Below are 230686 nucleotides of genomic sequence, written 5' to 3'. Positions count from 1 at the left end.
ATCCCTTTTTTAATGATTTATACTTCCTTTTTCTCAATACGTTTAAGCTGTTGCATCTTTAATAATCCACTGGGCAGCGCTTATTAAATCTGGAAAGACAGCATCTGCTAATGAATCTTGTTCTCCTAAGAAAACACCCTTTGTTCCTGCCCGTTTTCCTGCAATAATATCCGTATCTGTATCGCCTACCATATAGGATTTTGATAAATCAATGTTATATTTCTTTCCTAAATCCACAATTAATTTGCTATTGGGCTTTCGGCAGGCACAACCTGACTTAGGTTTGTGCGGACAATAAACGACTTCATGGATCGTTGCCCCTTTTTTCTTTAGCTCCTTCACCATATGTTCATGTATTTTCTGTAAGCCACTTTCCTTCATGAAGCCTAATCCAACCCCACCTTGATTTGTCACGACAAACACATAATCAAAATGCTTATTTAGCTTTCTGATTGCCTCAGGCACTTGCGGTAAAAAGTATAAATCCTTAGGCTTATTCACAAACTTCACACGTTTTGTTAGTACTTCATTGATAACACCATCACGATCTAAAAATACGGCTCTTTTCATTTACAACACACCTTCGATAAGCTGTTTTGTGCTTTAGTTTTCCCTAATTACACAAAAGCTAACAATGATGAAAAAAAACCTGATGCCTATCACATCAGGTTTTTGTATAAGAATTTATTCTGCTAAAGGTTCATGGTCTGTTGGCTTTGTTACTTCACTTATATCCACTACTTCTGGCTGTTTCATAACTTTCCCCAGTTTACGTAATACGAAATAAGCACAACCAAAATTACAGTATTCGTATAGATAATCTTGAAGCGTACTTATTTTTGTATCAAAAGTGGATTTTTGATTTTTGTCATCAAAAAAGCCCTTTAAACGTAACTGGTTATAGCCCCAATCACCTACAATATAATCGTATCTGGCTAAGATATCTGAGTATCTTTCATGAAAAACTTCCTCCTGAAAGGCCTCGCGATAATCCTCTATTAGTTCATATTCTAATCCTTCAACTATGATCAAAGTGACACCACCCTTTTCGTTCAGCCTTGACGTTTACACTTCCGCTTGTAATTGACGTTCTTTCGTTGCAGCATTTACTTGTTCGTCTGCATGATAACTACTACGTACAAGTGGGCCAGCCTCACAATGCTTAAAGCCTTTCTCCATGGCAATCTTACGCAGTTTACCAAATTCTATTGGTGAATAGTATTTTTTAACTGGTAAATGCTTTTTCGTTGGCTGTAAATATTGACCGATCGTCATAATATCAACATTATTTGCACGTAAATCGTCCATGACTTCTAAAATTTCTTCATGTGTCTCGCCTAATCCAATCATTAGTGATGATTTCGTTGGTATTTCAGGCTGCATCTCTTTAGCTAAACGCAGGAACTCTAAAGAGCGTTCGTATTTTGCACGAGCGCGCACTCTAGGTGTTAAACGGCGTACTGTTTCAATATTATGATTTAAAATGTCTGGTTTTGCATCCATTAACATTTGAAGGTTCTCCTTCATCCCACCTAAATCTGATGGCAATACCTCTACAGATGTAAAAGGACTTTTACGACGAATTGCACGTACTGTTTCTGCTAAAACTTGCGCTCCACCATCCTTTAAATCGTCACGTGCTACCATTGTAATAACAACGTGCTTTAAATTCATAATGGCTACTGAATCTGCAACGCGCTCTGGTTCTGCCAAATCTAGTTCATTTGGTAAACCTGTTTTCACTGCACAGAAACGACAAGCACGTGTACAAACGGAACCAAGAATCATCATGGTAGCAGTACGTCTCTCTCCCCAGCATTCATGGATGTTTGGACAACGAGCTTCTTCACATACTGTATGCAGATTTTTCTCACGCATCAGCTTTTTAAGCCCTTTATATTCATCATTCGTGTTTAGTTTTATTTTTAGCCAGTCTGGTTTTCTTACATGTTCTTCTTTACTTGTAGGTTTACAAGATGTCATACGAATATCGCCCCTATCAAAAATATACATTTTTTAATATTAACTATCTTCACTGTTGTCAATGTAACATATTAAAGGCACTCCAACAACTATCACAACAAACATTTCTATTTATAAGGGACAGGTATTTCTATGGACGGTTGGGGCGCGTCACTACTATTGGTATAAATGTTTGGAACTGGTCCCCTTGTTAGACCCATCGCTACAGGTATATCTTGCGCAACGGTAGAAGACTTACTAGCGAATGGAACAATAATCTGAACATTTACCTCTAAATGAATACCTACCTCCACATAAGCACTATTGATTCCAAATTCTTGAATAGAGGATGTCACATTACTATGAACATTCCCAATCACATGGAAGCGGATCGGGATCTTGGGCCCCAAATTTCCAAGCAAAGGAATATTGGCTGCTTGACCAAGCGGTACAAAAAAGACAATGCCATCACCATCTTGGATCCTGTTAATATCATATTCAACATTATCTAATTCAGGTAAATGGGATAGCTCTCCTTGTTCAGCTTGCTCCAAATACATTTTAACAAGCTCTAATGTCTCTGCTCGAACACGATTAATGATTTCTGTATTAAACTTAGTGGTCATCATTTCAGACGTACCTGGAGGAATATCTTCAATGATATCATTTACATCTAATACATTAGAGGTACGTGAATTAATGGCTTTACTCACAACATATGAGGCAATCTTCGTAGTTTGTACTTCTGCATATTGCAAATAGGTTGGCATGAGCCGTTCATTTAAATAATAAATAAATAATATAAGGCAAACAACCATACTAACAATTAAAATCGTTAATTTATTAAGACGCATTCCCCTTCTACCATATGAGCGTAATTTCATTCTTTTTCGAGGGAAAAACAAAAAAATCTCCTCCTGTTCCATAACGTATGAACAGGAGGAGTAATTTATTCTACTTTTGCGGGAACCACATAATCCGTCTCAACATTTTCAACTATTACCTCAGGATAATCCACTAAATTAATTTCATATGTAGCTGCAAGCAATTGATCTTGTTCTTCAAAAATACGAATCCATGGTAATGCCGCATCCAACGTGTTTTGTCTAGATACAATCCCACGGCGTCCATCTGATAATTTTAAAATAACACCATTTGGATAATGAACGACAGCTCTTTTTAAAGCTTTTACAATTCGAGCATCATAAAGAGTACCCGAGCCAGCTTCAACAATAGCTAGTCCTTGTGAAGGAAGCATCTTTTCCCGGTATACACGATTCGTCGTCACCGCATCAAAAACATCTGCAACGCCAATTATCTTGGCAAATGGATGAATTTCAAAGTCAACAAGTCCTCTTGGATAGCCACTTCCATCAATACGTTCATGGTGTTGGAAAGCACAGTGCGCCACAAGCAGAGAGATTGAATGTAAATTCCGCAATAAATCAAAACCGTAACGAGCATGCATCTTCATCATTTCAAACTCATCATTCGTTAAACGTCCTGGCTTTGTTAAAATATCTTTCGGTACCATTAGTTTACCGACATCGTGTAATAATGCACCGATCCCGATCAAACGTAAATCCTCAGCAGAGTAACCAAGTTCTTTGGCAATGGCAATAGAATACAATGTCACTTGAAAAGAGTGTTGATATAAATATTCATCAAATAAATAAGCATCTGTTAAAATGGTTAGAATTTCATTATTTCCAGTAACTGCAGAAAGTAATTCATCTACAATCGAAACAATTGTCTTTGATTGCTGATCTAATATATAAGAAGCATTTACTGGATTCAAACCATCAATGGATTGGAACGAATCCTTTATAGTTTTGATGACTTTATTTCGCATAGCAGGTGGAACGGTCTCTTCTACTTCTATACCCTCAGAAATCTCATCGTCAATATATAAATAATGTGTATTTAACTGTTGAAGTCTTTGAATAATACGGTCATTAATGACAACATCTTTCTTTAAAAGCGGATGACCTGCCTCATTCCAAATGGTTCTTCCTAATACCATTCCTTCTTTTAATACATCGATTGAAATTAATCGCATGACTTCTTCCCCATTCCATTCTTTAAACTCTCTCTATTGTTTAAAGAATCTTTGACCATAATCTATCATAATGTTTCGTAAAAATTCAGGTAAAATATATTGTTTTTTTGCATATTTAAAACTTGGATAAAAATAACCAAATGTAAACAGATCCAATGTGACCAGTTTATAAATGTGATTTTGATCGGCTAGCTTACCATTAATTAATAATTGTCGATTTTCATTCATGGAAAATCCATATGTCAATATTTTCCCAAAAATGACGCCTCTAAACCCTAATCCTTTTAGTTCGATATAGGGCCATTCTTCATTTTTGGATTGCATATAAATTTCTTTCATTTCAGCAACGGATAATTCAATTGTACATAAATTAATGGGATGTGGGAAAATTCGGTGCAAATCTAAGGCAGTCACTATTCCCTTAGGAAGACCATCTAAAAATATCCCTGCATTGAATAATGCACAGTCGGCACCACTTTTCTCCAAAATTGCATGTGCAAATAAATCAGATAGCTGTGAATAATGGAACCATTCCTTGTTGTAGGCTTTCTTTGTTGTAAAAACTGGAGTATCCAAAATTCTGTTACCCTCATCCTCCAAAAACTGCACCATGTTTTGTTCATTCTTAACAATTGGCAAATCCTTATTATGAATTAAAGTATCCTTTTTTTCAACAATTTTCCTCAATTTTTTATCATATTCTATGATAAGATGTCCAGTATATTGGCCAAACTTACCTCCACCTGTCAGTAAAACCCCATTAACCACTTTGCCCTCTGGTAGGACATGATGCGTATGAGAGCCGAATATAACATCAATTTCTGGACACTCGTCCGCTAAGAGCTCATCCTCTGTAATGCCTAAATGGGATAAGCATACAACAATGTCTACTTCTTCACGTAGTTGATGCGCTAAACGTAGCAATGTACTACAAGCGTCGTCCATATGCCAATTTAATTCTTCATAATATACTTCAAACATGGCCGTGGCTGCAATGACACCCAGCTTCGTACCCGTTGCTGTTGTTAATATTACATAGGGTTTCATCCATGCTGGCTTCTTCCCATGTGAGGCATATACATTTGCCACAACAACATCAAAATTAGCATTGTCATACAAGTGAAAGAGTTCTTCATGAGATAATGTAATGCCTTCATTGTTGCCGATTGTCACCACATCGTAACCTGCTTCATTGAGCAATCGCACATTGCCTTTCCCAACTGTTGCTTCTGTATAAATGTTGGAACGATCTAAATGATCTCCAACATCAAACAAATAGCTTGTTTCCCCGATATTCGCCAGATTATTTCTTTTCTCTTTCACATAGCTTTGCATTCGTGGCCAATACTTAAAATGACTATGCAAATCATTTGTGTGAAAAATATGGATTTTTTCAAGCATTAAAGCCACCTCACTTCAAATTAAGCTAATATGCCTTCTATAATAGATCGAATTCCTAATAATAATAGAATAATCCTTAAAGCTAGTACAAGTGTATCGGATTTAATCTTTTTATTTAACGCAGCACCTAGCTTTGCACCCAAGTAAGCACCTGGGATCACTGGGATTGTATAGAGCCAAGGGACATGTCCTAACGCAATATGGCTTGCGGAATTAACGATGGACGTTAAAAACACCATAAACATCGATGTTGCCACCGCGACATGTGGTGGGAATAAGAATAAAATAATCATTGCTGGCACAATCATGGAGCCGCCACCTATTCCAAATAACCCGGAAGCAAAGCCAATACCAAATGTTAATGTAATGGCAAACCAAATGGGATAGCCATATACATAGGTTTTTCCCTCAGAGTCAGTAAATTCTTGCTGCATACCATTTTTTACAAACCATTTTACAGGCTTCAGTTTGTCACGCACAAGCAAAATAATCGATAAAATAATAAGTAAAATACCAAAATATAAATTGAAGGATGGTAAATCTAACCCTTTATTGACCCATGCGCCAAGAATCGTTCCAGGGATACTTCCAATAAAGAATATAAAACCACTTTTATAATCCACCGTTTTCGATTTCATATAGCTTAGTGTGGAGGCAAGTCCCGTGAAAATCATCATCACAACTGATAAACCGACTACTTTTTGTGGTGTAATATCTGGGATCATTCCTAAATTTAAGCCGATGTATAATGTTGCTGGTACTAATACTACACCACCACCTAGCCCAACTAATGAGCCAATTAGACCAGCTAGCAATGCAATGATGACTAATAAAATAAACTCCATTATAGTTCCCCTTCAAACATGTTTAATTGTTTAGGTGCCAACCCGACATCGTTAATATTCAACATACCTTGTAGCTCCTTTGCGTTTTTCGCTGCATGATTACCTGAATTATTATTAAATAAAACGAAGAGTTCATTGACCTCTGTTTCAAGCTTTTTCATGCTATCCCCAAGCTGATGTAATTCTTCTTTATTATAATCATATAAGAAGCGAACTTTACGCCAATTTTCTGCATTTCCTGTGTTCCGCCATCCATGTATATTGCGACCATGGAGACGAATCAACGCTTTATTTGCAGTCACTACAGGATAGAAAGGAACAGATCCTACACCAGCCTGTGGTTCATCACAAATCGTATGGATAAATTGTTGTTCTCGTAAGAAATCTATCGTTTGCTTGACAACATTTTCCGCATACCATGTTTGATTTCGAAACTCAATCGCTACTTCAAAATCCTTTAACTGTTGTCGGATATACAATAAATATTGCACATTTTTTCCTTGGCAATCAAACCATGGTGGAAATTGTGCTAATACCATGGCTAGCTTTCCATAACGTTTAAATTCATTGGCACATTCAATAAATGCATTGAACATATCATTTTTGGATTCAAAGGGAATCTCTCCACGTAAATGCCCCGTCATGCCTTGGTAAGCTTTCACAACAAAACGGAAGTTTTCAGGTGTATCCTCACACCATTTGCGAACATGCTCTTTGGCTGGTACAGCATAAAAAGAAGTATCTACTTCAACCGTTAAAAAATGACCTGTGTAATCAAATAATTTATCCTTTGAAGTAGTCACTCCACTATAAAGTGAAGGGTGATCGCCCCAACCAGTTAATCCTACTACAATCATGTGACATCCTCCTCTATGTACATAATCATAGCACACAGTATGTCACTACAAATAAACATCATGTAAAAAATATACCTTCTTTTGTCTAAACTAATAGCAGATTGAGCATCTACTTAATTTTGCAAAAGAAAAAGCATGCGTCCATATTCCATTGAACTCATGCTACTTTAACAGGCTACATTTATTTCACAAGATTTTGCTGAATCGCCTCTAAAAACTTAATCCGGCTGTATGCAGGGCCGCCTTCCATTAATGGATCTAGTACATTAACAAATACTTGGTCATTTTTAAATGCAGTAATATTTTGGATGATTGGATTCTTTTTAAAGTCTTCTAAAGCATTCGGCGCGTCCGCATTTTCATCTGTTGAAAACTGCACAAATAAATAATCAGGATTCATATCTGCAAGTTGCTCAACAGAAATGGCCTCTTGAGATTTAGCTTTAGCAACTTCATCAGGTACTGCTAAACCAAGCTCTCCATAAAGAACTGCATTTAAAAATACTTCTTTTGGATAAACATACGCTTGTCCGCCACGAATACGAATAGCCGCCACTTTTTGATCTTGTAGTTTTTCAGTTAACGTGGATTTAGCAGCTTCAATATCAGCTTTATATGTAGATAATATCTTCTCAGCATCTGCTTGCTTACCAGTTAGTTCAGCTAGTAAATTCAAATTAGATTCCCAGTTCGTCGAAATATGTGAAACCAAAATTGTAGGTGCAATTTTCTCTAATTTACTTTGTACCTCTTCTGGGAACTTTGTGGACCCTAAAATGACATCTGGATTTAATTCTAATATTTTTTCAAAGTTTGGTTTAATCTTCTCGCCAATAGATTCTGCTTTGTCTGTTACAGAAGCATATAGCTCAGGGAACTTGCCACCAATAGCAATAGCTCCAACTGGGTGAACATCCAGCACAACCATATCCTCCATTGCTTCCATAGCTCCTGTTACAACAATTCTTTCCACTTTTTCTGGCACTTCATAGCTTTCACCAAGATATTCAATCGTTCTCGTGCCATTTTCATTTGTTGATTCTTCTTTTGTTTGTGTCACTTCTTCTTTTGGTGTACCAGTGGAAGATTCCTCTTCTAATGCCTTCTTCTCTCCACATGCGGCGAGAATGAGCGTAAATAATGCTATGAAACTAATAAATAAAAATTTCTTTTTCATTTACCGATTCTCCTTTGAATGATGATTGTTATGATGATTAACTATCTCATCTTGCTTATTGAAGTACTGCACATCTTCTAGATTTACCATCCCCCTTTTCAATTGATATTGATTCTCATTATCATTTTAGTATGTAATCTTAAATAAATCCAGTACTATTTCGATATATTATAATTATCCACTTTCTTTCACGACGTAAAAACACAAAAAACCCCTAGTCACAATTTAACTTTATCGTCTGTCTCTCGTTGGGACACACTCGATGGGACATAAGGTAAAATGCGATAAATACGAGCCCCTTTATTACCGTTTAATCTCATTCTTGGTACTTTTTCTATGATGCCTAATTTCTCTAACTTTTAACGCTACGATAAACTGTCTTTGTGCTGATCTCCAATGCTGCAGCAATAGTGGCAGCTTTCAAATGACAGGCTCCTGGATGTATCCAAAGGATGCGTTAGAAAAAATCATGATTACATTGGATGTAAAGAACTTAGGTGACTTACTGCAGCATATAGACAAGGACACAGATAACTAATATTGGTTGTCTGTTTTTTTATGTACTTTCACCAATAAATTCCCTAAAATGTAATTATGGAGGGAGGAATGTATAATGAAAAAATTACTATACATAGGGTCATTATCAGTATTATTACTTGCTGCATGCGGTGATGAAAACATTGCTACAATAACCCCAGACGAATTTAAAAAGTTGGAACAAGGTATGAGTTTAGATGAAGTAGAAGAAATAGTAGGTGGCAAATCAAAAAATCCAGAAGCAAAAGAAAATGAAGACTTACGATTGTTTTTAGACTATGACGGAGAAAATGGGATAGATAAAGAATCTTCCGTATCACTTGTTTTTAAAGATGGAAAATTAGAGACACTTATTGAAACTGGCTTATTAGAACCCAAAAAAGAATTAACTAAAGAAGAAAAAGAGAAAATTGATGAAAACATTGCCCAAATAATTAGTAAAGTTTCAACAGAAGAAGTCGAAAAAATCATTACTGATAAACTAGGAAAAAATAATAACTCGCAGAAAAAAGTAATAGAAAAAGTAGAAGCAACCGATAGTGGTTTAAATCTAACTTTAAATGCTTCGGATAATTTCACATTAGATATGATGAAACGTGGTATGTGGATGGATTCTATAAAAATTTTAGAACCACTTTCAAAAGTTGATAATATTAAACAAATAAATGTCGATTGGCAGCTACCTCTTATTGACAATTACGGTAAAGAGAAAGATTCCGCAGTAATGAAGTTTAGTATAGATAAAGCAACACTAGATAAAATAAATTGGGATAATTTTTTAACAGAAAGCTTCCCAGATGTAGTTACTAATTATAATGAACACCCAGCTTTAAATGAAAAATAGGTATAGGCCGCTCAACTGAGTGGCTTTTTTTTATATGTATTATTGGCAATATTTCTATAAAATAAGATTACAAATATCTGTAAGGGGTGCATGACATGGATACAATAGCAGAAACAATTAAATTCACTGGCTTTGGTAAGAAGAAAGCAATGGCTAAACAAATTCAAATGAAAATAATGGTAATATCATTTTTCAAAACTATCTTGGAAATTATTTAACACCTTCTACGGTTCGAGAAAGTATAGAGAAGTATTGTAAAAAAGCTGGTGTAGATTATAAAGGTACTCATTGTTTCAGACACACACATACAGTGTTGCTTTTAAAATCGGGGGGCTAGTATAAAATTTGTTTCTAACCGATTAGGGCATAAAACAATTAAAACAACTTCTGATACTTACTTAGATATTTCTGAGAAAATAGAAGAAGACGAACTAAAAAAGTTCGCCTCCTACACAAATGATAAAATCTGAATCGGCACGTTTTCGGCACGGCAGATTTTCATTGTTTTTCTAACGCCTCTAAAATCCTTATATATCAAGCATTTCAGGTGTATTACCCGATACTGCCTTCCATCTCGAATTTAATCAGACGGTTCATTTCTACTGCGTATTCCATTGGTAGTTCTTTTGTGAATGGCTCGATGAAGCCCATTACGATCATTTCTGTTGCTTCTTCTTCGGAAATTCCGCGAGACATTAAATAGAATAATTGTTCTTCAGATACTTTTGAAACTTTTGCTTCGTGCTCTAAAGATACATTATCATTAAAGATCTCGTTATAAGGAATTGTATCAGAAGTCGATTGATTATCCATAATCAGCGTATCACATTCGATGTTAGCACGTGCACCACTTGCTTTAGGACCGAAACGAACTTGTCCCATATACGTTACCTTACCACCTTGTTTAGCAATCGATTTAGAAACGATTGTTGAAGATGTGTTTGGTGCCATATGGATCATTTTAGCGCCAGCATGTTGGTGTTGTCCTTTACCTGCTAATGCAATCGATAATGTCATACCACGAGCACCTTCACCTTTTAGGATACATGCTGGGTATTTCATTGTTAATTTAGAACCGATGTTACCATCAATCCATTCCATTGTACCGTTTTCTTCTACAACTGTACGTTTCGTTACAAGATTGTAAACATTGTTCGCCCAGTTTTGAATTGTTGTATAACGGCAATATGCATCTTTACGAACAACAATTTCTACAACTGCTGAGTGTAAAGAGTTTGTTGTGTAAACAGGAGCTGTACAACCTTCAACATAGTGTACGTGAGCGCCTTCATCTACAATAATAAGTGTACGTTCGAATTGACCCATATTTTCTGAGTTAATACGGAAGTAAGCTTGTAACGGTGTTTCTACTTTAACACCTGGTGGCACATAAATAAACGATCCACCTGACCATACTGCTGAGTTTAAAGCAGCAAATTTATTGTCTGTGTAAGGAATCACTTTGCCCCAATATTGTTTGAAAATATCTTCGTTTTCACGTAGAGCAGAGTCAGTATCTTTGAACACAATACCAAGATCTTCAAGGTCTTTTTTCATGTTGTGATAAACTACCTCAGACTCATATTGTGCAGATACACCTGCAAGATATTTTTGTTCAGCTTCTGGGATACCTAATTTATCAAAAGTTGCTTTGATTTCATCAGGTACTTCATCCCATGATTTTTGAGTAGCTTCTGATGGTTTTACATAGTACGTAATTTCATCAAAATCTAAATCTCCAAGATCGCCACCCCATTGTGGCATCGGTTTTGTATAAAATGTTTCAAGAGCTTTTAAACGGTATTCTAGCATCCATTCTGGCTCTTGTTTCATATTTGAAATTTCACGGACGATTTCTTCAGTTAAACCGCGTTTTGAACGGAAAATTGATACGTCCTTGTCATGGAAACCGTATTTGTAATCGCCGATATCAGGCATTTTTTTAGCCATCGTTTCTCCTCCGTTCATTGAGATGTATTTTTCTAGGTAATCATCCCTTGCTTTGAGTGAAGCCATAGTAGCTTTCACTCAAGAACAAGGAAGTAAGATTTATTTCACACCTTTTTCCATTGCTTTCCAAGCCAATGTTGCACATTTAATTCGTGCTGGGAATTGTGAAACACCTTGCAGTGCCTCAACATCCTCAAGGTCATATTTATCACTGTACTCTTCACCCATCATCATTTTAGAAAAAATATCAGAAAGCTCAATAGCTTCTTCTACTTTCTTTCCTTTGATGAGCTGTGTCATCATTGATGCAGAGGACATAGAAATAGAACAGCCTTCACCATCAAATTTTGCATCCTCTACAACACCGTCTGTCACTTTCAATGTTAAGTGAATACGGTCGCCACAAGTCGGATTGTTCATATCGATCGTTACAGCATTCTCTTCTAAAGATCCTTTATTACGAGGATTCTTATAGTGATCCATAATGACTGAACGATATAGTTGATCTAAATTATTAAAAGACATCGCCAAAATACTCCTTCGCAGAACGTAACCCTGCAACTAAACGGTCAATATCCTCCTCTGTATTGTACAGATAGAAGCTTGCACGCGCTGTCGCTACTTGCTGAAGACATTTCATTAGTGGCTGTGCACAATGATGTCCTGCACGAACAGCAATACCGTTCATGTCAAGCACCGTTGCCACATCATGTGGATGTACATCATCTAGATTAAATGTTACTAATCCACAACGCTTCATAGGGTCACGTGGGCCGAAAATTTTCAAACCGTCAATTGTTTCAAGTTGATCCATTGCGTAGCCTGCAAGCTTATGCTCATGCTCTAGAATGTTATCTAACCCGATATCAGTTAAGAAATCTATAGCGGCTCCTAAACCTATTGCACCTGCAATAATAGGCGTTCCACCTTCAAATTTCCACGGTAATTCCTTCCACGTTGACTCATAAAGCCCAACAAAATCAATCATTTCGCCACCAAACTCAATTGGCTCCATCTTTTCAAGGTGTTCCTTTTTACCATATAGTACACCTATTCCAGTTGGTCCGCACATTTTATGCCCTGAGAAACCTAAGAAATCTACATCCAAATCTTGCACATCAATTTTCATATGTGGCGCAGCTTGTGCACCATCGGCTACCATGACAGCACCATTAGCATGTGCAATTTGAGCAATTTCTTTAATTGGATTTATTGTTCCAAGTACGTTTGATGCCATAGACACCGAAACAATTTTTGTTTTAGGTGTGACTGTCGCACGTACTTTCTCTAGGCTAAGAGTGCCGTCTGCTTCAAGCTCAATGTATTTTAAAGTTGCATTTTTTTCTTTGGCTAATTGTTGCCAAGGAATAATATTGGAATGATGCTCCATATGAGTAATGACAATTTCATCACCCTCGACAACATTTGCACGTCCATAACTTGTCGCAACTGTATTTAAAGCGGTTGTTGTACCACGCGTAAAAATAATTTCCTGTGTTGATTGTGCATTAATAAACTTACGAACCTTTTCACGAGCACCTTCATATTTATCTGTTGCACGGTTTCCTAGTGTATGCACCCCACGGTGAACATTGGAATTATCAAATTCATAATAAGCTTTAATGGCTTCAATCACTTGAACAGGCTTCTGAGACGTCGCTGCACTATCAAGATATACAAGTCTATGACCATTTACATCCTGATTTAAAATTGGGAAATAGCTTTTAATGTCTTTATTCATCATTAGCGAACTTTCCTTTCAATAACCTCCGTCAGTTGCTTTTGAACGCCTTCAATTGGTAATTGCGTAACAACTGGCGCAAGGAATCCATGGATAACAAGGCGCTCTGCTTCTGTTTTCGAGATACCACGGCTCATTAAATAGTAAAGCTGTAATGGATCTACTCGACCAACAGATGCTGCGTGTCCTGCTGTTACATCATCTTCGTCAATTAATAAAATTGGGTTTGCATCCCCACGAGCTTTTTCTGACAGCATTAATACACGTGATTCTTGTTGTGCATCTGCTTTTGTTGCACCATGCTCGATATAGCCAATACCATTAAAGATAGATTGAGCTGCATCTTTCATGACACCATGTTTTAAGATATGCCCGTTTGAGTTTTTACCCCAGTGACGAACCTCTGTAGTGAAGTTAAGTTTTTGTTCTCCACGACCAACAACTACTGTTTTTGTATCTGCATGAGAACCGTCACCAATTAGATGAGTAATATTTTCTGAGATTGTATCTGAGTCATTCATTAAACCAAGAGCCCAATCTACTTTTGCGTCACGTGCTAAACGTGCACGACGATTTACATAAGTCGTAAAGCCTTTTGCAAGGACATCTACTGCACCATATGTCACCTGTGCATTATCTTGAACAACGACTTCCGCAATAATATTTGCTTGCCCTTTTGCCTCTTCAACTGTTGAAACATAAGTTTCCACATATGTTACTGCTGAATTCGCTTCTGCTACTACTAAAACATGGTTATATAACGAAGCTTCCGCATTGTCATTAAGGAAAACAACTTGAAGTGGTTGCTCAATGATCACGTTTTTTGGTACGTATACAAACACTCCACCATTAACAAGTGCTGTATGAAGTGCTGTTAACTTATGCTCATCTACTTTAACAGCTTCTGTCATAAAGTATTTTTGTACAAGTTCGCCATGTTCACGAACTGCGGTGAAAATATCAGTAAAAATAACACCTTTATCAGCAAGTTCTTGTGATGCCTTAATATATGCTGGTGTATTATTACGTTGAATATATAGGTTTTCTTGTGCTTCAAGGTCAATTAAACCTTTTGCTTCTTCAGGTAGAGCATCCAATGAAGGGAATGCCTCACTATGAACTGCCAACGCCGGGAAGTTCATGAAATCCCATTTTGTAATATTCGTTCTATCTGGTTTTGGCAAATCTAAACCAGTTACTTTGTCTAGTGCTGCCGCGCGAAGTTCTGTAAACCAAGTAGGTTCACCATTTGCTTCTGAGAACGAGCGCACGTCCTGTACTGTTACAGGCAAGTTAAGTTCCACTGTCATGCTAGTTCGTCCTCCTTCTTATGCTTCTTGTTCTTCTGTTTCTTCTTCGATTCCTAATTCTTTTTTAATCCAGTCATAACCTTCTGCTTCTAAGCGTTGTGCAAGCTCTGCACCACCTGATTTCACAACACGTCCTTGCATCATTACGTGTACATGGTCTGGTGTAATGTAGTTAAGAAGACGTTGATAGTGTGTAATCATTAAGCAGCCAAAGCCTTCACCGCGCATTGCGTTGATTCCTTTAGATACTACTTTAAGAGCATCAATATCAAGACCAGAGTCAATTTCGTCTAAAATAGCGATCGTTGGTTTAATCATCATTAATTGAAGAATTTCATTACGTTTTTTCTCACCGCCAGAGAAACCTTCATTTAAATAACGTTGTGCCATATCTTCGTTCATTTCAAGGAATTCCATGTTTTTATCTAATTCGCGGATAAATTTCATTAATGAAATTTCATCGCCTTCTTCACGACGCGCGTTAATTGCTGAACGTAGGAAATCAGCATTTGTAACACCAGCAATTTCAGAAGGATATTGCATAGCTAGGAATAAACCAGCTTGAGCACGCTCGTCTACTTCCATCTCAAGTACATCTTCGCCATCAAGCTCAACAGTACCTGAAGTTACTTCATATTTTGGATGACCCATAATAGCAGAAGCTAGTGTTGATTTACCAGTTCCGTTTGGTCCCATAATTGCGTGAATTTCGTTTGTATTAATTGTAAGATTTACGCCTTTTAAAATCTCTTTTCCGTCGATAGCAACGTGAAGATCTTTAATAACTAAAGTTGACATGAAAATACCTCCATAGTGTTCAGTGAATGGGTCAACCATTCCTTAATTATCATCATTCTAATCTTAACTGAAAATCGTTCTCTATGCAAACCATTTCAATTACTTTCCCATTCCTTAAATAAAATCTTTAAAAATAAAGACTTTGTAAGCATTTTCAGATTATTACTACTTCACCTAAACAATGAGAATAGACTTTCTTCATTTTCAATAAAATATCCCTAATTGAGAATTGATTTCATCTAGCTACATAGTGAAAACCTCGAGAAAAGTGCTAATTGTAGCGGTTTTGTGACAAATTAGCATAAACAACATATCTATACTATAACCTATTTCATTAAGATGGAATCAATTTAAGTTCATATTGGAAGAAAGAAATTTTGCTATAAAAATTAATGGATTGTATCCTCAAAAAAGTAAATTTAGGTAAATGAAAAGACAGAAACGTAGATTGTATCCAACATTTCTGCCATTTCTCCATTAATTTAGATGATATGCCCATAAATATCCTTTTGATTCCAGTAAAAAAGCATCTGACTCTGAGGTAGAAGTGATAACAATTGCATCATTTGTCTTCAGCTCATAGCCCTCATTCACGCGTTCTATTTGAATAGGTAAACCTAGCTCTATAAAAAGCTGACGTAGACGGTAAATCGTATTATAAAGATTAGCTAACGCTTTTTTCTCATCTATATTAGGCCAAATATCATCTAAAATACGATACTTCGATACTACGATTCCTTCATGGACTAATAAATAATAAAATAGCTCCTCCATAACCTTTGTTCGCCATTTAATAGCTTTGTCATGTATCCTTGTTCCAACCTCACCTTTTAAACTAACTACCAACTTCGTAGTGTTTCGCTGTGTTTGACGCCCATAATATTTTGTAAGTCTTTCATTTACTTGTAGTACAATACTTGGTGTCATGGGCTTTAATACATAATCTAATGCTTGTACTCGAAAAGCATCAACAGCATATTTTGCATAGGCTGTTGAAAAAATAATAGGGACATCAATGCCTTCTTCTACTAAAATAGCCGCAAGCTCTAATCCATTCATCTTAGGCATTTCTATATCTAAAATTAGCGCATCATATTCACCCTTAATGGACAAAATTTGAGTTATTGCTTCTAAAGGTGATGTAAAGGTGGCAATAACTTGAAAAAGTCCCTCTTTTTCAAGTAATAGCTTGTGCAAATCTAAAATTGGCTGTTCATCCTCTACCATAATAATTTTCCACATGTTGAAGCTCCTTTAAAGGTTGTATAAATATCATTGTTGTACCTTCATCTTTTTTAGAAGTAATAGAAAGAGTAGCACTCGGCATTTCTTTTACTCGACGTAGAACATTAGTAAATCCGATGCCATTTGAAAATATATTTTCTCCATTGTTTAAAGCTTTTACCTGTTCCTCAGTCATACCAACGCCATCATCTCTCACTTGAATGCTAAGATTATTTTGCTGCCTTTTAATTTCAATAAAGACTGTCCCATTTCCATCCTTTTCAAAAATCCCATGACGAATTGCATTTTCGACTAAAGGCTGTATCAGTAAACTTGGAATTTCTATCTTGGCAGCATCTAATGTCTCTTCTACTGTCAAAATAACCGTTAACTTATCACCAAAGCGTGCTTGTTCAATCTCTACATAGGCACGTATAATTTCAAGCTCTTTCTCTAACGTTGCGCGTTGTCCATCCTTGCCTGATTCTAATATATAACGTAAATAGGTAGAAAGCATCGTTAATAAATGCCCTGCTCGCTCCCCGTCTGTATAACAAAACGAAATAATACTGCTGAGTGCATTGTATAAAAAATGAGGATTGATTTGTGCCTGTAGAAAAGCCATTTCATGCTGTATCGCTTTGCCCATAGCCTCTTTCGTTAATGCTATAGCCGATAAACGTGAAAGTAACATTTCTTTTGTAGCTGGCTTACGGATATAATCATTGGCCCCTGATTCCAGGATAAGTGAAATATTCGTTGGATATTCATTGGCTACTAACATAATAATCGGTAAATCTATATAGCTATAATACTGACGTATATATTTGGTTAGGGCAATGCCCCCCATTCCAGGCATCACTTCATCTATTAATAAAAAATCAGGTCTTTTTTGCTGAATAATGCTGAGTGCCTCCTCTGGACAATGCACTACCTCTATCGCATATTGGCCTTGTAGTAATGTTTGTAAAACCTCTGCATGAATGACATCATCCTCAACTATGAGTAATCTTGGCAAATTTTCATTGAACAGTGGCTGATCATTCGTAATGATAAACTTCTCATTGTCTTTTAGCACTTGCTCGTAGCCCCCAAATGGCAAGGTGATGATAAATCGAATGCCATTTTGTAATAAATCTTTCGAATATGTACCACCCATCTGCTCAATGATGGCTTTCCCTATCGACTGTCCTGTCTCATCTGCTGCTTTTTGCTGTATAGGCTCAGGGCCAGCTCCTTCTACCAAGAGCCTTACGTCTGCATCAAGATGTAAAACAGTTAGGATCACATCCCCATTCCCAGCGTGAGCAATAGCTGTTTCAAGTACCCTGTATAAGATTTGTCCTACACGCTGCTCATCAGCTTGAACTAATAATTTCGGATTCATGTGCTTGTATAAACGAATATGCGTTTTTTTTATTTTCTTTTCGTGCATAGTTAGAACATGCTGAATAATCATTTGTATATTAACAGGATGTACATCTATTTTGAAATCCTGAAATCTTATTCTAGTAAAATCTTTTAAGTCATTTACTAGATATAATAAGCGTTCTAATTGTTGTTCTAGTAGTTGTTGCTTATCCGTCATAGATTGATTTGATAAGGATTTTATTATATTTAATGCATGATAAAGAGGTTGTTCTAATTCATTTGTTGTCACTTCTAAAAAGGAATCCTTACCGATTGTCGCCTTTTCTAGACGTTGACTATATAATTCAGCGTCTCTTGTTCGATTAATTAGTCGCATTGCCAAATAAATATTCATACATACTACAAAGAATAGCAGACCAATACGATTAAAAACATTTCGTCCAGAGAAAAAAAGCTGATCAAAGGTTCCACTTATGCTAAAAATTAATAGAGATATAATTGTGGCACTTAATATTATCAGTTCATTTTTTGGAACATGAGCACTTTTCGTCATGATCAAATACAATAATCGTCCTATTATAAAAAATGCTAGGAAATTTATATAGGTAAAAAATATATATTGTAGCTCTGATAAGGATCTTGCTGGTAAAAGCAGTGTTCCAACACCATATAATAGTAGTGGTGACACAAATAATAAAGCTGTCCTACGCTTCATCATAGCTGTTACCGTATAGGCAAAGAACAGGAATAGCATCACTGCATTTATATATGTTATAAAATCTTGCAAACGAAAATAAAATTCAAATTCTATAGTAGGAAACTCTCTATAAAGAGTTCGTTCGCCTCTTGTACATACCAAAATTGCCAACGTAAAAAAATACATTGCACTATAAAAAAACGCTTTGTCTCTTATTCTTAATAAATACAAACTAAAATGAAAGATTGAAAATATTAATAACATGATAATCGTTGTTTTTTCTAAGTACACATCTTGAATGACATCTTTTGCTAGAGCATCCGCATCTCCAATATCTATAGGAAATATAATGCCATGCCTTGCATTATAAAAATCTGCAACTTGTATTGTTAGGGTCACCGAATCAGAAGAAGGTGAAAAATACACTTCATAAACAGGATTACTTGGTTCTGATGCTTCTCGAGCAGTAGCAAGTTTACCATAGGAGGCAGCGATCTCATTATTTATAAAAAGTCGATGAGATGACCAAATATTTCGTACCCGAATACCTATTTTTTTGAAATGAGGTGGTAGCTTAATTTTAAGTTGATAAGTACCATACTCTGCATCGGCCTGCCATGGTCCAGGAACCTTTTCAATGGGAGCATGATCAGGAAAATTAGCAGGTTCAAGAAATTTATTGCCTATAAAACGCCATTCTCCAGACAATGCTACAATCTCTTCCTCTTTTGTTATTTCCGATAAATCTAATTGACCATCCACTGCCTGTAACTTAGTATTGCTTGTATCTTGATCGTTAAAAATTAAATAAGTTAGCATCGTGATGGCTACTAAAATAAATAACCAACTTAAACTTTTTTTTATCATGAATCCCACCTCCTCCTCATCTTACAATAGCAAACTCTCAAATATCTAACAGCTTATAATTTTTATTTTGACATGAACAGTCATTTTTCATCTTAAATAATATATAATTAAGGTATAATCAATCTTATTTTTAGATTAATAGAGGTGAAATGTTAGTGGAGTTACGTCAATTACGCTATTTTGTAGAGGTTGCTGAACGTGAGCATATTTCAGAGGCAGCTGAGCATCTTCATGTAGCCCAATCTGCCATTAGTCGGCAAATCGCAAATCTTGAAGATGAGTTAGGCACCTCGTTATTTGAACGAGTGGGACGAAATGTCAAATTAACACCAATAGGGAAGACATTTCTTGAACATACCATTACGGCATTAAAGGCCATCGATTTTGCAGCAAAGCAAATAGAAGAATATCTTGATCCTGCAAAGGGCTCAATTAAAATCGGCTTTCCAACAAGTTTAGCTAGCTATGTTCTGCCAACCGTTATTTCTGCCTTTAAACGCGAATATCCTGATTTACAATTTCAACTACGTCAAGGGTCTTATCGATTTTTGATTGATGCAGTCAAAAATCGGGAGTTGAACCTCGCCTTTTTGGGACCCCTGCCCCCGAAGGACGAATCCATCCAATCAACCATTCTGTTTACTGAAAATATTGCTGCTCTTTTACCAGCCAATCATCCATTAGCTAAAAGAGAAAGCATACAGCTTGCAGAGTTGAGAAATGATCTATTTGTATTATTTCCAGATGGTTACATTTTGCATAAGGTAGCAATGGATGCTTGTCGAGCTGCAGGCTTTTTACCAAATGTCATTTCAGAGGGAGAAGATTTGGATGCACTAAAGGGCTTAGTCGCAGCTGGCATAGGTGTTAGTCTATTACCAGAGAGCTCTCTTTATGATTCAGCAGCTCGCTTTACCATTAAGGTCCCTATCGAATCTCCAACAATACCTAGAACAGTTGGTATTATTTCACCAGTTAATCGAGAAATCGCACCTTCAGAAGCTATATTTTTAGACTTTGTGAAAAACTTCTTTTCTCGTCTTTCTCAATTCCAATAAAAAATCGCCTTTTTGGCGATTTTTTTTGACTTCACATTATTTAGTTGAATGCTCACCAATCCATTGTAATGTTTTTGCGCCTAAGCCTCCTGCACGCCATAACACCACGTCATGATAGTTTCTCCTCTGTACATAGTTCACCCATTTTTCAAGCGTTACTTGATCAGCATACCAAACTTCATGGCTGATTCCGCTATCATCTATATACGTAAAATAAACCGCACCACTTGCCTTATCACGTCTCTTTTCTGCTTTCGTATCAGCTAATATTTGCTCAGCCTCCAGTTCCGTTAAAGCAAACGTTTTATCTTCTGCTACCCATTCAAAACCACCTGTAGCAAAGGCAATGGCTAAATCTTGATTTGACTTCTTGATTTTTTTCACTAAATCATTAAGAAAAGAAAAAGTGGCTTTTGCACCTGGTCCACTATGATAGCCATGAACATTATAGGCCATTACAGTATAGATAGGTCCATCAGGTAATTTCACATCAAATGGAAAGCTTGGCTCTAGGACGACATGTAATGTCTTATTCTTTTTGGAAAGCGCTTGGTACAGCTCTTTTAAAAAGAGGGTATATTTTTTTAGGTCTTCTTGTGCTACCTTTTCATAATCAATTTCAATCCCAGCCAATTGGTACTGTTCTACTACCTCTAAAATATTGCTGATATGCCTTTTTCTAGCAGCAGAATCATAGACCAGTCTGTGCAAAAGCTTACTATCCTTTTGAACTGATGGAGCGTTATCTGTAACATAATCATTAATAAGCGTTAGGATTACATGATGTGATTTAGTAAATTGCTGCTGTGTTTGTTGCAACATATCAATTGCATTTTCTGTTAAAAGCAATTCATCATTACTATTAAAATAAGCACCGAAAACCCTTATATCGTGTAGTCCTTTTTGAGAATTTTTCAAATCCTCCATAGCAAAATAATTTTGCCATTCAGGTAACCAGATAGACAAACGAAGCTTCTCTTTATTTTTTGCATCAATTTTTGCTACAGCTGATGGTTCTTTACTAGGACTACAAGCCGTAATAAATAGGAGCGCTATACAGATAAACAATACAAAATTCTTCACTTGAATTAAATTTCACCTCAGTTTAGAAGGTTTCAATAAAGAAATCCACTACATCGTTTATCATAGCTATAGTTTTTTTCTTTACCTTCTCAAAATTCGTATATTGGTTTGTATAAATGATTTGCTTTTTACTATCTGTAATCAAAATATCCTCTACGAATGTATCGTAAATATCATCTGCATACTGTTCATGTGAAGTATCCTTTTTACTGTATAACGCACCAAACCCAATCTGTGACCCTTGTAATGCTGGATTTATTTGAACGGTCTCGGATAATACATTATCTACATTTATTTCTATTTTATCCTGATTGACGTTAATGTGAAATACTCTTTTTTTCGCTAGGTTTCTTGGGTACTCTTTGTCGTCAATGCGAGAACCCTTTTGAGTATCACGATAGGTGTAAACGGTCGCTTTGTTAAATGCATATTCCTCTTCATTCCATTTTATTTTATTTAACTGAAAGCGCTCCTTCTCAACAATACCTGCCTCTGGTAATTTTTCACTTACTACAATCTCATTATCTACTAATGCAATTCGTAAATAGCTGTTTGTTTTTTCATCGTAATTGGTGTAGAAAGCTTGCTGACCTACAACATTTCCTTTAAAAGTAAAGTGTGCTTGAAAGCTTTCGGCTAAAGCATCCTTTAAGAGAATTCTGCCTTCACTAGATGGAGGAGAGGTTAAGGTAATTTCATTATTTTCAAATTCAGCTGCTCCATTTACCACATGCCAATTTTGTGCTATTTGAGGATCGCCTATCTTAAATTCAATGTTTTGTTTACTAGTTTGAAAAATTTTCATCATGACATGATTGGTTGACCAATACGGTGATACTTGTAAGCGATTTAAGTTATAAAGATCTGCCTCTCGATCATTATAGGCACTCCTCTCTAAATTAAAATGCAGGCGAAACTTGTCTTTAATTTCCTTGTCATTCATTTTTTGGACTAACAGGTCCATATTGTTATAAAGGGAATTAGCATGCATAATCGCATAAGCTTTTGGCACTTCGCCAAACTCTTGTTGATAAATATCCTCCATCAACGTGTAATCCTTCTTAATGCGTTCTTCCATCTCTTGTCGTGTTTCACTTGGAATCATATATGGATTCCGAATAAAGTCCATTAAATAATGGTTGTAGTATTCTATCGTTGTTTTATTAGGTACATCATTTTCATCGATAACACCAAGTGATTGTCCTTTATCGTTAAAAACATTAATATAGGTTAATCTATACCCATTAGATCCTAATTCCCAATATCCGCTTCTTTTCATCAACTTTAAATCTTTAGGCTTTAAGAATTTACTATCCCTCGTAGCCATTTTATTGGCATACGTAAACATTGTCGCCTTATAATTTAATTTTTCTATAATATTTTGAGCAAAAATACTAGAATCTGTGCGACCATCCTCAAATGATAAATACAATGCTTTTTTAGGCAATGGTTTGTCTTTTTTATAGAAATCTAATATATCCTTTTGTGTAATTGTTTGAAAACCTTGCTTTTTCAATAATGTTAATTGTTCTTCCAAATTCTTTTTTGATACATATTTAGGAGAATCATTTCTACTTACCCCGAAATAAGAAAGGGCTATAAACCCGTCTTTATTGTTTAATGGCACTGCTTCAGCAGTTCGCTTCTCTGTCAAAAATATAGCTTTTATTAATATCACAGCTAAGAAAAACACAATGATGAATTGTACGATCGAACGAATGATTTTCCAACGATTTTTTTTAGCTGGCTGAAGTTCTATGCTTTTTCCTTTCATTCCTTCTCACCCATTTTTCTTTTTTTAAATAACTGAAATAGGGATCTTCGTAATTTCTGTTTCTCCATTTTCTTTTCTTTCTCTAAAACGTCTTGAGGTGTTTCTCTTGTTCCCCATGTAGATTTCCAAAAAGTAACCCATGCTACTGGCATCTGCCAGAGCAAAATAAATTCATAGTATAGAACAAAGATAAAACCAAACCCCCACAGTGTGCTCTTTCTAAAGAATAAATGTGCCAAACTCATTAACATAGCCATTAATAGTAAGCCTAGTAGAAACGTTGTTGGAAAAATGCCATAGATCAATGGTACATAAATTAAGTTATATACAACAATAATCGGGGCAGCGATTGGCACAATTAAACCAATGATAAAGAAAAGAAACATAAAAGGTTCTTTTTTCCACATAAATAAAAATGCACGTAATGATTCTCGAAGCCAAGAACGTTTCCATCTCATTTGTTGTGATAAAAAAACTTTCGTATCAGAAGGAACAATCGTAGAACAAATTGCATTATCCTGATAGCCTGTTCGATGTGTTTTTAAGATATAATTGGTCATACTGCGGTCATCCCCAAATGTAGCTGGCTGACCAAGAAACTTTTGATTGAGCCAGGCTGTTTCATTTTTTAAAATAAGCTCTTTCCGATAGCAGGCTAATGGCCCCGATAAACAAGTAACCGTATCAAACCATGATTCAGCTGCTTTCATAATTCGAAAAGCTATATAATAACGGACTGCTTGTAATTTTGTAAGCGAGTTGGTAAATTTATTTTCAACCTCCGTTCGACCAGCCACACCGCCCATTTTAGGATCTTGGAAAGGCTGAACTAAATTGCGGATGGCATGTGGCTCTAAAAAACTATCTGAATCCACAAACACAACTAATTCATGTTTTGCTTGATGAACCCCTGCAACTAAGGCTTCACGTTTTCCTCCGTTCTGTGGGAGCTTAAAAAACTTTAAGCGATCATTCGTCCTAAAACGTTCACCCTCACCATGTATAAGGTTAATCATATCCTTTGCCTTTTCTTCTGTGCGATCTGTTGAACAATCATCAACAACGATTACTTCTAACTTATCCACTGGATAATACTGATTGATACAACTTGATACCGTGCGATGAATCCATTCCTCTTCGTTAAACACAGGGATAATAATGGATACACCTGGTTCAAACTTCGGATTAATTGGTACATTTTTATAGAGAATACCAAACATATATCTACTTAACAGAAACGTTGCGGCAATAATACTATAAAGATATAAAAATTTATTAAATCTGAAATAAATCAAACTTTCTGCTCTCATTAATATGACACAAAGGGACACAATCAAGAAAAACAAACTAGCTACAAAAATAGAAACGCCCCAACGGTTTTTTATCATATATTCATTTAATGGATGCAAAAATTCACAAGCAATGTAATAACGGATTTGTTCATCTACTTCTTTCGTAAAATAACGTACAACCCGAGCCTTTAACTTGACTTTGGACTCATAGCCCTCTGGCATTGCCCCTCCTGGTATTGTGAATCCCATTGTTAGTATTTCATCGATTAATAACTGTTGGGGCTGATGGGAGTAAACAAGGATACCCGTTACTGAAATATCCTCTGCATAATATTTATTTGAACTCACTGGACGTCTAGGTCTTTTAAGCTGAACTTCAAAATTTGTTTCATAGCGTAAACTCATTCGTTGGAGACGATAAACTTCGTTCACATCTGTAGGATCAATCTCCTCTTTCTGGTAGGATGCTCCACGTCGATCCACTAGGTTTCGTACATTTTCAGGATCGGGAATATTTGATAGAATTCGGCGGTCAGAGCGTGGTGTCGTTAAAATCTCTTTTTTCGTTGTCATCACTCATTCACATCCCTACTTATATCTTCCTCAATCCAAGTCGACATTTTACTAAAGCTATAGCCATCTTGTTGTAGTTTTTCAATAATTAGTGGTAATGCTTCTACTGTATTCGTTCCATCTAAAATATGCATGACAATGACTTTCCCTGGTGCAGCCCTTTCGATTACTCGTTCATAAATGTCCTGTGCTTTAAAATCTAAATTCCAATCAAAAGAAGCAATATCGTACATTGCAATGGTTTTTATCCCCGCAGCAGTAATAATTTTGGCTGTTCGCTCATCCATTATGCCTTGCGCTGGTCTGAAATATAAAAGCGGTGGCTCTTGTAAAGCATAGGTCAGCGCTCGATGAGCCTTCACTAAATCATCCTGCAATTCTTCAGGTGTCATTTTCGTAACATCTAAATGATAATAGGAGTGACTTGCTACCTCATGACCTTCCTCTACAATCATTTTTGCTAACTGTGGATTTTTCTCGACTCCACTACCAATTAAAAAAAATGTACTTTTGATATTATATTTTCGTAAAACGTCCAGTACTTCTTTTACGCGCTTTTCATGAGCCCAATCATCAAAAGTAATAGCTATTTCTTTTTTGGAGGTCTCTTTTCGATAATATATATTTGGCTTGGCATGCTCATAGTTTAAATTGGGGCTAACAGCGTCATACCCTTTTATTTCTTCTACAGACTTTGTTAAATATCGTTCGTCTAACACATCGCTTAACGTAGTAATCGTGTACTCACGTTCTTTAGCTAATTGCGCTAATAAGGGAATGGTATCAATAATGGCAGGATTAATGTATGTGTTGAGATGGATGATAGAGCCCCTATCAATATATTGGCTGATATAGTCAATCAGCTCTTGAGCACTTTGCATTTTTCTATCAAGTGGATTAATAGATAATCCAATAACAGCCTTCATATCTAGTGTGGCTGCTACTAAACGCATATTGTCGGTTACATCACCTGAGCGACTTCGCACATATTTCGGTGTATAGCCTAAATGCTCTTCAAAAATTTGATTAGTTAAAAAAATTTCTTCATACGTCTGGTCATAATCTAACGTCGCTACATTTGGAAACGTCAATGTACCGTTTTGTACCTCATGACCCCTCTTTAAGATATCCTTCACAAGCTCTGGCTCCTGAGCAACACGCATGCCCTCCAAGAAAAAAGTCGCTTTCATATTCGATTCATCTAATTTTCTTAGTAATTGCTCCATTGTTTCGTTATCTGCAAAGCCATTAAATGTTAAGGCAACTTTCGATACGACAATATTGGCATGACTAATTAAATCACTCATTGACCCATCAGATTTTTTGATTTTAATAGATGAATCAACAGGATGAATCGTTTCTTCGGTAGCGGAGTGACATCCCGTTAGAATCAATAAAATAAGCAGACTACAGATTTTAAGTAGTTTCATTTCCAATGAATTCCCCTTATAACTTGTGATAATTTTTATTTTCGAACGCAAAATTGGTATTACGTGTATCAAAAATTAAGGAAGCCTGTTGATCAATTAAAGAGTAATCAATATTTGCATGATTCGTTAAAATTAATACGGCATCTGCCTGTCGGATTATTTCTGCCGTTAATGGAACTGTGTTTAAAAGGGATTGTTGTACAGAGAATGTTTGAATAAACGGATCGATAATCTTTAGTTCACACTGACTATCTAATAGCTGTTGGATAACACGAAGTGCTGGAGATTCACGTGGATCATTTATATTAGGCTTATAGGTAACACCAATGACAACGATACTGGCCTTACATAGTTCTTTATTTAGTTTACGTAAGTAAATTTCTAATCTATTCACAACAAAGTTCGGCATTGATTCATTGACTTTATCTGCAGCCTCAATCAATGTTGCAGAGATGCCATGCTGTTGCCCAGCCCATAATAAATATTTAGGATCTACGGGGATACAATGTCCCCCAACTCCAGGTCCGGGTTTAAACGGCATAAAACCATATGGCTTTGTAGTAGCTGCTTGAATAACCTCCCAAACATCAATATCCATTTTATAACAAATTTGACTTAACTCATTGACAAGGGCAATATTGATTTGCCGAAATGTATTTTCCAGTAATTTCTCCATTTCAGCTACTCTCGGACTCGTCACAGTATATATAGTGGTATGAATGACTGTTTCATAAAAAACCTTTGATACTTCTAGACATGCTGCTGTTATACCCCCAACCACTTTCGGCGTATTCGAAACGGAAAACCTATTATTGCCTGGATCTATACGTTCTGGTGAATAAGCTAAAAACAAATCATGACCTATAACAAAACCATTTTTTTGAAAAATGGGCTGAACAATATCTTCTGTTGTCCCAGGGTAAGTTGTACTTTCAAGAATAACGAGTGCACCAGACTTAATATTTCTTCCAATGCTATACGTTGCCTCTTCTATAAATGAAATATTAGGCGTTCCATCTATTGTTGTAGGTGTTGGTACACAAATTACTACTACGTCAACATGCGAAAGTTTAGCAAAATCATTAGTGACTTCAAATTGTTTATTTTTAATGATTTGCCGTATATTTTCTTTAGATAAATCAGCTATATAACTATCACCTGCCTGTAACAGTCTGATTTTATCTTGATTTTTATCAAAACCTATAACACGAAAACCACTTTGCACAATCTCAACAGCAAATGGTAACCCCACATAACCAAGTCCAATAACCCCAATAGTCGCAGTTTTAGATTTAATTTTCTTTGATAGCACTGAGCTTAATGATTGCGTTTTTATTTTCATAAAAATTTACTCCTCTATCTAAACAATATTCAACTTCTAACAGATTTAACGTTAAAGAATTTAGCTTTAAACAAACTCCTTTCACTGCTAATTACCACTGCATGATTTTTCAGTGAAAAACGATTAATCAAAAACATTCAACAATTTGTTAACGTTTATATAGTACTAATTGAAACTAAACAATTTCTAAACATTTTGAAAAACGTTATAAAATACCTATTTTCATCAAATTTCGACAATAATAGTGCGATAAATCACATTATATTTATCAATAATTTCAAAACTTCTATTTTAGGCTAAATAATTTATAAATGCAAAAAATCCCTTAAGTATGACTAATACTTAAGGGATTTATAAAAAAGGTATGTGAGTTATATGACTCACATACCTTTCGAATATTATTTAACCGGTACTACTGCACCTTTCCACTCTTCTAAAATGAAGTCTTGGATTTCTTTAGATGTTAATACTTCTAATAATTTTTTAATTTCAGGTTTTGTTTCATCACCTGCACGTACAGCGATGATGTTAACATATGGAGATTCTTTATCTTCAAGAGAAATAGCATCTTCAATTGGGTTTAAACCGTTATCGATGGCAAAGTTAGAATTGATAAGTACTGCATCGCCTTCATCATTTTCGTACATTTGTACAAGCATCTCTGGTGCAGTATTTGCATCGAATTTAAAGTTTTTAGGATTTTCTTCAATATCCTTTAATTCTGCTGCTGTTTTATCAATGCCTTCTTTTAATTTGATTAAGCCTTTAGCCTCTAATAATGACAGCATACGACCATGGTCAGATACTGAGTTAGAAAGTAAGATTGTTGCGCCTTCAGGCAGGTCTTCTAACGTTTTATATTTTTTTGAGTAAATACCAATTGGTTCAATGTGAACGCCACCTGCATTGACGAAATCATAGCCATTGTCTTTAATTTGTAGCTCTAAATAAGGAATGTGCTGGAAATAGTTGGCATCAATATCTTTTGACTCTAAATTTTGGTTTGGTAGAACATAATCTGTATACGTTTCAATTTCAAGGTCTATGCCTTCTTTAGCTAAGATCGGTTTTGCTTTGTCTAAAATGACTGCGTGTGGTGTATTAGAAGCACCTACTTTTAATGTTATGTTTTCTTTGCTATCTGTTTGATCACCTGATGCTGATTTTTCATCTTCTTTTTTATCTGTACCGCAAGCTGCTAATGCTAGTACAAGTATTGATAAAAATAATCCTGCTAATAACTTTTTCATTTATGACACTCCCTTTTATTTGTTTAAAATATGTTAGCGGTAAGAACCGAAATAACCTCTTTTTCTTGCTAGCGTTTATCAATTTTCTCGGTAATTAAATCACCAATCCATTGAATAATAAATACGACTACTAAGATCAAAATAGTTGCCATTAATGTCACATCTTGGCGATTTCGCTGGAAGCCGTCTAAAAAAGCTAAGTTACCAAGACCCCCTGCACCAATAATTCCTGCCATCGCAGTATAACCTACAAGAGCAACAGCCGTTACAGTGATACCAGAAATCAAGGCTGGCAATGATTCAGGAACCAATACTTTCCAAATAATTGTAGAAGTTTTCGCCCCCATTGAACGAGCTGCTTCAATCACACCTTTATCAATTTCACGTAACGCAATTAATACCATACGAGCATAAAACGGTGCTGCACCGATAATTAATGCAGGTAACGCCGCATTAGCTCCTCGAATTGTACCTAGTAAAAACTTCGTAAATGGAATTAATAAAATAATTAATACGATAAATGGAATGGAACGGAAAATATTGACGAGTGATCCTGTTAAAAAGTTAACGATTTTATTTGCCCATAACTGATTGGGACTAGTTAAAAATAGAACAATACCAATGACTAACCCAAGAATAAATGTCACAACCGTTGATATAGCTGTCATGTATAATGTTTCATACGTAGCTTGCCACATATTTTCCCAGTCTACATTCGGAAAGAGATTAGTTAGCATTTTCAATCACCTCCGTCTGTACTTCCACTGTATTTAAATAACGAAGGGCTTCAGTGACGTTTGTCTGAGAGCCATCAATTTGCACAATCAATGTACCATATGCACCATTTTTTGTTTGCGAAATATTTCCGTGAACAATACTTACTTCTACATCAAATTGTTTCACAAGATGTGAGATGACAGGCTGTTCTGTTTTTTCACCAACAAAAATAAGTTTGACAAGTTGTCCAGTTGGATAGTTTGTTTTAATTTGTGCTACCGTATCTTGTGTTTCCTTAGTGTCTGTAATTTGAGATACAAACTTCTTAGTAATAGCTGCCTGTGGGGCTTGGAAGACTTGCAATACCTCACCACGTTCCACAATTTCGCCTGCCTCCATCACCGCTACACGATGACAAATTTTGCGAATGACATGCATTTCGTGGGTAATCAGGACGATTGTTAAGCCTAAGCGTTCATTTATATCTACGAGTAAATCAAGAATAGCATCCGTTGTTTCAGGATCGAGTGCGGAAGTCGCCTCATCACATAGTAAAACCTCTGGATTATTCGCTAATGCACGTGCAATTCCTACACGCTGCTTTTGTCCACCAGAAAGCTGGGATGGATAGGCCTTATCGCGCCCTTCTAAGCCTACAAGGGCAATCAATTCCTTCACACGTGCTTCACGTTGAGCCTTTGGGAAGCCTGCGATTTCTAAAGGGAATGCAATATTTTCGGCAACTGTTCTCGACCAAAGTAAATTGAAATGCTGGAAAATCATACTTACCTTTTGTCTAGCCGCTCTAAGCTTTTGCCCTTTTATCGATGAAAATTCTTGATTGTTCACCGTTACTGTTCCTGCTGTCGGTTTCTCTAAACCGTTTAATAAACGAATCATGGTACTTTTACCAGCACCACTATAGCCGATAATGCCAAAAATTTCACCTTTATTAATAGTAAGGTTGACGTCTTTGACTGCCGTTAATTCGCCATTTGCTGTTTTGTATTTCTTTGTAATATTTTGAAGCTGGATCATAGCGAATACTCCTTTTCTCATATAGAAAACCCCTTCACTCACAGACAAGTAGAAGGGGTCACGTATGATACGTTAAACCGTTCTCTCATCTTTCAAAGAAAAATCTTTGAGTGATTTGGCACCTTTTCACATTGTGATGGTTGCCGGGCTTCATAGGGCACTTCCCTCCGCCACTCTTCATAAGAGTTCGATATATTTAATGTTTTAGTAATATATTTGATACTTTACCACGCTAGTAAAGTTCAGTCAATTGATTTTTTTAACAATTCATATAAAAATGGTACGGATTGAAAGGCATAAATTTTTTCTGTCACTTTTCCGCCATCACTGATGAGTAGACAGGGAACACTTTCAATTTGATGCTCATAGGCAATGTGTTCCAAAAAGTTGATATTTGCTTTACCAATTTGTAGCTGTGGCAGTAATTGTTCAATAACGGACATCATTTTAGATGCCACTGCACATGTTCCACACATCGGAGTATATAAATAAAATGCAGTTTTCTCTCCCGACTGTTTAGCCGTTTCCCACTGCTCTGTTGACCATTCTTCCATTTACTCACGCAACCTTACAAAATATATTCATTATGGATTGAAAAATGTGCACGCAGTAAAATCATCGCTAGGACTTTTCTTGGTGTCGTTTCTACTTCCTTGTATGTTGGCATTGTGCGCAGATGCTCAGCTTCTGGATAATGTCTGTCCATTAATGCACGTAGCTTATCCCCAGAAGTATCTGCATCAAAAAAAGTAAATAGCTCACAGCCCTCATAGGGATCCAGTAGTTCTTCTAGTTGATGCACACCAATTGTACCATTCGTACATAGTATTGTAACATTCTCATTCAAAATAGGCTCAATTTGTAGCTTATCTGAACGCCCTTCTACTATCAAGCATTTTCCCTCGAACATTACGCCACCTCCATTTAGAGATCCCCACTTATAAGTCATTATATAACAAAAAACGCCGGTAGTTGCCGACGTTTTTCGATTATGGCTTGTCTTATTCAGCGATCATTTCTTCGTATTGCTCTGCTGTCATTAGTTTCTCAACTTCTGATGCATCAGCAGGCTCAACAACGATCATCCATGCTTTTTCATATGGTGATTCATTAACGAATTCTGGGCTATCTTCTAAATCTGCATTTACTTCCACTACAGTACCTGAGATTGGTGCATATAATTCAGAAACAGTTTTTACTGATTCTACGCTACCGAATGGATCATCTGTTTTGATTTCGTCGCCAACTTGTGGAAGCTCAACGAATACGATATCTCCTAATTCAGATTGTGCGAAGTGAGTAATACCAATACGTACTTTTCCATCTTCTACTTTTACCCATTCATGTTCTTCAGAGTATCGTAAGTCTTTAGGTGTGCTCATGCAAAAAACCCCTCCATAAATATGTAATATATTCACTTTCAGTGTGCCATACTTCTCCTCTAAATACAAGGTTTAATACGGTTATTTCCAAGCTTGCTCAAAATCTACTTCTTTAAAACCTAAAGTAACTTTTTTTCCATCTGTGACGATGGGACGTTTAATTAACATACCATCTGAAGCTAATAACTCAAGCTGCTCATCCTCCGTCATTTCGGCTAACTTGTCCTTTAAGCCAAGCTCACGATATTTCATACCTGAGGTATTAAAAAATTTCTTCAAAGGCTGTCCGCTAGCCTGCCAAATAGCTGTTAATTCTTCTTTAGTGGGAGGTTGCTCTGCGATATGTACCTCTTCATAGGAAACCTCATGCTCATTTAACCACTTCTGTGCCTTTTTACATGTTGTACATTTCGGATAATGGAAAAATTGAATCGTCATTACAATGCTCCTCTTCTGTCTTTTTCTGTAGTATACCATCATAGTTGTTTTCAATGGTGAACTTCACTCTTTTTTGTAAGTTTATCCACTAGTTTTGCATTTTTATCCGTCCTCTTACGATATTAGTCATTTTTCTTATATAAAAAAACCTAGCTATCTTTTGCAGATAGCTAGGTTAGGTGTGCGCTTTAAACAATATATTTTTCAGCATCAATTAATTTAACTGAAGCCTCACGCTTCTTCACAATTAGATTGTATGGATTATTACGCGTTAGCTTACGCAGTGCAGATAATGTCATACGGGCTGCATCGCCATCTGCTGAAGCAAGAATTGTGTCTTTTGCTTCCTTTTCGATTTCTGCGAATGCTTCCTGGCAGAAAATTTGTGTGTATAGCAATTTTTGATGTGCTTTTTCAACACCGTCACGAGCAATTGCCTTTTCTGTACGTAAGACAGCTGATTCCATTGCAAATAATTGGTTAGCTATATTCGCAATGTTTACCAATACTTCTTGCTCTTGATCAAGCTTTGCACCAAAGCGTTGGGCTGCTAAGCCTGCAGCTAAGACAGCAATTTTCTTGGCATTTTTCACTAAATATTTTTCTTGTGCTAACGGCTCTGTACCGATTTCCTCTGGCATTAGCATAAGCAGCTCTTGCTGTAAATTTTGAGCCACTTGTAATAATGGCAGCTCACCTTTTAGCGCCTTTTTCATAAATGTACCAGGTACAATCATGCGGTTAATTTCGTTTGTTCCTTCAAAAATTCGATTAATACGAGAATCACGGTAAATACGCTCTACCTCATACTCAGCCATAAAGCCATAACCGCCATGAAGTTGGACAGCTTCGTCAGCAATATAGTCTAATGTTTCTGAACCGAATACTTTGGCAATAGAACATTCAATCGCATATTCGGCGATCGCACCTGCAATTACTTTTCCTTGCTTTTGCTCTTCCAGGCTTAACTGGCTTAAGCGATCCTCAAATAGTCCAACAGTACGATAGTTTAATGATTCTGAAGCATACAATTGAGAAGCCATCGTTGATAATTTCTCTTTTGTCAGATTGAAATCAGAAAGCTTTGTTTTAAATTGCTGACGTTGGTTTGTATACTGAATAGCTAACTCCAATGCACGTTTCGATCCACCAATTGTGCCCACGCCTAGTTTATAACGACCAATGTTTAAAATATTGAACGCAATGATATGACCACGACCAATTTCGCCTAATAGATTTTCTACAGGTACTTCCGCATCTTCCAATACTAATGTACGAGTTGATGAAGATTTAATTCCCATTTTCTTCTCTTCTGGACCTACTGAAACACCATTGTAGGCACGTTCTACGATAAAGGCAGAGAATTTATCGCCATCAATTTTTGCATAAACAACAAATACATCTGCAAAGCCTGCATTCGTAATCCACTGTTTTTCACCATTTAAAATATAATGTGTGCCAGCTTCATTTAATTTTGCAGTCGTTTTTGCACCTAGAGCATCTGAACCTGAACCTGGCTCTGTTAATGCATAGGCAGCGATTAATTCACCCGAAGCAAGCTTAGGTAAATATTGTTTCTTTTGATCTTCATTACCGAATAGAACAATTGGTAATGACCCAATTCCAACATGAGCACCATGTGTGATAGAGAAACCACCTGCAACAGACATTTTTTCAGCGATTAAAGCGGAAGAAACTTTGTCTAATCCAAGCCCTTCGTATTCTTCAGGCACATCTGCTCCAAGTAAGCCTAATTCACCTGCACTTTTTAGGAGACGCACTGAATGCTCAAATTCATGGTGCTCTAAATTTTCCACTACTGGTAAAACTTCATTTGTAACGTATTCCTCTGTTGTTTTAGCAATCATTTTATGCTCGTCAGTGAAATCTTCCGGTGTAAATACACGATCTAATTCCACATCTTCAATAAGAAATCCGCCGCCTTTAATGAAATCAGTTGTTTTTTCAGTCATGATTAATTCCTCCCAATATATCTTTTTGTTAGTTGATTCCCCTAATGATCATGTATAGAAAAGCTTGACGTATACAATGTTCGGAGGCAACCGTAAACAGTACACCTCAAGCTGATCTAGCAAAAATTATAGAATTTCAAATACGCCAGCAGCACCCATGCCGCCACCAATACACATTGTCACTACGCCATATTTCTTCCCTTGACGCTTCAATTCATGAATTAGCTTTAATGTTAAAATAGCTCCCGTTGCTCCTAGTGGATGACCTAATGCAATTGCTCCACCATTGACATTGACTTTCTCTTGGTCGATGCCTAAATGACGTACCACCTGTAATGACTGTGAAGCAAACGCTTCATTGATTTCCCATAAATCAATATCTTCGATGGATAAACCTGCAATTTCCAACGCTTTTGGCACTGCCACGATAGGCCCGATACCCATTACTTCAGGAGGTACACCGCCAACTGCAAAGCCTAGGAATTTTGCCATTGGTGTCAGCCCTTGCTTGTCAGCTTCTTCACGATCCATTACTAGTACAGCTGCTGCACCATCAGAAGTTTGAGAGGCATTCCCCGCCGTGACACTGCCTTTTACGTGGAAAGCTGGACGCAATTTTGCTAAACCTTCAACTGAGGTACCTGGACGTACACCTTCATCCATACTAAATGTGAATTTTTTTACCTGTAGTTTATTGTTATCGTCTACGTAATGCTGCTCCACTTCGATTGGTACAATTTCATCATTGAATTTACCTTCTTTAATTGCCTTTTCAGCAAGCTCATGTGAGCGAACAGCAAAAGCATCTTGGTCTTCACGACTAACATTATATTGACGAGCTACTTCCTCAGCTGTATGCCCCATGCCCATATAATATTGTGGAGCCGTTTCTGCTAAAGTCGGATTTAAACGTGGTGTATTCCCTACCATCGGCACCATACTCATGGATTCTACACCACCAGCAAGAATAGCCTTTGAGTGTCCTAGCATAATTCGTTCTGCTGCATAGGCAATTGCCTGTAAACCCGATGAGCAAAATCTATTAATTGTCAGAGCAGGGGTTGTATCTGGTAATCCAGCAAGTGCCCCAATACTACGTGCTACATTCATTCCTTGCTCTGCTTCTGGCATAGCACAGCCTAAAATTAAATCATCAATTGGCCCTTCATAGCCTGCTCTTTTCAATGTTTCCTTGACTACAACAGCACCAAAATCATCTGGTCTTACTGTTGCTAAAGAACCTTTTTTTGCTTTTCCAATTGGAGTTCGTGCTCCTGCTACAATAACGGCTTCACGCATCGTATTAATCCCCCTTTGTTTCATGTGCAAGATCGATCTATTTCGTCAATTAGTTACGAAGTGGTTTACCTTTTAACAGCATGTGTTGCATTCTCTGCTGTGATAGCGGATCAGCAACAAGGCTAAGGAATGCCTCACGCTCTAAGTTCAATAAGTATTGCTCATCGACTAATGTGCCGTACGGAACCTTTCCACCTGCAATAACATAAGCTAATTTTTTAGCAATTTTTAAATCATGTTCGCTAATAAAGCCTGACTCAAACATCCCTTGCGCACCGATGAGTAATGTACCATAGCCTGATGCACCGACCACTGGCACTTTAGTTGGTACAGGTGGTTGATAGCCCGCTTCGTAAAGTGCTAATGCCGCCTGCTTCGCATCATACAATTGATGATCTGGATTAACTGAAATACCATCCGCAAAGTTTAGGAAATTATTTTCACGTGCTTCCTCACCAGATGTTGAAACCTTCGCCATCGCAATTGTTTCAAATACTTTATTAGCAATATGTTGATAGTCTACCTCTACGCCGTTTGGTAAGCCCTTGAGGAATTTTTGATAGAGCGCTTTATTTCCGCCACCACCTGGGATTAATCCAACCCCTACTTCCACTAAGCCCATATATGTTTCCATTGTTGCTTGAATATGTGCAGCTGGTAAGCAAACCTCTGCTCCCCCGCCTAATGTCATGGCAAACGGTGCTGCTACAACAGGCTTACGTGAATATTTAATTTTCTGCATAGCATCTTGGAATGCCTTAATGACGAAATCTAGCTCAAATATATTATCATCCTGTGCTTCTACTAAAATCATTCCTAGATTTGCTCCAACACAGAAGTTTTTCCCCTGATTACCGATGACTAAGCCCTTATAGTTAGCCTCTACTTCATCTACCGCAAAGTTAATCATTTGGATAATATCTAAGCCGATTGCATTGGATTGCGAATGGAACTCAAGCAATGCAATTCCATCCCCTAAATCTATTAAACTAGCACCTGTGTTTGATTTAATCACACCATGTTTTTTCTTATAACGTTTTAAATTAATCTCTTTTTCATTGACTGGCACTTTCACATATTGTGAACCATTATAGTAAGCTAAATCTCCGTCTAATTCTGTATAGAATGTCTCCACGCCATTTGCTAGCATCTCTTTGACAAATGCAGGTACCTCTCGGCCCTCAGCCTCCATTTTCGCCACAGAATCTTTTACGCCTATAGCATCCCAAATCTCAAATGGCCCTTGTTGCCAGCCGAACCCCCATTTCATTGCGTTATCAATGGCTACGATATCATCTGCAATCTCCCCATGTAGCTGTGCAGAATAAAGGAGCGTTGGTGCAAAAATCCCCCATAATAGCTCGCCTGTACGATCCTTTGCATAGGTTAACGCCTTCACTTTATTGGCCAATCCACGAGTTTGTTTTGCCATTTCAATAGAAGGTGTTTTTAATTTTTTGGCTGGACTATACGTTAAGGTTGCTGGATCAATCTCATGTATCTCTTTTCCTTGTTTTAAGAAGAAACCTTGACCCGATTTTGCACCTAACCAACCGTTCGTGACCATTTTTTGTAAAAATTCAGGTACTGCAAATACTTGCTGCTCCTCACCTGTTGTTTGATCGTAAACATTTTTCGCTACATGAATGAATGTATCTAAACCAACTACATCTAGCGTACGGAAAGTTGCAGACTTTGGACGGCCGATAAGCGGACCTGTTACAGAGTCTACCTCACCAACAGAGTAACCACCTTTTAACATTTCCTGTAAAGTGACAAGTAAACCATATGTTCCAATGCGGTTGGCAATAAAGTTTGGTGTATCTTTTGCAAGTACAACTCCTTTACCAAGCACATCTTCCCCAAACGTTTTCATGAAGCTAACTACTTCAGGTGCAGTTGTATTGGCAGGAATCACTTCTAATAATTTTAAATAGCGAGGTGGGTTGAAAAAGTGTGTGCCAAGAAAATGCTTTTGAAAATCATCTGAACGTCCCTCTGCCATCGCATTAATGCTAATACCAGATGTATTTGAACTAATGATTGTTCCTGGTGAACGAACCGCATCAATTTTTTCGTAAAGACTTTGTTTAATTGGTAAGTTTTCTACAACAACTTCAATAATCCAATCTACATCTTTTAGTTTCCCTAAATCATCCTCAAAGTTGCCAACTGATAGTAGTGATAAATTTTTCTTAGAAGTAAGTGGTGCTGGCTTTTGCTTTAATAACTTTTGCAAAGCTCCGTTTACAATACGATTTCTAACAGCTGGATGCTCTAAAGAAAGGCCCTTTGCTTCTTCCTCTTGCGTCAGTTCCTTTGGTGCAATATCCAATAGTAATGTTGGTATACCGATATTTGCTAAATGTGCTGCAATTCCAGAGCCCATCACCCCAGAACCTAGAACAGCTGCTTTTTTAATGTTGTAAGTCACAAGCAATTCCCCCTTATTCTCCCATTGAATGAATAGCCATTCATTTTTTGGCCAAAAAAATATCAAGTGTTCCTTAGTGAATTTTTTGTCCTTTTGTTGAATGAGATTCCCTCCACTCAACCAAGCACGACTAAGGTTTATCTTCGCTCCAAAATGACACTTCTCAATGAATGAAGATAAAACTACTTTTCTGTTTTTAGTGTAGATTATTTTGTCTAATTTAGCAATCTTTTTTCAAGAATTATTTTTGCAGTATACATCTTTTTTTGTTTTTAACGAGCTAAAAGAGGACAAGAAGTAGCGATTGAAACGGCCAAACAGAAAACTTTCAGATTGCGAGAAAAATGTGTAGAATGGAAAGCAAGGAGAGTGAATACTTAATGAAAACTATTACTACTGCAGAACAATTTAACGAATTAATCGCTGGCGACCAAAAAGTTTTAGTAAAATTTTATGCTGGCTGGTGCCCTGATTGCACACGAATGAATATGTTCATCGATCCAATCATTGAAGAGTACAACCAATATGACTGGTATGAGCTAAACCGTGACGAACTTCCAGAAATCGCTGATAAGTACGATGTTATGGGAATTCCAAGCCTATTGATTTTCCAAAATGGTGAAAAACTTGCACACTTACATAGTGCAAATGCAAAAACACCTCAGCAAGTAACAGAATTTTTATCTGCTCAACAATAATGGTGAAAGAGCTGCATTTCTTCTTGAAATGCAGCTCTTTTTGAAAGGAGTTTATTATGCGTCACCAATTGGCACTACGAGGGGCTTCACAATATGAGATTTCCATTGCACCAAGCTATCGCAATTCTGCCTGTGGACCTACTACCATTCATGTCATCTTAAATTTTTTAAATGAGTCAACTCCTTCCATTAATGAGCTATATAAACTGCTTGGTGGTACAAAAATAGGCTTATTCAAATGGAGACTGATACACCATCTTCGTCAACTGCTTCCAACGTGGGATATTCGAACTTGTTCATTAAAGGAAGCTCTACAGGAAATTGATGCAGGTCGACCAGTTGCTATGCGTTTTGATCGCTATTTTAGCCTTCAGTGGCGAGATAAAAAATCAACCTTTGCTTATCATTGGGTACCGCTTATTGGCTATGAGATAAAAAATGATAAGCTATGGCTAATATTCCATGATAATGGTGGTCCACATCGTGATAGCCAAATACGACAGGCTCTCTATAAAGACAACGAAAAGGTATTATCCTTCGTGAAAATGGTTCCTTACTAGAGCAAATATCGATTAACCTTCTATTTGCTTTCTATTCTTTTCCTTACAATAAAAAAAGCAGAGCATATGACTATACTCTGCGATGATTGATTAAATAAGCGAATACAAAGAACGGGCATGCTTGGCAATTAGCGTGTAGCCACGCTCTTCTATTGCTTTAAAAATATGTGGTTCGTAAGTTGGTAACACAAGGCTTGTAAAATCAGCGTCAATTGGTACATTGGTTTGAATCGTTGCAAGCTCATGTGATAGCTGCAACATATCTAAATTATCTTGAATTTTTGTTCTTTGACCTGGCTTCAATTCACCGAGAGATACCAGGATTTTGTCTATTGAGCCATATGTTTGAATAAGCGTTAATGCTTGTTTAGGACCAATCCCTTTCACACCTGGGTAGCCGTCACTTGAATCACCCATAAAGGCTTTCACCTGTGCAAACTGTGATGGTTCAATACAATATTCTTCTTTAAAGCGAGCGTGTGTATAAATATCATATTCTGTATAGCCCTTTTTCATAAACGCAATTTCTGTAGATGGTCTTAAAAGCTGAAGTAAATCCTTATCACCACTAATGACCGTAATCTCTGCCTCGTCCTGCCATTTCGTTATCATGGAGCCAATTAAATCATCTGCCTCCATGCCCTTCACGCCGAAATTTTGCCAGCCCATTTGCTGCGATAAATTTTTCGCCATATCAAATTGTGGTAGCATTTCCTCTGGAGGTGCTGGGCGATTCGCTTTATAGCCATCAAATAAATCATTGCGGAATGTGTGTGCGCCCATATCCCAGCAAACAGCCATATGTGTTGGCTTCATAATAGTTTGTGCTGTTAGAACATGTCGCACAAACCCTTGGGCTCCATTCGTTGGTGTTCCATCTGCCAAGCGAATAAAATGCCCCATAGCAGCCGAAGCGAAAAAAGAACGGAATAACAGAGCCATACCGTCGACAATCAATAATTTTGGTTTTGTTGTCATATATAATTTCCTCTCTATTACAATACAAAGTTTGTATTTATTTATTTATTGTTTTCTACTTAAACATTATAGCAAACTTTTAAAAATCAGCATTGTTAATACTCGGAAATACACTTGCTTTACAACATAACCTTTCCTTTTTTAGAGATACGATTACGATGATCTAGCTGAATGCCTGTTAACCATTGTAAAAATGCAGTTACACCGATTTTAACAGTTTCTGGACGTAGTATACCTTCTTTAGGATCAGCATAAACAAAATCAATATGACGAACACCCTCATTTTCGCCAATAAGCTTGAGGATATCAAATAACTCATAAGCCGTTAAACCACCAGGTGAGGCTGCAGGAACATCACAGGCAAATACAATATCAAGTGCATCTAAATCCACTGACACATAAATGCGATCTACTTCATACATAAGCTGACGCAGCATTTCACGTATTGTGAGTTGAATACCATCACGTCGCATTTGTTTTAACGTAATCATATGAATGCCTTGTTCTTTAGCATAATGAATCATTTCGGGTGAATTGAAAAAGCCATGCAAACCGACATTATAGACATGTCTCCCCTCCACAACCCCTGCTGCAATTAACTGATGAATTGGAGAATCTTGCGCTAAACCAATTTCCTCTTGGTTTCTTGCATCTAAATGCGTATCAATCTGAATGATGCCAATGCGATCTTGTGGAAAGGCATTTTTTATACCTTTTATGGAGTGTGCGGTAATAGTATGATCTCCCCCTATCAAACAAGTAAAACTTCTTTGAAAGGCTATACTTAAATTTTCCGCAGCAGCCTCGATGGCAGATTCCGAAAGCATTCTATCATTTTCTAGAATCGCGACATCCCCGATATCCACAACTGAAAGGGCACGTAAATTCACCTGCTCATCTAAATTATACGATTGAAACCCTGGCCAAGCCTTACGAAAGGCTGTTGGGTATTGCGCTTTTGATGACGCACCATTGGCATATGATAAAAGAGCGCCATATACGACAATATCCACCTCATTCGGATTCGGATTTGTTTGTTGCTTTATCCACTGATGCATAGCTGATCCATTTTCCTGCCTCCATTGGCATTCTGACTGTGTAAACATATTCATCTACCACCTTCTTCTCTTTTCCTTTCAAGTTCAATTGACCTAAATCAATTGGTGCTCCTCTGTAAATGTCCTAACATATTTTCTTTATAGTAATAGTACCATTCGTCCAATGATTTTCGTCAAAGTTTTTCTTTTTTTCTCTTTTATTGAAAATATTCTTTTGAGCAAATAAAAAAAGCAAACTTGAAATCAGTTTGCTCAGAAATTGCATGTTTCTTTTGTTAGGAGATTGTGGCTTTTCTCAACTTTTTGAGTGTTGTTCACCGACCTTGAGCGCTTTGACACTTTTAATGAGCGGGTACCACTCTTTTGTGATTCCTTTGAGACTCTTTATGAGTGGCTTTCTCTCTTGTGCGAGCACTGTCAATACTCTTCAGAGAGCGAACCTCTTTTTTACCAACTCTTCGTCCAGAAATCTCTCTTACTCAAGCAGAGAACTCTTCCATTTCGTCTACTTCTGCTGTTTCGAAAGGCTATCGCAAAGTTCCGCTACCTCATACATGGAATAGCTTTGAAAATTATATTGACTACGCAGTTCTTGATGATAACTTAATAGTTCTTCTAGCATCGCCAAATTCTTATCAATATGCTTGCCAAAATTATGAGGATGCCACCATAAATGATAAAAGGCTTGTGCCTGTGCAGCCTTGAGCATGCCTTCCTTTATTCGCTTTACTTTTAAATTTTCGAATATACGCAATGGACTACAGTATGGTCTTAAAAAAGCACTTGATCGAATATTAATCAGTTGCTCCTCTTGCATTTCTTCCAGGGTGGCTATATGATGACCAGTTATATTCCAATAGCTATCTAACCACTTCTTAGCACCTAAAAGTCTTCCCTTTTTCGTAAACGTTTGCGCGTCATATAGCATATGATTTTCAGTGCCTCTATAACAAACATACCCCGCTTCTAAACATGCTGTAAAATAGTCTTTGTTTACTTGATTACGAGGAAAGACAATGGATTTCATGGGCGCAGTATAACCGTCACTAATTGTTTTGGTTGCATGTAAATCTGCACAAAAGGCAGCTTCTGTTTGGCCCTTCTCCAAGCAATAAAAATGAGAAAAGGTATGACTTCCTATTTCCTGATGTGGTGTACGTTTAATTTCCTCTAGTAAGGATTTACCAAAATGCAGTAGATCTTCTTGTTCATTTTCGCCAACTTTTGCTAGCTGTGTATGTGCTGCAAAGCGCATATTTTCATATTTCACAGGGATACCTCGCAAATAATGAGCCATTTCTGCCTTTGATTCAGCAAACAATAATCCAACTGTAGCCCAAGTTGCATGGATGTCATATTGCTCAAATAACGCTAGTATCCTGGGCAAGGCTTTACGTACACCATATAGGTTTTTATTGTATTGGCCATAACGAAATACGTCATGGACACCCCAATTCAGCTCAAAATCTAATGAAATAACGAGACCCCCACCATTCATGTTGCTACTTCCTCCATTTTTGCACACCTAGTAGTAGTGCACGTATTTTTGATTGGATAATGTAGCCTGAGTAAACATGAACAACCTGGCCACCAAAGCTTAATTTAAAGGCTCGTACATTTCGATTGTCCGTTAATTCTCCCATATCATATAAGACAAAACCTTGCTCCTTTAGGTGTAGCAGATTATGCCAAATTAAAAACCGATTTGCATAACGGAAAGGACGTTTTAGTTGTGCAGGCAATGCCGTTCCATGACATGTTGCCTCGAAATAAGACATCGCTTTTTTCTCATGCACAATATCTAATCGATAACATAATGTCTGTCCACAAAAACTCTGGATCTCTGATAATAATAATGCACCCTGTTCATTGAGGAGCAGAATCGTTTCCATTTGCGACTTGCTGATTGCTTCAATTTTTTTTCTTTTGGCAAATTGATTGTAAAATTGCTGAAAGGCTTTCAAATTTTCTATGGATGGCTCTTTATACAAAATGACTTGATAGGATTCTTTTTGGGCACGTCGTAAGATTTTACGATTCCCTTCAGACAGTGCTAAATACAATGAAAGCTCATGCTCTTGCAAAGAAATGTGAATCGTTTCGCTTTTTACAAGCTTCCGACTTGGTACTAATGAATGCGTATAGCCTACAACTTTCATAGACTTTCGAAAATTGGCTGGCTTTTCTAGAAAATAAAAATGCTGCATTGCGATATTCCATCGCTTACTTTTAATGGACAGAATGTACATCGCCCCCACTCTCTGTATATTTTTCTACACGGTGTCGCTCAAAACGAGCAATTTTATAATGTTTCATTCGAGAAATAGGTTTATAGCCTAGCTGTACTAAGCGCTTGCGCTTGCGCCATTGCCAAAAACTTACCGTTATCCACAATGTTTGTGCTGGTTTTATTTTCCGTAAAAAAGCTGTAATAATATCGATTTGTTTGAAAACATCATAGGCTAAAAAATAGGTTTGTTTCGGTAAGGCTTCTACAATTTGCATTGAATCCACTCGCCAGTTTGTGGCATGTAATGCAAACGCCAGCTTATTCGTTTCCGCAAAGGAGTCTTTATAAATCGTATAGCCCTTATAAAGGAGGGCCATGACTTTTTCCTGATCAAGCTGCATCGCTTCCTGAATCGACATTTCTTCAAATAAGTTTCCGACAGGTTGCTGTGGTGATACGTCCTCTGATGGGGATAATTCATACAGCTCCACTTGTTTCAAACGAATAAATTTTTCTACGAATTGTTGTCCATATTCTAGCCAATCTTTTACCTTTCCATACTTTACTAAGTATCGTAAATGGCCCAGTGTGTTACGCTTCCAATCTACGACTCGTTGGTTCCCTTTCATAAATTCTTTGAGCCTTTGCTTTAACGATAAAAAACCTGCCAGTAGATTTGTACGTTTCGTACCGCTGCTAGCAAGCATCTGTCTGGTAAAATCAATGTCGGAGCGCCAGTCAAATTTATAAGACTCATAGCCTATGCTCAGATCATATAAGCGATAGTTAGCAGTAAACGTTCGCTGGATGGTTTCCTGAGTGACTATCCGACCAGCACCAAATAAATTAAAAGTTGGCTCATGCGCAAGAGCATATGTTACATAGCGGCCACGACAGCATAATCCATAGGTAAAAGCAATCCACTGGTTTTCAAAGACAAGTGCATCGACCTCTACCTGTAATGCCTCACCTTTAAGCATTGTTAAACGCTCAAAAAAATCTCTTTTCTTACCTTTTGTAAAGCCACTTGTATCTAGTTTTTTTGCCCATCGTCGATCAAATAACCGAAACATTTGCCAAAGCTCGTCCTGTGAAGGCTCACGTCGTTCTAAGGATCCTAAATTTCTTAGTTTTCGTTCTCGTCGATCAACGCCATGCATTTTTCGGCGTTGATTGAAATGGCGCTGAAAGTCAATTTCTGAAAAAGCAAGATAAGGTGTCACAACTCGGAACAGGCTTGTACGTAATTGTCTTTCTACAAAGTATTGCTCTAAGATTTTAGTAGACACTTTACTTTCTAATAACCCATGCAAGGAAAAAAGAATATGCCGATGCTTTTTTATTAGTTCATCAAATACAAAGGTTGTAACTTGCTGTAACCATTCCTTTTTAGCCACAACCCCTGTATAATTGGCGATGTTTTCTCCTGCAAAAGCATACACCCTTATCCCCCAACGAATAGACACTGTAAATGGAAAAAAGGCCCTAATTGTCCCCTCATGTTCTATGGCGTAAAGCTCTACACGCTCTTTCCGTCCTACAATTTGCCACCAATTATAAAACCACGCAAATTCTATAAATGGATTATCATTGTTCTCTTCTTCTAAAATGGCATCCCAAATTTCCTTGTACCACATAAGCTCATCATCAGTTCTAATGCGAATTAATTGCAATTTAATCCCCTTTCTTCACTAGTTCTGAAACAGCCTGTTGATAAACCATTAATGTTTTTTGATACATGGGGGTGAAGGTGAAGTACTGTAAATAACGCTGCTCACTTGCCGTCCCCATTTCCCCTCTTAAAGGAGCATCCATTAATAATTGATGCAGCCTCTTCTTCAATAATTCATTATTCTCTCGCTCCACTAAAAACCCATTGTCATGATCAATAATAAGCTCTTTCACACCACCTACATTTGTTGCAATAATAGGAAGTCCTACCCGCATCGCTTCAATAATCGAAATCGGCAAGCCTTCCCAATCTGATAACAGAACAAATAGGTGGCATTTCTCAAGATAAGAATGAACATCTAATTGATTACCTAAAAATGTTACACGATTTGATAAACCATTCTGTTCAACAAAATGTTCTATAGCTGGACGCAGAGAACCATCCCCAATCAATTGAAGATGCCAAGGGATATCTGTCAGTTCCGCTAAAGTCTTTAACAAGACATCTTGTCTTTTAGGCACTTCAAAACGAGCAACCATGACAATGACTGGCTGCTCCATGCATATCTTTTCAGTTGTCTCATTTCTCTCTATTAGGTCAATGCCGTTGTAAATAGTCAGCAATTTATGAGCAGGAGCGACCTTTTTCAGTAGTGCTAGTTCCCGATCATATTCAGACACCGTAATAATTTTTGTCGTAAATGGCTGAATGGATTTTTCCATCCGTTGATAGAATAGCTTTTTCTTGTAAGGAACACCTTCTGTAAAGCTCCAGCTATGTGCTGTAAAAATAGTTGGAATATTTAACAACCTACCAACTACGCGACCGATCACACCAGCCTTAGAGGAGTGGGTGGCTATAACGTCTGGTTGTAGATGTTTGAAAACGGCTCTTAATTGCCAAAATGCTTGAAAATCTTTCGCTAGATGGATATCCCGTTGAAGAGCAGATATACTAATAACTGGAATTTCATGTTCTTGTAAGTGCCACAGTGATGGTTGATAGGAGCCCGTCACTATTGTGACATCATGCCCATCCTGTTTTAAGTGGATAGCAAGTGCCTCCACATGTTTTTGTGCACCCCCAACATTATCCATTCTTGTAATAAGCTGAACGATCTTCAGTATGGCCACTCCTTATTTTTTAATAAGCACCTGTGCGTGCAACAACAACATAAATTGTCTTCAACAAAATTTCGACATCCAACCAAAAAGAATAATGATCAACGTATTCAATGTCATATGATATTTTTTGTCCATGTGAAATATTCGACCTACCATTAATTTGAGCGAGGCCTGTTAATCCTGGCTTTACCTCCAAACGCCGAGCCTGTAAGGAATTATATGCATTCGTGATCGTTGGTACTTCAGGACGTGGACCTACAATGCTCATATCACCTTTTAACACATTTAAAAGTTGTGGAATTTCATCAATACTGAGTTTTCGAAGAATAGCGCCCACTTTTGTGATGCGTGTATCTTGCTCTGTTTTAAAATAATAATCATCAGGGATTCCATCAGCACAGATAGTCGGCATATTGACTGGAACTGCCTGAATACACATTGTTCGTAGCTTCCAAATCACAAAGCGGTGATGATCGAGGCCAGTTCGGATTTGTTTAAAAAAAATGGGGCGACCTGTCGTTATGAGTAAAATGAGGAATATAGCTAGCATTAGAGGTATCGTTATAAAAAGCAAAAATAATGCCCCAATAATATCAAATATTCTTTTGCCGTACTGACTATAGAATGTGAGATTCTGAGCTGTCTGAACGTGCAATACATCATCCTTTGCATTTTTTTAGCACTTAACTCTATATATTCATTTTGAACATTTCTAGAACTCTTTTAGAAAAAGTGCTTATTTTATGAAAAAAAGAGTTATATCAGCGTTACTTGCTGAATAACTCTTGCTGTCTTATTATATGCTTGCTTCAAAAATTTGCACATCACATTCAATCACAACATTACCTTTTAATGCTTTACTGATCATACATGTTTGTTCTGCCTTGTGTGCTAAGCGTAGAAGTCTTTTTGCAAGATGTTCTGTTAGCTTTTGCACAATAATAGTCGGTTTATGCACAATTTTTTCATACGTAAAAATGCCATTTTCTACACTAACAAATCCGTGTGCCTGCATGGATAATTCCAGCACATCTATTTCTGACCTTTCGAATAAAGCAGCTAGTGTAATTAAATAACAGGTTGCAGCTGCCCCTAAAAGCATTTCATCTGGATTTGTACCAATGCCAGGTCCATTCATTTCCCGAGGAATAGAAATTTGTGTTTGCAAATTACTAGCTTGGATATTTCCTGTACCGTTTCTTCCTTCTGACCAAGTTAAGTCCATTATAAATTTATGCTGAACCATTCTAGATCCTCCTTTATTTGTGAAGCGAAGAAAAATGCCCGCTTACAAACGTAAGACGAGCATTCCTTTTATTCAACTGTTACTGTATTTTTTTCTGTCTCAATATGACGACCTTTCTTAGTCACGGTTTGGTACTCCGCAAGACGAGCCGTTGTACGCCAATAGTGATAGACAAGTCGATCAATCCACAGCAAAGTCTCCACATTCGATACGGCTGTCTCTAACTCTACCACATTTTCAACAGTATGCTCAAAATATGCGTTTCGTTTATCACGACGCACCGCAGCCATTTCAGAGGAAGTAACCTCAAGCAAGGTAGCAATCTCAGGTAGACGTTCATCCTCATCAATGATTAATAGTACTTTTTCCAATACCTCTAACCACTTTTGGGTTAATGTCTCCTGTAATTGAAAGGCATTTGGATGTTGCTCACGTATTGCCTTTGACAAACGATATAGGTGGTCTAAAGCATGTAAAAGGGCAATATGCTTATACCGTTCTTTTTGAGAGGAAGATTGGATAGCATCCATAAATAAACGTGTTTTTTCGATTGCTTCATCTATTTGAGCCAATCTACTGTCTGTTTCAGCTGTGCGTTTTTTTCCTTGAATAAGTGAAACGAGTACAGTCGTCATTTCCTTAGTAATATCTTGCAATGTATTAAAGGATACCTCTACAGCAACCCCAGGTAGTTTGGCAACACTACTATCTAAATTACGAGTTAAATAATTTCCTTTTTCAGGTATCATTTTTTCAATGGCCTTTGCAAAAGGACGAACAAATGGTACAAAGAGTATCGCGCCAATCACACTAAACAATGTATGGAAAACAGCAATGCCCAGTGTTTCATCAAAGCTACCATTGATGGATTTCGTGACGAACTCTGTAAGAGCAAACATAAATCTTGCACCGAATGTCACTAGTACAGCCGTGACTACATTGAACATGACATGTGTCACAGCTGTTCGTTTTGCAGCTGTTGATGCACCAATCGCAGCAAATAACGCTGTAGCTGTCGTCCCAATATTTTGACCAATGACTAAATAAGCAGCCTGTTCAAAATCAATGGCACCTGCATATAAAGCTGTTAAAGTGGCTGCTATTGCAGCACTAGAAGCCTGCATAATAACCGTCATGATAAGACCCAAAACAATTAAAATTAGTTTTCCACTAATAGAGTTGGCACTAAATGCATCGAATGGAATTTTATCTTGTACCGCAGCCATTCCTCCCTGAAGAACATCAATGCCTAAAAATAATAAGCCAAAACCAGTCACTAACCCCCCAATTGCTTTGTAATCACGCGGTGCGAGCAATTGAACAAATACACCAAGCGCAATAAAAGGCAAGGACATTGTCTGCATATTGATCTTAAAGCCGATTAATGAAATAATCCAACCAGTACTCGTACTCCCGATATTGGCGCCAATAATAACGCCAATCGATTGGACAAATGTGAGAAGTCCAGCACTGACAAAACCTATCGTAATCAAGGTCGTGGCCGTGGAGGATTGTACAAGCATTGTCATAAATGTACCAGATAATACCGAGCTAATGGTCCCACCTGTAAAACGATTGAGCCATTTTTTCAACGCATCTCCTGCCAATTCCTTTAAACCGTTTGTTAGCATCGTCATTCCAAGTAAGAATAACCCGATGCCCCCAAGCACATTGATCAACCTATCAACACTCCCTACTAAAATTGTATCTCTATTATGAAAGACTCCTTTTTAAAGGAGTTTTATTCCCCAAACATTCTTAATAGTACCATTATTAAATTTGAGAAAATAGGGATATTTCCCTGCATTGTACAAAATCAACCATTATTTTACGAAAAACAATATGATAATTTTTATGGTAGAATAGAATAAATAATTCTTTAGGAGATTTTCAAAATGATTTTAACAAAGCAAGAAGCAATACAGGCACTTAAAAAGAACAAATTCATCGGTTTTACTATTACAACTGGTAATATTATTATGAAAAAGATTAATAAAACCGAGTATAATATTTTTGTTTTCGAAGAAGGAAGAGAAAAACCATTACGCTATGTAGGCTCTATCATGAACGTGATGGCGACAATGAGCGATAAAGCTTCTAAGAAAGATTTTGTGATTGTTGAACAACTACCAGAAGGAAACAGTGCTAAAGAAACTCAATCTTCTGAACAGGAAGCAACGACAGAGGAAAAAGTAGCACCAAATGAAGAAAAGCCTTTAGTTGAAGGACAAGAAGAAAGTCGTGCGATTGCTGGCTATGAAGGCTTATATGAAATGACGACAAGTGGTCGAATTATTACAGTAAGAGAAAACCGCCCATTGGCTCGCTGTAATGATGAATATGGCTTCCATATTGCACGACTAACAAAGGACGGCAAAGCATCGAGCCATAATGTCTTTGAACTTTGGAAACAGACATTCCCAGAGCTGGAGCACACTCTTTTCAAAGGTGCCTTAAAAGCCAAGTATGGTACAGGCTGTAAGCTAATTGATAAACCTGGTATTCATTTTTAATGAAACACCCTCAGCAAAATATGCTGAGGGTGTTGTTATTTAGATATGGTATATTTTTTGCCACTTGAAAATCTTTATTATATTAATTTTAGCTACTTTATGGAAGCCTGCCTGTCTGAGCTTTCTTCGTCTGTATCTCTTATACCACGGGGCTATTGTACAGACTGCTCTCCCTTCCCGCTGCACATCTGCAACAATCTCCTCTAGTCGCAGGCTATCATATTCTTTTATAAACGACATATTGTCTGACAGCTCATAGGTATAGTTAACCGTTTCTTCCGTTACCGTTTTATCGTGTCGCTTATAGATGACATGAACGCTATCTGCAAAGAGTCGATAGCCCTTATAGAAATCTGTAACATTTGTCGCTCGATCCTTCATTGTCATGATGTCCTTCATTGATAATTCTTGAAATCTCACATTTCCGTTATTCTGTTGTTGCTCTGCAATATAAATGTCTAAAATATGAATGGCTAGCATTCGTTGGAACATTTTTGTAACCGCTCTTAGCCAATCGTTCATGCTTGCATGCTTCAGAAAATAACGTAGTTCTCCTAATCGGTCTCGCTTCAATTTTACTAGCTGATGATTATTCGTTAATAGCCCTTTTAGGCGATCACGTATGACCATCCATAATCGAATACTACGCTCTTTAACTCCTTTTGTACTCATCACAAATTTCCTAGTAAAATCAATATGTGTATACCATTCAAACTTATATGGCTCATAGCCACTTCCTAAGTCATAATAACGATAGCCAGCTTGATGTGCTTTTAGCATATTTTCTTTTTCAATGAGGCGTCCTGGACCAAATAGATTAAAATCTGGCTCATGGCCCATTGCCTGACAAAAATTGCGCTCTCTACAGCATAGGTCAATTGTAAAAGCAATCCACTGTCCTTCAAATTGTAAGCTATCGACTTCTACGCGAAGCTCCTTACTGTTGGTTTTAGCTAGCTGCTCATAAAATAGACGAGTTTGCTTTTCGGTAAAGCCACTTTTATCAATTTTCTTTTGCCATCTTCTCTTGAATAACGTAAACATGTCTTGTAGATGCTTGTGATTTACTTCCTGAAAGACGACATGACCAAGTGAATTTAATTTGTTTTCACGCCGTTTAAGGCTTTTGAATTTCTTGCGATGCCTCTTTAGAAATGTTTCCATAGGAATGGTTTGAAAATCAATATAAGATGTGACAGTTCGAAAAATCGAATGAGGCATCTGATATTCAATCGCATATTTTTCTAATTCTTGAGAGGTATTTTTACTTTCTAATAATCCATGTAACACGATTAAATAACGCTTATATTTTCGTGAAAACTCCTTCAAAAGAAACGTAATGGAAGGTTCTAACCACTCCTTGTCAGCGATCACTTCCATATAGGTCGCAAAACCTTGTCCTAAAAAGCTGAAATAATGGATTGTACCAAAACGTACAGAATGCACTAACGGAAAAAAGGCAACTGCTCTACCTTGATGTTCCACTATGTAAATCTTGACATTGTCATGAATCCCGAGCGTTGTCCACCAAGTTGAAATCCATTCGTACTCAATAAAAGGGTTATTATTATACTCTCTTTCCAGAATCTCTGACCAAGTGCTCCGATAGGGCTCTAACTCTTCGATAGTCGTGATGAGTTTATAAGCTAGCAATGAACTAAATCGCTCCTTTTCACATGATCATCGCCATACATTTAGTAGCCACTATATTCCTAGCAAGAAAGTATTAGAACATTACACCAACGTAAAAACCCCTCCTTATTAGAAAGGAAGGGCTTCGTTTCATTTACACGTTTACAAGTGATGCCTCATCTTTTGTCACTGCATTGGCCATATGTGCTGTCGCCACAAAGCTTAGTGTCATCCCAGGCCCAATGGTTGCGCCTGGGCCAGGATACGTTTCCCCCATGATAGATGCTGAACAATTGCCAGAAGCGTACAACCCTTCAATGGGTTCGCCATTCTCCTTTATTACACGAGCATATTTGTCCACTACGAGGCCACCTTTTGTGCCAATGTCTCCAGGATAAAGACGCAATGCATAGAATGGTGCTTTCTTAATTTCTGCTAAATTTGGGTTTGGTAGTGTCGGGTCCCCGTAGTAATTATCATAGGCACTATCTCCTCGATAAAAATCATCATCATGTCCGTTCCGCGCAAAGTCATTAAAACGATTCACCGTTGCTACTAGGCTCTCCGCTGGCACATCCATTTGTTTGGCAAGCTCTTCAATCGTATCCGCACTTTTTGCGACTCCATGCTCAAACCAACTTTTCGGGAATGCCTGCCCTGGGAACAATCCTGTAAAAATATAGCGACTTTTTGCTGAGGCATCAATTAATATCCAAGAAGGAACAGCCTGCTTTGTGACCTCTTGATGCTTATACATCGTATCCACGAATTCATGATATGGAGCTGCTTCATTGACAAAACGGTGCCCTGCACTATCCACTACAATCATATTGGGCACGCCACGATCTGCCACAAGGAAGAATGGATGTCCTTGTGGATCAATAACAGAAGGTGCTCCCCATACTTTGTCCATTAAATCCAACGTTGCACCAATTCTTACACTAGGTTCAAGGATGTCACCTGTTTGACCTTCTGGAGAAGAAGTCCATGCAGCATTCGTAGGACTTGGTAAATACTTTTCCCGAAGTGTCTGATTATGTGAGAAGCCACCTGATGACAGAACAACACCTCTCTTTGCCTCAATTTTAAGTTCTTGTCCATCTCGTTCCACAATAATTCCAATTACTCTTCCTTTGCCCATAATAAAATCTTTAAAGGCCGTAGATAGCCAAAGCTCACCATTTGCTTCTGCAAGGGAGAGGCGTAAACGTGCAATTAAAGCTTCTCCTAATGCTACTGGATCGCTCTTAGTCACCTTTGACTTGACTAAACGCGCCCCTAATTTCAGTGCAGTAGTTTTACCTTTTAGCGTCCGTGTAATCATATTCACTTTATGAAACTCGTAGCTATTCATCGTGAAGCCTTTTGTTGATAGAGTTCCACGACGCATAGAATTTGCTAAAGAGCCCATTTTTGTTAAATCGAAAATAAGTGGTTCAATGGAGCGTCCCTGTGACAAGCCACCTGGTTTTTCTGGATAATAATCCGAATAGCCTTTTGCATATTGGAAGCGCATATGCTTTGTTTTATTGTATAAAAAACGTAACATTTCAGGTCCTCTCGTAATATAAGCTTCCTTTAGCTCTTCTGGCACACGATCACCGATTGTTGAATCAAGATATTGGCGTGCAAGTTCATGTGTATCTGGGACACCTGCACCTTTAATGATATGATTATTAGGAATCCATAAGGCACCGCCTGAAATAGCAGATGCACCACCATAGCGATCTGTTTTTTCGATCACTAATGATTTCATTCCTTGTAACTTTGCTGTTAAACCTGCTGTCAATCCCGCTGCACCAGAGCCTACTACTACTACATCATAACTTGCATCCCATTTCATTCAACCATTCCTCCCTATATGAGCTAAATCGATGAATCAGTCCTTTCTATTAAAAAGTATAGAATTAAACCAATATTCAGTCAATTTAAACCATTCCCTATTTTTCCCCAAAAAAAGGCGCATACTTACTCTCCATTTAAGGTTTTAGAATCACCTTTATACAGTTATCTTCCCGTCCACAAAATATTTCATAGGCCTTATTTGCTTCTTCTAATGGCAATTGGTGTGCAATGATTTCTGTCGATTCCATTATTACAATCTCTACACGATACATTAAATGGCAAGATGGCACTGTCTCCCTTTTTCACTTTTGTCACAGCTACTCCTACCTATTACATAATCCTTATGTGGGGGAATATCCTTGGTAAATGTGCAAATCGGACTTACAAATAGCAGTAGAAGTAATTTTCACAATAATATCGTCCTTCTTTTTAATAGTTGGGGCCTCTATATCTTTAATTCCCTGATATGTTACAGCTTTCACGACAAAACTCCCTTTGCATGTATCATCACAAAAAGCATAGATTTTCGACTCTATTCTTTCCTTCGCTAACCTGCAGTATGCACATCTTTATCATTATCGTTTTTATGCAGGCAAATCAATGTCAAGCATATTCATTTCTACTTAGCATATAGTTTGATAAAGACATTAAGTTGATGATAGGGCGGAGGAATTTTACAGGTGAGTGCAATGATACTTGGCGGTTTTCTATTTTTCAGTGTGAGCATTGGGGGCGCGATTGCCTGGATTTTCTCTAAGCTATTTCAGCATACAACACAGGGATTATCATTATTGTGCGGAGGTTTTTTAGTAGGCCTGCTTGTGCTAGATATCATCCCCTCTTCCTTTCAAATCTATCAATCATTTGGGATTATATTAGGTATTTTTATTGGTTATTTTATCTTTCAACTACTAGATACCTTATTTCATGCTTCTCATACACAAAATCCCTCTGTCTCTCTATTAACACTAGCTATGATTATCCATACAATCCCTATTAGTCTCACTGTTGGAAATTTACTTGGAAATGCTGCATTAAGTATTTCTCTCACAGCCTCCATTATTCTTCACCATGTTCCAGAGGGATTTGCACTATCTACTGCGCTCATCTCTCAAGGGGAAAGGCTTTGGAGACTTTTCATTTATTTCTTTATCTTCTCCATTTTCTTTAGTATTTTCATCTGGTTTGGTCAGTATTGGGCTTTACCAGACAAAGTACAAGGGATCTTAATGGGCATTTCGATAGGATTGATTGCTACAGCTAGTATTTCTGAATTCATTTTGCATCAGCTACAGAAAGTCTCAATTAAAGCATTTTTTATGTATCTATTTCTAGGTTATTTCCTAAGCTATATGTTCCATATACTTGTTGAATAACAAAGGGATGTCTCCGCACAAGAGACATCCCTTTCCTTTTTTATTCTTCTTCACTAACTAGCATTAAAGTAAGCGTTAAAATTTTAGAAACCTCTGCCCGAGTAAGATTACCTTTTGGATTAAATTTACCATTCGTACCATTTAAAATACCTAGATGTTGCAATAGACCAATAGCCTCTACTGTTTCTTGACGCATTTGATTTTTATCTGTGAATGAATTGTTTTTGCTCACTTGCGCAACATCCACTTCCATACCTTCTAAATACCTAGCAGTAATATAGGCCATTTCCTCTCGTGTAACGGGCTTTTTTGGCTCAAATTTTTCACCATTGAAAATATCGATTAAGCCATACTCTTCAAGAATCGCTACTTCCTTAGCACCCCAGAAACCATTAAGATCAGTATAAGAAGCAGGGCCCTCATAATCTTCATTCACATTTAAGCCAGATGCACGGAAAATAATAGCCGCCAGTTCTCCACGCGTCACTTGTCCATTTGGATTAAACGTAGTAGCTGTTGTACCATTAATAATATCAGTTTGATATAGTAACTGAATATAGCTTTCAGCCCAATGACCAATAGCATCCTTGAAATATCCACCTGATTTTAACTCAATGTCGGCACGAGCAAATACCTGTACCATATCATTTAAATCTTCTGGACTAACTGCTTCCCATTTGCCAGCTGTATATACTTCACTCTTATAGCCATTACTAGTTTGTGTAATTTTTATTTGAATTGCCTGCCCAAATAACTTCTTCAGTTCTTCATAGTTTTCCTTAAACTCTTTTTCTCCCTCTGAATAGAGGTTTGTACCATCTTTGTACGATTGAAGAATCGCCTCTAATGAAATTTTTACTGTAATACTATTTTTTGTTGTAACAATCGACACTTCGTTATTTTCAAAGCCTATTTTAGATAACAAAAGCATTTTATAAATATCTTGATAGGGCATGGCTTGTAACTGATTAGTGGCTGCAACATTCTGCTTTGGATGAATTATATTTGCCACATTTACTACATCCTGTGCATACGCCTGTCCACCAAACCCTCCTGTAAAACATGCAATACTCAGTGCACCAGCTAACATTATTTTCTTCACTGTTTTTCCCCCTTCGATTCATAGATTCAGTGTACTAAAACAACAGTTTGTAAATCTATAAAAATGTGGGGATTATACAATAATTATATAAAAGTCCTATTATTAACACATTATAATTTTCCTATTTTACTTTTGAGTTTGAAACTAGTTTAACAGAAAGACAAATTACTTAATGCTATCTACAACAATTACATATGTAATTAGATATATCTCTCAAATGAGGGCAGCTTAAAGGCTGTTCTTTGTTATATTTCTTTAACAGCGGGTACATACTTGGAAAGAAACCTCTTTCAATATACTTTATATTTATATAATGTTAGAGGCTTTCATTTGATTTTTATTCAATGGTAGAAGTAGTATGGAATTGTAACGAAGGATTTTCTACATATCCACACTATTATATTAATGTAACAATTCCAAAGGAGGAATTTCGATGAATTATCAAAACATTACGGTTGCAGGTAGTGGTGTATTAGGAAGCCAAATTGCTTATCAATCTGCTTTCAAAGGTTTTAATGTAACAGTGTATGACATTAATGATGAGGCGTTAAAAAATGCACAGGATCGTATTACCAAATTAAAACCACTTTATCAACAAGATTTAAGTGCTACACAAGAAGAAGTGGATGCAGCCTATGCACGTCTTACATTTAATAGTGACTTGGCTCAAGCCGTTGCCAATGCTGATCTTGTTATAGAAGCAATCCCTGAAGTTGTGAGCATCAAAACAGAATTTTACACGAATCTTGGAAAAGTAGCACCAGCAAATACAATTTTTGCAACAAACTCGTCTACTTTACTACCAAGCCAATTTGCTGAAGCAACTGGCCGTCCAGAGAAGTTTTTAGCACTTCACTTCGCTAATACGATCTGGAAAAACAATACTGCAGAAATTATGAAACACCCAGGTACAGATATGAAAGTATTTGATGAAGTGATTGAATTTGCACGCGCCATCGGCATGGTACCACTACCATTGCATAAAGAGCAACCTGGCTATATTTTAAACTCATTACTAGTTCCGTTTTTAGATGCAGCTGAATCTTTACTTGTAAAAGAAGTGGCTGATCCAGAAACAATCGATAAAACATGGATGATTGGTACAGGCGCTCCACTTGGACCATTTGCTATTCTAGACATCGTTGGCATTAACACTGCTTATAACATTGTGGAAGCGAAAGCAAATGCCACTGGTGATGAAAACATGAAAAAATTAGCTAACCTCTTAAAAACAGAGTACATCGAAAAAGGTAAATTAGGTCGCGCAACAGGCGAGGGCTTCTACACATATCCAAACCCAAGCTTTGCAAAATCAGATTTCTTAAAGGGTTAATGATTAGAAAGAGCAATGGTCCTTCTTAAAAGGGCATTGCTCTTTTTTATTCATACAAAAAAATCCCAAAAATTAGGTGTGTTTTGAAATTCCTTCGTTGTCAGCTTTTCAATAATTTTCAATTTAATCTCCTGTTCTAAGTCTTCTCTATCCTGGTAACTTGTTTGGTGGAGACACTGCTTAATTTTTGGAGTGAAATTTTGGATAATTATTAGCATCTCCTCATTCATATTGTTCTGCATTTACTAAATCTCCTCCTTTCTAATAATATGATGAAGCTTCTTTAAAGCCTTTTGATGAACATTGGATATATTCTGTGATGTTGTTTGTAATGTTTCAGCGATTACTTTTATAGAATAGTCTTTGACATAAATCATTTCTAAAATTTGAAGTTGCTTGTCTGTTAATTTTTGCAAACCTTTAAAGAGCTGTTCATTTTCAATTTTTTCTAATAACCCTTCTTCTCCGCTCTCTTCTTCTCTTATACCGTCGTCCATTAGACCACTATCTGCGACTAATAAAAAGCGATTTTGCAATCTTCTCTTTTTTTTATCGAAATCCAGGCTAAAGAAATAAATTAAATTGCTGATATATTTTATTTTCTGTACCCTTTGATAATGAGCTTGAAATGTTTCATCAACCATTTTCAAATTATAATCATTGGGATATAAGATTGCATGTTGTACCAAATAAAGATTTTGTGCATCTGCCAAAAAACTTCTGATAATTGGATTTTTAACCTGTTCTCTATTTCTGTAAAAAAACTCTTCTATAATTTTGTACTCATTACACATTCGCATCACTCCTATATATTCGCCTTCTTGTTCATTAAAGTGAATATCATATATCTATTATAAACCAAAAACAGAACAAATGTTCTATATTTTATTCATTCATATTGATTTTATTAATCGTACGTTCACTTTTAAGAACTGTAAGCATCACAATAATGAGGGAGGAAGATGTTATGATACCAGTTGAAACTATACAAATGTGGGTTCACCTAATAGGTAATTCAGGTTTCCCTATTGCCATTACCATCTATCTCTTTATGCGTTTTGAGAAGAAAATAGAAAATTTGGAAGCGATCATCCTGAAGTTGTTAGATAAAAGGGAAAATTAATAAACCTATAAAAAAATTTACGACAGCATCCTTTTTAAAGGATGCTGCCGTGTGACTTAAAGATGCTTCTGCATACCATATATGTAAGAACAAATATGTAGATGGGGGGATTTTATGGATCTTCTGTTGACCACTTTTCTTAGGCTAGATATTCCGTATAATTACTTTCACGATTCATTCCCCATTATGCTTGAATACTTGGGGATTCTTGGATTTTGGCTCGCATCCACATTTTCGGTCATTATTATCATGCTAAGTATATGGTTTCTTATAAAGAAAGCAGGCATTGTTAGTGCTTTACTTATTCTTTTTATCACGGGGATTCTTTTATACCTTGCTTTCTTTTCATTGTTCCATTGCTACTCACCATAATAAATTGAAGCCTTTGAAGATGAATACTTCAAAGGCTTTTTAGCATTTTTAGAAATACAGCACCATATAATCCTCATCAAAATATTGCTGTCCTATTTTTAAGGCGTTTCGTTCTGTTCCAAAAACGTGAAAACCTAACGATGTGTATAATCCTTTTGCTGATTCATTGGAAGAAACAACTGTTAAATTAATTTGCTCGACGTCTACTATTGACTTTGCTTGATTGATGATCCCTACCATTAGTTGTTTTCCTATGCCCAATCCCCGCTTTTTTGAAGAAACATAAACGGCAAAAATACTCGCTTTATGCTTTAGCTTCATTTTATTTGCTTGCACCAATGTCGCCACACCGAGTAAATCCTCCTGGTCAAATGCCCCAAATGTAAATGTTCCCTGTCCTTCGAGCCTACTTGCAAACGACTCAAGTGACAAATCCTTTTCTTCCTCGAAGCTAGCGCCAAAAGCTTCTGGATTTGTTTGTAATCCCTCTAATCTTAAATCTCTATATACCTCAGCATCTGCAGCTGTTAATTGTCTAATTTCCATGCCTTTTCCTCCTATCATACTTTTCCTATTTATCGGCCATAACGATTGGCATTTGATGTACTTTTACAACAGTAATCCTTAAAATGGAAATAAAGGAGCTGAAAATCTATGGAATCTACTAGCATGGCAAAACATTTTCTTACGTTACAGGCACAACGACCACACTATCTACCAGCTATTCATTCACTTTCACAGGAAGAACTATGGCAAGTAACACGTGAGGGAAAATGGTCCATTGGTGAACATTTTTATCACCTTTATTTGATTCTCAAAATGCTCCACACAGCAACCAAATATTCTTTATTCCTCATGCCTATCGCTAAAAGGCGAAGAAACAAGCCATACTCTACTGAAATACATGATATTTATGAAGAATATCAATCCAAAAAAGGACAAGGAATGCGAGCACCAGGTATTTTAGTTCCACCTAAGAAAATACGCTTTGTATTAAACAGTTATGATATCGAGCAATTACTTATCAACGAGACACTTGCTTTGCAAAAGTTAGTACAAAATATAGACGAGGATGTTGCAGGGCATATTGTTTTTCCTGATCCCATTGCGCATTATCCTAATCTCATTCAAGCTATTCAGTTGCTGGCTATTCATGAGAGGCATCACTTTAATAGGATGGAAGGGCTTTTAGGAGGAAAGAATTTGAAAGGTACAATTAAAGAAATCACATAGAGCCAATTTGATTTTATGCCCATCAAAACTGGCTCCGGATTTTTCAGTATAGCAACTTTGTCATGGAAAAATTTCATTAGGAAACGCTACGAGCTTTTTGTTCTAGAATTACACTTAAAATTCCAAACAATAACAGTAATAAGACACCCATTAACGTAATATTTGACCATTGTAGCCTTGTATCGAATAGCTGAAAAAAGAAGGTGAATACAGGAATAAAGCACAATGACATCATGACTAAAAATACTTCACAATATTGAATACCCTTCTGTAATAAATACATTGGTATCAAAACACCGATGACGGTCATCAATAAAATCCAACCAATGTTTTCAAGCAAATAAGTAAACATGACATCATATGTAGCGATAAATGAAAGCAAAATGATACCATAAAATCTTTTTGATAATATCATCGAGCTTGTCCATCCTAATTGACTGAGTTGCTTAGAATAGACTGTACATAATACCGCACCAAGTCCACACAATATGCTCGCACCGACTCCTAAAATACTTGATTGGTCCCATGTTTGTATAGCCGATTTCCCTGTAAAAATAGCACTAATCAGTAATAAACTAGCTGCAAATATGCCAATTGCAATACCCCACTGTGCATGTATCACTCGTTTTTTCTGCTGTATTGCAAGTAGCAATGCAAACAAGGGGCCTAGTCCCATTTCAAGAGAGCTCACTATCGCTGGTTCAATATATTTTAATGCAAAGTAAAACCCCATAAAGGCTAATATGGAAGCACCGTTTAACTTCCATAATGATGAACGTGCCTCTTTCCAGCAGGGCTCTACCTTTTGCTTACTTGTGATTAATTGAAAGAAGACAGTCGTGAGAAAAAAACTAATACCGGTGAAAAGAAATGGATGCACGGCTTGTACACGGTTCGAGTAATACACTTGACTAATAGATGTTAAAATGGCTGACAATAGTAAACTTATTACCCCTATTGCATATAGATTACGTTTATTTTCAACTATAACTCCCATAGATTCCTCCTGATAGGATGTCTATTCATATTATTGATTTGCTAGAGTAAACTTCTTTACTAGTTTCTCCAAACTTTTCTCTACATGATGACAGTCGACGAAAAACACCCTCACTTCTGCACTTTGATCCCCTTCATTTGTGTTAAAATGTATTTCTTTCATTTGTTCAACTTCCGTATTCAATGGATAAAGGAGCCATATTTCTTTAGCGTGATATTTTTTAGCATAAGCATACATTTGATACATATCTGCCTGTGAAATGCCATAGTTATTGTGTGGCGTGTTACTTAGCATTTTCCACTTTGTATCTAAAATAATTTTACGAGCGTCATTAGTTAACACAATATCTGGTCGTAATGCAAATTTCCCTTGAAATAAATGATAGCCTTTATCCTGTAATTGTGCATGCCATGCTGAATCACTTAGTAGCTTTTTCAGATGAAAGCCAATATAAGACTCGAAAACTTTTTCCATTGGAAATAATAAGGCTTTAGCAAATGAATGTCCTGAAAAAGTTGTAAAGCTTTGATTATTTAAAAAAATTTTAGACCATTGCATAATCGTTTCATAATCTTTTGAGTTACGATCAATCTTTACCTGAGAAAAATCCTTACTGTAGTTTTTTGATTGCTCAATGAGTTCAAAGTGTATGAGTTGCTTACGAATTTCATTTATATTGTCATTGCTAGTAGATTGTTTTAACAAATAAAGCAATGTAGCCTTGATTAGCCGATTTTCTGCTCGATTTAATCCAAACTCATCATAGCGTGTATAGAAACGTTGTCGATGAATAAGGTTATATTTTAATTGCTGTGAGAATACCATTTTTCCTTTGTATACATTTAAGTTATCCTCCATCGCATAATAGGATGATTTAAGTCCTTTTTTAATCAATTTTTGTACTTCTTCAATGTACAATCGAATGAAAATTTCCAATAACGTCATCTGATCTGTACGAAGACTAGTCTCATTAAAGGTTTTGCTAGGAAATTCTTGTAGTGACTTAAGCATTTTCAAAAATGTTTTTTTAGGGTCAATGGCTGTTTTCCCATATATTTTTGGCAAAATTTGAATTTGTGTACCATTCTTTAATTGCACAATACCAACATAATTTTTTGCACGAATGACCTTTCCAACATGCCGCTTTGTGGAGACAGAGAAAAAATTGTATGCATCAACATCTTCCATTTCATTACAGTCCAAAATCATATTTTCAAGCTGCTCGAAAGAATCATTGTCTATGTATACATACTCATCTTTAAAAGCTTGATTGCATGTCAGAATATCGTATTCCTTCATTTCAATTAGCCTCTTCATTCTCGACCCTTCCATAGATCCATATATAGCTTGATGGTTCCTCGAATGCACTTGCTTGAAGATAGTATTTCGTTTCTGGGAGGTCTATATCAATGTCTCGACCAAATAATCCTTTTATACTTAATTTCTCATCCAAAATAAATCGATATTGCTGGGGTTTTAAATGATCTCCTAACACTAACTGAATCTTGCTATAATCTTCATAAAAATATTCTTGGAGAAGTGGAATAATCGCATTCTTAAAAATATTAGCTAGATTTTCTAATGAACTGTCTTCTTTTAAGCTCATAAAATAGCCATGGCCAATAGTATGTTCGCGATCATACAGTGCTTCAATACGAGCGTTCATGACTTCCATTAGATGTTGAATATGGATGTTCCCAACTTTTATATTAGCTACTGCATTCAAATTTGGCAGCATTTCAATAAAATCAAAGCGTCTCCTAAGTGCTGTATCCATCAGCGCAATCGAACGATCGGCTGTATTCATCGTTCCCAGCAAATAGACGTTTTGAGGGACACCAAAATCCTTTTTAGAATATGGAAGCTTCACATGCATTTCTTCTAGTGCTCCAATTCGTTTTGTCGGCTCAATTAATGTAATAAGTTCACCAAAAATCTTCGATATATTGCCTCGATTAATTTCATCGATAATAAAGACATAATTATTAGTGTTTTCTTCCACATCGATTTGATCATTTTGCGAGTATTTTAAAATTAAATTATTCACATCATTGATGGATAGTCGCCAAAGCTCATAAATGGTTTGCTGCACTAAGTTCGTTTTGCCATTTAGCTCATAAATATTTTCATAGATATCCGTGGCAATCCACTCTACTTCACGACTTCTTTTAAAATCTTCCTCTGCCTCTAACCATTCAGGCTCTCCTGTGATAATGCCAATTGCATCAATATGCTTTTGATCTCCTAAAGAAAAGACAATATCGCCTACACTCATTCCCTCATAGAAATAGTACAAGGTATCTGAAGGATATTCCCCATCCTCAATAAAATCAGTACCTTCCTCATCCCAGCCTATACGAATTTGATTGTCCTTAAAGCATTCTTCTTTCAGCCAATTCTTGCCACTGCCTCCTAAAGAAATCTTCCAAACTTTTTTATTTCCTTCCATCACCTGATCATGAGCAGTTAATTTTAATTGCTGCGCTTGCTCACAAAATTCTTTAAACACGCCTGATTCAATTTTATATTGAATGCTCTCTTCTGCTTCATCGTTTAAAACAGGCTTAATTCCCTCGATAAACTCTTCATATCCATATGATTGATGAAAAGTAACGAATCGAATCAGACCTTGCTTTTTATACGTAAGATAACGTTCAAAAACATCTTGATACGCTTCTGCGCAAATCGCCATAAATTCTTTATTCTCAATAATACTAACCGCGTAGTTCACCGTATTATAAGTTTTCCCTGTTCCTGGTGGACCGTACAGGATGGTATTGATATTGCATTGACTCATTTTTGGGGAATCCTCCTCTAAACTTCATATTTTTAGCAACCTTGATTGGCAAACTTATATTACTGAGGTGCCTTCTTTCAAGGAATTTATTCCCATCATAATACCATAAAATCATTCTAATTTTACTATTTTTTTATAATGTCACCCTATTTATCTAATAAAATCATCCTATATTATTTAATTTTCCTTCAACAAAAAAATCCGTAAAGGTCACTATGAATCTGACATTTACGAATTTTTTATCACAATTACTTATTATGGGCTTATTAACGTTTACAGCAGCATACGTAAAAACTTTTCAAAATGCACGCCTGCCTCACGGGGTACTTGCTCCTTCGAAGTAGCTTCGATCGCTGCAGCTAAAAATGTTTCTGCTAGTGTCATTGATTCCATTAAATCTTGTCCGCGCATCATGCCGCCCATCATGATGGATGCGAAGAGGTCGCCTGTGCCTGAATAGCTCTCACCATTATAGTTGCGGATACTATGAAAAGACCGCTCAGAATCGACAAACATATTCCCAACATAACGCTTGTCCGTATCACCTACTGGTGGATTCAAACCCGTAATAATGACGTTTGCTCCAGTTGCTTGCTGTAGCTGCTGACCTGCCTCTTTAAGGGCAAGAATATAATCTGTATCATTTTGATAGCTCAGTAGCCTTTCATAGGATAAACCTGTAAGCAAGCAACATTCCGTGACATTTGGCGTAATAATATCGGCATGCTTTACTAATGCTTTCATACGATCAAGCAATTCACCCGTAAACATTTTATAGACCTCACCATGATCGCCCATTACTGGATCGACAAGCAACGTTGTCTTATTTGAGTGAAACACATCTAAAAAGCGAAATATATTATCGATTTGCTCCTTACCTGTAACAAAGCCTGTATGAATTCCATCAAAGGTAGCTCCAAGCTTACTCCACTCCTCAATAAAAGAGTCCATCTTTGACGTTAAATCTTCACAATAAAAGCTTGAATATCCTGTTTGTGCCGTTAATATAGCTGTTGGTAGTGGGACTGCTTGCACACCCATCACAGAGAGTACAGGCATCGCAGCCGTCAATGAGCACTTACCAAAGGACGACATATCTTGAATTACAGCAACTTTTTTCATCATACATTCCACCTAACTGATCCTGCTTTTACTTTCCCCATCGTATCACAATTCGAAAGATGCGAAAATAACCTCAAACTGACCCTTAACTTTTTTATGAAATTGACACTTTTACAATAGTCAGTCCTTTGCTAAAGTAAAAATCATCAAAATATTCATCATAGTGAGGAAGAGACAAATGCAAAATATACAAAGGCCAACATCCTATACAAAATCACGCACAAAAACATTTGATTTAGTCATTACAGCCATTTTAGCAGCACTTGTTTTCGTTGCTACAATGTTTATCAATCTTAAGCTACCGTTCGGGCAAGGTGGTCTTATCCACTTAGGAACATCTATGCTGTTTATCTCCGCTATTTTATTTGGTCCTAAAAAAGGAGCACTTGCTGGAGCTATTGGAATGGGTTTATTCGATATCGTAGGTGGCTGGTTAATTTGGGCACCCACAACCATTATTTCACGCGCATTACAAGGCTTCATTGTTGGTAAAATTGCTTGGGCAAAAGGACATAAAGGTGATAATCTTGGGCTGAATATTTTAGGAGCAGTAGTATCAATGCCCGTGATGATTGCTGTTTACTATGTTGGGCAAGCCATTATGTTCAACAGCTGGATTGCCCCGCTGGCATCCATTCCTGGGGACGTCATTCAAAACATCGTAGGCTTAGTTATTGCCATCCCAGTATGTGTTGTATTGAAAAAAACGCCATACTTCAAAAACAATTTTTAATGAAAATACACCATCTTGCTGTTGAACAGGAAAGATGGTGTTTTTTATGGAGTGATCTGCAAAAGCAACGAATTTCAAGATAAAGTGAAACTAGCCTTGTTCTTTTTCATACTATAAGGTGGAGGTGGAAAAATGCCAAGAGTAAAATACCGTGATGCAGACGTTGCTTTAATGGCAAGGATGATGAGAGCAGAAGCTGAGGGTGAAGGTCAACAAGGTATGCTTTACGTGGGCAATGTCATTGTGAATCGTGCAGTGGCATCCTGTTTAGATTTCAATGATGTAAGAACGATTGAGCAGGTTATTTACCAGGTACAAGGCGGAAACTATTCTTTCGAAGCTGTTCAAAAAGGCAATATGTTTTACCAACGAGCAAGAGAAACGGAAAAAAGATTAGCGAAACAAAACTTAGATTTCTGGCGAGAACATCCAGCAAAATACGCACTCTGGTACTTCAATCCATATGCACCATGTCCCCCAACATGGTATGGTCAGCCGTTTACAGGACAATTTAAGAATCATTGCTTTTATGAACCTGCTCCAGATACTTGTGCTAGTGTATATATGGGATAATTCGTTCAACGTTAAAAAGGGAATACCTCTATTGCAGGTATCCCTTTATACTCATATTATATAGCATGGCTTAATTCATCTTTAAAAGCTTTTCCTTAAACATTATTACTCCAATCAAGCCAATTATAGAAAATATGACTGGCGAAATGAAACCATAGTAGTACCCATCACTTACATTGCCTGTGGCAGCTTGAAAGTAATCTAAAATATAACCAAAAATAATCGGCAGCAATGCGGCACTTAGAAAGCCCCCAGTATTGGCAAATCCAGAAACAATACCTGATTCATTTAAAGGGAAAGTTTGGCGAACAGCTGCAAAAGTTAAGGCACTTGCACCATAGCCAAAGCCAATGAGAAAGAATAGGACAATAAGCATGAAAATGGACGGATGCCCTTTCAATAAAAGAAAGGCAAACCAACTCACTAAAACCGCAATATGCACAACAATATAGGGTCTCTTAATTGTACCTAACCAGCCAGCAATCCAACTCATTAATGGTGCTCCTAAAAGCGCTCCGACTAGACCAATCATAATTAGCTGACTAGCCTCTGATCGTGACATCTCATACATATTGATCCCATATGGTACTGCCCACGAGCTAATAAAGCCAACATACCCGCCAACAACGCCAAAATGACAAAAAAATAAGGCCCATGCTTGCCTGCTTGAAAATATTCTTCGTAATAATATGGAGCTTTTTTCACGTTGTATTTCTTCAGTTATGAACACTGGTTCCTTTGAAAAGATGCGTTTTGTGTTTTGTACGAGCACAAAATAAAGAAGTACACCACATAAGCATAGTAAAAGTCCTGTAGAGAAAAAGGTGATTCGCCAACCTAATAAAAGAATCAATGTAGCAAAAGGAACTGTTGCCAATAAGAAACCTAAGCTCCCTGTCATACCTGCAAAGCCGATCAATCGGACAAACTCCTTTTTATGAAACCATTGTGCCAAAATAAGCACCATATTCACCCATATGGTGGCATCTCCTATACCAGTAAGTATTCTAGAAAAGAATAGAATGAATTCATGTGTACCTAAACTGTAAAGAATGGTTCCTATACCTGTAAGGATGGCACCAATGATGAGGAAAACGTTTGGCCCAAATCGGTCAGCTAAAATCCCCATTGGAATTTGTAAACTCGTGTACACAAAAAATTGAATACTCGTCAATAAGCCGATTGTCGATGCCGTTACCCCAAAATCCTCCATCAATTGATCTGTAATTAACCCTGGAGCAGTTCGCTGACTTGCCATTAACAAATAGGTAAACAATACAGCAACAAACACAATCCATCTGTACTTATGTTGTTGTTTGTCCAATAATCACTACTCCTATTAGCTTTTATTTTATGTATATGAGTTCGAGATCAGGATAAAACCTGCTTTTGAGGAAGCTTGAAAATTACGACCGCAAAAAAACGCACCTAGTCTCTACTAAGTGCGTTCATGCTAGATTATACTGCTGGCTGAGGCTGTTCACTAACATGTACTGCTGGTTGACGATCTTTCCAAGGCATGGCTTCCTCTAATTGTCTACCTAGCTGTAATAATGTCAATTCATCTGCAAATTTACCCGTCATTTGTAGACCAATTGGTAGGCCTGATTTACTTTCGGCTAAAGGCAATGATATGGAAGGCTGGCCTGTAGCATTGAATAAATTTGTAAACGGTGCATAAGTGAAAATTTGCTCTGTCCATTCAACAGCCGAAATGTTAGGATTGTTGGCATTTAATTCACCAATTTTAGCAGGAAGTGTGCCAATGGTTGGACTCAATAAAATATCATAGTCTTCAAAGAAGCCTGCTACTTGACGTGAAACGACTGCATTTGTATGAATAGCTTCCAATAAATCAGCCGCCTTTAATTGACCACCATATTCATAGCATTTCCAAATGGCTGCTTCAATATAGTCTGGAGAAACTGCTTTACCAGTTCCCGCTGCAGCCCCCTGAATCATGTGATAAATATTCGCTGTCCAAATAGCAACCGTCGCCTTTGTAAATGATGCTTGTTCATATTTCGGACGCGCCTCCACTACCTCGTGGCCTAGCTCCCTTAAAACTTGAACTGTTTTATGAACTGCTTCTATACATTCCGGATCGACAAATGCCCCAGAATTTGTTTCAGTTGTCCAAGCAATTTTTAGTGGGCGCACTGTTTCCTGGATAAGTTGTCCATACGGTGCATGTGTTACTTCTAATTTGGAATAGCTCCCTAAGTCAGGGCCTGCTACTTGATCCAATAAAACAGCTGTATCACGAATTGTACGCGTCACAGCGAACTCAATGGCAATACCATTTAAAGGCTCGCTATTGAATGGACCAGCTGGAACTCTTCCCCGTGTTGGCTTTAATCCCACTAACCCACTACAGGAAGCGGGAATACGAATAGAACCTCCACCATCATTGGCATGAGCGATTGGCACAATACCACTTGCCACAGCAGCTGCTGACCCACCACTCGAACCACCTGGACTATGAGTTAAATTCCACGGATTGCGCGTTGCACCATAAATAACTGCTTCAGTAGCTGCATTATAGCCAAACTCTGGTGTTGTCGTAGTACCTGCTAAAATCAAGCCAGCCTTTCTAAAGCGCGCCATTAATTCACTATCGACGGGTATAACCGTATTTTCTCCAATACGACTCCCCATACTATGCGAAACACCCTCTGCATGTAGCACAAGCTCTTTAATTAAAAACGGAACACCTGCAAACGGCGCATTTTCATCAACCTTTTCAATTGCCTTGTCAGCCTGCTCTTCTAACACATTAACAACTGCATTAATGGATGGATTGACTTTTTTTATTCCTTCTAACGCTAGCTCCTTTAACTCCTGTGGTGTTACTTCCTTTGATTTTACTAGCTCTGCCAACCCAATACCGTCATAGGATGCATACTCTTGTAAATTCATATCATCACCTCGTATAGTAGTAATCTTGCAACTATAATGTACTGAATATTCTAAATTTAATATATTACCCGAAAGGATAATTCTGTTTTAAGTAGAATATAAATGCATAATAGAGAAACGAGGTGTTTTCATGTTTTTAGAAAATGATTTAGAAAACATTCTTAAAGCGAGCTATCATATTTCGAATATGAATGTGAAACAAAGCAATGAGGGGTTTAAACATGAACTATTGCAAACAATTAGTCAGCATCTCGGCTATCACCATATGTTATTTTGGGAAATAGCAAATAATGAGCTAACCGCCCCTGTGCTTTTTAATATAGAGAGTCATACGATTAATGACTATTTACAAAGATATAAAAACTTTGATCCATTACACCCTCAAAATATAAATACACAGCCTTCCATTCAGCTAATGAGTAGGAATGAAGTGATGTGCCTGCAAAAACAAACCCACTATAAAGAAGTATTTTTGAAGGAAAATCGCTATGAAGATGAAATGGCCATGTATTTGAGGATAGACAATAGGCTCGTAGCAGTTATTGGCTTTTTAAGGAAAACAGGAGAGAAGCTATTTAATGAAAAAGATATTTTAAAGTTAGTGTATCTGAAAAGAAATATCGAAAACATGTATTCCCTTCATCACTATTCACAGCCCTCCATCGTGTTGGAAATGACAGATCGAGAACGAGAAGTTTTAAAGTTTGTATTCAAAGGCTTGAAAAACATAGAAATCGCTAAGCAATTATTCGTCAGTGAAAATACCATCAAAAAACACCTTCAAAACCTATATAGAAAGTTTCAAGTAACCAATCGTACCCAACTACTGGCAAAGTGTTTGAAATATATTGATCATGTTTAGTAGGGTCATCCAAAGAATAATTTCCTGTTCGATACCCATATATTGTGACATTGAACTCTTATACAAACTGGACCCTTCTCTTATTAAAAGGATATAATTTGTCATTTGGACTATAGGGGTATCTACACTATATTCTGAGATGACATTAGAAAAGAGACATTTCGAAGATCGAAATGTCTCTTTTCTATCATGTTTGATAATTATTTATTACAGTCGTTCTTTTGCTATACTTTTATTTTGTTTTAGCAGTTTGAATAATCCATTTAGCTAAATTGTCTATTTGCCCTTCTACAGCAATCGGATCTCTAAACCATGACTCACTTTCAGTCCACAAGTATACTTTTCCATCTCGAATCGCAGGCAAGTTACCCCAAATCGGATCAGCCTGCAGTTCCTCCAACGTTGATTTTGTTGTTAATACCAAATAATCTCCAGTATATTCAGGAAGCATTTCTAGAGAAAACTCGTAAAATGATTCAGCTAGCATATGTTCTGGAACAGTTGAAGGTGGATTCGCACCTAATATTTCATACATAATTCGTCCGCCGCGTCCAGACTTTGATCCGAATAAGAATACCTTTCCATCATACTCCTGCATGATAGAAACTGTCTCTCCCTCACCAAGTGCAGCTTGAACTTCATCACGTAATTTACCAGTGCGACTCTCAAAATCGGTAATCCATTGTTCAGCTACATCCTTTTTGTCTAATAAATCACCGAAATAACGCATTTCCTCCTGAATGGTTTCAAAGCTATTATAAGGCATAGCCACTGTTGGCGCGATGAGTGAATATTTGTCCACTGCTTCTTCTTTATTAATATTTGTGATGATTAAATCTGGTTTCAATTCAACCAGTGCTTCTAGCGAATCTCCTACATCAGTTACACCGTCAAGCATCCCTTCTAAATACGGGCTTTCCATCAATAAAAAATCAGATGCAACTGGTTGGACGTCAAGTGCCAACACGGTTCCTAAATAGGCAGGTGCTGCTATACGTTGTGGTTGTATAGGCACTTCTACATCTCCGAGTGCCGTCTTAATTGGTCGCATTTGGATATTGGCAGGTGCCTCTGACTTTACTTGATTTGATTTTGTTGCGCCACTCTTTCCGTTTGCCCCTTCTGGTGTTGTTCCACATCCTGATGCGACCATAGTCAGACACAATAGTGCCATTGCTAATAGATTTTTCTTTCTAATTTCCATATCATTTCCTCCACCCAACATCAATTGATAATGAATATCATTACTATTTAAATGATACATTGCTGGATGTGGTGCAACAATGGACAAATTTGGCTTATTCATTGTATCTTTCGAACCTATATACTGATATTGCTTGCGGTATTCTCCTGGAGTTATGCCTGTTTGTTTCTTAAACATACGGTTAAAATAGACCGTGTCTGGATAACCAACATAAGCAGCTATTTCTTGTAGCGTCGCTTCGGTATCACACAGCAATTTTCGCGCCAAGTCTATGCGTAATCGAATCGTATAATCAAGTGGACTACATCCCATCTGCTCTTTGAATTTCCTCGAAACGTACTGTGGAGTGTAATTCATTTGCTGGGCCAACTGCTCCATAGAAATCATACCACGATAATTTTTTGCGATATAGCGGACAACTTGTTCTGTTAGAGATGGGGCGTGAGCATGCTCCATCTGCTCCTGTAACGTTGCATGTACGAAACGAATGAATTCCCCCTTGGCCTTCAGTCTTCTCAATTCATGGACATCCTTCATATTTTTCTCTTTGTCTAACTGCCCATTGTCTATTTGTTGCCAGTCGGTAAGCATTGTTTCTAGCATCTCCAACATAACGAGCGGTTCGGATGGTGACACTGCCCAGCTTTTCATAAATGGATTGTCTGTTTGCATTATCATATGAAACTCCCGCAATGCTGAAGCGGGTAAAGAAGCATTGTATAAAATCATGTAGGTGTCAAGAAAGTCAGCGGATTGAACCGTTATCCGCTGCCCCTTGCCGATATGTATTAAATGAAACCTTTCGGATAGCCATACTTCATCGTTTGTCCACAGTTCACCACGTCCATTTGCCACAAACATAAACATGCTTGCTGGTGTTACATAATCACAAATTTCGTCACCACCTCCAACTCGTTTTACCCGAATGTCCAGTACGCGAATGACGACTTGATTCCACAGTTGAATTTGTTCGCTTATATTCATAATATTGCCACGAAACGAACGTTATCTATCCTGTCCATTAGATTGCTCCTTCCCATGCATATTACAATTAGAATTATTTATGATAATCATTCTCATTTTGATTTTTGTTTCAAGATATGTCAAGGACAGTCAAATCATTTCTGGCTAGATGAAGGATTCCAATTAAGCGTAGCTTGTTAAACCGTTATGTGTAATTTATTTATGATTTCAAATCGCTTTAAACAGCCTCTATTTTTTCTCATTAGGAAATTTCCCCATAGAAAAAATTGCACCACCAATTGGTAGAGTGTGTCTAACAAGTGGTGATGCAATTCTAATTTTAATTCTAACTATAGAGGCGCTCTTTTACTTAATTACTTTGCACTTTATATACTTTACTATCAAGCTGTCTATTTATTGCCTGCTGTAAAAATCGTGTAGCGGTAAACAATTTTTCTTCATCAATATTCGTTTGCACGCCTAAATGATGCAGGAAATTTACTAAATCATTTGTTGATACATTGCCGCTTGCACCAGGGGCATAGGGGCACCCCCCTAAACCTCCAATAGCACTGTCATATTTTGTAATCCCCAGCTCTAGTGCTGCAAATATATTGGCTAAAGCACGGCCATACGTATCATGAAAATGAAGGGCAAACAAATCACGATCGTATTGAGGGAGTAGCTCTGATAAAATAGCCTTCACTTGTACAGGATCCGCTACCCCAATTGTATCGCCGAGTGAAATTTCAGAAACGCCCATTGCTAAATAGGCATCAATGATATCCTTCACTGTTTGAAGCTTTACTTCATCACCAAACGGACTGCCAAATACAGTTGAAATATAACCTCTTAACGATATACCTTCACGATTTGCTGCTTCTGCTACAGCTTTTAAGTTCTGTAATGATTGGTTAATTGAAGCGTTTACATTACTTTGATTATGCTCCTCAGAGGCCGAGATAAATAACGCAATTTCATCAACCTTTTGTTGAATGGCTCCTTCTACCCCTTTCAAATTAGGCACAAGCGCTGCATACGTTATTTTTTCATCACGTGCGATTTGCTCAAACACTTCATGATGATCGGCTAAAGCTGGTATCCACTTGGGACTAACAAAAGAGGATACTTCGATATGGCGGACACCTGTTTCACTTATTAAGTTAATCCATTGCACTTTCAAATCAGTTGGAATAAAAATTTTCTCATTTTGTAAGCCGTCACGAGGACCTACTTCTCTTATTTCCACTGCTTTTGGTAAGTTCATCAAGATACACTTCCTTTAATTAAATGCCGAACAGCTGTAGCATAATCCAGCTTGATGCGTAGAATACCATGAATTGCACACCGGCCCCTACACCTAAAATACGATTTAATAAACCGCCCACAGTTGCGACTGTAAATGTTAACACTACTCCTAGCAATTGTGCCTCGTTATAGGCCAGCAAAAATGCTAATCCGATGAACATCGCTACGATTGCTTCCTGGCTAATATATTTCAATACTAATACAGATGCTTTACGTGCATAATTCATCGCAAATGGATAAGCAATTAAAGCGGCTACACTAATACCGATTAACCCAAAAATGAAAAAGTCCCATGAAGACATGAGCGTGTATAAGTTGTTAACTGGATCTACTGTAAAAATCGGTGGTGCATTAAATAAAGGTGATGCTGGTCCAAGTGCTACTGGGCTTAACGGAATACCGAATGCAATTAATGGAATAATCGCTTCAGCAATATAAGTCGATTCCGTTACACCATTCATGACAGTAAGACTCGTTGTTGATTTTTTATAGGCACCTTTTGTACGAGAGCCTACAATTTCTCCCATCAATGACGTCATCCCGACAGGACTAAAGACAAATGTAAGGGAGGAAAGAAACGTTGTAATGCTCGTAAAAATGGTCTGCCTTTTCGATAAAATTTTAAATGGATTCGGGAAATAGCCTTTCCATGATTTCGTTTCGGGAGCAAGATTATATTGATTTGGCTTACTGCGTGCTAGATCATTTTTAGCAACAGAGGAAGCCGCCATTAAAATATTACAAAACATCGGTCCAATCGCAATTCCTAAAAAGAATGTAATACTTAAATGTTTATCCAGCATCGCGAAGCTAACGCTATCTAAAGCTTTTATGAAAAATGCAAATGGAATAATGATTAAAATACTTGCCCATTTTCCTTTTGAAAAGAATGCGATTAAAATTGCGGCAAGTGTAAAAATGATGCCTGATGAAGATTTAAAAAAGTCGGCAAATTGACCTAAAAACTGCCCTAACAGTACAGCTGTTGGTAGGGCAATAAATGCACCGATAACGCCGCCAGAAATCATTTTACGTAGTGCAACGTGCGGCATGCCTAAACGGCGTAATGTATTGGCATGGTCGATTAACGGTACAGCCGTAGTATCCCCTGGAATCCCTAATAACGCAGTTGGGACAGCATGTGTTAAATGCTTAGCTAACACGCCTGCCATGAAAAAGGCGAATACCCCTTCAGGAGGCGCTCCCAGCAAAATAACTAACAATGTAATGGGTACCATAATTGCTGTTTCATCTGTACCTGAAATAAGTCCAATTATAGTAAAGATAGCTGCACCAAGAAGTGCAAATAAAAGAGCTATTACATAAATACTCATTTTTTATCCGCTCCCTTCAAGCCTTGTAAGCTAGAAAGAATACCAAAATCCTCAAGCTCCTTTTTTGTCACCGGATCTTCCTCGATTAAGCGTATTTCCTCGTCTATATCAATTTGTAAATCCTCAAATGCTTCCTTTAAAGAATGACTAGATGCTTCATCTTCTACTAAAATACGCTTTGGTTTAAAAAGAATCGTATTAATAGCAACAACAATCAGAATACCCGTGATTCCTGTTAACAGTGAATAAGAGTTAATCATTTGAGGTTCTGCAAACTTTGGAAAAACCCACTGACCAAACTGATAGCCTAAAAAGCTTGCGGCAACGCTTAAAATAATTGAAATAATTAATTGATTGCCAGAAACCGTGTCTCCTAAAATTTCAATAAACTTCTTTTCCTCTACCTTTTTTTGCCCATTGTATGGAGTATTCGCCATGTATTATTCACCTCGCAGAGAGTTTGTAATCTCTAAAACACGATCATAACGGAAATCCTTCTCTTCTACCGCCTGCTGCACAACACGATCAATAATATCGCCTGTAGCCCCAGCCATTACAGCCAAATTTTTCGCATGCAGACGCATATGACCAGATTGAATCCCCTCTGCTGAAAGTGCGCGTAAGCTTGCTAGATTTTCTACTAATCCTACTGCGGCAATGTAGCTTGCTAGCTCCTCTGCAGATTGCACATCCATAATTTTTAGCGCTGCTTTTGCAACAGGATGAGTCTTCGTAGCCCCTCCCACAATACCAACAGCTAATGGCAATTCCAACGTCCCAACAAGATTGCCTGCTTTATTCAGCTCCCACGTTGTTAAAGAACGATATCTACCAGAACGAGCAGCATAGGCATGAGCACCAGCCTCAACAGCACGTGTATCATTACCTGATGCTAATACCGCAGCAGTAATACCATTCATAACTCCTTTATTATGTGTGGCAGCCCGATACGGATCAGCATCTGCAAATTCGTAAGCACTTACAATATTTTTCGCAATCTCTATCCCCCCGAGCATTTCTGTCGAGAATTCTCCACGCGCACGAACAATACGCTTATCTGCTAAATTTGAAATAATCCGTAGCACCACTCGTCCATTTGTAATACGTTCGATTAATGGTGACACAGATTCCGCCATCGTATTAACAGCGTTTGCCCCCATTGCATCCTTCGTATCTACGATTAAATGGACGACAACCATTGTTTCTTTTGCTGTGTCGATTAAGTGTACTTCTATATCCTTCACTCCACCGCCTAACTTGACTAACGTTGGATCCTTTCCATTACAATGCTCGATGATCTCATTTTTATGTTCAAAAATTTTCGCCCTTGCTGCATGAGGATCCTCAATATTTAATACCTGAATCTGTCCGCGCATAACTGTGCCCGAGCTGGAAGTAAAAATACCACCTAACTCATATGCTGCTCGTGCCGCATTACTAGCCGCAGCGATTACTGACGGCTCTTCCGTAGCCATTGGAATAAATACCTCTTTGCCATTCACCTTAAAGTTGGCCGCTACCCCTAGAGGCACTGAAATGTGTCCAATAACATTTTCAACCATTGCATCTGCAAGCTCTAATGAAATTCCACTTTTTAAAGCTTCAACTTCCTCGTTGGTTAAATTTGATTTTTCAGCGATTAACTTAATTCGCTCTTCTACTGAAAGTAAATAAAATCCCTTAATACGTGAAGTCATCCCCATACCCCCAAAAATAAAAAAAGTGTAATATAATTCAACTTAGTTGAATAACATTACACCAATTGTAAATTGTCTGAATAGTATTGTAAACAAGAAATTTGTATTTTCGATAATATTTATGTTTAAAAGAAAGATTTAATCCTCAACATAAATCGTTAATACCTTTGAGTTTTCTGCAGAATTATTAATAAAGATATGCTCCTTTTTCCCAGAAAAATACGCAGAGTCCCCCTCTTCTAAATTGTAAAATTTATGATCGTATTTCAAGACGATACTACCCGAAATGACATAAATAAATTCATCATTATCGTGTGTATAAGGAGCTAAATTTTCCGCCCCATTATGTACAGTAACAATAGAAGGATTAATATTGCTCATATAGCTCTTATTCGCTAACAGCTCATATTGATAGCCAAGTTCATTCGTCTCAACCGTCTCATTGCGTTCTTTTTTCGAAACAATCGAAATACCATCAAATTGATCCTGAATTACAAACCAGGCCATTGGCACATCAAATATTTCCGCAATCTTGGACAAGGTCACCAGACTCGGTGTCGCTTTGCCATTTTCTATTTTTGAAATATGACTTTTCGTTAAATTAATCTGCGAAGCTAAATCATCCTGAGACATTTTATTTTTCTTCCGCATCTGCTTTATTTTTACTCCAACTTCTAGTAAGTTCATTTCTTCCAGTCCCCTCGATCATTTCGGTTTTTACAATAACTATACTATATTTTTAAATGATGGATAGAAAAATACGGGAGTATAACACTCCTTCATTTTCGTCTGTTCAATTAAGTACTAAAAAGGTGTGCTAAAAGTTTCTCGACTTTTAGCACACCCTTCTACCATTATAGTGATGGGATTCACATCTTCTTAGGCTGAATCCCGCGAATCGTACTTTTTGAGATTGTTGCACTATGCTCCACAATAAACACTTTGAGAGGCCAAAATCAGCTTAAGTTGAACTGAAGAAAGACCAGTATTTTAAAAGTTCTTGATAGAATCGATGACATTTCCGACCTTGTCATAAAAGCGTTTGAAACAAAAATGAAAATGAGATGGATAATTCTCTCAAACTTTCAACGATTTCATTTGTTTTTCAAAAGAGAGTGTCTTCCCTATGACAACAAATGCACGGAGTATGAGCAAATAAAAATTCTAGGGTGGTACGGTACAAGAAATGTTAAGAGGAATGGATATCTGATAATAAGTTTTCTGTCATCGAATCTACCATTTAGGAGAATAATAGAATCTACCGCAATTTTATGTTAAAGAAAAACATAGGGAGATTTTAGTCTTCCTATGTTTTCATTCAAATTATTGATCTGTTTGTTCTTGCTTCTTTTTCAAATACGCCGCACGTATTTTCTCAAGTTGCTGCTTTTTATCAAATTGGGCTGGCTTGTTTTTTTCATGATACTTTGCCACAGCCACCTTACCTTTAGTATCCAATTGATATTTCCCCACTTTGGTTCACCTACTTTTCCTGCCTTTAAAGAAATCTATTCAACAAATATAGTATACCTTATTTTACTGATGTAAACCTTTTTCCTATATTGGTGTATTGCTTAACCTTAATTTCGGTTAAAGCTTAGTAAATAATTGATTGCCAAATGTCTTTAAAATATCTGTATCCTCACTCTTTTCAGATGTTGATACCTTTATTCTTATTTAGTGCTACAATATTGCTCATCTTTATGTATGGAGACGGCGGGAGTCGAACCGCCGTCTCTTAGATATCTTATTATACCAGCATTTATAAGGGGTTTAAGCACTTTTATAAGTTTACTAAATGCCAAACTAAATGCCATTTAACTAAATCTGTTTCGCGGGGGCATATTTTAAAAATCGTTCAAGTAAATCATATAATTAGATCAATTAATTGATCCACAACAAGCTTTCTTCAAATTAATTTATATATCAACGATTAGTTAAATCAAAATAATATAACTCTGTACTAGCATTTTTCCAAATTATTAAATAAGAACTCTTTTTCTTCTCACTTGTTTCGTATTATTTGTTTTAAATTTACATTAGATCGAATATAATTTTGTAATTCTACATTTCTTTGCAGGTATGTATAAGCTTGTGGGGGAGTAAATCCAAATCTAGATTTAAGAACCTCCATTGAAATTGGCTCTTCAATTTCATATAATTCTTCAATTTTATAAGCATATTTGCACTTCATCTCACTTAAGTTAAAACGATCTACACCATAACTATTTCCACTTAATTTTAAGGGATACTCTATCGGTTCTGAAATTCGTAAAATATATTTTAAATGCTTTATTGGATAGGACTCATACACCCAAAAATAGGATGAAAAATTTTTAGGTTTAAAATTTCTGAATTCATAAATTTTTTCTTGTTTTGATATCAATTCATTATAAATTGGCTTAATACTTAAAATAATACTGTTAAGCATTTCCTCATTGACTTTCATAAAATATCCCCTTTTAATTATGCTTTTAATAATATATAACGACAGTGTCCGCTGATGAAAACACAATTTTAACTATTTTATAATTGGAACGGTCGTAAAAATATATATACACAATTAAAGCCTTACTCTATACTATCAGAATCAGGACATGTATCCAATCTTCTCATGAATAATTAGAAAACTAACTTATTATATTCATTTATAATTTTCCGTCTCAAATTTGTTTCTTGTTTAATCTTAGCTGGATCTTTTAATAACTTTCCATATAATCTACTACCTTCTGCATGATAGGAATAAAGCATCGAGAGTTCTTCTAAATAATGCAATAAATTATTACCTTTAAAGAATCTGTGTGCCTTCAAATCCCCTAAAGTATCCACTGCACAAACTATCTCGAACAAATCACAGTCCTAAGTCGAAATAGCACTGATTAATCCATATAATCTCTTATGGATTTCAGACTTTTCATCTTTACTTATTACTTCATTTATAAAATTCTGATCAATACACACAGTATTAAAATATTCCTCATATAAATCGTGTTCCTTGATTAATCTCATTAACTTGCTACCATCATGAAGTTTAATAGTTATACCTTTGTCATTCTGCTTTTGCTTCCATGATTTTCATCAGCTATGTTCTTCATGAGAAAGATCCATTGGAATGTACAAGATCCAATTATCCATTTCATTCTTCGTCACTGCTGTTTTAAAAGACTCTCTAATTTGATTCTTTCTACCATCATCTAACCGCTTTAAAAAATATTTGCATTGAATAATAGTATATTTCTCGTTTTCCTCATCAAATATCAATTCCTCCATCCCCTTGAGTAACTGCTACTTTATGGACATCTGCATAGGGATATTTACTAGCCTTCTTTAAGATTTTCCCATAACCACTCAAAATCTCTCTCCACAACCCTACACCTCTTACTTCCAGAAATAATAAAAAAATAATCTCTTATGATAAAATATCCTAAGAGATTATTTCTTATCAAACTTTATTATAAGCCAACACGTGTTTATTACTAATTGTTGGTGCAATTAATTTAAAAGAAAATTAGTTATTCGTTAAATAGACAGTTCGACAAATAGTATTAATAGAAGTTCTTTATTATACTAAATCTTAATTCAACTATTCCGCACCGTCAAGAATAACAACAATCTTTACGAAACTTGCCTTTTAAAATAAATTCAATTGCTGTGTATTCTCCTTTAATCTAGTTTGAATACGATCAATTGCCCAATTAGCAATCGGTGTAGCAACAGCTTTTGCTAAAAATACAGGAACCGCATTTCCTATTTGCTTATATTGCTTATCTAAACGATTGTTTTCTTGTACTTTAATATTTCCACTATCATCAAAATAGTACCAATCTGGGAATGTTTGAATACGTGCAATTTCTTTAACTGATAGTCTACGATGATTTTCTTCACCATCAGGGAAACACCATTCATCTTTACCTACTTTTTCCATAGGGACACCACCTGGATGAAGAGGAGCTTGTCTTCCGGAAGCCTGAATTGTGAAACTTTGCTCGTCCCAACGTTTTTTTCGATTTCTCGACATATATATACTTGAATACGAACCTGTGAAATAAGGACCTGGATTTGCCTCTAAATCACCTATAGCATCTCTTAGAGTAACATATGGTAATAACCCTTCTCCATGGGTAGGCTCTGGGTATTCATAATCAAAATCTAGGTCTTCACGAACACCAACGATAAAGACACGCTCCCTTAATTGTGGAACGCCGTAATCTCTTGAATTTAATAATTTATATTGAACTTGGTAACCTGCTGAAGCAAAGTCTTCCGTAATTTGCTTAATAACTTCACCTTTTCCTAACGTGAGCATCCCCTTTACATTCTCAGCTACAAAAATATCTGGTTTTGCTTGTGTTATACAGCGAATAAAATGAATATATAAGAAATTTCTTTCATCATCAATTAGTCTCGGTCCGGCCTCACTAAACCCAGGACAAGGGAACCCACCAACTACTAAATCAGCACGTGGAAAATTTCTCACTTTACGAATATCCATTTCATGTTGAAAAATACTGTCAGGAAAATTCTCTTTGTATGAGGCATTGGCTTCTTTAAATAAATCATTTGTATAAATTGTATTAAAAATACTTTTCTCTCTTACTTTATTGAATAATTCTTTATTTGAAAAAGCATTTAATGCTTCTTCTTCTCCTATAACTGCTGCTAATCCAGATAGTTCAAAACCAAGATCTAATCCTCCGCATCCTGAAAATAAACTAATAACATTTATTTTATCTTCTCTATAATGGATATTTTTTAAATAGTCATTATCAACATCTGATTCTAATATTTTCGTATTTTCTTCCAATATTTTTTGAGCTAAAACTCGGTGCACATCATCTAATTTATAATTAGGAGCAGGCTTAAATTTCCCTCGTCCTTTTTTATCCACTTTAATTTTGTTGTTAATATCCAACTCTGTTTCAATCATAAAAATACCTCCTGGCATGTTCTTAATTATATCAGAGGAGCAGTCTAAAGGCCAGCTTTTTTACTTTTTCTAAACACTTGTAGCAATTAAAGTGTTTGTTTTAAAATGCCTTTAAATTTAATATCTAAATAATTTCTTATGAATATATCCTTAGACTTAATACTACCAAAATCTGTACTTTCTTCATTATATATATTTCTAACAAACAATAATTTACCTGCCAATACAGATACTAAATCATCTTCAGATTTCACTTCAAATATCAGATTACCAAATTTTTCAAACCACGATCATCCACTAGAATTGCAATGCTCCTTTACAACAACGAATTAAAATGCTTAGCTAGATAAGTTGTTTTTCTGTTAATACTTTTGACATAATAACTTAACCCAACTATGTAAAGATGATATGATGCATAGAAATTTTGATATATGACCGTAATTTGTGTTTTTGTAGAATGTATATAAAATCAAGTCTATTATAACTTTAAATCACTTAACTGTAGCTTCATTCACTACTATTCCTATCAATTAGACTTTCTTCCACGCTATTTCTTACTTTGCCTCAACAAAAAATTTAAAAGTTTTCTATTTTTAAATGGCAACTATTCTCGATGGAATACAACAAACACATGTGCATTTTAGTCTAACATAATAAATCTTCAACAAGCAAAAGTAAAAAAAACCAAACTTTCGACCTTATTTTATTATATGTAAGTACTACCTTTTACACAGACTTTTAATTGACTAATATTCCCACATATTATACATTTAAGAGGTTATTCAGTCTCATTTTAATACAAACAATATGGCGACTTTAAAATTAAAATTTTAAGGAGAATTTAAATGACAATACCTTCATCCAATGTTTTAATCGCACTAAGAAACATTTTGATTAATCAAAGTAATACTTTACCCACAGTAATTGATCACTCTAGTAGTAATAGAATTAATAGTGTCGGTGATTTGTTGGAATTTTATGTTAAAGATGCTTTTTGTGACGGAAGCTCTTCCCTTGAAAAAACAAATGAAAAACTATCTAAATATCAACAAGTTTTTAGTTATTTAGGGAACTCTAATAATCCACCCGACTTCATAATAAGACACGGTGCCGCTGTTGAAGTCAAAAAAATTGAAAAGGTAGCCGCAAACTCAATTGCACTGAATAGTTCATTTCCAAAAAATTATCTATATTCTAATGACAGTAAAATTAAGCAATCCTGTCGTCATTGTGAGGATGAATATGGCGGTTGGGAAAAAAAAGATATGATTTATGCTATTGGGAATGTAACAGATGAAAACTTACACAGTCTTTGGTTAGTATATGGGGATTGTTATTGTGCTGATAAAGAAAGTTACGAACGTATTACTGAAACAATGAAAAGGGGTGTTAATGAAATTCCAGGTGTTCAATTTTCTGAAACTAAAGAGTTAGGAAGAATTAATCGCGTAGATCCCTTGGGTATTACATATCTAAGAATTAGAGGAATGTGGGGAATTGAACATCCAGCAAATGTATTCTCCGATTATTTAAACAATGATTCAAATAATACAAAAATTTATGTATTAATGCGAAAAAGTACTTACATTGCATTAGATACAAAACCAGATTTAACACAATTTATAAACCAAGGTATCTTAACCATAAATGAAATTCAGATTCCAAATCCAGATAACCCTGCGCAAAATATAGATGCTATTCTATATAGCGCCTCATTCTAAAAACTTTTATCAGATTTCAGATTAAAATTTATTTACTTAACCTTTATAATTAAGGAGATGAATAATTTTGAAACATCCATTTGTTGTAGGGGATTTTTATAGCAGAAAAGATATTTATAAAATTGTAAATGTTCCTATTCATAGACAAAAAGGTGCTTGGAATACTGGTTATACCATTTATGATGATAGTGCCTTTATTTTTGCAAACTTAGGTGTACCAGGTAAAACTGGACATGACTATGCAAATTTATTAGTTGGGAATATTCTTCATTGGTATAGTAAAACAACAGATACAATTCATGTTCCACGTCTAAAAAGAATAATGAGTGGTGAAATAGAGGTTTATATTTTCACAAGAACAGATAGCAAAAATGTTAATTTCATATTTCAAGGTTTAGGTACCTTGGTCGATTATGATGATATTAAGCCTGCATATGTTGCTTGGGAATTACATAAAGACATAACACCAATTCCTTTTTCAAATATTAACGCTAAAGTAAAGGAACGTATAAAATTTTTAGAAGGTACCAAAACAACTAGTATTACAACACGGTATGAAAGAAACCCAAAAGCACGTAAAGAATGCCTTGATCATTACGGATATGATTGTCAAGTATGTGATTTTAATTTTTTAAATTTCTACGGTAATATCGGAAAAGATTACATTCATGTTCATCATTTAGTTGAAATAAGTACAATTGGCGACACTTACGAGATAGATCCTATTAAAGATCTTAGACCTGTATGCCCCAACTGCCATGCGATGTTACATAAAAGAAAACCAGCATTTTCAATTAATGAATTAAAAGCAATACTTACCCGTATGTAAACAAAAGATATTTCACCCTAAAAAGTAGAACTGCACACAAAAAAAGTTTTTGTGTGCAGTTACTATTTCATTATTTAAAATAACCGAAATTAGGGTCAATTAATAAACTTCTATCTAAATACAGATTCCAAAATTCACAAGATGTCTCTGGAATATGTGAACAGTTATAGCATGATGCACCATTTAATCCATTAACCCCTTGTCCCTGTGTCTTACCTAATTCTGTACATACAGGATCGGAGCTACACCATTCCGCATTATTTTTCGCCTTATCTAAAATATGAAAGAACTTTTCTTCCAATCCTAATCTTACAAGTCCACCTAAAGTGCCTTCTGAATCTCCTGCTGAAATGTAAATTAATACGCCCACCTGAGCTTCATCTAAATACAATCGTTCTCTAATTGCCGCACGATTATATCCACATATATTTGCTAATTCATCAATTAAAAAATGTGATAGTGTGTGTATCATGATATTACGTGGCTTTAAGATTGAATCGTCTCGATGTTCTACATGCCTAATTCTTTCTAGATAGCTGTTAAAGTAATTTTGAACTTCTGAAGAGGATTCCCATTCTAGCACTTTTTCTAGATTAAGTTGAAGGAAAATACCTTCTCCATATACTTCATTTACAGGCAACCATTTTTCATGTGCGCTTTCGAAATCCTTATACAAAGAAGGATAATAGCTACTATATTCGGTGGTATTTTTATAATCTTTTCTATCAAACCCATACAAAGCAGTTGTTTCTTTCAACTTTAACACCCTTGATAAACGCTGTAAATATGGTTTGTAGTAATTACCATTAACATCTTCATCCTGGTCAAACTCCCATTCGGGTTCAACTTTTAATTCCCTAGAATTAACCGCTGACGTGAGTTTTTCAAATTCTTTTTCTTTAATTAACAAACCTGGTTTTTCAAGCTCTTCCTCAGTATACTCATATTCATCACCTGATTGAATATACATTAAAGCATCTTCAATTTCCTGATCTGTTACGTCCTCTTTAAGGTCAAACCTTAGATTTTCACGAATAAATTTAACCTTTTTGTCAAGGTTATCTAATAAACTTAGATTTGTACGGACCAAGTGTTTAGCGGGTGATTGTATTTTAGAAACAATCAAATCAACATTTTCACTATAATCTCCCGGAATTGCTAACGCACTAATTTTCTTGGACATATAAACACTTATTGAATTTCTTAGAATTGCAACTGGAGCTGCTGAACATTCTTCTTTTTTATCATCACACCATGGACGTTCACCTTCACATGTGTAGTTTCCTGCCTTATTCTTATTAAGTTGATTACCTAAATAACTAGTGTTATTCTCTTTATCAAATGAAGTGACCCTTTGAAGATCCCTACTATCTTTACATTTTTCGCAAACAATTCTCCAAGAATCTAATGTAGTACCCCCTCCCATTTGAATAACTAAATTACCTTCACATTTAGTCTCTTCATTGCCATGAACCCATTTACGCCATGGAAAATCCGACAAATGCCCATGTTCACAAATTACTACGAAAGGAACTTGCTTATAATATCTTTTTTGATTACATTTAGGACAATCTATATAGACAGATGTTTGGTCTAACTCTAATTCTCGTAAAGATCGACAAGAACTACAGTAATGCCATTTAGGAAAACGCATTAATGGCATTACAAGATTACTATTCGGAACAACTTCCATTGCATTTGTTGAAGCCTTTCTAAATTCAGGTGGCGTATAAAATTTATCTACCTTTAAAATTGCTTTTAAACGAGGTTCATGTATCGTAAATTCTTCGATGTTATTCGATTTTTTACCATAACTATCTCTAAACCATAAATCTAATGCACCTACGACGGCCGTTTCACCTTCTGGGCTAATTACTAAGGAGCCTGGACCTTCAGTTCCTACTAATTTTGACCGTCTCATCGGTAAATATCGCATTTAGTCATCATCCTCCCAGACAAATTCATCTTCTTCTTTCTCGATTGATACGATAGATGCACGACTCTCAGCATCAACACTTCTCAGTGAGTTTATGACAGGGATACTTCCCTGATATTTTTCTCCATCATTTAAATTTCCAACTTGATACATTAACCCTCGTTCCGTTTCAGAAACTCTCCAAGTTTCATAACGACCCTTTAATACGGCATCCATAAACGTCTTAAATAATTCCTTCCAAATATCAACCTGCTCTTTATCAATTAGCTCTACTCGCTTTTTAAATCTCTTACGAAATGCTATGAAACGTTCATCTTTCATTACACGTTTCAATTCTCGATTTGTAGGATATAATGCCATTTGCATATCCATTCGTTGACGTAAGAAGCCAATTAATACAGCTGTTAATCCACGTTCTAAAGAAGCTGTTGAAAATGGTGTTAAACTTGTCGTTTCTACTTGTGCATAAAGCCTTTGGTGATATTCATTAAAATGTTCAAAATGCGATTTATCACGGGAGTTTTGATTAGAATAAACAGTTACAATTAATCCTGGTCTTTCATGAGGGCGCCTACCTACGCGACCACTTACTTGAATATATTGAGCAGTCATTTTAGGTTGCCCTACGATTCCCATTAATGATAAACGATCAATATCTACTCCTACTTCAATAATATTAGAAGCTAAACATGATGTAAGTGACTTTGTACGCCCTTTATTATCTTTTTGCGTATAAGGAACATTTAAATCATCGATCGTTTTTGAAATTTCGTTACTTTGTTTTCGAGAGGTTAATTCTAATGGAGCATATAAAAATCTTTTTTTATCTTTAGCTATTCCCTCTCTTTTATTTAAAGCATCAATGTAAGTTGGAATGTCACTGTTAAATAAGTTCAAACCTGCACCTAAATCTCTCAAGCTATTATAGAAAGAAAGCAATGTCCAGAACGGATCTCGTTCTTCTTCTGGTAAACTTTCTACCTTTTGTAAAATCGCTGAATAAGTCATAACCTGGGCCATTAAAATACGAACACGCGATGTGAAAACACCAATATATTTTCTACCAGGCATAGGCTTACCATTTTTATCTATAGCCACTTTTGAGAAAAATGAGTCGTCAATATCAATACCGGGACTTGGGAAAAGTCGTGCATTTTCTCGTCCGAATAAACATTTAGATTGTTCTTCAAACTCCTTAATAGTTGCTGTTGCTGAAATAATTTTTGGTTTTATAGGTACTTCTCCACGATCATCGATACATAATTCTTCAATTAACACTTCATATAAACCTGCAAGCGTTCCAAGAGGTCCTGAAATTAAATGTAATTCATCTTGAATAATAATTTGTGGAGGAGAAATAGATCGTTCTCCTAAATCATTTATTCCAAATAAGCCTCTTGCTTCCGGTTTCCATGTTAGCTGAACAAATTTATCGATGGTCCCAATTAAGAAAGTCGGCTTTTTTTCATAAATGGTTTCATCTACAAAATAAACAGGTATTTCACCATGAAAATCGCATCTTTCATCTGGACAACGGACTATTAATTGGTCGTTTACTATTTTAAATCCAAGAGGAACAGTCTCATTATATTTTGAGCCTTTACCTTTAACTGCTACTTTACCAATCTCACAACCACACCAAGGGCATCTTGTGATAACTAAATTATCTGGTCCTTGAGGTTTTTTCATTTGTTTAACTTGTGACAAAGCAATCTTGTTTGTATTAGGCGAAGTTTTAGACCCTACCCAAATACCAATAGAATAAGGTGTTGTACCAAGATTCCTCTCACAATCACGGCGAATATATTCCATAGCGCAAATTAATCTTGAGGCACGTTGAAATTGATCAGCAGTTAATAAACGTAACGTATAACGCATCATTATATCTACACCTGCATCATTTGGATCTAATAAACGGCGATAAAACATTTGAAAGGCAGCAACACCTAAATACGCCTCCGTTTTACCTCCACCTGTTGGGAACCAAATCAAATCAACAGTTTGACGATCAATTGAATCTTTTTCGACTAATGATTGAATAGATAATAAGAAAAAGGCAATTTGAAAAGCACGCCAACTATTATCACAATCAGATAAATTCTGCATAGCTTTCATTACATCGTTATATGATTGATCAATAATCAACTCCATAGCCTTACTAGTATCACTTTTATCATAATAGGCTTTACGTGGCTTTTTCCCGTTAAGTTGTTGAAGTAAAATCGCTTTGTTTGCTAACTTAAACGCTTGAAATACTTTCGAATCCTTTAGTAATTCTAATCCCTTCTCCATTCGACGAAGACTATCCTTACAAAATTCTAAATTTGTTTCAGCAGCTTCTTTTAACTCTTTTTTTAAGTTCAATTTTCTTGTTTCTAATTCAATCCATTTCTTATATCCAAATACTAAAGGTTGTAAAATACCTTGTAATTCTTGATAGTTTTGTACATCCATTAATTCTCGCATTTCAATTTTTAATGCTACTTCTTCACCATCAACATCTATTGTAATATCTGGTGTCATACTTTCTGTTTCATAAACTGGAATAAATGTAGAATATAGCTCACTAATTTTTTCAGCATTTTGATCCCATTTAACTGAACAGCCGTGTCCAAATGCATAATTAAATTTATTTTTAAATAACAATTCATTATTCCATTCATCTTTTGTTAGACCTAAATTACGTTCTGAAATCTTGGGATAATTTAAAAAACCGCCGAGATCCGCCGAGATTTTTAACCTGGATTGAAATACCGTATATTCGTCCTTGTTATATCTAAGAGGCGGTTCTGTAATATTTAATACGGTTACCGTAAAAAGAATATATTCATCTTTGATTCGACATTGAATATGTAATTTCAATTTAATTTTTTCAATTTTAACCTTTGCTGCATCAAATACATCTAACTCGTATTCTTTTAAACTAATTTTCTTGCTCGAATCAAACTCTGAAATTAGAACAGTTACATCACCAAAAATAGAAGTTCGAAGCCACCAGTCCTCTTTAAAATCATAGTGTGTTTCCTTTCCAGTTTTTTCATCCTTAGCGTGTATGTCTGTATAAATTCGATGCTTATCATAGATACCACCGGTAAAATTGATTTTGAATTTTTCAACATCTTTTGCCAGACAAAACGTAACGCCCATACTAGAAGGCATGGAATCTTTTTGCTGAACTTTAGGTGCGATATCCTCTAATCCTGTATCTTCAATTATGTCATCTTGATTGTCTAATTTATCAATATCATCATAAAATCCAGCCTGTTTTTCATCAACTTTCTTATCACCTACCATTTCATCACTTTCAACTTCTATTTCTTCCGACTGAAGTTGAATTGGATAAAGCATGCCTGCAGCATATCTTCGGGATGGACTATCTCTTTGAATCACTTCTTCTTTCAATGTAGCTGAAAACCAATAATAATTTGTATTTAAGTCATCAAAATTATCAAATTTTGTATTACCTGTAGTATTTAATAACTTTGTTGTATTATTGAGATCACTTGGGCCTACTATTTCTTTTTCTATTGCATTTATTAATATTTCTCGATTCTTTATAGCCCGTTCTAACTTAATTTCCATATACTACACCTCTTCTCTTAATAATCTTTAAAGCCTCATTTTCCGGAATATAATAGGTCTGTTTTGAGATTTTTTTTACTTCCTCAATGTTAAAGGTTGCACCTTCAAATTCCTTCGATTCAAATGTATAAAAACCGTTTTCATCTATTAAACTTTCTAGATTTTTATCCAGTTCATTCATTAAAACATGTGAAATTTGGTGTCCTGCAGAAATATGAGCACTAACAATTTTATCTGTTGAGTTAATTATTTCCTGTATCTCTTTCAAATCAAAATTTAAAGCCTCTAATAGCTCATTTAAACAGCTAGGTTTAATCGAGTAACTACCTATCCAGTTTTTAATATTATTTTCCTTAGCTACTTCAATTCCATATCTTTTTTTTAGAATCCTGGAAACTGTTTCAATTCCTTTACGTCTTACATTAAATCGCAATTTTTTCTTCCATTTCTCTACATTTTCTCGACATTCGCCTGCATTAGCCCCCATAATTTTATCTGCTACTTCTCGAACTAAATCCGAAGCGTTTTGAGTCCGAAACACTAATAAATCACCTATAGATAAATCTCGAACTTTTTCTTGCGTTATCTTTAAAGATTCTCGGTCAATGACATTCACTTTTTGTCTAATTGGAAGAAAAATGTAGTTATTGTGTGAAATGGTCGCTAATTTCACTTCCACTTTCTCTGTTAAAGCATCATTAGCAGCATTCTCGAACTGACTAATTATAGCTTCTTCTGATTTTTTTTCGTTTTTTATTAAAAAGGCATCTATATAATCAATGCCTTCGAAGCCTTGCTCTAAGTTTACATTCTTATATATTGTATTAATCGAATCATTCTGACTCATTAAGTTGGAAAATGATTTTCTTTTTATTAAACGATTTTCGAAGCATGAATAACCTAGAAATATTGTGTTTTTGCCATAAAAAATTTCCGAGAACTTCCGATCAAAATAACTAGAAGTCCCAAGAAAAATTACATGATCAGCATAAATCCCAGCTTCAACAAAATCTTTATCTCTGATCACCTTTATTTTCCATTCGTTGATTTCAATATATTCATCTACTATCTTTTGCTTGGTTAAAAGATATGTATTATCACCAGTAATATCATTACTAATTTGTATTTTCTTTAAAATATCTATATATGCATTATGATCCTGTTTTCTTAAATACTTTATTATTTCTATAATTGGTTCTATGTTTTTTTTAAATAAATCCGCATAAATAGTTTTTTTAGTAAATGAAAAATATTTTACAATTGACTCATTATTTGCTTTAAAATAGGTACTATAGTTTCTAATTGAACCTACTACCTTCCTACATACCCTTATAAATAACTCTGTTTCCTCTATCAATATTTCGTCATACTCATAATAAGTTCTTACAGCGATTTTTAAATTTTTCAAGGCATGCATTAATTGTCCTATCCAATCTTCCTCAACCTTTATAAATTTTACGGTCGTTGCTGAAGAAAACAGTTCATTTGCTAAGCTTATATTAGATCTACGATAACCAGGCAAAAATTTCTACCCCTTTCGGAATTTCAATATGTTTTCCATCCATATATTCTAATATTTTTTTATTGACTGAATGACTTTGGCTCATGAGAAAATCTTGCTCAATTTTAAACTGAAGATCTTCAAATTTTTCATTTAAATCATGCTGATCTATAATAAACACACATTTATGTTCATCAAAATCATCCATTTTTCTAAGTGCACGGCTACTTCCAACAAAAACAGCTATAGCTTCTTTCGGAATTGTTACTAAACGCTTTTGTTCAATAAATGCAAGATTTTTAAAGGTACTTTCTGAACCATCAAATAGTAATTCACTTAATTGAAATGAATCTCCATCGAGATTCAATTGAATAACATCTAAAAAATCCTTCCACTCTTTTTTATTTGCATATACATATGTTTGCGGTGTATTTTGCATCATTAATAATTGAAGTTTTTCCTCTGAATAAAATTTTTTCAACTTTTCATTATCAATAAGGTTATATACATTTCTTACAAGTCTAGTATTTCGCACTGTAGTAATCTCGTCATCATGGATTCTTACATAATTAAACCATCTTGTTTCCGGTATATAATTAATAGAGTCTAATCGATCCTTTACTAATATAGCTCTTGTATCTGAGTTAGGCAGGTGACTTACTTCTATAACAGAATGGGCTACCCAATCATCCCCTGTTTTATAAAGAATTCTTTGACCTTTTTTTAAGTTTAGGTATTGATCTAATAGTGCTTCTGTAGATGGATTTTTAAAATCATAGTCTACTGCACCAAATACAAAAAAATAAGAAAAGAGTAAATTAGACGGGACAGAAATATAGATTTTTATCGGTTGAGATATTTGTTTAAGATAACTTCCTAATTCAATACTAAAGCACATCCAATCTTCCAAAGCTTTCAGACTTCCATCAACATTTTTATATTTAAGGTTTTGCAACTGCAAATTAATTCACTTCCAAATTAGATTATTTAATAGTTAAATTTCCAGGTGTGTTTATTAGAGAAAAAACAAGTTGTCACTTGGCTGTACTTTTATTTAACAAGAACGTATATTACGCACTTTTAGTTGATTATAGTGGAAGTACCAAGGAACCGAGATCCTGCATGAATCGATGTGAAGGAAGCGGCACTTTGTTTGCCCGCGGAAAGCGAGCATCCCGTAACGAAAACCAACTTACCACTTTAATGAAAATATTTAAAATTAGTTAATCGACTTACCTGTTAAATTTTCTAATTACTATAGATTTTTTTATTAAAAAAACACCTAAATATCCTTTATATTCATTGTAACTAAAATAATATATTTGAACACCCTTCATTAATGAAACTTCATTTTCGTTTTCAAATGAGTACTTAACCGTTAGAATAGAAGAAACATTTAATAAATCCAAATAACTATCGTTATGTAACATAAGTTTAATAGTTTGCTAAAACAACATTTTAGAAGACATTTACTGAGGCTATCCAAAAATATAAAAATGCAATTCGAATTCAACTCGAATTGCATTTTTTAGCTATTGGATGAGATAATGGCTTAAGACTCCAGCGTGAAAAACTTCCAAAGAAGGTCATAATGTCAAAGGATGTAATAGCTTTGGAGCGGCTCTTCACAAATTCATCCAAATGATAAAACTAAATGAAAATATAGCGGTTTTTTCTCTAAAATGTGAGTTAATAAAATAATATGCGACCAATAATCAACATATTATTTCTTAGTAGTTAATTTAAATATACTTAATCTATTATTTATTCATCCTTAATGGCAAAGCTGGAATCTGATCATCCTTGTATGCATCCCAATCCCAATAATTATATTTTTCTAAACTTGAAAAATGGTGTTTCTTAGCTATTTTCGTTTGATGATAAATTATATTATTCTCGCTCATACCGAACACTTCTAGAATCGTTTTCGGTTCTGTATCAATTAATATACCATCAGGAATAAAACCGTTCCAATTGACATCATAACTTGTTGTAGGTCTTTGTACCAATCGTTTTTGTTTACCTAACTCGTTATATAAACGTCTTTCATATGAACTTTGTATAGGCGCTCCATAATCAGATATTGGAAGCAAAGCAAAGCTCTGAAACATCGGGATCTCTTTTGAAGAAGGTTTCGTAACAAAACCACCTACAAAATAAGGTCCTTCTAATCCCCTTCTCGCTTCCATCTCTTTATCTAATATTTCTTTACGTACCCTTAATTTTCTCAACTCAGATCCCCCTTTATTTGGATTATAGGCATTGATAATATAATATCCACCATTTAATTCTGTAGGTAGATCTTCTAATACTAACATAGTAAAAGCTCCATATTTAAAACCAACTGATTTTTCAATAATAAAGACTTTCCCCTCCTTTTCGCCTGCATAAAAAATTTCCTTTAAAGGCAAATCACCAATACAATATTTACTTAAAAGAGATTGAATACTATTATAAATCTCAACGAAGGTTTTTGTCGGATAGTTCTTCCCTGCTTCATATCTAATATAACGGTTCCAGGCATGACTACCTATCGTATTTAATAAAGAAAATATCGATAAGTAATGTATACTTTTTCGAATATATCCCCCATTTTTTGAACTGCTGCTGGCATTACAATTATCCTTAGTTTCTTGTTTTAAAAAATCTAAGGGATGAATATTTAGTATAAAGTTCCCCTCTACTTCTTTAACTCCACTCTCATATTCACTCGAAACATTAGAATAAGTGTTTCCATTTCTTGAAAAATAACAGTCTTCGTCATGTACATGTAGAGAACGCTTTTTCAAAAAATAATTCCCGGTTGATTGATAGTATGCTATCGATAGTAATGGTTCCTCCTCCAGACATCCACAATGAATTGTAATTAACCCAGCATCATAATCTCTCTTCAGGGGTGCTAATTTAATATTTTTTTCAGTAGAAGTCCCTCCCTTAAAAAAACTCATATCAAATTGCTCTAAGATCTTATTTTCTCTATTTTTAACTCTAATAATTTCACTCATATAGTTCGTTCCTTTGTGATTTATTTTTATTAAATTATATTTTGTCTTATAGTCACTATCTAATAGCGACCATAAGACATTATTTAATTATCTTAGCCCTACTGTATTCCTTATCTCTTCTAATTTCTTCTCTAAATCTTTATTGCAAATCACAATTGCATCTAGAAACATACTAAATAAAACTTCATCGGATCTTTCAAGACTCACTTTACCAATTTAATGATTGCAATATTTCGTCAAGTCATACCATATCTTTTTCTATACGTATTGTCATTATAAATTGATTCTTCATTAAATATCCTTTTTGTTGGATGAATACCATACTTATCAATATACATATCAAAAACACGTCGAAATTCTCTCTTAAATCTTCATCTGGTATAGGAGGAATACGACCAGCCATTAATGCATCAATTGATTTTTCTTTATACAAATTATCACGTTTTTCTAAAAAGCTCCCTAACTCTTTTTCGTCCTTAACCATTAACTGCAACACTTTATCCCATCGCTGCCCATTTAAGCCGTAATAGTCACAGTAGATGGAAGCTAAAATTTTAGATTTTTTATTGAATTTTCGCTAATTGTCGGAATTCTACCAGTTATCGATTTGACATTATCAAAATTCCATTTTAATAATAATGTTTCATTATACATACCTGCATATTTCTCATTAATAAATCCTAATTTTCTTCGTATCTTTTTTATATTTAAAATGCTTGCAAATACATACTGCCCTAAATAAGGATGTTCTCGTGTAAATTGTGTACTTGAAGCCTTTCTATTCATATAAGCTAACTGTTCGTATTCAATAGTTGCGTATTCATACAATGCATCAACCAAATTATATTCTTGCAGCAACTGTCCCCAATCCCTTTTTACCGATTTAATAATAGCAATGCTGCTTATTGAGCTTTCTTCATCAAATCCTTTTTTTGTTAAGTAGTTTCCTTTTAGAGCCGTAACACGTTTAAACTCAGCTAAATGAACTTCAGTTCTACATGAAACGCATAAATCACTGTAATACATTTTTGTTTCCTGTTTACACACTTTGCATAATGGCAATACATATCTCTCCCTTTAATTACCTAATAAATTAACTTTCTTATTCATATACACTTAGTCAGTGCTGTGAGAAAAGCTACCAAGTATTAAGTTACATATACTCCATTCGTATCGTAAAAATATTTTTACGCACATTATATGTTCCTGTGATGGCAAAGTAAGTGAAACGTAAAATAGCTGTAAAGTAACCCCCATTTAATAAGTGACTACAGATAACATAACCATCACTATGTCATAGAAAATCTCTTAAGTTTGTAGCCACTTCTTCAATGTCCAAATCTAGATACTATGTTGTAACTGCTAAATCTGAATGTCCTAACGCCTTACTAATGAGCGCTATGCTTGCTCCCTTATCATGTAAGTTTTTTGCATAAGCTCTCCTAATAGCATGTGCATTGATATTTGCTAAGCCAAACCGCTTCGAATACTTGTTTAGCTGCTTTGAAATTGCACAGTTTGATGATTTACTAGTGTTCATTTCCAAGCCATTCTGAGTTATAAAGACATTATGATTATCAGTACCAAAATGGGAGCGGATGCCATCATTCATTTTGATTAACAGCTGAAGCATGTCAGCTAGTTCCTTATCAATCGGTAGCTTTAAGAATTTATGATTTTTCAATGTTGAGCCATCCAGATTCAAACACAGATTGTCAAAGTCGATATGTCGTTCTTTAAGTTCTCCTAGCGTGCGAATACGAATACCCGTCTTGTACATCAGCTTAATTGCTACTGCGTCTCTGAAACCAATAAATGAGGTCTGGTCAATAAGTTCTAAGAGCTTATCAATGTCGCTCTCCTTTGCTCCTTTCTTGACTTCCTTATCAATTTTGATGTGAATATTGCACCAAAACTTTTCTTTTATCCAACCGTTGTTATAAAACTTGCTGAGAACAGCTTTCGTTGACTTCAATCGTATCAACTTAGTTGCAGGTGTTACCTTTAGTACATCTAGATAGTGATATAATGCTTCAACTGTAATGTCTTCTACATACATAAGTTTATTAATTGTCATGAACTGCTCAAAGATATACTGATAGCTCTCAATCGTTCGCTGTCTATTTCCTGCTATACGCATCTGTTGGAACACTACTTCAAGTGCATCTTCAATTGTTAAGCAATATCGTTTCGACTCGTAAATTTTCGTTGGCATTACAACTAAATCACCACTTACTGCTAATACACCATGCTTTCTACCTCTAGACATACAAAAAACCTCCCAATTCATAATTTGAATTAGAAGGTCTATGAACAAAAATTAGTTATAAATATGTTATTTATCTCTAGGGATGAAAATAGGGATATTCAACAAGAGTTCAACTCCCGTTCAATATCCCTAGCTTCTAAAACCGTTGATATGACTAAGTTTGTAACCACTTTATGTATGGAGACGGCGGGAGTCGAACCCGCGTCCAGAAACTCCAATACTTCAGCTTCTACGCGTGTAGTTTGCCTATTTACGATTCACGTAACATTATGCCGACAAACAGGCGTCCTGTACGCTAACCTGGAAATCTCTTGCCGATGACTCAGGTGGCACCATCGACCGTATCCCACTAAAGTTGGGCCCCACGTTCTCTACATGGGCGATAGAGAGGCAGAGCGCTTACGAGCTTACGCTGCGAAAGCTAAGTTTTGTTGTTTGCCAGTTATTATATAACTGTCGTTGATGACGGAGCCGAGCCCTCCGACGCGCGACCAAAGCTTGAACCATCCCTGTCGAATCCGTAACGTCCCCGGATATAATCCGGTTATAAACCGTTCGGACAACGCTGCTCAAGGCAGGTTGTAAATGAACATCGTATGAGTAGATGCTCACTGGCATGTGTTACTATTATAAAATAAATAGCTTAAAACATCAAGTAGAGACACTTTATAAGTTGGATCAGCGTTCTTATAGAAACCTTGGAAAAGTTGAACATCTCTACTTTTCTAACATTCTAGTTTATCGCGATTTTTTTTCCTTTGAAGAAGTCTTTCCTCTAAATTGCTTGTGCCGATTATAACCCCTGAAATAATAATTAAACTACCGATAAATTGCTGAAGTGTAATGATTTCATGTAAAAATAAGGCCGCTCCAATGAGTGCGAATATGGTATTAAAATTCACAAAAATAGCGGATTCCGCTGCACCAATGTGTTTTATACATAAGTTATATAGTGTATGTCCGATGGAAGTGGCTAAAATGGCGGACATGAAAAATACGAGCCATATGAACGGGCTGAAGGATACAAAAGCCCCGTAGCTTCGGAAGCTTGTAGCGAATGTGAAAATTAATAAGAGTGATGAGCCTATGAGAAGCATCCAGCCTGTCATCAGCATAGGAGAGATGACTTCAGTTGCACGACGAATTGCGATAAAGCTAAAGGCCTGCAAAAAGAATGACATAAAGACGAGAAAATCACCTAGCTGTAGGTTGGTCAGCTCAGTAATGTCGTCCACCACTGCGAATAGCACGCCAATTCCTCCAAGGGCAAAGCCAATTAATTTAGATTTTGTCATAACCGTGTCTTTAAATAATACGGCAATAAGTGCCGTGAAAAGTGGGCTTAAGCCACTAATAATGGCTGTTTTCATGGCTGTTGTTTGAACGATGCCATATGCTAAAAAGACATGGTGACAAATGACGCCAAAAAAACAACCAATGAATATGTACTTAAATGGCATCCCCTTTATATAAAGCGGCTGCTTTGTTAGCTTTAAAATAATAAAAATCGTAATAGCTGCAAGAAAAATACGCGCCGTTTGTATCGTTAAAGGATCGCCATTGGAAACAATTACTTTTAGCCATGTAACGTTCATGCCCCAAAGAAACATAACGAAAACTAAAATGGAATAAACCTTTGCATTTGCCAAGTCATCACCTCCTGTTTTATTCGATCGCAAGATAAGAAGCTTCTCTATGTTCTATGAGAAAACAGGCTAACACCTGCAGCAGGACCCAAATTGAAATTTGCCTCAATAAAGGAGCATTTATAATAAGTCTAGTAGACTATTCATAAGAAAGTAGGCCGCCAGGAAAGACATCGTCTTCCAAACAGCCTACCATACTTCATCCCCATCCTTAAGCAGTTCTCACCTTTTGATAAATGTATGTTCCATCTTTCATTTCATCTAGCTGTACGAGGTCACCAATTTGGACACTTTCTTGAATACGCACTGTTAGCTTGGCTGTTGAATCCTTTAGCTGGACTAGTGCCACAGTATACGGTGCCAAATGGGCATATTCTGCTGGTGCAATATGAATGACCGTAAAGCTGTACACGGTTCCCTCATCTGGGACTTCTCGTACGTTTTTAATTTCTTGGCGGCAGGTGCTGCAATACACTTTTTTCGTTACTGACTCTACACCACAGCATTCATAAATCTTCATCTGCTACACCCTTTCTAATATGTGGACAACCGAATAAGAACCAGTGCCACCTAAATTTTGTGCAAGTGCTAATCGCGGTCGTTTTTCTAGCTGGTTTGGTGCGTGTCCACGTAATTGGAGTACTAATTGGTAAAACTGTGCCACACCTGTTGCGCCAATAGGATGTCCTCTCGATAATAGACCTCCGCTTGTATTGATAGGCTTTTCTCCGTTCACGCGCGTTTTCCCTTGTTCGATAGCTAGCCAGCCTTCTAATTTCGGGAAAAAACCAAGCTCTTCAATGGCCAGCATTTCTGTCATGGAGAAGCAATCGTGAATTTCCACAACATCAATATCCTCAGGACCAACCCCTGCTTTTTCATAGGCTTGCTGTCCTGAAATGCGAATCGCTGGTAATGATAATAAATCAATGGCATCCTGCATCATTGTCGGTCCTGAAGCCTGTGCAGATGCTACTATTTTAATATCCGATGGCTTACGAGATAACACAACTGCTGCTGCTCCATCTGTAATAGGTGAACAATCGAATAAACCAAGTGGATCTGTAATCATACGTGCATTCATTATTTCTTCGAGTGTTGCTGGTTTTTGGAATTGGGCTAATGGATTCTGTAATGCATTTTCACGGTTTTTCAACGCTAATTTTGCTAAATGGGATTTATTTGCACCTGTCTCATAGAAGTAGCGGTTTGCGACTACGCCAAAAAATCCTGGGAAAGTTAGACCCGCATAACGTTCGTTTGTCGTCTGATCCATTGCAGAGTTAATAAATTGCGTGACAGTGGCGGTTGGGGCATGCTTCATTTTTTCTACACCGACAACTAAAACGCTTTCATATTCGCCACTTAATATACCTAAAATACCTTGCCGTAATGCAATACCACCTGATGCACAGGCACCCTCTAATTTGGCTGTAGGAATGGATCCGAGCCCTAGGTCATTTGCTACGATCGCACCTAGAATTTCTTGATTGGCTAAGCTACCTCCCATATAGTTACCAACAAAAACCGCATCGATTTTTAAGTCTCTTGCCTCATCTAGCGCCTCTTTACTAGCAGTGAGCATTAAATCCTTTAATGAAGCATTTTCATTGTTACCGAACTTCGTCATGCTTACACTATGAACATATACCGTCACTGTGTCACCTCCATATGTTGTTTTACTAGCTCGCGTTTTAAAATCTTCCCGTAGGAGCTTTTTGGTAGGGCTTCTACTACGAAAATTTCTTTTGGCTTTTTAAAGCTCGCTAAATGTTGCTGACAAAGCTCGATTAAGGCATCCTTATCAATTTCCCCACGGCCGTTTGGCACGACATAGGCGACAATGGATTCGCCCCATTTGTCATCTGGAATACCAATTACACATGTTTCCTTGACGAATTCATGCTTGTTCAACACTTCCTCTACTTCTCGCGGATAGATATTTACACCACCTGAAATAATGACCTCCTTTTTGCGGTCCACGATCGATAGGTAGCCATGCGCATCTAGCTTGCCTAAATCGCCTGTATGAAGCCAGCCATCACGCAATGTTTCGGCAGTCGCCTTTTCGTTATTCCAATAGCCTTGCATAATAAGCGGGCCCTTTGCAGTAATTTCGCCTATTTCTCCTACTGGACATTCATTGCCCTCAGCATCCACGATTTTCACATCAACAAATGGTCCAACTCTACCACATGAATCAAGGCGATATGGTAAATCCTCGCGTGGCATCATCGAAATGCACATCGGTCCCTCTACTTGACCATAGGTTTCTACAAATTTTGTTCCTACTTTATCTAGTGCCTCTTGCAACTTAGCGGCAGCGATCGGGGAGCCTGCCATATTAATCGATTTAATGGTACGAAGCTTCTGCGGGTTGAACTGATCGTGCTGAATCATTAGGTTGACCATCGTTGGGACTAGGAAAATGATTGAAATACGGTCCTGCTCTAATAAATGAACAAATTGCTCTGGCTCAAATTTATCGTAAATAACTTGTGTTAAGCCATAGAGCCATGCCACATGACTTAAAAAGTTTGCCCCGTGTGTCAGTGGTGCGACGTGACCAAGCATATCCGTATAGTCAACTTCACACGCTATTGCTAAGGATAGGGCTCCACTAACCATATTGCGATGTGATAGCATAACGCCTTTCGGATTACCTGTCGTTCCTGAAGTATACATAATGGCCATCGTATCATTTTCGTTCACTTCATTTTCATGGGATTGCCCTTTAAACTGTTTCACTACTAGCTCATACGGTTCTCCACAATAAAGAATTGGAAAGTCAATATGTAGCGGATCAATTAATGATTTTTCACCAATCATCAGACTCATGCCTGAATCCTTCACCTGATACTCATGTTCTTTCGGATGCAATCGGTAATTAAGTGGGACTTTAATAAGACCATATAAAGAAACAGCTACATCAAGCTCTATATGCTCTAATCGATTTGACATTAAAATACCTACGCGCTCTCCTTTTTGTAAGTTAAGGCTTTTAAAATAAGCTGTTAGAGCATAGACCCGTTCCATCAAATTGGTATAGGAAATCGCACGATCTTTGAATTTAACTGCTATTTTATCTGGATACGCTCGAGCCGATTTCAGTGCTAATTGGCCAATTGTACTCATTTATCTTCCCCCCCTATTCATCAAAATGAAAAATTAGAACCCCAAATTGGTGATCCTTCCGTCTTTTCGGTATCGCCTCTCTTAATGGATAGAGGATGAATTCGACTGTGATAGCGATTTCATTTTCTCCTTCAAGAAAATGACCACCAGTAAAATGTTGATCACAATCGACAAAAGATCCATGGAAATGAATATCTAAATCATTCGTCTCCATATCTATTCCAATAAACCCTAAACCAGAAATAAGTTCGACCGGAGAGGTAGTTTGCCGTTTTGGTGAATAAACAATGGTCCCTTGCTTTTCACCTCTTTGAACTTGGACATAGGTAGCCTGCTTTAGGGATCCCATGCATTGAAATTGCCCTCCCTTTACCCCAAAGTGATTGCAAACCTCTTTTATCCCTGTAAATAAATCCGTTCCTGCTTTCAATCTTCCGATAATTCTATCCGTAGGTCGGTCATACAAAGCTTGCCAACGAGAATTATCCAATACTAATCCCTCCATCTACCTTTAACACCTGAGCAGTTGCATAGCTAGCCTCCCTCGATGCAAAGTATAAGACAGCACTTGCAATATCATCAGGTGTGCCGATACGCTTAATAACCTGCTGATCTAAATTGTATGGAACCCCTGTTGTAATACCTGTTAAGGTTGCGCCTGGTGCCACAGAGTTACAAGTAATATTAAGTGGGCCAAGCTCTTTTGCTACCCATTTCGTAAGGGCAATAACCCCTCCTTTTGATGCAGCATAAGCTGGACCTGAGCGACCTGTACCATCTTCGCCAGAGGTAACACCGCCGTTTAAACCTGAAACTGAGCTAATATTAATAATCCGACCATATTGTGCATCCTTCATATGTGGGTACACACATGCCTGGGTAAACATAAACGTTGCTTTTAAGTTCGTATCAAGATCACGCGACCATTCCTCAAAAGTCATTGTTTCAATATTTTTTCGGCTACATGTCCCAGCATTGTTCACCAAGATATGAATCTCTCCATACTTTTCAACTGTGCGATTGACTGTTGCTTTCACAAACTCTGCATCACGAATATCTCCTAAGCATTCTAAATAGCTATCATGTGCTAGTTTTTCAATTGTTTTCTCACATGAATTTAAGTCAACTAAAACAACATGTACCCCTTGCTTTGAAAGCTGGACCGCAACTGCTTGTCCAATACCACTTGCTGCTCCTGTAACAATCGCTACATCATCTTTTAATGTCATCATAGTTTTCCCCTTTGCTATTTAATATTTAATAAATCTGGTAAAAATGTTGATAGAGAAGGTATATAGGTTACAAGTAATAAAACGATAACCGAAGCAACAATAAACGGGACCACCCCTTTTGAAATTTGAACGATATTGGCCTTTGAAATACTGGCAGCAACATATAAATTCAAGCCAACAGGTGGTGTAAATAAGCCGATTGCTAAGTTAATCGTCATAAACACGCCAAATACAGCCGGGTCTACATCGAGCATTAACATAATTGGAAGTAATATCGGGACAAATATATAAAACGCAGAAATGGCATCGATAAATGCACCAGCAATTAATAGAATAATATTTACTAGTAGTAAAATAATGATTTTATTATCTGTTAAACCTAAAACGGTATCTGAAATAGTTGAGGCAATTTGCTCTGTTGTGACAATATAGGCAAAGACAGAGGCGGCACTTACGATAATCATTACAACTGCTGTTTGTAACGCCGATTCAATAAAAATACGATACATCATTTTTATGTAGCCTTTTCGATGGATAAACAGTCCTACAATTAGTCCATATACAACCGCAATAACTGCCGCTTCTGTTGGTGTGAAAAACCCTCCATAGATTCCACCTAAAATAATGACAGGAATCATTAATCCAGGAAGTGCCTTAATAAATGCATCCCAGCGTTCTTTTCCTGTACTTTTTTGCTTAACTGCTTCCACAGAGTCATTAAAAATACCTTTTTTAATGTCTCGTTTACGAACGTACATTCCAGCAATAAATAAACCGATCCCTACTAAAATACCTGGTATAACCCCTGCCATAAAAAGACGGTTAATTGTAATTGGGATTTGATCTCCTGCTACTACTGCAAAAATAATGAAGGCAATCGATGGGGGAATAATAATACCTATCGCACCCGCACTCGCCACTAATCCCCCAGCAGTTTCTTTACGGTAGCCATTTTTCACCATTGCCGGAATGAGAATACCTCCAATGGCAGCAACTGTGGCTGGACCAGACCCTGAAATAGCAGCGAAGAAAATTGCTACTAATACCGTTACAAGAACAATCCCACCTTTACGATGTCCAACTAATGTTTGTGCAAAATCGATTAAACGCTTAGAAATTCCGATATGGTCCATAATGACACCCGCTAAAATAAAGAATGGAATCGCTAATAGCGTAAACTTTGCCACGCTCGTATACATAATATCTGTTAATGCCTCAAATCCAGATAGCCCTTGTGATGTAAATAGCACTATCATTGAAGCTACTGCTAAGGACGCAGCAATGGGTACCCTTAAAAATACGAGCACGATAAAGGAGCCAAAAAGTAATAATGCTATCATGCTAGCTCATCTCCTTCCGCTCCATTCCCTTCATTACTTACCGCTTTATATTCTTCAACCATCGCTTGAACTGTACGAATTAAACATAGTAATGCACCTAGTGGTAAGGCAGAAGATAAAATCCACTGCGGCATTCCTAATGCCGGTGTTGTTTGATTAATCTCCATTTGGAACAATACCATATCAATGCCGTAATAAAGTAATACTGCAAACAATACACCACTTGCTACTGATGAAATAATGACAATTGCCTTTTTTGTCAGCTTATTCCCTTTATCAAACAATAAGGTAAAACCAAGGTGTGCGTATCTACGCACACCTAATGCTGTACCAACAAATGTAAGCAATACTAACAAATTAACTGTGATTTCTTCTGTAAAAGAAAGGGATAAGTTGACTAAATTACGAGAAACAATGTTTACAAATGTTATAAATGTAATCGCTGCAAATGTAACGCTTAATATAATCTCTTCAAAATAGTCTAAGAATTTCATATGTTTCCCCCTTATGGCGTAAACGCTTTCAATAAATCTTCTCCCCAAATATCCGTATATTTATCATAAATAGGCTGAACAGCTTTTTTAAACGCTTCCAATTCTGCATCTGTTGGCGTATAAACATTCATTCCTTTAGCTTTTAAATCTTCAATTTGTGATGCTTCTTTTTCACGTGCAATTTTCACTTGATATGCAGCTGCCTCTTTACCCAGGCGATCAAATAATTCACGGTCTGCATCACTTAAAGAATCATAGAGCTTTTTATTCATACCTAACACTAATGGATCATATGAATAGTTCCACAATGTTAAGTAATCCTGAACTTCGTCAAGCTTTGACGAAGCAATAACATCAATAGGATTTTCTTGCCCATCAATCGTTCCTTGCTGCAATGCTGTAAACACTTCTGAGAATGTCATTGTTGCAGGATCTGTTCCTAATGAACGGTATAAATCTGTGTACATGGTAATACCAGGTATACGAATCTTTAATCCATTTAAATCTTCTGGTAGCTTAATTTCACGCTTACTATTCGTTAATTGACGGAAACCATTCTCTCCATAGCCTAAAGCTTGTACACCCTTTTCAGCTAAAAGTTCTTTAAGCTTTTCTCCCCCTTCTCCATTAAACACTTTATCTACCTCTGAATGATCCTTAAGTAAAAAAGGTGCACTTGTCACACCAAAACGTTGATCTAAAATCGAATAAATAATCGTAGAGTTAAATGTTAAATCAATTGAACCCTTTGCTAAGCCTTCAACAGCCTTACCCGAATCTCCCCCAGATAATTGTTCATTCGTAAATACTTCAATTTTAACGCGACCATCTGTTTCTTTATCCATATCATCTGCCAGTTTTTTTGCTGCCTCATACCATGTTGATGAATCTGATACTGTGACAGACATTTTTAATTTATATGACTTTTCTTTATCATCAGCATCCCCGCTACTGCTACCACCACAGGCAGCTAGTATTGCTGATACGATCAAGAGCATAGCCAAGAGAAGATTTCTCCCTTTTAAAAATTTCCTCATAAAATATCCCCCTACTCTTTTTATATTAGATTCTATAATTATTTTATAATTCCGAAAAATCTAAATATATATTCCTAGGGGATAAAAAGTTACATAATAATTGAGTGATTTTTGTCTCTAACAAATAAAAATCATACAAATAACAGCATTTTCAAGTATTTAATTAAACGCTTTTTCTTTTTCGAAACAGCAAAATAGCAATCATTAATTCCAATTTATTTTCATTATTATTAATATCAATCTTTAAAAGCTTTTCTATTTTTTTTAAGCGATATTTTAATGTATTTTTATGAATATGAAGGGCATCAGCAATTTCCTGTAAGCCCCCTTTACTTTTTAGCCACATTTCTAGATTGTATATTAGTTCTTCTTCCTCTAATAAAGAACCAATTGTTCTGCCGATGAAATGGCCAACCTTTTGTTCATCAAGGTCGGACAATAGTAACTCTAATTTCAAATCCTCTTCAAATACTATTTGTCTATTTTCTATAGCAACCGTTAACGCTATATTTGCTTCATTGTAGGATGCATTTAGCTCAAAGAAGGAATGTGAGTTGCCGACACCTATAAATATATCGTCATCATATAGCTTTATAAGTTTGCGGTTAAATGAATGAAGTGTTTGCTCTAAATGAATACGCGTTATTTTTGGGACAAGCAACACTAGCTTATCAAAGCTCCATTGAAAAATATGTAATTGAGGATGGATTATTTGAATTGCACGCAAATAATCCACCCCCTTCTCATCGATTCTCTTATTCAATTGAATTATAATAATTCGATTGTAGAGCTCTGTATCAATATTTAACATTTCTGCTCGTTGCTCTAGCAACAATTGATTTACCTGACCATTTAATAAATCTAGCAGGAAGAGCTCAAACATTTTAGTCTCTCGTTCTTTTTTACGGTGCATTAAAAAATCTTCCACAAAAAACTGTGTAATTTTCTGAACAAGTTTCCCATATTTTTCTATTTCCGCAGGTTGGCCAGTAACACCAATTACTCCAATTGATGTATCTTCAATAACTAATGGCATGACAAGACCCTCACGCACACCCTTCAATTGAATCGACAGCTCCTTCGTCATATGCATGACTTCTTTGTTTTTCATGGCTATTAAAGCACCTTCATGAAATTGATTCATCCTCGACATGTCTGTGCTGGCAATAATAAATCCATTATGATCGATTACAACAACATTTTGATCAATCAACTCACCAAGCTCTCTTACAATTTTTGTGCCAATTATTTGCAAATCAAACATTGTGCCACCCCCCATAAAGATTAATATACTGATTATGCCGAAAATTTAGTATATTTTAGCTATTTTACTACAGTTTTCTATGCTCTTGTAGATAAAATCAACAATATGTGAGGCATACATGCTTGATTCTAGCTTTTCCTTATGGATACCAGATTGAATTTGTAACAAGCAACCAGGGTTGGCCGTAACGATAACTGTGGGCTGTAGCGCCTTTATCGTTGCCATTTTTGTAGCTAAAATGGCATTAGCTGATGCAGGTTGCAATAAATTATATATTCCTGCTGAACCACAACATGTGTTGGCATTTGGCAGTTCTGTGAAAAGGACATTCGGTAGCGCCTGTAAAATCATTCTTGGCTCATTGAAGACTTTATTGACATTGCGTAAATGACAGGAATCCTGATACGTTACAAGTGTTTGCTTCGCTTGTTGTGGCAAGGTTGCTAAATAATCAAGCAGACCAGCTTTGACAAGCAGGCTTGAAATATCAATTGTCTTCTTTGAAAATCGAACTGCCTTTTCACGATACTGATCATCACTCTGTAAATGCTTCTCATACTCCTTCAAGAAAGCTCCACAGCCACCAGCATTATTAACAATATAAGTGTAATCATCTGAATCAAATAGCTCTACATTACGAATTAAGTTTTGCTTACCACGCTTTAGCTCCCCACTATGTCCATGCAGAGCCCCACAGCAACTTTGATTATCTGGAATAATAACATCCACACCAAGCATTTGTAGCAAGAATACTGTTTTATCGTTTGTTTCCTTATAAAGCGTATCCATTAAACAGCCTGTAAAAAAGGCCACCTTCATCGTAGCTGGTTTCTCCTGTTTGAATGGCTGTATTTTTCTTGCCATGGGTGGTAGAGATGCCTCCATTGTTTTTACATGCTTGGGGAATAAATTTAAAAAGCCAATTTTTCGCACAGCCTTTTGTAGGCCTGTTTTTTGATAAAGATGCAGTAGGCTGACGGCATGTTGCATATTTTTTTGTTTGACGAAAAGATTATTAAAAACAATTGTACGTGTTGTTTTTTCTACGAGGGATGCGTGCTTCACTTCTTGTACCGCCTCACGCGTTTGCTCGATCAAAGCACCATACTGTACGCCAGCCGGACATGCTGGCTCACAAGCACGACATCCTAAACATAAATCAAATGACTTCTCAATGGACGCATCAAAGGGTACTATTCCATCACGCACCGCCTTCATTAAGGCAATACGCCCACGAGGTGATTGGGCCTCATCTTGCTCTGTATGAAGATATGTCGGACAGCTTGGCAAACAGAAACCGCATCTCATACAGTCCAGTAATAAATTTTCATCGATATGCGTCTCGAAGGATTGTTGCATTTGCTGCTGAACATTAGTTGCCACCATCTACCACCACTCTTTTCTTCGTCTCTTTTGCAAAAACTTTGCCAGGATTCATAATATTGTTTGGATCAAAGGCTTGTTTAATGTTTTTCATTACAGTAATACCAACAGGACCAATCTTCCATTCTAAATAAGGTGCTTTCATTTCACCTATACCGTGCTCCCCTGTAATCGTGCCACCTAGCGAAAGTGCTGCCTCAAAAATTTCCGCAAACGCCGCTTCCACACGGTGCATCTCATCTTCATCTCGCAGGTCTGTTAAGCATGTAGGATGCAAATTCCCATCCCCTGCATGACCAAATGTGGCAATATTAACCTTGTACTTTTCGGAAATATCATTAATTCTCTTCACCATTTTGGCCAGCTCTGATCGTGGTACTGTGGCATCCTCTAAAATAACTGTCGGTTTTAATTTTGCTAATGCTGATAAGGCGACACGTCTTGCTGTTTTAATTTGCTCCGCTTCCTGTGCATCTTTTGCAATTTGCGTAAAAAGAGCACCATTTTCTTCCGCAATTCGTACCATTTCTTTGACATCTTGTTCTACTTGATACATTTCACCATCCTGCTCGAGTAGGAGCATTGCTTCTACATCTGTTGAGAGACCTATTTTCATGTATTGCTCGACGGCGCTAATTGTTTTTTTATCAAGAAATTCTAGCGTTACTGGAATGATTTTATGTGCAATAATACTAGATACTGTTCTCGCTGCATCCTCTAAAGATTCAAAGTATGCGATGCTCGTCATTTTATATTGTGGTAAAGGGATAAGCTTTAAGGTAATGGCTGTTACTACACCTAATGTTCCCTCTGCTCCAACAAATAATGAGGTGAGGTCATAGCCTGCTACGTCCTTTGCTAGTTTGCCACCTGTTTCTAGAATATCTCCGTTCGGTAAAACAATTTGTAACCCTTTCACATAATCCTTTGTTACACCGTATTTTAACCCCCGCAGGCCACCTGAGTTTTCACTGACATTGCCACCAATTGTAGAAATTCTCATTGAGCTTGGATCAGGAGGGTAAAATAAACCATGTGATTCAACAAATATACAAAGATTCTCGGATATAATACCTGGCTGTACTGTAATCGTTAAATTTTCCTTATCAAAATTTACAATTTGATCCATTCTATTAAATAAAATCACTACCCCTCCCTCATAAGGCACCGTTCCTGCTGCAAGGTTTGTCCCAGAGCCTCGAGGAATAATTGAAATCTTATATTCATTACATACTTTTAAAACCTCCGCAATTTCCTCTGCATTCCCTGGTGAAATAACAAGATCAGGTAAGCGCTGGAAGTTTGCTGTTGCATCATAGGAATAAGCTAAGAGCTGTGCAGTTGAGCTTTTTACGTATTTTTCACCAACAATGTGCGTAATTTTTTCGATAACTGTTTTATTCATAAGACTCACCTCGAAATGAATTATGTAGTTACTACAATTTTAATTGTTGGAATTTTCTAAACATATGTCTTGGAAGATAAAAAAGGGGATTATATTTTAATTTTTTTGTGTTATCGGACCAAAAAAAGAAGCTGTTGGATTTATCCAAACAGCTTCTAACAAATTTGCTTCAATATAGAAAAAAACAGATGAGAAAGTGTGGCACTTGCCTGCTTTCTCATCAGCCTTTTTAACGCTGGCGTTCCTTGAAGGCACGTTCCATCTCGCGTTTAGCTTCTTTTTTGCGCATGTCGCTGCGCTTATCGTAGTCTTTTTTCCCTTTACCGATGCCAATTAGGAGCTTGGCGTAGCCATCCTTGATGTACATTTTCAATGGGACGATTGTGTAGCCGTCACGTTTTACGGCACCGACTAGCTCGCCGATCTGCTTTTTGTGGAGCAGCAACTTGCGGGTGCGTAGTGGATCGTGGTTGAAACGGTTGCCTTGTTCGAAGGCGCTAACGTGCATATTGTTGATCCATGCTTCGCCATTGCGGACGCGGACAAAGGAGTCTTTCAGTTGGACTTTGCCTGCACGGATGGATTTGATTTCTGTGCCAGTTAGGACCATGCCTGCTTCAATTGTTTCTTCGATGAAGTAGTCGTGGCCTGCTTTTTTGTTTTGTGCTAATACTTTACCAGAACCTTTTGCCATATCTTTCACCCTCTACTTAAAAGGTTGAGCTTAAGCGAAAGCACCCTTTCAATGGATACTTTCGCTTAGGCTTATTTACGTTTTGTTTTTTTCTTTTTGCCTTTTTTGGCAATGCCCTCATAGAACTTTTGCTTTTGCTTCACGCGTTTTTTAGGACCTGGGCTTGAGTCATCTTTGCGGCGTCCACGTGGATCACGTTCACTTTCACGTCGTTCACCTTGCTTTGATGAGCTACGAGTTCCACGGTCATCCTCTTGACGACCGCCTCTACGATTGCCACCACGCCCGCCTTTTTCCTCATCACTGCGTGTGCTTCGGCGACTGCGTCCACCTTTGTTATCGCTGTAATTTTTACGTGCATGAATAACAGTTGGTGCTGCTTTGCGTGTTCGTCCATATGAAGTTACCATTCCAACGATTTCAAAGTCAATGGATGACTCCTCAATAATGACATTTGCCACACGAACTGTCACTTCATCCCCAATACGGAATTGGCGATTCGTTCGTTCCCCGATCATAATCATTTGACGATCATCGAAGCGGTAGTAATCATCAGTCATATTGCTAATATGGACTAGTCCTTCGATGGTGTTTGGTAGCTCAACGAAAATACCGAAGTTTGTAATGGATGAAACAATCCCTTCGAATTCTTCGCCAATTTTGTCGGACATATATTGTGCTTTTTTCAGTGCGTCTGTATCACGTTCTGCATCAACAGCACGACGTTCACGCTCAGACGTGTGGTCAGCAATTTCATCCATTGCCATACTCCACTGTGCAATGGTTTCTCTCGATGTATCCTTGTTAATTAAATACGTACGAATTAAACGGTGTACAACTAAGTCAGGATAACGACGAATTGGTGATGTGAAGTGTGTATAGAAATCCGTTGATAAGCCAAAATGTCCAAGACTTTCAGGGTAGTACTTCGCCTGCTGCATTGAACGTAAGAGCATCGTTGAGATAACAGGCTCCTCTGGCATACCTTCAATGGCCTTCAATACATCCTGTAATGCCTTAGGATGAACGGTATTACCAGTACCTTTAATTAAAATACCGAAGTTCGTGACAAATTCAAAGAAGCGTTGAAGCTTCTCAGGCTTTGGATCTTCGTGAATACGGTATATAAACGGTACATTCATCCAGTGGAAGTGCTCTGCCACTGTTTCATTGGCAGCTAGCATGAAATCTTCAATTAATTTCTCCGCTACTGTCCGTTCACGTAATTCAATATCAACGGGCCATCCTTCTTCGTTTACGATTACCTTGGATTCTTTGAAGTCAAAGTCAATGGCTCCTCGCATTTCGCGTTTACGGCGTAAAATACCCGACAGCTCAGCCATGTTTTTAAACATTGGAACAAGTGGCTCATAGCGTTCAATTAGTGCCTCATCCTGCTCCTCTAAAATCTTGTAAACGTCCTTATATGTCATACGCTCAGTCGTTTTAATGACACTTTGGAAAATTTCATGTGCAACCACATTACCATTCGCATCAATAATCATTTCACAGGATAGTGTTAAACGGTCAACCTGTGGATTTAATGAACAAATGCCATTTGATAAACGATGTGGAATCATTGGAATGACACGGTCTGTTAAATAAACACTTGTCGCACGATCGTAAGCTTCAATGTCAATGACCGAGCCTTGCGTTACATAATAACTTACGTCTGCAATATGTACGCCAAGCTTATAAGTTCCATCTACATTTTTCGTTACAGTTACGGCATCATCTAAATCCTTTGCATCTGCCCCATCAATTGTCACAATCGTTTCATGACGTAAATCACGACGACCTACTAAATCGGCCTCTGTAATTTCATCTGGCACGCGCTGTGCAGCAGCAATGACTTCATCTGGGAATTCAGGTGGAATGCCATGCTTATACAAAATGGATAAAATATCCACACCTGGATCATTTTTATGCCCTAAAATTTTTGTAATATAGCCTGTAGCAGATTTTAAATCCTCTGGCCATGTTGCTACCTCAACAACAACCTTATGTCCATCGACAGCCCCTAATGTATCTCCTTTGGCAATAAAGATATCCATTGGTAGCTTTTTATCGTCTAGAACAACAAAGCCGAAGCCACGGTTAGCCTGGAATGTACCGACAAAGCTTGTTTGACCACGCTCGACGACCTTTGTAACCGTACCTTCACGTCGATCACCGAATGATTCCTTTAAAACACGTATCAGAACGATGTCTCCGTTAATGGCACCGTTAATTTCATGCGGTGGAATGAACACATCATCCATGCCCTCGACGTCAGGTGTCACGAAGCCAAAGCCCTTCGCATGTCCGATAAATTTACCTCTTAGCAAATTCATACGCTCTGGTAGGCCATAGCGATTGGAGCGGGAACGCACAACTAAGCCTTGCCCTTCCATGCGGACAAGTGTTTTCACAAGCTCCTTGAACTCCTCCGCATCCTCAAAGCCAAATTCATCCTCGATTTCACCGACTGTTAGTGGTTTATAATCATCTGTGCTGAAAAAATCGAGTAAACGACTTTGTAGTGTATCTTTTTGGTCTTTCATACATATTCCCTCCTTCATGAGAAAATCCTATTTATATTATTGTGCCCAATTTAGGCTTTCTAAAAAGCGATAAATGTCCTCATGTAATTGATCTTTTTCTTGATCTAATGTAATAACATGTTTTGAGTTTTCATACCACTTGATGTGCTTTTCAAGTGACTCAGTTTGATTATATATAATGTTGGCAGATTCTGTCTCTATTACTTCATCATTTGTAGCTTGTACGACGAAAATAGGCGCATAAATCATGTCAATTTCTTGACGAGTGCGGGCTATAAATTCTCGAAGCTGCTGTAGAGATGGCATGCCTTTGTCAGCAATACTTGCAACTTCAGCTTCAATTTGTTCTTCCTGTTTCCCTTGGAACTTTTTATAGTCCCTTGCATATTTCAAGACACCCTCAAACATAACGTCGGTTGTACGCATTGTCATAGGGGCACACATTGTCACAATGCCTTTAACAGGATTATTTAATGCAACGTTTAATGCCATAACACCGCCTAATGAAAGTCCAGCAACGGCTATTTCCTGATAGCCAGCATCCTGTAACTGTTTGTAGGCGGCAATAACATCCTGCCACCAGTCTGCTGGACCTGTTGTGATTAGTTCTTCTGGTTCCACACCGTGACCTTTATAGTGAGGTGCTAATGTAGTATACCCTTTTTTCTCTAAAAATCTACCAAGCATTCGTACGTCTGCAGAGCTTCCTGTGAAGCCGTGTAATAATAAAACAGCACGTGGTCCTGCCTGAAAGAAAAATGGCTGTGATAATGATTTGTTCACTGTAAGCACTCCTTCATTCTAAAACACTTATACATACTATACCCAATCTCGTCATCTCGATGATGCCCAGCGGATCATTGGTTATTGCGTTACCATTCATTTTTTACTACAGAGAGAGAATTTACCATTTAACAATGATAAAAGAAAACGCCCAACCAATTTGGTTAGGCGATATATCTTCAACTATTAGATTTTTGTAATAGCGATTGCTAATAAAAAGAACACTATAGCTAACACAATTGTTGCACGGTGAAGGATTAAATCCATACCACGTGCTTTTTGCTTTCCAAATAGTTGCTCAGCTCCACCCGAGATGGCACCTGATAAGCCTGCACTTTTACTAGATTGAAGTAATACCACAACGATTAACGCTAATGATACGATAACTAATGAAACTAATACTACTGTATGCATTCACTGCACCTCCCGAACTTTGAAACATCACAACAGACTACATTATAACAAAAAAAGGTTGTGATGACAAACTTCGCTTTATGTTTTGCTGGAAATTTTCCGCCTCATGCTTCCATCCTTGTCGACTTATGCTACTATTTGTGGATGTCACTCCCTACAAATTAAATTATAATGGCAAAAATGAACTTTTTTGGAGGGTGGGAAAATGAATAAAAAAATAACAGCGCTGCTAGTACTATGCTGCATGATTCCCTTTCTTACGGCATGCTCAAAGGCCATTGACCTACTTCTTGAGGAAGAGGATGTAACAACCACAACCTTAGCAGAAGATACAGAGAATGATATGAAGAAACCAGAAAGTAAAGCGCTATCTGCCTCTTTTTCACCTAATGATCTTTTCTCAACCTCATTATTTAAGGATGATCCTGCCTTACTACAATTCACTAAAAAAGTTGAAAAACAAGTAGCAAAGTTTGAACAGCACTTTGAAGTCCCTTATACTGGGAAGCTAAACTTCGAAGATTTTGAGGTGCAGCTGAATGACTTAAATAGCCTGCTTTCCTTCGTCGATCCCTATACAGCTGGTTATTTTCTTACTTATGAATGGACGGCTTGGGAAATAGATAATGGCTATTTGGTAGAGTTGTCGATTGATTACTTAACAGATGCCAAAAAGGAGCAAAAGGTCGATCAATATGTAGAGGCTTTTGCTGATCAGTATATTTCGACAGATATGACAGATTTTGAACGTGCTAAAATCATTAATGATACGGTTGTACAGTTAGCCACTTATACTGAACAAGGCTCTACTGAGGGACAAACGGTTTTTGAGCTGATAAACGAAGAAACTGCGGTATGTCAAGCTTATGCTCTACTAGCTTATCGCCTACTATTAGCTTCGGATGTAGAAGCGAAATACGTATATGGCTATAGTGAGGATCAGCTGCATGCTTGGAATTTAGTCAGTATCGATGGCAATTGGTATCATCTTGATACAACGTGGAATGACGTGGATTCAGCGGAGCCTTATGCGATTTCCTATGAATACTTTTTAGTCAGTGATGAAAAATTAAGCCAAGATCATTTATGGGTTAATGAAAATTATTTTACTGCTACAAATAACAATTATGATTTTATGCATGATATGTGGTATGCCAATACTGTCGATGATGTGATTTATTATAATAATATCAAAGATAATATGGTCTATTCCTATAATTTAGACACAAATGAAAACAATCAAATTACAGAAACAGCATGCTATTATTTAGCTACTTATGATGATTCCATTTATTGCAGTGACTATGACAATGCCGGTTATTTAACAAAAATTAATGTCCAGGACGGCTCTGAAGAAGTCTTACTTGAAGATGAAGTCCTCAACTTGTACATTGAAGAAGACATTTTATATTATGAAACGATCGATGGTGCACAACATCAGGAAAATTTGTAATGCCCCAAAAGAATCTGTGTGACCCTTACACAGATTCTTTCCTCCCCTTTCATTTACATAATTACCATATTTCATTAACAAACCTTTAACGCTAGCTTTACACCCTTCCTTTACACTTACAGTTGAATTCATCTAAAGGAGGAAAATCATGAAATACGCAAAAAAATGGACTTCATTGTTTTTAGCAAGTGCAGTGACTTTATCCGCAGTTAGTATCTCACAGCAAGAGGTACATGCAGCCGAAGTAAAGAAACCGACAAATGTCATTATGCTTGTGATGGATGGTAGTAGTAATAATGCTGTCACCCTTTCCCGCTGGTATAAAGGTGAAAGCCTAGCAATGGATGAAATTTTATCAGGTGCTATGCGCACATATTCTGCTGAATCTGCCATTACCGATTCCGCGCCTGCTGCGACAGCATTAGCAACTGGCCATAAATCGAACGATAAATATATAGGTGTTCTCCCATCTGTGATCAACTCCCCTGGATTAGCGCAAATCGCTAAGGATGAAGCCTTCCGCCCTGTAGCCAATGTGCTAGAAGGAGCTAAGCAGCAAGGTAAGGCTACTGGATTAATTTCTACTTCCGAAATTCAACATGCTACACCAGCTGGTTTTTCTGCCCATGTCAACAATAGAAGTCAATATGGGGATATTGCAGAGCAGCAGGTTTATCAAAATATTGATGTTGTCTTAGGCGGTGGTCTGGAATCACTATCACCAGGCACATCAAAAAATGCTCGTCAAGATGGCGAGGATTTAATCAAGGTTTTGAATGAAAAAAATTATGATCTCGTTAAAACGCGCGATGAGCTATTTAATAGTCAATCCTCAAAAATTTGGGGAAGCTTTGCACCAAGTGCACTTGCTTATGATTTAGATCGTGCAAAAACAAGAGCATCTGAGCCTACACTTGCTGAAATGACGAATAAAGCAATCAATACGCTGAAAAAGGATGAGGATGGCTTCTTCCTCTTTGTAGAAGGTAGCAAGGTTGACTGGGCTGCACATGCCAACGATACAATTGGTATCATTAGCGATATATTATCATTCGATGATGCAGTGAAAGAAGCAGTCGATTTTGCGAAGGAAGACGGTAATACTCTAGTCATTGCAGTAACTGATCATGGAAATAGCGGCATTACGATGGGGAACGCTAACACTACTAGTACCTATTCTAGCATTCCAGTCTCTGCTTACATCGACCCGTTAAAAAAAGCTACGATGACCATTGAAGGAGCTTTAAGCCAGCTAAAAGAAGATCGCTCTAATTTAGTTGAGGTCGCTGCTCTTTATGGCTTAGATTCATTAACGGAGGACGAGCTTAAAACATTACAGTCTGCTAAAGACTTAGGTAGTGAAATGGTAAAAATGCTAGCCAATCGTGCAAACATCGGTTATACAACAGGTGGCCATACGGGTGAAGATGTATTCTTATATTCATTTGGTCCTTATAAATTGACAGGATTAGTAGAAAACACTGATTTAGCTCATACAATGGCACGCTTTATGGGCTTTGACTTAAACACATTAACAAATGATTTATATGTGCCTGCAACGAAGGCATTTACGGAAAAAGGATTTACAACAAAAATCGACTTATCGGATAAAGAAAATCCAACATTTATTGCGCAAAAAGCAGATGTCACAGTGAAAATTCCAGTCAACAAAAACACGATGACGTATGAACAAACTTCCTCAAACACGGCAAAGACTCATACATTTGATACAATCAATGTCTACAATGGCTCTGAATTTTATGTATCTAAAAAAGTTATTAATCAAGTGAAATAAAAATAATAGCGCGAACATAAGTTGAGATTATTCCCTTATGTTCGTGCTTTTTTTACATAAGTAAACCAGCCAATAATTTGTAAACTCTACATATCCCCCCAAAACCTTAAATTTACCTTAAATTAATCTTATGATTTACTGAATTCATCTTAATTCAGCAACATTTTTCTCCACATTCCGTCAAATCAGTGTTAAAAACATAAGGTAAGGATTTTTAACTAGTAAATTACTATTTTTTTGAAAGTTTAATCCTATACTTTTTTTCATTGGAGGTGGACAAATGCAATCCATCAAAAATAATGAGTATTTACGCTTCATTGGCTTCACGATGTTTTATTTGATTGTTTTGGTACTGTTGTTTCTTATACATGGCTTCCATGATATGAACGCTGGACCATTTATATATACGGAATTTTAAATAAAGGAGATTAAAAAATGTTAAGTATTTTGGCAGCTATTGAACGTGTGGCCATCCAGCAGCCACAAAAAACTGCTTATCAGACACACAATGCCTCCTTAACTTATAGCGAGCTTTGGCATTTATCGGATCGTCTTGCCGATTATTTAATGAAGCTTAAGTTGCGGAGACAACAACCTATTGTCATTTATGGACATATGTCCCCCCTACAAATTGTTGCGTTTATCGGATCTGTAAAGGCTGGCCATCCATATGTACCTGTTGATTCATCAACACCATCGGAAAGATTACAACTCATTACAGAAGCTTCTGGAGCAGGTTTAGTATTGACAACAGAGCTATTACAGATGCAGATGAACCTTCCAGTTATGGCAGTGCATGATATTCTGGATGCCTCCTCAAAGGACGTGATCCTATCATCCGCAACATGGGTTCATGATGAGGATATCCATTATATTATTTACACTTCTGGTTCAACGGGTCAACCAAAAGGGGTACAAATAACAGCTAGTAATCTAACACACTTTGTAATGTGGATGCAGGATCACTTCCCTTTACAGGAAGACGGCGTATTTTTAAACCAAGCACCTTATTCCTTTGATTTATCTGTTATGGATCTCTACCCAGCTCTTGTTGGTGGACACACACTTTATGCGATTACACAGCAAGAAATTGCTAATCCAAAAGCATTGTTTGATTCATTAGCGACGTCAAATACTCGTGTATGGACTTCTACACCTTCTTTTGCCAGGATGTGTTTGATGAACAAAGAATGGGATCAAAAACTCATGCCTGCATTGGATACTTTTTTATTTTGCGGAGAGGTTTTACCGATAGCGGTATGTAACGAGTTGATGCTCCGTTTTCCACAGGCAACAATTTATAATTTATATGGTCCTACGGAAACAACCGTCGCTGTATCCTATGTAAAGGTGACGAAAGAGCTAGTAGGACGCTTCGAACAATTACCGATTGCCCCTATAACGGAGCCAAACGTTTCTGTAGCAGAAGATGGGGAAATTATTATTTCAGGGCCAACCGTTAGCGCAGGGTATTTGGGAGCGCCTAAATTAACAGCTAAAGCTTTCCCGATCGTGGATGGCGATCGCATCTATCAAACAGGTGATATAGGCTTTGTGCAGGATGGTTATTTGTTCTTTTCAGGTCGTAAGGATTTCCAAGTGAAATTACATGGCTATCGTTTAGAGATTGAAGAGATTGAAAAACAAATCAGTAACCTGCCACCTGTTTCAAGCTGTGTTGTTGTACCTGTTTATAAGGAGAAGGAAATCATTTCTCTTAGTGCCCATATTGTTTTACGTGAGCCATTAACAGACGCTGCTTTTAAAACAACAAAGCAATTGAAGGCACTTTTATCGGCGTACTTACCTGCCTATATGATACCGAAAACATTTAAATATATGGACGCTTTACCACTAAATCCAAATGGTAAGGTAGATCGTAAAGGATTGGCGGTTATGGAGACAGTATGACGCCTTATGGAAATATAGCATTTTTTGTGATCATCGGACTTTTATTACTACCTACCTTCCTCTTAGGATTACGAGGCAAATCTTCGAAACGCTATAATCTTTTTGTTTCGGTCATTGTCTTAGCATTAATCTTCGGACATTCATTGAATGGGTCCATCTCGCTCGTATTATTTACTGTCTTTCAGGTAGTACTTATTGTGGCTTATCAGCGCTATCGACTTCAGCAAAATAGCGGAACCATTTTTATAATAGCGGTGCTTTTATCCATATTACCCTTGATTCTTGTAAAGGTTTTGCCGATTCTCGGGTTACATCATTTATTTGGCTTCCTTGGTGTATCCTACATTACGTTTAAAGCGGTGCAAATGATTTTAGAAACCCGTGATGGCTTGATGAAAGAGAAAATTTCGGTAGTAGAGCTAGTCTATTTCTTATTATTCTTTCCTACCGTATCATCGGGGCCGATTGATCGTTGGCGTCGTTTTACAAAGGATTTTCATGCCGTGCCTTCCTCGGAGGAGTACCAAAAGCTGCTATTGAGTGGTATTAACTATATTTTTGTCGGCTTTTTATATAAGTTTATTTTGGCTTATTTAATTTACAACTACACGCTTATTTATTTGCCTAACCATACGTATAACTATTTGACACCTTTTCAGGGGCAGCTAGCGTATATGTATATGTATAGCTTTTACTTATTCTTTGATTTTGCTGGCTATAGTGCATTTGCTGTTGGTGTGAGCCGGATAATGGGTATCCAAACACCGATTAACTTTAATCGCCCTTTCGCCAGCCGCAATATTAAAGATTTTTGGAATCGTTGGCATATGAGCCTTTCCTTCTGGTTTAGAGATTATGTCTACATGCGCTTTGTCCTTTGGATGACAAAGAAAAAATGGCTAAAAAATAAATTTGCTATTTCGTATATAGGCTTCTTTTTACTATTCTTTTTAATGGGTATTTGGCATGGTCTGGAATGGCATTTTGTGGTCTATGGACTCTATCATGCCCTATTGATTATCAGCTTTGATAAATTTGAACGCTGGAATAAAAAGCATAAGCGTTGGCCAAAAAATAAATGGACGCATGCTATTGGCGTAATCATTACATTTCATGCTGTATGCTTCGGCTTCTATATTTTTTCTGGCACATTATTTTAAACAAAGGGCTGTAAGAGCCTGTTCACTAAAGGAGAATTATTAATGGATCAACAACAAGTTTTAGAAATGCTAGTCGAGTTATGTGAAGATGAAATTATTGTAGAAAACCCAGATATAGATTTATTTGAAGAAGGTTTACTGGATTCGTTTGGGACAATTAATTTATTAGTTGAAATTGAAAATCGTTTTAATATTTCTGTCCCTATTACTGATTTCAATCGTGAAGAATGGAATACGCCTAATCGAATAGCAGGGAAATTAGCTGAAAGACAATGATCAAAAAAGGCTTTCTTTCTTTATTTATTGCATTTGCTCTTTTTACGGGCTTTGTCTTTTTTCCTAATGCTTGGATTAAAGCATGGATATCCAATGAGGATGTGGAACAAGCCAAAACGAACATGTCTCCACTTGTATTTCAGGGCACATATTTACAGGAGCGAATGTTGCAGGAGCCTAGTTCCATGCCACTTTATGGCTCCTCGGAATTAAACCGTTTTGATCCGTTCCATCCATACAATTATACGCGAGCAACTGATGCTCCGTATTCGACCTTTATGATTGGACGTGGAGGCATGCAGTCCATTACCCACTTCTTGAATTTCGCAGCACAAGAAAAGAATTTAAAGGATAAAAAAGTGGTCTTTATCATCTCTCCACAGTGGTTTACAGAGAAGGGCATGGGTGAATTTCACTTTTCACCGAATTATTCCATGCTACATGCTTATGATTTAGCCTTTAATCAGGAGATGGATGCCAATCTTCATAAAAGAGCAATGGAGCGCCTACTAGAATTTGATACTGTCAAACGGGATCGCCTCTTAAAGACCATGTATCAATATCAAATGTCTAACGGCAAGGAAAAACCAATTACTGGACGTATGGCCATGGTCGCGGGGCGTTTCCACAAGGCATTACTAGAAAAGAAGGATTTATATTATTCCCTTTTCCCACGTAAAGGTCATGCATTAAAAAGTAATGACAAGCTCATTGCCAATCAAAGCTTTGAGCAACAATTGCAGCATGCAGAGGCATATGGGGAGAAGCGTGTATCCAATGACTATATGATTGAAGATCGCGCCTATCAGCGACTTGTAAATGCTAAATTTTCAAAGTTTAAGGATATACGAAAAAAAGAGGATTATTCAAACTCTCCTGAATACGAGGATTTCCAACTAGTGATCGATGTTTTAAAGGATGCAGGTGCCAAGCCACTATTCGTCTCCATTCCGGTGAATGGCTATTGGTATGATTATAATGGCTATCCTGAGGAGCGCCGTCAAAAGTATTACGATAAAATGGAGCAAGTATTAAAGGATGCGAATGTTGCCTATGTTGATTTTTCAGATCATGAATATGATCCCTATTTTATAATGGATACGATTCATATTGCCTGGAAGGGCTGGGTTTATCTCGATCAAGAACTAGATCAGCATTGGTCACAGCCATAACAAAAGTCAGGACAGTCTAATATAGTAGACTGTCCTTTCTTATTATCGTATGTATAGCGCCATTTGCTCGGTTATCTCATTTAATTTTTCAATGGCTTCACTAAAATGTTGAACCTGCTCTGCCTGATCATTGGAGGCTGTTTCAATTTGCTCCATGCTTTCCATAAGTGTTTGAATATTACTCGTAATCGTTTTAAGAGAGGTTTCAATTTGTTCTGTTGCTGTAGCTGTCTCACTAGAAAGCTTCCTTACCTCTTGCGCTACGATATTGAAACCTGCACCGTATTGGCTTGCTTGTGCCGCTTCTTTCTTCGTTCATAAATAAAACCCTCCATCAATAATTTTTTTGTATCTTAGGAATTGGTGGATTTTGTGTAATAAATATTAATGATTACAAACAGAAAGATTTGCATACAATTCAAAGCTTCACCTATTTTTCATCTGTGTAAAATTGTTCAATATACTGCTCTTCTTCCTCGGGCGATAATAAACGTGTTGCTCTTCCTGAATTTGTCGTGTCATCGCCACCTTGCATTTCCCAAATTTTGTTATGGTCGTCAACGGCGTTTGAATAATCACCTTTCGACCATCTTTCCAATATTGAAATATAAAGTTCTTTATATTTATAATCGTTCATTTTAACTACAGTTAACAATCGGTCAACTTTTTCTTGTGTTATTCGCTCACGACCCCATTGAGAAGCAGCTTTCACTTTTTGGTGGGACATGCTATGGATGGTTTCATTTACTTTGCTTTCCACTAAATTGTCAGGATAAAGCAATTCTTCTTTTGTAACTTTTTTATCTTCAAGCGGTGCTCCGTCAACAACAATAGTGGCTCTTTCTTTTTTGGCAACAGGTTTTTCCATTTGTTCGGTGGATTTAATGTAACCAAAAATCCCTCCAAAAATGACCAATATTACAATGATAACAATTGCAGATTTTGTTTTTCTCTTCATGTCATTAACTCCTCATTGTCATTTATATCATTATATCATTATGTATTGGTTTATATTATGTAATTAGGATAATAATAGCAGAATATTGAAATAAGTTTTAATGAAAAACCCTGTTCGTAGATAATGGTATGTACATTGTATACAGTAGGTACCAACGCAAAATTGCGTTCGTTGATTAAATACAACTAATACAATTTTGTATGCGTTAATATAGGTAAGTCCGTCATAGTTGCTCTCTAAGGGTGCGATTACAATTCGTATCCTTTTCACCAAGGTTCATCACACAACGATTCTGAGTGTGCCATGATGTTTAAGTGACATATTCTTCCGCAACCAAATACGTGTAAAACACCCCAACGACTTAATTAAGGTAAGTCGCCTTTTTACCAATAATTAATTGATGTTGAATATATTTTTTAAGATATTGAATGAAGTGAGCTGTATTGTAGTTATAAATTTCTGTTGTTCTGATTGAATAATTTTTAATCTGTAATGCGAATGTAAATTCTTTCAACAAATCTTTAATAAGCACGAAAAAACCCCCAATCTACAAGAGTTTATCACACTTATAAATCAGAGGTTCAAATATAAAAGCTGTGTTTTACTAAGTTCAAAGCATTTTCGCTTCAATCAAATACTTATTTTAAGTTATAGAATGAATTTAAACCAAGATACTCTGCTGTTGAACCAAGTTGATCTTCGATGCGAAGAAGTTGGTTGTATTTAGCTACACGGTCTGTACGTGATGGAGCACCTGTTTTAATTTGACCAGCATTTGTTGCAACAGCGATATCAGCGATTGTCGCATCTTCTGATTCACCAGAACGGTGAGAAATAACCGCTGTGTAGCCTGCACGTTTGGCCATTTCGATTGCTTCAAATGTTTCAGTTAACGTACCGATTTGGTTTACTTTGATCAGGATTGCATTTCCTACACCTTGCTCAATACCTGCTGATAATTTTTTCGTATTTGTTACAAATAGGTCATCACCTACTAATTGTACGCGTTTGCCGATACGGTCTGTTAATAGCTTGTGTCCAGCCCAGTCGTTTTCGTCTAAGCCATCTTCAATTGAAATGATTGGGTATTTATTTGTTAACTCTTCGTACCAATCAACCATTTCTTCAGAAGTTTTGACAACACCTTCACCATCTAAGTGGTATTTGCCATCTTCTTTATTGAATAGTTCAGAGGATGCTACGTCCATTGCAAGTTTCACTTCGTCACCTGGTTTGTAGCCTGCTTTTTCAATCGCTTCTAAGATCACTGTAATTGCTTCTTCGTTAGAGCCTAAGTTTGGTGCGAAACCACCTTCATCACCTACTGCTGTGTTGTAGCCTTTTGCTTTTAGAACAGCTTTTAGGCTATGGAAAATCTCCGCGCCAATACGTAATGCATGACGGAATGATTCTGCACCAACAGGCATAACCATGAATTCCTGAATGTCTACATTGTTATCTGCGTGAGCACCACCGTTTAGGATGTTCATCATTGGTACTGGTAATTGCTTAGAATTGAACCCACCAAGATATTGATAAAGAGGTACATCTAAATAATCTGCCGCAGCATGTGCAACTGCCATGGATACACCTAGAATTGCGTTGGCACCAAGCTTGCCTTTGTTTTCCGTGCCATCTAGCTCGATTAAAGCTTTGTCGATGACTACTTGATCAAGAACAGAATAGTTACCTTCTAATTCTTCCGCAATAATTGTGTTTACATTTTCAACTGCATTTAATACACCTTTGCCTAGGTAACGAGATTTGTCACCATCGCGTAATTCTACCGCTTCGTATTCACCTGTTGATGCACCTGATGGTACGATTGCGCGGCCAAATGCGCCTGATTCTGTAAATACTTCAACCTCTACTGTTGGGTTCCCACGTGAGTCTAAAACTTCGCGCGCATAAACTTGTGTAATAAATGGCATAATTAATTCTCCTCTTTTTCAATTAATGATTGTCCTGTCATTTCAGTAGGCTGTGACACCTCTAATAATTCTAACATGGTTGGCGCTAAATCGGCTAAAATACCACCATTTCTTAACATTATATTTGATTTTGTCACAATTACTGGAACAGGATTTGTTGTATGAGCTGTCATTGGCTCACCTGCTAAAGTTAACACTTCATCAGAGTTGCCATGGTCAGCTGTAATAATAGCTGCGCCACCTTTTGCAAGGAGTGCGTCTACTACTTTCCCTAAGCATTCATCTACTACTTCAATGGCTTTAATTGTTGGCTCCAGCATTCCACTATGACCAACCATATCAGGGTTGGCAAAGTTAAGAATAATGCCATCAAATTTTTCAGCCGCAATTTCTGCAAGTAAGGCTTCTGTCACCTCATAGGCAGACATTTCAGGTTTTAAATCGTATGTCGCCACCTTTGGAGAAGCAATTAAAATACGTTCCTCACCAGGGAATTTTTCCTCACGTCCACCACTCATAAAGAATGTAACATGTGGATATTTTTCAGTTTCCGCAATCCGCAACTGTGTTTTCCCATTCGTCGCTAATACTTCACCAATTGTATTTTTCAAGTTGTCATTTTCATAAGCAACCTGTGCGTTGACTTCATCACTATAGTGTGTGAAGGACACAAATTTTAAATTCTTTGGATGATTTGCAGATATAGCAAAGCCATCGAATGCTTCATTTGTAAAAACTGTTGACAGCTGAATTGCACGATCAGGACGGAAGTTAAAGAAAATCACTGCATCCTGATCGCCAATTGTTGCTACTGGCTCGCCATGCTCTTGAATGCTAAATGGGATGACAAATTCATCTGTTACCTCACGCTCATAGGATGCTGCTACACCACTTTTAGCACTTTCTGCTGTTTGACCGACGCCATCCACCAGTACATTATAAGTCAGTGCAACACGATCCCAACGTTTATCACGATCCATTGCATAGTAACGTCCATGAATCGAAGCAAATTGCCCTATACCTATTTCAGCCATTTGCTTTTCAGTTTCTTCGATATAGTCTAATGCTGTTGTTGGACCAACATCACGACCATCTAAGAAGCCATGTACATAAACTTCCTCTAACCCCTGCTGTTTAGCTAGCTTTAATAGAGCAAACATATGCTCATAGTGACTATGAACACCACCGTCTGATAATAAGCCCATAACATGTAGCTTTGACTGATGAGCTTTCACATGTGCTACTGCATCTAAAAAGGCTTGATTCGTAAAGAAATCTCCATCACGAATAGATTTATTTAAGCGTGTTAAGCTTTGATATACGATACGTCCTGCACCGATATTTAGGTGCCCCACCTCGGAATTCCCCATCTGTCCTTCAGGTAATCCAACGGCTTCTCCTGCTGCTGTTAATGTCGCATGAGGAAATTGATGCCAATATCGATCAAAATTTGGCTTATTCGCCTGTGCTACTGCATTCCCGAATATTTCATCTCGAAATGCAAAGCCGTCTAAAATAATTAATGCTACTGGCTTTTTAGGCATTTGCTGCCGCCTCCAATAATGTTAAATAAGATTCTGGTTGTAAGCTTGCTCCACCAACTAAAGCACCATCAATATGTTCTTTGGATAAAAGCTCCTGAATGTTATCAGGCTTAACACTGCCACCATATTGAATGCGGACGGCATTCGCAGTTTCAGCATTATATAGCTCTTCTACTACTGCCCGAATCGCTCCGCATACTTGATTTGCATCGTCTGCCGTAGCCGTTTTACCAGTACCAATCGCCCAAATCGGTTCATACGCAATGACCATATGCTCTACTTGCTGTGCTTCAAACCCAGCAAGTGCTGCTTTAATTTGGCCAGCCACTTTTTGCTCTGTTGTGCCTGCTTCACGTTCTTCTAGTGTTTCGCCACAGCAAATAATAGGTACGATAGTATGTGCAAGTGCTGCTGCTACCTTCTTATTAATCGCTTCATCTGTTTCATTGTAGTATTCGCGACGTTCAGAGTGTCCTAAAATGACATAGTCAACATCCACACTTGCTAGCTGTGCTGGACTAATTTCACCCGTAAAAGCACCTTCATTTTCATAGTGCATAGTTTGTGCACCAATTGCCAGCTCTGACTCACTAGCAACTTGCACAAGTGTAGGTAGGTAAAGAGCTGGTGCGCAAATAACAGCATCTACTTTGTCATTGGAAGGAAGTTTTTCTTGTACAGCATCTACAAACTGAATAGCCTCTTCAAATGTTTTAAACATTTTCCAGTTACCTGCAATAATTGGTTTACGCATCATTTTGCCTCCGATTAGCTTATTTATCGTTTAGTGCTACAATCCCTGGAAGCTCTTTGCCTTCCATTAATTCTAAGGAAGCACCACCACCTGTAGAAATGTGATCCATCTTATCTGCTACTTCAAATTTTTCAACTGCCGCAGCTGAATCACCGCCACCGATTACTGTGTAGCCAGCTGTTGTTGCCATTGCATCAGCAACTGTTTTTGTGCCGTTTGAAAATTTGTCCATTTCAAAGACACCCATTGGTCCATTCCAAATGATTAATTTAGAGTTTTTGATAACTTCTGCATAGTTTGCAGCCGTTTTAGGTCCAATATCTAGACCCATCCAATCAGCTGGAATAGCATCTACATCAACGACTTTTGTTTCAGCATCCTGTGAAAATTCATTTGCCACAACAGCATCGACTGGCATATGTAATTGCACACCTTTTGCTTTTGCCTTCTCAATAAAGGACTTTGCTAGCTCAATTTTATCTTCCTCTAGCAATGATTTACCGATATCGTGGCCTTGTGCCTTAATAAATGTAAAGGATAAACCACCACCGATAATTAAGTGATCTACTTTTTCTAATAGGCTTTCAATAACACCAATTTTATCTTTTACTTTGGCACCACCAATAATGGCTGTAAACGGATGCTCAGGGTTAGACAATGCCTTACCTAGTACATCTAATTCCTTTTGCATTAAGAATCCAGATACAGCTGGAATATGCTTAGCAATTCCTTCTGTAGAAGCATGAGCTCGGTGGGCTGCACCAAAAGCATCATTAACATAAATATCTGCTAGCTGAGCAAATTGCTGTGCTAATGTTGGGTCATTTTTTTCTTCACCAGCATAGAAGCGTACATTTTCAAGCAGTAGAATGTCTCCATCTTGCATATTTGCAACGGCTTCTTCCACTGCTTGCCCAATGGATTCATCAAGCTTCGTAACAGGCTTGCCCATTAGTTCCGCTAAGCGAATGCCAACAGCTGTTAAACGCATATCTTCTTTTACTTCACCTTTTGGACGACCTAAGTGAGAAGCTAGAATAACTTTAGCTCCCTGCTCTACTAAATACTCAATTGTAGGAATCGCTGCACGAATACGCGTCTCATCGGTAATAGCACCGTCTGCCATTGGTACATTGAAATCTACACGTACAAAAACGCGTTGACCCTTAACATCAATATCTTTCATTGTTTTCTTATTTAACATGAAGAAACTCCCTTCAAAGTTTGTTTTAGTCTTACACTCTTGTGTTTTACCCATCTTGGCTCTACACCATGCTTACTAAATTGAATAGTCATTTTGGTACTTTTTCAGCGTCACTATCTCGTGTAAGGATGATTCTCCAACTTTTGATAATGAACCGTAATACTTGTTTTTATAGTAGCAAAAGTTAACTGCGATGTCTTGCAATCAACATGTATCAATTACGCCTCAGTGTATTTAACTCCCGATTTTTTCCGAACTTGTTCCTCTTCAAAATCTGTTACATTCACTGAGGCTTTTACCTTAATTCAGTCGGTGATTTTACATCAATGAATCAAGAGAGTAATTTGTGTATTCATCTCACCACCTATAGAGGTGGGCGTTTCTGCTAAATCTAGAAAAAAGGAGTAAGGGTTATCCCTTACTCCCAATACCCTTGTATATTATATCTATTCGATATTATAAAGGCTATACTTTTTGTGCATAAAAAGCAGTAATATGTCACACTTTTTACTCAAAATGTCGAAATATGATACTTATTTATGGTTTAAGCCTTGTTCAGCAATGTATAAAGCTAGGTCCATTAAGCGAGTAGAGTAACCAATTTCGTTATCATACCAAGCTAAAACCTTCACCATTTTGTTTTCTAACACCATTGTTGAAAGGCCGTCTACCGTAGAAGAATAATGGTTACCGTTATAATCAATTGATACTAATGGTAGCTCATTGTAATCTAAAATGCCTTTTAATTCATTTTCAGAAGCTTCTTTTAATGCTGCATTAATTGTTTCTTTCGATACATCTGCTTTTAGTTCTACAACTAAGTCAACACATGATACGTTAGGTGTTGGCACACGCATAGAGAAACCATCTAGCTTACCTTTTAATTGTGGCAATACTTTTGATACAGCTACTGCTGCACCTGTTGTTGTTGGAATCATAGACACTGCTCCAGCACGTGCACGACGAGGGTCAGAGTGTGGGAAGTCTAGAATTCGTTGGTCATTTGTATAAGAGTGAATTGTTGTCATCATACCACGTTCAATGCCAAATTTCTCATCAAGTACTTTAGCTACTGGTGCTAGACAGTTTGTTGTACAAGAAGCATTGGAGATCACATCATCAGTTGCTGGGTTATAATCCTCATGGTTTACACCCATAACAAATGTAGGCATTGCCCCTTTTGCTGGTGCTGATAGAATCGCTTTTTTCGCCCCTGCTTCAATATGCTTGCCTACTTCTTCCATTGAACGGAATCGACCCGTACATTCAAGCACTACATCTACGCCTAATTCGCCCCATGGTAATTGTGCAGGATCTTTTTCAGCATATACTTTTACACGTTGACCATTTACTACGAAAGAATCTTCATCTGCATTGACTTCAGCATCATAGATACCGTGTACTGAATCATATTTCAATAAGTGCGCAAGCTGACCAGCATCTGTTAAGTCGTTTACGGCTACTACTTCAAATTCATCATGCTTCATTGCCTCACGAAATACTAAACGTCCAATACGTCCAAATCCATTAATCGCTAATTTTAATGCCATTGTTAATTCCTCCAATAATGTGTGATGTCTGTCTCTATGAATAGAGACATCAAAATTTACTTTATGCTCATTCAAAAAATGCTTTAGCACTTTCTGAGATCGAGTGACATGTTTACAACTTTGCCATCATTCAAGATGGTTATTTTCTATAGAAGATATTTTAGCAGCAATTGCTTTGGCCGCTGCTTCATCTGTTACAAATATGGTTTGCTTAGGTGCTACTTTAAAATAAGAAAGCATTGCATTGACCTTCTGTTTTCCTGCTGCAACTGCAATGACCTGTTCACTGTTTTGTACCTGCTCAAGCTGGATACCAATTGTGCGTATACGATGTACTATTTCTCCATCGGCATTGAAATAATAGCCGAAAGCCTCACTCACAGCACCTTTTTCCTCAAGAATTCGCAAATCCTCAGGAGATGAGTTACGACGAATAGCCATTTCCTCTGCGGAGCCAATCCCATGAATGACGCAATCTGCTTGATCATAGAAGGCCATCATTTCTGTAACCATCGGCTCTGTTAGCATCGCTTGATAAGCTTGCTCACTTAAATGCTCGGGTAAAAATAAAGTACGATATTGTGTTTCCATTTGCATGGCAAATGTTGCAACAAGTGTATTGGCCTGCATTTGCATTTCATGTCCAATCCCCCCGCGTGCAGCGACAAAAGTGATATCCTTTTGTCCGTCTAAAGGATGTAAAAACTGCGCAAGTGAGGCAACAGATTTTCCACCAGTGACAGCTACAACTTGCCCATCAAAAGCAGTCGACATAAATTGCAATGCTGCTTCTTTGCCGAGCATGGTTAGGATTGTATGATCCTCATTGTAATCACCAGGAACTACGACTACACGTTGGATGCCAAAGTGGCTTTCAAGCACTTTTGCAAGCTGGGTTAAACCAGACCATTCATAAACGATGGCTCTTAATTTTTCAATGACTATTACACCATCATCTGTACATACCATACCCGACTTTTGCGCATCTAATAACCCTTGCTCACGTAAAATATCAGTTTCTTTACGTATTTCTCTTTCTGTCATTTTCAGTGAATCAGCTAGTGTACGTCGTCCAATTGGTTGCATGAGTTGAACGGCTTGCAATATTCGATATCTTGCTTGCAGAAGCGGATACATTTCAGGAAGTAGCCTTTGCTGTGCCTCTGGAACAGTTAACATATCTATCTACTCCCCTAATTAATAGTTGTGGGTTTATTTTTAACCCACTTAATTATTTTGTGTCCCACTTATGGTTTTATTATAATATGCATTGTTTTAAAGTGCAAGTAGTTGTCTTGTTCTGGATAAAAAAAGCCTCATAGCTCTAAAAACAGCTACAAGACTTTGTTGTACTTATTTAGTAAAAGATAAAATCGCATTCTTTTTAAAACCTTCTAAAGCTTTTGTTGCTTCAGTTTTATTTGTAAACTCAAAAATACGAACGTCCTTTTTCTCAAATACTGTAATAACCCACATTGTAAAATCTCCCTTCACATCATTCATTTTTGTAATATAACAACCACTAAAATTTGTGATACATTCGTTAAACTGTTTTATAACAACTTCTTACTTGATATTTATTCTACTCCGATTTTTAGGAAAAGAAAGAGTAATGTGAAGGTCTTCACAAACTGTTCAAAATCAAACCGCTTTCATTGAACAATTTGTGAATTGTGAGAATGACACCTAATAATAAAGTCATTTATACCGTTAATAATTCTTTATACTTTCAGTAGATTAACTGCCTAATCGCTCCATTAACGTGGCATAATCTAAATGACCATACTGAATGACGACACCCTCTTTTTCAACTACCGGAATCATTAGCATATATTTTTCATGTATACGATCATCCTGCTCTATATCAATTATTTCAATATCAAATAGAACATCTTCCTGAACAAGCTTTAATGTCTGTAGCCCTTCTACACATAAAGGACAATTCGCCCTACTAAAAAATTTAATTTTCATAGATAGCACCTCCTCCTTTATTATAAACGATGTAGTATTGAAGAAATGGCCACTATATCATTAATGACATAATGTTGATGGATGACGCTGCTAGAATGTATCTACCAGAATTTAAAAAGGATAATCTTATTCGTTTAAGTATTTCTCAGGTAGATGAACCATTAATTTATACTGGTATTGAGGAACTAGCACTGTGCATTTCATCATTTGAACGTAAAATGCGCTATCCAAATCCAATTCACCTATTGTAATTAAAAAAGGCATTGATTGTGAGCAAGCTACACATCAATGCCTTTCGTTTTAAGTTATTTTAAATGACTATCGAAGAATTTTACCATGGCATTATAGAATTCAATTCTATTTTCTTCATTTGCGAAACCATGTCCTTCATTATCTTTTAGCATGTACTCTACATCCACACCTCTAGCGCGTAAGGCTTCCACAATTTGATCAGATTCTGCTTTGTTCACACGCGGGTCATTTGCTCCTTGGGCGACAAATAATGGTGTTTTGATTTTATCTGCATGGAAAACAGGTGAAACAGCAGTTAACAATTCTTTGTCTTTCTCTGGATGACCTACGCGCTCATAAAACATGTTACGCATAGTTTCCCAGTAAGGAGGGATGGTATTTAATAATGTAAATATGTTAGATACACCTACATAATCAACTGCAGCAGCATATAAATCAGGTGTATACGTAATACCCGCTAATGTTGCATAACCACCAAAGGATGCCCCATAAATACCGATGCGATCAGGGTCTGCAATGCCTTGGTCAATTGCCCATTGGACACCATCAGTGATGTCATCTTGAATCTTCAGACCCCATTGCTTATTACCAGCTTGAAGGAACTCTTTACCATATCCAGTTGACGAACGGAAATTCACCTGTAGCACTGCATAGCCACGATTAGCTAATAATTGTACTTCTGGATTGAAGCCCCACATATCACGTGCCCAAGGACCACCATGAGGATTGACAATAAGAGGGAGATCTTTCGCTTCTTTATTTTTCGGTAAAGTTAAATAACCATTAATCGTTAAACCATCTCGGCTCTTATATGAAATTGGATGCATTTCTGCAAGTTCATTCGGATTTAACCAAGGGCTTAAAGTAGCCAACTCGGTTAATTCATCTGTCGTAGAATCGTAATAATAATATTTTCCATAGACAGTATCACTTGAAACACTCACAATAAATTTGGTCATTTCTTTATTGTAATCATTGATACCAAGCTCACTTTCATGCACATTCAGCTTGCTTTGGATTTTACGGAAAAGCTTTTCAAAGTTCTCGTCAAAGAATTGGTAATGTGTTTTATCTGTTATATATGCACCATATAGCAATTTATCGTGTTCGGCACTATATAAGACACCAGAAACATCTACCTGATCATTAGACATAATTACTTCTTCATTACCTTTTAAGTCGTATTTTACAACTTCTACTTTGTCTCTACCTTTGTTTGATGTAGCATAAATGTATTGATTGTCTTTTGAGAAAGCTAGTGGCATTACTTCATCTCCAGCTTCCATTTCAACAAATGGCTTGAATTCATCCTTTTCAGAATCTCGATAAAGAATCGTTCCTTCCACACCATCTGAGGCTACGGCAATACGCACATTTCCATTGCGATCTGCTAGCCAGCTAGCAATATTACCTGGATTTTTTGCAACGTGAGTTGTTTCCCCAGTCTTTACATTCAGCTTGTAGACATCAAAAACTGTTGCATCTTCCTTATTCATCATGATAAGAATTTCATCTTTAACACCTTGTAGGCCACTTAATATCCCAACTGTGACGTTTGGATATGGTGTTAGATCTTTTTCCTCAGAGCCATTAAATGTTGTAGAATAAATATGGAAGTTTTCATCTCCACCTTTATCCTTTACGTATAGTAAATTATTATCCTTCCAGAAAAATCCTGCAACGTCCCGATCTTTTGAATTCGAAACACGAACAGGCTCACTATCATCATTCATCTTTTTCACGAAAACATTGGATCTGTTCTCCCAAGCAGAGGAAAAAGTAATGTAATTGCCATCTGGCGAAAGTTCATAACCGAAATTTCCAGGGTTTTTCATAAAGTCTTCAACTGAAATTTCCTTTACACCTTCATGATTAGAACCATTTTTTATTTGTTTTGCATTGTTTAAAATTTTTACTGCATCTTGTTTTGAAATTGCTTCTGTATTTGATGATAAGCCATTAAATAAACCAATCTTATTGGCCTTCTCTAAATACTCAGCAAGTGAAGTCTCTTTTTCTTCTTTATTTAACGCTCTAACTAAAATACGAGCCACTTCATCACGTTTAATAGTCAAACTTAAATCTGTGAATTCTCCAGCCTTTACCCATTTATCAATAATTTGTTGACGCATTGAATCTGAGCCGTGCTGGAATGTTAAAGTTGTTACAGCTAAATTCAAAAATTCCTGCGCTGATACACGTTCTTCCTGTGCTATTACGCTGCTATTTGTTTCATTGGTAGCACGAACATCTTGCATTGTTGCAGGAATAACTACAGAGGTTGTTAAAATGATTGCTAACGATGCAGATAAAAATCTTTTTTTCAAAATGATTCCTCCCTATATCAGTTTACGTTATATCGATTGTCGATATATTTAAATTATAACAATTCTAGCATTATTGTCAATAATTGAGAGTTATTTAATTAAGCCAAAATGAAAGCGAACTAAATAGAATAGTTCGCCAATTCCTCTATTAAAATTTCCTGCTTGCTCCCCCACCAGCAGAAGATCCTCCACCAAATCCTCCAAAGCCCCCTCTACTCGAATGTCCTCCACCAAAACTACCTGGATAACCGCCATAGCCTCCAGAGCGAGGACCTCCGCCACCTTTCGAAAAGAATGAATAGATAATAATAACAACGATAATGATTAGGATAATTAACCAAGTGGGTATGTCATCCTCTTCTTTTGTTTGCGCTGGCAAATCACCGTTCCAATTATACTCTTGGGCAACAGCGCGAAAAACTTCAGAATAGGTTGCTTGAAAAGCTTGATCTAAATTACCAGTACTTGCTGAGGGATAAAATGCATTATCTAAAATGCGTCCTAATTTACCATCTGGTAATGCTCCCTCTAATCCCTGGCCCACGGCAATTACAACGTCGTTATTTCCTTCCCCTTGACCTAAGGTAGCTAAAATCAAGACACCGTTATTTTTTTCCTTGTCACCAATGCCCCATGAACGAATCAATTTTGTCGCATACATTTTCGGCTCTTGTCCATGAAGACTATCAACTGTGACTACCATGATTTCAGCACCCGTGCCTTGATCCAACTGCTCGGAATAATGATTTATCTCTTCTTTGACATTGGCAGAAATTACATTGGCAAAGTCATGTATATACGTATTTTTCATCGGTGATGGCATCGTTGCTTCCGCTAGATTCGAGAAAAAAAGAAGCACCGAACAAACGATGATCATCTGTATAATGCAACGTTTCATTAATGTGTACCCGATTGACTAAAATCGATAGATGGTGCTTTGTCAGCTCCTGCTGCGGCTTTAAAGTATTCTTTTTGTTCAAAGCCAAACATCCCTGCCATTAAATTCCCTGGGAAACGCTTAACATGTTTATTGAATTGCTGCACCTCATTATTGTAATCCTCACGTGCTACAGCCAGACGATTTTCGGTACCTGCTAGCTCATCCATTAACTGGCGGAAGTTTGCATCTGCCTTTAAGTTTGGGTAATTTTCTACAACTACTAGTAAACGACTAAGAGCGCCAGTTAAAGCATCATTGGCAACAGCTTGCTCCTTTGGTGAGCTTGCACTTCCCATTTGTGCACGTGCCTCCGTAATATTCGCTATCACCTCTTGCTCATGATTCGCATAGCCTTTCACAGATTCCACTAGATTGGGAATCAAATCATAGCGACGTTGGAGCTGATTTTCAACTTGTGCCCATTTAGAATCAACATTTTCCTCGGCTGTCACCAGACTATTGTATTTAGGTATAAATAATAAGGCGATTACAACAAGAATGATGACAATTATTCCAATTGGTCCAAGTAACTTTTTCAATTTTAAGCCTCCTTGACTTGCTTTTCCTTCTATCTTTAGTCTACATTTTTACCTTTACATTTATACCGTATGAAATTGAATTGACATGACATACTAAATACTGCAACAAAAAATTATTGAGGAGGCGTTTTTTTTGTCACAATCGTTTTACAATGAATCATCAAACCAAACAAATTTAAATCAACAACATAGCCTAAATCATGGTGGACATGAAATGATGGACATGCATGAAACAATTGGCGAAATTATTGCAGGTATGAACCAAGCGATTATTTTGCGTCCCCATGTAAAAGATCCTGAATTACTCAACATTTTGGATCGCCAATATAATTTCACTCTTGGTATGTACAATACGATTGTAGAGTCCTTTAAAACAGGACACGATCCATCTGTTCCAACAGGACGCTACCAAATGGAAACAGGAAATGATTTCAAATATGGCCTAAATCCTGGTCAACCAAAAAAGCCAATGCAAAACGCTAATGAAATTAATGATGAAGCTATTTCTGGATTTTTACTAGGTGCTCAAAAAGGAGCAGCAAAATGTATGACAACTGCTGCGTTGGAGACAACAAACCCTGTAGTTCGTCGCGTTGTTGCGGATAGTATTCCTAACTGCATTGAAATGGGATACGAATTATCCATTTATCAAAACAAACACGGCTATTATCAGGTGCCTCAGTATTCCCAACAGGATATGCAAACGATGCTGAATGCATTCGACACAACATCTAATCCCCTTCATTAAATAACAACAGAGCATGGTGAATATTCACCATGCTCTGTTGTTTTTAGCACAAAAAAAGCGAACGACATGCTCGTTCGCTTTTTCTGCTTTATAATACTTTTCCTAAAAACGCTTTCGTACGGTCGCTTTGTGGATTACCGAATAGTTCCTCTGGAGACCCTTCTTCTACAATATAGCCCCCATCCATGAAGACTACTCGATCGCCTACTTCACGAGCAAAGCCCATTTCATGTGTCACAACAACCATTGTCATCCCTTCAGCTGCTAGATTTTTCATAACATCGAGCACCTCTTTTACCATTTCAGGGTCAAGTGCTGAAGTTGGTTCGTCAAATAAAATAGCTTTTGGCTTCATTGCTAAGGCACGAGCAATCGCCACACGCTGTTGCTGACCACCAGAAAGCTGCTCAGGATAATTATAGGCCTTGCTGTCGAGCCCAACCTTGTTTAATAGCTCATGTCCTAGAGCTTCTGCGTCTGTACGACTCATTTTACGAATTTGCATAGGTGCCATCGTGACATTATCGATAACAGTCATATGCGGGAATAAGTTAAATTGTTGGAACACCATACCCACTTCAGCGCGTATTTCATTGATATTCGTTTTAGGATCATTAATTTTTACATTTTCAATATAAATAGCACCATCCGTTACTTCTTCTAACATATTGATACAACGGAGAAATGTACTTTTTCCTGAACCAGATGGCCCAATAACACAGACAACTTGTTTTTCTTGAATTTCATAATCGATTCCTTTTAATACTTCAAGCTTGCCAAAGTATTTGTGTAGGTTTTCAATTCTTATCATCTTGCTTCCCGCCCTTCTACCTTAGCTTTACGAGGGACGTAACTATTGCTAAATCGTTTCTCGATAAATGCTACAATCTTCGTTACACCATATGTCAACACTAAATATAATAATGCTGCAACGATATACGGTTCCCAGAAGCGGAAGCTTGCACCAGCTACGACCTTACTAGCATATAAAATATCTGGTGCTGCAATTACAGTTACGAGTGAAGAATCTTTTAATAATGCAATAAATTCATTCCCCAATGGCGGGATCATACGTCTAAAAGCTTGAGGCAAAATGACCTTACGCATCGCTTGGTTATGCGTTAATCCAAGAGAGCGAGCAGCCTCCATTTGCCCTTTTGCAATACTTTGAATCCCTGCACGGAAAATTTCCGCATTATAAGCAGCACAGTTTAAAATAAGCGCTGTAATCCCTGATACCATATAACCTAAAGAATGACCAAAAATTGTTGGAATAACTGCTAAGTGAATTAACAAGATTTGTACAAGCATCGGTGTTCCACGGAATAAATCGATATATAGTTTAGATGGCCAATAAATCCATTTCTTACTCGATAATTTTCCAAGGCCTAAAAATAGCCCTAATAGAATACCGCCAAAATAACCACTAAGTGTCAAAATAAGTGTTACGCCAATACCTCGTATAAACATATCTCGGTAGTTCCAGACAATGTCCCAGCGTAAGTCAAAGATGTCCATCCGAAAACCCCATTCCCCTTTAAATTACGATTAATAAATGAGCCGTTAGCACAGTTACTATGTTAATAGCATCATTTCATTCATTTTTATTGAAAATCAATGCCTGTAATTTCTTTTAATTTACCGTTTTCTTTAATTTTTTTAAGACCTTCGTTTAATTTATCTAGCAATTCTTTATTCCCTTTTTGAACCATGAAGCCATAGTATTCTTTTTCGAATGCATCATCTTCAATTACTTTTAGTTTTTGATCTGGGTGAGCTTTGATATATTCATAAACTACTGCGTTATCTCCGATAGCTGCGTCAACATTCCCATTTAACATTTCTTGAATAGCGATTGGCTGACTTTCAAAAGCCATAATATTTGTACTTGCTTCCCCTTGTAGCTTTTTCGCCGCCATATGACCAGTAGCATTGATTTGTACAGATACTTTTTTATCTTTTAATTCATCAAGAGATTTAATTTTTGAATCTTCTTTCACAACAATTAATAACTGAGACTCATAATACGGTTCTGTAAAATCAAATGATTCTTTACGCTCTTCCGTAATTGTGATTCCAGAAGCACCGATATCTGTTTCACCGTTTTTAATTGTTTGGAACACTGGCTCCCATCCTATATTATTCCACTCAACCTCAAAGTCCATCTCATCTGCAATAGCTTGTAAAATATCGACATCAATCCCTACAATTTTCCCTGAATCGTCAACAGATTCAAATGGTGCAAAAGTGGCCTCAGTACCTACTTTATAAACTTTTTTGCCATCTCCACCATCTTCTGAAGAAGAGCTACCTGAAGATGCATCATCTTTTGTACCACATCCTGCAAGTGTTAATGTTAATGCTGCAATTATCATCAGTAACATCCAACCTGTTTTTTTCATTGTATTTCCCCCTAGTTCGATAATTTTCCGAATTACGTATTATTTTTCGCAATTCGGAAATGTTAGACTATTAGGTCAATTATATTAACATTATAGTATTTAGACAACAACTTTTCGCATAAAATTAAATATTTTTTCATATAAATTTATATTAAATTCATACAATTTGGAAAAATATGTATAAATAACAAGAAAATTAACCTAAAACTAATATATATACAATGAGAACCATGCCAAATTTCGATAAATTTAGGCAAAAAAAAAGAATCCCCTCAGATAGGATTCTTTTTTTCGACTATTTCTAGTCTCACGTACAGTATGTTCACTAAAAAATAATTTGGAGTTGTTGCTTTTTTGAAGGTTTGAAAGGAATAAATAGGGGAATAATGCCAACTAGGACAGTATTCCCTTTATTCTTCCTCTCGATCTCCAGTAAGCAGGCTGCTAAACTACTTATTAGGAGATGAGCTATAACAGTATATCAATTAATCAGTAAAATGGCGCCCTCGGAGGGAATCGAACCCCCAGTGCAAGAACCGGAATCTTACGTGTTATCCATTACACCACGAGGGCAAAAGACACAAAAAAAAAGTACTCACTCTAGGCTTACGAAAAGCATGATGTAGATAACCCTCATTTTTGAAGCATACCTGCAAAATAGTGACCTGTACTTTAAACCTTATAACCTTAATCATTATACAAGCCTATCCTATATAATTCAACCATAGAATGCAAAAACATTTTATTTTTTTAATTTCACTTTAGCAGGGTTAATATTTGACCTTCCCTGACTATAATGTGTATGATAAGGATACAGCTGAAATACAAAGGAAAATTTTCAGCAAAGGTATTCGAATTTAGCTTTTTAAGGAGGATTTAACATGAATTTAATTCCTACAGTTATTGAACAAACTAGTCGTGGTGAGCGTGCATATGACATTTATTCACGTCTACTTAAAGACCGTATTATCCTTTTAGGAAGTGCTATTGATGACAATGTTGCTAACTCCATTGTCGCTCAGCTTCTTTTCCTACAGGCAGAAGATCCAGATAAAGATATCTCTCTTTATATTAACTCACCTGGTGGATCCATTACGGCTGGTATGGCTATCTATGACACAATGCAAATCATTAAACCACAGGTCCAAACAATTTGTATTGGTATGGCTGCATCAATGGGTGCTTTCCTACTTGCAGCTGGAGAACCTGGTAAACGTTTTGCCTTACCAAATGCTGAAGTCATGATTCACCAACCATTAGGTGGTGCACAAGGTCAAGCGACAGAAATTGAAATTGCTGCTAAACGTATTCTATTCTTACGCGAGAAATTAAATGGCATTTTATCTGAACGCACTGGTCAACCACTTGAAGTCATTGCAAGAGACACAGATCGCGATAACTTCATGACTGCTGAACGTGCAAAAGAATACGGTTTAATCGATCATATCATGCACCGTAGCGATAATAAATAAAAAATAAAAGGCATCACAGAATTGCTCTGTGATGCCTTTTGTATTTAATGAGTGTTAATCTTCATTTTCTATAATTGTTGCTAATGCTGTAACCGCTTGCTCAGCATCGTTACCTTCACTGCTTAAAGTCACTTCGGTACCTTTAGCAACTGCTAAGCTCATAACACCCATAATGGATTTGGCATTTACTTTTTTCTCATCTTTTTCTAGAAAGATATCAGCACTAAAACGATTTGCTTCCTGCACAAATAGTGCTGCTTGTCTAGCTTGTAGTCCTAATTTTAATTTAACCTGGACTCTTCTCTCAATCATTCTCAAAACTCCCCTTCACTACCGTTCGTCTGTTAGTTTTATCTTACCTTACTTACTGGCAAAAGAACAATAAGCGATTAGCATGACATTCATACCTGAAAAGTATGATAACTTAACCACCTATTTTTTCACCACGCCTTAATGCATCCGCAATCTCATCAATTTTTCTCAATCGATGGTTAACACCTGATTTACTAACCGTTCCACTAGATACCATTTCACCAAGCTCTTTTAATGTCACATCTTGGTATTCAACACGGAGACGTGCTATTTCACGAAGCTTCTCTGGTAGTTGATCAAGACCAATTGAATTTTCAATAAATCGAATATTCTCAACCTGCCGTAATGCTGCTCCAATGGTTTTATTTAAATTGGCAGTTTCACAGTTCACAATACGGTTGACACTATTACGCATATCTCGCAAAATCCGAACATCTTCAAATTTCATCATAGCCTGATGCGCGCCAACAATATTAAGGAAATCTGAAATTTTTTCCGCTTCCTTTAAGTAAGTCACAAAGCCCTTTTTACGTTCAATTGTTTTGGCATTGAGTTCAAATTCATTCATTAAATCCATTAATGCCTCACCATGTTCTTTATATAAAGAATAAACCTCTAAATGATAAGCCGATGTTTCTGGATTATTGACGGAACCTCCTGCTAAAAAGGCTCCTCTTAAATAAGCTCTTTTTTGGCCACTCTTTTGAATGAGCTTTCTTGAGATAGTATGGTTAAATTGAAAGTCGTCTGAGATGATTTCTAAATCAATTAATAGCTCACGTGCCCCTTCTCTTACACGGCATATATACACGTTATTTTTTTTCAATCGCATCTTCTTACGAACAAGTAATTCCACATTGTACGGATACAATTTTTTCATAATCGTATATAGTCTTCTGGCAATTGCAGCGTTTTCGGTTTGCACGTCTAAGCTTAGTTGTTTATTTGCAAAGGATAATGAACCATTCATACGAATTAGGGCAGAAACTTCTGCTTTCATACAATGATTGTCCGCTTCTATTTGTGTCAATTCTTTTTTTGTTTCAGAAGCAAAAGACATATCACGCCCCCCTTTCAATCATGATTTCTATGTATATGTTCATCTTACCATATACAATAAAGCCATTATGTTTCTATTATTGGTCCTCTTACTTTTTGATGGTAAATATCAGCATAATCTACCAGCCATTCTGCAACATTTGTAGCATTATGTCGAACCGTTCCATCTGGTCGAATTGTAGCAATGTCTCGTTTGATAACTTCTAATCCCATACTTTCAAGCTTTGCCACATCAAATGTTACTGGTTCCGCTCTTTCTTCTTTATACAGTTCTTTTACAGGGTTAGGGAGTTCTTCATCATTTACTAAAATGGAATCGATAAAATCATGGCCAACATGCCTATGTATGGCTGTTACATGATCGCCTGCTGTATAAGAAATGGTTTCACCCTTTTGTGTCATTAAATTACAAACATATATTTTTCTTCCTTTAGCCTTAACAACTGCTTCACCTATTTCCTTAACAAGCAAATTCGGAATAATACTGGTATATAAGCTTCCTGGTCCTATTAAAATATAGTCTGCACGAAGTATTGCACGAATAGCTTCTGGTAACGGTTGCACATTTTCAGGTACTAAAAAAACGCGATTAATGCGTTTTGTCGCTGTCGGGATTTTTGATTCTCCCTCGATAATTGAACCGTCCTCAAGCACAGCATGTAAGGTGATTTTTTTATTTGCAGCTGGAATAACTCGACCATGAACTTTTAAAACCTTTCCCATCTCACTGATAGCATGATTGAAATCACCTGTAATATCAGTAAGGGCTGTAAGCATTAAATTCCCTAAGGAGTGACCTCGTAAATCTTCAGATGCCGAAAAACGGTATTGAAACATTTGCTCTACAAGGGGCTCAATATCTGATAATGCTGCAATCACATTGCGTACATCACCAGGCGGTGGGATATCGTAATCATCACGTAAACGACCTGAAGATCCACCATCATCTGCTACTGTTACAATAGCAGTAATATCAAATGGGTGATGCTTCAGCCCGCGAAGTAACGTGGAGAGCCCTGTGCCACCACCAATTACTACAAGCTTTGTTTGCTTTTTCCCCATTCACTCATTCCTTTCTACGATTAATATCACGATGCGTAATAACCGTATTTTCCTTGCCCGCAAAATATGCACCAAAAAATTCTGCTAATGTCACGGAGCGATGCTGGCCCCCAGTACAACCAAAAGCAATAACAAGCTGTGATTTGCCTTCTTGTCGATAGAGAGGAATCATAAAGTCTAATAAATCCGTCAGTTTTTGTATAAGGATTTGCGTATCTTCCAACGCTAACACATAAGAAGATACCTCTGTTTGAAGACCCGTTTTTGGACGTAGCTCCTCCACATAATACGGGTTTTTAAGAAAACGAACATCAAACACTAAGTCCGCATCAATCGGCATACCATGTTTAAAGCCAAAGGACATAATGTTAACGGTAAAAATAGTATCTGCCTCACTTGCAAATTCTTTGACGATTTTTTCACGTAATTGCTTTGGTTTCATGTTAGATGTGTTATAAACAAAATTGGCACGACCCTTTACTTCAGATAAAAGTACTCGTTCCTGTTTAATTCCATCTAGAGGTAAACCATTCACTGCTAATGGATGTGCACGTCTTGTTTCTTTATAACGTCTGACTAATGTGGCATCATCTGCATCTAAAAATAAAATACGAGCAACAATATCGCCTTCTTTTAGTATATGGTCTAATGCGCCAATTAGAGCATCAAAAAAGTCGCCTCCGCGCATATCCATTACTGCTGCAATTCGGGTACTGTTTTTACCAGAATCTCTTAATAAGGTTAAAAAAGTTGTAAGTAACGCAGGTGGTAAATTATCAATACAGTAATACCCTAAATCCTCAAAGCTTTGAATAGCTACTGTTTTCCCAGCCCCAGACATTCCTGTAATAATAACCAATTCATGTGTACTTTGTTGGCCTTCAACCACCACTGTCATGCAACTCCTTTATTGTTCTTTTGAAATTTGTATTTTCTGATGAAGTAGTTCAAAATTCGTTGTATAGTCAAACGTGCCATACTGAATGCCAGATTGCGAAACAGCAAATTGTAAATTAGTTCGATCTCCTTCAGCCATTGGCAAGTGTGCTAAATCCTCTACTGGGTGCCATGCAAGTTTGCCTTCTCTTGTTTCTTCAAATGGTACTCCATCTATATCCTTAGCAACAAATGTATAGAGCATCCATTCATCCACTACGTCATTGTTTTCTTTAATGATCATCGTATAAACACCCTTTAAATGAACATGTAAAGGTATGACGTTTGTCTCTTCTTGAAACTCTCGAATAGCAGCCTCAAAGATTGACTCGCCACTCTCCATTTTCCCTCCTGGAGCTACATACCAGCCTCGTCTTGGTTTCTGAAGTAATAATACTTTACCGTCTTTTACGGCAATTAAATTTGCAATTCTTTGCATAGGCACACCTCTAATCACTTTTGCATTCTACTCTTCATTATAACAAGACCTTGTAAGTTTTGTCCTCATTTACAACTCTTGTACGCAGACAATTAACAATTTAGTTCTATTTAAAGATAACCACTTCATCTTGCGCAAAATTTACGTATTTCGTGATATTATTATGTGATTTTTTACACAAAAAAAGTAGGTTGCTCCCACCTATTGGAGGCGGAAACAACCTACTAAACAAAATAAAAGGGGGATTGCTAATTACATTTTTAATCATACACCTTTTATATGTCATTCAAGTTACAGCAATATTAAAACCACATTAAAATTGTATTTTTTTCCTTAAAATAGCCATATTAGGCATTAATTTTCTCTAATAGCTCTTCTACATAATGTTGAACAGCTTGTGCTGCAATACTACCGTCACCAGTTGCTGTTACAATTTGACGAAGTGATTTTTCACGAACATCTCCAGCTGCAAAGATACCTGGGATTTTTGTTTCCATCGTTTCATTTGTCAAAACATAGCCAGCCTCATTTAAAATACCTAATGACTCAAATGGTTTAGTTAAAGGTAGCATACCTATATAGACGAAGACACCATCTGTAGCAAATTCAGATTCTGTACCATCAATAGTTGATTGTAGTGTTACACTGCCAACTTTACCATTCGCTTCATTGATTTCTTTTACAGTTGCATTCCAAATGAAATCAATTTTTTCATTGGCAAAGGCACGATCTTGTAGAATTTTTTGTGCACGTAATTTATCGCGACGGTGGACAATTGTCACTTTATCAGCAAAGCGAGTTAAATAAACACCCTCTTCAACAGCTGAATCTCCGCCACCTACGACAACTAGATTTTTTTGTTTAAAGAATGCACCATCACATACTGCACAATAGCTGACACCACGGCCACCAAGTTCTTTTTCACCAGGCACACCCATTTTTTTATACTCTGCACCAGTGGTAATAATAATGGCACGTGTTTTATATTCTTTTGCACCTGATTTAATTGTTTTATATTCTTCTCCATCGATGATTTCTGTGACATCACCATAGGCATATTCAGCACCAAATTTTTTCGCATGCTCAAACATTTTTGTAGAAAGCTCTGGTCCTAAGATTGTCTCAAAACCTGGGTAGTTTTCTACTTCTTCTGTGTTTGCCATTTGTCCACCAGGAATGCCACGTTCAATCATTAAAGTTGACAAATTTGCACGAGATGTATAGACAGCGGCAGTCATCCCAGCAGGACCTGCACCAATAATTACTACATCATAAATTTTTTCTTCCGACATAAATACTTCCCCCTAAACAGAATACTTTTTATCTTCATTCAACCAATTCACGCAACGTCATCTATAGAAGAAGATCAATGACATTAAGGAAAAATTGGTGATAGCGTTAGTATGTTCATCGTATGTGAAAGTATAAAGTTATTCAACTATGTTGCTCACATTAATCATGACTGTTTGGCAAAAACGTTAAGATTTCGTCAATATACTTCGATAAAGTAGATACAGATACTCCATATTGCTGTGCAATTTCCTTTTTTGTCACTTTAAGCATTTGCGAAGATCTGAATAAATAATCATTTGCTCCTGCAATTGCTGTTGGATTTGTAAAACGATAATTTTCTATTAACGCTTGTTCACATAGCACAAACCACATTTGAAACATCGGTACAATTAATGATGATAGCTTTCCATACTGTTCTAATAAAATTTCTGAAACCTTTACTGATCGTAAAAAGCTTGCTTCTACTTTATTTTTCTTATCAAATTCATGTCCAAGTGCATAAGCCAAAAACAATTTTTCAAAAGAGCCTAATTGTTCAATATTAATCCATTTCGGATGGGCGATAATTTCTTGCTTATGCACTGTACCTTTCAGTAAAAATAAACCAAAAATGCGCTCACTTGTATAAGTGCTCTCTAATTTTTCAACAATAAAATCACGATCATGCTCCAATGCATCAAGTCCATATTCATTTTCTTGTTGGCGCCAAGGTTCGAAGCCCTCTTTGTCTGGGTCTAACTCTAGTAGCTGATCCCATGCACTTTTCGAAATCTCCTCATGTCCTGAGAAATAAGCAGCATGTGACAGCCAAAAGTAAAATCCTGCATCTCCTACATAGCCTCTCTTTTGCATACTGCGCAACCATTTATAGGCTAATTCATATTGGCCGATTAAGGCTAAGGTAGCACCAAGTTTATAACGATGCTCCCAAGTATAGGGTTGAATTTTAATAAGAACATTTAACAGTTCTTGTAAATCCTCTTCGTTTTTTTCATAATACGCAATCACCGTTAAATTGCATAATGCATGTAGATTGCCCTTATTTTCACGTAGCACTGTATGCAAGAGAGCCTTTGCTTGCTCTTCTTCTCCAACATAAAAATAAGCGAGTGCTAGATTATTATAGGCTGACCAAAATGCTGGTCGATCTTCAATTAAATCTTCTAAAATAGTAATAGCTTCAGGAAAATCTCCCTTTTCCATACAACGACGAGCTTGCTCCTGACGATATAAATCCTCACCAGAGCCTTCAAGCTCTTCAAAATCATCTTGCTCAAAAGCGACAAACTCTAATATTTCTGCTGCTTCATCCGCATAAGCACCCTCAGGTTCTAGCTTTAAATATTCTTCTGCAAAGCGTTTAGCATCATGCATGATGCCCACACACCCTGATACTTCTGCCATGTAAAATATGATTTCTGGATTATCTGGATCAATTTGATAGGCGCGTCGAAGTAGATCATACGCTTCCTCAAAACGTTGACCTTCTAACTCTACTATGGCTAACTGCAAGATAATCATTGGATCGTCGGGACTTAAATCTACCGCACGCTGTAAATATTTATAGGCTTTATTCATTTGTCCACTGTTCATTGCTTGTATTGATTTCTTATAATAATAGTCGCCTGTTGGAATGAACGACACTATATTCGATTGAGTCTCATTTTGACGTTTCTTTTCCAATATATTTCCTCCGAAACAAGAAATAAGGAACGTATTCTACGTTCCTTTACACAGTAACTCCTATTATACCACACAATCAATAATATGCTGTTATTTCTCCTCGTGACGTTTTTCCAACACATGTAGAACATCATAAATGCTTACTTTTTGTTCTTGTAATAATACGAGTAGGTGATATATTAAATCAGCTGCCTCCCATTTTACTTCCTCAGCATCTCGGTTTTTGGCTCCAATGACCACCTCTGTTGCTTCTTCCCCAACCTTTTTACAGATTTTATCAATGCCCTTATCAAATAAATATGTAGTGTACGCTCCTTCTGGCATTTCCTGCTCTCGCTTTTCGATGACACGGGCAAGTTTAGAAATGATGTCCACAGAGCCTACCTTCTCTTTTTGCTGAATAACCTCAGTGAAGCAAGAAATTGTCCCATTATGACATGCTGGACCTGTTGGTAGAACCTCTACTATTAACGCATCTTGATCACAATCCGCTTTGATTGAAATCACTTGTTGTGTATGGCCACTTGTTGCTCCCTTATGCCAAAGCTCTTGACGGGAACGAGAATAAAACCAAGTTTCCTCTGATTCAATTGTTTTAGCTAATGACTCCTTATTCATATAAGCTACTGTTAATACCTCTTTTGTATTGGCATCTTGTACTACAGCTGTAACAAGACCTCTCTCATCAAATTGAATGTTCTCTATCATCTTACTGCCACTCCTTTTTCACGTAAGTATTCCTTTACTTGCGCTACACTTGTTTCTTTATAATGGAAGATGGAGGCTGCTAGTGCAGCATCTGCATCCACCTCATGTGCTAATACTTCGTAAAAATGTTCGGCATGTCCCGCCCCACCACTAGCTATCACAGGGACTGTCACAGCTTCACGCACTGCTTTGGTTAAGGCTAAATCAAAGCCTGATTTTTCTCCATCTTGATTCATACTTGTTAATAAAATTTCACCAGCTCCTAAGCGTACAGCCTCTTTGGCCCACTCAATGGCTGACCAAGAGGTTTTGTTGCGTCCACCATGTGTATAAACCATCCATGTGCTATCTTCCTCACTATAGCGAGCATCGATTGCTACAACAATGCATTGTGCGCCAAAGTAATCAGAGCCTTCCTGAATAAGGGCAGGTCTTTCCAACGCGGATGTATTCACTGAAACTTTATCAGCACCTGCTCGTAAAATACGCTTCATGTCCTCCAACGTACGAATGCCTCCGCCAACAGTAAAGGGTATGGCAAGCGTAGCCGCTGTTTGACGAACGACATCTACCATCGTTTCTCGACCTTCATGTGAAGCAGAAATATCTAAAAATACAAGTTCATCTGCTCCTTGTTCATCATAGAACTTCGCAAGCTCCACTGGATCTCCTGCATCTCGGATAGAAACAAATTGTATACCTTTTACAACACGACCTTCTTTCACATCAAGACATGGGATAATACGTTTTGTTAGCATGCCTTCACACCTTTCAACCATTGCTCTAATAAATAAACACCTAATTCCCCTGATTTTTCAGGATGAAATTGCATGCCAGTCACAGAACCATTCATCACAATACCAGGTACTTTAATGCCATAGTAATCAGCATAGGCAACAAGCTCTGATTCTCCTATATCTGTTGCATAAAAGGAGTGAACAAAATAGACATGCTTCGCTGATACTTCATTGTGTAACCATGCAGGACGATTTGTTACAATCAGTTCATTCCAACCCATATGTGGTACTCTGTATGCTTGGCTGTCTTGGATGCCGCTAAAGCGTTTAATACACCCCTTGAAAAACCCTAGCCCCTTTGTTGGGGTTACCTCATCACTTTGCTCGAATAATAATTGCATACCTAGACAAATTCCTAAAAGAGGACGGTTTTCTCTTTGTGCCTTCTGTAAATATTGGTCTAAGTTTGTTTCAGCTAAACGTTTTCTGGCATCAGGGAATGCACCCACCCCAGGTAATAAAAGTGCGTCAGTTGCATCTAACGCCTTCTCATCAGCCGTTATAATAACTTCACAGCCTAGCCTTTTTAAAGCCTGCTCCACACTAAATAAATTACCCATTCCATAATCAATGACACCTATTTTCACGTCAACAGCCCCTTAGTCGATGGTACGCCTTTAACACGCGGGTCAATTTCCACTGCGGCATCAATCGCACGTGCTAATGCTTTGAAAATTGCCTCAATAATGTGATGTGTATTCTGTCCATAAGGAACAATTACATGAACATTCATCCTTGCCTCAAGGGCAAACTTCCATAAAAATTCATGAACTAATTCTGTATCGAACGTTCCTACTTTTTCTTTTAATGCTGGCACACGATACTCTAGATGAGGTCGATTCGAGCAATCGACAACTACCTGAGCTAGTGCATCATCCATCGGTACAAAGGCGTTACCATAGCGTTTTATGCCTTTCTTATCACCAAGTGCTTCTCGAACAGCCTGTCCTAATACAATACCAAGGTCTTCTGTTGTATGGTGATCATCAATATAAGTATCGCCATTTGCATGTATTGTGCCATTAAATAGTCCGTGCTTAATAAATAAATCAAGCATATGGTCCATAAATCCAACGCCTGTTTGGATATCTGCCTTGCCTTCACCATCTAAATCAATTGCTACTGAAATTTGCGTTTCATTCGTTGTACGCTCTATCTTTGCATATCGTTTCTTTTCTGTCATCGTCCTATTCCTTCTCCCATCCACGTGATTCCACTGCACGAGCATGGCCCTCTAAGCCTTCCATACGCGCTAAACGTGCAATTTTTGGTGCATTGTCTCTCCAGGTTTTTTCACTATAGTAAACAATACTTGATTTTTTCACAAAATCATCAACATTTAAGCCACTTGCAAAACGAGCCGTACTATTGGTTGGTAGTACATGATTGGTCCCTGCAAAATAATCACCAACTGGCTCAGAACTATACCGACCTATAAAAATACCACCAGCATGTCTAATTTGCTCAGCTAGCGCCTCTGCATTTGCCGTCACAATTTCCAAATGCTCCGGTGCTAATGAATTAATGGCTTCCACTGCATCTGCCAACGTTTCAGCTACATAAATTACCCCAAATTTCTCTATGGAAGCACGAGCTACTTCTTGACGCGGCAAGTTCAGCAGCTGCTTCTCTACTTCCTCAGCTACTTTTTTGGCTAATTGCTCGGAGGTTGTGACAAGAATGGCGCAAGCTAGTGGATCATGCTCTGCTTGTGATAAAAGGTCTGCAGCAATTTCATCAGGATAGGCTGTGTCATCAGCCAGCACAGCAATTTCACTCGGTCCTGCAATCATATCAATGGCCACTTCTCCAAATACCTCACGTTTGGCAAGTGCCACATAAATATTTCCTGGGCCTGTTATTTTATCAACTGGGGAAATTGTTTCCGTGCCATAGGCAAGTGCAGCTATTGCTTGTGCCCCACCAACTTTATAAATCTCATCAATCCCTAAAAGGTGAGCCGCCACCAGTACACCTGCTGGTAGTTTCCCATTCGGCCCTGCTGGTGAAGTAATAACAATACGTTTCACCCCTGCAACCTGCGCTGGTATCACATTCATCAATACCGATGAAGGGTAGGCTGCTGTCCCCCCTGGAACATATAGTCCTACTGCATCTAAAGCAGTTACCCGTTGGCCTAACCAAGAACCATCTCCCAGTTCTAGGCGATACCCTGAACGCATCTGTTGTTCATGATAAAAACGAATATTTTCTGCTGCTTCCGCTAAGTCCTTATATAGTTGAGGATTGAGTTCACTTACTGCTTCTTGTATTTCTGCTTCAGAGACACGTAAACTTTTAGGGACATAGCCATCCCATCGCTCAGTATAGGTGCGTAACGCCGCATCTCCCTGTGCCTTAACATCCGAAAGCACTTGTCGTACAACTTTTATTTGTTCCTCATTTCCTCCTTCAAGTGGTCTTTTTAAGGAAATGCCTTTTTCAAGCTTTGTTATTTTCATAGGATGAATCCCCTTTAGTCCTTCATATGTAGCTACAAATGATTACTTTTTTGCTCATTCACACATTTCTTTAATCGCTTCACGAGATCAATAATACGCTCACCTTTCATACGATAACTTACAGGGTTTGCAATTAATCGAGAAGAGACAGCAGTAATAAATTCATATTCTACTAAGCCGTTCTCTTTTAATGTCCGACCTGTAGAAACAATATCGACAATTCGATCAGCTAAGCCAATCATTGGTGCTAATTCAATAGAACCGTTGAGCTCGATGATTTCTACTTGCTCTCCAATGCCTTTGTAGTACTTCATGGCAATATTCGGATATTTCGTAGCAATTCTAGGCGCAATCTCATTCATGGAGGTGTTTGGTAGGCCTGCAGAAGCGATATAGCAATTACTAATTTTCAAATCAAGTAATTCGTGCACCTCTCGCTGTTGCTCTAACAAAACATCCTTACCAGCAATACCAATATCAGCAACACCATGTTCAACATAGACAGGAACATCCATTGGCTTTGATAAAATAAAGCGAATTTTTTCCTCTGGTATTTCAATCATTAATTTACGTGACATTTCTACTTCTTCTGGTAAATTAAAACCTGCCTCTAACAACATTTGATATGCCTCTTCAAAGATTCTTCCTTTGGGCATTGCAATCGTTAATTCATTCACCGCCAACTTCCTCCTGTCCAACTACCACCACTTCTGTAAAGTATGCTAAAAAGGCCGCCTCATCGACTAGACTACTACGTAACTGCAAAGTAGCTAATTTTCCTGATGCTCGTAAATTTTTAACCTTTAGTAAAGCTGCCTCAAATTGTTCTTCTTCAAAAAGAACAACTGTTGCTTCCTGTCGTTTCACTGACTGTCCATTTAATGTTTCTAATAAACGATCCACACGAATACTAAATCCTGTAGCACCAACCTTGGAACCAAAAACTTCTAACAAGCCATCATAACGACCACCATTTCCTAATAGAAAGCCACTTCCTACAGCAAATACTTCAAATAGCATACCTGTGTAATAACTCATATGACTCGAAAGTGTGAAATCAAAAGCTACATAATCAGCTAAGTCAGCCATTTCAAGTAGTTGAGCTAGTTGTTGCATATATTCTAATGCATCATTTTTACGGACATATTTTTCAATATCTCGTATATCTCTGACATTCATGGCTTCTTCAATAAATTGTAAGAGGGCATCGGATTTAGCTTTTGGTAGATCAAATGACGCTACGGCTTCTTCAAACCCTACGTAATTTCGTTGGACAAGCAATGTTCTAAGCGTTATTTGCTGTTCGATACTCTCTGTGTAATCTTGTAAAATGCAATTTAATATACCAGCATGTCCAATTGTGATTTTAAACTCTTCCAATTTAAAATGCTTTAATAGCTCCATTGCCGTTACAATAACTTCTGCATCGGCAAAAACTGATTGATCACCTATTAACTCAATTCCCATTTGATCAAACTCAGCAGGCCTGCCTCCCTCTGCTTCCTGGGCCCGAAAAACGCTTGCAAAATAAGCAAGACGTAGTGGGATCATTTCCTTTAATAGTTTCGATGTAGCTACTCGAGCAATTGGTGTAGTCATGTCTGGTCGCAGCACTAATGTATTTCCTTGGCTATCCACTAGCTTAAATAAATGAGCATCAGCAATCGCTGAAGCCTTTCCCACTGTATCGAAATACTCCACCGCAGGCGTTTTAATAAACTCATAACCCCTTTTATATAAAAAGTCTCTGCCAGCATGTCTAACTGCTTCAACTTTCTCATAGATTTGCGGGAATGTATCGCGCATTCCAAGTGGTTTTTCAAACATTTTTATCGACGACATATGGACACTTCCTCACATTTTACTTTAATTCACTAGAGTATTAGAGAATTAGATTATGAAAGAATTTTAACTTATTTCAATAATACAGTCAACGATATCCTCATTAATTATCGAAATCTTTAAAAACTTATTATTCTGTTAATTATACACATTGAATTGAAAAGATTTGCAAAAAAAGCATGACTCATTTTACTTAAAATTTGACAAAATACTTTAGTGAGAACGAGAGTATGTCTAAATTGTGACAAATCAATTTTTAATAACTTAAAGTATTCGCTAAAAATTGATAATGATTCTCTCCTAACAAATCATTGTTAAAAATAAAGAGTTTTCACTAGAGTATTCTCAATACCAATAATTATATTTATACAATCATTTTTAACCAACCACTTAAAATGAATCTCAATCTCATTATCATCAAGAATGCTTTTATATCAATTTTTTTATTGATTATTACTCTCATTCTATTTTTCTTTTCACACTCCAAAAAAACTAATATAGAATAGCATTAATAACAAAAAGAACCATATACATTACACATTGGAGGGATTTATTATGGCATGTCCATTCGTACAACTTAGTGAGCAAATGATCGTTAGTATTTGTAAAGGCTAGTTTTATCCTGGTGACAAGGTAACACTTCACACAACTGAAGACATTGATGGGACTGCAATTAAATCAACTTTTGTTGAAACAACTTGCCTAGGTGATCATGACACATGTGAATTCAAATCAGATTATGACGCAGTTCTTGCTTAAACAGTAAAAGCTACTCCAAAACTAGTGTTTTTTGGAGTAGCTTTATATGCAAAAAACTCACGAAGTATATCTCTATACTACGGGAGTTTTTTTATTTCTTTGGTGGACACCACTCTACAGCCTCATTACGTTTGCGCTCTGTCATTTGTGCAGCAGTATAAATTATTCGCATTGGATTACCCCCTGCTAAACAGCCTGCTGGCACATCCTTATGGACAAGAGTAGCTGCTGAAACAATGGCACCATCACCGATTGTTACACCTGGTAAAATGGTTGTATTTGCCCCTATCATTACTTCATTTCCGATATGAACATCACCTAAGCGATATTCCTCTATTAAATATTCATGCGCTAAAATGGTTGTATTAAAACCAATCACCGTATTGTCTCCAATGAAAATACGTTCAGGAAACATGGTATCTGGCATGACCATTAAGGCTAATGACGTTTGCTTACCAATAGTCATGTTTAAAAAAGTACGATATAGCCAGTTTTTCACACGTAAAAATGGTGTGAAGCGTCCGATTTGAATGACAATGAAACACTTCATCACCTTCCAAAAGGACACCGTGTCATATATATTCCAAAGTGAATTGGCTCCTTCGACACGATAACGTTCTGTTTTACGCGCCATCTACCTTACCCCTCTTTCACAATATCAAATAAATCTGACATATGCTGCAACATATATTCTGGTTGATACTGCTGTAAGTAAGCCTCTCCCTTAATTGCCCAAGCAACACCTGCTGCTCTAACACCAGCACGATGTCCAGCTTCAATATCGTGCGAATTATCACCAATCATAATCGCATAGTTTTTTTCTATCCCTAATCGTTCCAACGCAAGCAATACTGGCTCTGGATCAGGCTTCACATTGTTCACATCATCTGTACCAATACGCACATCAAATAGATGCGTTGCACCAAGAATAGCAAGTCCACGATCGATTGTCTCATTACGTTTCGTCGAAACAATAGCCAATTTTATACCTTGAGCTTTTAACTGCTCTAGAGTCGACACAACATCAGGATATTGGCTGACTAGGTCATCATGGTGTGCAATATTCCAAGCGCGATACCTCTCTATCAAATCGTCTTCTTCACCTGGTGCAATGTCATTAAATGTCTGTTTCAATGATGGACCAATGAATTTCAGGCAATCTTTTGGCGAATATTGCCCGGGAAATCGCTCATTTAATACATGCATAAATGTTTGAATGATTAAATCATTTGTATTTAGTAAAGTCCCATCAAAATCAAATAGTAGTGCCTTAACAGCCATCTTTTACAACCCCTTATTTATTATCCAAGTATTTTACGGCTGGTTTTACCTTTATTCTACGATAAATAATTGCACCTAGACCAACTACAATACCAATAATGGATACAACCTGTGCTGAACGTAAATCTCCCACTAAGTAAAGGCTATCTGTGCGCATTCCTTCGATATAGAAACGACCAATTGAATACCAAATTAAATAGCTAAAGAATATTTCTCCTCGATGTAAGTTCACTTTACGCAAAGCTAATAAAATAATAAGCCCAACTAGGTTCCAAATCGATTCATATAAAAAAGTGGGATGAACATATGAACCTAATTCTTCAATATACATTTGATTAATAATCCAGTCTGGGAGCATTAGGTTTTCTAAAAATGCTTTCGATACCTCGCCACCATAAGCCTCTTGGTTCATAAAGTTGCCCCATCGACCAATAATTTGCCCGATTAAAATACTAGGTGCTGCAATATCTGCTACTCGTAAAAAGCTTACATTTTTTATACGAGTATATATGTAAGCTGTGACAAATGCCCCGATGAGTGCACCATGGATGGCAATACCACCATTCCATATCTCTATGATTTTGCCTGGATTTTCGCTATAGTAATCCCATCGCATTGACACATAGTAAATACGTGCACAGATAATAGATATAGGAACTGCCCATAATAATAAATCTGCAAGAAAGTCTTCAGGCAAACCTCTCTTAACTGCCTCTCTTTGCCCTACAACATAGGCTAAAATGATTCCCGACACAATCAGCAATCCATACCAACGAACTGGAATTGGTCCTAAATGAAAGGCAATCGGGTCAATTTGCAATAGTAATAAATCCATCTTCTACTCCTCTCAATATGTCATGAACAATGTTGTTCGCTTTTTAATCGTCTAACACATCATTTGATGAAATTACTTCATCTAAACGTCTTGAAAATTCCTCTGCCGCATTGACGCCCATTTTCTTTAAACGATAGTTCATCGCTGCCACTTCAATAATAACGGAGACATTGCGTCCAGGTCTTACTGGAATTGTTAGTTTTGTTAGTTCCGTGTCAATTATTTTCATTTTTTCTTCTTCTAAGCCCAATCGATCATAAACTTTTTGTGGATCCCATATTTCGAGCTCAATGATGAGGGTAATACGTTTATAGGGGCGTACTGCACTTGCACCAAAGAGTGTCATAATGTCAATAATGCCAATGCCTCGTATTTCCAATAAGTGCTCTAACAAAGGTGGAGGGCTTCCGATTAATAGGTTTTCTGATTCTTGACGAATTTCAACACAATCATCAGCAACTAAACGATGACCCTTTTTTACAAGCTCAAGTGCTGTTTCACTTTTACCTACGCCGCTTTTACCGATTATAAGCACTCCAATGCCATACACATCGACAAGTACTCCGTGTGCTGCTGTCATTGGAGCTAAGCGCCCCTCTAAGTAGTTCGTCAATCTACTCGAAAATTTGGTTGTTGTCATATGTGTTTTAAACACAGGTACATGCTTTTCGTTTGAGGCCTGAATAAGCTCCTCTGGTACTTCTAAATCTCTAGAAATAATAATAGCAGGTGTATCCTGTGAACAAAGTAAACGCATACGCTCAAGCTTAACATCTGCTGGGAGCATTTCAAAAAAGGAAAGTTCAGTCTTGCCAAGCAATTGTACTCGATTTGCTGGATAATGAGTAAAGTATCCTGCCATTTCAAGCCCTGGTCTTGAGATATCACTTGTCACAATTGTCCTGCCTATTCCTTCTTCACCAGCTAATAACTCTAATTTAAATTTCTCCATAACATCTCTTGTTAATACTACGACCAATGAAAAAGCCTCCAATCAATGGATAAGGTTCATCTTATTTTAGCATGTCTATGTGTAAAAGAAATGTATTTACTCTCAATACAGCGTTTACTTGCACTAAAAAAACTAGCGGCTCTCCAGCCCGCTAGTTTTTAAAAAGCAATTATTTTTGCGTTGCTAACCATTTAGCAACAGCTTCAGCATCTGCACCTTTTACTAGTCCTGCAGGCATGCCGTTTTTACCATTATTTATAATATCTAAAATTTCTGATTCAGACAAACGTGAACCTACATCATTTAATGCTGGACCATTTGCACCTTGTAGCTCGCCACCATGACAAGTAACACAAGATTTCATCGCTATTGCTTCGCCATCTGGCTCTGTAGCACTTTCATTACCATTATTAGATGCAGTTTTATCTCCGCCGCCACATGCAGCTAAGAAGATTGCTGATCCGAACACTAATGTTAACATTGCTTTTTTCATTAGTACCCCTCCTCGTAATAAATACCTTACGCCGCCATTATACCAAAATTATGCACGTTTGAAACCTTCTCCTAATACCTCATATGCATCAGAAACGATAACAAACGCTGATGGGTCAACGCTTTTAATGAGTTGTTTCAGCTTTGTGAATTCTGTTTGATAAACAACAACCATTAGAACTGGTCGTGCTTCTCCTGTATATCCTCCAATTGCTGGTAACTTCGTTACACCACGATTAATTTCAGCATAAATGGCTTCCCTTACCTCATCTTGTTTCAATGTAATGATATAGACCATTTTAGACTGACTAAAACCTAGCTGAATAATATCAATCGTTTTTGTGGTAACATAAAGTCCAATCAGAGCATACAAACCTTTTTCTAAGTCAAAAACAATTGCTGCACTAATTGCGATAACGCCATCTATTAACAGCACACTTGTTCCAAGCGACAATCCTGTAAACTTCGTAATGATTTGCGCCAGTAAATCAGTGCCACCAGTTGAAGCATTCCCCTTAAAGACCAGTCCTATTCCTAGACCAACAATAATTCCACCAAAAAGAGCACCCAATAAAGGATTATCAGTCCAGGGCTCCCAGCTATTTGTCAATAAGACGATAAAAGGTAATGTGATTGTCCCAATAAAGGATTTTATTCCAAATTTTTTGCCCAGTAATAAAACACCAGCAATAAAAAGCGGAATGTTAAATGCATATTGAACAATTCCCGGATTCCAACCAAATAAACCATGCAAAATTGTACTTATTCCACTTACCCCACCTGAAGCGACTTGATTTGGTAATAAAAAGACATTAAAACCAATAGCAATTATTGCCGCTCCTACAATGACATACACATACTCCACAATGCTATCTCTCACATCATGTTTCATTTCCCCACGCCCACTTCAACTATCAGAATTTTTTTAAGACGAGATGATTATAGCAAATACTTTTAGCATTGAGAACTTCATCATGATGAAGGGATACTATAGTGAGGAAATATAAAAGAAGCTATCTTACATGAATCAATAAGATAGCTTTTGTTGATTGGTTTAAAATGATTTTTCTGCCCATTCGATGGCTTCATAATATAAAAGATCAATGTCAACTAACTGTATATTCAACTGTACAGCTAGCTCTTCTAATCGCGGCCAATCAAGTTTACTTAACGCAATACTAAACTCCAAATAAGGAGTCATTTCCGTTTCAAAGCCTAAAATGGTATTCGTAATATCTTCTGAGAATGGTAGTTGCTGTAAAATAACATTCATCGGTCTTTGAAGTAATGTGTCAATTAGAGAAAACATGCCGACTAAAAAATATTCTGAGAAATTCTTTTTATAAGCAAGCTTAGCTAGTTTTTCACAAACCTTAGCTCGGAATAAAGACGTACACATCACTTCTTTAAAAAGATCGGAATCAGCATCAATATCAATTTCACGCATGGCCAATAAATAAATCCATTTTCGTAAATTCGATACGCCCAATAACACAATCGCCTGCTTGATGGAGCGCACTTTAGATTTAGAACGTTTAGATGAGTTATTAATCATTTGCAATAATTTGTATGTCAATGAAATATCTCGTTCAATATTTTCTGCTAGCAAATGAATATTTGGTTCTTCCTCTTTTAGTAGGGAGATAATGTGAATATATTGAATCGCATTTGCTGGAATGTCTGTTGCTCGTATTATTTGCGGTTGTTCAAAAAAATAACCTTGAAATAACACATAGCCTGAGGACTTAGCGACTTCAAATTGATGACGCGTCTCTACCTTTTCAGCAAGCAACTGAATATGTGGAAATTTCTCCTTAACTTTATTTTCGATTTCCATTCTTTTTACGATGGAAGAAGCTAAAAAATCCACCTTTATATAATCAATTTGTTCAAATAATTCATCATAAACTTTCACTTGATCATCCATCATAAAATCATCCAAGGCAATTTGAAACCCTTGTTTTTTTAGCTCAATTACACGCTCCACTAATTGAGAGGTAAGTGGAACATCCTCTAATATCTCAATCACTACCTGTGAGGGATTTAAAAATTCATGTATAGAGCTCATCAATAAGTTTTCAGTAAAATTAACAAATCCAGGTTTCCCTTTCGTTACCTCTTCAAAACCAATTGAAAGAAATGAGTTCACAAGTACATCAATCGTTGCTGCATCTGAATCGACCATCGGAAAGGCATTTACGTTTTTGCTACGGTATAACAATTCATATGCAACGACTTGCTCATGAAGATTAAATATAGGCTGTCTGCCAATGAATACTTCCATTCCATTGCCCCCCATTTCTCCATTTTCTAGTAATTTATAGTATAACATTTTTTACGACCTGATGCTTATACTTCAAGCTAAACTTAACATGCCAACTTGGCTTTTTCAGCCAATAAAAAAGAAAGGACAGTCCCCGTGATGATGAATCACTTAAGGACTGTCCATATTATTTACCTACTTTGGATTTTATTGCACCGATCACTGCTGGCACAACGGATATAATGATAATCAAAATTAGGACAACTGAGAAGTTATCTTTAATAATTGGAATATTCCCAAAGAAGTAACCTAATAATGTACAACTGAATACCCATAAAATTGCACCAAAAATATTATAAAATAAGAAATAACTATATTTCATTTTACTTGCACCCGCCACAAACGGGATAAATGTACGAATAAATGGCATGAAACGTGCGATTACGATCGTTTTCCCACCATGTGTATTAAAGAATTTTTCAGCTGCTTCCATACGCTCTTTTTTAACAACTCTACCGAGGAGGCTCTTTGGCGGAATAGATGTCCCTACCTTATGACCAATATGATAGTTCATCGTATCGCCCAAAATAGCTGCTGCTAAAAATACAGGGATTAAAATCCACATATCGAATGCGCCCATTGCCGCAGCTAATGTTCCACTTGCAAATAACAAGGAATCACCAGGTAAGAATGGGAAAATAACAACCCCTGTTTCTACAAAAACTATCGCAAATAAAATAAGATAGCTCCAATTGCCAAAATCACGAATAATTTCTTCTAAATGCACATCGATATGCACAATAAAACTTATTAACTCCTTAATGAGTTCTAACATGTTTTTGTATGCTCTCTTTCAATAGTATTTTTACCTAAAAGTTTTGACGTGGCTTCACCTCAAAGGGTTCCAGTTTTGTACGTCTTTTTACATTACTTCCTCACTATATGACAAGCTATTGAAAAGTATGTAGAAGATTTCACAAGTTTGATTTTATCACTTACAGACATCTACTCTCAACTGATTTTACTATTATACGAATAATGTACAAAAAAAGAGCTACCATTTTTCAATAGTAGCTTTTCTCGTTTAAACTTTTTCTTTTAATGAGCGTCTTAATATTTTTCCTGTTGTGTTTTTTGGTAGTTCATCCAGTATTTCAATTACTTTCGGAACCTTATACTTCACCATATGTTTAGCACAATAGGATAGTAGATCATCTGTTGTAGTAGCAGCTACTTCTTTCAACACAACATAGGCATGTACCGCTTCCCCTAAGTTAGGGTCTGGGAAGCCTACCACCGCTGCCTCTACAATATTATTATGGGCAAACAGCACTTCCTCCACCTCACGAGGATAAACATTAAAGCCCCCTACAATAATCATATCCTTTTTACGATCGACAATGTAAAAATACCCTTCTTCATCTACCTTTGCCAAATCTCCTGTATAGAGCCAGCCGTCACGAATCGCCATCGCCGTTTCTTCAGGCATTTTATAGTATCCCTTCATCACGTTTGGACCACGTACAATTAGCTCTCCAACTTCGCCCACAGGTACTTCCTGACCATTAACATCGACCACTCTATTCTCGACATTGCTAATGGATGTTCCAATAGAGCCAGCTTTACGATCACGATCTAATGGGTTAAAACATGTAACGGGTGAAGCTTCAGATAAGCCATAGCCCTCTGACACTCGCACATTAAATTTCTGTTCGAAATTATGTAATAGCGCAACAGGCAAGGAGGCACCACCTGAAATAGCTAAACGAATTGTCGAGAAATCTTCAGGATTGCCTTCAGGTAATTGGTACAAGAAATTATACATAGTAGGAACACCAGCAAATACCGTTGCTTTTTGCTCTCGAGCTAAAGCGAAAATTTCGCTAGGGCTAAAGCGTGGTGCAAGTAAAACTGTTGCCCCACTTAATAAAGGCGCATTCACCACTACCGTTAAGGCAAATACATGGAAGACAGGTAGTGTCGCAATAACACGGTCCTCTGCATTAATGCCTAAATAATGCGCCACATCGCGTGCATTTGAGTAAACATTGCCATGTGTCAGCATGGCTCCCTTTGGACTACCTGTAGTTCCTGAAGTATATAAAATAATAGCATTGTCATCCTCTGCAACTTCAACAGGTTGTAAAGATTCAGTGGTTTTGGCGATTACATGTGTAAATAAATGTGTTTTTTCTTGTGCTTGTGGTGATAAAGCTGCCACTTTTTCCGCTATATCTGGTGTGGTTTCACAAACTATAAATGTTTTTACTTGTGGAAATGCTTGTACACCTTTTTCAACCAATGGTAGCAACATATCCAGAGCAATGACTGCTTTTACATCTCCATTATGCAAAATGTAAGAAATTTCATCCGGTGTATAGATTGGATTAACAGGTATTGCTGTTGCCCCTAAGCGCATTGTTGCATAGAGGGCAATTAAGTAGTGTGGCGTGTTGCCGAGTAAAAACGCCACATGATCCCCTTTTTCAACGCCTAAATCTTGTAATCCCTTTGCAAAGCGGCCAACTGTATGCTCAAATTCCCCGTAAGTCGTATCTTTCCCCATAAAATGATACGCCACTTTTTCAGATTGTTCTGTTGCCTGTTGACGAACACGTGAAACTAAATTCAATTACACCATCCCCTTATCGTATAAAATGAATCGTTATTCAGTAATATTATATAAGAAATATATCTAAAAAACAATGAGTCTTTTTATCTCATGTCATAAATTACGTTAAATAATTCATTTTTTTCTCTTTTAAACCATTACTTCATGAGCGAATATGGGAGATATAGCGCCATCGAATTAAATAAAAATAAACCACTTGTATTAATACAAAAAAGCCAAAAGCAAAGAATACTTCTTTTACAATCGATATATTCGCAATGTCCCTTAAAATACCCTGAACCATTAGAAAAGCAAAGGCACTATGCATCATCGCAACACCCCAAGGTAAGAAGAATTGGGGAAACAAATGCCGATTAACCAGCTTTTTTAACTCCGTATCTGTTAAACCCATACGTTTTAATACATCAAATTTACGCTTTTCACGTTCGAGGGATGTATGCAATTTAAAATAGATAAAGCTTCCAGCCGCAAGTAAAAATACAGTGGCTACCAAGACACCCACTAATGTAAATAATGAGTAGGTAGCTAGTATATAAGAATAATTTAATCCTGCATTTTCAAAGTAAAAAGGGCTAAACTTATCCTTTTTAATAAAATATAAATTGGATTCTAGATGATCGATATCCTTACCGATATCCTTCGTTTCCATCCATTGAGGAATAACAAATGTAAATAGATGATAGCTTGGTTGAATAATGTCTTGATCAGAAATCGGATGAATAAGCTTCGCAAAGTCTTCATCACTAATGACAATCGAATTGACACTGACAATCGAGCCTGGAAACACTATTTTTGGATAGACACTATCAATAGTGAGCGGTATATTGTTTTCTTCTAAAACAGTATGCACAACTCGATCTTTTAACTTTTTTAGGGAATCCTCCGAATAAGGAATAAATACTGCCTCTCCTGCTTCCAGATTTAATAATGGATAACTGTAGGAAGAAAGCAGAACATTCATATCGGACTCTCGAAAAACCTCCACTTCATTTCGAGTGAAAGAGGAGGTTTGCTTCACAACAATAAAACGGGATAGCTGATAAGATAAACCTTTCTCTTCTAATTGCAGCCTTAAAGAATTGATATGTTCCCGTTCATATGGATTATCGACATCCCCTTTATAAACCAGCCCGAGTGGATTTAATCGATCATATTGCGTTGTGTAGGAGGACATCGTTGCTAAAACACCAACAGATAAAAATGCAAGCGTCGATACCATCGTCACAACGAAAAACATTTTCACGTTATCCATCATTATATGCGTTTGTTCTGCTAGCGATAGTAGACGGTAGCGTTGCCAATGATATTTGCGTTTCCCACGTGCTAAATCTAAAAAACAAGGCACAGAATCACTGAAAAAATAATAGGTGCCAAATGTTGCGGAAAATGGTATTAATAGCGTTAGCCCGATTAGTGATGTATGTCCGACAACAAACGCGAGAATATACGTTGTTACAATTAAAGCAATACCATAGAAAGCTCGTATTTTGGAATACGTTGTTAAGCTATTTAAATAATCACTGCCTTTTATAAGATCTCGTAATTTTCTCTCTCGTGTAAAATACACACTAATAAAAGAAATAACGAAAAATGCACTTGTGAAAACACCAATCGTTAATAAAAATGGCTCCCATGAAATATAGAGTGGTAAATCTTCTAAATGTAAAATTTCCCGCACAATCATAAAAAAGAATTTTGAAAAGGAGAAGCCAAAGACAATCCCTACAATAATGGAGCCTGTTCCAATAATCATTGTCTCTAAAAAGACAAGTCTATTCATCTGACGTTTTTCCATTCCCAAATGCAATAAAATAGCAAATTCATGTGATCTGGCTTCTAAAAAGGCACTCATGGAATAATATAAAAAGAATAATGTAAACAGGACGAGAACAATTTCAGCCCCCACCATCCCAATGAGAGACATCTCCCCTAATATCCCACGTTCAATATCAGGGTGAAACATCAACATGGAATAGATAAAAAATACAGCCACAGAAAAAAAGCTTGCCATGAAAAAGGCGCCATATATCCGGCTGTTCCGCACGACATTACGGTAAGCGAATTGTCGAAAGGTCACCTACTTGCCCTCCTCCTAGTAAGCTCAAAACATTTAAAATACGTTGGAAAAACATCTGACGGCGGTCATCTCGATAAATTTCATTAAAAAATTCACCATCTTTAATGAATAACACTCGATCACAATAACTTGCTGCAATTGGATCATGCGTGACCATTACGATTGTCGTTTGTTTATCCTGATTCACTTTTGTTAATAGTTCAAGCACATCACGTGAAGAATTTGAATCTAAATTACCTGTTGGCTCGTCCGCTAAAATGAGACTAGGATTATGAATAAGCGCACGACCAATTGCCGTTCTTTGTGCCTGTCCTCCAGATATTTCATTTGGACGTTTATGAAGGAAAGAAGTTAAATCTAGCTTTTCTACAATACTTGCCAGACGCTCCTCCATTACCTCTAGCGGCTGTTGATCTAATGTTAAGGGCAACACGATATTTTCCTCGACCGTCAGCATATGCAAAAGATTGAAATCCTGAAACACAAAGCCAAGCTGTCTTCTTCTAAAATAGGCAAGCTCTGTTGCATTCAATTTATGTGGATTCATTCCATCTAAAATGATTTCTCCACTAGTTGGTTCATCGATGGTCGAAATAATATTCAGTAATGTCGTTTTACCGCTTCCTGAGGGCCCCATAACAGCTAAAAACTCGCCTTCTTCCACGTCAAAGCTCAATTGATTTAATGCACGATGCGTTACTTTACCTTCGTACACTTTTGTCACATCTTTAATTTGTAAAATAGGCATACTTCATTCACCTTATTTCTTCATTAATTCTAAGGATTGAGGTAAAAGCCACTGTAAAACGACCTCAAAACCAATGTGAAAATGAGGCTCTGTTAAAGCCAGTAATGACTCTTCCTCTACTAAACTAAAGCAATGCTCCCCAATAATCACATCCCAAGCATCCGTTTCTCCCTCTACGATTTCCCCACATACAGTATAATACCCACTATACATAATCTGTTGACCGTCTACAGGAAAAGCATTCAATAATGTTGGTTGCTGTAAGTTTAACCCAAGGCTCTTTGAAAAATGCAGTAGTTCTTCATCTAACTTTTCATTTGCCAGGATAAAATTTTGATAGGCTAATGGATCTCCCGCTTGCAGATGTGTCATATAAAGCGCATTTGTTTTCTCCTTATCAATCGTTAGTTTCCAATCTTCTATACGTACCTCTACCATCCTAGTGCCCCCTAATTTGTAAATGTTACTGTCACAATCGTCCCTTTTCCTACCTCTGATGTAATAGCCAGCTCATGCCCTAGCTTTTCACAGATTTCTTTGGCTAAATAAAGGCCCATTCCAGTTGATTCACCTGTTTTTCGCCCATTTTCGCCAGTAAAAAAGGCTTTTGTAACACGAGAAAGATCGGAAGCTGGAATCCCAATACCCTCATCACAAATGGCAAGTTGTACATAGTCATCCTTTTCAATGGCAGAAATAACAATTTTTTTATTGGCTTCAAACGTGTATTTCACTGCATTGGTGATAAATTGTCCAAGAATGAAACGAAGCCATTTTGAATCACTGGCAACAATGAGATCGTCCTCAATATGAATTTCCGGGAAAACTCTTTTCGTAATAAATAAACGTTTATTTTCATTAACAGTTGCAGTTACAATACCTTTTAGCGCAACTCGCTCTACTTGCATATCATCCTCAAAATTTTCTAGGCGTGCATTAACAAGTACCATGTCCAATCCTCTACGCAAGCGATCGATTTCCTCCTGAACATTCTTTTTATCAAGAGGTCGGTCATCCTGTAATAATAATTCAATCACTGAAATAGGTGTTTTCATTTGATGGACCCACTGGTTCATAAATTGATCATGCCTTTTTTGACTTGCATATAAAGCATGCAACTCATGTTGATAAAGTCGATACAATTCATGCATATACTTCTCGGTTTGCATAGCTTCTGGCGTTTTTGCGTTTTTTTGTAGCACATCCTCCATTCCTGTTGGAAGCTGAGTTATCTTCAATAAGTAGCGTTGCCGCATTAAATAGCGGACAAGTAAAAAGGATGCTAATAGCACAAGGCTAATACAAAAGGAATAAATAGCCGTATCAATATTTCGGAAACCGTCTAATGCATAGATAACCATGATGAACCCAACTAATAAGAGCTGGAACACAATAAATGATGCATAATCACGTAAAAAAAGCTTCCAGCCCACTATAGCTCACCTGCACTTAATATGAATCGATAGCCTGCACCACGTACCGTTTCGATTGTTGACGATATATGATAATCCGCTAACTTTTTTCGAACTCTGGTCATATTCACGTTCAAAGTGTTTTCATCGACAAATGCTTGATCGTCCCAAAGCTCCTCTAACAATTGCTCACGTGAAACGACTTTCGGTGCATTGCCCATCAGTAGCTCTAAGATGATACATTCTTTTTTCTGAAGTGGAATTTCTAAATCATTTTTATGTAGCTCCATTCTTTCTAAATGAAGTACAAGCTGTCCTTGCTTGATTGTCCGTTCTTCTTGCCTTGCTGCATATTCACCATATGTACGGCGTAGATGACTACGGATTTTAGCCAACACAATTTCGTAGTTAAAAGGCTTTGTAATAAAATCGTCGCCCCCATTTTCAAGTGCAAAGATTTGGTCCATTTCTCCTGAGCGTGCAGAAATGAAAATTATCGGACATGTTGTATGCTGACGTAGCTGGCGACACCAATAATAGCCATCGTAAGCGGGTAAATTTATATCAAGCAGCACCATATGTGGATTAAATGCTGTAAATTCTTCTATAAGATGATCAAATTCTTGAATTGTTGCAACTTCGTATTGATATTTTCTAAGCGTTTCCGCTAGTAATGATGCAATCTTAACATCATCTTCAACTATGAATATTCGATGCTTTTCCATATCAACACTCCTTTCTTTCTATATTGTATCAAAAAAAGGTTCGACGACATAATTGTCAGCGAACCTTTAGGCTAAAACATTACATGAAACCGTATTTTCCTTAATAAATTAATTGTAAAAAGTCCTCAGTTGAAATTCCACCAAAATATGTAGGGATATCAATGTCTGCTAATGCCTTAGCAATAGCCGCTCTGTCATAGTTTGTCCCAACTAAGCGCTGTTCTATATCAGCCATATCACCGACACCAAAGAAATCTCCAAAAATATGCACTTCTTCCATCACACCATGATTTACTTCTAGACGAATATCAATGCCTCCTGTTGGGAATCGATGTGTTTTTTGAATATTAAAGCGTGGTGATTTTCCAAAATTCCACTCCCATGTTTGATAGCGTTCCTCTGATAGCTTGTGGATATTCGCCCAATCATCTTCAGTTAGCTCATAATAACGAATGTTTTCTTCCCCGCCAAAAATGGATTTCAAAATTTCAAGACGGAATTCCTCAACTGTCATTTGCTCTTTTAAAAACTCTGAAATGTTTGCTACTCGTGAGCGAATCGATTTAATACCTTTTGATTCGATTTTATCTTTTTTGACCTTTAAAGCAGAGACAACCGCATCAATTTCTGTATCAAACATCAATGTACCATGGCTGAACATACGTCCTTTTGTAGAGAACTGAGCATTTCCTGAAACTTTACGTCCCTCTGCTAGTATATCATTGCGTCCTGAGAGCTCTGCATTCACACCCATTTTTGCTAGAGCGTCAACAACTGGTTGTGTGAATTTTTTATAGTTCATAAAGCTATCGCCATCATCATTGGTAATAAAGCTGAAGTTAAGATTGCCTAAATCATGATAAACAGCACCACCACCTGAAAGACGGCGCACAACAATAATGCCATTGTCCTCTACATAGTCTGTATTGATTTCTTCAATCGTATTTTGGTTTTTACCGATGATGATAGACGGTTGATTAATGTAGAAAAGGAGCACTGGCTCTTTCTCAACGTCCATTGTTTTTAACAAATACTCCTCAATAGCAAGATTAATACGTGGATCATGGATCCCTTTATTATCAACGAAAATCATAGTTCACGTTTCCTCCTTCACAAAATATCCATATTTATTTTACCGTAAATTAGGCATTTTGTGTTGACGAAAAGCATCTGTTATAATACACTAGAAAATATCAAAACAGTAATAGTACAGATGAACTTAAAGGAGGAGTCCACAATGTTAGAAAACGTAGTTGAATTTTTCAAGAATTTACCTGCTAAGCAATGTACTGAGTGCGGTGAAAAAATGGAAGAACAAAGCGAATGCTACAGCAACACTTGTGAAAAATGTAACCACCTATAAGCATTTGCCTATTCTGATATAGTCATATACGTGCCCCACACGTAGCAATCATGACACCCTTCATCATATTTTGATGAACCCTTAATTAAATCTCTTACACTTACAAAAAACAACAGCTGATACGCTCATATCAGCTGTTGTTTTTTATTGTTGAAAAAAGACAATCACTAGCAGAGAAAGACCGTTTGACAAGGAAAGGGGATTTCTGTTCTGCCAGCGTCCAGAGGGAGCAGCTCGCTACTCGCCCACTGAAAAGTAAATAGCCTTCAATGCAAATTCAAACTCTTTTTTCATAAAATTTCTATAGATCGCTTTGTTTTTATTTATGTCTTTTGAGGCGGAAGAATTATTACATAACCCCTATGAACAACAAAGCACTCACCTACATTGGGTGAGTGCTTCATGATTAGTTTTCTTCAGCTACTTTAGAGTAACGTTTATTGTGCAGTAGCATGAAGTAACCAAATGTGATTGCTAAGAATGCTACTAAGAAACCAGCTAGAACACCATAGTTTTGCATTAAGAATGATGTATCACCAGTAGAAATACTGGATTTAAATGCTTGAACTGTATATGTCATCGGTAATAGCTTGTTAAATACTTGTAATGGTGAAGGTATTAATTCTAATGGGAATGTACCTGCACTTGTTGTTAATTGTAAAATTAGTACAACTATTGCCATGAAACGACCAGGGTCACCAAAGATCGAAACAAGCATTTGAATTAAGGCTAAAAATACATAGCTTGTTAATAAGGCTGTTAAAATAAAGTAGCCCATGTTATTCACTTCGAGTCCTAGACCCCATTTGACAATAACTACTGTTAGTAATGTTTGCACTAAACCTACGACTGCTAGTACAGTCACTTTACTTGTAAACCAAGATGCCCCGTTTTTAGGACGAATAGCAGGCTCAACAAGTGGGAACACAATTGAAATTAATAATGCACCTACGAATAAACCTAGAGAAATAAAGTACGGTGCAAAACCTGTACCATAGTTAGGAACATGGTTTACAGACTCTTTTTCAACTTCAACTGGACTACCTACCATATCATACGTGTCTTGATTTGCTTTGACTTCATTTGCTTTTTCACTAGCCTCACCTAATTTACCAGATAAAGTAGCTGTACCATCTGCAAGCTCTGTAGAACCATCTGCAAGTGTTGCAGATCCTTGTGCTAGCTCACCAGATTTTGAAGCAAGTGTCGAAGTACCTTGATTTAATGTTGTTGTACCATTCGCTAATTCATTTAATCCAGATGCTAATGTTTTTGAACCTGTTACAGCTGTATTCACACCTGCATGTAGTTCACCTAATTTTGCAGCTAATGTAGCATTACCTGCTTGTAGACCTTTTGCACCCTCCAATAAAGCATTACTTTTAGCTGTTAATGCATTCGCACCAGCTAGCACTTCTGCTTGACCTGCTGCAATTTGAGTTGCACCAGAGCTTACTTGATTGGCACCAGCTTGTAATTTTTCTGTACCAGCTGATAAAGATGTTAAACCGTTATGCACACTAGCACTACCTGCCTGTAGTTCCGCTAATGTTTGTTTTAATGCTGCTGCTTGTTCTTCAGGCATTGAAGCCATCATCGTTTGTAATTGATTTGATAGGGCTGTAATGCCTGCCTCTACTTTTGCAGATCCCGCTGTTAATTGGGTTGCTGCACCATTCAATGCACCAGCGTTCTCAGCAATAGATGCTGCACCTGCACTAATTTGCTGTTGTTTGTCGTTTAAAGTGTTTAAACCAGCACCAACTTTTGCAACACCTTGTGTATATTGTGATATCCCCTGTTCAAGGCTCGTTGCTCCATTTGCAGCTTGCTGTGCACCTTGTTGTAATTGAACAGTACCATCTTGTAGTTTGACTAAACCACTAGATAAGTCATTCGCGCCTTTTGCGGCATCTCCCGCACCTTTTGTTAATTTATCAGTACCATTTGATAGTTCAACTGTGCTCGATGCTAGTTGCTCCAAATATCCTTTTAAATCTTTTGCACCATCCGCTACTTTTTGTGCACCCTCATCTAGCTTATTTGAGCCATCTGCTGCTTCTGTAAAGCCATCACCAAGTGTTGCAATTGAATCAAATAATTTTTCAGCATAAGTCGCTGATACTTGAGAATTTACTTCAGCGCGTACACGATCCATTGCTGTCTCACCTATTTGAGCACCAAGGAAGTTCAATCCCTCGTTTGGAATGTAGTTCATTACTAATTTAGATGGTTTGTCATCTAATAGTGTTGTTGCATGTTCAGAGAAATTTGTTGGAATTTCTAAAATCATATAATAGTCACGACTATTTAAGCCTTTTTCAGCTTCATCTTTTGAAACTTCTATAAAGTTAAATTGCTCGCTATCTATCAATTTATCGACCAAGGTATCCCCCAAGTCTAATTTAACGCCATCCATCTCAGCACCAGTATCCTCATTAACAACAGCTACTGGAAGATTAGGAAGCCCTGCATAAGGATCCCAAAACGCCCATAAAAACATACCCGCATACATTACTGGAATAAATAATACAGCAATGATTGAAACAAGCATTTTTCTTGTTTTAAAGATCTTCAGCCACTCAGCTTTAATCATATAATTTCCTCACTCCTAAACTATTTGACCGAAAACGTCATTTGGTCATTTTCATTCAAAAAAATAAGCAACCTCAATAATATTGCAAAAAGAGCACTTGATTCAATTCAATACTTATACAGCTGTATTTTGTCGAATCAAGTGAGAATCAAACCTCGAAAGATTGTTTCCTTAAAAAGATTAAGTATCTTTTCTTCAGGGATTACATCACCGTGTAACTCATGCCAATCGACAACAAAAGCAAGATATGCCTTCAGCAATAAGTAACTAACTAGCTCCGCATCACACTCTCTAATTTCACCTTTGTTAATACGTCGTTGTATTAATTCTGCGACATACGATAAGATTTCAGTCTCGATACGTAGTAGCACCTGTTTAACTGCTGGTGTTCGTAATTCTTTTTCTTCCTCGATTAGCTTTGCAAATAAAAGATGTTTTTCTCGGAACTGTAGCATTTTCATTAAAGCATTATGCGCATTATCCATAAAGCTTGCCGATGCATCCAACACTGCATCTGCTTCCGCTTTCATCTCTCGTACAAGTGACATTGCGATCTCTTGAAATAAAATTTCTTTATTTGCAAAGAATGTATAAATCGTACCTTTACCGACATTGGCAATTTTCGCCACTTGCTCCATTGTTGTTGCCTTGTAGCCAAACAATGTAAAAGATTTTGCAGCTGCTTCAAGAATTTCCTGCCTACGATCCATTAGTAACATCCTTTCTAGTTAGGTTATGTACATCTCTCGTACACTTTAATAAAAATGACCAGAAAACCATTTCGGTCATCTGGTCATTATCATATTCCTATTTCAAAAAAATTGCAAGCCTTTAATGATGATTTTTTTCATCTTTTTTCTCTTCCTCATGATCCATATCATTTGAAGAGTCATTATTATGATCCATCATGTTATTATCCATGCTGTTATTGGCTTTTTCATCTTCTGGGACAACCTTTGTCATATCAGGGCTTCCAGCAATAATTTGTTGCTTTGGCATATTATGAACACCGTTAGCTGTTGTATGTGCATACATATAATACACACCATCATGATCAAAAGTAGTCGTTGCTTTATAAACACCGTCTTGCTCTAATTTCCCATCAATCATTTGTCCTTCATCACGTTTTCCTGATTCCCAAACTTCAAATTCTACTACAGCATCATCGACATTTTTTCCACCTTGTTCAACATGTGCTGCAAGCTCAATCGTTTCATTGAGTGCTACTTCTTTTGGTGTTAAAATTTCAACTTCTGGGATCTGTGGTACTTCTGGTTCTGGCAATGCCTCTTTTTTTTCTCCACATCCTACTAATAATGTAGGGACTGCTATTAGCGCAAATAACCACTTTTTCATCTTTTAATCCTCCATTAATGGCAACCGTATCTTCACGGATGTGCCTTTTTCAACAACACTTTCAATTTCCAACGTTCCCTGTAACTGTTTTAATAACTGTTCAACAATCGATAAACCTAGTCCGCTACCACCGTCCGCACGACTTCGAGCTTTGTTAACACGATAAAATCGTTCAGTGACATGGGTTAAATCCTCCGCAGGAATACCAATTCCATAATCCCTAATGGTAATTTTTGCACTACCAGCCTTTTCAGCAGCAACAATTTCCACCTTAGAATTTTCATGCGAGTAATTAATCGCATTTTCAATAATGTTAATAAAAATTTGTTTTAATTTTACCTCATCCGCTTCAATAATTAGAGCATCATCTACATCTAAATATAAAGTTATGTTCTTTTTATTTGCTTGATGCGTTAAGATTTTTTGAACCTCTCGTAATGTTTCACCTAACGGAATTGGATATAAATCAATTTCAGTTTGTTCATTTTCTGTTCTTGCCAGTTGAAGTAATTCGTTTGTTAAGCGTTCCATGCGATTGGCCTCACGGACGATTAGCTGAATGGTTTCTTCTTTTTGACCTTCTGTGATGATACCATTTTGCATGGCTTCGCTATAGCCCTTTACATAGCTAATCGGTGTTCGTAATTCATGCGAGACTGTTGCCAAGAATGTTTTTTGTGCTTCATCCTCTTGCTGAATTGCCTCTGCCATCTTATTAAAGGTACTAGATAATTTACCGATTTCATCTCGTGAATTGACAGGTACACGAGTCTCATAATTCCCATAGGACATCTGCTCTACTGCAAGCTGTAAATCGTTTAATGGTCGCATAATATGTCGAATACCTTTATAAATTAAATAGCTAACAACTACTAAAAATATGAAGGCACTAATAAACAATAAAATAACGCCACTATTTGCCAACTCACTAATTTTGGCCAATGGGAAATAAATATAAATAATACCTTCTAATCGATTTTGATCAACAAGTGGTACAACCACCGAAATAAGTTGTCGATCAAAACGAGGCTCGTACCCAATTTTTTGCACATATTTTCCTGCTAATAACTTTTGTCTTTCCTCAGGACCAATCAATGTCTCATAATCGATATCAAATGGAACACAGGCGCTTAATTCACGAGGATTCCTTACCGCAAATATATTCAAATTGGAATAATCATTAAATTCTTCAATATCTGCAATAAATTCATCCGTTACCTTGCCATTGTCATACATTGTTTGTAGCTTCAAACCAACTTCGACCATTGTATCTTCTGTATCTTGTACATATAAACGTTGATATAAAAAATTTGTGAGAACATACATAAAGACGACAGTAATAATTAAAAAAGCAAAAATTAACAACCAAATGCGCGTGGCAATTTTTTTCATTCGCCAGGATCAAAGCGGTAGCCCACACCCCAAACGGTTTGAATATGCGAAGCCGCATCCTTTCCAAGCTTTATTCGTAAAGTTTTAATATGTGTATCTACCGTGCGTGTTCCACCAACATAATCAATATCCCAAATGCGTTCTAATAATTGCTCTCTCGAATAGGCGTTTCCTGGATTTTTCATAAATAAGTGTAAGAGTTCAAATTCCTTTAAAGTAAGTGGAATACTCTTTCCATCAACGGATACTTTTCGTGCTATTTCATCTATTTTAATAGAGCCAAAAATTACGTACTTTTGCTGTAGTTCTGTAATATTTGCACCACTTCGTCTTAATACAGCATAAATTCTGGCTACGAGTTCATCATGTGTAAATGGCTTAACAATATAATCATCTCCACCAAGTGTAAGACCTTTCACTTTATCCTCATTCGCATCACGTGCAGTTAAAAAAATAATCGGCACATTGGACATAGCCCGAATACTTTGACAAACAACAAAACCATCCTCATGTGGCATCATTACATCAAGTAATACTAAATCTATATTTTCACGCACTATTACGTCGTAAGCCTCAGTTCCACTAGCGGCAGTAAATGTCTCTATATCAGAGTTATTGAGCATCATTTCAATTAAATTACGCATATCCTGCTCATCATCAACTATTAATACAGTTGTCATCATTGATCCTCCCTTACTAACAGCTGAAAAGCACCTTTCCCTACATCAACTGTTTTTTCCTTCTGGCCATCTTTTATAAAATACAATGTGTGATCATCATAGCCAGCGACAACAATATAATCTTTAAATTGATCCACTACAAAGGGATTTGCCCCAACCTCTTGCTGCCACTTGATATGGCCATCAAAGTCAGCCACATATAACTCGTTGTGACCATGACTTACCACAAGAACGGCATCTTTGGTCTTTTTTAATCCTACTGGCATCAAAGGCATGTCAATCTCGCCATGCAGTTGACCTGTAGTCAAATCATATTTTTTAACAGAACTATTTGGCTTACTTCCTTCCCCATGACCGCCTACCCATAGCTCATGTGTTTCTTCTAGAACAGCTATTCCATGAGCAGATTTTTGAATTGGCCACTCTTGCTCAATCGTTAAATCCTTCATATTTAACACAGATAACTTTGTATCTTTAAAATTAATCACATATAGTTTATCCCTATACGATGTCATTGACATTGGATAATTGCCAAGTTGTTGTGAAGCTAGCTGATTGCCTTCTTGATCAAAGCTTGTCACTGTATTGGTTTTACTATTCGTGATAAAAAATTGCTTGATGTTGTCATCGTAGTATACATTGGTCGTACCAATCTCTACTTTTTTTGAATAGAGCTTTTCTCCGGTGGATATTGTATAGACATCGATGTTATTTAATTGGTGTCCATATAATAAAACTTGGTCATCTCCTAATAGTATGGCCCCTGAATAAGCCTTATCAAATAACCATGTCGCAAGCAAATTCCCATCCTCATCAATAAAATCTAATGATGGCTCTTGTATGTTTAATGAAGCTATAAAACTTCGTTCCCTTTCAATGGGTTCATATGACTTTTCAGCGCAACCCGCTAACCATATAATTTGTAGTAACGAAAAAATGAAGAATGCCCATTTTTTCAACTTTATCACCTCTGCCCCTTTACTATACTTCACAATTGTGAAATTCGGGTGAAACTTGGAAGGTAAATTTATGACAAACCATGAAAATACATTTCACATATCCGACTCGCAATTCTTCTAACAGTTCAATCATCCAACCAATAATTCCGTCCTTACATATATTACAAAGATAATGGTAAGGAGGAATAGAGTATGATATCCATTAGCTTATGTATGATTGTAAAAAATGAAGAAGATGTTATTGGTCGATGTCTTGAGTCTGTCAAAGATATAGTAGATGAAATTAATATTGTTGATACGGGATCAACAGATAGTACAAAGCAAGTGGTTGCACAATATACAGACCGAATTTTTGATTTTACATGGATACATCACTTTGCAGCAGCACGAAACTTTTCCTTTCAACAAGCAACAAAAGAATATATCCTCTGGCTTGATGCTGACGATGTTTTTTTAGAGGAAGACCGCCAAAAATTCAAGGCACTCAAAGCATCTCTTACTTCCGACATTGATGCTGTTTCTATGAATTATCATTTAAGTTTCGATCATGAGGGAAACGCAGATGCATTAATAAGAAGATATCGCCTTGTCAGAAGAGAAAAGCAATTTCAATGGATTGGCGCAGTTCATGAATATTTAGAAGTGAGTGGTATGTTGTTTGATAGTGATGTTGCTGTTAGCCATTTACCGTTAACCCATGATCACTCTCGCAATATTACGATTTATAGACAACTGATTGAAACGGGAGAAACACTATCACCACGTGATACATTTTATTTTGCTAATGAATTAGTAGATCATGGCCTGTTTGAGGAAGCTATTTATTATTATGAATTATTTTTAACGTCCAAATTAGGATGGATTGAAGATAATATTCGTGCCTGCTTAAAATTAGCAGATTGCTATTCTCATTTAAACGATAAAGAAAACAATTTCAGTGCTATAATACGAAGCTTTGAATACGATATCCCCCGCCCAGAAGCCTGCTGTCGCCTAGGTTATCACTTTATGGAACAATCCAGAAATTACGAAGCTATATTTTGGTATGAGCAAGCTCTGGTTATTAAACAGAAGCCAAATGCCCCCTTTCAAAACAAAAGCTTTTCTACATGGCTACCCCACTTGCAGCTCTGTGTTCTTTACGATCGCTTACAACAATATGAACTAGCCCATGCCCATAATGAATTAGCAGGCTCGTTTATTCCGAATGACCCCAAAATTCTACACAATAAAGAATATTTCAAGCGTATTTTAACAATCAATCAAAATGACTCTTAAAAAATATCAATTACCATCTAAAAAGATTCATCTTCTATTCGCAGGATAAACATCCATTTATCTTAAATACAGTTGCAACGAATCTATAAATAACTCTCTATTTACAAGTAAATAATAGTTATGTGTCTACCTCCCTTATCATTTATCAGAATACGATATTTGAGAGAGGAGGTGAGATTATGCATTTTGGAAATTTTATTGATAGAGTTTGCAGTAAGTGTCATTCATTTCCTTGTTGTTGTAAAACTGGTCCAATTCCAAGTTGTCCAATTTGGCCAGTGAAACCTACAGGACCGACTGGGGGGATAACTGGACCTACTGGTAGTACAGGTGTGACTGGCGCTACTGGCGTTACCGGCGCTACTGGTTCTACTGGCGCTACTGGCGCTACTGGCGCTACCGGCGTTGCTGGGGCTACTGGCGTGACTGGCGCAATCGGACCTACTGGCTCTACGGGGGCTATCGGCGTTACTGGTTCTACGGGTGAGACTGGGCCTACTGGCGCTACTGGTGTTACTGGGGTTACTGGGGCTACTGGCGCTACTGGTGTGACCGGGGCTACTGGCGCTACTGGTGTTACTGGCGCTACTGGTTCTATTGGTGTAACTGGGGCTACTGGGGCTACTGGCTTTATTGGTGTTACTGGCGTTGCTGGGGCTACTGGGGCTACTGGCGCTATTGGCGCTACTGGCGCTACTGGCGCTACTGGCGCTACCGGCGTTACTGGCGCTACTGGCGCTACTGGCGCTACCGGCGCTACCGGCGTTACTGGCGCTACTGGTTCTACGGGTGAGACCGGCGCTACCGGCGCTACCGGCGTTACTGGCGCTACTGGCGCTACTGGTTCTACGGGTGAGACCGGCGCTACTGGTGTTGCTGGTGTTGCTGGGGCTACTGGCGCTACTGGCGCTACCGGCGTTACTGGCGCTACTGGCGCTACCGGCGTTACTGGCGCTACGGGTGAGACCGGCGCTACTGGCGCTATCGGCTCTACGGGTGTAACCGGGGCTACTGGCGCTATCGGCTCTACGGGTGTAACCGGCGCTACTGGCGCTATCGGCTCTACGGGTGTAACCGGCGCTACTGGCGCTATCGGCTCTACGGGTGTAACCGGGGCTACTGGCGCTATCGGCTCTACGGGTGTAACCGGGGCTACTGGCGCTATCGGCTCTACGGGTGTAACCGGGGCTACTGGCGCTACTGGCGTTGCTGGGGCTACCGGCGTTACTGGCTCTACTGGGGTAACCGGCGCTACTGGCTCTACTGGGGCTACCGGCGTTACTGGCTCTACTGGGGTAACCGGCGTTACTGGCTCTACTGGGGCTACCGGCGTTACTGGCTCTACTGGCTCTACTGGGGTAACCGGCGTTACTGGGGCTACTGGCGTTACTGGCTCTACTGGGGTAACCGGCGTTACTGGGGCTACTGGCGCTACGGGGCCTGCGTTTACTGAAGGATTCTCTGCCTTTAAAAACACGTTGGCTGTTAGTGGATCTACTCCAATCACTAACTGGAGTGTTACTTCACCATACTTTACAACACCTGCTTTCAATCCAACAACTGGTATTTTCACTGTACCAACTACAGGTAGGTATTCCTTTGAAGCAACCATTAACTACTCCACTGCTGCGGCTATTAGCGTTACTTTAGGAGCAGGAATAAACCCTTCATTTGCAATTAGACAAAATGCTACTACTAATTTAATTAGTGGCTTGTTCCCTGTACTAAATGTCAATGTGGCACTTGTATTAACTTTACGCGCAGTTCTGGGAAATGGCACAATTACTTTAGCAGGAGAAGTGAATTTAAATGCTGGAGATACAATCGATTTGTTCTATGAGGCCAATGGATTGACTATTTCTCTTACACTAGGCGGCGCTAACTCTGGTGGTATTGTTTGGTCATGTCATCGAATTTCTTAGAGTTAGGACATTATTAAGCAATACAGCTTTTAGTAGAAATAGCAAACCACTATTTTGTGGTTTGCTATTTCTTTTTCATGTAACAATATAAAAAATAGTACAAACATTGATAATAAATGTTTGTACTATCTGATTTGCATTACTTGAACATTTCCATTAATACTTCATTGGCGACCTTTTTACCTTGCTGTACGCATTCTGGAATCGATATGCCTTCAAACGAGCTTCCTGCAAGCTTTACAGTTGGAAAATGCTCTTGTAATTCTTGCTTGATACGAAGGACTTTCGCCTCGTGGCCAACTGTATATTGTGGCATCGCATTTTTCCAACGTGTTACAACAGTTGTGATAGGTACACCATCGATACCAATCGTTTTCTCTAAATCCTGTAGCACGGTTTTTTCGATCTCCGTATCCGATAACGCTACAATCGCTTCATCGCCCACTCGACCAATATAACTACGTAATAATACATAATCCTCTGGTGAAGTACCTGGCCATTTTCGATTCATCCAAGTGCAGGAAGTAATTGAAAAATCACTATTTCGAGAGACATAAAAAGAAAGTGCGTCTAAATCACCGAGTTGTTCCTTTTTAAAGGCCATTGTAACGGTTGCAATAGTCGCAGCCTTCATTGTGCCCAATTCATGTAATAGACTTAACTTACTAAACATTTTTTCAGCCATATTAAAGGGGGTGGCAATAATAACAGCATCTGCTTTGATATGCGAAAAATTGTTGAGTATCACCTGAACTGAACCATCCTTGCCATGCTCTATTTCCTCTACTTTGACACCCTTCATCACTGTCCCCGGAACTAAGGATTCTTCAATACTTTCAATGAGTGTTTCAAGGCCATTGCTAAAGGTTTGAAAGATACCTTTATTTTCAGCTATGTGATGATTGCTTAAGAAATTCGTGCCTGACTTCTTCATACCAATCAGCAAACTACGATATTGTTGTTCTAAACTATAAAGCTGCGGGAAGGTTGAACTCATACTTAACTGCTCAATATCCCCTGCAAATGTACCCGCTAGTAGGGGCTCTACTAGATTTTCCACAATCTCCGCACCAAATCTTCTTCTAAAAAAAGCGCCTAACGGTTGATCGTCATTCTGTGTAGAACGGGGAATAAAAAAGTCCCCCACCGCACGAACTTTACCACTAAGTGAGAACAAGCCTGAAGTTATGAATGAAGAGATATGTGGTGTCTCTCCAGATAGGAGATGACTAGGTATTGTATATAACTGACTACCAACAGCTACATAGTTTGGACCCGCATTACTTGTTAATAGTTTCTGTTCGATCCCGAGATCCTTTGCTAAAGCATGGACATAGTTTTCACGATCAAAAAAAGATTCTGGCCCACGCTCAATAATAAAGCCATCTTTTCTTAGAGTTTGAATTTTTCCGCCAAGACGTAATGACGACTCGACAAGTACGATATCTAATGGCAATTCTTTTGCGCTTGCTTCTTTTTGCATATAGAACGCAGCTGTAAGGCCTGTAATGCCACCGCCTACGACAACTACCTTTCGTCTTTTCTGAGTCACCAACATCATCACTTTCTTTTCGCTTAGCTTAATTTTTTATGAATCGCCCCTACCATCGCATCAATAAATAAAGGATGTGTATTTGGCATCGCTGGACGATAGTATTTTGCACCAAGTTCATCACAAACAACTTTACATTCAAAATCATTGTCATACAACACTTCTAAATGCTCTGTTACGAAACCTACTGGTGTATAAACAAATGAACGGAAGCCTTTTTCTTCGAATAGCTCACGTGTTAAGTCTTGAACATCTGGACCAATCCAAGGCTCTGGTGTTTGGCCTGCTGATTGCCAGCCAACCTCTACATTTTTTAAACCTGTCGCAGTTTGAATAAGACGAGCTGTTTCAATTAGTTGATCTTCATATGGATCACCTAAGTTTTTAATTTTTTCAGGCAATGAATGTGCTGATACAATTAGACAAGCTGTCTCCCGTTCTTCTTCTGTCATTGCATTAAATGTCTCATTCACTTGTTGTTTCCAATACTCTATGAATTTTGGCTCGTCATACCAAGATTCCACAGAAGTAATCTTTAAGCGACCTCCTGCAGCCTCTTCAGCACGACCATTATAAGACTTAATTGAGAAAGTAGAGAAGTGAGGGGCTAAAACAATAGAAACCGCTTCTTTTATGCCCTCCGCCACCATTTGCTCTACTGCATCTTCTATAAATGGATGAATATGTTTTAAACCAATAAACAATTTATATTCTACAGCATCCTGTACTTCGTTCAAACGCGTACATAATGCTTCAGCTTGCGCTTGTGTTGCCGCAGCTAATGGGGATAAACCACCGATTGCTTCATAGCGGCTACGTAAATCTTCTAAATGCTCTGCAGAAGGTTTACGTCCATGACGAATATGCGTATAGTAAGGTTCAATATCTTCTTCTTTATAAGGTGTTCCGTATGCCATTACTAGTAAGCCTTTAACTTCTTTCATTACCTTTTCACCTCTAAAATTGTTTTATGTTTTTCATACATTATGTGATAAAAAGAAGCTGCCCAATCTTAATTGCTGGACAGCTCCTTTTCTACATTGGAATTAAAATTTCCTATATAGAAAAGGACATATTATTCACGCTTGATTGACTTCCATTAAGAACGAGCTTGAATTTGTTGAGCACTATATTCATGAATAAGCGTTGTAAGACGTTTTAAGACATCTGGGTCAACCTCTGGGAAAACACCATGACCAAGATTAAAGATATGACCTGGCATTTCTAGTCCTTGATCAATAATATCTTTCGTTCGTTTTTCAATAACTGACCAATCTGCAAGTAATAGAGATGGATCTAAGTTTCCTTGTACAGGCTTGGTAATACCATTGGCACGTGCGTCTTTAATCGGTAAACGCCAATCTAAGCCCACAACATCAATCGGTAAATCATTCCATTCTTTTGCTAAATGGCTAGCACCTACTCCAAATTGAATTAATGGTACATTTTCTTTTTGCAACTCTGCAAAAATACGAGTCATAATCGGTTTAATAAATACACGGTAATCCTCTACATTTAAGGCTCCAACCCATGAGTCGAACACTTGGATAGCTTTTGCACCAGCTTTAATTTGAGCCGTTACATCTGCAATAATCATGTCAGCGAGTTTATCCATTAAAGCAAACCAAGCTTGAGGTTCTGATACCATAAATGATTTTGTTTTATTATAGTTTCTTGAAGGACCACCTTCAATCATGTAGCTTGCAAGTGTGAATGGGGCTCCAGCAAAACCGATTAGAGGTACATTTAATTGCTCTTCTGCAAGTAACTTGATTGTCTCTAATACAAATGGTGTATGCTCTTTAGCATTGAATTCACCTAATTTTTCTACATCCGCTACTGAACGAATAGGGTTAGAAATAACAGGACCAACACCTGCCTTGATTTTCACATCTATCCCAATTCCAGGGAGAGGTGTGACAATATCTTTATATAAAATAGCAGCATCTACATTGTAATTCTCAACAGGTAGACGAGTGACATACGCACATAGCTCAGGTTGGTGTGTAATTTCCTCTAAGGAATACTTTTCTTTAATGGCACGGTATTCTGGCTGAGAACGTCCTGCCTGACGCATATACCAAACTGGTGTATGTGCGGTCCTTTCTCCACGTGCAGCACGTAGAAGTGTATCATTAAAAGTTGTCATGAATAGTTCCTTCCCCTCGTTAAATTCTTACTATAAAAAATCGCATGTTTATTCCTTTATTATTGATATCCGTTTCCAATAGTAAACGCTTCCTCTGTTATTGTATAGTTTTCCTAGTGAAATGTCATAAAATTGTTCTTTCTCGGCATATTCTTTTTGAACGGAGCGTTAGACTTACGCCAGAAAGGGTATAATCACGCTATATTAGTAAGATTTATAAGGAGGATAAATTCATGTATATTTATTTAACTTCTGGTACTGGCGATTTTTTGGAACAGGTAAAAAATAAGTATCCTAATGAACATATGATTTTAATTCATGGGGAAGGTAACTCTGTACTGATACATGAAACAGAAGGAAAAACAGTATTTGCGACACCTCGTAAATTTGAAGTGCTAGATTCAGTAAATGATTTAGAGGAACATGGTTTCTTTGTTTTCAATAATATTCCTGTAACGGATGAAGGAAGACCCGTTTTCGAGCATCGCTTTTTAGAACGTTCACGCGCTATTGAAAACGAGCCTGGCTTTGTTGCCTTCCGTTTATTAAGGCCTATCAAGAGTGATACTTACATTGTCATGACTCAATGGCATGGACCCCATTCATTTGAGGCATGGAAGAGTTCTAAAGCCTATGAAACTGCCCATGCTAGAAGAGATGATTCAACTGGAATACGCCAGCAAAACATCTTCTCAGCAGCTTCTTATGTAACAACCTATAGTGCTATACCGAAAGAAGAAGATTCACAATAAGTTTAGATAATTAAAAGCTCATTTATCCAACAATATCATTGGTAAATGAGCTTTTTAGTATTCTATTCTACTTTGAAACCTTCGACGTTAATTCACTAATCACCAAAACAATAATGAAAGCAATATAAAACATTGGTTGTGTCATAGCACATAAGCCCACAACAATAGCTTGTGTAATCATGGCTAAACGCACAATTTGCTTCACAGCTAGTTGACGAGCATGATCTGGTAACGGATAGAGCATGTCCATTCGAAATTCGCCACTGGATAACAGAGCTTGTTTTAACTGAATAGTTGTCGCAAAGCTGAGTGCACCCGCTACAATCCATGTAACGACAGGAATATCTACAAAAGCCGCAATGATTGCTGAAATAGCAGTAAGGCGTACCCATAAATAGAAATGGTCATCTGTCCGAATAAAGGTACGAAATACCAGGTACTTTTGAGCATTGCCCTTACCGTATGGTACAAATTTATAGAGCCAGTCCATCCAGCTGCGACGACGGATGCTTCCGTGTAAATGAGGTACGTCTGTAAAATAATTTGCAAAACGGTAAAAGCTCATCATGCGATTCTGTTCAAGCTTGACAAAATGCTCATAAGGCACAGGCTCACCGATTGATTTTTTTCTAAAGACGATAATATAAATAACGCTAATAACTGTAGCGACTACTGCTAATATAAACTGAGCATGGAGTCCCAAATAGATTACAGCCGCAAACACGATAGCCCGGATAAGCCTGTCCACCCAAACCATATGGCCTCGTTCACTATAACGATAGTTAAATTCTCCTTGAACACTTATATATTTCAATACAATGACAAGTAAAAATATAGTCCATATGTCGATCGTTGTTAATTCTGTTACTGCCTTTAATAATGGGATACTAACAATATAGACGATCGCTACTATCCACACTTGAGACCAAAACGTCCAAGCCAACGCCTTGCTGAAGTACAAAGACATTTTTGATTCTAAAGGTAATAAGTATACTTGATCTGGCTCTCTCAACAATGTAGTCGGACGGCTAAAGGCCAATAAAATCCCTATGATAACAGCTATCAGGATTTCTGCTGGAAAGTCTGTTTGAACAACTTTCAGCCATTCGCTATATTGATAGCCCCCTGCTCCTATTAGAAATACAAGTACGATGGCAATATGCCCTGTAAAAATAAATTGCATATATTTTTGTACTTCTCCTATATAATGCATGAAGCGAGAGGACCATACATCACGCAAGTTCTTCATGGTCCCGCTCCTTTGTCATAGCAATATAAAGGTCATCTAATGTCGCATACGGCATAGCAAATGATTGACGTAAATCAGCCATTGTTCCTTGTGCTCGAACTCTTCCTTCATGCAATAAGATAATGCGATCACAATGCTTTTCAGCAGTCGATAGAATATGTGTAGACATTAATATAGAAGCGCCTTCTTTTTTCTTTTCATCCATTTGGTCTAATAACGATTGAATACCTAGTGGATCCAATCCCACAAATGGTTCATCAATAATATATAGACTTGGATTCACTAAAAAGGCACACATAATCATAACTTTTTGACGCATACCCTTTGAAAAATGTGAAGGGAACCAATTTAATCTTTTTTCCATTCGAAACTCTTTTAACAGTACTTCAGAACGAGCATCGAGTGTTGCTTTGTCAATACCGTAAGCCATTGCTGTTAATTCTAAATGCTCTCTTAATGTTAACTCATCATATAATACAGGGGTTTCAGGAATATAAGAAAAAGCTGTACGATACTTGTCTGTATCTTCCTTTAATGTTACACCATTTAGACGAATGTCCCCTTCCTTTGGCAACATTGTTCCTATAATATGTTTAATTGTTGTACTTTTACCAGCTCCATTTAAGCCGATTAAGCCAACTAGTTCACCTTTTCCAATCGTAAAAGATAGATCTTTTATAACAGGTTTTCTTGTATAACCACCTGTCACGTTCTGTACCTCTAATACTGACATATTCTCACTCCTCTTCTTGTATTATATTTTATCAAAAATTAGCAAATGATACAGGTTTGAGTATGATAGAATGTACTTACATATACGTTAAGGGGGAAATTCTTATGAGCGATTGCCTATTTTGCAAAATTATTGATGGATCCATTCCAAGTACAAAAATTTACGAAGACGATCATGTCTATGCATTCACAGACATTTCACCTGTGGCAAAGGGCCATACACTTTTAATTCCAAAGCATCACTGCCAAGATCTATTTGAAATGCCAGAGGAAGTGGCTCGTAATCTATATGCTGTAGCTCCCAAAATTGCAAATGCTATTAAAGCAGCATTTCAGCCTATTGGTTTGAATACCATTAATAACAACGGTGCTGCTGCTGGACAAACTGTTTTCCACTACCACTTACATTTTATTCCGCGTTACGATGAAAAAGAAGGGCTAGGCTTAATTTGGCAAACACAAACGTACTCACCAGAGCAGTTGGCAGAAGTAGCAGAAAGTATTAAAGCCAATCTATAAGCCATTTGTAATATATTAACATCTGGATGTTCAGAATGCTGTATTGCAAATTTTTAAAATTTAGCGTACAATCACAAATAAGTTTCGCTAGCGGTCAAGAGGACACGTTAGGAGACAAATAGATTAGCATAGTCGAGGAGAGATACAAATGAATACAAAGAATTTAGTATTAATGGCACTGTTAGTAGGTGTCGGTGCTGCACTTTATGTGGTTACACCAGGAATGGTGAATGGGATGAAGCCTGATTTTATGTTAACCATGATGTTTATTGGTATTCTATTATTCCCAACAGTGAAAGAAACGTTCCTACTTTCTCTTTCAACAGGGGTGCTTTCAGGTTTATTTACAACATTCCCAGCAGGTCTAGTTCCAAATATTATTGATAAAGCTGTTACTGGTTTTGTATTTTTAGCTGCTTTAATCATTCTCAAAAAACTAGCAGATCATTTTGCCGTATCTGCTGTCTTAGTTAGCTTGGGAACAATTCTTTCAGGAACTGTCTTCTTAGCAGTAGCGCTTTTTGTGTTTAATGCAAATGTTGGCGCGACGTTTGCGATGCTATTTATTGGCGTTGTCCTTCCAGCTGTCGTATTTAACGTTGTTGCGTTTGCCGTTATTTATCCAATTGTTTCAAAATTAGTGAAGCGCTCTAAATTCAATACAGCTATTTCTCAAATTTCATAAATAAACACTTTAAATAATCAAAAGAAACTAAACTGTGGCGGTCAAATCACTCGTTTAGTTTCTTTTTTCTTTTTGTATTGGTGCATTTCATGGTTTAATAGTAAATAAACATGACTAGAAATGAGGTATCTAATATGAAAGCAAAACCATTTTTACTTGGACTAACAACAGGAATTATTGGTGGGACAATCGCTGTGCTTTTCTCAACGCCACAATCTGGGCAACAGCTACGTGCTTCTGTTAAACAAAATGTTGACCAAACAAAGGGTATGCTCCTTGATGTAAAACAACAAGTAGGAACTGTTAAACAATCTGTTAATACATTAACAAATGAAGTAAAAAATAATATCCCACAAATAATAAATGATTTAAAGCAAACAATTACGACTTTTACTGAAGAAATCGAACCAACGAAAAATAATTTACAACAAGAATTAGATGCTTTACAGAATTCGATAAGCGAAATCGAGAAAAACATTGCACAAATTACAGAAAATAAGAAAAAAACTCAAGAAAAAGTTAGCGACTAAAGTCCTTATCAATAGTTAAATAATCTGTATTTTTATCAAAAACTATTGCTATAATATTATTTTTTAGCCACTTTTCAATTTTTTAATTTTTCTAACTTTAAACTTTTTTCCTTTACTGCTATAATATTTTTAAAAATGTGAAAGAAAGCAGTAGGTGATGGCTTTGTCAGAGGAATTATATACACAAAAAGAAGCGATGCTTTATAGTCAAAGAATCGCACAGTTATCAAAAGCGCTGTGGAAAGCGGTTGAAAAGGATTGGCAACAATGGATTAAACCTTATGATTTAAATATTAATGAACACCATATTTTATGGATTTCATATCATTTAAAAGGCGCTTCCATTTCTGATGTTGCGAAATTTGGCGTGATGCATGTTTCTACAGCATTTAATTTCTCCAAAAAATTAGAAGAGCGTGGCTTTCTTAAGTTTTCCAAGCGTGATGACGATAAACGTAATACGTATGTTGAGCTTACAGAAGCTGGCACAGAGCTCATTATAGAGATGAATAAAAACTACCATAATACGTATCATTCCGTCCTGGAAGGATCACTAGCATTAAAAGATTTATATGGCCGTTTTCCTGATTTTTTAGATGTAATGGCTGTTATTCGTAATATCTATGGTGAAGATTTCATCGATATTTTCGAACGCTCTTTCCAACATTTCCGTGATTCCTTTGACACACTAGAAGAACGCACACCTGTAAAAGGATAAGACGAAGCTTCAAACTGCACATAATTTTTCCTGCACTTATTTATAAGTTGAACAAAAATGTTATACTACTGTTCATTCAGGAATGAGTCATGTGAAAGGAGGTATTTCAGAAATATTTCTGAAGTACCTCCTTTTTCTTGCATTCTAACATAATTCAATTTACATTAAATAGGACACTTCCTATTTCGGAGTTGATAAAAACCATGCATTGCTGGAAAATTTTAAATTTAGAACATCATTACGGCACTACGCGTATTATTATAATGGGAGTCATTACCTTTTTATTGGTCTTTTCTGTTTCGTATGTAACGTTTAATTTATTTAATGAAGAGCGTTATACAGATCGACTATTCTGGCTCTTTATGATAGCTGTGCTAACACTTTATCCCATTCACAAATTTTTGCACTTTGTGGCCCTAATTGATTTACGCCAACATTTAAAATTACGTGTACGTAGTCAGTTTTATATAATTCCTGTTTTACACATGCGAATTCGAGAGCCATTATCTAAAAATCGATACATTTTAGCATTACTTACGCCTTTTATCGTTCTAAATACTAGTATTATAGTTGGAACATGGCTTTTACCAGCCTATACCCATTATGGGACATTGCTGTTAGCCTATCACTGTAGTCTATGCCTAATTGATATCCTTTACGTAAAGTATCTCTTGAATTCACCTAAAAATTCACAAATAGAAGAAACACCTAAAGGCTATGAAATTTTAGTTCCACCGACCGTTCACTAAATTGCTTGTACTTGTTTTTTATTGACGTTCTTTGTTATGCTATTACTATTGAAAGAGGGGAGGAATAGACTTGCTATTAATGATTGTAGTTCTATTCTCGGTATTCTATTTATTTCAAATTAACCGCATGACATATGCTCTATGCATGCGACGTGAAATTCCCGAAGAAAACCAACCAAAAATATTCCGAACTATAAATATACTTATTACTATCCTACTTGTCTCATTCTACATTGAAATTTTATATGCAGTTTAACAGAAAAATCCATTACGCCGAGGCGTAATGGAATCTAAATTTTTTCGGGCTTTTTTGAAAAGCCCCCTTCAAAAACATGTGCACCATCCGCGCCCGTCCGCACGCTCAAAGATAAGTCGAGCCCCCCATGCAACAACTTTTACTAACCAAGTAATTGTTTAGAACCTAAGGCATGCGGCGCGAATGTCTAACATTGTTAAGAAAAGCTAAGAGTTAATGCTCTTAGCTTTTCACTGTTTTATTAATTAGTATAGGAACGCTGCACCAACGATAATTAATAAAATAAATAACACAACTAATAAAGCAAAGCCTGAGCCGTAGCCACCGCCACCGTATCCTCCGTTGCCCATAACTTCACCCCCTTTCTTTTCTATATCCTATGCGCTTCAAAATTTGAAATATAGGCAATACTCAAGGGGGAACCATTTTGTTTTTAAAACGTTTATGTTATAGTAAAAAATGGACGAAACCATGTTAGGAGAGAATATCCACTATGAAAAAGACAGTTTTATCTTTAACTTTAGCTGCGTCTGTATTAGCGCTTGGTGCTTGTAGCGGCGGAGACAGCAAAGCAATCGTTACTTCTAAAGTGGGCGATATTTCAGTAGCTGATTTTAATGAAAAGGCAAAAGCTTTAACAGGCTCATATGTAATGCAGCAAATGGTGACTGAAAAAGTTTTAGCTGACAAATATGAAGTAACAGATAAGGAAATCAAAGAAGCGTATGATACAACTGCATCACAATTTGGTGATGGCTTTACACAAGCGCTTGCTGAAAGTGGTTTAACAGAACAGGGCTTTAAAGATTCTTTACGTGTTCAACTTCTTCAAGAGAAAGCTTTGAAAGATCAAGCAATTAAAGAAGAAGATGTGAAAAAATACTACGAGCAAATGAAAACAGAATTAAATGGTCGTCACATTTTAGTAGCAGATGAAAAAACAGCTAAAGAAGTAATTGAAAAAATTAAGGGTGGCGCTAAGTTTGAGGACGTTGCAAAAGAGTACTCAACAGATACTGGCTCTGCTCAAAAAGGTGGAGAGCTTGGATGGTTCTCTGTAGGTTCAATGGTAGATGAATTTAACGATGCCGCTTATGCTCTTGAATTAAAAACATTAAGTGAACCAGTAAAATCTAGCTTTGGTTACCATGTAATTGAAATTACGGACAAGCGTGATGTAAAAGGTGTTGGTTCATTTAAAGACGAAGAAGAAAACATTCGTTCAACTATGTTAAATAAACTGAACCAAACTGGTGAAGCTCAGACGATTCTTAAAGATATCGTTGCAAAAATGGCTAAAGAAGCCGATGTGAAAACATCTGATAAAGATTTAAAAGAACCACTTAAATTCTTTACAACAACAAGTGAAGAACAAGCAAAAGCAGCTGAAGAAGCAGCTAAAAAAGCTGAAGAAAATGCGCCAAAAGAGGATTCCGAAGATAAAGCAGAAGATACTGACAAGGAATCTAAATAATTAGAGTCTAGTATATAACAAAAAGAGAAGCACCTGATACATCAGATGCTTCTCTTTTTTCTCTATTTTACTTTAAATTGGCTAATTTCAGTTTGCAGGTCATTTGACATTGTTTGAAGAACATTTGCAGCACTTGCTATTTCCTCATTAGAAGCACTTTGTTGCTCGATAGATAAAGCAATATGCTGTATGCCCGAAGATGTGCCATTCGCTATGCCAACGACTTCTTTTACAGCATCATCTGTTTGACTTGCTTTCTCATTTACACGTAAGACAATATCCTTTACTTCCGTTGTACGATGACTTATCTGTTGCAAATATAAGACTATATTTTTAAAGGTATCGCCTGTCTGTTCAACAGATTCACGGCCTTCCTCCACAAACTGTGTCCCACTATTAATAGCATAAACAGCACTGGAGGTTTGGCTTAAGATATCATCCACCAATGTTCGAATATTATCTGCAGCCTTTCCAGATTCCTCTGCTAGCTTTCTTACTTCATCTGCCACTACTGCAAAGCCTTTTCCAGCCTCCCCTGCACGAGCTGCTTCAATAGATGCATTCAATGCAAGCAAGTTTGTTTGATCTGTAATACTTGTAATCAGCGCTACAATCGTACTGATTTCCTTCGATTTTTCGCCTAAAGCATTTACAACTGCGGTTGACTGATGAACAGATTCATTAATGGTATTCATTTTTTCAATCGTTTGCTCAATTAGTTGTAATCCTAAATCAGCCTTTTGGTTCGTTTCAATTGCTATTGAGGCCACTTCCTGTACAGCAGAAGATGCATGATCCATATCTTTAGTAATTAAATGTGCTGATTCAGATAATAAATCCATTTGCCTTAATTGTCCTTCAGCACTGGAGGCAATTTCCCCAATGGCACTAGAAATAGTTTCAACTGTTTGACTGCTTTGCTCGGTAATCGTTGTAAATTCCTTTGTAAAGGTTGATACATCTGTCGATGCCTTATTCGTCTTTTCAATGACCGTCCCAATTTGCTCTAGCATATGATTAAATTCAGTCGATAATTGACCAATTTCATCTTTTAATCGATCATCAATGCGAACAGTTAAATCGCCATCAGCAGCCTGGGTCATAGCATTTAACACACGCTTGACACGCCTTAAGACAATATACCTTGTACATAACGAAATAATTACTGTGCCAATAAATAACGAAATAAATGTATTAATGGCAACCCCAGCACTTCCATTCAAATGCACTACCTTCTCGAATTGACGACTAACAAATTCTGAAATATGGGAGCTAATAAATAAGCTTATGCCGATAGCTAGTATCATTTTGAAAATTAAACTTTTCCAAAACTTAATTTTCCGTGAAAAAAGTCCCTCTGTATCCATTACTTTTCCCCATTCCTATAATTTCTCTCTCTATTCTAAATTAAATATTCACATTGGTACAATAGTTAGGCACTATTAGTAAATATATGAATACTTAGACTCAGAGAAATTAATAACGAATAGCTATACAGCAATGTCAGTTTATGAGCTGATTGATACTGCTTTTTATATAGTAGGCTTATAGAATGAACGATTATCAAGAGGGAAGAGTCTCTCTGTAAATTCGCCAGGTGTCGTTTTACCTAATGCCCTTGTTAACATATTCATCTTTGCATCAATGTTATCGATATAATGCAAAATTTCTGCTTCCTGAATCATAGGTTTTTTCGGGCTACCCCACTCTTCTTTCCCATGGTGTGACAATACCATATGCTGCAACAGCATGACTTCCTCACCTTCAATTTCAAGCTCACTAGCAATCTTAGCAATTTCATTTACCATAATTGTAATATGGCCTAATAAATTACCCTCCACTGTATACATTGTGGCAACTGGGCCTGATAACTCTACAACCTTTCCTACATCGTGTAAGATAATTCCAGCATATAATAAGTCACGATTTAATGTTGGATATAGATCAGCAATGGCTTTACCTAGTTTGAGCATGGAGACCATATGATCTAATAAACCTGACGCATAGTCATGATGATTTTTAGTCGCGGCTGGAAAAACTAAAATAGCCTCTTGATGTTTTTTAATTGCTGCTCTTGTAATTCGTGAGATGTTAGGGTTTTTAATGTCAAAGAAAAATTGCGTTAATTCTTCGTATAGTTGTTCTTTTGGTGTTGCAGAGGAAGGCACTAAATCATGAATAGCAATTCCTTCCTCTGGCTTAGCAACACGGATAGATTTAATACGCAATTGATTTTTTCCTCTATAGTCATGAATCTCTCCACCAACACGTACAATAGCTTCCGCATGGTATGTCTTTTCATGATCCTCATTCGTGTCCCATAGCTTTGCCTCTATATCCCCACTCTTATCTTGTAATATTAGCGACATAAATGGCTTTCCAACGGTTGTAACCCCTTTTGTCGCTTGTTTTATTAATAAAAATTGATCAACTACTTCTCCAACTTGGAGCGTCGTAATCCCTTTCATGTTGACGCCACTCCCCTTTCATTTGCTAATGCTCCTATATCGACAATCTGCTCTTTCTGCCAATAATTGAGCATTGTGTCATGACAAGTAAAATATAAAATTTGACGCTCATATCCTACTTCTTTCATTAATTGTACCATTTTGTTTGTGCGGTTTCGATCAAAATGGACAAAAGGATCGTCCATAATCATTGGAAATGGAGCAGCGCTCACTAGGGTTTTTGCTAGAGCCATTCGCAATGCAATATAAGCTTGCTCTTTGGTAGCCTGTGACAACTCCACCATTTGATAACGTATTCCTGCAGCATCCTGTGCTACAAAATAACCATCCTCATGAATCGAAAGTTTGTCATAGTTCCCTCCTGTTAGTAAACGGAATATAGCATTTACCTCTTCAAGAACATGAGGTAATTTTTCTTCACGAAGACGGAATAAGGTTTCGTGAATAGCTGTTGCCACCGCTTTTTTAGTTGCCCACTGCTCAATTAACTGCTGCAATTCTGTTTTCTCCTGCTCAAACTGTTGAAGTAATTGACCATACTTTTCATCATTTAATAGCTGCTCTTTTTCCATTAGCAAAGCAGCACGTTGTTCCAGACATTGATCAATTTCTAGTTGCAATGATTGCTGCTCTTGTTCTAAAGCAAATATGCGCTCGTTAACAGCGTCCTCAATCAGATTTTCCTTCTGTTGAAGAGCGAGTGAAGATAATTGAGCCTGAACGGTTTGCAATTCTGCCTCAATTTTTTTTCTCTGTTCAAATTGCTCATGCATTTCATAATAGGCCTGTTCATTTTGGATCTTTGCTTCTTTGAATAGCTCGGACATTTCAGCAGTATAACGATCCATTCTTGATTGTCCACCTTCTATTTTTATTTGGACGCTGGCTAGCTGATCTTTTGCATGCTGAGCTTGCTGCTGTTGCTGTTGTGCTTCAAGGTAGGCTGTTCGTAAATGCATATAAATTTCATGTTCATCATATGCTCCATCTAAAACCCGCTGAAGCTGCTCATAAATGCTGTTCTTTTCTACCTGCGTTTCTTGCAACAGACTTGAGGTACTGTTTCTTTTAGCTGCTAATTCTTGTACACCACGAATACGCATAAATAATTCGGGCATTAGCGATCTGGCTATCGTTCCTTGTAATCGATAACGCTTTAAAAAATGTTGGAGTGTTTGAGTGGCTTCTTCACTCTCCACCTCCGTTAGTTGAATTTTATATTCAAGAGAAGTATATTTCTGCTCCTTTTCTTTCTGCTGTTCATTGATGTGTAACAAGCGATCTTCATATCTTTGCTTCTTAATAAGAACTGCTTGTACTGTTAATTCCTCTTGCTCTAACTCCCGTATGAGGATGCTGTGCTCTTTATTAGTAGGTTCATCTGCTTGCTTAACATATCGAATAAACAAAAAGGTTAGCAATGATAAAACCGCTCCAATTAGGATTACAATTATGTTTTTTTCAAATACACCATAAGCAAACGACATGAAGCCAATCAGTAGTACAAGCCAGATAAAGTCATGAGGCTTCTTCTGCTTACTTCGTTGCGATTTGGCAACACGTAATTGCTCAAGCCTCCGCTTTTGATGAGGCCATTGTGCTAAAATATGTTCTTCCTCACTTGTTAATGACTCATGCATTAGCTGTTGCTTCTGTTTGGCTATGGCATCTAATTCTAGGTGTACTTGCTCTAGTGAACGTAGATGAAATTTTAGTTCTTCCTCCGCCTCCTCTAATTTACTTAATTGAAGCTGAAATTGTTGCTCCTGTTGGAGTGATACTGTTTCGTTCAAAAGATTTTCTTGTGCTTCTTTCTCTGTTACACCTAGTAAACGAAACTGTGCTTCAATTTCTTGTTCGAGCAAAAATAGATCATCCTGTAAATTTTGCTCTTTCACCATTAGCTGATGCCACGTTGCCTCTTTTTGCATAAGGTAAGCCATTTCATTGACCTTTTGATTATCCACTGTTGCAAGTATTTTCTCCTGTAATGTTTGATGCTGCTCCTTTAATTGCATCAATTGTTGACTTTCATGTAACAGACGATCCTTTGCTTGTTCATACCGTCTGATACCCTCTGAAGGAAACTGAACATGTTGAAAATTGGTCATTGTCTGTTGCAATGTCTGTTGCTGCTTGAGAAGAGGAAGTGCTTGTTTTTGAATAGTTAATTGCTGCCATTGTTGCTGTTGCCGTTTCTGCGTACCAAATAGCTGTTCTAGCTTTTGCTCAAATAATTGTAATTGCTGTAATTTACCCTCAAAGGTTCGAATCTTCCCCTGCTCCAGTTTAATTGTCCGCTCAAGCTGCTTTAGTTGTTCAATCTTTTGATTAATCAATGGCACTTTACCTGTCTTTTTAAACAGCTCACTAGCCTCTTTATCCATTTTCTTTTCAAGGGTGGATAAATACTGAATACCTGTTGTACCTGAGGCAAGTAGCAAATGGGTTAGCTCCTCTTCAGACATTTTTTCAATACCTTGTAGTTCATGCAGTGAAAAAGAAAAAATGGCTTCAAAGGATGCCCTAGAATAACCATATAAAAGCTTTACTAACAACTCCTCATGCCCCGTTGTTCCATCCTCTAGGTAGACAGTAACATCACCAGCAGCCTTTCCTTTCACACGTTCAACTGTACATTGACCATAAATTGGGTGTAAAAGTGTCAGCTGACCTCCATATTTCGTTGAAATTTTCGGCTCATATTTGCGCTGTATCTGCTGCCTTGTTGGGAAACCAAAAAGCATTTGTAGTATAAACTGCTGAATCGTCGTTTTTCCTGCTTCATTTAATCCGTAAAAAATAGTGACACCATCATTTAACGAAATGGAGATATTTTCATGCTTACCAAAGCCATATATTTGGATTTTTTGTATTGTCAGCATGTAATCACGCCCTTTGAATTTCTTCTGCTAATAAAGTCTGTGCACGACGGGTTAAGTTCTCAATATCCTTTTCACTAAGTGGCTCTATTAGCCTCGCACCACCAGCATGTTGGTACAAATCTTTTAGAATATCCTTCCATTCATTACTGTCCCATTGCTCCATTAAGCTCACAACTGATTGAGTTGTTGCTGTATGCTCATAAAATCTCGCTGCCTTTTGCAACACCATTTTTTGTACCCAACACATTGGTTCCATACCTTCCTCAGCCTCTCGAATAGTCTCTAACCATGCATCTACTGTTGCATGCTCAAATAAAGCTTCCGTTTGTTCGTCAATATGTTGCAAATGAAGCTCTACTACCGCCGCGCCATACTTCTTCCTATTGGCTGTAATCGCTTCTGCACATCTCTTCAATAATTCATTGGCGTGTACCACATTCGTACAATCCACCTCTATGGTGCTATAAACGACAGCAGAGGTAGAGATAAAATCAAGCTTAGTCGATGTTTTGGATAACGTCACATCATAAAAGCCTTTCATTCCTTGTTCTTTACGATGTCGACTTTGAATATTGCCTGGATAAACAATTGGAGGGTTTTGATGTAAAAGCTGTCGTTTATGAATATGGCCAAGCGCCCAATAATGATAGTTCTTTTCAAGTAACTGTTGCTTTGTAAAAGGGGCATACACATCATGTGTCGTATTGCCTGCCTCACTGCCATGAAGCATACCAATATGAATGGCATGCTGATCATGTGCAGTTGGATAGCTTTCAATAACGGATTCCTTTAAATGACGTTCAGGATAACTAAAACCATATATATTCACTTGTTGACCCCGTATTTTTAATTGAACTACACTCGTTTCAGCTGGTAATTCATAGACATTACTTGGTAAAGCAAAACGTGTCCATGTGCCATTTAAATGATCATGGTTTCCGTAGCCTACAATGACAGGGATATTGTGTTGAAAAAGCTTCTCCATTGCATCTTGAAATCTTCGTTGTGCTTGCAAGCTACGATTTTCACCATCATAAATATCTCCAACAATTAGTAAAAAATCAGGTTTTTCCTGAATCGCTTTAAGGATAATTTTATCAAACGCTTCAAAAGTGCTTGACCGTATTTTCTTTAAAATGGGTTCGGGTAGACCAAATAAGCCCTTAAATGGACTATCTAAATGTAAATCTGCCATATGGAAAAAACGAATTGCTGACATCCAATCACCTCAAATAGTAGATAATTCTCTCTTTAGTGCAAACCAAAGTAATAAAAAGTAATAATATGTTGATTAATCAAAACCGAATATTTGTTCTATTTTATCATAATTCATGTTTGATGAAAAATGCTATTACGGAAAAAAACAACATTGCCTTACTTTTTCCACAATTTTCGTAATTTATCAAAAAATTCACTAGTTTTACCGTGAAGTTTATAAATCTTCTATGTATAATAGAAATATATTCAAGTAAAAGGGTGGGGTCTGTATGGAGAATTATCGTTTTACAGCTTTTGAAAAAACAGGAGAAACATTGTTTGATGAAACTTGGACTTTTGAAAATGATGAGGCTGCTAAACTAAATGGACAACAACAAGTTGAGGAAAAAGGTGTTGCCGATAAAACTCATCGTCTTGTAAACGCTTCTGGTAAATTAATTTTATTCCATGTTTAGTGGCTAATAAAAGGCACGTAGTCAATGGTTTGCTACGCGCCTTTTATTATTTTTATTTGCCTACAAAGACAGGCGTTCTTTTCTCTACAAATGCATGAATGCCCTCGACATGATCTGTTGTTTTACGCATTGCAGACTGGCCCTCAGCCTCTAATGCTAAGATATTTTCTAGCTGTGGCATATTTTGTGCATGTAGAATTTTTTTCGTTGTAATCATGGAAGAAATCGGGGATGCAAGCATTTTCCCCACCAGCTGATCTGCCATTGCAAATACAGTGCCCTCTGGTGCAATATAATCAATTAACCCTGCATCTAATGCTTCTTTTGCTGTTAATACCTTACCCTCCCATATCATTTGTTTCGCTCTAACAGTACCTACACGCTCCTTCATGAAGAAATGACCGCCACCATCTGGAATCAGTCCAATTCCAATAAAATTCATAGCAAGTTTACTATTTTCACAGGCTACAATAATATCTGCCCCTAGGGTTAGACTAAATCCTAAACCTGCTGATGCACCATGAACCGCTGCAATCACAATCATTGGTAGCTGATAATATGCCTTCACGATACGTGTCAGATAAACCATTGCCTCATCAATATTCAGTGGTTTGCTTTCATCTAGCATTGCTTTTATATCACCACCCGCAGAAAAGACCTTTCCTTCTCCGCGAATAACAAGCACCTGAATATCTTTTTCCTGTTGTAGAGCTTCAAAGCATTCTGCTAGTTCACGCATCATGACATCATCCATAGCATTCATCGCCTGCGGACGATTCAACGTTAACGTTGCGCGACGTTCTAATTTTTCTAAAGTAATTGTTGAAAATTCCATCTCTATAACCCCCAAATATGAATAGTCATTCACTATATAATTCGTGTTTTTTTAGAAAACTCCTTCTCTCTAAGCAAAAATGCTCCTTGTTATGCTATATTAAAGGACGAATATTGAGATAAAGGTGGTAACGTATTTTGACACAAAAAGACTATCGTGTATTACTTTATTATAAATATATTACGATTGAAGATCCTGAAGCGTTCGCAGAAGAACATTTAGCATTGTGTAAAGAGATAGGGCTTCTTGGTCGTATTTTAGTAGGTTACGAAGGTATTAATGGAACTGTATCAGGTACCATTGAGCAAACAGATGCTTACATGAACCATATGAAGGCAGATGCTCGTTTTAGTGATATTATGTGGAAAATTGATGAGGTTGAAGGGCATACCTTTAGAAAAATGCATGTACGTCCTCGTCGAGAAATTGTTCACCTCGGTTTAGAACAGGATATCAATCCGTTAGAAATCACAGGTGATTATTTAACACCTAAAGAATTTATGGAACAGATGCAAGATGACAACACAGTAATCATCGATGCCCGTAATGACTATGAATATGATCTGGGTCATTTCCGAGGTGCTGTTCGACCAGATATCGAAAATTTCCGTGACCTACCTGCTTGGATGGAGGCACATAAAGAAGATTTTGCCGATAAAAAAATCTTAACTTATTGTACAGGTGGTATCCGCTGCGAAAAATTCTCTGGTTGGCTAAAACGCGAGGGCTATGGTAAGAGCGTAGGTCAATTACACGGCGGTATTGCTACATATGCGAAAGATCCTGAAGTAAAAGGTCAATTATGGGATGGTCAAATGTTTGTTTTTGACCGCCGTCGAAGTGTACCGATTAATCAGGTGGAACATGTTATTGTTGGGAAGGATTATTTCACTGGGGAGCCGTCTGAACGATACACAAACTGTGCAAACCCAGCGTGTCATAAGCTAATGCTTTGTGAAGAAAAACATGAGGCATTTTACATGCGAAGCTGTTCAGATGATTGTCGCCGTGCAGAACGCAACTTTTTCGTGGAGGAAAACGGTTGGACAAAGGAACAAGTTGAAGAACAAATTGCTAAGATTGCAGAGGTCCAAAAATCAAATTGTTAATCCCTTTCATAATTTAATCAAGGTAAGCATCGCTATGAGATTTCCGCTCAAAATCTCAGCATAGTGATCTTCAGCATTATCAATCCATTTAAAAAGAGCATCGTTCATCAAGACGATGCTCTTCATTATGCACTTTATCCTTGTCCTAAATAACGTCCTACCTGACGTCCACTAAATAAACAGCCACCAACAAATGTCCCTTCTAAAGCACGGTAGCCATGGACACCACCGCCACCGAAACCACTTACTTCACCAGCTGCATATAACCCAGGAATTGGCTGACCGTCCATGCCCAAAACAGCGCCATTTAAATTTGTTTGCAAGCCACCTAAAGTTTTCCTTGTTAGAATGTTTAAGCGAACAGCAATTAAAGGCCAATTTTTGGTATCTAAAATTTTATGTGGCTTGGCAACACGCACCCATTTATCGCCAATATAATTTCTTGCTCCATGAATAGCGTTTACTTGCAAATCCTTCGTAAACTTATTGTCCATTTCCCGATCTCTGGCCAAGATTTGCTCTTTAATCTTCATGAAATCAAGTAGCTCATTCCCAGCAAGTTTATTCATTCCATCTACAAGTTCCTTTAGATCATGTGCAATTACAAAATCCTCTCCGTGATTTTTAAAAGCTTGGATAGGAGCAGGTGGGCCTGGTAAAATACGTTTTAGAACATTGCCAATGCTTTTGTTTGTTAAATCTGGGTTTTGCTCTGAGCCAGATAAAGCAAATTCTTTCTCAATAATTTTCTCCGTTAAAATAAACCAGGAATAGTCATAACCTGTTTTTTGAATCGCCTCTAACGTACTGAGTGTATCAAACCCTGGAAAGTTGGGTGCATGAAAACGATTCCCCTCTGCGTCAAACCACAGGGAGGAGGGACCAGGCAATATCCGAATTCCATGGTTGGGCCATATCGGATCCCAATTTCTTAAACCCTCTGTGTAATGCCACATGCGATCACGGTTTACAATGCGTCCCCCAGCATGTTCCGTGATCTCTAGCATTCTTCCGTCAACGTAAGCTGGTACACCACATACCATATTTTTTGGAGGTGTCCCTAATCGAGTAGGCCAATTTTTTCTCACTAAATCAAAATTTGCCCCAATACCACCACTTGCTACAATCACAGCTTTCGATTCGTAGGAAAATTCACCGATTCCTAATCTCGAACTTTTTTCACCTCGATTAATAAAGGTTTCAGCTAGCACCGTTCCGCTAATTCCTGTAATCTCCCCTTCTTGCTGCACAAATTCATCCACACGATGTCTTGGCTTGAAGTCTATGAAGCCTTCTTTCATAGCCTGTTTTACTTTATCTACAAATGGCTTTACAATGCCAGGGCCTGTTCCCCAGACAATGTGAAATCTAGGTACTGAATTGCCATGCCCTCCTGCCAACGAGCCTCCCCGCTCTGCCCATCCAACAACTGGGAAAAACTTTAGACCTTTTGACTTTAACCAGTCGTATTTTTCACCTGCAGCAAAATCGACATATGCTCTTGCCCATTTATATGCCCAAGAATCCTCGTCTTCTAAACGATCAAAGCCTGCAGTTCCTTGCCAATCCTGCCATGCAAGCTCCTTACTATCTTTAATCCCAAGCCTTCGTTGCTCTGGAGAATTTACTAAAAATATTCCACCAAAAGACCAATATGCCTGTCCTCCGATTGAATTTTCAGGCTCTTGATCTACTAAAAGAACTTTTTTCTTTGCATCGATTAATTCACAAGCTGCGACTAATCCTGCAAGACCAGCACCGACTATTGCAACATCGTACTTCATTCTTACACCCCCAAATCAATCATCCTTAACTAACATTCTTCTCTCACGGTCTGTTTACCTTCTACTTTTTATATTTTTGTCTAAATTGTGACAAACAAAAACGTTCGCTTTCTTAGAACAAATCCATGGATAATTAGCATAAAGCATCTATTTTATTCCATTTAATTCCCATATAATTTTCCATGCTAAACCTACACAGAAACTTGATACTGTCGGACTTTGCAAATATCGTTAGCGCTTTCATTGTACTTTCCAAAAAGACGAACAATAAATAAAAATAATATAAAGAATATTCGTTTTTAGTTATTTTTCAGACTTTTGAAGTCAGTATTTTTAAAGTTTTTAAGAAATATCGTTGACAAAGGTGAACAATAGGGATTATGATGTTAACAAATTTAATCACAAAAAATATAACGACGGAGACACACTAGTCGCAAGAAAATCCAAAGAGAGCTGATGGTTGGTGCAAATCAGTGATTTCTACGATAATAGTTCCACTCCTGAATAGATAGGCTGAACAACTTAAAAGTAAGCTTATCCGTCTCATGCACGTTACGCATATAGCTAAGACTGCCAGAATAAATTTTCCAGCAGTGATTAAGGGTGGTACCGCGAACCAAAGTTTATACAGCCTTTCGCCCCTTACAACACACTAATTGTGTTTGTAAGGCGTGGAAGGCTTTTTATATTGTTTTCGATTTAGAAAGGAGATTGTTTGTATGCTGTAAGATGTTCGAATTTTACAAATTTCAGACTGTCGTAGATAAAGCCATAACCAATTATGATAAAAAAGGAGCTAATTATAATGACTACTGCAACAAAAACAAGAACTATTAACGTATTTATCGCTGATCCACTAAGTGAGGATGGTATTTTCCCATTACGTCAGGAACAAGATTTAGATTTAAACATTATTGTAGACACAGGACTAGCACCAGAAGAATTAATCGCTAAAATTGCAGATGTAGATGTATTACTTGTTCGTTCTCAAACAACGGTAACACGTGAAGTAATTGAAGCAGCTAAAAGCTTAAAATTAATTGGTCGTGCGGGTGTTGGTGTCGATAATATTGACCTTGCTGCTGCTACAGAACATGGCATTATCGTGGTAAACGCACCAGATGGTAATACAAACTCAGCTGCTGAACATACAATTGCGATGATGACTTCACTTGCCCGTCATATTCCACAAGCTTTTAATACATTAAAAAATGGCAAATGGGATCGCAAATCTTATGTTGGCGTGGAGCTAAAAAATAAAACTTTAGGTGTTGTAGGTTTTGGTCGAATCGGTGTTGAAGTAGCTTATCGTGCAAAAGGTCAACGTATGAATGTTATGGCATACGACCCATTCCTAACAGATGAACGTGCTAAAGAATTAGGTGTAACAAAAGCAACAGTTGAAGAAATTTGTGTAGCTGCTGATTTCATTACAGTTCATACACCACTTCTACCTGAAACTCGCAACCTTATTAATAAAGATAAATTTGCGATGATGAAAGATGGCGTACGTATTATTAACTGTGCACGTGGCGGTATCATCAATGAAGACGATTTATACGATGCAATCGTAGCAGGAAAAGTGGCTGGAGCTGCTCTTGACGTATTTGTTTCTGAACCAGCAACAGATCATAAGCTACTAACTTTACCACAAGTTATCGCAACGCCTCACTTAGGAGCATCTACAATCGAGGCACAAGAATCTGTAGCGGTTGACGTATCAAATGACATCATTAAATTTTACAAAACAGGTACTGTAACAAATCCAGTAAACATGCCATCAATACCTAAAGAGCTTCTTGCACAAGTTGAGCCTTTCTTTGAATTAGCTGAAAAACTTGGTTCATTCCTATCACAAGTGACAACTGAGCCAGTCAAAGAAATCAACCTATCTTATGCAGGTGAAGTAGCAAACTATGATGTTCGTCCATTAACTTCAAATGCGTTAAAAGGTTTACTGTCTAAAAATCACGGTAATCATGTCAATGATGTTAATGCTCGTTACTTATCTGAACGTATTGGTATGAAAATTAATGAGCACAAAACAACAACAGCAAAAGGCTTTACAAGCTTAATTACTATTGAAATTACTACTGCTAACGAAACACATACGGTAGCGGGTACACTATTAAACGGTTTAGGTGCACGCATTGTAAAAGTAGAGGACTATGTTGTAGACGTCATTCCACAAGGCCACCTTCTTTACATTAAAAATACTGACAAACCAGGTGCAATTGGTCGTGTAGCAACAAAGCTTGCAGAAAAAGAAATTAATATCGCAACAATGCAGGTAGGTCGTGCACAGGTTGGTGGTACAGCGGTTATGATGTTAACGGTTGATAATGTTGTAACAGAAGAAGATTTAGTTTTTGTGGCACAGCTTGAAAACATTGATGAGGTAAAAGCCATTAACCTATAATTAATAACAGCAAGAAGCAGGGGGTCTCTACTCTCTGCTTTTTATTTTGGGAAAATGATACTTTTCTGTGGGTTCTTCGTCTTTAAAGAAAAGGAGGTGCACAGCTTGAACATAGAAGAAATATTTTACTTACATAATCACACCATTTTTAAATACTTATATTACTTACTAAATGACGAAAAATTAGCGGAGGATTATACACAGGAAACCTTTGTCCGTTATTTGAAACATCATCAAACAATAAAAGAAGGGGCTGATCTTGCTTGGTTACGGTGCACTGCGCGTAACCTTGCCTATGATCATTATCGTCGAAAAAGGATCATTCAGTTTGTTCCTTTTTTACAACAGCATGAAGAACAAGTATCACCTTCTCCTCATCAATGGCTGATGCAACGAGAAGATGCCAAAATACTGTATCTTGCAATTAGAAAACTAAAAATTACCTATCGTGATGTGATTATTCTGCGCAAAATAGAGGGACTATCCATCGAGGAAACCTCCAATATTCTTGGCTGGAATGAAGGGAAAGTAAAAAACACATTAAAACGAGCACTCGTCGCATTAAAAAAACAGCTAGGAGGTGAGATGGATGAAGAATGATAAGAAGACATGGCAACACTTAGATGATTTAACGTTATCTGATCAGCAGGAAAAAGTAATATTACGCAATATGACAGAGCCTTCAGTAATTAATAAACAACTATCAAAAAATAAATGGAAAATCCCTTCTGTAACATTGCTTTTTATAGTAGTTCTTTCTTTTTTAGTTTTATCTTTTGTTCAACGTCCTAGTGATTCTCCTACGACAATGGATTCCTCCAAAGCCATCCAACGAGTCTACTTAAAGGAGAATCTGAACAAGGAAACCTTTATAACAAAAGATTCTTGCCTTTATGTTCCTCAGCAATGCTATGCTCATTCAAAGGCTATTACACAGCTACAACAAAATTGGGACAACGCTTCTCCTATAACAATATCCGCTAGTCAATGGAAAAGTGGTACTAGCTATGATATTTTGATTCTCTATAATGACCATACACAAGAGAAATGGAAGGTACTCAATAACAAGATTTTCTTCAATGTTGAAACCCAGCAAGCCTTTCTGATTGAAGAATCAATTGACTCTTTACGCTATTTTTATGATGAGAAGCGGTCGACGAAACTGATTTTAGGGAACATTTTCATCCTACTTATGCATTTCATCCTATGGATTGCTAAAAAAAGAATGCCTTATACAGAACGTCGCTTTTTCGCTGCGACAGTTGAGCATGCCATTGCCAATGCCATCATGCTCGTATTGTTTGGAGGTATTTCATTTGGTATCTATCTTGTACAGCATACTATTCATGCAACAATTATTTATGGCCTTTTTTCACTCTACTCCTTTATGCAAATCTATTATCGTAAAAAGGCTGGCGAACCTCAGGGTTACTTAATTGCTAGCGCTCTTGTTCAGCTTTGTATAGCGGTAGCTTTTACATGTTTATACCTTGGACTGAATGTCTATTTTTAATAAAAAAATGTACTGTCTCCATGAAGGATCAGTACATTTTTTATACTATAGCTTATTTACAAGCTCCAACAACGCTGTCAAAGAGTCCACCTCATAGGTAGGTGTCACAGCCCCGTTGGCGATATTGCTTTCACGATTAATCCATACATTGCGCATTCCCACACGAGATGAACCCAAAATATCAGTATTAAGATTGTCGCCAACCATAATTGCCTCGTCCGCTGTAATACCTGCTTTTTCCATCACATACTCAAAAATAGATGCGTCCGGCTTACCTTTACCAAAGTCACCTGAAATAATAATATGATCAAAATATGGGGCAATTTCTGGTGTGATTTCTAGCTTTAAATTTTGCAAACTTGGTGCACCATTTGTAAGCAATACAAGCTGATATTTTCCTTTTAATTCGTCTAACACTGCAAAAGTATCTTCGTATAAAAATGGCGCTACTTTACGCTCGGCTACAAAGCGCTCTCCCAGTTCCTCTCCAAACGCTGTATCTTCAATACCTAGAGCAGCTAACCCTTTTGTCCAAGCCGCTGCACGATAGCTAGGCACAATTTCTTTCATTTTTTGGAAGGAATCCGTCGAGTCGTCAAACGTTCCCCATAGACCTTCAAATGGATTGATACCAATTAATACCGTATAATCATATGTTTCATAACTCTCATATAAAGCACGTGCCTCTCGGCGAACAGCTTCCTCTAGCTCAGCAGGATTCACATTATGTACTGTTGCTGCATAGTCACATGTTTTTTCAAATGCAGTTTTGACTGATTTTTTATCCCATAGTAGTGTATCATCTAAATCAAAAATAATTGTATTTATCGACATTTTTGTCCGCTCCTAGCTCCTGAATAGTACTACTATTTTAGCATATTTTCAAAATATTTAGGATAACTAATTACGTACAATTCCTCTATCTAAAAACAAGCTGTGTGTCACTTTATCACAGCTTGTCATCTATTAATTATTTTTATTTCGTAAACGATTCATTAAACTATGAAGGTCTGCTCTTTTTTGTAGTGTTTCTTCTTGTAAAATTTCTATATGGTAAATACCATCTTTTTCTTCTATCTGAACACGATCACCTACTTGCACAGGCTTGTTCATGGCTGACTGTGAAATAATGAGTTGTTCCTCTTCTGCTGGAAACTTTAAAAAAACCGCATAGCCATCTTCAATACGATCCAATGTGTATTTACTCAAGCTCACTTACAAGTTCCCCTTTCTCATTGCGTAATTGCGCAGCATCTCCATCATTTAACCAAATTTGTTTAGTTGTCCATTTCAAATAATTTTGCCCTTCCCGCGCATTGGTTCCACTAGTAATATAAATCGTTTTCCCTGGCTGTAAAGAAAGATTAGGGAAATTATAAACTTGATGCCCTTCAATTGAAATAAGCTGCCAATCTTTTAAAGATACTGCGTGTTGTCCACTATTTTTAATTCCTACAGTTTCAGTAACTAGATCCTTGCTAACGATTTCAATAGCTGTTGTCGGTTCTTCACCTTTAGATCGTATATTACCAGTTCCTACACTAGAAGTTTCCTTACCGTTCACCGTATAGTTTACCCCATCTGTTGACACCGTAATCGTTCCTAAATCCGCGGTGGCATAGATTTTACTACCAATAGCCTGCAAACGATCCATTACTTCTGCATGTGGATGTCCATACTTATTATCCTCTCCATAACTTAATATCGCGACCTCTGGTTTTACAGCCTGAACGAACTCATCTGAGCTACTTGTGTTAGAGCCATGATGTCCTGCTTTTAAAACTGTTGCTTTCACATCATACTGCAACATTTCCTTTTCTAATGCCACTCCGGCATCTCCTGTCAATAAAAAAGAGACATTCCCATAAGTCATTTTTAAGACAATGGAGGCATCGTTATTATCTGTAGCCTGATCATTGGCATTTAAAACTTTCACATTTACATCCTTATCAAATTCGATATCATCACCGATTTTCGGCACATGATAAGGAATATTTTTTTCATCGATTTGTGTCAGCATCTCCTCAAAGGTTTGCGATGTATGTACTTTTCCCGAATCATAAAATTGCTCAGTCGTCATGTTATCTAATACAGGAATAAGTCCTCCAATATGATCAGCATCTGGGTGTGTTGCTACTACAATATCAAGCTTATTTATCCCAAGTTCATTTAAATAAGAGACAATCTGTTGCCCTGCGCCCTTCACTCCCCCATCTATAAGCATCGTTTTACCACTTGGTGATTCAATCAGTATAGAATCACCCTGCCCTACATCAATAAAATGAACATGCATTTCATGACCAGCTGTTACAGGAATTTTCTCTGTCTTGACTGCCTCGGTACAGCCAGCTAATAAAAAAATACAAAGGAGTAATACCATTATTTTTTTCATCTACTAACTTCCTTTCTATTTTCCTATTATACAAAAAGAGAGCTAGCCATGGGCTGCTCTCCTTTTACTTTAAACAAATATCCACCATAAAATCATCGTAATAATAATGGTCACAAGCCCTTGGAGTAATGTGGCCACCGTTTGGGCTTTATAGGCTTGTGTTACTTCCATACCACTATACTGCGTAATCACCCAAAAGAAGCTATCATTCACATGGCTAACTGTCATTGCTCCTGCACCTATTGCCATCACCACTAATGCTAATGGTACCGCTCCATCAATTCCCAACGTCACAAGCATTGGGGCTACTAAAGTTGAGGTAATCACAAGAGCTGTTGTGGAAGAACCTTGAGCTGTTTTCAACGCGGCTGCTACTATAAACGGCACAAGAAGGAATAATGTACCTGAGGCAAACATACCTAAATCCATCTCCTGAAGCATTTCTCCAACACCAGCATTTTTTATAACAGTTCCGAACGAACCACCTGCCCCTGTTATAAGTAAAATTGGTGCTGCTTCTTTTAGACTTTCGCCAATCCAACCTGTTAATGTCGTTTCATTGATTTCAGGTAATAATAAAAAGGCTGCTGCTACACCTAAAAATAGTGCCACTGTTGGAGAACCTAAGAATTTAAAGATGGTATTGACAGTCGATTCCGTATCACCAACTAATGCTGCTATAGAACCCAAACCAATTAACACAATCGGCAGAACGATTGGTAAAAATGCTTTAAATGTTGAGGGCATTTTACCAAAGGATTTAATGACTTCCTCATAATCTAATGCCTCTACTTCATCTTCAGGAACGCGAATTTTTGTCGCCACTTTTACTGACCATAGATAGCCTACGAATGTCGCTGGTATTGCAACGAGTAAACCAATGACAATGACTGTTCCTAAATAATCTGCTGCGCCAATATTTCCTGCCGCTGCAATAGGCCCTGGAGTTGGTGGTACTAATACATGCGTCGCAAATAACCCAGTTGCTAAAGCTACTGCCATAGATGCAATCGTGACATTCGCTCGCTTTGCCAATGATTTTCGCAAGCTAGATAAAATAATAAAGCCTGAATCACAGAATACTGGTATGGATACGATATAGCCAATTAAAGACATCGCTAATTGCGGACGTTTAGGTCCTACAATTCTTAACACTACTTCTGCCATTCGATAAGCAGCACCTGATTTTTCTAATATTAAGCCTATAATAGTACCAGCAATAATAACTAAACCAATACTTGTCATTAAGCCTCCAAATCCAGTATTAATGCTTTCCACTACTGTCAATAATGGCATACCTGAAGCAATTCCAACGAAGAAAGCGCTGATTAGTAAAGCTAAAAACGGATGAAGCTTTAACTTAGCCGTCCCTAAGACAACAAATAATACCCCTATTAATATAATAATGAACAACATCTAGTCATCCCCCTTTTGTAAGTAACGCTCTATTATTCTTCTTGTTTTTAACCGAATAAAGTGAGCAGGTTCTTGCATTGCCTGCTGCACACCAATCTCCTCATCTACCAATGACTCAACAACTGTAAAATACGCTTGTAATGCTGCATTTGCCTTTATATCAATTCCTCCAGACAGCAGCATCGCCTCTACATTCGCTTGCTTTGCAGCCCTTGCTACACCTAATGGTGCCTTACCATGTAATGTTTGGAGATCCGATTTTCCTTCACCCGTTATCACTAACTGCGCTTCTGCTAAATGAGCCTGAAGCTGTACAGCGTCCAGCACAAGATCAATTCCTGCATGGAAGGTTCCTTTTAAAAAAGCGATTAATGCGCCCCCCATTCCCCCAGCGGCTCCCGCACCTTTATAATCATGTAATCGTATAGTAAATTGAGCTTCAACAATATCTGCAAAATGCTTTAAACAACGATCAAATTCAGCGACCTGGTGTTTTTGAACACCCTTTTGTGGACCAAAGATGGCAGTGGCTCCTCGTTCACCAATAAGCGGATTATCCACATCACAGGCAATCGTAAATGTTGCTTCTGCTAATCTAGTATCTAGTAGACTCATATCTATGACATCTAATTGCATAAGGTTAGAAACACCAGCCTCAAGTTCCAACCCTTCCGCTGTTAATAATCGCACACCTAATGCTTGTAACATACCAGTACCCGCATCATTTGTAGCACTTCCACCAATGCCAATAATAAATTTTCTAAAACCTTGATCAAGTGCGGCTTTAATTAATTGTCCTGTGCCATAAGATGTAGCTAGTTCAGGATTTTTCTCATTTTCTTGTAACAGCATAATACCAGATGCTTGAGCCATCTCTATTACACAGGTTACTTGATCGCCCAGTACACCATATTGAGCCTGGATAGCTCTTCCCAATGGATCAAGCACAGTTGCTGAGCAATATCGACCATCTGTAGAGGCAATAAGTGATTGTAGTGTACCTTCACCACCATCTGCCACTGGTAGTATAATTGTTTCAATTGAATGATCCACATCTAAGATTCCTTTTTGCATTGCCTTTGCTACTTCGACTGCTGACAGAGTACCCTTGTAGGAATCTGGACTAATTATAACTTTCATGTTATACCTCCACTTATGTCTTCCATTGACATTTACGTAAATTTTCATATCCCTAAGTTAAGCGCTTACAATTATTATAATGACAATAAATTCAGAAAACATTATAATAGGTGTACAATTTATCTGTCATATAACAGGCTGTTTTTTATGCGAGGTGTATAAACATGTTGACAAAAAAGTTAGCAGAAGACATCGTCCATCAAACGATGTTGCGCTTGCGTTACAATATTAATGTTATCAGTCCAAGTGGAGTCATTTTAGCTTCCGGAGATAAAATGAGGGTGGAAAATATTCATGAAGGAGCATTATATGTAGCACAGACAAAAGAGACTTTAATTATAAATGAGGAAAATATAGCACTTTATCCAAACACAAAACCAGGCATCAATATGCCGATTATGTATCAAGATGAGGTTGTAGGTATTATAGGTATTACAGGAGATTCAGAGGATATGCTTGAAATTGCTAATCTCGTTCAACTCACAACAGAGATTATGGCCCATCAAGCGATTGTTGAATCTAAAAGTGAATGGCAACGAAAGAATAACGATTACATATTTGAAGCACTCGTTCATGGAAGTAAGCTAGACGGTGCCTTAAATGAACGGATTCAGAAATTACCATTTGCTCTATTGGGCCCTTTTCAGGTGATTTTAGTGAGCTTAAATGAAGCATCCTACGCAGAAAATACAATACCCTTCTTTTTTGAGGATCTATTTTACAAACAGCCTATTCTTGCTGGTCATAGCCAATTACAGGAATACTATATCCTACTAACAAATTATGGGGAGAAAAATTGCCGTCCTATTATAAAAGCACTGCGTAAGCAGAAGCAGAAACTTCCCTCCCTTCAAATTGGTGTAGGGCCTGTGGTACAGCATTTATCACAGCTTCCCTATAGCTACCAAGGTGCCAGAACAGCTCTAAAATTTGCTGCCATCCATAATGAATTGACTTTTTTTGAAGATGTCGAGTTATTTTCCCTTTTTAAACCTCGTGAATCAGAGGAGGTACAAGCATTTCACTGTCGTATACTAAAAAATTTAGACACTAAACAATTGGAAACATTACAATCGTTTTTTGACTGTAATTTACAGCTAAAGCATTGTGCTCAGCAATTGAATATTCATCGACATACACTTACTTATCGTTTAAATAAAATAAGGGAATTAACAGGCTATGATCCGCAATACTTTGAGGATGCTGTTCTGCTAAAAATGGCCTGTACATTGCGAACACTACAAACAATGAAGGCAATCTGAACATAGCAGATTGCCTTTATCATTAAGCCTTATATAATTCATTTAAAAATTCAATTTTCTTCCCAATAGCCTCTTCAAAGGTCATGATATAGGCAGCAGGATCTTTCGGATTATGGAATTGTGTAATTCTCCCTGTTTCGGGATGAACAAATTTTGAGGATGCCCCACAGCCAATTCCTAAGATTGTCTGCACTTCTTCCATAATCACGATATTATAAATACTTTCTTCTCCCGCTTTACTATAGCCGACATTTTCTAAATTACCTAAAATATTTTTCTGACGATATAAATAGTATGGAACATAATCATTTTCTTTTGTCCAAATTTGTGCCATTTCCATCATTTCAGCTACCGTATCACGGTCGGCTACTTTGTATTTATCCTTATTACGTGTCATCTCTGACGCACGTTTAAAGGATAGCGTATGAACAGTTAAAGACTCTGGCTGCATCTTTGCCGATTCCTCTAATGAATGTTGGAATTCCTCAATCCCTTCATTGGGTAGCCCAATGATAAGATCCATATTGATATTGTTCATACCTGATTCTCTTGCAAGCCAAAACTTATCAATGGTTTCCTGGACTGTGTGATGACGACCAATTGCTTTTAATGTTTCATCAGTATAAGATTGTGGATTTACACTAATACGATCAATACCCCATTTTTTTAGTACTTCTAATTTTTCTGGTGTGATGGTATCAGGTCTTCCTGCTTCAACTGTCACCTCTCGAATTGTTTCAGGGTTAGGAAATGATTCATACATCGTTTGATATAGGGCATCCATTTCATCGGCCTCAATTGAAGTCGGTGTACCACCACCCCAATAAATGGAGGTGATTTTCATATTATTGTCCTTCAGCCATTTGCCCATTTCACGCAATTCAATATGCAAGCCATCTAAAAAAGTCGTAACACGTCCCTGCTTACGATTGCTACCAATCGCATAGGCTGGGAAAGTGCAATATGCACATTTGGTAGGGCAGAATGGAATACCAATATAAACACTGATTTCTTGTCCAATCGCATCAAGATCAGGAATGGTCACTAGTTGTCGGTCCACAATTTCCTTTAATAGTCCAACTTTCTCCTTTGATAAGCGGAAATCTCGAATTAATAGATCAGCAATTTCTTGCTCACTCTTACCTTCTTTTCTAAATTTATGATACAGCTTTGTCGGGCGTACACCCGTTAAAATCCCCCATTGTTGATGCACCCCAGTATGCTGTTCAAGAACATCTAAAAATACATGTGACAATGCACGTTTTATACGAATATTTAGCTCACGATGTGTTGCTGGGGATTCATATTGAATACGATACTCATTCGTGTATTGCTTACCATCTACAATCAAATTTGCTTTTGTAGAAACGGAAAAATCATCTCCAGTCTGATAGTCAAATGAAGCAGACATGTCTGCTCCCATTGGTTCAACTTTCAGCTTGGAATCCTCAAAAAATAAATTCGCAATATGATTTAATACGCGAATCCAATCTTCAGGATATTTTTGATCTATATGAATAATTTTCATTTCGTTTCGCTCTCTTCTTTTATATATTGCAAATTTAAGTTTAACAAATTTCTATGACTATAAGCAAAATAACAATTAGAATCTATAAAATAACAGAATATTCAGTTTAAATATAGACAAACTATTTTTTTGTCATTATAATTTTCAGAAAAGGTGGTGTCGAGAATGTTTATTTTAAAAAATGACAATTATAAACCTGTTTCGAGCTTTATTCCTCAAGTAGAAGTAGCATTCCACCATTTTGATTTAGAGCGCTGTGATGAAAAAACATTATATGTCACGGTAAAACTTAAATACGGCACACATAAAGTACTTTGTGATTTTATTTTTATTATTGACCAACAAGAAATCTATGGCGCTATTTCAATTAACAAGCATTATGAAAAGACAAGGGTATTTATTCAACACCATTTTCAGCAATTTTTATTGTATTCAGATGAAATGGTATTAGCTAAAAACTTTATGAGTACAAAACCCTTTAAACAATGTCTCCAACAATTTGCGAAAAAATATCCAGCCTTTATTTCCTCAAAGAACCATTACACTCTAGCAATGGCTGAGTAACCACAAATAAAAATAGTATGCCAAGCATTGTTGGCATACTATTTTCTTAATCATTTTAAATATTCATCCACAAATTCAACAGGTACATATGTCTTTGTTTCTTTTAAGGTCGGTGCGACTGTTAGTGTACGTAATGCCTTATTATAGCCAAATGTCTTTTCACCGCGAGTAATTGTGTAAGACATATTCCCTTTTGAAAGGATTGCCCCCTTGCCTGTAGAATCCACTTTGAAGCCAAGCTTTTCAGCGATCACACGTAATGGCACCATTTTTGTACCAGCTACTTCGTAAGAATCGGATGCAATAATATTATCAATTTCTTCAAGTATTGGATTCTTAGTAGTGGAGGAATCATCGTCCAGTACAATTACTTTAGATGGTGTTGTTTGAGCTGGAATACTTTTAGTAGAGGCTGTATAGAAAACAACTAGATGCTTCTCTGCTAAATCTTTAGCGTCTACCTTTACACCTTTTTCATTGAGTAGCACTGTTTCTTTCGCAATATTTAATTTTAAAATATCATACGTATTAGTTAAATCTTCCAAGAAATAATCCACTTCTACAAAACCAACCTCTTCTGTTTCAACGATGACAACCTCTGGATCGAATTGTGGTGGATAAATATATTTTTGCGGTTTGTTAGCAAATGTATAAGCTAATACTCTATCTCCCTTTTGAAGCTCCACTTTCTTCCCAGTATTGTCGAACACGAGCGTATCTTTAGTAATTTCTAATACATTTGTTTGCTCGCCTTCTTTTACTGTGTAATATGTAATATTTTCCCCAACACGAGCACCTTCCACAGTACCACGAGTATCATTAAAAATGTGTACGGGATCAATTTGTATTTGTGGTACCTCTGCTTCTGTAGATTGCTGCTCATTTGCTGAAGCTACCGGTACAAGGGCACTTCCAAATAATAATGCAGACATAGCTGCAGGTGCTATTTTTTTCATGTTCATAAAATCTCTCCTTATTGTTTGGATTCATAGTAGTAGTAGTTTTAAAATGGGAAAAGTTTCAGTGCAAACAGAGGATTTTATGAGAAAGAGGTGGCAGTAGATACTGCCACCTCTTATTCCTAGTCTTTAACAATCTCACTCAAACCAGTAATATCGATGCCATTTAAAGCTTGAGTAGCAAGGCGGTCCGCTTCCGAATTATCCTTACGTGAAACAAGCTGGTATTCAGCTTGAATGTGAAGTTGCTCAAGCTTAGCATCAATTTTATCTGCCCAGCTTGCAAGTTCTTTTTCCAATGCTGGCCATTCCCCATTCAGCTGATTGATGACCACTTGTGAATCTCCTATAATACGCACAGGCAAATGGTGGACATTTAAAAGTTCAAGCTCTACTAAGGCTAAATAAAGCGCTGCATACTCTGCCTCGTTATTTGATTTCAATTCAGATGAAAAGGCATTTCTTCTCAATCGTAAAGGTTTACCATTTTGTTCATAATAAATAACGCAGCCTAGTCCTGCTTGTCTTGTCCCACGATCAAAACCTCCATCAAAATAGACCGTAATATTATGAGGCTCTGTATCAATTTCCTTTAAATATGCTTTTAGCTCTTTAAGTGACCAATTTGTATCTTGCCGATCAATATAATGTAGGGATTTTACCCTTCCCGTTCTTTCCATATCCTCTGCAAGTAAAAGTGCTTGAGCTGCAGGCATTTCAGCTGAACGTAAAACTGTTGTTGCTCCTTTTGGTGTTTTATAGGTCCATTCAATGATGACATGCATATTCATAACCTCCAATACTCTTTAACTGGTCCATAAAGCAAAAACGTGTACCGACCAATAGCGGATACACGTTTTCCTCTTACTTGTTATATGTGCAATTCCTAGAAAAATTATTCCTTTTTAAATTGCGATTATCACCTTTTATTGAATTCCTTCATATAAACCTTGGATAGGTTTTATTAAAATGCGATTTACTTCTTCGATTACTTTACTTACCTTCATTTCTGCCTCAAGCATCGTTGAAATTTTTTCATTTTGCTGTGCTAGCTGTGCCGCTTTTTGTGCATAGACAAGCTCATCTTCCAAAATATCCTCACCAGCTAATTGCTTTTTCTGTAATTCGATTTGGATTTTACGGAAGTTTTTAAAGACATTTAATGCCTCTTCATCATTTTTAACAACTTCAACAGCAGCTTTTAACGCTTCAAATTCTGGAATCTTACGGAAAGTTGCTTCTAGCGCATTAATGTCATTATAAATATTAATCATTCATACAATCTCCTTTTAAATAAAGTAAACAATCAAGCCTTGCACAATCCCAATCAATCCACCAAGCACTGCACCTAATACAGTAATCATTTTAAACTCACGTTTTGAAATACCTAATACAAGCTCCTCTAACTTCTCTACTGGGAATGAGTCAACCTGCTCTCGCACAACCTCTTGTAAGTTTAAACGTTTTAGTACATCCTCAAGTTTTTCCTCTGCCTTCACAAAAGCCTTTTCTATAACTTGTGGAATCACGGTATACTTCGCCCAGTCATTTCCTTCTGGCCAATAATAAGAAATCGGTTGATTTAAACGTTCAGAGATTGCTAATTGTTCTTTCACGTACACTTGTAATTTCGATAAAATGGGGTCAAATTGAACATCTTGCAAAAAGTCCATAGCTGGTCGATCTTTGAGTTTTTCCCATTCCTGTGAAAATATTTTTGTTAGTAATGTTGTTGTTCCTGGTGCTTGTAAAAACTTCACAAGTTCACGTTGAACTTTCCCAACTAATGAAGAGGAATCACCTAAGAACATATTGATCATGCCGCCTAGAGACCCTTTTGATGATAAAAAGTCATCAATCATTGCCTTAATCGTCATTTCACCTTCTGGTGATAAAAAATAATCCTCGCCTTTTTCTAAAATATGCTGAACTGCTACTGGAATTTTAGCATCAATTGTATTTTGGATATCGTCTGATAGCAGCGTACGAATTGATTTTGTTGATAGTGTATTCTTTACCGACGAAAATTGTCCCTCAACAATTGCTTCAACCTTCTGTTCAATGGTAGTAGGTAAATGCGAAAACCCAGCTAAGTTTAGCCAATCCTGAATTGTTTTGTCGTTTGTAAAGATTGTTTCTTCAACTTTTGTTTGCACAAAGTGTTCTACTTTGTCTTGAATATCCTTAGAGAAAAACTTTTTTCTAAATGTTTCAGGCGTTAGTAAATAATTTACTACAGTAAGGCCCAGCTGTTTCGCTAATTCATCACGGCGTTTGGGTATAAGGCCTGGTGTAAACGGTACACGCCAATTTTTAATATATATCGCTTTATATGGACGAAAAAGCATTTTAATGGCTAAGTGATTTGTAACGCCCCCAATTGCAGCCCCAATGATAGCCATAAAAAGTAATGCCACTATAAAATTATCCATTAGTATCCTCTCATTTCAATTGTATTCAAGATTGGCGTATTTTGTCGCCTTCTGCATTCATTATAGCAGAGCAATGATTTTCAACGAAAGAAATACCCCTTTAGAATTTCAATTTCATCCTACTTACTTCTATGAAAAGTGAATAGTTGCAAAAATACCGTTATACTTGAATAATATGACTACATACTATGAGAAGTGAGGTTTGATGATGATTCAACATTTCAGTTTTAAACCACTATTTGAAAACACGCAACTACCTGGGTGGGCTATTTCATTTTTTTATCAACGAGAACGATACCAAGCGGAGTATTTAAAGGACGGTACGATTGAGTGGATAGGAGCCATTCCATCAGACGAGGAGGTTGTTAAAAAAATGATACATGAGCTTATGCTGTTTCATGTATATGATTAAGTTGGATAGTCAATTTTTCGTTGTGATCCCGTATAAAAATACCTATATTTACTATTAATAACACATCATTTAAGCTAATTATGTTGAATCCTGTTGAAATTTGTATATTTTTCTTATACATTTATGATATCAGCTTAATAGTAAATGTTTTTTATGCAGGGGGCCATTTCAATGAGTAAAGTCACACTTTCGGATGACTTAAATAGCTATAATTCAAAAGCATTAATTCGTGTAAAAGTAAAAGAATTTTTTTCAGAATTTTCCGCCAAAATATTCGAATTAGCGGATGAGGCGGGTGCTGTTAATAGTAAGAAGTTCGAGGAACTTTCTGGCTATAAAAGCGACTTTTACAATGAGTATTGCAGTCAACTAAAGGGCTTTTTTGATTCTTCTACTAGCTCTTTCGGCAAGAAATCGATTAAAACGTTCTATTTAACGTATAATAATAAGAACTATGTTTTAACACAACAAGGCATAACGGAAAAAGCACCTGTATCTATCGCACCGTTTACAGGTGAAATACCTTTAAAGGAAACGGTTCATGATGTTGAAAAAGCGTGTTTAAAATTACGCTTCCAGCAAGAATAAATAGGGCAAACAATTTAGAAAGGGGGAGTCTCAAATGATGATTGAGACTCCCCCTTTACTATAAAAAATAATTCATTTAAAAAAATCCGCAAGCTAAAGCACTCTTGAGATTTTTGACGTGTCGTATTATATGAGATGCAAAATGCTTCTTTCCCTAAACAAACTATCTTTGATCTTTCTAAAGTTAGCATATAGCCATGGTAATTACAATCTTTTGGTATTTGAATCTAGTTACATTTTTTCAAAAGATCCATGAAAAACAAGTGAAAAAGTTGTTGTCAATATTTGTGTTTTTCTTTTAAATAATTTATGATTGAAACATCCAACAATTTTTTAAATCATAGGAGGTGTACACTTTGTTTACTTCCCTCATTCGGGCGGGAACAAAGGAATTATTTGGACGGAGACATATTGGAGATAACCATTAGGTTGGCGGCATTCGCCCTACTAATTATAATGACTGGATTTTTCGTTGCAACTGAATTTGCAATCGTAAAAGTGAGATCTACCCGCATTGATCAATTGCTCGCGGAAGGGCATAAAAAAGCGAAAAATGCAAAACGTGTTGTTTCAGATTTAGATGAGTACTTATCTGCATGCCAGCTAGGTATTACCATCACTGCACTTGGTTTAGGTTGGTTAGGTGAACCTACATTTGAAATCATTTTGCACCCAGTGTTTGAATTTCTAAATTTGAATGGTAGTATTACATCTATCCTTTCATTCATACTTGCATTCTCAATCGTTACGTTTATGCATGTTGTTATTGGGGAATTGGCGCCAAAAACATTAGCCATCCAAAAAGCAGAATTTGTCACATTAAACTTTTCTGGCCCATTAATTATCTTCCACAATATTACGTATCCCATCATTAAGCTATTAAATGGCTCTGCCCGTGGTTTAACAGGTCTTTTTGGCTTAAAGATGATGTCAGAATCAGAAGTGGCTCATACAGAGGAAGAGCTGCGTATGATTTTATCGGATAGTTTAAAAGGTGGAGAAATTAATAACTCAGAATATGAATATGTTAACAGTATTTTCGAGTTCTCTGATCGTCTTGCAAAAGAAATTATGGTTCCTCGAACTGAAATTGTCGGCATAGAAAAAGAGCTAACAATTAAAGAAGTGTTTGATTTAATGGGTGTTGAGCAATATACTCGTTATCCAATTCTGGATGGAGATAAAGATCATATTATTGGCTTAGTTAACATGAAGCATTTATTAACCGCTTACATTAAAGATCCTAAAAATGGTGATAAGCCTGTCATTGATTATATGCAGCCTATTATTCGAGTGATGGAAACAACGCAAATTAACGATCTATTACTAAAAATTCAACGTGAACGTATTCATATGGCCATTTTAATGGATGAATATGGCGGAACATCTGGTTTAGTGACGATTGAAGATATTATTGAGGAAATTGTCGGCGATATTCAAGATGAATTTGATGAAGACGAAATCCCGGAAGTACAAGAAATTGCAGAAAATCATTTTATTTTAGATGCTAAGATGCTTCTTGAAAATGTAAATGATATGCTTGGTACTGACATAGAAGATGATGATATTGATACTATCGGTGGTTGGTTCATGACGAAGCGTTTTGATGCGGTCGAAGGTGACAGTATTCAAGAGCAAGGTTTTGAATTTATCGCAAAAGAATTAGATGGTCACCATATTTTATACTTAGAAGTTCTGAAATTACCTAACAGTGATTTATCAAATGAATATGACGCGGTCATTGACTAAAATTGATTTGAATTGCCATACTTGTCGTGGTACTATTAGAAGCACGCTTGTATAATCCAGGCTATAAATATGGTCTTTTCTTCACACCTTATATAGGTGGGAGCAACGACCGTAATAAATAGATGAAAACGACTCCCTTTTTAAAAGGGGGTCGTTTTCTAATGTCCGAAAGTTTTGCGAGGAGGAAACAAAATGGAGCTCTATACAAATTTACGTCAAGGGGAAAAAGGTGCATGGCTATCCATTGGTACATATCTAATCCTAAGCTCTGCTAAGCTTACAATAGGCTACATTGGTACATCTGAGGCCTTAAAAGCAGATGGTTTAAATAACACAACTGATATCATTGCTTCCATCGCAGTACTGGTTGGTTTACGCATTGCCCAAAGACCACCTGATTCCAACCATCAATACGGGCATTTACGAGCTGAGACTGTTGCCTCTTTAGTCGCATCGTTCATTATGCTTGTTGTCGGTCTCCAAGTATTAGTTAGTTCCTTAAAAAGCTTATGGGAGCCCACTGGTACGACACCCTCACTGTTAACTGCCTATGTAGCAATGGGTAGTGCAGTTGTCATGTATGTGGTTTACCGCTATAATTTGGCACTATCTAAAAAAATTAAAAGCGCCGCTGTTAAAGCAGCTGCCTTTGACAATCGTTCTGATGCACTTGTCAGCATCGGGACAGCCATTGGTATTTTTGGAGCCATTTTCGGCTTTCCAATCATTGATTCACTGACAGCTCTCATTGTTGCCTTTTTAATTATTAAAACAGCAGTAGAAATTTTTTGGGAAGCTGTTCAAAGTCTTACAGATGCATTTGATATTGATGAAGTTGAAACGTTATCGGTCTTAATCCGTAACGTGGACGGGGTAATGGAACTTTTAGACTTTAAAGGACGTGCCCATGGCAATATGTACTTCATCGACGTAACTGTCACAGTAGATCCTTATTTAAATGTCTTTGAAAGTCATCGCATAACCGAAGAAATCGAACATACCATTATGCGTGAAAATCGCTTTTGTCAAGTTCTTGTGCATATTGAGCCACATATCATTCCTCCACAAAACAAAGATAAGTCTCCTACCAATTGATTGGGTAGGAGACTTTTTTTATTTAATAGCTATATAAATATCCACTTGTGAATCATGTGGATTAGCGCATCGTTCATCATACAGTTCAAAGTCGCCTGTATATGTTCGTTCAACTTTAGAATTTGCAAACCATGCCCAAATCTCTTGCCAAGTTTGAATGACAACTTCAGGCATCACGCCTTTATCAGATGTAAAAACTAGATACTTAGCTGCTGGAATCATTTTTACTACTAAATCGGTTTGAATGTCATCATTATTTACTTCTACTCCGAGTGTAAGAGTATAATTACCATTCACATCCGTCTCATAGTCTGAATACAAACCATAGACATGACCATTTTTTTGCTCGGCTATTTGGTCCGTAATATTTTGCTGATAAAAGTGATCCCATAATTGCGGAATTTTAGCTTGCTCTGTTATTTCATTGGCATTACTTGTTTGAGTTGAAATACCTACGATTTTAAATGCGTTTAATTCAACTATTTTTGGTTCCCGCCACTCACTTTTTCTCCATCGCTTTAAATTTGGCAAAAAGGAAGTCAGCATATTACGTGCCTCATTTTCTGGCATACCATCTTGCATAAGATGCGGTACACAAATTTCAATCATTTCGTCTACTGTTAACTGGGGTTGTTTAAACTCGCCTCCCTCGTAACAATATGTACAATAATCCTGACTTTTTTCCCCTTCTTTTTCAGTACCCAATAATGCCTCTTCTACTAAAGGCATACCACAGCTTTGACAATATCTTTGCATCGTCATTCCACCTTTCGCTTTATTTGTACTTACTATAGCAAAGGAAACCTGACAACTGTCTGTCATCAATTATCTAGATTTTTATATAATTGAACAATTTCTAAAGCTCGTTTTTGAATGATATCTCTTATATAAAGTGGTGCCATAATTTTAATGCGGTGCCCAAAGCTTAACAAGAATCCATAAAGCCATTCATCTTCGGGTATAGATATATGAATCATAGATTGTTCATGGTCTATATGTTCTGCACCAAAGGATTCCTCCACCAATGTTGTAATGTCTTTATCAAAAGAAATGACCAAATCGACTACGTTTTGCGGTCGATGCCATTCTTTACCCCAAGGGAGTTCACTTAAATTCACTTCCTTACGCTCGAAGGTAGAATCAGCTTGAAACAAATGTTTCATTCTCGCAAGCTTAAATAAACGAAAGTCCTTTCTTAATGTACAATAGCCATACAAATACCACATCTTCCCTTTTTGAACAATTGTATGTGGTTCGACTATTCGGCTTGTCTGCTCACCATAAGTAGTAGAATAATGAAAGCTTATACAACGATTATTCTCTATAGCTGTCTTAAGCATCGTAATATGCTCTTTAAAGAGAGCATTTGGTCCCCATGGACTAAGATCAACAAATAGATGGTCCATTGATTGTTTTACATGATCATCAGCAATACTCGTTATTTTCTCGAGCACTGCTTCAGCGTGGGAATCTTCATAGGTAGTCAAAGCACTTTTAATCGCAATAGAAAGCGACGTGAGCTCATCCTTCGTCAAAACTTGCTTATCAACGCGATAACCATCGATTAAACTAATGCCACCGTTTACGCCTTGCTGACTAATAACAGGTACACCAGCACAGCTCAATGTTTCAATATCTCGATAAATGGTACGAATCGAAACATTAAATAACTCTGCTAATTCCTGTGCCTTAACCTTTTTACGGTTGATTAATATCATAGTCATGGTTAGAAGTCTCTCTAATTTCATGGTAAAATCTCCTTTCTTGCCATCCCATTATTCCTATATATACTGCTATTTTAATTAATAACCTATCTTTTTAAGTATTTTTTAAGTACTTTTTGAGTATTTTTTAAGACAAATGTACTATAATAACGCCTAATTATTGTTACAACAATTATACTATTTTAACAATAAAAGAAAAAAGAAGGCTTATGCCCATATACAACTTTCATTAACAATACTATGTTGTTTCATTTTTGTATAAGAATAGTTTGATTTTAACGCCTAAGCAATTATTTCAATTCTCTTAACACAACATAAAAAACTTTTATCTTCTATATAATGAACGGCGAAATTTTCTTTGAATGGATTTGACGCGATATGACAAACACATCGGGATTCATTGACTCTCACCCGTGAAAGAACTACAACATAAATTGCTTTTTTCTGGCATCAAATTTTTAATATTGAGTGATTTTCACTTTTCTTGCCCTTCACTATATATAGGAAGCCTTTTCACCCAAAATGAACTAGAGTTTAATGTTTTTAATTTAATTGTATAAAGGAGAGTTTGATGTGATTCGAGCCGTTTTAATAGACAATGAACCGTTAGCTTTACATTATTTTCAAAATAAACTACATGCCTTTCAACAAATTCAGGTGATTCAAACCTTTACAAGCGTAGAAGTATTTCTGAATGAACTACCAACTATGGAATTTGAGGCTATCTTTTTAGAAGTAAAACTTCAAGAATTATCAGGACTTGAAGTTGCTGATATTATCAAAACGGAACGTCCACAAGTCAGTGTAATTTTCATTACCTCCTATCATGAATTTGCATTACAAGCCTATGAAATTGGCAGTCTCGACTATGTATTAAAGCCTATCAGTCATGCACGTTTAGAAAAAACTGTAGCCCGTATTGAGCATGAATTTTCAATTCAGCAAATGCTTCAACAAGCTACACAAACTGTATTAAATGTACAATGCTTCGATCAATTTGCCGTCTATAGTAACAATAGTTTAGTGGCATTTAAAACAGAAAAGACAAAAGAATTGTTTGCTTATTTTATTTTGCATCCAAATATACCGATTCATCGAGATTATTTAATTGAAATTCTATGGCCAGATTTAGATTATGTACGGGCCAAATCAAATCTTCATACAGCTCTATCTTATTTAAGGAAAACGCTAAATACAATTGGCTACGAAAACTGTATTGTCTTTTCAAATAAATACTATATCTTTGAAAAGCCAAATATCGTATGTGATTTATACGATTTTCAAAAACTTCATGAAGATTTTTCAAGACTTGAATTTCCCTCTATTTCTTTGATCAATCAATGTCTTTCTATTTATAAGAATGGCTTATTTGTTTTTGATGATTATGAATGGTCAACTGCCTATAAAGATAAATTAATGAAATCATACATAGAGCTATTAGAAAAAGGGTTTCAAACAACGGTCTTTTCAGATACTGAAAGAGCTATGGAATTTTTACATGCATTAATAGAGTATGATCCCTATAATGAACAAAAACTTGAGCACTATTTATATACGTTAATACAGGCAGGGCTTCATGAACAGGCACTCAAAATTTTTCAAACATATACACAAAAACTAGAGGAAGATTTAGCACTAACGCCAAGTTCTACATTATTAGAGATATCTAAAAAATTATTTGTTCAACATAAATAATGTAAAAAACGGCGAGTGCTTCTATGTGAGTAGAAGCTCGCCGTTTATTTACATCCCACTACCTTCAGTTAGCCCGTGCTTAACAGCATACAGCGCTGCCTGTGTACGGTCTTGTACTTGAAGTTTTGTAAAAATATTCGAAATATGGGTTTTCACTGTTTTTTCTGTGACAAAGAGTGAGGATGCAATTTCCCGATTACTCTTTCCTTTTGTAAGCTCTGCTAGCACATCCTGCTCACGAGGTGTCAGCGGATTTAATAAATGGGGTGCATTCTGAGACTCCTGACGATCCATTTCAAGCGTTGTCGTTGCTTCAGGATGTAGAGTGTTTTCACCACGCATAATACGACGAATGGATAAAACCAATTCATCTGGCTCAATATCTTTTAACTGATAGCCTGCCGCTCCTGCCTCCATTGCTGGAACCACATGATCCCGATCAGAAAAGCTAGTAAGCATTAAAATTTCTATTTGTGGAAACTTCGCTTTGATGCGTTTAGTCGCCTGAATGCCATCCATTTCAGGCATGACTAAATCCATTAAGATAATATCTGGTTGAATGCTTTCTGCCAATGCAACAGCTTCGTGCCCGTTTTTTGCCTCTCCAACAACCTCAATATCCTTTTGTGTCTTTAAAAAAAACAGTAGTCCTCTACGTACCACGTGATGATCGTCTGCAATTAATACACGTATCATGTCCTCTCCCCCTTAATATGGCAAGCGGATTAGCAGCTCCGTACCTTTGCCAATTTCACTTACCCAGTCGGCAGTTCCACCCACTGATTTTGCACGATCCTTGATAGATTGTAAGCCCATCGAAAGCAACTTTGTATTATTGTCAATGACAAAGCCTCGCCCCTCATCACGAATAACCAACAAAATATCTGTTGATGTAACAGTAATATACAATGCTGCCTCTAATACACCTGCATGGCGACGTACATTATTTAACGCCTCTTGGGCTACGCGAAATAATGTTTCTTCAATACGTGAGGGAAATTGCAATACGCCTGAAACTGTAACATGTAGTTTTAAGCCAAGCATTTCAGCGTATACTTTCATGGCCTCAAGTAAACCATTTTCTAATCCTTTAGGTCGCAATTGCCAAATTAACGCACGCATCTCTGTAAGTGCGTCTTGTGTTAAATGCTGAATTTCTTTAAATGTTTCTTTCACTTCGTAATCATCCGTCATTTCAATGCCAGCCCTAGCTGTTAACGTAACCGAGAAGAGTAGTTGATTGACTGAATCGTGTAAATCACGGGCTAGGCGATTACGTTCCTTCACAAGTGCCATTTCCTGCTCCTGCTTTGTCAGTAAAATTCGCTTAATAGCTGAACCCATCTGAAAGGCAACTGATTCTAATAAAGCAAGCTCCTCCTCTGAAAAGCGCACTGTATCCTTAGATGCGACATTTAATACGCCAAAACGTTCTTGTCCAGATTGAAGGGGTACTGTCGCATGATGCGTGATGCCTTCATGATCCCCAACATTTGCGGCTATGGCACTTTCAATACGCTGACACTCGATAATATTAGAGGCTTTTTTTAGCTCTTCATTACGATAACGCGATACACACCAACAACCGCCCTTTTTTAAATAATGGCAATTGTTATATTCCAATGCCTCTGGTAGATTTTCATGGACAACAAGTTCTGAACGCCCCTTTGCATCAATAAAAAAAATCCAACCTGTTTCAAAATTGGTGCCATTTAAAAACTTGATGAGCGCACCTTTTAGCATTGTGACAATTTCAGTTTCTTCATTTAATAGTTCAGCAATTTCTTTTAAAATACTGATATTGGAATGCTCATTCTCCCTCACGAAAACACACCTCTTCTTTAGCATTACTATTGTTAATGATACCATTAAGCTATTGAAAGCGTCTGCTTCCACCGTTCATACTTTAGACTGAAATTCATCATATACCTTATTTTGTGTAAGTTGATTTACATATAAAACTAGAACCACTATAATCGAACAAGGACATGGTTTATGAAGGGAAGATTGAATATGTCTAAAAAAGAAGAAAATGGCTTATTATTTATTTGGATTGTTTCTGCTATAGCAACGTTAGGTTCATTATATTTTTCTGAGATTCGTCATTATGAACCTTGTAAATTATGTTGGATTCAACGTATTTTTATGTACCCAATTGTTATTATGACGACAGTAGCATTTATACAAAAAAATGCGCGTATTGCTGTCACAACAGCTGTATTTTCTGTGATTGGCGGCTGTATTTCACTTTATCATTACGGAATTCAAAAGCTTAGCTTTTTAGCTGAAAATGCTCCCTCCTGTGGCGCAGTTTCTTGTACAGGACAATATATTAATTGGTTAGGCTTTATTACTATTCCGTTTTTAGCATTAACTGCATTTATTTTAATCGCAGGGGCAAGCTTTTATTTAATAAAAGCTTCTAAAGCTGCAAAATAATCGGAAGACCGTGTTCTACCTTTGGAATACGGTTTTTTCTACGGAGGAAGATCTATGTTTCATTATGAAATTGCTGAAGATAACTTAAGTGTGGAAGAATTGCTACGTAATCAGTGGCGACTTGGTAAAAAACTCGTTCATGAATTGCGTATGGCCAAAGCCATCACATTGGCAAATGATGAGCTGATTCAATGGAATACACCTTTACAAACTGGAACAATAATCAAATTTACGTTTCCTGTTCCAACTTCTAGCTACAAACCAACACCTGTATGTGCTATTGATGTAGTCTATGAGGATGACCATTGTTTAATCGTATCGAAGCCAAAAGGTATGGCAACACATCCTAATGATGCTCGTGATACACATACATGTATGAACCATGTTATGGCACATATCAAAGAACAAGGTGGAATTTATGCTGAACATGTTCATCGTCTTGATAAAGGGACACAGGGCCTATTACTAGTAGCAAAGCACCCTTTAGCAAAGTCCATTTTCGATCGAATGATTGAAGAAAAAACCATTATTCGTACGTATGCAGCAGAGGTGCAAGGTAATTTACGAACGTCTTCGGGAACGATTGCTGAACCAATTGGCAAAGACCGACACCATGCCACAAGACGTGTTGTGTCCAAAACTGGACAGCATGCTGTAACACACTATGAAGTGGTGGCACGTTACAAAAATTCCTGTGTCGTTCATCTCATACTTGAGACTGGGCGAACACATCAGATTCGTGTGCATTTAGCCTATATCGGCCATCCAATTATTGGAGATACAATGTATGGTGCACGAGAAACAGCAAATGATGACTACGAACTGCATGCCATTCAATTAGAATTTGACCATCCTTTTTTAAATCAACGTATTATTGTCAAGGACGAGCAATAAGAAAAATCCCGCCTCTATTGGAGTGCGGGATTTACTCTTTTTTAAAAATCAAATTTAAAATGATCAGGATCTTGTCCAAATCGTTGGTTACGATTTAATGTTGCCATTTTCTCCATTTGATCTTGGGTTAATTCAAAATCAAAAATCTGTGCGTTTTCCTCAATTCGGCTCAGTGTTACGGATTTGGGAATAACGAGTGTATCATTTTGTAAATGCCAACGCAGTACCACCTGAGCAGGGGTTTTATCGATTTCTTTCCCAATCTCAATAATGGTAGGATCAGCAAGTACACCACCACGTCCTAGTGGAGACCATGCAGTAACAGCAATTTGATGCTCACTACAAAATGCGCTTAATGGCTTCTGTTGTAAATATGGGTGTACCTCCACTTGATTAACCATTGGTGCAGTATTTGCCTTAGCCAATATTCTTTCTAAATGATGCTCATGATGATTCGATACACCTGTTGCGCGAATTAATTTTTCATCGTAAAGGCGCTCAATAGCTCGATATGTTTCTTCAAATGTTTCAGGGACAGCCCAATGTGTTAAATATAAATCTAGGTAATCCATATTTAAATTCTTTAGCGAAACCTCAAAAGCACGTAATGTTGCATCATATCCTTGGTCATTATTCCATACTTTTGTTGTAACAAAAATATCTTCACGACGAATGCCTGAATGACGAATAGCTTCTCCTACCTCTACCTCATTCCCATATAAGGATGCTGTGTCAATAGCTCGATAACCGTATTGAAGTGCTTTATCAATAGCCTGTAATGTTTCCTCACGTTCTGTCATTTTGTAAACACCTAAGCCAAAACGAGGCATTTCTACACCATTTGATAATGTTTTCGTTGATTGTAAATTCAAAAAGCACAACCCCTTTCTTATCCTAGTTCCATTATACAAAAAATTGGATTTAAGAAAAATAAAGCGGCTGGTTTATAAACTACTTTTTCTTCTGTTCAACATCTTCCAATTGAATTGGATCAGCGATTCGCTCATCCTCCGCAAGCTCTAGACCATCACGTAAATGCTCCATCTGCTTGCCCAAATCTTTTAATTCTTTCATATCTCTCACCATTGTCCCGTTTTCAATATTTGGCACCTTTTTTTCCATACTGATCACCTCACTTTTAGTTTTCCCGATATCAAGCTGTTTGAACCATTTCTGACATATTTTATTCTGCTATGTCGTTTCATTTTTAAAGTAGATAGGCTATACTAAAAAGAGATTTCTTTATAACATGAGGAGGGTTACTTCCATGAAATTATTATTAATCATTGGTGTAACAGTTGCTTTCTTAACAGCTATTTTCACTGCTGGATACGAAGGCGACTACAAAGCTGACAAATAATAGTTCAAGAAAATCACTAAGCTTTTAGAAAAGCTTAGTGATTTTCTTTTTTTGTGGAACAATAGAAATACTTGACTTTCCTTTATTTTTAAAATAAACTAACTTACATAAAGTAACTTAATGAAGAAAGATAACTATTTGGAGGTATTCTATATGCATTTTCATGAAAAACCTAACACATATGTAACGAATGTTGAAATAAAAGTGAGTGATTTACACCGCTCTTTAACCTTTTATCAAGAAATTATTGGCTTTAAAGTGTTACAACAAGATTCACATAAAGCTACGTTAACTGCCGATGGTGAAACAGCTCTATTAACTATAGTTCAGCCTAAAACCTTGGAAGATAAGCTTAGCATGACGACAGGACTTTATCACTTCGCCCTATTATTACCCAGTCGACGTGACTTAGCTAATGTCATTTCTCATTTTCGCGAAAAAAGTGTTTATCTTGGGGCTTCTGATCATGCTGTAAGTGAAGCACTCTATTTAAATGATCCTGATCATAATGGAATCGAGATTTATTCAGATCGTCCTGAAAGTGAATGGGCATGGCATAACAATCAGGTGCATATGGTGACAGAACCACTCAATATTCGTTCTATTTTAGAAGAGGGCGATGGAAACTGGCTTGGTCTGCCTGCTGGCACAGTAATGGGTCATATTCATTTATCGGTCTCCAACTTGGCTGAAGCTGAGCAATTTTATACAAAGGGATTAGGTTATGATATTGTCACACGCTATGGGTCCCAAGCATTATTTATTTCTACAGGCCGTTACCATCATCATATCGGTTTAAATACTTGGCACTCAGAGAATGCACCAAAGCTTGGAGAAAATCAAGTTGGCTTAAAAACGTTCTCATTACGTTTAGATAACGAAGAACAAGCGGCAACTATGATAGATAATCTTCGTGGTATAGGTGCACCTGTTACAGAAATCGTCGGAGGGTTCCAAACAGAGGATCCTGCGGGAAATGTTATATTATTAAAGTTATAGAATGAAAAAAGCAGTTCTCACAAGCGGAGAACTGCTTTTTAATGTAAACTTGGATATCCTTGTTGACGTAATGCCTCATAGATAACAATCGCAGCCGTATTGGACAAATTAAGTGATCGCACATGATCACTTTGTGGAATACGTAAGCACATATCTCGGCGTTCATAAGCAAAGTCCTTCGGCAAACCTGTAGTTTCTTTTCCGAACATAAAATAAATATCTCGGTCTTGATTACTAAAATCATTTTTCGTAAACGGCTCATCACTGTATGTTTCGATTAAATAAACATCTCCGTTTTTAGAGTACTCTATAAAATCCTCAAGTGAATCATGATAGACAATATTTACACTATGCCAATAATCTAAGCCCGCTCGTTTCAGCATTTTATCATCCGTAGAAAAACCTAGCGGACGAATTAAATGGAGCGATGTATTAGTACCCGCACAGGTACGTGCAATATTCCCCGTATTGGCTGGTATTTCTGGTTGATATAAAACGATATGCAATGGCATAACGACACACTTCCTTATTAAATATTTCTTTAAGTTAGCTCTTTTTAGAGTTTAACGAAGTCTGACTTTTTTGGATCGGTTGTTCTCCCGGTTTGAGCGAGTTTCTCTTATTTTGGAGCGAAACTTCTCCCGGGGTGAGCAGGCTTCTTTTTTTAGAAGCGGCTCTTCTCTCATGTTGAGCGGATCCCTCTTCTTTTAGAGCGGCTTGGTACTTCTGTCAATAAAACGGACACTAAAATAAGAGAGGTTTTTGGCTACCGCCCTTCGGTTGCTCTGCTCTTTCATGGAGAATGGTTTCTAGCGTAACCATTCCCCATGAAAGACCTTGTGAGAA

216 protein-coding genes, 1 tRNA gene, 1 other RNA gene, 1 pseudogene, 1 riboswitch and 1 other annotated feature are annotated in these 230686 nt (G+C 37.1%); of the genes and pseudogenes, 51 read left to right on the top strand and 168 right to left on the bottom strand.

Going from position 1 to position 230686, the window contains the following annotated elements; genetic code table 11:
- Positions 1-42 precede the first annotated feature (42 nt).
- The 9 genes from RCJ95_RS05375 to RCJ95_RS05335 form a co-directional block, all read right to left on the bottom strand.
- On the bottom strand, positions 43-570 hold the full coding sequence (locus tag RCJ95_RS05375) for a D-glycero-alpha-D-manno-heptose-1,7-bisphosphate 7-phosphatase (RefSeq protein ID WP_446722000.1): 528 nt from the start codon (positions 568-570) through the stop codon (positions 43-45).
- A gap of 114 nt (positions 571-684) precedes the next feature.
- The gene (locus RCJ95_RS05370) at positions 685-1032 is read right to left on the bottom strand and encodes a YutD family protein (protein WP_446721999.1); all 348 of its coding nucleotides are present in this window, start codon (positions 1030-1032) and stop codon (positions 685-687) included.
- Positions 1033-1065: 33 nt separating this feature from the next.
- Entirely contained in the window at positions 1066-1983 is a 918-nt protein-coding gene (gene lipA / locus RCJ95_RS05365; RefSeq protein WP_004228269.1) for a lipoyl synthase, read from the bottom strand.
- Positions 1984-2090: 107 nt separating this feature from the next.
- Positions 2091-2888, bottom strand: a complete 798-nt coding sequence (gene yunB / locus RCJ95_RS05360; RefSeq protein WP_048394406.1) for a sporulation protein YunB — start codon at positions 2886-2888, stop codon at positions 2091-2093.
- Positions 2889-2911: 23 nt separating this feature from the next.
- Positions 2912-4021, bottom strand: coding sequence for an HD-GYP domain-containing protein (locus RCJ95_RS05355; RefSeq protein ID WP_446721998.1), 1110 nt, complete (start codon positions 4019-4021; stop codon positions 2912-2914).
- A 33-nt stretch (positions 4022-4054) separates the two neighbouring features.
- Positions 4055-5422, bottom strand: a complete 1368-nt coding sequence (locus tag RCJ95_RS05350) for a bifunctional metallophosphatase/5'-nucleotidase (protein ID WP_446721997.1) — start codon at positions 5420-5422, stop codon at positions 4055-4057.
- 20 nt (positions 5423-5442) lie between these two features.
- The gene (locus tag RCJ95_RS05345; RefSeq protein WP_004228257.1) at positions 5443-6267 is read right to left on the bottom strand and encodes a sulfite exporter TauE/SafE family protein; all 825 of its coding nucleotides are present in this window, start codon (positions 6265-6267) and stop codon (positions 5443-5445) included.
- On the bottom strand, positions 6267-7124 hold the full coding sequence (locus RCJ95_RS05340) for a DUF72 domain-containing protein (protein ID WP_446721996.1): 858 nt from the start codon (positions 7122-7124) through the stop codon (positions 6267-6269). Before RCJ95_RS05340 ends, RCJ95_RS05345 begins: the two co-directional genes overlap by 1 nt.
- A 181-nt stretch (positions 7125-7305) precedes the next feature.
- Positions 7306-8301 carry an ABC transporter substrate-binding protein gene (locus RCJ95_RS05335; protein WP_446721995.1) on the bottom strand — a complete coding sequence of 332 codons (996 nt, stop codon included), beginning with the start codon at positions 8299-8301 and terminating at the stop codon, positions 7306-7308.
- Between the two features lie 613 nt (positions 8302-8914).
- Here RCJ95_RS05335 and RCJ95_RS05330 point away from each other — a divergent pair.
- On the top strand, positions 8915-9682 hold the full coding sequence (locus RCJ95_RS05330; protein ID WP_347723743.1) for a hypothetical protein: 768 nt from the start codon (positions 8915-8917) through the stop codon (positions 9680-9682).
- 95 nt (positions 9683-9777) lie between these two features.
- Positions 9778-9900, top strand: coding sequence for a hypothetical protein (locus tag RCJ95_RS05325; RefSeq protein WP_255409625.1), 123 nt, complete (start codon positions 9778-9780; stop codon positions 9898-9900).
- 334 nt (positions 9901-10234) lie between these two features.
- Here RCJ95_RS05325 and sufB read toward each other — a convergent pair whose 3' ends face one another.
- From sufB to RCJ95_RS05290, 7 genes are all read right to left on the bottom strand, one after another.
- Positions 10235-11632: a Fe-S cluster assembly protein SufB gene (sufB, locus tag RCJ95_RS05320; RefSeq protein ID WP_016993620.1), complete on the bottom strand. Its 1398-nt coding sequence runs from the start codon at positions 11630-11632 to the stop codon at positions 10235-10237.
- A gap of 99 nt (positions 11633-11731) precedes the next feature.
- The gene (gene sufU, locus RCJ95_RS05315) at positions 11732-12157 is read right to left on the bottom strand and encodes a Fe-S cluster assembly sulfur transfer protein SufU (protein WP_221681269.1); all 426 of its coding nucleotides are present in this window, start codon (positions 12155-12157) and stop codon (positions 11732-11734) included.
- Entirely contained in the window at positions 12147-13376 is a 1230-nt protein-coding gene (locus tag RCJ95_RS05310; RefSeq protein WP_048394396.1) for a cysteine desulfurase, read from the bottom strand. The genes sufU and RCJ95_RS05310 overlap by 11 nt, the downstream gene beginning before the upstream one ends.
- The gene (gene sufD / locus RCJ95_RS05305; protein ID WP_221681267.1) at positions 13376-14683 is read right to left on the bottom strand and encodes a Fe-S cluster assembly protein SufD; all 1308 of its coding nucleotides are present in this window, start codon (positions 14681-14683) and stop codon (positions 13376-13378) included. Before sufD ends, RCJ95_RS05310 begins: the two co-directional genes overlap by 1 nt.
- 18 nt (positions 14684-14701) lie before the next feature.
- Positions 14702-15481, bottom strand: a complete 780-nt coding sequence (sufC, locus tag RCJ95_RS05300; protein ID WP_004228249.1) for a Fe-S cluster assembly ATPase SufC — start codon at positions 15479-15481, stop codon at positions 14702-14704.
- A 477-nt stretch (positions 15482-15958) separates the two neighbouring features.
- The gene (locus RCJ95_RS05295; RefSeq protein WP_221681266.1) at positions 15959-16723 is read right to left on the bottom strand and encodes a response regulator; all 765 of its coding nucleotides are present in this window, start codon (positions 16721-16723) and stop codon (positions 15959-15961) included.
- Complete coding sequence (locus RCJ95_RS05290; protein ID WP_446721994.1) at positions 16695-19640, bottom strand: histidine kinase; 2946 nt, start codon at positions 19638-19640, stop codon at positions 16695-16697. Before RCJ95_RS05290 ends, RCJ95_RS05295 begins: the two co-directional genes overlap by 29 nt.
- 155 nt (positions 19641-19795) lie before the next feature.
- Between RCJ95_RS05290 and RCJ95_RS05285 the strand changes: the two genes are divergently transcribed.
- Complete coding sequence (locus tag RCJ95_RS05285; protein WP_446721993.1) at positions 19796-20698, top strand: LysR family transcriptional regulator; 903 nt, start codon at positions 19796-19798, stop codon at positions 20696-20698.
- A 36-nt stretch (positions 20699-20734) separates the two neighbouring features.
- Here the strand turns inward: RCJ95_RS05285 and RCJ95_RS05280 are convergent, their stop codons facing one another.
- From RCJ95_RS05280 to RCJ95_RS05210, 15 genes are all read right to left on the bottom strand, one after another.
- Positions 20735-21781: a glycosyl hydrolase family 18 protein gene (locus RCJ95_RS05280; protein WP_446721992.1), complete on the bottom strand. Its 1047-nt coding sequence runs from the start codon at positions 21779-21781 to the stop codon at positions 20735-20737.
- Positions 21782-21803: 22 nt separating this feature from the next.
- The gene (locus RCJ95_RS05275) at positions 21804-23555 is read right to left on the bottom strand and encodes a polysaccharide deacetylase family protein (RefSeq protein ID WP_221681263.1); all 1752 of its coding nucleotides are present in this window, start codon (positions 23553-23555) and stop codon (positions 21804-21806) included.
- Positions 23552-25420 (bottom strand): glycosyltransferase family 2 protein, encoded by a 1869-nt coding sequence (locus RCJ95_RS05270; protein ID WP_221681262.1) that lies wholly within the window; start codon positions 25418-25420, stop codon positions 23552-23554. Before RCJ95_RS05270 ends, RCJ95_RS05275 begins: the two co-directional genes overlap by 4 nt.
- On the bottom strand, positions 25420-26850 hold the full coding sequence (locus RCJ95_RS05265; protein ID WP_274770068.1) for a polysaccharide deacetylase family protein: 1431 nt from the start codon (positions 26848-26850) through the stop codon (positions 25420-25422). Before RCJ95_RS05265 ends, RCJ95_RS05270 begins: the two co-directional genes overlap by 1 nt.
- A gap of 16 nt (positions 26851-26866) precedes the next feature.
- The gene (locus RCJ95_RS05260) at positions 26867-28192 is read right to left on the bottom strand and encodes a nucleotide sugar dehydrogenase (protein ID WP_446721991.1); all 1326 of its coding nucleotides are present in this window, start codon (positions 28190-28192) and stop codon (positions 26867-26869) included.
- 398 nt (positions 28193-28590) lie between these two features.
- Positions 28591-29442, bottom strand: a complete 852-nt coding sequence (locus tag RCJ95_RS05255; protein ID WP_446721990.1) for a MetQ/NlpA family ABC transporter substrate-binding protein — start codon at positions 29440-29442, stop codon at positions 28591-28593.
- A gap of 68 nt (positions 29443-29510) precedes the next feature.
- Positions 29511-30179, bottom strand: coding sequence for a methionine ABC transporter permease (locus RCJ95_RS05250; protein WP_004228234.1), 669 nt, complete (start codon positions 30177-30179; stop codon positions 29511-29513).
- Entirely contained in the window at positions 30169-31197 is a 1029-nt protein-coding gene (locus RCJ95_RS05245) for a methionine ABC transporter ATP-binding protein (protein ID WP_004228232.1), read from the bottom strand. Before RCJ95_RS05245 ends, RCJ95_RS05250 begins: the two co-directional genes overlap by 11 nt.
- An 82-nt stretch (positions 31198-31279) precedes the next feature.
- A riboswitch (SAM riboswitch) is annotated at positions 31280-31383 on the bottom strand.
- Positions 31384-31439: 56 nt separating this feature from the next.
- Complete coding sequence (locus RCJ95_RS05240) at positions 31440-31751, bottom strand: thioredoxin family protein (RefSeq protein WP_221681260.1); 312 nt, start codon at positions 31749-31751, stop codon at positions 31440-31442.
- A gap of 14 nt (positions 31752-31765) precedes the next feature.
- Positions 31766-32107 carry a hypothetical protein gene (locus RCJ95_RS05235; RefSeq protein WP_004228229.1) on the bottom strand — a complete coding sequence of 114 codons (342 nt, stop codon included), beginning with the start codon at positions 32105-32107 and terminating at the stop codon, positions 31766-31768.
- Between the two features lie 91 nt (positions 32108-32198).
- Positions 32199-32579 carry a glycine cleavage system protein GcvH gene (gene gcvH, locus RCJ95_RS05230; RefSeq protein ID WP_004228227.1) on the bottom strand — a complete coding sequence of 127 codons (381 nt, stop codon included), beginning with the start codon at positions 32577-32579 and terminating at the stop codon, positions 32199-32201.
- Positions 32580-32660: 81 nt separating this feature from the next.
- On the bottom strand, positions 32661-33017 hold the full coding sequence (locus RCJ95_RS05225; protein WP_004228225.1) for an arsenate reductase family protein: 357 nt from the start codon (positions 33015-33017) through the stop codon (positions 32661-32663).
- A gap of 188 nt (positions 33018-33205) precedes the next feature.
- Positions 33206-34990, bottom strand: a complete 1785-nt coding sequence (locus RCJ95_RS05220; protein ID WP_312128544.1) for an acyl-CoA dehydrogenase family protein — start codon at positions 34988-34990, stop codon at positions 33206-33208.
- A gap of 126 nt (positions 34991-35116) precedes the next feature.
- Positions 35117-36289 (bottom strand): acetyl-CoA C-acetyltransferase, encoded by a 1173-nt coding sequence (locus RCJ95_RS05215; RefSeq protein WP_312128543.1) that lies wholly within the window; start codon positions 36287-36289, stop codon positions 35117-35119.
- A gap of 49 nt (positions 36290-36338) precedes the next feature.
- Positions 36339-38723 (bottom strand): 3-hydroxyacyl-CoA dehydrogenase/enoyl-CoA hydratase family protein, encoded by a 2385-nt coding sequence (locus RCJ95_RS05210; RefSeq protein WP_312128542.1) that lies wholly within the window; start codon positions 38721-38723, stop codon positions 36339-36341.
- Between the two features lie 353 nt (positions 38724-39076).
- Here RCJ95_RS05210 and RCJ95_RS05205 point away from each other — a divergent pair, with 353 nt between their 5' ends.
- Positions 39077-39421: a thioredoxin family protein gene (locus RCJ95_RS05205; protein ID WP_081010969.1), complete on the top strand. Its 345-nt coding sequence runs from the start codon at positions 39077-39079 to the stop codon at positions 39419-39421.
- A 56-nt stretch (positions 39422-39477) separates the two neighbouring features.
- Positions 39478-39981: a C39 family peptidase gene (locus RCJ95_RS05200; RefSeq protein ID WP_274770075.1), complete on the top strand. Its 504-nt coding sequence runs from the start codon at positions 39478-39480 to the stop codon at positions 39979-39981.
- Positions 39982-40071: 90 nt separating this feature from the next.
- On the opposite strand, the gene RCJ95_RS05195 is transcribed toward RCJ95_RS05200, so the two are convergent.
- The 9 genes from RCJ95_RS05195 to RCJ95_RS05155 all read right to left on the bottom strand — a co-directional run bounded on the left by RCJ95_RS05195 (position 40072) and on the right by RCJ95_RS05155 (position 49959).
- Positions 40072-40959 carry a 5'-3' exonuclease gene (locus tag RCJ95_RS05195; protein ID WP_257520434.1) on the bottom strand — a complete coding sequence of 296 codons (888 nt, stop codon included), beginning with the start codon at positions 40957-40959 and terminating at the stop codon, positions 40072-40074.
- A 119-nt stretch (positions 40960-41078) separates the two neighbouring features.
- On the bottom strand, positions 41079-42065 hold the full coding sequence (locus tag RCJ95_RS05190; protein ID WP_257520435.1) for an agmatinase family protein: 987 nt from the start codon (positions 42063-42065) through the stop codon (positions 41079-41081).
- A 457-nt stretch (positions 42066-42522) separates the two neighbouring features.
- Complete coding sequence (locus RCJ95_RS05185) at positions 42523-43515, bottom strand: polysaccharide deacetylase family protein (protein WP_221681253.1); 993 nt, start codon at positions 43513-43515, stop codon at positions 42523-42525.
- A 4-nt stretch (positions 43516-43519) separates the two neighbouring features.
- A complete protein-coding gene (locus tag RCJ95_RS05180) occupies positions 43520-44266 on the bottom strand; it encodes a hypothetical protein (RefSeq protein ID WP_004228201.1) in 747 nt (248 codons plus the stop codon).
- On the bottom strand, positions 44247-45920 hold the full coding sequence (locus tag RCJ95_RS05175) for a GNAT family N-acetyltransferase (protein WP_446721989.1): 1674 nt from the start codon (positions 45918-45920) through the stop codon (positions 44247-44249). Before RCJ95_RS05175 ends, RCJ95_RS05180 begins: the two co-directional genes overlap by 20 nt.
- Before the next feature lies 1 nt (position 45921).
- Positions 45922-47052 (bottom strand): glycosyltransferase family 4 protein, encoded by a 1131-nt coding sequence (locus RCJ95_RS05170; protein ID WP_446721988.1) that lies wholly within the window; start codon positions 47050-47052, stop codon positions 45922-45924.
- 10 nt (positions 47053-47062) lie between these two features.
- A complete protein-coding gene (locus RCJ95_RS05165; RefSeq protein ID WP_446721987.1) occupies positions 47063-47698 on the bottom strand; it encodes a sugar transferase in 636 nt (211 codons plus the stop codon).
- Positions 47699-47839: 141 nt separating this feature from the next.
- A complete protein-coding gene (locus RCJ95_RS05160; RefSeq protein WP_257520441.1) occupies positions 47840-48289 on the bottom strand; it encodes an SACOL1771 family peroxiredoxin in 450 nt (149 codons plus the stop codon).
- Positions 48290-48357: 68 nt separating this feature from the next.
- Complete coding sequence (locus tag RCJ95_RS05155; protein ID WP_257522548.1) at positions 48358-49959, bottom strand: Na/Pi cotransporter family protein; 1602 nt, start codon at positions 49957-49959, stop codon at positions 48358-48360.
- A gap of 225 nt (positions 49960-50184) precedes the next feature.
- On the opposite strand from RCJ95_RS05155, the gene RCJ95_RS05150 reads away from it, so the two are divergent.
- Entirely contained in the window at positions 50185-50802 is a 618-nt protein-coding gene (locus RCJ95_RS05150; protein ID WP_257520442.1) for a 3-ketosteroid-delta-1-dehydrogenase, read from the top strand.
- Positions 50803-50841: 39 nt separating this feature from the next.
- Here the strand turns inward: RCJ95_RS05150 and RCJ95_RS05145 are convergent, their stop codons facing one another.
- The 3 genes and pseudogenes from RCJ95_RS05145 to RCJ95_RS05135 form a co-directional block, all read right to left on the bottom strand.
- A complete protein-coding gene (locus RCJ95_RS05145; RefSeq protein WP_257520443.1) occupies positions 50842-52455 on the bottom strand; it encodes a GNAT family N-acetyltransferase in 1614 nt (537 codons plus the stop codon).
- 133 nt (positions 52456-52588) lie between these two features.
- The gene (locus RCJ95_RS05140; RefSeq protein ID WP_446721986.1) at positions 52589-54277 is read right to left on the bottom strand and encodes an FAD-dependent oxidoreductase; all 1689 of its coding nucleotides are present in this window, start codon (positions 54275-54277) and stop codon (positions 52589-52591) included.
- Positions 54278-54531: 254 nt separating this feature from the next.
- A pseudogene (locus RCJ95_RS05135) lies at positions 54532-54761 on the bottom strand (alcohol dehydrogenase catalytic domain-containing protein); the annotation flags it as partial.
- Between the two features lie 207 nt (positions 54762-54968).
- Between RCJ95_RS05135 and RCJ95_RS05130 the strand changes: the two are divergent.
- Positions 54969-55655, top strand: a complete 687-nt coding sequence (locus RCJ95_RS05130) for a zinc transporter family protein (protein ID WP_255601410.1) — start codon at positions 54969-54971, stop codon at positions 55653-55655.
- Between the two features lie 40 nt (positions 55656-55695).
- Here RCJ95_RS05130 and RCJ95_RS05125 read toward each other — a convergent pair whose 3' ends face one another.
- A complete protein-coding gene (locus RCJ95_RS05125) occupies positions 55696-56757 on the bottom strand; it encodes an S-layer homology domain-containing protein (protein ID WP_446721985.1) in 1062 nt (353 codons plus the stop codon).
- Positions 56758-57190: 433 nt separating this feature from the next.
- Between RCJ95_RS05125 and RCJ95_RS05120 the strand changes: the two genes are divergently transcribed.
- Positions 57191-58090, top strand: a complete 900-nt coding sequence (locus RCJ95_RS05120) for a 3-hydroxyacyl-CoA dehydrogenase (RefSeq protein WP_257520448.1) — start codon at positions 57191-57193, stop codon at positions 58088-58090.
- 50 nt (positions 58091-58140) lie between these two features.
- Here the strand turns inward: RCJ95_RS05120 and RCJ95_RS05115 are convergent, their stop codons facing one another.
- Positions 58141-58332, bottom strand: a complete 192-nt coding sequence (locus RCJ95_RS05115; RefSeq protein WP_274770082.1) for a hypothetical protein — start codon at positions 58330-58332, stop codon at positions 58141-58143.
- Between the two features lie 3 nt (positions 58333-58335).
- A complete protein-coding gene (locus RCJ95_RS05110; RefSeq protein ID WP_257520449.1) occupies positions 58336-58884 on the bottom strand; it encodes a sigma-70 family RNA polymerase sigma factor in 549 nt (182 codons plus the stop codon).
- A gap of 173 nt (positions 58885-59057) precedes the next feature.
- Between RCJ95_RS05110 and RCJ95_RS05105 the strand changes: the two genes are divergently transcribed.
- Positions 59058-59213 carry a YvrJ family protein gene (locus tag RCJ95_RS05105; protein ID WP_004228185.1) on the top strand — a complete coding sequence of 52 codons (156 nt, stop codon included), beginning with the start codon at positions 59058-59060 and terminating at the stop codon, positions 59211-59213.
- 420 nt (positions 59214-59633) lie between these two features.
- Here RCJ95_RS05105 and RCJ95_RS05100 read toward each other — a convergent pair whose 3' ends face one another.
- Positions 59634-60131 (bottom strand): GNAT family N-acetyltransferase, encoded by a 498-nt coding sequence (locus RCJ95_RS05100; protein WP_221681229.1) that lies wholly within the window; start codon positions 60129-60131, stop codon positions 59634-59636.
- Between the two features lie 108 nt (positions 60132-60239).
- Between RCJ95_RS05100 and RCJ95_RS05095 the strand changes: the two genes are divergently transcribed.
- Positions 60240-60818 carry a DinB family protein gene (locus RCJ95_RS05095; RefSeq protein ID WP_446721984.1) on the top strand — a complete coding sequence of 193 codons (579 nt, stop codon included), beginning with the start codon at positions 60240-60242 and terminating at the stop codon, positions 60816-60818.
- A gap of 76 nt (positions 60819-60894) precedes the next feature.
- On the opposite strand, the gene RCJ95_RS05090 is transcribed toward RCJ95_RS05095, so the two are convergent.
- The 4 genes from RCJ95_RS05090 to RCJ95_RS05075 all read right to left on the bottom strand — a co-directional run bounded on the left by RCJ95_RS05090 (position 60895) and on the right by RCJ95_RS05075 (position 65734).
- The gene (locus tag RCJ95_RS05090; protein ID WP_274770086.1) at positions 60895-61815 is read right to left on the bottom strand and encodes a DMT family transporter; all 921 of its coding nucleotides are present in this window, start codon (positions 61813-61815) and stop codon (positions 60895-60897) included.
- Positions 61816-61845: 30 nt separating this feature from the next.
- Positions 61846-63132, bottom strand: a complete 1287-nt coding sequence (locus RCJ95_RS05085) for an McrC family protein (protein ID WP_274770087.1) — start codon at positions 63130-63132, stop codon at positions 61846-61848.
- On the bottom strand, positions 63116-64612 hold the full coding sequence (locus tag RCJ95_RS05080; RefSeq protein WP_274770088.1) for an McrB family protein: 1497 nt from the start codon (positions 64610-64612) through the stop codon (positions 63116-63118). Before RCJ95_RS05080 ends, RCJ95_RS05085 begins: the two co-directional genes overlap by 17 nt.
- A gap of 273 nt (positions 64613-64885) precedes the next feature.
- The gene (locus RCJ95_RS05075) at positions 64886-65734 is read right to left on the bottom strand and encodes a pyridoxamine kinase (RefSeq protein WP_257522550.1); all 849 of its coding nucleotides are present in this window, start codon (positions 65732-65734) and stop codon (positions 64886-64888) included.
- Positions 65735-65912: 178 nt separating this feature from the next.
- Here RCJ95_RS05075 and RCJ95_RS05070 point away from each other — a divergent pair, with 178 nt between their 5' ends.
- Together RCJ95_RS05070 and RCJ95_RS05065 are read left to right on the top strand one after the other, a co-directional pair.
- Entirely contained in the window at positions 65913-66467 is a 555-nt protein-coding gene (locus RCJ95_RS05070) for an ECF transporter S component (RefSeq protein WP_221681224.1), read from the top strand.
- A gap of 132 nt (positions 66468-66599) precedes the next feature.
- Positions 66600-67040, top strand: a complete 441-nt coding sequence (locus RCJ95_RS05065) for a cell wall hydrolase (RefSeq protein ID WP_004228176.1) — start codon at positions 66600-66602, stop codon at positions 67038-67040.
- A 70-nt stretch (positions 67041-67110) separates the two neighbouring features.
- On the opposite strand, the gene RCJ95_RS05060 is transcribed toward RCJ95_RS05065, so the two are convergent.
- Complete coding sequence (locus RCJ95_RS05060; protein WP_274770089.1) at positions 67111-68364, bottom strand: MFS transporter; 1254 nt, start codon at positions 68362-68364, stop codon at positions 67111-67113.
- A 134-nt stretch (positions 68365-68498) separates the two neighbouring features.
- Positions 68499-69959 carry an amidase gene (locus RCJ95_RS05055; RefSeq protein WP_221681222.1) on the bottom strand — a complete coding sequence of 487 codons (1461 nt, stop codon included), beginning with the start codon at positions 69957-69959 and terminating at the stop codon, positions 68499-68501.
- 130 nt (positions 69960-70089) lie between these two features.
- Here RCJ95_RS05055 and RCJ95_RS05050 point away from each other — a divergent pair, with 130 nt between their 5' ends.
- Positions 70090-70821, top strand: coding sequence for a response regulator transcription factor (locus tag RCJ95_RS05050; protein WP_313150500.1), 732 nt, complete (start codon positions 70090-70092; stop codon positions 70819-70821).
- Positions 70822-71053: 232 nt separating this feature from the next.
- On the opposite strand, the gene RCJ95_RS05045 is transcribed toward RCJ95_RS05050, so the two are convergent.
- The 9 genes from RCJ95_RS05045 to RCJ95_RS05005 form a co-directional block, all read right to left on the bottom strand.
- Entirely contained in the window at positions 71054-73009 is a 1956-nt protein-coding gene (locus RCJ95_RS05045; RefSeq protein WP_446721983.1) for an AraC family transcriptional regulator, read from the bottom strand.
- A gap of 349 nt (positions 73010-73358) precedes the next feature.
- A complete protein-coding gene (locus tag RCJ95_RS05040) occupies positions 73359-74255 on the bottom strand; it encodes a hydroxymethylglutaryl-CoA lyase (protein WP_446721982.1) in 897 nt (298 codons plus the stop codon).
- A 19-nt stretch (positions 74256-74274) separates the two neighbouring features.
- Complete coding sequence (locus RCJ95_RS05035; protein ID WP_446721981.1) at positions 74275-75630, bottom strand: tripartite tricarboxylate transporter permease; 1356 nt, start codon at positions 75628-75630, stop codon at positions 74275-74277.
- Entirely contained in the window at positions 75627-76067 is a 441-nt protein-coding gene (locus RCJ95_RS05030; RefSeq protein WP_221681218.1) for a hypothetical protein, read from the bottom strand. The genes RCJ95_RS05035 and RCJ95_RS05030 overlap by 4 nt, the downstream gene beginning before the upstream one ends.
- 3 nt (positions 76068-76070) lie before the next feature.
- On the bottom strand, positions 76071-77327 hold the full coding sequence (locus tag RCJ95_RS05025) for a hydroxymethylglutaryl-CoA reductase, degradative (RefSeq protein ID WP_446721980.1): 1257 nt from the start codon (positions 77325-77327) through the stop codon (positions 76071-76073).
- Positions 77328-77465: 138 nt separating this feature from the next.
- On the bottom strand, positions 77466-78014 hold the full coding sequence (locus tag RCJ95_RS05020) for a helix-turn-helix domain-containing protein (protein WP_205445365.1): 549 nt from the start codon (positions 78012-78014) through the stop codon (positions 77466-77468).
- Between the two features lie 636 nt (positions 78015-78650).
- Positions 78651-78800 carry a hypothetical protein gene (locus RCJ95_RS05015; RefSeq protein ID WP_237898606.1) on the bottom strand — a complete coding sequence of 50 codons (150 nt, stop codon included), beginning with the start codon at positions 78798-78800 and terminating at the stop codon, positions 78651-78653.
- 532 nt (positions 78801-79332) lie between these two features.
- Positions 79333-79776 (bottom strand): hypothetical protein, encoded by a 444-nt coding sequence (locus tag RCJ95_RS05010; RefSeq protein WP_446721979.1) that lies wholly within the window; start codon positions 79774-79776, stop codon positions 79333-79335.
- 1182 nt (positions 79777-80958) lie between these two features.
- A complete protein-coding gene (locus RCJ95_RS05005; protein ID WP_446721978.1) occupies positions 80959-82254 on the bottom strand; it encodes a DNA cytosine methyltransferase in 1296 nt (431 codons plus the stop codon).
- An 845-nt stretch (positions 82255-83099) separates the two neighbouring features.
- Between RCJ95_RS05005 and RCJ95_RS05000 the strand changes: the two genes are divergently transcribed.
- Positions 83100-83975 carry an NgoPII family restriction endonuclease gene (locus RCJ95_RS05000; protein ID WP_446721977.1) on the top strand — a complete coding sequence of 292 codons (876 nt, stop codon included), beginning with the start codon at positions 83100-83102 and terminating at the stop codon, positions 83973-83975.
- Between the two features lie 67 nt (positions 83976-84042).
- Complete coding sequence (locus RCJ95_RS04995) at positions 84043-84804, top strand: DUF3427 domain-containing protein (protein WP_446721976.1); 762 nt, start codon at positions 84043-84045, stop codon at positions 84802-84804.
- Positions 84805-84874: 70 nt separating this feature from the next.
- Here the strand turns inward: RCJ95_RS04995 and drmB are convergent, their stop codons facing one another.
- From drmB to secG, 25 genes are all read right to left on the bottom strand, one after another.
- Positions 84875-86740, bottom strand: coding sequence for a DrmB family protein (gene drmB / locus RCJ95_RS04990; protein WP_446721975.1), 1866 nt, complete (start codon positions 86738-86740; stop codon positions 84875-84877).
- A complete protein-coding gene (locus RCJ95_RS04985; RefSeq protein WP_446721974.1) occupies positions 86741-90322 on the bottom strand; it encodes a helicase-related protein in 3582 nt (1193 codons plus the stop codon).
- Positions 90312-91844 (bottom strand): DISARM anti-phage system protein DrmE domain-containing protein, encoded by a 1533-nt coding sequence (locus RCJ95_RS04980; protein ID WP_446721973.1) that lies wholly within the window; start codon positions 91842-91844, stop codon positions 90312-90314. The genes RCJ95_RS04985 and RCJ95_RS04980 overlap by 11 nt, the downstream gene beginning before the upstream one ends.
- Positions 91828-92784 (bottom strand): hypothetical protein, encoded by a 957-nt coding sequence (locus RCJ95_RS04975; RefSeq protein WP_446721972.1) that lies wholly within the window; start codon positions 92782-92784, stop codon positions 91828-91830. Before RCJ95_RS04975 ends, RCJ95_RS04980 begins: the two co-directional genes overlap by 17 nt.
- A 799-nt stretch (positions 92785-93583) precedes the next feature.
- Positions 93584-94828, bottom strand: a complete 1245-nt coding sequence (locus RCJ95_RS04970) for a hypothetical protein (protein ID WP_446721971.1) — start codon at positions 94826-94828, stop codon at positions 93584-93586.
- Between the two features lie 241 nt (positions 94829-95069).
- Positions 95070-95321, bottom strand: coding sequence for a hypothetical protein (locus RCJ95_RS04965; RefSeq protein ID WP_446721970.1), 252 nt, complete (start codon positions 95319-95321; stop codon positions 95070-95072).
- Between the two features lie 53 nt (positions 95322-95374).
- Positions 95375-95890 carry a hypothetical protein gene (locus tag RCJ95_RS04960; protein WP_446721969.1) on the bottom strand — a complete coding sequence of 172 codons (516 nt, stop codon included), beginning with the start codon at positions 95888-95890 and terminating at the stop codon, positions 95375-95377.
- A 286-nt stretch (positions 95891-96176) separates the two neighbouring features.
- The gene (locus tag RCJ95_RS04955; protein WP_446721968.1) at positions 96177-97097 is read right to left on the bottom strand and encodes a tyrosine-type recombinase/integrase; all 921 of its coding nucleotides are present in this window, start codon (positions 97095-97097) and stop codon (positions 96177-96179) included.
- Between the two features lie 175 nt (positions 97098-97272).
- Positions 97273-97628, bottom strand: a transfer-messenger RNA (tmRNA) gene (ssrA, locus tag RCJ95_RS04950).
- 194 nt (positions 97629-97822) lie between these two features.
- Positions 97823-98746, bottom strand: a complete 924-nt coding sequence (locus RCJ95_RS04945; RefSeq protein WP_446721967.1) for a DMT family transporter — start codon at positions 98744-98746, stop codon at positions 97823-97825.
- 208 nt (positions 98747-98954) lie between these two features.
- Positions 98955-99263, bottom strand: coding sequence for a Zn-ribbon domain-containing OB-fold protein (locus tag RCJ95_RS04940; RefSeq protein ID WP_446721966.1), 309 nt, complete (start codon positions 99261-99263; stop codon positions 98955-98957).
- A 3-nt stretch (positions 99264-99266) separates the two neighbouring features.
- A complete protein-coding gene (locus RCJ95_RS04935) occupies positions 99267-100400 on the bottom strand; it encodes a thiolase C-terminal domain-containing protein (RefSeq protein WP_446721965.1) in 1134 nt (377 codons plus the stop codon).
- Positions 100397-101878, bottom strand: coding sequence for a class I adenylate-forming enzyme family protein (locus RCJ95_RS04930; RefSeq protein ID WP_446721964.1), 1482 nt, complete (start codon positions 101876-101878; stop codon positions 100397-100399). The genes RCJ95_RS04935 and RCJ95_RS04930 overlap by 4 nt, the downstream gene beginning before the upstream one ends.
- Positions 101879-101891: 13 nt before the next feature.
- Complete coding sequence (locus tag RCJ95_RS04925) at positions 101892-102368, bottom strand: PCC domain-containing protein (RefSeq protein ID WP_446721963.1); 477 nt, start codon at positions 102366-102368, stop codon at positions 101892-101894.
- Positions 102361-103110 carry an SDR family NAD(P)-dependent oxidoreductase gene (locus RCJ95_RS04920; protein WP_009373217.1) on the bottom strand — a complete coding sequence of 250 codons (750 nt, stop codon included), beginning with the start codon at positions 103108-103110 and terminating at the stop codon, positions 102361-102363. The genes RCJ95_RS04925 and RCJ95_RS04920 overlap by 8 nt, the downstream gene beginning before the upstream one ends.
- A 14-nt stretch (positions 103111-103124) precedes the next feature.
- Complete coding sequence (locus RCJ95_RS04915; protein WP_221681198.1) at positions 103125-104450, bottom strand: TRAP transporter large permease; 1326 nt, start codon at positions 104448-104450, stop codon at positions 103125-103127.
- Positions 104447-104944, bottom strand: a complete 498-nt coding sequence (locus RCJ95_RS04910) for a TRAP transporter small permease (protein ID WP_112116600.1) — start codon at positions 104942-104944, stop codon at positions 104447-104449. Before RCJ95_RS04910 ends, RCJ95_RS04915 begins: the two co-directional genes overlap by 4 nt.
- 11 nt (positions 104945-104955) lie before the next feature.
- Complete coding sequence (locus tag RCJ95_RS04905; protein WP_446721962.1) at positions 104956-105981, bottom strand: DctP family TRAP transporter solute-binding subunit; 1026 nt, start codon at positions 105979-105981, stop codon at positions 104956-104958.
- A gap of 163 nt (positions 105982-106144) precedes the next feature.
- Positions 106145-107245: a CdaR family transcriptional regulator gene (locus tag RCJ95_RS04900; protein WP_221681197.1), complete on the bottom strand. Its 1101-nt coding sequence runs from the start codon at positions 107243-107245 to the stop codon at positions 106145-106147.
- 45 nt (positions 107246-107290) lie between these two features.
- On the bottom strand, positions 107291-108631 hold the full coding sequence (locus RCJ95_RS04895; protein WP_446721961.1) for a (Fe-S)-binding protein: 1341 nt from the start codon (positions 108629-108631) through the stop codon (positions 107291-107293).
- On the bottom strand, positions 108618-110033 hold the full coding sequence (locus RCJ95_RS04890; protein WP_446721960.1) for an FAD-binding oxidoreductase: 1416 nt from the start codon (positions 110031-110033) through the stop codon (positions 108618-108620). The genes RCJ95_RS04895 and RCJ95_RS04890 overlap by 14 nt, the downstream gene beginning before the upstream one ends.
- A 229-nt stretch (positions 110034-110262) precedes the next feature.
- Positions 110263-110727: an SsrA-binding protein SmpB gene (gene smpB, locus RCJ95_RS04885; RefSeq protein WP_009373233.1), complete on the bottom strand. Its 465-nt coding sequence runs from the start codon at positions 110725-110727 to the stop codon at positions 110263-110265.
- Positions 110728-110798: 71 nt separating this feature from the next.
- Positions 110799-113270: a ribonuclease R gene (gene rnr / locus RCJ95_RS04880; protein ID WP_446721959.1), complete on the bottom strand. Its 2472-nt coding sequence runs from the start codon at positions 113268-113270 to the stop codon at positions 110799-110801.
- Between the two features lie 36 nt (positions 113271-113306).
- Complete coding sequence (locus tag RCJ95_RS04875) at positions 113307-114053, bottom strand: alpha/beta hydrolase (RefSeq protein ID WP_004228103.1); 747 nt, start codon at positions 114051-114053, stop codon at positions 113307-113309.
- Between the two features lie 186 nt (positions 114054-114239).
- Positions 114240-114467 (bottom strand): preprotein translocase subunit SecG, encoded by a 228-nt coding sequence (secG, locus tag RCJ95_RS04870; RefSeq protein WP_004228101.1) that lies wholly within the window; start codon positions 114465-114467, stop codon positions 114240-114242.
- Between the two features lie 205 nt (positions 114468-114672).
- Here secG and RCJ95_RS04865 point away from each other — a divergent pair, with 205 nt between their 5' ends.
- From RCJ95_RS04865 to dltD, 7 genes are all read left to right on the top strand, one after another.
- Entirely contained in the window at positions 114673-115920 is a 1248-nt protein-coding gene (locus tag RCJ95_RS04865) for a DUF5050 domain-containing protein (RefSeq protein ID WP_312128495.1), read from the top strand.
- Positions 115921-116068: 148 nt separating this feature from the next.
- Positions 116069-117715 carry an alkaline phosphatase gene (locus RCJ95_RS04860; RefSeq protein ID WP_446721958.1) on the top strand — a complete coding sequence of 549 codons (1647 nt, stop codon included), beginning with the start codon at positions 116069-116071 and terminating at the stop codon, positions 117713-117715.
- A gap of 280 nt (positions 117716-117995) precedes the next feature.
- On the top strand, positions 117996-118133 hold the full coding sequence (locus RCJ95_RS04855; protein WP_221681192.1) for a teichoic acid D-Ala incorporation-associated protein DltX: 138 nt from the start codon (positions 117996-117998) through the stop codon (positions 118131-118133).
- Between the two features lie 17 nt (positions 118134-118150).
- Positions 118151-119626 (top strand): D-alanine--poly(phosphoribitol) ligase subunit DltA, encoded by a 1476-nt coding sequence (gene dltA, locus RCJ95_RS04850; RefSeq protein WP_369578258.1) that lies wholly within the window; start codon positions 118151-118153, stop codon positions 119624-119626.
- Positions 119623-120786: a D-alanyl-lipoteichoic acid biosynthesis protein DltB gene (gene dltB / locus RCJ95_RS04845; protein ID WP_446721957.1), complete on the top strand. Its 1164-nt coding sequence runs from the start codon at positions 119623-119625 to the stop codon at positions 120784-120786. Before dltA ends, dltB begins: the two co-directional genes overlap by 4 nt.
- Positions 120787-120828: 42 nt before the next feature.
- On the top strand, positions 120829-121062 hold the full coding sequence (gene dltC / locus RCJ95_RS04840) for a D-alanine--poly(phosphoribitol) ligase subunit 2 (protein ID WP_016994756.1): 234 nt from the start codon (positions 120829-120831) through the stop codon (positions 121060-121062).
- The gene (gene dltD, locus RCJ95_RS04835; RefSeq protein WP_221681189.1) at positions 121059-122234 is read left to right on the top strand and encodes a D-alanyl-lipoteichoic acid biosynthesis protein DltD; all 1176 of its coding nucleotides are present in this window, start codon (positions 121059-121061) and stop codon (positions 122232-122234) included. The genes dltC and dltD overlap by 4 nt, the downstream gene beginning before the upstream one ends.
- Before the next feature lie 42 nt (positions 122235-122276).
- Here the strand turns inward: dltD and RCJ95_RS04830 are convergent, their stop codons facing one another.
- The 10 genes from RCJ95_RS04830 to RCJ95_RS04785 form a co-directional block, all read right to left on the bottom strand.
- Positions 122277-122501: a chemotaxis protein gene (locus tag RCJ95_RS04830; RefSeq protein WP_313150517.1), complete on the bottom strand. Its 225-nt coding sequence runs from the start codon at positions 122499-122501 to the stop codon at positions 122277-122279.
- 163 nt (positions 122502-122664) lie between these two features.
- Positions 122665-123192 (bottom strand): DUF6241 domain-containing protein, encoded by a 528-nt coding sequence (locus RCJ95_RS04825; RefSeq protein ID WP_274770134.1) that lies wholly within the window; start codon positions 123190-123192, stop codon positions 122665-122667.
- A 638-nt stretch (positions 123193-123830) separates the two neighbouring features.
- A complete protein-coding gene (eno, locus tag RCJ95_RS04820; RefSeq protein WP_221681187.1) occupies positions 123831-125123 on the bottom strand; it encodes a phosphopyruvate hydratase in 1293 nt (430 codons plus the stop codon).
- A gap of 2 nt (positions 125124-125125) precedes the next feature.
- Positions 125126-126667 carry a 2,3-bisphosphoglycerate-independent phosphoglycerate mutase gene (gpmI, locus tag RCJ95_RS04815; protein ID WP_312128492.1) on the bottom strand — a complete coding sequence of 514 codons (1542 nt, stop codon included), beginning with the start codon at positions 126665-126667 and terminating at the stop codon, positions 125126-125128.
- The gene (tpiA, locus tag RCJ95_RS04810; protein ID WP_048390882.1) at positions 126660-127421 is read right to left on the bottom strand and encodes a triose-phosphate isomerase; all 762 of its coding nucleotides are present in this window, start codon (positions 127419-127421) and stop codon (positions 126660-126662) included. The genes gpmI and tpiA overlap by 8 nt, the downstream gene beginning before the upstream one ends.
- A gap of 19 nt (positions 127422-127440) precedes the next feature.
- The gene (locus RCJ95_RS04805) at positions 127441-128625 is read right to left on the bottom strand and encodes a phosphoglycerate kinase (RefSeq protein ID WP_446721956.1); all 1185 of its coding nucleotides are present in this window, start codon (positions 128623-128625) and stop codon (positions 127441-127443) included.
- Positions 128626-129158: 533 nt separating this feature from the next.
- On the bottom strand, positions 129159-130175 hold the full coding sequence (gene gap, locus RCJ95_RS04800; protein WP_004228061.1) for a type I glyceraldehyde-3-phosphate dehydrogenase: 1017 nt from the start codon (positions 130173-130175) through the stop codon (positions 129159-129161).
- Between the two features lie 126 nt (positions 130176-130301).
- Positions 130302-131354: a sugar-binding transcriptional regulator gene (locus tag RCJ95_RS04795; RefSeq protein ID WP_221681184.1), complete on the bottom strand. Its 1053-nt coding sequence runs from the start codon at positions 131352-131354 to the stop codon at positions 130302-130304.
- 174 nt (positions 131355-131528) lie between these two features.
- Positions 131529-131651 (bottom strand): hypothetical protein, encoded by a 123-nt coding sequence (locus tag RCJ95_RS04790; protein WP_004228055.1) that lies wholly within the window; start codon positions 131649-131651, stop codon positions 131529-131531.
- Between the two features lie 261 nt (positions 131652-131912).
- Positions 131913-132146 carry a glutaredoxin family protein gene (locus RCJ95_RS04785; RefSeq protein WP_054549560.1) on the bottom strand — a complete coding sequence of 78 codons (234 nt, stop codon included), beginning with the start codon at positions 132144-132146 and terminating at the stop codon, positions 131913-131915.
- Positions 132147-132241: 95 nt separating this feature from the next.
- On the opposite strand from RCJ95_RS04785, the gene RCJ95_RS04780 reads away from it, so the two are divergent.
- The gene (locus RCJ95_RS04780; protein ID WP_274770143.1) at positions 132242-132397 is read left to right on the top strand and encodes a hypothetical protein; all 156 of its coding nucleotides are present in this window, start codon (positions 132242-132244) and stop codon (positions 132395-132397) included.
- Positions 132398-132451: 54 nt separating this feature from the next.
- Here the strand turns inward: RCJ95_RS04780 and RCJ95_RS04775 are convergent, their stop codons facing one another.
- The 3 genes from RCJ95_RS04775 to RCJ95_RS04765 all read right to left on the bottom strand — a co-directional run bounded on the left by RCJ95_RS04775 (position 132452) and on the right by RCJ95_RS04765 (position 136204).
- The gene (locus RCJ95_RS04775; RefSeq protein WP_274770145.1) at positions 132452-134725 is read right to left on the bottom strand and encodes a S9 family peptidase; all 2274 of its coding nucleotides are present in this window, start codon (positions 134723-134725) and stop codon (positions 132452-132454) included.
- Positions 134726-134873: 148 nt separating this feature from the next.
- On the bottom strand, positions 134874-135623 hold the full coding sequence (locus tag RCJ95_RS04770) for a TPM domain-containing protein (protein ID WP_446721955.1): 750 nt from the start codon (positions 135621-135623) through the stop codon (positions 134874-134876).
- Positions 135623-136204, bottom strand: coding sequence for a LemA family protein (locus tag RCJ95_RS04765; RefSeq protein WP_446721954.1), 582 nt, complete (start codon positions 136202-136204; stop codon positions 135623-135625). Before RCJ95_RS04765 ends, RCJ95_RS04770 begins: the two co-directional genes overlap by 1 nt.
- A gap of 133 nt (positions 136205-136337) precedes the next feature.
- Between RCJ95_RS04765 and RCJ95_RS04760 the strand changes: the two genes are divergently transcribed.
- Positions 136338-136952, top strand: a complete 615-nt coding sequence (locus RCJ95_RS04760) for a spore coat protein (RefSeq protein WP_004228038.1) — start codon at positions 136338-136340, stop codon at positions 136950-136952.
- An 88-nt stretch (positions 136953-137040) separates the two neighbouring features.
- Here the strand turns inward: RCJ95_RS04760 and RCJ95_RS04755 are convergent, their stop codons facing one another.
- From RCJ95_RS04755 to RCJ95_RS04740, 4 genes are all read right to left on the bottom strand, one after another.
- Positions 137041-137763 carry an amino acid ABC transporter ATP-binding protein gene (locus RCJ95_RS04755; RefSeq protein ID WP_221681179.1) on the bottom strand — a complete coding sequence of 241 codons (723 nt, stop codon included), beginning with the start codon at positions 137761-137763 and terminating at the stop codon, positions 137041-137043.
- Positions 137760-138470, bottom strand: coding sequence for an amino acid ABC transporter permease (locus RCJ95_RS04750; protein WP_004228035.1), 711 nt, complete (start codon positions 138468-138470; stop codon positions 137760-137762). Before RCJ95_RS04750 ends, RCJ95_RS04755 begins: the two co-directional genes overlap by 4 nt.
- A gap of 86 nt (positions 138471-138556) precedes the next feature.
- On the bottom strand, positions 138557-139354 hold the full coding sequence (locus RCJ95_RS04745; protein WP_446721953.1) for a basic amino acid ABC transporter substrate-binding protein: 798 nt from the start codon (positions 139352-139354) through the stop codon (positions 138557-138559).
- Between the two features lie 498 nt (positions 139355-139852).
- Positions 139853-139927: transfer RNA gene (locus RCJ95_RS04740), tRNA-Arg, on the bottom strand.
- A 308-nt stretch (positions 139928-140235) separates the two neighbouring features.
- Between RCJ95_RS04740 and clpP the strand changes: the two genes are divergently transcribed.
- On the top strand, positions 140236-140826 hold the full coding sequence (gene clpP, locus RCJ95_RS04735) for an ATP-dependent Clp endopeptidase proteolytic subunit ClpP (protein ID WP_004228025.1): 591 nt from the start codon (positions 140236-140238) through the stop codon (positions 140824-140826).
- A 54-nt stretch (positions 140827-140880) separates the two neighbouring features.
- On the opposite strand, the gene RCJ95_RS04730 is transcribed toward clpP, so the two are convergent.
- From RCJ95_RS04730 to RCJ95_RS04590, 29 genes are all read right to left on the bottom strand, one after another.
- Positions 140881-141138, bottom strand: coding sequence for an HPr family phosphocarrier protein (locus tag RCJ95_RS04730; protein WP_004228023.1), 258 nt, complete (start codon positions 141136-141138; stop codon positions 140881-140883).
- Between the two features lie 112 nt (positions 141139-141250).
- Positions 141251-142198: a DNA-binding protein WhiA gene (gene whiA, locus RCJ95_RS04725; RefSeq protein WP_004228019.1), complete on the bottom strand. Its 948-nt coding sequence runs from the start codon at positions 142196-142198 to the stop codon at positions 141251-141253.
- 65 nt (positions 142199-142263) lie between these two features.
- The gene (locus tag RCJ95_RS04720; RefSeq protein ID WP_004228011.1) at positions 142264-143259 is read right to left on the bottom strand and encodes a gluconeogenesis factor YvcK family protein; all 996 of its coding nucleotides are present in this window, start codon (positions 143257-143259) and stop codon (positions 142264-142266) included.
- Between the two features lie 4 nt (positions 143260-143263).
- Positions 143264-144157 carry an RNase adapter RapZ gene (rapZ, locus tag RCJ95_RS04715; protein WP_054549566.1) on the bottom strand — a complete coding sequence of 298 codons (894 nt, stop codon included), beginning with the start codon at positions 144155-144157 and terminating at the stop codon, positions 143264-143266.
- A 9-nt stretch (positions 144158-144166) separates the two neighbouring features.
- A complete protein-coding gene (locus RCJ95_RS04710; protein ID WP_004228007.1) occupies positions 144167-144634 on the bottom strand; it encodes an NUDIX hydrolase in 468 nt (155 codons plus the stop codon).
- A 347-nt stretch (positions 144635-144981) separates the two neighbouring features.
- The gene (gene trxB / locus RCJ95_RS04705) at positions 144982-145926 is read right to left on the bottom strand and encodes a thioredoxin-disulfide reductase (RefSeq protein ID WP_221681177.1); all 945 of its coding nucleotides are present in this window, start codon (positions 145924-145926) and stop codon (positions 144982-144984) included.
- 160 nt (positions 145927-146086) lie between these two features.
- Positions 146087-147610 (bottom strand): tetratricopeptide repeat protein, encoded by a 1524-nt coding sequence (locus RCJ95_RS04700; protein ID WP_446721952.1) that lies wholly within the window; start codon positions 147608-147610, stop codon positions 146087-146089.
- Between the two features lie 90 nt (positions 147611-147700).
- Positions 147701-148318: a bifunctional phosphoribosyl-AMP cyclohydrolase/phosphoribosyl-ATP diphosphatase HisIE gene (gene hisIE, locus RCJ95_RS04695; protein ID WP_446721951.1), complete on the bottom strand. Its 618-nt coding sequence runs from the start codon at positions 148316-148318 to the stop codon at positions 147701-147703.
- Positions 148315-149076, bottom strand: coding sequence for an imidazole glycerol phosphate synthase subunit HisF (hisF, locus tag RCJ95_RS04690; RefSeq protein WP_221681174.1), 762 nt, complete (start codon positions 149074-149076; stop codon positions 148315-148317). The genes hisIE and hisF overlap by 4 nt, the downstream gene beginning before the upstream one ends.
- On the bottom strand, positions 149070-149702 hold the full coding sequence (gene hisH, locus RCJ95_RS04685; protein WP_221681173.1) for an imidazole glycerol phosphate synthase subunit HisH: 633 nt from the start codon (positions 149700-149702) through the stop codon (positions 149070-149072). Before hisH ends, hisF begins: the two co-directional genes overlap by 7 nt.
- The gene (hisB, locus tag RCJ95_RS04680; protein WP_004227994.1) at positions 149699-150298 is read right to left on the bottom strand and encodes an imidazoleglycerol-phosphate dehydratase HisB; all 600 of its coding nucleotides are present in this window, start codon (positions 150296-150298) and stop codon (positions 149699-149701) included. The genes hisH and hisB overlap by 4 nt, the downstream gene beginning before the upstream one ends.
- A 4-nt stretch (positions 150299-150302) precedes the next feature.
- On the bottom strand, positions 150303-151577 hold the full coding sequence (gene hisD / locus RCJ95_RS04675; RefSeq protein ID WP_221681172.1) for a histidinol dehydrogenase: 1275 nt from the start codon (positions 151575-151577) through the stop codon (positions 150303-150305).
- A gap of 32 nt (positions 151578-151609) precedes the next feature.
- Positions 151610-152254 carry an ATP phosphoribosyltransferase gene (gene hisG, locus RCJ95_RS04670; protein ID WP_004227990.1) on the bottom strand — a complete coding sequence of 215 codons (645 nt, stop codon included), beginning with the start codon at positions 152252-152254 and terminating at the stop codon, positions 151610-151612.
- Positions 152247-153419: an ATP phosphoribosyltransferase regulatory subunit gene (locus RCJ95_RS04665; protein ID WP_221681171.1), complete on the bottom strand. Its 1173-nt coding sequence runs from the start codon at positions 153417-153419 to the stop codon at positions 152247-152249. Before RCJ95_RS04665 ends, hisG begins: the two co-directional genes overlap by 8 nt.
- Positions 153420-154269: 850 nt before the next feature.
- Positions 154270-154812 carry an acyltransferase gene (locus tag RCJ95_RS04660; protein ID WP_257520510.1) on the bottom strand — a complete coding sequence of 181 codons (543 nt, stop codon included), beginning with the start codon at positions 154810-154812 and terminating at the stop codon, positions 154270-154272.
- A gap of 5 nt (positions 154813-154817) precedes the next feature.
- Complete coding sequence (ppaX, locus tag RCJ95_RS04655) at positions 154818-155459, bottom strand: pyrophosphatase PpaX (protein ID WP_257520511.1); 642 nt, start codon at positions 155457-155459, stop codon at positions 154818-154820.
- 13 nt (positions 155460-155472) lie between these two features.
- A complete protein-coding gene (lgt, locus tag RCJ95_RS04650) occupies positions 155473-156294 on the bottom strand; it encodes a prolipoprotein diacylglyceryl transferase (protein ID WP_221681169.1) in 822 nt (273 codons plus the stop codon).
- A gap of 43 nt (positions 156295-156337) precedes the next feature.
- Positions 156338-157273, bottom strand: a complete 936-nt coding sequence (gene hprK / locus RCJ95_RS04645; protein WP_004227974.1) for an HPr(Ser) kinase/phosphatase — start codon at positions 157271-157273, stop codon at positions 156338-156340.
- A 142-nt stretch (positions 157274-157415) separates the two neighbouring features.
- Positions 157416-157739, bottom strand: coding sequence for a cytochrome c551 (gene cccB / locus RCJ95_RS04640; RefSeq protein ID WP_004227972.1), 324 nt, complete (start codon positions 157737-157739; stop codon positions 157416-157418).
- A gap of 48 nt (positions 157740-157787) precedes the next feature.
- On the bottom strand, positions 157788-158630 hold the full coding sequence (locus RCJ95_RS04635) for a YitT family protein (RefSeq protein WP_221681168.1): 843 nt from the start codon (positions 158628-158630) through the stop codon (positions 157788-157790).
- A 162-nt stretch (positions 158631-158792) separates the two neighbouring features.
- Positions 158793-160022 (bottom strand): EAL and HDOD domain-containing protein, encoded by a 1230-nt coding sequence (locus RCJ95_RS04630; protein ID WP_221681167.1) that lies wholly within the window; start codon positions 160020-160022, stop codon positions 158793-158795.
- A gap of 166 nt (positions 160023-160188) precedes the next feature.
- Entirely contained in the window at positions 160189-160836 is a 648-nt protein-coding gene (locus RCJ95_RS04625; RefSeq protein WP_004227966.1) for a VTT domain-containing protein, read from the bottom strand.
- A 249-nt stretch (positions 160837-161085) separates the two neighbouring features.
- Positions 161086-162633, bottom strand: coding sequence for a fatty acid--CoA ligase family protein (locus RCJ95_RS04620; protein WP_446721950.1), 1548 nt, complete (start codon positions 162631-162633; stop codon positions 161086-161088).
- Positions 162634-162775: 142 nt separating this feature from the next.
- Positions 162776-164710: an FtsX-like permease family protein gene (locus tag RCJ95_RS04615; protein WP_221681165.1), complete on the bottom strand. Its 1935-nt coding sequence runs from the start codon at positions 164708-164710 to the stop codon at positions 162776-162778.
- The gene (locus RCJ95_RS04610) at positions 164682-165458 is read right to left on the bottom strand and encodes an ABC transporter ATP-binding protein (protein WP_004230460.1); all 777 of its coding nucleotides are present in this window, start codon (positions 165456-165458) and stop codon (positions 164682-164684) included. The genes RCJ95_RS04615 and RCJ95_RS04610 overlap by 29 nt, the downstream gene beginning before the upstream one ends.
- 12 nt (positions 165459-165470) lie before the next feature.
- The gene (locus RCJ95_RS04605; protein ID WP_274770157.1) at positions 165471-165896 is read right to left on the bottom strand and encodes a hypothetical protein; all 426 of its coding nucleotides are present in this window, start codon (positions 165894-165896) and stop codon (positions 165471-165473) included.
- Between the two features lie 11 nt (positions 165897-165907).
- Positions 165908-166891, bottom strand: coding sequence for a sensor histidine kinase (locus tag RCJ95_RS04600; protein WP_274770158.1), 984 nt, complete (start codon positions 166889-166891; stop codon positions 165908-165910).
- Positions 166891-167595: a response regulator transcription factor gene (locus tag RCJ95_RS04595; protein ID WP_004230457.1), complete on the bottom strand. Its 705-nt coding sequence runs from the start codon at positions 167593-167595 to the stop codon at positions 166891-166893. Before RCJ95_RS04595 ends, RCJ95_RS04600 begins: the two co-directional genes overlap by 1 nt.
- Before the next feature lie 100 nt (positions 167596-167695).
- Complete coding sequence (locus RCJ95_RS04590) at positions 167696-168688, bottom strand: lipoate--protein ligase (protein ID WP_048390817.1); 993 nt, start codon at positions 168686-168688, stop codon at positions 167696-167698.
- 144 nt (positions 168689-168832) lie between these two features.
- Here RCJ95_RS04590 and yhfH point away from each other — a divergent pair, with 144 nt between their 5' ends.
- Positions 168833-168958, top strand: coding sequence for a protein YhfH (gene yhfH / locus RCJ95_RS04585; protein WP_004230455.1), 126 nt, complete (start codon positions 168833-168835; stop codon positions 168956-168958).
- 406 nt (positions 168959-169364) lie between these two features.
- Here yhfH and RCJ95_RS04580 read toward each other — a convergent pair whose 3' ends face one another.
- The 6 genes from RCJ95_RS04580 to RCJ95_RS04555 all read right to left on the bottom strand — a co-directional run bounded on the left by RCJ95_RS04580 (position 169365) and on the right by RCJ95_RS04555 (position 175950).
- Positions 169365-171554 carry a YhgE/Pip domain-containing protein gene (locus RCJ95_RS04580; protein ID WP_221681162.1) on the bottom strand — a complete coding sequence of 730 codons (2190 nt, stop codon included), beginning with the start codon at positions 171552-171554 and terminating at the stop codon, positions 169365-169367.
- Positions 171555-171691: 137 nt separating this feature from the next.
- Complete coding sequence (locus RCJ95_RS04575; protein ID WP_009373269.1) at positions 171692-172264, bottom strand: TetR/AcrR family transcriptional regulator; 573 nt, start codon at positions 172262-172264, stop codon at positions 171692-171694.
- Positions 172265-172385: 121 nt separating this feature from the next.
- Positions 172386-172910, bottom strand: coding sequence for a FixH family protein (locus RCJ95_RS04570; RefSeq protein ID WP_221681161.1), 525 nt, complete (start codon positions 172908-172910; stop codon positions 172386-172388).
- 3 nt (positions 172911-172913) lie between these two features.
- Positions 172914-174302, bottom strand: coding sequence for a sensor histidine kinase (locus RCJ95_RS04565; RefSeq protein ID WP_274770162.1), 1389 nt, complete (start codon positions 174300-174302; stop codon positions 172914-172916).
- Entirely contained in the window at positions 174299-174982 is a 684-nt protein-coding gene (locus RCJ95_RS04560; RefSeq protein ID WP_004230448.1) for a response regulator transcription factor, read from the bottom strand. Before RCJ95_RS04560 ends, RCJ95_RS04565 begins: the two co-directional genes overlap by 4 nt.
- On the bottom strand, positions 174982-175950 hold the full coding sequence (locus tag RCJ95_RS04555; RefSeq protein ID WP_446721949.1) for a YncE family protein: 969 nt from the start codon (positions 175948-175950) through the stop codon (positions 174982-174984). The genes RCJ95_RS04560 and RCJ95_RS04555 overlap by 1 nt, the downstream gene beginning before the upstream one ends.
- 183 nt (positions 175951-176133) lie before the next feature.
- Here RCJ95_RS04555 and RCJ95_RS04550 point away from each other — a divergent pair, with 183 nt between their 5' ends.
- Both RCJ95_RS04550 and RCJ95_RS04545 read left to right on the top strand, forming a co-directional pair.
- Positions 176134-177219 (top strand): glycosyltransferase family 2 protein, encoded by a 1086-nt coding sequence (locus RCJ95_RS04550; RefSeq protein ID WP_312128483.1) that lies wholly within the window; start codon positions 176134-176136, stop codon positions 177217-177219.
- A 179-nt stretch (positions 177220-177398) separates the two neighbouring features.
- Positions 177399-179141 (top strand): beta strand repeat-containing protein, encoded by a 1743-nt coding sequence (locus tag RCJ95_RS04545; protein ID WP_446721948.1) that lies wholly within the window; start codon positions 177399-177401, stop codon positions 179139-179141.
- A 139-nt stretch (positions 179142-179280) separates the two neighbouring features.
- On the opposite strand, the gene hemY is transcribed toward RCJ95_RS04545, so the two are convergent.
- The 3 genes from hemY to hemE form a co-directional block, all read right to left on the bottom strand.
- Complete coding sequence (gene hemY / locus RCJ95_RS04540) at positions 179281-180702, bottom strand: protoporphyrinogen oxidase (protein ID WP_221681393.1); 1422 nt, start codon at positions 180700-180702, stop codon at positions 179281-179283.
- Between the two features lie 14 nt (positions 180703-180716).
- Complete coding sequence (gene hemH, locus RCJ95_RS04535; RefSeq protein WP_257520521.1) at positions 180717-181637, bottom strand: ferrochelatase; 921 nt, start codon at positions 181635-181637, stop codon at positions 180717-180719.
- A 155-nt stretch (positions 181638-181792) separates the two neighbouring features.
- Positions 181793-182842 carry a uroporphyrinogen decarboxylase gene (hemE, locus tag RCJ95_RS04530; RefSeq protein ID WP_048391738.1) on the bottom strand — a complete coding sequence of 350 codons (1050 nt, stop codon included), beginning with the start codon at positions 182840-182842 and terminating at the stop codon, positions 181793-181795.
- A 233-nt stretch (positions 182843-183075) separates the two neighbouring features.
- Between hemE and RCJ95_RS04525 the strand changes: the two genes are divergently transcribed.
- Entirely contained in the window at positions 183076-183594 is a 519-nt protein-coding gene (locus RCJ95_RS04525) for an antibiotic biosynthesis monooxygenase family protein (RefSeq protein WP_112116631.1), read from the top strand.
- Positions 183595-183661: 67 nt separating this feature from the next.
- Here RCJ95_RS04525 and RCJ95_RS04520 read toward each other — a convergent pair whose 3' ends face one another.
- Both RCJ95_RS04520 and RCJ95_RS04515 read right to left on the bottom strand, forming a co-directional pair.
- A complete protein-coding gene (locus RCJ95_RS04520) occupies positions 183662-184843 on the bottom strand; it encodes an ABC transporter permease (protein WP_221681155.1) in 1182 nt (393 codons plus the stop codon).
- On the bottom strand, positions 184827-185576 hold the full coding sequence (locus RCJ95_RS04515; protein WP_221681154.1) for an ABC transporter ATP-binding protein: 750 nt from the start codon (positions 185574-185576) through the stop codon (positions 184827-184829). Before RCJ95_RS04515 ends, RCJ95_RS04520 begins: the two co-directional genes overlap by 17 nt.
- Before the next feature lie 104 nt (positions 185577-185680).
- Between RCJ95_RS04515 and RCJ95_RS04510 the strand changes: the two genes are divergently transcribed.
- The 6 genes from RCJ95_RS04510 to RCJ95_RS04485 all read left to right on the top strand — a co-directional run bounded on the left by RCJ95_RS04510 (position 185681) and on the right by RCJ95_RS04485 (position 189032).
- Positions 185681-186094, top strand: a complete 414-nt coding sequence (locus RCJ95_RS04510; protein ID WP_221681153.1) for an HIT family protein — start codon at positions 185681-185683, stop codon at positions 186092-186094.
- 148 nt (positions 186095-186242) lie between these two features.
- Positions 186243-186779, top strand: coding sequence for a tryptophan transporter (locus RCJ95_RS04505; RefSeq protein ID WP_257520523.1), 537 nt, complete (start codon positions 186243-186245; stop codon positions 186777-186779).
- A gap of 134 nt (positions 186780-186913) precedes the next feature.
- On the top strand, positions 186914-187309 hold the full coding sequence (locus RCJ95_RS04500) for a YtxH domain-containing protein (protein ID WP_221681151.1): 396 nt from the start codon (positions 186914-186916) through the stop codon (positions 187307-187309).
- Between the two features lie 157 nt (positions 187310-187466).
- A complete protein-coding gene (locus RCJ95_RS04495; protein ID WP_004230760.1) occupies positions 187467-188027 on the top strand; it encodes an HTH-type transcriptional regulator Hpr in 561 nt (186 codons plus the stop codon).
- Positions 188028-188230: 203 nt separating this feature from the next.
- The gene (locus RCJ95_RS04490; RefSeq protein WP_221681150.1) at positions 188231-188776 is read left to right on the top strand and encodes a DUF3267 domain-containing protein; all 546 of its coding nucleotides are present in this window, start codon (positions 188231-188233) and stop codon (positions 188774-188776) included.
- A 70-nt stretch (positions 188777-188846) separates the two neighbouring features.
- On the top strand, positions 188847-189032 hold the full coding sequence (locus RCJ95_RS04485) for a hypothetical protein (RefSeq protein WP_008173337.1): 186 nt from the start codon (positions 188847-188849) through the stop codon (positions 189030-189032).
- A gap of 245 nt (positions 189033-189277) precedes the next feature.
- On the opposite strand, the gene RCJ95_RS04480 is transcribed toward RCJ95_RS04485, so the two are convergent.
- Entirely contained in the window at positions 189278-189382 is a 105-nt protein-coding gene (locus RCJ95_RS04480) for a YjcZ family sporulation protein (RefSeq protein ID WP_004230765.1), read from the bottom strand.
- A gap of 143 nt (positions 189383-189525) precedes the next feature.
- Here RCJ95_RS04480 and RCJ95_RS04475 point away from each other — a divergent pair, with 143 nt between their 5' ends.
- Complete coding sequence (locus RCJ95_RS04475) at positions 189526-190506, top strand: peptidylprolyl isomerase (RefSeq protein ID WP_221681149.1); 981 nt, start codon at positions 189526-189528, stop codon at positions 190504-190506.
- Positions 190507-190568: 62 nt separating this feature from the next.
- Here RCJ95_RS04475 and RCJ95_RS04470 read toward each other — a convergent pair whose 3' ends face one another.
- The 4 genes from RCJ95_RS04470 to RCJ95_RS04455 form a co-directional block, all read right to left on the bottom strand.
- Entirely contained in the window at positions 190569-191873 is a 1305-nt protein-coding gene (locus RCJ95_RS04470; protein WP_221681148.1) for a methyl-accepting chemotaxis protein, read from the bottom strand.
- A gap of 165 nt (positions 191874-192038) precedes the next feature.
- A complete protein-coding gene (gene yhaM, locus RCJ95_RS04465; RefSeq protein WP_004230771.1) occupies positions 192039-192974 on the bottom strand; it encodes a 3'-5' exoribonuclease YhaM in 936 nt (311 codons plus the stop codon).
- Positions 192971-195859, bottom strand: coding sequence for an AAA family ATPase (locus RCJ95_RS04460; protein WP_446721947.1), 2889 nt, complete (start codon positions 195857-195859; stop codon positions 192971-192973). Before RCJ95_RS04460 ends, yhaM begins: the two co-directional genes overlap by 4 nt.
- Before the next feature lie 4 nt (positions 195860-195863).
- Positions 195864-197078, bottom strand: coding sequence for a metallophosphoesterase family protein (locus RCJ95_RS04455; RefSeq protein WP_369355107.1), 1215 nt, complete (start codon positions 197076-197078; stop codon positions 195864-195866).
- 268 nt (positions 197079-197346) lie between these two features.
- On the opposite strand from RCJ95_RS04455, the gene RCJ95_RS04450 reads away from it, so the two are divergent.
- On the top strand, positions 197347-197532 hold the full coding sequence (locus RCJ95_RS04450) for a YhzD family protein (RefSeq protein WP_004230778.1): 186 nt from the start codon (positions 197347-197349) through the stop codon (positions 197530-197532).
- Positions 197533-197584: 52 nt separating this feature from the next.
- On the opposite strand, the gene RCJ95_RS04445 is transcribed toward RCJ95_RS04450, so the two are convergent.
- Positions 197585-198367: an enoyl-CoA hydratase gene (locus RCJ95_RS04445; protein ID WP_004230780.1), complete on the bottom strand. Its 783-nt coding sequence runs from the start codon at positions 198365-198367 to the stop codon at positions 197585-197587.
- Positions 198368-198504: 137 nt separating this feature from the next.
- Between RCJ95_RS04445 and trhO the strand changes: the two genes are divergently transcribed.
- Positions 198505-199476: an oxygen-dependent tRNA uridine(34) hydroxylase TrhO gene (gene trhO / locus RCJ95_RS04440; RefSeq protein WP_313150887.1), complete on the top strand. Its 972-nt coding sequence runs from the start codon at positions 198505-198507 to the stop codon at positions 199474-199476.
- A 134-nt stretch (positions 199477-199610) separates the two neighbouring features.
- Here the strand turns inward: trhO and RCJ95_RS04435 are convergent, their stop codons facing one another.
- Entirely contained in the window at positions 199611-201260 is a 1650-nt protein-coding gene (locus tag RCJ95_RS04435) for an FAD-binding dehydrogenase (protein ID WP_446721946.1), read from the bottom strand.
- A 404-nt stretch (positions 201261-201664) separates the two neighbouring features.
- Positions 201665-201906: a binding site (T-box leader), on the top strand.
- Positions 201907-202065: 159 nt separating this feature from the next.
- On the opposite strand from RCJ95_RS04435, the gene serA reads away from it, so the two are divergent.
- From serA to RCJ95_RS04420, 3 genes are all read left to right on the top strand, one after another.
- On the top strand, positions 202066-203679 hold the full coding sequence (serA, locus tag RCJ95_RS04430; protein ID WP_009373435.1) for a phosphoglycerate dehydrogenase: 1614 nt from the start codon (positions 202066-202068) through the stop codon (positions 203677-203679).
- A gap of 105 nt (positions 203680-203784) precedes the next feature.
- Complete coding sequence (locus RCJ95_RS04425; protein ID WP_004230787.1) at positions 203785-204279, top strand: RNA polymerase sigma factor; 495 nt, start codon at positions 203785-203787, stop codon at positions 204277-204279.
- On the top strand, positions 204269-205192 hold the full coding sequence (locus RCJ95_RS04420) for a hypothetical protein (protein WP_369578269.1): 924 nt from the start codon (positions 204269-204271) through the stop codon (positions 205190-205192). Before RCJ95_RS04425 ends, RCJ95_RS04420 begins: the two co-directional genes overlap by 11 nt.
- A 45-nt stretch (positions 205193-205237) precedes the next feature.
- Here the strand turns inward: RCJ95_RS04420 and RCJ95_RS04415 are convergent, their stop codons facing one another.
- From RCJ95_RS04415 to RCJ95_RS04395, 5 genes are all read right to left on the bottom strand, one after another.
- Positions 205238-206026 carry an HAD family hydrolase gene (locus RCJ95_RS04415; protein ID WP_221681142.1) on the bottom strand — a complete coding sequence of 263 codons (789 nt, stop codon included), beginning with the start codon at positions 206024-206026 and terminating at the stop codon, positions 205238-205240.
- Positions 206027-206158: 132 nt separating this feature from the next.
- Positions 206159-206407, bottom strand: a complete 249-nt coding sequence (locus RCJ95_RS04410; RefSeq protein WP_221681141.1) for a DUF3006 domain-containing protein — start codon at positions 206405-206407, stop codon at positions 206159-206161.
- Entirely contained in the window at positions 206394-207584 is a 1191-nt protein-coding gene (locus tag RCJ95_RS04405; protein ID WP_274770191.1) for an MBL fold metallo-hydrolase, read from the bottom strand. The genes RCJ95_RS04410 and RCJ95_RS04405 overlap by 14 nt, the downstream gene beginning before the upstream one ends.
- 69 nt (positions 207585-207653) lie before the next feature.
- The gene (locus tag RCJ95_RS04400; RefSeq protein WP_312130275.1) at positions 207654-209000 is read right to left on the bottom strand and encodes a GntP family permease; all 1347 of its coding nucleotides are present in this window, start codon (positions 208998-209000) and stop codon (positions 207654-207656) included.
- Positions 209001-210140: a glycerate kinase gene (locus RCJ95_RS04395; RefSeq protein ID WP_446721945.1), complete on the bottom strand. Its 1140-nt coding sequence runs from the start codon at positions 210138-210140 to the stop codon at positions 209001-209003.
- Between the two features lie 164 nt (positions 210141-210304).
- Here RCJ95_RS04395 and RCJ95_RS04390 point away from each other — a divergent pair, with 164 nt between their 5' ends.
- Positions 210305-211402: a CdaR family transcriptional regulator gene (locus RCJ95_RS04390; RefSeq protein WP_446721944.1), complete on the top strand. Its 1098-nt coding sequence runs from the start codon at positions 210305-210307 to the stop codon at positions 211400-211402.
- Positions 211403-211424: 22 nt separating this feature from the next.
- Here the strand turns inward: RCJ95_RS04390 and RCJ95_RS04385 are convergent, their stop codons facing one another.
- On the bottom strand, positions 211425-212930 hold the full coding sequence (locus RCJ95_RS04385; RefSeq protein ID WP_446721943.1) for a coproporphyrinogen III oxidase: 1506 nt from the start codon (positions 212928-212930) through the stop codon (positions 211425-211427).
- A gap of 165 nt (positions 212931-213095) precedes the next feature.
- On the opposite strand from RCJ95_RS04385, the gene RCJ95_RS04380 reads away from it, so the two are divergent.
- Positions 213096-213494, top strand: a complete 399-nt coding sequence (locus RCJ95_RS04380) for a hypothetical protein (RefSeq protein WP_221681135.1) — start codon at positions 213096-213098, stop codon at positions 213492-213494.
- 50 nt (positions 213495-213544) lie between these two features.
- On the opposite strand, the gene RCJ95_RS04375 is transcribed toward RCJ95_RS04380, so the two are convergent.
- From RCJ95_RS04375 to RCJ95_RS04360, 4 genes are all read right to left on the bottom strand, one after another.
- The gene (locus RCJ95_RS04375) at positions 213545-214456 is read right to left on the bottom strand and encodes a stalk domain-containing protein (RefSeq protein ID WP_446721942.1); all 912 of its coding nucleotides are present in this window, start codon (positions 214454-214456) and stop codon (positions 213545-213547) included.
- Between the two features lie 119 nt (positions 214457-214575).
- Positions 214576-215238, bottom strand: a complete 663-nt coding sequence (locus RCJ95_RS04370; protein ID WP_221681133.1) for a ribonuclease H family protein — start codon at positions 215236-215238, stop codon at positions 214576-214578.
- A gap of 141 nt (positions 215239-215379) precedes the next feature.
- A complete protein-coding gene (locus tag RCJ95_RS04365) occupies positions 215380-215727 on the bottom strand; it encodes a YlbF family regulator (RefSeq protein WP_004230811.1) in 348 nt (115 codons plus the stop codon).
- Positions 215728-215742: 15 nt separating this feature from the next.
- Positions 215743-216885, bottom strand: a complete 1143-nt coding sequence (locus tag RCJ95_RS04360) for a DUF445 domain-containing protein (RefSeq protein ID WP_221681131.1) — start codon at positions 216883-216885, stop codon at positions 215743-215745.
- 208 nt (positions 216886-217093) lie between these two features.
- Here RCJ95_RS04360 and RCJ95_RS04355 point away from each other — a divergent pair, with 208 nt between their 5' ends.
- The 4 genes from RCJ95_RS04355 (at position 217094) to RCJ95_RS04340 (ending at position 220729) form a co-directional block, all read left to right on the top strand.
- Positions 217094-217297, top strand: coding sequence for a YheE family protein (locus RCJ95_RS04355; RefSeq protein WP_004230813.1), 204 nt, complete (start codon positions 217094-217096; stop codon positions 217295-217297).
- 171 nt (positions 217298-217468) lie between these two features.
- Positions 217469-217885, top strand: coding sequence for a hypothetical protein (locus RCJ95_RS04350; protein WP_221681127.1), 417 nt, complete (start codon positions 217469-217471; stop codon positions 217883-217885).
- A 429-nt stretch (positions 217886-218314) separates the two neighbouring features.
- Positions 218315-219634 (top strand): hemolysin family protein, encoded by a 1320-nt coding sequence (locus RCJ95_RS04345; RefSeq protein ID WP_221681392.1) that lies wholly within the window; start codon positions 218315-218317, stop codon positions 219632-219634.
- 192 nt (positions 219635-219826) lie between these two features.
- Positions 219827-220729 (top strand): cation diffusion facilitator family transporter, encoded by a 903-nt coding sequence (locus RCJ95_RS04340; protein WP_221681126.1) that lies wholly within the window; start codon positions 219827-219829, stop codon positions 220727-220729.
- Positions 220730-220747: 18 nt separating this feature from the next.
- Here the strand turns inward: RCJ95_RS04340 and RCJ95_RS04335 are convergent, their stop codons facing one another.
- On the bottom strand, positions 220748-221485 hold the full coding sequence (locus tag RCJ95_RS04335) for an effector binding domain-containing protein (RefSeq protein ID WP_221681124.1): 738 nt from the start codon (positions 221483-221485) through the stop codon (positions 220748-220750).
- Between the two features lie 65 nt (positions 221486-221550).
- On the bottom strand, positions 221551-222477 hold the full coding sequence (locus RCJ95_RS04330; RefSeq protein ID WP_221681119.1) for a helix-turn-helix transcriptional regulator: 927 nt from the start codon (positions 222475-222477) through the stop codon (positions 221551-221553).
- A 549-nt stretch (positions 222478-223026) separates the two neighbouring features.
- Here RCJ95_RS04330 and RCJ95_RS04325 point away from each other — a divergent pair.
- The gene (locus RCJ95_RS04325) at positions 223027-224148 is read left to right on the top strand and encodes a response regulator (RefSeq protein ID WP_221681117.1); all 1122 of its coding nucleotides are present in this window, start codon (positions 223027-223029) and stop codon (positions 224146-224148) included.
- Positions 224149-224196: 48 nt separating this feature from the next.
- On the opposite strand, the gene RCJ95_RS04320 is transcribed toward RCJ95_RS04325, so the two are convergent.
- Together RCJ95_RS04320 and RCJ95_RS04315 are read right to left on the bottom strand one after the other, a co-directional pair.
- Positions 224197-224844, bottom strand: coding sequence for a response regulator (locus tag RCJ95_RS04320; RefSeq protein ID WP_004230823.1), 648 nt, complete (start codon positions 224842-224844; stop codon positions 224197-224199).
- Positions 224845-224856: 12 nt separating this feature from the next.
- Positions 224857-225972 (bottom strand): GAF domain-containing sensor histidine kinase, encoded by a 1116-nt coding sequence (locus RCJ95_RS04315; RefSeq protein ID WP_004230825.1) that lies wholly within the window; start codon positions 225970-225972, stop codon positions 224857-224859.
- Between the two features lie 189 nt (positions 225973-226161).
- Here RCJ95_RS04315 and RCJ95_RS04310 point away from each other — a divergent pair, with 189 nt between their 5' ends.
- Complete coding sequence (locus tag RCJ95_RS04310) at positions 226162-226587, top strand: disulfide formation protein C (RefSeq protein ID WP_221681116.1); 426 nt, start codon at positions 226162-226164, stop codon at positions 226585-226587.
- A gap of 54 nt (positions 226588-226641) precedes the next feature.
- Positions 226642-227481: an RluA family pseudouridine synthase gene (locus tag RCJ95_RS04305; RefSeq protein ID WP_221681114.1), complete on the top strand. Its 840-nt coding sequence runs from the start codon at positions 226642-226644 to the stop codon at positions 227479-227481.
- A 41-nt stretch (positions 227482-227522) separates the two neighbouring features.
- Here RCJ95_RS04305 and RCJ95_RS04300 read toward each other — a convergent pair whose 3' ends face one another.
- Together RCJ95_RS04300 and RCJ95_RS04295 are read right to left on the bottom strand one after the other, a co-directional pair.
- The gene (locus RCJ95_RS04300) at positions 227523-228353 is read right to left on the bottom strand and encodes an aldo/keto reductase (protein ID WP_274770204.1); all 831 of its coding nucleotides are present in this window, start codon (positions 228351-228353) and stop codon (positions 227523-227525) included.
- Positions 228354-228432: 79 nt separating this feature from the next.
- Positions 228433-228603: a hypothetical protein gene (locus RCJ95_RS04295; RefSeq protein WP_004230831.1), complete on the bottom strand. Its 171-nt coding sequence runs from the start codon at positions 228601-228603 to the stop codon at positions 228433-228435.
- Between the two features lie 391 nt (positions 228604-228994).
- On the opposite strand from RCJ95_RS04295, the gene RCJ95_RS04290 reads away from it, so the two are divergent.
- On the top strand, positions 228995-229840 hold the full coding sequence (locus RCJ95_RS04290; RefSeq protein WP_446721941.1) for a VOC family protein: 846 nt from the start codon (positions 228995-228997) through the stop codon (positions 229838-229840).
- A 38-nt stretch (positions 229841-229878) separates the two neighbouring features.
- On the opposite strand, the gene trmL is transcribed toward RCJ95_RS04290, so the two are convergent.
- Positions 229879-230352 (bottom strand): tRNA (uridine(34)/cytosine(34)/5-carboxymethylaminomethyluridine(34)-2'-O)-methyltransferase TrmL, encoded by a 474-nt coding sequence (trmL, locus tag RCJ95_RS04285; RefSeq protein ID WP_446721940.1) that lies wholly within the window; start codon positions 230350-230352, stop codon positions 229879-229881.
- Positions 230353-230686 lie beyond the last annotated feature (334 nt).

It is taken from the genome of Lysinibacillus sp. BSL11, assembly GCF_052928325.1.
The sequence above is the reverse complement of the archived record's forward strand: the minus strand, read 5'-3'. Positions and strand labels throughout refer to the sequence as shown.

Excerpts from the sequence above, each read along its gene's own strand:
- RCJ95_RS05375 (WP_446722000.1), bottom strand. The coding sequence starts at position 570 with ATGAAAAGAGCCGTATTTTTAGATCGTGATGGTGTTATCAATGAAGTA.
- lipA (WP_004228269.1), bottom strand. The coding sequence starts at position 1,983 with ATGACATCTTGTAAACCTACAAGTAAAGAAGAACATGTAAGAAAACCA.
- yunB (WP_048394406.1), bottom strand. The coding sequence starts at position 2,888 with ATGGAACAGGAGGAGATTTTTTTGTTTTTCCCTCGAAAAAGAATGAAA.
- RCJ95_RS05355 (WP_446721998.1), bottom strand. The coding sequence starts at position 4,021 with ATGCGATTAATTTCAATCGATGTATTAAAAGAAGGAATGGTATTAGGA.
- RCJ95_RS05350 (WP_446721997.1), bottom strand. The coding sequence starts at position 5,422 with ATGCTTGAAAAAATCCATATTTTTCACACAAATGATTTGCATAGTCAT.
- RCJ95_RS05345 (WP_004228257.1), bottom strand. The coding sequence starts at position 6,267 with ATGGAGTTTATTTTATTAGTCATCATTGCATTGCTAGCTGGTCTAATT.
- RCJ95_RS05340 (WP_446721996.1), bottom strand. The coding sequence starts at position 7,124 with ATGATTGTAGTAGGATTAACTGGTTGGGGCGATCACCCTTCACTTTAT.
- RCJ95_RS05335 (WP_446721995.1), bottom strand. The coding sequence starts at position 8,301 with ATGAAAAAGAAATTTTTATTTATTAGTTTCATAGCATTATTTACGCTC.
- RCJ95_RS05330 (WP_347723743.1), top strand. The coding sequence starts at position 8,915 with ATGAAAAAATTACTATACATAGGGTCATTATCAGTATTATTACTTGCT.
- RCJ95_RS05325 (WP_255409625.1), top strand. The coding sequence starts at position 9,778 with ATGGATACAATAGCAGAAACAATTAAATTCACTGGCTTTGGTAAGAAG.
- sufB (WP_016993620.1), bottom strand. The coding sequence starts at position 11,632 with ATGGCTAAAAAAATGCCTGATATCGGCGATTACAAATACGGTTTCCAT.
- sufU (WP_221681269.1), bottom strand. The coding sequence starts at position 12,157 with ATGTCTTTTAATAATTTAGATCAACTATATCGTTCAGTCATTATGGAT.
- RCJ95_RS05310 (WP_048394396.1), bottom strand. The coding sequence starts at position 13,376 with ATGATGAATAAAGACATTAAAAGCTATTTCCCAATTTTAAATCAGGAT.
- sufD (WP_221681267.1), bottom strand. The coding sequence starts at position 14,683 with ATGACAGTGGAACTTAACTTGCCTGTAACAGTACAGGACGTGCGCTCG.
- sufC (WP_004228249.1), bottom strand. The coding sequence starts at position 15,481 with ATGTCAACTTTAGTTATTAAAGATCTTCACGTTGCTATCGACGGAAAA.
- RCJ95_RS05295 (WP_221681266.1), bottom strand. The coding sequence starts at position 16,723 with ATGTGGAAAATTATTATGGTAGAGGATGAACAGCCAATTTTAGATTTG.
- RCJ95_RS05290 (WP_446721994.1), bottom strand. The coding sequence starts at position 19,640 with ATGATAAAAAAAAGTTTAAGTTGGTTATTTATTTTAGTAGCCATCACG.
- RCJ95_RS05275 (WP_221681263.1), bottom strand. The coding sequence starts at position 23,555 with ATGAAAGGAAAAAGCATAGAACTTCAGCCAGCTAAAAAAAATCGTTGG.
- RCJ95_RS05270 (WP_221681262.1), bottom strand. The coding sequence starts at position 25,420 with ATGACAACGAAAAAAGAGATTTTAACGACACCACGCTCTGACCGCCGA.
- RCJ95_RS05265 (WP_274770068.1), bottom strand. The coding sequence starts at position 26,850 with ATGAAACTACTTAAAATCTGTAGTCTGCTTATTTTATTGATTCTAACG.
- RCJ95_RS05260 (WP_446721991.1), bottom strand. The coding sequence starts at position 28,192 with ATGAAAATAAAAACGCAATCATTAAGCTCAGTGCTATCAAAGAAAATT.
- RCJ95_RS05255 (WP_446721990.1), bottom strand. The coding sequence starts at position 29,442 with ATGAAAAAGTTATTAGCAGGATTATTTTTATCAATACTTGTACTAGCA.
- RCJ95_RS05250 (WP_004228234.1), bottom strand. The coding sequence starts at position 30,179 with ATGCTAACTAATCTCTTTCCGAATGTAGACTGGGAAAATATGTGGCAA.
- RCJ95_RS05245 (WP_004228232.1), bottom strand. The coding sequence starts at position 31,197 with ATGATCCAGCTTCAAAATATTACAAAGAAATACAAAACAGCAAATGGC.
- RCJ95_RS05240 (WP_221681260.1), bottom strand. The coding sequence starts at position 31,751 with ATGGAAGAATGGTCAACAGAGCAGTGGGAAACGGCTAAACAGTCGGGA.
- RCJ95_RS05235 (WP_004228229.1), bottom strand. The coding sequence starts at position 32,107 with ATGTTCGAGGGAAAATGCTTGATAGTAGAAGGGCGTTCAGATAAGCTA.
- gcvH (WP_004228227.1), bottom strand. The coding sequence starts at position 32,579 with ATGAGCACACCTAAAGACTTACGATACTCTGAAGAACATGAATGGGTA.
- RCJ95_RS05225 (WP_004228225.1), bottom strand. The coding sequence starts at position 33,017 with ATGACGATTCAATTTTTCCATTATCCGAAATGTACAACATGTAAAAAG.
- RCJ95_RS05220 (WP_312128544.1), bottom strand. The coding sequence starts at position 34,990 with ATGACTGAAAAAACAACTGATTTCATTAAAGGCGGCGGATTTCTTATT.
- RCJ95_RS05215 (WP_312128543.1), bottom strand. The coding sequence starts at position 36,289 with ATGCGTGAAGCCGTTATTGTAGCAGGAGCACGAACTCCAATTGGAAAA.
- RCJ95_RS05205 (WP_081010969.1), top strand. The coding sequence starts at position 39,077 with ATGGAAAGCAAGGAGAGTGAATACTTAATGAAAACTATTACTACTGCA.
- RCJ95_RS05200 (WP_274770075.1), top strand. The coding sequence starts at position 39,478 with ATGCGTCACCAATTGGCACTACGAGGGGCTTCACAATATGAGATTTCC.
- RCJ95_RS05195 (WP_257520434.1), bottom strand. The coding sequence starts at position 40,959 with ATGACAACAAAACCAAAATTATTGATTGTCGACGGTATGGCTCTGTTA.
- RCJ95_RS05190 (WP_257520435.1), bottom strand. The coding sequence starts at position 42,065 with ATGTTTACACAGTCAGAATGCCAATGGAGGCAGGAAAATGGATCAGCT.
- RCJ95_RS05185 (WP_221681253.1), bottom strand. The coding sequence starts at position 43,515 with ATGAATGGTGGGGGTCTCGTTATTTCATTAGATTTTGAGCTGAATTGG.
- RCJ95_RS05180 (WP_004228201.1), bottom strand. The coding sequence starts at position 44,266 with ATGTACATTCTGTCCATTAAAAGTAAGCGATGGAATATCGCAATGCAG.
- RCJ95_RS05160 (WP_257520441.1), bottom strand. The coding sequence starts at position 48,289 with ATGGTTCAGCATAAATTTATAATGGACTTAACTTGGTCAGAAGGAAGA.
- RCJ95_RS05150 (WP_257520442.1), top strand. The coding sequence starts at position 50,185 with ATGATTTTAACAAAGCAAGAAGCAATACAGGCACTTAAAAAGAACAAA.
- RCJ95_RS05140 (WP_446721986.1), bottom strand. The coding sequence starts at position 54,277 with ATGAAATGGGATGCAAGTTATGATGTAGTAGTAGTAGGCTCTGGTGCA.
- RCJ95_RS05130 (WP_255601410.1), top strand. The coding sequence starts at position 54,969 with ATGATACTTGGCGGTTTTCTATTTTTCAGTGTGAGCATTGGGGGCGCG.
- RCJ95_RS05120 (WP_257520448.1), top strand. The coding sequence starts at position 57,191 with ATGAATTATCAAAACATTACGGTTGCAGGTAGTGGTGTATTAGGAAGC.
- RCJ95_RS05115 (WP_274770082.1), bottom strand. The coding sequence starts at position 58,332 with ATGCAGAACAATATGAATGAGGAGATGCTAATAATTATCCAAAATTTC.
- RCJ95_RS05110 (WP_257520449.1), bottom strand. The coding sequence starts at position 58,884 with ATGTGTAATGAGTACAAAATTATAGAAGAGTTTTTTTACAGAAATAGA.
- RCJ95_RS05105 (WP_004228185.1), top strand. The coding sequence starts at position 59,058 with ATGATACCAGTTGAAACTATACAAATGTGGGTTCACCTAATAGGTAAT.
- RCJ95_RS05100 (WP_221681229.1), bottom strand. The coding sequence starts at position 60,131 with ATGGAAATTAGACAATTAACAGCTGCAGATGCTGAGGTATATAGAGAT.
- RCJ95_RS05095 (WP_446721984.1), top strand. The coding sequence starts at position 60,240 with ATGGAATCTACTAGCATGGCAAAACATTTTCTTACGTTACAGGCACAA.
- RCJ95_RS05090 (WP_274770086.1), bottom strand. The coding sequence starts at position 61,815 with ATGGGAGTTATAGTTGAAAATAAACGTAATCTATATGCAATAGGGGTA.
- RCJ95_RS05085 (WP_274770087.1), bottom strand. The coding sequence starts at position 63,132 with ATGAAGAGGCTAATTGAAATGAAGGAATACGATATTCTGACATGCAAT.
- RCJ95_RS05080 (WP_274770088.1), bottom strand. The coding sequence starts at position 64,612 with ATGAGTCAATGCAATATCAATACCATCCTGTACGGTCCACCAGGAACA.
- RCJ95_RS05075 (WP_257522550.1), bottom strand. The coding sequence starts at position 65,734 with ATGAAAAAAGTTGCTGTAATTCAAGATATGTCGTCCTTTGGTAAGTGC.
- RCJ95_RS05070 (WP_221681224.1), top strand. The coding sequence starts at position 65,913 with ATGCAAAATATACAAAGGCCAACATCCTATACAAAATCACGCACAAAA.
- RCJ95_RS05065 (WP_004228176.1), top strand. The coding sequence starts at position 66,600 with ATGCCAAGAGTAAAATACCGTGATGCAGACGTTGCTTTAATGGCAAGG.
- RCJ95_RS05055 (WP_221681222.1), bottom strand. The coding sequence starts at position 69,959 with ATGAATTTACAAGAGTATGCATCCTATGACGGTATTGGGTTGGCAGAG.
- RCJ95_RS05050 (WP_313150500.1), top strand. The coding sequence starts at position 70,090 with ATGTTTTTAGAAAATGATTTAGAAAACATTCTTAAAGCGAGCTATCAT.
- RCJ95_RS05045 (WP_446721983.1), bottom strand. The coding sequence starts at position 73,009 with ATGAATATAAGCGAACAAATTCAACTGTGGAATCAAGTCGTCATTCGC.
- RCJ95_RS05040 (WP_446721982.1), bottom strand. The coding sequence starts at position 74,255 with ATGAACTTACCAAAAGCAGTGGAAATAAGAGAAGTAGGTCCTCGTGAC.
- RCJ95_RS05035 (WP_446721981.1), bottom strand. The coding sequence starts at position 75,630 with ATGAGTATTTATGTAATAGCTCTTTTATTTGCACTTCTTGGTGCAGCT.
- RCJ95_RS05030 (WP_221681218.1), bottom strand. The coding sequence starts at position 76,067 with ATGGCGAATACTCCATACAATGGGCAAAAAAAGGTAGAGGAAAAGAAG.
- RCJ95_RS05025 (WP_446721980.1), bottom strand. The coding sequence starts at position 77,327 with ATGACTTCACGTATTAAGGGATTTTATTTACTTTCAGTAGAAGAGCGA.
- RCJ95_RS05020 (WP_205445365.1), bottom strand. The coding sequence starts at position 78,014 with ATGAACTTACTAGAAGTTGGAGTAAAAATAAAGCAGATGCGGAAGAAA.
- RCJ95_RS05010 (WP_446721979.1), bottom strand. The coding sequence starts at position 79,776 with ATGAAAGTCAATGAGGAAATGCTTAACAGTATTATTTTAAGTATTAAG.
- RCJ95_RS05005 (WP_446721978.1), bottom strand. The coding sequence starts at position 82,254 with ATGATTGAAACAGAGTTGGATATTAACAACAAAATTAAAGTGGATAAA.
- RCJ95_RS05000 (WP_446721977.1), top strand. The coding sequence starts at position 83,100 with ATGACAATACCTTCATCCAATGTTTTAATCGCACTAAGAAACATTTTG.
- drmB (WP_446721975.1), bottom strand. The coding sequence starts at position 86,740 with ATGCGATATTTACCGATGAGACGGTCAAAATTAGTAGGAACTGAAGGT.
- RCJ95_RS04985 (WP_446721974.1), bottom strand. The coding sequence starts at position 90,322 with ATGGAAATTAAGTTAGAACGGGCTATAAAGAATCGAGAAATATTAATA.
- RCJ95_RS04970 (WP_446721971.1), bottom strand. The coding sequence starts at position 94,828 with ATGAGTGAAATTATTAGAGTTAAAAATAGAGAAAATAAGATCTTAGAG.
- RCJ95_RS04955 (WP_446721968.1), bottom strand. The coding sequence starts at position 97,097 with ATGTCTAGAGGTAGAAAGCATGGTGTATTAGCAGTAAGTGGTGATTTA.
- RCJ95_RS04940 (WP_446721966.1), bottom strand. The coding sequence starts at position 99,263 with ATGAAGATTTATGAATGCTGTGGTGTAGAGTCAGTAACGAAAAAAGTG.
- RCJ95_RS04930 (WP_446721964.1), bottom strand. The coding sequence starts at position 101,878 with ATGAGTACAATTGGCCAATTAGCACTGAAATCGGCTCGAGCGTATCCA.
- RCJ95_RS04920 (WP_009373217.1), bottom strand. The coding sequence starts at position 103,110 with ATGATGACATTAAAAGATGATGTAGCGATTGTTACAGGAGCAGCAAGT.
- RCJ95_RS04915 (WP_221681198.1), bottom strand. The coding sequence starts at position 104,450 with ATGATAGCATTATTACTTTTTGGCTCCTTTATCGTGCTCGTATTTTTA.
- RCJ95_RS04910 (WP_112116600.1), bottom strand. The coding sequence starts at position 104,944 with ATGAAATTCTTAGACTATTTTGAAGAGATTATATTAAGCGTTACATTT.
- RCJ95_RS04905 (WP_446721962.1), bottom strand. The coding sequence starts at position 105,981 with ATGAGGAAATTTTTAAAAGGGAGAAATCTTCTCTTGGCTATGCTCTTG.
- RCJ95_RS04900 (WP_221681197.1), bottom strand. The coding sequence starts at position 107,245 with ATGTTTGATTTGCAAATAATTGGCACAAAAATTGTAAGAGAGCTTGGT.
- RCJ95_RS04895 (WP_446721961.1), bottom strand. The coding sequence starts at position 108,631 with ATGGTGGCAACTAATGTTCAGCAGCAAATGCAACAATCCTTCGAGACG.
- RCJ95_RS04890 (WP_446721960.1), bottom strand. The coding sequence starts at position 110,033 with ATGAATAAAACAGTTATCGAAAAAATTACGCACATTGTTGGTGAAAAA.
- smpB (WP_009373233.1), bottom strand. The coding sequence starts at position 110,727 with ATGGCAAAAGGTTCTGGTAAAGTATTAGCACAAAACAAAAAAGCAGGC.
- rnr (WP_446721959.1), bottom strand. The coding sequence starts at position 113,270 with ATGAAAGACCAAAAAGATACACTACAAAGTCGTTTACTCGATTTTTTC.
- secG (WP_004228101.1), bottom strand. The coding sequence starts at position 114,467 with ATGCATACAGTAGTATTAGTTTCATTAGTTATCGTATCATTAGCGTTA.
- RCJ95_RS04865 (WP_312128495.1), top strand. The coding sequence starts at position 114,673 with ATGAATAAAAAAATAACAGCGCTGCTAGTACTATGCTGCATGATTCCC.
- RCJ95_RS04860 (WP_446721958.1), top strand. The coding sequence starts at position 116,069 with ATGAAATACGCAAAAAAATGGACTTCATTGTTTTTAGCAAGTGCAGTG.
- RCJ95_RS04855 (WP_221681192.1), top strand. The coding sequence starts at position 117,996 with ATGCAATCCATCAAAAATAATGAGTATTTACGCTTCATTGGCTTCACG.
- dltA (WP_369578258.1), top strand. The coding sequence starts at position 118,151 with ATGTTAAGTATTTTGGCAGCTATTGAACGTGTGGCCATCCAGCAGCCA.
- dltB (WP_446721957.1), top strand. The coding sequence starts at position 119,623 with ATGACGCCTTATGGAAATATAGCATTTTTTGTGATCATCGGACTTTTA.
- dltC (WP_016994756.1), top strand. The coding sequence starts at position 120,829 with ATGGATCAACAACAAGTTTTAGAAATGCTAGTCGAGTTATGTGAAGAT.
- dltD (WP_221681189.1), top strand. The coding sequence starts at position 121,059 with ATGATCAAAAAAGGCTTTCTTTCTTTATTTATTGCATTTGCTCTTTTT.
- RCJ95_RS04825 (WP_274770134.1), bottom strand. The coding sequence starts at position 123,192 with ATGAAGAGAAAAACAAAATCTGCAATTGTTATCATTGTAATATTGGTC.
- eno (WP_221681187.1), bottom strand. The coding sequence starts at position 125,123 with ATGCCATTTATTACACAAGTTTATGCGCGCGAAGTTTTAGACTCACGT.
- gpmI (WP_312128492.1), bottom strand. The coding sequence starts at position 126,667 with ATGCCTAAAAAGCCAGTAGCATTAATTATTTTAGACGGCTTTGCATTT.
- tpiA (WP_048390882.1), bottom strand. The coding sequence starts at position 127,421 with ATGCGTAAACCAATTATTGCAGGTAACTGGAAAATGTTTAAAACATTT.
- RCJ95_RS04805 (WP_446721956.1), bottom strand. The coding sequence starts at position 128,625 with ATGTTAAATAAGAAAACAATGAAAGATATTGATGTTAAGGGTCAACGC.
- gap (WP_004228061.1), bottom strand. The coding sequence starts at position 130,175 with ATGGCATTAAAATTAGCGATTAATGGATTTGGACGTATTGGACGTTTA.
- RCJ95_RS04795 (WP_221681184.1), bottom strand. The coding sequence starts at position 131,354 with ATGTTAACTGTTCCAGAGGCACAGCAAAGGCTACTTCCTGAAATGTAT.
- RCJ95_RS04790 (WP_004228055.1), bottom strand. The coding sequence starts at position 131,651 with ATGTGGGTTATTACAGTATTTGAGAAAAAGGACGTTCGTATTTTTGAG.
- RCJ95_RS04785 (WP_054549560.1), bottom strand. The coding sequence starts at position 132,146 with ATGAAAATTAAATTTTTTAGTAGGGCGAATTGTCCTTTATGTGTAGAA.
- RCJ95_RS04780 (WP_274770143.1), top strand. The coding sequence starts at position 132,242 with ATGTATCTACCAGAATTTAAAAAGGATAATCTTATTCGTTTAAGTATT.
- RCJ95_RS04770 (WP_446721955.1), bottom strand. The coding sequence starts at position 135,623 with ATGAAACGTTGCATTATACAGATGATCATCGTTTGTTCGGTGCTTCTT.
- RCJ95_RS04755 (WP_221681179.1), bottom strand. The coding sequence starts at position 137,763 with ATGATAAGAATTGAAAACCTACACAAATACTTTGGCAAGCTTGAAGTA.
- RCJ95_RS04750 (WP_004228035.1), bottom strand. The coding sequence starts at position 138,470 with ATGGACATCTTTGACTTACGCTGGGACATTGTCTGGAACTACCGAGAT.
- RCJ95_RS04745 (WP_446721953.1), bottom strand. The coding sequence starts at position 139,354 with ATGAAAAAAACAGGTTGGATGTTACTGATGATAATTGCAGCATTAACA.
- clpP (WP_004228025.1), top strand. The coding sequence starts at position 140,236 with ATGAATTTAATTCCTACAGTTATTGAACAAACTAGTCGTGGTGAGCGT.
- RCJ95_RS04730 (WP_004228023.1), bottom strand. The coding sequence starts at position 141,138 with ATGATTGAGAGAAGAGTCCAGGTTAAATTAAAATTAGGACTACAAGCT.
- whiA (WP_004228019.1), bottom strand. The coding sequence starts at position 142,198 with ATGTCTTTTGCTTCTGAAACAAAAAAAGAATTGACACAAATAGAAGCG.
- RCJ95_RS04720 (WP_004228011.1), bottom strand. The coding sequence starts at position 143,259 with ATGGGGAAAAAGCAAACAAAGCTTGTAGTAATTGGTGGTGGCACAGGG.
- rapZ (WP_054549566.1), bottom strand. The coding sequence starts at position 144,157 with ATGACAGTGGTGGTTGAAGGCCAACAAAGTACACATGAATTGGTTATT.
- RCJ95_RS04710 (WP_004228007.1), bottom strand. The coding sequence starts at position 144,634 with ATGCAAAGAATTGCAAATTTAATTGCCGTAAAAGACGGTAAAGTATTA.
- trxB (WP_221681177.1), bottom strand. The coding sequence starts at position 145,926 with ATGTCGGAAGAAAAAATTTATGATGTAGTAATTATTGGTGCAGGTCCT.
- hisIE (WP_446721951.1), bottom strand. The coding sequence starts at position 148,318 with ATGATAGAGAACATTCAATTTGATGAGAGAGGTCTTGTTACAGCTGTA.
- hisF (WP_221681174.1), bottom strand. The coding sequence starts at position 149,076 with ATGCTAACAAAACGTATTATCCCATGTCTTGATGTGAAAGAAGGTCGT.
- hisB (WP_004227994.1), bottom strand. The coding sequence starts at position 150,298 with ATGACAGAAAAGAAACGATATGCAAAGATAGAGCGTACAACGAATGAA.
- hisD (WP_221681172.1), bottom strand. The coding sequence starts at position 151,577 with ATGAAAATAACAAAGCTTGAAAAAGGCATTTCCTTAAAAAGACCACTT.
- RCJ95_RS04665 (WP_221681171.1), bottom strand. The coding sequence starts at position 153,419 with ATGTCGTCGATAAAAATGTTTGAAAAACCACTTGGAATGCGCGATACA.
- RCJ95_RS04660 (WP_257520510.1), bottom strand. The coding sequence starts at position 154,812 with ATGGCGCGTAAAACAGAACGTTATCGTGTCGAAGGAGCCAATTCACTT.
- ppaX (WP_257520511.1), bottom strand. The coding sequence starts at position 155,459 with ATGGCTGTTAAGGCACTACTATTTGATTTTGATGGGACTTTACTAAAT.
- lgt (WP_221681169.1), bottom strand. The coding sequence starts at position 156,294 with ATGGATTTATTACTATTGCAAATTGACCCGATTGCCTTTCATTTAGGA.
- cccB (WP_004227972.1), bottom strand. The coding sequence starts at position 157,739 with ATGAAAAAAGCAATGTTAACATTAGTGTTCGGATCAGCAATCTTCTTA.
- RCJ95_RS04635 (WP_221681168.1), bottom strand. The coding sequence starts at position 158,630 with ATGAAACATGATGTGAGAGATAGCATTGTGGAGTATGTGTATGTCATT.
- RCJ95_RS04630 (WP_221681167.1), bottom strand. The coding sequence starts at position 160,022 with ATGGAAGTATTCATTGGCAGACAGCCTATATTTAATCTTCATGAGCAA.
- RCJ95_RS04625 (WP_004227966.1), bottom strand. The coding sequence starts at position 160,836 with ATGTTAGAACTCATTAAGGAGTTAATAAGTTTTATTGTGCATATCGAT.
- RCJ95_RS04610 (WP_004230460.1), bottom strand. The coding sequence starts at position 165,458 with ATGCCTATTTTACAAATTAAAGATGTGACAAAAGTGTACGAAGGTAAA.
- RCJ95_RS04605 (WP_274770157.1), bottom strand. The coding sequence starts at position 165,896 with ATGGTAGAGGTACGTATAGAAGATTGGAAACTAACGATTGATAAGGAG.
- RCJ95_RS04595 (WP_004230457.1), bottom strand. The coding sequence starts at position 167,595 with ATGGAAAAGCATCGAATATTCATAGTTGAAGATGATGTTAAGATTGCA.
- RCJ95_RS04590 (WP_048390817.1), bottom strand. The coding sequence starts at position 168,688 with ATGATTTTCGTTGATAATAAAGGGATCCATGATCCACGTATTAATCTT.
- yhfH (WP_004230455.1), top strand. The coding sequence starts at position 168,833 with ATGTTAGAAAACGTAGTTGAATTTTTCAAGAATTTACCTGCTAAGCAA.
- RCJ95_RS04580 (WP_221681162.1), bottom strand. The coding sequence starts at position 171,554 with ATGATTAAAGCTGAGTGGCTGAAGATCTTTAAAACAAGAAAAATGCTT.
- RCJ95_RS04575 (WP_009373269.1), bottom strand. The coding sequence starts at position 172,264 with ATGGATCGTAGGCAGGAAATTCTTGAAGCAGCTGCAAAATCTTTTACA.
- RCJ95_RS04570 (WP_221681161.1), bottom strand. The coding sequence starts at position 172,910 with ATGAAAAAGTGGTTATTTGCGCTAATAGCAGTCCCTACATTATTAGTA.
- RCJ95_RS04565 (WP_274770162.1), bottom strand. The coding sequence starts at position 174,302 with ATGAAAAAAATTGCCACGCGCATTTGGTTGTTAATTTTTGCTTTTTTA.
- RCJ95_RS04560 (WP_004230448.1), bottom strand. The coding sequence starts at position 174,982 with ATGACAACTGTATTAATAGTTGATGATGAGCAGGATATGCGTAATTTA.
- RCJ95_RS04550 (WP_312128483.1), top strand. The coding sequence starts at position 176,134 with ATGATATCCATTAGCTTATGTATGATTGTAAAAAATGAAGAAGATGTT.
- RCJ95_RS04545 (WP_446721948.1), top strand. The coding sequence starts at position 177,399 with ATGCATTTTGGAAATTTTATTGATAGAGTTTGCAGTAAGTGTCATTCA.
- hemY (WP_221681393.1), bottom strand. The coding sequence starts at position 180,702 with ATGATGTTGGTGACTCAGAAAAGACGAAAGGTAGTTGTCGTAGGCGGT.
- hemH (WP_257520521.1), bottom strand. The coding sequence starts at position 181,637 with ATGAAAGAAGTTAAAGGCTTACTAGTAATGGCATACGGAACACCTTAT.
- hemE (WP_048391738.1), bottom strand. The coding sequence starts at position 182,842 with ATGACAACTTTTAATGATACACTTCTACGTGCTGCACGTGGAGAAAGG.
- RCJ95_RS04525 (WP_112116631.1), top strand. The coding sequence starts at position 183,076 with ATGTATATTTATTTAACTTCTGGTACTGGCGATTTTTTGGAACAGGTA.
- RCJ95_RS04520 (WP_221681155.1), bottom strand. The coding sequence starts at position 184,843 with ATGAAGAACTTGCGTGATGTATGGTCCTCTCGCTTCATGCATTATATA.
- RCJ95_RS04515 (WP_221681154.1), bottom strand. The coding sequence starts at position 185,576 with ATGTCAGTATTAGAGGTACAGAACGTGACAGGTGGTTATACAAGAAAA.
- RCJ95_RS04510 (WP_221681153.1), top strand. The coding sequence starts at position 185,681 with ATGAGCGATTGCCTATTTTGCAAAATTATTGATGGATCCATTCCAAGT.
- RCJ95_RS04505 (WP_257520523.1), top strand. The coding sequence starts at position 186,243 with ATGAATACAAAGAATTTAGTATTAATGGCACTGTTAGTAGGTGTCGGT.
- RCJ95_RS04500 (WP_221681151.1), top strand. The coding sequence starts at position 186,914 with ATGAAAGCAAAACCATTTTTACTTGGACTAACAACAGGAATTATTGGT.
- RCJ95_RS04495 (WP_004230760.1), top strand. The coding sequence starts at position 187,467 with ATGGCTTTGTCAGAGGAATTATATACACAAAAAGAAGCGATGCTTTAT.
- RCJ95_RS04490 (WP_221681150.1), top strand. The coding sequence starts at position 188,231 with ATGCATTGCTGGAAAATTTTAAATTTAGAACATCATTACGGCACTACG.
- RCJ95_RS04480 (WP_004230765.1), bottom strand. The coding sequence starts at position 189,382 with ATGGGCAACGGAGGATACGGTGGCGGTGGCTACGGCTCAGGCTTTGCT.
- RCJ95_RS04475 (WP_221681149.1), top strand. The coding sequence starts at position 189,526 with ATGAAAAAGACAGTTTTATCTTTAACTTTAGCTGCGTCTGTATTAGCG.
- RCJ95_RS04470 (WP_221681148.1), bottom strand. The coding sequence starts at position 191,873 with ATGGATACAGAGGGACTTTTTTCACGGAAAATTAAGTTTTGGAAAAGT.
- yhaM (WP_004230771.1), bottom strand. The coding sequence starts at position 192,974 with ATGAAAGGGATTACGACGCTCCAAGTTGGAGAAGTAGTTGATCAATTT.
- RCJ95_RS04460 (WP_446721947.1), bottom strand. The coding sequence starts at position 195,859 with ATGCTGACAATACAAAAAATCCAAATATATGGCTTTGGTAAGCATGAA.
- RCJ95_RS04455 (WP_369355107.1), bottom strand. The coding sequence starts at position 197,078 with ATGTCAGCAATTCGTTTTTTCCATATGGCAGATTTACATTTAGATAGT.
- RCJ95_RS04450 (WP_004230778.1), top strand. The coding sequence starts at position 197,347 with ATGGAGAATTATCGTTTTACAGCTTTTGAAAAAACAGGAGAAACATTG.
- RCJ95_RS04445 (WP_004230780.1), bottom strand. The coding sequence starts at position 198,367 with ATGGAATTTTCAACAATTACTTTAGAAAAATTAGAACGTCGCGCAACG.
- RCJ95_RS04435 (WP_446721946.1), bottom strand. The coding sequence starts at position 201,260 with ATGAAGTACGATGTTGCAATAGTCGGTGCTGGTCTTGCAGGATTAGTC.
- serA (WP_009373435.1), top strand. The coding sequence starts at position 202,066 with ATGACTACTGCAACAAAAACAAGAACTATTAACGTATTTATCGCTGAT.
- RCJ95_RS04420 (WP_369578269.1), top strand. The coding sequence starts at position 204,269 with ATGAAGAATGATAAGAAGACATGGCAACACTTAGATGATTTAACGTTA.
- RCJ95_RS04415 (WP_221681142.1), bottom strand. The coding sequence starts at position 206,026 with ATGTCGATAAATACAATTATTTTTGATTTAGATGATACACTACTATGG.
- RCJ95_RS04405 (WP_274770191.1), bottom strand. The coding sequence starts at position 207,584 with ATGAAAAAAATAATGGTATTACTCCTTTGTATTTTTTTATTAGCTGGC.
- RCJ95_RS04400 (WP_312130275.1), bottom strand. The coding sequence starts at position 209,000 with ATGTTGTTCATTATTATATTAATAGGGGTATTATTTGTTGTCTTAGGG.
- RCJ95_RS04395 (WP_446721945.1), bottom strand. The coding sequence starts at position 210,140 with ATGAAAGTTATAATTAGTCCAGATTCCTACAAGGGTACTCTGTCAGCA.
- RCJ95_RS04390 (WP_446721944.1), top strand. The coding sequence starts at position 210,305 with ATGTTGACAAAAAAGTTAGCAGAAGACATCGTCCATCAAACGATGTTG.
- RCJ95_RS04385 (WP_446721943.1), bottom strand. The coding sequence starts at position 212,930 with ATGAAAATTATTCATATAGATCAAAAATATCCTGAAGATTGGATTCGC.
- RCJ95_RS04380 (WP_221681135.1), top strand. The coding sequence starts at position 213,096 with ATGTTTATTTTAAAAAATGACAATTATAAACCTGTTTCGAGCTTTATT.
- RCJ95_RS04375 (WP_446721942.1), bottom strand. The coding sequence starts at position 214,456 with ATGAACATGAAAAAAATAGCACCTGCAGCTATGTCTGCATTATTATTT.
- RCJ95_RS04370 (WP_221681133.1), bottom strand. The coding sequence starts at position 215,238 with ATGCATGTCATCATTGAATGGACCTATAAAACACCAAAAGGAGCAACA.
- RCJ95_RS04365 (WP_004230811.1), bottom strand. The coding sequence starts at position 215,727 with ATGATTAATATTTATAATGACATTAATGCGCTAGAAGCAACTTTCCGT.
- RCJ95_RS04360 (WP_221681131.1), bottom strand. The coding sequence starts at position 216,885 with ATGGATAATTTTATAGTGGCATTACTTTTTATGGCTATCATTGGGGCT.
- RCJ95_RS04355 (WP_004230813.1), top strand. The coding sequence starts at position 217,094 with ATGATTCAACATTTCAGTTTTAAACCACTATTTGAAAACACGCAACTA.
- RCJ95_RS04350 (WP_221681127.1), top strand. The coding sequence starts at position 217,469 with ATGAGTAAAGTCACACTTTCGGATGACTTAAATAGCTATAATTCAAAA.
- RCJ95_RS04340 (WP_221681126.1), top strand. The coding sequence starts at position 219,827 with ATGGAGCTCTATACAAATTTACGTCAAGGGGAAAAAGGTGCATGGCTA.
- RCJ95_RS04335 (WP_221681124.1), bottom strand. The coding sequence starts at position 221,485 with ATGCAAAGATATTGTCAAAGCTGTGGTATGCCTTTAGTAGAAGAGGCA.
- RCJ95_RS04330 (WP_221681119.1), bottom strand. The coding sequence starts at position 222,477 with ATGAAATTAGAGAGACTTCTAACCATGACTATGATATTAATCAACCGT.
- RCJ95_RS04320 (WP_004230823.1), bottom strand. The coding sequence starts at position 224,844 with ATGATACGTGTATTAATTGCAGACGATCATCACGTGGTACGTAGAGGA.
- RCJ95_RS04310 (WP_221681116.1), top strand. The coding sequence starts at position 226,162 with ATGTCTAAAAAAGAAGAAAATGGCTTATTATTTATTTGGATTGTTTCT.
- RCJ95_RS04305 (WP_221681114.1), top strand. The coding sequence starts at position 226,642 with ATGTTTCATTATGAAATTGCTGAAGATAACTTAAGTGTGGAAGAATTG.
- RCJ95_RS04295 (WP_004230831.1), bottom strand. The coding sequence starts at position 228,603 with ATGGAAAAAAAGGTGCCAAATATTGAAAACGGGACAATGGTGAGAGAT.
- RCJ95_RS04290 (WP_446721941.1), top strand. The coding sequence starts at position 228,995 with ATGCATTTTCATGAAAAACCTAACACATATGTAACGAATGTTGAAATA.
- trmL (WP_446721940.1), bottom strand. The coding sequence starts at position 230,352 with ATGCCATTGCATATCGTTTTATATCAACCAGAAATACCAGCCAATACG.